General features: G+C 39.3%; 195 protein-coding genes, 21 tRNA genes, 1 other RNA gene and 5 pseudogenes (1 of these 222 cut by a window edge). 135 read left to right on the top strand and 87 right to left on the bottom strand.

Going from position 1 to position 230686, the window contains the following annotated elements:
- The 4 genes from ACFI34_RS10075 to ACFI34_RS10060 all read right to left on the bottom strand — a co-directional run.
- Window positions 1-603, bottom strand: partial view of a response regulator gene (locus ACFI34_RS10075; protein WP_462673381.1) — the 5' portion only. The gene continues 102 nt to the left of window position 1, outside the view; only the first 603 of its 705 coding nucleotides appear in the window; its start codon is at window positions 601-603; the stop codon falls past the left edge of the window.
- A 21-nt stretch (window positions 604-624) separates the two neighbouring features.
- Window positions 625-1008, bottom strand: a complete 384-nt coding sequence (locus ACFI34_RS10070) for a DUF3019 domain-containing protein (RefSeq protein ID WP_462673380.1) — start codon at window positions 1006-1008, stop codon at window positions 625-627.
- Complete coding sequence (locus ACFI34_RS10065; protein ID WP_462673379.1) at window positions 998-1855, bottom strand: MipA/OmpV family protein; 858 nt, start codon at window positions 1853-1855, stop codon at window positions 998-1000. Before ACFI34_RS10065 ends, ACFI34_RS10070 begins: the two co-directional genes overlap by 11 nt.
- 91 nt (window positions 1856-1946) lie before the next feature.
- Window positions 1947-2750 carry a hypothetical protein gene (locus ACFI34_RS10060; protein ID WP_462673378.1) on the bottom strand — a complete coding sequence of 268 codons (804 nt, stop codon included), beginning with the start codon at window positions 2748-2750 and terminating at the stop codon, window positions 1947-1949.
- A gap of 112 nt (window positions 2751-2862) precedes the next feature.
- Here ACFI34_RS10060 and ACFI34_RS10055 point away from each other — a divergent pair, with 112 nt between their 5' ends.
- A complete protein-coding gene (locus tag ACFI34_RS10055) occupies window positions 2863-4017 on the top strand; it encodes a serine hydrolase domain-containing protein (RefSeq protein WP_462673377.1) in 1155 nt (384 codons plus the stop codon).
- Window positions 4014-4523, top strand: a complete 510-nt coding sequence (locus ACFI34_RS10050; RefSeq protein ID WP_462673376.1) for a SixA phosphatase family protein — start codon at window positions 4014-4016, stop codon at window positions 4521-4523. The genes ACFI34_RS10055 and ACFI34_RS10050 overlap by 4 nt, the downstream gene beginning before the upstream one ends.
- Before the next feature lie 80 nt (window positions 4524-4603).
- Here ACFI34_RS10050 and yhbY read toward each other — a convergent pair whose 3' ends face one another.
- On the bottom strand, window positions 4604-4900 hold the full coding sequence (gene yhbY, locus ACFI34_RS10045; protein WP_006793908.1) for a ribosome assembly RNA-binding protein YhbY: 297 nt from the start codon (window positions 4898-4900) through the stop codon (window positions 4604-4606).
- A gap of 87 nt (window positions 4901-4987) precedes the next feature.
- Between yhbY and rlmE the strand changes: the two genes are divergently transcribed.
- The 8 genes from rlmE to ACFI34_RS10005 all read left to right on the top strand — a co-directional run bounded on the left by rlmE (window position 4988) and on the right by ACFI34_RS10005 (window position 13180).
- The gene (rlmE, locus tag ACFI34_RS10040; RefSeq protein WP_006793907.1) at window positions 4988-5617 is read left to right on the top strand and encodes a 23S rRNA (uridine(2552)-2'-O)-methyltransferase RlmE; all 630 of its coding nucleotides are present in this window, start codon (window positions 4988-4990) and stop codon (window positions 5615-5617) included.
- 66 nt (window positions 5618-5683) lie between these two features.
- Entirely contained in the window at window positions 5684-7627 is a 1944-nt protein-coding gene (gene ftsH, locus ACFI34_RS10035; protein WP_462673375.1) for an ATP-dependent zinc metalloprotease FtsH, read from the top strand.
- A 114-nt stretch (window positions 7628-7741) separates the two neighbouring features.
- Window positions 7742-8590, top strand: a complete 849-nt coding sequence (gene folP / locus ACFI34_RS10030) for a dihydropteroate synthase (RefSeq protein ID WP_462673374.1) — start codon at window positions 7742-7744, stop codon at window positions 8588-8590.
- Window positions 8587-9936, top strand: coding sequence for a phosphoglucosamine mutase (glmM, locus tag ACFI34_RS10025; RefSeq protein WP_462673373.1), 1350 nt, complete (start codon window positions 8587-8589; stop codon window positions 9934-9936). The genes folP and glmM overlap by 4 nt, the downstream gene beginning before the upstream one ends.
- A gap of 71 nt (window positions 9937-10007) precedes the next feature.
- Window positions 10008-10757, top strand: coding sequence for a triose-phosphate isomerase (gene tpiA / locus ACFI34_RS10020; RefSeq protein ID WP_462673372.1), 750 nt, complete (start codon window positions 10008-10010; stop codon window positions 10755-10757).
- Between the two features lies 1 nt (window position 10758).
- Window positions 10759-11112, top strand: coding sequence for a preprotein translocase subunit SecG (gene secG, locus ACFI34_RS10015; protein WP_462673371.1), 354 nt, complete (start codon window positions 10759-10761; stop codon window positions 11110-11112).
- Between the two features lie 66 nt (window positions 11113-11178).
- Window positions 11179-11263, top strand: a tRNA-Leu gene (locus ACFI34_RS10010).
- Window positions 11264-11554: 291 nt separating this feature from the next.
- Window positions 11555-13180 carry a methyl-accepting chemotaxis protein gene (locus tag ACFI34_RS10005; RefSeq protein ID WP_350654705.1) on the top strand — a complete coding sequence of 542 codons (1626 nt, stop codon included), beginning with the start codon at window positions 11555-11557 and terminating at the stop codon, window positions 13178-13180.
- A gap of 213 nt (window positions 13181-13393) precedes the next feature.
- Here ACFI34_RS10005 and ACFI34_RS10000 read toward each other — a convergent pair whose 3' ends face one another.
- Together ACFI34_RS10000 and ACFI34_RS09995 are read right to left on the bottom strand one after the other, a co-directional pair.
- Complete coding sequence (locus tag ACFI34_RS10000; RefSeq protein ID WP_350654703.1) at window positions 13394-13801, bottom strand: phosphate ABC transporter substrate-binding protein; 408 nt, start codon at window positions 13799-13801, stop codon at window positions 13394-13396.
- Window positions 13802-13813: 12 nt separating this feature from the next.
- A complete protein-coding gene (locus tag ACFI34_RS09995; protein ID WP_350654701.1) occupies window positions 13814-14959 on the bottom strand; it encodes a porin in 1146 nt (381 codons plus the stop codon).
- Window positions 14960-15421: 462 nt separating this feature from the next.
- Between ACFI34_RS09995 and ACFI34_RS09990 the strand changes: the two genes are divergently transcribed.
- The 10 genes from ACFI34_RS09990 (at window position 15422) to purF (ending at window position 31965) form a co-directional block, all read left to right on the top strand.
- Window positions 15422-17644, top strand: a complete 2223-nt coding sequence (locus ACFI34_RS09990; RefSeq protein WP_462673370.1) for a TonB-dependent receptor — start codon at window positions 15422-15424, stop codon at window positions 17642-17644.
- Window positions 17645-17796: 152 nt separating this feature from the next.
- Window positions 17797-18918 carry a 4-phosphoerythronate dehydrogenase gene (locus ACFI34_RS09985; protein ID WP_462673369.1) on the top strand — a complete coding sequence of 374 codons (1122 nt, stop codon included), beginning with the start codon at window positions 17797-17799 and terminating at the stop codon, window positions 18916-18918.
- A 45-nt stretch (window positions 18919-18963) separates the two neighbouring features.
- Complete coding sequence (locus ACFI34_RS09980; protein WP_006793896.1) at window positions 18964-19980, top strand: aspartate-semialdehyde dehydrogenase; 1017 nt, start codon at window positions 18964-18966, stop codon at window positions 19978-19980.
- Window positions 19981-20328: 348 nt separating this feature from the next.
- Window positions 20329-25773, top strand: coding sequence for a FimV/HubP family polar landmark protein (locus ACFI34_RS09975; RefSeq protein ID WP_462673368.1), 5445 nt, complete (start codon window positions 20329-20331; stop codon window positions 25771-25773).
- Between the two features lie 155 nt (window positions 25774-25928).
- Entirely contained in the window at window positions 25929-26723 is a 795-nt protein-coding gene (truA, locus tag ACFI34_RS09970) for a tRNA pseudouridine(38-40) synthase TruA (RefSeq protein ID WP_462673367.1), read from the top strand.
- Between the two features lie 150 nt (window positions 26724-26873).
- Window positions 26874-27749 carry an acetyl-CoA carboxylase, carboxyltransferase subunit beta gene (accD, locus tag ACFI34_RS09965; protein ID WP_462673366.1) on the top strand — a complete coding sequence of 292 codons (876 nt, stop codon included), beginning with the start codon at window positions 26874-26876 and terminating at the stop codon, window positions 27747-27749.
- A gap of 25 nt (window positions 27750-27774) precedes the next feature.
- A complete protein-coding gene (gene folC, locus ACFI34_RS09960) occupies window positions 27775-29040 on the top strand; it encodes a bifunctional tetrahydrofolate synthase/dihydrofolate synthase (protein ID WP_462673365.1) in 1266 nt (421 codons plus the stop codon).
- Between the two features lie 11 nt (window positions 29041-29051).
- Window positions 29052-29741, top strand: a complete 690-nt coding sequence (locus ACFI34_RS09955) for an SPOR domain-containing protein (protein WP_462673364.1) — start codon at window positions 29052-29054, stop codon at window positions 29739-29741.
- A 184-nt stretch (window positions 29742-29925) separates the two neighbouring features.
- On the top strand, window positions 29926-30420 hold the full coding sequence (locus tag ACFI34_RS09950) for a CvpA family protein (protein WP_462673363.1): 495 nt from the start codon (window positions 29926-29928) through the stop codon (window positions 30418-30420).
- Between the two features lie 18 nt (window positions 30421-30438).
- Window positions 30439-31965 (top strand): amidophosphoribosyltransferase, encoded by a 1527-nt coding sequence (gene purF, locus ACFI34_RS09945; RefSeq protein WP_010557197.1) that lies wholly within the window; start codon window positions 30439-30441, stop codon window positions 31963-31965.
- An 89-nt stretch (window positions 31966-32054) separates the two neighbouring features.
- Here the strand turns inward: purF and ACFI34_RS09940 are convergent, their stop codons facing one another.
- Window positions 32055-32654, bottom strand: a complete 600-nt coding sequence (locus ACFI34_RS09940) for a Yip1 family protein (RefSeq protein WP_462673362.1) — start codon at window positions 32652-32654, stop codon at window positions 32055-32057.
- A gap of 205 nt (window positions 32655-32859) precedes the next feature.
- Between ACFI34_RS09940 and miaE the strand changes: the two genes are divergently transcribed.
- From miaE to ACFI34_RS09925, 3 genes are all read left to right on the top strand, one after another.
- Window positions 32860-33618 carry a tRNA isopentenyl-2-thiomethyl-A-37 hydroxylase MiaE gene (gene miaE / locus ACFI34_RS09935; RefSeq protein ID WP_462673361.1) on the top strand — a complete coding sequence of 253 codons (759 nt, stop codon included), beginning with the start codon at window positions 32860-32862 and terminating at the stop codon, window positions 33616-33618.
- A gap of 162 nt (window positions 33619-33780) precedes the next feature.
- Complete coding sequence (locus tag ACFI34_RS09930) at window positions 33781-36006, top strand: EAL domain-containing protein (protein ID WP_462673360.1); 2226 nt, start codon at window positions 33781-33783, stop codon at window positions 36004-36006.
- Window positions 35993-37906, top strand: coding sequence for a sensor histidine kinase (locus ACFI34_RS09925; protein WP_462673359.1), 1914 nt, complete (start codon window positions 35993-35995; stop codon window positions 37904-37906). The genes ACFI34_RS09930 and ACFI34_RS09925 overlap by 14 nt, the downstream gene beginning before the upstream one ends.
- Window positions 37907-38009: 103 nt before the next feature.
- Here the strand turns inward: ACFI34_RS09925 and ACFI34_RS09920 are convergent, their stop codons facing one another.
- Window positions 38010-38747, bottom strand: a complete 738-nt coding sequence (locus tag ACFI34_RS09920; RefSeq protein ID WP_462673358.1) for a UDP-2,3-diacylglucosamine diphosphatase — start codon at window positions 38745-38747, stop codon at window positions 38010-38012.
- Between the two features lie 89 nt (window positions 38748-38836).
- Window positions 38837-39328, bottom strand: a complete 492-nt coding sequence (locus ACFI34_RS09915) for a peptidylprolyl isomerase (protein WP_462673357.1) — start codon at window positions 39326-39328, stop codon at window positions 38837-38839.
- A 132-nt stretch (window positions 39329-39460) separates the two neighbouring features.
- Here ACFI34_RS09915 and cysS point away from each other — a divergent pair, with 132 nt between their 5' ends.
- Window positions 39461-40840, top strand: a complete 1380-nt coding sequence (gene cysS / locus ACFI34_RS09910; protein WP_462673356.1) for a cysteine--tRNA ligase — start codon at window positions 39461-39463, stop codon at window positions 40838-40840.
- 62 nt (window positions 40841-40902) lie between these two features.
- Here cysS and folD read toward each other — a convergent pair whose 3' ends face one another.
- Window positions 40903-41757 (bottom strand): bifunctional methylenetetrahydrofolate dehydrogenase/methenyltetrahydrofolate cyclohydrolase FolD, encoded by an 855-nt coding sequence (gene folD / locus ACFI34_RS09905; protein WP_008127813.1) that lies wholly within the window; start codon window positions 41755-41757, stop codon window positions 40903-40905.
- 347 nt (window positions 41758-42104) lie between these two features.
- Between folD and ACFI34_RS09900 the strand changes: the two genes are divergently transcribed.
- The 11 genes from ACFI34_RS09900 to ACFI34_RS09850 all read left to right on the top strand — a co-directional run bounded on the left by ACFI34_RS09900 (window position 42105) and on the right by ACFI34_RS09850 (window position 51581).
- Window positions 42105-42181, top strand: a tRNA-Pro gene (locus ACFI34_RS09900).
- 58 nt (window positions 42182-42239) lie between these two features.
- Window positions 42240-42316: transfer RNA gene (locus ACFI34_RS09895), tRNA-Arg, on the top strand.
- 23 nt (window positions 42317-42339) lie between these two features.
- Window positions 42340-42415, top strand: a tRNA-His gene (locus ACFI34_RS09890).
- Window positions 42416-42428: 13 nt separating this feature from the next.
- Window positions 42429-42505 (top strand) — tRNA-Pro (locus tag ACFI34_RS09885).
- A 71-nt stretch (window positions 42506-42576) separates the two neighbouring features.
- A tRNA-Pro gene (locus ACFI34_RS09880) sits at window positions 42577-42653 on the top strand.
- A gap of 357 nt (window positions 42654-43010) precedes the next feature.
- Window positions 43011-44315, top strand: coding sequence for a trigger factor (tig, locus tag ACFI34_RS09875; RefSeq protein ID WP_462673355.1), 1305 nt, complete (start codon window positions 43011-43013; stop codon window positions 44313-44315).
- Between the two features lie 165 nt (window positions 44316-44480).
- Window positions 44481-45098, top strand: a complete 618-nt coding sequence (gene clpP, locus ACFI34_RS09870) for an ATP-dependent Clp endopeptidase proteolytic subunit ClpP (RefSeq protein WP_008126622.1) — start codon at window positions 44481-44483, stop codon at window positions 45096-45098.
- A 133-nt stretch (window positions 45099-45231) separates the two neighbouring features.
- A complete protein-coding gene (clpX, locus tag ACFI34_RS09865; RefSeq protein WP_058405730.1) occupies window positions 45232-46515 on the top strand; it encodes an ATP-dependent protease ATP-binding subunit ClpX in 1284 nt (427 codons plus the stop codon).
- A 149-nt stretch (window positions 46516-46664) separates the two neighbouring features.
- Window positions 46665-49025, top strand: coding sequence for an endopeptidase La (gene lon, locus ACFI34_RS09860; RefSeq protein WP_462673354.1), 2361 nt, complete (start codon window positions 46665-46667; stop codon window positions 49023-49025).
- Window positions 49026-49217: 192 nt separating this feature from the next.
- Window positions 49218-49508, top strand: a complete 291-nt coding sequence (locus ACFI34_RS09855; RefSeq protein WP_157849304.1) for an HU family DNA-binding protein — start codon at window positions 49218-49220, stop codon at window positions 49506-49508.
- A 171-nt stretch (window positions 49509-49679) separates the two neighbouring features.
- A complete protein-coding gene (locus tag ACFI34_RS09850; RefSeq protein ID WP_462673353.1) occupies window positions 49680-51581 on the top strand; it encodes a SurA N-terminal domain-containing protein in 1902 nt (633 codons plus the stop codon).
- Between the two features lie 104 nt (window positions 51582-51685).
- Here ACFI34_RS09850 and ACFI34_RS09845 read toward each other — a convergent pair whose 3' ends face one another.
- The 7 genes from ACFI34_RS09845 to pspF form a co-directional block, all read right to left on the bottom strand.
- On the bottom strand, window positions 51686-52168 hold the full coding sequence (locus tag ACFI34_RS09845; RefSeq protein WP_462673352.1) for a VOC family protein: 483 nt from the start codon (window positions 52166-52168) through the stop codon (window positions 51686-51688).
- A 73-nt stretch (window positions 52169-52241) separates the two neighbouring features.
- Complete coding sequence (locus tag ACFI34_RS09840) at window positions 52242-53003, bottom strand: ATP-binding cassette domain-containing protein (RefSeq protein WP_276754617.1); 762 nt, start codon at window positions 53001-53003, stop codon at window positions 52242-52244.
- A complete protein-coding gene (locus ACFI34_RS09835; RefSeq protein ID WP_462673351.1) occupies window positions 53003-53995 on the bottom strand; it encodes a peptide ABC transporter ATP-binding protein in 993 nt (330 codons plus the stop codon). The genes ACFI34_RS09840 and ACFI34_RS09835 overlap by 1 nt, the downstream gene beginning before the upstream one ends.
- Window positions 53996-54889, bottom strand: a complete 894-nt coding sequence (locus tag ACFI34_RS09830; RefSeq protein WP_006793652.1) for an ABC transporter permease subunit — start codon at window positions 54887-54889, stop codon at window positions 53996-53998.
- Complete coding sequence (locus ACFI34_RS09825) at window positions 54876-55910, bottom strand: ABC transporter permease (protein ID WP_006793651.1); 1035 nt, start codon at window positions 55908-55910, stop codon at window positions 54876-54878. The genes ACFI34_RS09830 and ACFI34_RS09825 overlap by 14 nt, the downstream gene beginning before the upstream one ends.
- A complete protein-coding gene (locus ACFI34_RS09820; RefSeq protein WP_462673350.1) occupies window positions 55910-57517 on the bottom strand; it encodes an ABC transporter substrate-binding protein in 1608 nt (535 codons plus the stop codon). Before ACFI34_RS09820 ends, ACFI34_RS09825 begins: the two co-directional genes overlap by 1 nt.
- A gap of 15 nt (window positions 57518-57532) precedes the next feature.
- Entirely contained in the window at window positions 57533-58597 is a 1065-nt protein-coding gene (gene pspF, locus ACFI34_RS09815; protein ID WP_462673349.1) for a phage shock protein operon transcriptional activator, read from the bottom strand.
- A gap of 187 nt (window positions 58598-58784) precedes the next feature.
- Between pspF and pspA the strand changes: the two genes are divergently transcribed.
- The 9 genes from pspA (at window position 58785) to ACFI34_RS09770 (ending at window position 66624) form a co-directional block, all read left to right on the top strand.
- Complete coding sequence (gene pspA, locus ACFI34_RS09810; protein ID WP_462673348.1) at window positions 58785-59444, top strand: phage shock protein PspA; 660 nt, start codon at window positions 58785-58787, stop codon at window positions 59442-59444.
- Between the two features lie 66 nt (window positions 59445-59510).
- Window positions 59511-59744, top strand: coding sequence for an envelope stress response membrane protein PspB (pspB, locus tag ACFI34_RS09805; RefSeq protein ID WP_006793647.1), 234 nt, complete (start codon window positions 59511-59513; stop codon window positions 59742-59744).
- Window positions 59741-60142, top strand: a complete 402-nt coding sequence (gene pspC / locus ACFI34_RS09800) for an envelope stress response membrane protein PspC (protein ID WP_006793646.1) — start codon at window positions 59741-59743, stop codon at window positions 60140-60142. Before pspB ends, pspC begins: the two co-directional genes overlap by 4 nt.
- Window positions 60143-60197: 55 nt before the next feature.
- The gene (locus ACFI34_RS09795; protein WP_462673347.1) at window positions 60198-61622 is read left to right on the top strand and encodes a YcjX family GTP-binding protein; all 1425 of its coding nucleotides are present in this window, start codon (window positions 60198-60200) and stop codon (window positions 61620-61622) included.
- Window positions 61619-62647 (top strand): TIGR01620 family protein, encoded by a 1029-nt coding sequence (locus ACFI34_RS09790; protein WP_462673346.1) that lies wholly within the window; start codon window positions 61619-61621, stop codon window positions 62645-62647. The genes ACFI34_RS09795 and ACFI34_RS09790 overlap by 4 nt, the downstream gene beginning before the upstream one ends.
- Before the next feature lie 140 nt (window positions 62648-62787).
- Window positions 62788-63969, top strand: coding sequence for a methionine gamma-lyase (gene megL / locus ACFI34_RS09785; RefSeq protein ID WP_462673345.1), 1182 nt, complete (start codon window positions 62788-62790; stop codon window positions 63967-63969).
- Between the two features lie 237 nt (window positions 63970-64206).
- Complete coding sequence (gene phhA, locus ACFI34_RS09780) at window positions 64207-65004, top strand: phenylalanine 4-monooxygenase (protein WP_462673344.1); 798 nt, start codon at window positions 64207-64209, stop codon at window positions 65002-65004.
- Between the two features lie 37 nt (window positions 65005-65041).
- Entirely contained in the window at window positions 65042-65386 is a 345-nt protein-coding gene (locus ACFI34_RS09775) for a 4a-hydroxytetrahydrobiopterin dehydratase (RefSeq protein ID WP_006793641.1), read from the top strand.
- A 206-nt stretch (window positions 65387-65592) separates the two neighbouring features.
- Complete coding sequence (locus ACFI34_RS09770) at window positions 65593-66624, top strand: DUF2804 domain-containing protein (RefSeq protein ID WP_462673343.1); 1032 nt, start codon at window positions 65593-65595, stop codon at window positions 66622-66624.
- Between the two features lie 124 nt (window positions 66625-66748).
- Here ACFI34_RS09770 and dapD read toward each other — a convergent pair whose 3' ends face one another.
- The 3 genes from dapD to map form a co-directional block, all read right to left on the bottom strand.
- On the bottom strand, window positions 66749-67576 hold the full coding sequence (gene dapD / locus ACFI34_RS09765) for a 2,3,4,5-tetrahydropyridine-2,6-dicarboxylate N-succinyltransferase (protein WP_010557180.1): 828 nt from the start codon (window positions 67574-67576) through the stop codon (window positions 66749-66751).
- 10 nt (window positions 67577-67586) lie between these two features.
- Window positions 67587-70205 carry a [protein-PII] uridylyltransferase gene (glnD, locus tag ACFI34_RS09760; protein WP_462673342.1) on the bottom strand — a complete coding sequence of 873 codons (2619 nt, stop codon included), beginning with the start codon at window positions 70203-70205 and terminating at the stop codon, window positions 67587-67589.
- A 62-nt stretch (window positions 70206-70267) separates the two neighbouring features.
- A complete protein-coding gene (gene map / locus ACFI34_RS09755) occupies window positions 70268-71053 on the bottom strand; it encodes a type I methionyl aminopeptidase (protein ID WP_462673341.1) in 786 nt (261 codons plus the stop codon).
- Window positions 71054-71325: 272 nt separating this feature from the next.
- On the opposite strand from map, the gene rpsB reads away from it, so the two are divergent.
- The 14 genes and pseudogenes from rpsB to ACFI34_RS09685 all read left to right on the top strand — a co-directional run bounded on the left by rpsB (window position 71326) and on the right by ACFI34_RS09685 (window position 84712).
- Window positions 71326-72054, top strand: coding sequence for a 30S ribosomal protein S2 (gene rpsB / locus ACFI34_RS09750; protein WP_006793636.1), 729 nt, complete (start codon window positions 71326-71328; stop codon window positions 72052-72054).
- A 104-nt stretch (window positions 72055-72158) separates the two neighbouring features.
- Window positions 72159-73010, top strand: coding sequence for a translation elongation factor Ts (gene tsf / locus ACFI34_RS09745; RefSeq protein ID WP_006793635.1), 852 nt, complete (start codon window positions 72159-72161; stop codon window positions 73008-73010).
- 158 nt (window positions 73011-73168) lie between these two features.
- On the top strand, window positions 73169-73918 hold the full coding sequence (pyrH, locus tag ACFI34_RS09740; RefSeq protein WP_462673340.1) for a UMP kinase: 750 nt from the start codon (window positions 73169-73171) through the stop codon (window positions 73916-73918).
- A 49-nt stretch (window positions 73919-73967) separates the two neighbouring features.
- Window positions 73968-74489 carry a ribosome recycling factor gene (frr, locus tag ACFI34_RS09735; RefSeq protein ID WP_282447153.1) on the top strand — a complete coding sequence of 174 codons (522 nt, stop codon included), beginning with the start codon at window positions 73968-73970 and terminating at the stop codon, window positions 74487-74489.
- A gap of 81 nt (window positions 74490-74570) precedes the next feature.
- On the top strand, window positions 74571-75350 hold the full coding sequence (locus ACFI34_RS09730) for an isoprenyl transferase (protein ID WP_008126663.1): 780 nt from the start codon (window positions 74571-74573) through the stop codon (window positions 75348-75350).
- A gap of 20 nt (window positions 75351-75370) precedes the next feature.
- The gene (locus ACFI34_RS09725) at window positions 75371-76237 is read left to right on the top strand and encodes a phosphatidate cytidylyltransferase (protein WP_462673339.1); all 867 of its coding nucleotides are present in this window, start codon (window positions 75371-75373) and stop codon (window positions 76235-76237) included.
- Window positions 76234-77439 carry a 1-deoxy-D-xylulose-5-phosphate reductoisomerase gene (ispC, locus tag ACFI34_RS09720; RefSeq protein ID WP_462673399.1) on the top strand — a complete coding sequence of 402 codons (1206 nt, stop codon included), beginning with the start codon at window positions 76234-76236 and terminating at the stop codon, window positions 77437-77439. The genes ACFI34_RS09725 and ispC overlap by 4 nt, the downstream gene beginning before the upstream one ends.
- Before the next feature lies 1 nt (window position 77440).
- Window positions 77441-78793, top strand: coding sequence for a sigma E protease regulator RseP (gene rseP / locus ACFI34_RS09715; protein WP_039038118.1), 1353 nt, complete (start codon window positions 77441-77443; stop codon window positions 78791-78793).
- A gap of 96 nt (window positions 78794-78889) precedes the next feature.
- Complete coding sequence (gene bamA / locus ACFI34_RS09710) at window positions 78890-81361, top strand: outer membrane protein assembly factor BamA (protein ID WP_462673338.1); 2472 nt, start codon at window positions 78890-78892, stop codon at window positions 81359-81361.
- Between the two features lie 11 nt (window positions 81362-81372).
- Window positions 81373-81891 (top strand): OmpH/Skp family outer membrane protein, encoded by a 519-nt coding sequence (locus ACFI34_RS09705; RefSeq protein ID WP_006793627.1) that lies wholly within the window; start codon window positions 81373-81375, stop codon window positions 81889-81891.
- Between the two features lie 7 nt (window positions 81892-81898).
- Window positions 81899-82921, top strand: a complete 1023-nt coding sequence (gene lpxD, locus ACFI34_RS09700; protein ID WP_462673337.1) for a UDP-3-O-(3-hydroxymyristoyl)glucosamine N-acyltransferase — start codon at window positions 81899-81901, stop codon at window positions 82919-82921.
- Window positions 82922-82948: 27 nt separating this feature from the next.
- A complete protein-coding gene (gene fabZ / locus ACFI34_RS09695; protein WP_006793625.1) occupies window positions 82949-83401 on the top strand; it encodes a 3-hydroxyacyl-ACP dehydratase FabZ in 453 nt (150 codons plus the stop codon).
- A 2-nt stretch (window positions 83402-83403) separates the two neighbouring features.
- Window positions 83404-84174, top strand: a complete 771-nt coding sequence (gene lpxA, locus ACFI34_RS09690; protein ID WP_058405705.1) for an acyl-ACP--UDP-N-acetylglucosamine O-acyltransferase — start codon at window positions 83404-83406, stop codon at window positions 84172-84174.
- A 146-nt stretch (window positions 84175-84320) separates the two neighbouring features.
- Window positions 84321-84712 (top strand): annotated as a pseudogene (locus ACFI34_RS09685) (septal ring lytic transglycosylase RlpA family protein).
- Here ACFI34_RS09685 and cydC read toward each other — a convergent pair.
- Genes cydC through ACFI34_RS09660 form a run of 5 tightly spaced genes read right to left on the bottom strand, consistent with a single transcriptional unit; the run spans window position 84695 to window position 91100 of the window.
- The gene (gene cydC, locus ACFI34_RS09680; protein ID WP_462673336.1) at window positions 84695-86437 is read right to left on the bottom strand and encodes a thiol reductant ABC exporter subunit CydC; all 1743 of its coding nucleotides are present in this window, start codon (window positions 86435-86437) and stop codon (window positions 84695-84697) included. The pseudogene ACFI34_RS09685 and the gene cydC sit on opposite strands and share 18 nt — an antisense overlap.
- Window positions 86430-88217 (bottom strand): thiol reductant ABC exporter subunit CydD, encoded by a 1788-nt coding sequence (gene cydD, locus ACFI34_RS09675; RefSeq protein ID WP_462673335.1) that lies wholly within the window; start codon window positions 88215-88217, stop codon window positions 86430-86432. Before cydD ends, cydC begins: the two co-directional genes overlap by 8 nt.
- Complete coding sequence (cydX, locus tag ACFI34_RS09670) at window positions 88207-88371, bottom strand: cytochrome bd-I oxidase subunit CydX (protein WP_006793620.1); 165 nt, start codon at window positions 88369-88371, stop codon at window positions 88207-88209. Before cydX ends, cydD begins: the two co-directional genes overlap by 11 nt.
- Window positions 88372-88383: 12 nt before the next feature.
- Complete coding sequence (gene cydB / locus ACFI34_RS09665) at window positions 88384-89523, bottom strand: cytochrome d ubiquinol oxidase subunit II (protein ID WP_462673334.1); 1140 nt, start codon at window positions 89521-89523, stop codon at window positions 88384-88386.
- A gap of 2 nt (window positions 89524-89525) precedes the next feature.
- Entirely contained in the window at window positions 89526-91100 is a 1575-nt protein-coding gene (locus tag ACFI34_RS09660) for a cytochrome ubiquinol oxidase subunit I (protein WP_462673333.1), read from the bottom strand.
- Window positions 91101-91399: 299 nt separating this feature from the next.
- On the opposite strand from ACFI34_RS09660, the gene lpxB reads away from it, so the two are divergent.
- The 6 genes from lpxB (at window position 91400) to ACFI34_RS09630 (ending at window position 99364) form a co-directional block, all read left to right on the top strand.
- Entirely contained in the window at window positions 91400-92557 is a 1158-nt protein-coding gene (gene lpxB, locus ACFI34_RS09655) for a lipid-A-disaccharide synthase (protein ID WP_462673332.1), read from the top strand.
- Complete coding sequence (gene rnhB, locus ACFI34_RS09650; RefSeq protein ID WP_462673331.1) at window positions 92547-93152, top strand: ribonuclease HII; 606 nt, start codon at window positions 92547-92549, stop codon at window positions 93150-93152. The genes lpxB and rnhB overlap by 11 nt, the downstream gene beginning before the upstream one ends.
- Window positions 93152-96643 (top strand): DNA polymerase III subunit alpha, encoded by a 3492-nt coding sequence (gene dnaE / locus ACFI34_RS09645; protein WP_462673330.1) that lies wholly within the window; start codon window positions 93152-93154, stop codon window positions 96641-96643. Before rnhB ends, dnaE begins: the two co-directional genes overlap by 1 nt.
- A gap of 16 nt (window positions 96644-96659) precedes the next feature.
- Window positions 96660-97616: an acetyl-CoA carboxylase carboxyl transferase subunit alpha gene (accA, locus tag ACFI34_RS09640; RefSeq protein WP_006793614.1), complete on the top strand. Its 957-nt coding sequence runs from the start codon at window positions 96660-96662 to the stop codon at window positions 97614-97616.
- A gap of 92 nt (window positions 97617-97708) precedes the next feature.
- The gene (gene tilS, locus ACFI34_RS09635; RefSeq protein ID WP_462673329.1) at window positions 97709-99013 is read left to right on the top strand and encodes a tRNA lysidine(34) synthetase TilS; all 1305 of its coding nucleotides are present in this window, start codon (window positions 97709-97711) and stop codon (window positions 99011-99013) included.
- Window positions 99014-99364, top strand: coding sequence for a hypothetical protein (locus ACFI34_RS09630; protein WP_462673328.1), 351 nt, complete (start codon window positions 99014-99016; stop codon window positions 99362-99364).
- Window positions 99365-99427: 63 nt separating this feature from the next.
- On the opposite strand, the gene ACFI34_RS09625 is transcribed toward ACFI34_RS09630, so the two are convergent.
- The gene (locus ACFI34_RS09625; protein WP_462673327.1) at window positions 99428-100324 is read right to left on the bottom strand and encodes a GGDEF domain-containing protein; all 897 of its coding nucleotides are present in this window, start codon (window positions 100322-100324) and stop codon (window positions 99428-99430) included.
- 133 nt (window positions 100325-100457) lie between these two features.
- Here ACFI34_RS09625 and ACFI34_RS09620 point away from each other — a divergent pair, with 133 nt between their 5' ends.
- Window positions 100458-102431 carry a monovalent cation:proton antiporter-2 (CPA2) family protein gene (locus ACFI34_RS09620; protein ID WP_462673326.1) on the top strand — a complete coding sequence of 658 codons (1974 nt, stop codon included), beginning with the start codon at window positions 100458-100460 and terminating at the stop codon, window positions 102429-102431.
- 4 nt (window positions 102432-102435) lie between these two features.
- On the opposite strand, the gene ACFI34_RS09615 is transcribed toward ACFI34_RS09620, so the two are convergent.
- Window positions 102436-103581, bottom strand: coding sequence for a patatin-like phospholipase family protein (locus tag ACFI34_RS09615; RefSeq protein WP_058429482.1), 1146 nt, complete (start codon window positions 103579-103581; stop codon window positions 102436-102438).
- A 231-nt stretch (window positions 103582-103812) separates the two neighbouring features.
- Here ACFI34_RS09615 and ACFI34_RS09610 point away from each other — a divergent pair, with 231 nt between their 5' ends.
- From ACFI34_RS09610 to ACFI34_RS09600, 3 genes are all read left to right on the top strand, one after another.
- Window positions 103813-104685, top strand: a complete 873-nt coding sequence (locus ACFI34_RS09610) for a DUF3014 domain-containing protein (protein WP_462673325.1) — start codon at window positions 103813-103815, stop codon at window positions 104683-104685.
- A 138-nt stretch (window positions 104686-104823) separates the two neighbouring features.
- An RNA gene (gene ffs, locus ACFI34_RS09605) (signal recognition particle sRNA small type) lies at window positions 104824-104920 on the top strand.
- 194 nt (window positions 104921-105114) lie between these two features.
- Window positions 105115-107871 carry a hybrid sensor histidine kinase/response regulator gene (locus tag ACFI34_RS09600; protein WP_462673324.1) on the top strand — a complete coding sequence of 919 codons (2757 nt, stop codon included), beginning with the start codon at window positions 105115-105117 and terminating at the stop codon, window positions 107869-107871.
- A 59-nt stretch (window positions 107872-107930) separates the two neighbouring features.
- On the opposite strand, the gene ACFI34_RS09595 is transcribed toward ACFI34_RS09600, so the two are convergent.
- The 9 genes and pseudogenes from ACFI34_RS09595 to ACFI34_RS09555 form a co-directional block, all read right to left on the bottom strand.
- A complete protein-coding gene (locus tag ACFI34_RS09595) occupies window positions 107931-108626 on the bottom strand; it encodes a DUF1826 domain-containing protein (protein ID WP_462673323.1) in 696 nt (231 codons plus the stop codon).
- Window positions 108626-109825: pseudogene (gene zigA / locus ACFI34_RS09590) on the bottom strand (zinc metallochaperone GTPase ZigA). Before zigA ends, ACFI34_RS09595 begins: the two are co-directional and overlap by 1 nt.
- Window positions 109826-110060: 235 nt before the next feature.
- Window positions 110061-111140, bottom strand: coding sequence for a mechanosensitive ion channel family protein (locus ACFI34_RS09585; protein WP_462673322.1), 1080 nt, complete (start codon window positions 111138-111140; stop codon window positions 110061-110063).
- Window positions 111141-111243: 103 nt separating this feature from the next.
- Entirely contained in the window at window positions 111244-111645 is a 402-nt protein-coding gene (locus ACFI34_RS09580; RefSeq protein ID WP_462673321.1) for a DUF6691 family protein, read from the bottom strand.
- 3 nt (window positions 111646-111648) lie between these two features.
- Window positions 111649-112062, bottom strand: a complete 414-nt coding sequence (locus ACFI34_RS09575; protein WP_462673320.1) for a YeeE/YedE family protein — start codon at window positions 112060-112062, stop codon at window positions 111649-111651.
- A 1-nt stretch (window position 112063) separates the two neighbouring features.
- Complete coding sequence (locus tag ACFI34_RS09570; protein ID WP_462673319.1) at window positions 112064-113323, bottom strand: OmpP1/FadL family transporter; 1260 nt, start codon at window positions 113321-113323, stop codon at window positions 112064-112066.
- Between the two features lie 224 nt (window positions 113324-113547).
- The gene (locus ACFI34_RS09565) at window positions 113548-114978 is read right to left on the bottom strand and encodes a sugar porter family MFS transporter (RefSeq protein ID WP_462673318.1); all 1431 of its coding nucleotides are present in this window, start codon (window positions 114976-114978) and stop codon (window positions 113548-113550) included.
- A 36-nt stretch (window positions 114979-115014) separates the two neighbouring features.
- Window positions 115015-116109: a FecR family protein gene (locus ACFI34_RS09560; protein WP_462673317.1), complete on the bottom strand. Its 1095-nt coding sequence runs from the start codon at window positions 116107-116109 to the stop codon at window positions 115015-115017.
- Window positions 116102-116674 (bottom strand): RNA polymerase sigma factor, encoded by a 573-nt coding sequence (locus ACFI34_RS09555; RefSeq protein WP_462673316.1) that lies wholly within the window; start codon window positions 116672-116674, stop codon window positions 116102-116104. Before ACFI34_RS09555 ends, ACFI34_RS09560 begins: the two co-directional genes overlap by 8 nt.
- 356 nt (window positions 116675-117030) lie before the next feature.
- Between ACFI34_RS09555 and ACFI34_RS09550 the strand changes: the two genes are divergently transcribed.
- The 4 genes from ACFI34_RS09550 to ACFI34_RS09535 all read left to right on the top strand — a co-directional run bounded on the left by ACFI34_RS09550 (window position 117031) and on the right by ACFI34_RS09535 (window position 123443).
- On the top strand, window positions 117031-120324 hold the full coding sequence (locus ACFI34_RS09550; RefSeq protein ID WP_462673315.1) for a TonB-dependent receptor: 3294 nt from the start codon (window positions 117031-117033) through the stop codon (window positions 120322-120324).
- Window positions 120325-120395: 71 nt separating this feature from the next.
- A complete protein-coding gene (locus tag ACFI34_RS09545) occupies window positions 120396-121952 on the top strand; it encodes a tryptophan halogenase family protein (RefSeq protein ID WP_462673314.1) in 1557 nt (518 codons plus the stop codon).
- Window positions 121953-121990: 38 nt separating this feature from the next.
- A complete protein-coding gene (locus tag ACFI34_RS09540) occupies window positions 121991-122731 on the top strand; it encodes a SapC family protein (RefSeq protein ID WP_462673313.1) in 741 nt (246 codons plus the stop codon).
- Window positions 122724-123443, top strand: a complete 720-nt coding sequence (locus ACFI34_RS09535; protein ID WP_462673312.1) for a DUF6445 family protein — start codon at window positions 122724-122726, stop codon at window positions 123441-123443. Before ACFI34_RS09540 ends, ACFI34_RS09535 begins: the two co-directional genes overlap by 8 nt.
- Before the next feature lie 7 nt (window positions 123444-123450).
- On the opposite strand, the gene ACFI34_RS09530 is transcribed toward ACFI34_RS09535, so the two are convergent.
- The gene (locus ACFI34_RS09530; RefSeq protein ID WP_462673311.1) at window positions 123451-123945 is read right to left on the bottom strand and encodes a phosphatase domain-containing protein; all 495 of its coding nucleotides are present in this window, start codon (window positions 123943-123945) and stop codon (window positions 123451-123453) included.
- 89 nt (window positions 123946-124034) lie between these two features.
- On the opposite strand from ACFI34_RS09530, the gene ACFI34_RS09525 reads away from it, so the two are divergent.
- The 3 genes from ACFI34_RS09525 (at window position 124035) to ACFI34_RS09515 (ending at window position 128305) form a co-directional block, all read left to right on the top strand.
- A complete protein-coding gene (locus tag ACFI34_RS09525) occupies window positions 124035-126272 on the top strand; it encodes an exonuclease domain-containing protein (protein WP_462673310.1) in 2238 nt (745 codons plus the stop codon).
- Window positions 126273-126407: 135 nt separating this feature from the next.
- Complete coding sequence (locus ACFI34_RS09520; protein WP_462673309.1) at window positions 126408-127289, top strand: RodZ family helix-turn-helix domain-containing protein; 882 nt, start codon at window positions 126408-126410, stop codon at window positions 127287-127289.
- Between the two features lie 62 nt (window positions 127290-127351).
- Window positions 127352-128305, top strand: a complete 954-nt coding sequence (locus ACFI34_RS09515) for a hypothetical protein (RefSeq protein WP_462673308.1) — start codon at window positions 127352-127354, stop codon at window positions 128303-128305.
- Here ACFI34_RS09515 and ACFI34_RS09510 read toward each other — a convergent pair.
- On the bottom strand, window positions 128289-129635 hold the full coding sequence (locus ACFI34_RS09510) for a S8 family serine peptidase (protein WP_462673307.1): 1347 nt from the start codon (window positions 129633-129635) through the stop codon (window positions 128289-128291). The two genes, ACFI34_RS09515 and ACFI34_RS09510, sit on opposite strands and share 17 nt — an antisense overlap.
- A gap of 140 nt (window positions 129636-129775) precedes the next feature.
- On the opposite strand from ACFI34_RS09510, the gene ACFI34_RS09505 reads away from it, so the two are divergent.
- From ACFI34_RS09505 to ACFI34_RS09495, 3 genes are read left to right on the top strand one after another with little or no spacing between them, the layout of a single operon-like run.
- Window positions 129776-130267 (top strand): RNA polymerase sigma factor, encoded by a 492-nt coding sequence (locus tag ACFI34_RS09505; RefSeq protein WP_054982238.1) that lies wholly within the window; start codon window positions 129776-129778, stop codon window positions 130265-130267.
- Window positions 130264-131004 carry an anti-sigma factor family protein gene (locus ACFI34_RS09500; RefSeq protein ID WP_462673306.1) on the top strand — a complete coding sequence of 247 codons (741 nt, stop codon included), beginning with the start codon at window positions 130264-130266 and terminating at the stop codon, window positions 131002-131004. The genes ACFI34_RS09505 and ACFI34_RS09500 overlap by 4 nt, the downstream gene beginning before the upstream one ends.
- 25 nt (window positions 131005-131029) lie before the next feature.
- Window positions 131030-131542 carry a CC0125/CC1285 family lipoprotein gene (locus tag ACFI34_RS09495; RefSeq protein ID WP_462673398.1) on the top strand — a complete coding sequence of 171 codons (513 nt, stop codon included), beginning with the start codon at window positions 131030-131032 and terminating at the stop codon, window positions 131540-131542.
- A 17-nt stretch (window positions 131543-131559) separates the two neighbouring features.
- Here the strand turns inward: ACFI34_RS09495 and ACFI34_RS09490 are convergent, their stop codons facing one another.
- Window positions 131560-132444: a DMT family transporter gene (locus ACFI34_RS09490; protein WP_462673305.1), complete on the bottom strand. Its 885-nt coding sequence runs from the start codon at window positions 132442-132444 to the stop codon at window positions 131560-131562.
- Window positions 132445-132813: 369 nt separating this feature from the next.
- Here ACFI34_RS09490 and ACFI34_RS09485 point away from each other — a divergent pair, with 369 nt between their 5' ends.
- Window positions 132814-133338 (top strand): SEL1-like repeat protein, encoded by a 525-nt coding sequence (locus ACFI34_RS09485; RefSeq protein ID WP_058552845.1) that lies wholly within the window; start codon window positions 132814-132816, stop codon window positions 133336-133338.
- Window positions 133339-133340: 2 nt separating this feature from the next.
- Here the strand turns inward: ACFI34_RS09485 and ACFI34_RS09480 are convergent, their stop codons facing one another.
- The 6 genes from ACFI34_RS09480 to dinG are packed head-to-tail and all read right to left on the bottom strand — an operon-like array spanning window position 133341 to window position 138181.
- Entirely contained in the window at window positions 133341-133493 is a 153-nt protein-coding gene (locus tag ACFI34_RS09480) for a YbaM family protein (RefSeq protein ID WP_008129305.1), read from the bottom strand.
- Window positions 133477-133758: a late competence development ComFB family protein gene (locus ACFI34_RS09475; RefSeq protein ID WP_006793580.1), complete on the bottom strand. Its 282-nt coding sequence runs from the start codon at window positions 133756-133758 to the stop codon at window positions 133477-133479. The genes ACFI34_RS09480 and ACFI34_RS09475 overlap by 17 nt, the downstream gene beginning before the upstream one ends.
- Window positions 133759-133809: 51 nt before the next feature.
- On the bottom strand, window positions 133810-134709 hold the full coding sequence (locus ACFI34_RS09470) for a histone deacetylase family protein (protein ID WP_462673304.1): 900 nt from the start codon (window positions 134707-134709) through the stop codon (window positions 133810-133812).
- Window positions 134710-134719: 10 nt separating this feature from the next.
- Window positions 134720-135328, bottom strand: a complete 609-nt coding sequence (locus ACFI34_RS09465) for a primosomal replication protein (protein ID WP_462673303.1) — start codon at window positions 135326-135328, stop codon at window positions 134720-134722.
- Between the two features lies 1 nt (window position 135329).
- The gene (locus ACFI34_RS09460; RefSeq protein WP_039038085.1) at window positions 135330-136106 is read right to left on the bottom strand and encodes a TSUP family transporter; all 777 of its coding nucleotides are present in this window, start codon (window positions 136104-136106) and stop codon (window positions 135330-135332) included.
- Window positions 136106-138181, bottom strand: a complete 2076-nt coding sequence (gene dinG, locus ACFI34_RS09455) for an ATP-dependent DNA helicase DinG (protein WP_462673302.1) — start codon at window positions 138179-138181, stop codon at window positions 136106-136108. Before dinG ends, ACFI34_RS09460 begins: the two co-directional genes overlap by 1 nt.
- A gap of 60 nt (window positions 138182-138241) precedes the next feature.
- On the opposite strand from dinG, the gene ACFI34_RS09450 reads away from it, so the two are divergent.
- The 4 genes from ACFI34_RS09450 to ACFI34_RS09435 all read left to right on the top strand — a co-directional run bounded on the left by ACFI34_RS09450 (window position 138242) and on the right by ACFI34_RS09435 (window position 146261).
- Complete coding sequence (locus ACFI34_RS09450; protein WP_462673301.1) at window positions 138242-140605, top strand: DNA polymerase II; 2364 nt, start codon at window positions 138242-138244, stop codon at window positions 140603-140605.
- A gap of 330 nt (window positions 140606-140935) precedes the next feature.
- A complete protein-coding gene (locus ACFI34_RS09445; RefSeq protein ID WP_462673300.1) occupies window positions 140936-143860 on the top strand; it encodes a TonB-dependent receptor domain-containing protein in 2925 nt (974 codons plus the stop codon).
- A gap of 229 nt (window positions 143861-144089) precedes the next feature.
- Entirely contained in the window at window positions 144090-144392 is a 303-nt protein-coding gene (locus tag ACFI34_RS09440) for an H-NS family nucleoid-associated regulatory protein (protein WP_462673299.1), read from the top strand.
- Window positions 144393-144509: 117 nt separating this feature from the next.
- Entirely contained in the window at window positions 144510-146261 is a 1752-nt protein-coding gene (locus tag ACFI34_RS09435) for a DEAD/DEAH box helicase (protein ID WP_462673298.1), read from the top strand.
- A gap of 20 nt (window positions 146262-146281) precedes the next feature.
- Here ACFI34_RS09435 and ACFI34_RS09430 read toward each other — a convergent pair whose 3' ends face one another.
- Window positions 146282-146617, bottom strand: coding sequence for a ribonuclease E inhibitor RraB (locus ACFI34_RS09430; protein ID WP_008129315.1), 336 nt, complete (start codon window positions 146615-146617; stop codon window positions 146282-146284).
- A 202-nt stretch (window positions 146618-146819) separates the two neighbouring features.
- On the opposite strand from ACFI34_RS09430, the gene ACFI34_RS09425 reads away from it, so the two are divergent.
- The 3 genes from ACFI34_RS09425 to ACFI34_RS09415 all read left to right on the top strand — a co-directional run bounded on the left by ACFI34_RS09425 (window position 146820) and on the right by ACFI34_RS09415 (window position 153312).
- Complete coding sequence (locus ACFI34_RS09425; protein ID WP_462673297.1) at window positions 146820-148544, top strand: autotransporter assembly complex protein TamA; 1725 nt, start codon at window positions 146820-146822, stop codon at window positions 148542-148544.
- Window positions 148544-152233, top strand: coding sequence for an autotransporter assembly complex protein TamB (gene tamB / locus ACFI34_RS09420; RefSeq protein ID WP_462673296.1), 3690 nt, complete (start codon window positions 148544-148546; stop codon window positions 152231-152233). Before ACFI34_RS09425 ends, tamB begins: the two co-directional genes overlap by 1 nt.
- A gap of 194 nt (window positions 152234-152427) precedes the next feature.
- Complete coding sequence (locus tag ACFI34_RS09415; RefSeq protein ID WP_462673295.1) at window positions 152428-153312, top strand: peptidylprolyl isomerase; 885 nt, start codon at window positions 152428-152430, stop codon at window positions 153310-153312.
- Window positions 153313-153371: 59 nt separating this feature from the next.
- Here the strand turns inward: ACFI34_RS09415 and queF are convergent, their stop codons facing one another.
- Window positions 153372-154217, bottom strand: coding sequence for an NADPH-dependent 7-cyano-7-deazaguanine reductase QueF (gene queF, locus ACFI34_RS09410; protein WP_462673294.1), 846 nt, complete (start codon window positions 154215-154217; stop codon window positions 153372-153374).
- A gap of 59 nt (window positions 154218-154276) precedes the next feature.
- Between queF and syd the strand changes: the two genes are divergently transcribed.
- A complete protein-coding gene (gene syd, locus ACFI34_RS09405) occupies window positions 154277-154816 on the top strand; it encodes a SecY-interacting protein (RefSeq protein WP_462673293.1) in 540 nt (179 codons plus the stop codon).
- Between the two features lie 63 nt (window positions 154817-154879).
- Here syd and ACFI34_RS09400 read toward each other — a convergent pair.
- From ACFI34_RS09400 to ACFI34_RS09385, 4 genes and pseudogenes are all read right to left on the bottom strand, one after another.
- Window positions 154880-155179 (bottom strand): annotated as a pseudogene (locus ACFI34_RS09400) (DUF2310 family Zn-ribbon-containing protein); the annotation flags it as partial.
- Window positions 155180-155391: 212 nt separating this feature from the next.
- Window positions 155392-156264 carry a hypothetical protein gene (locus ACFI34_RS09395; protein WP_462673292.1) on the bottom strand — a complete coding sequence of 291 codons (873 nt, stop codon included), beginning with the start codon at window positions 156262-156264 and terminating at the stop codon, window positions 155392-155394.
- A gap of 633 nt (window positions 156265-156897) precedes the next feature.
- Complete coding sequence (locus ACFI34_RS09390; protein ID WP_462673291.1) at window positions 156898-158322, bottom strand: DEAD/DEAH box helicase; 1425 nt, start codon at window positions 158320-158322, stop codon at window positions 156898-156900.
- A 10-nt stretch (window positions 158323-158332) separates the two neighbouring features.
- A complete protein-coding gene (locus tag ACFI34_RS09385; RefSeq protein ID WP_462673290.1) occupies window positions 158333-158845 on the bottom strand; it encodes a hypothetical protein in 513 nt (170 codons plus the stop codon).
- 91 nt (window positions 158846-158936) lie between these two features.
- On the opposite strand from ACFI34_RS09385, the gene ACFI34_RS09380 reads away from it, so the two are divergent.
- The 4 genes from ACFI34_RS09380 (at window position 158937) to ACFI34_RS09365 (ending at window position 162079) form a co-directional block, all read left to right on the top strand.
- The gene (locus ACFI34_RS09380) at window positions 158937-159215 is read left to right on the top strand and encodes a helix-turn-helix domain-containing protein (RefSeq protein ID WP_462673397.1); all 279 of its coding nucleotides are present in this window, start codon (window positions 158937-158939) and stop codon (window positions 159213-159215) included.
- Window positions 159216-159556: 341 nt separating this feature from the next.
- Window positions 159557-160330 (top strand): Zn-ribbon-containing protein, encoded by a 774-nt coding sequence (locus ACFI34_RS09375; protein WP_462673289.1) that lies wholly within the window; start codon window positions 159557-159559, stop codon window positions 160328-160330.
- A gap of 123 nt (window positions 160331-160453) precedes the next feature.
- Complete coding sequence (locus ACFI34_RS09370) at window positions 160454-160588, top strand: hypothetical protein (protein WP_462673288.1); 135 nt, start codon at window positions 160454-160456, stop codon at window positions 160586-160588.
- A gap of 339 nt (window positions 160589-160927) precedes the next feature.
- Window positions 160928-162079 (top strand): hypothetical protein, encoded by a 1152-nt coding sequence (locus ACFI34_RS09365; protein WP_462673287.1) that lies wholly within the window; start codon window positions 160928-160930, stop codon window positions 162077-162079.
- A 209-nt stretch (window positions 162080-162288) separates the two neighbouring features.
- Here ACFI34_RS09365 and ACFI34_RS09360 read toward each other — a convergent pair whose 3' ends face one another.
- The 7 genes from ACFI34_RS09360 to ACFI34_RS09330 form a co-directional block, all read right to left on the bottom strand.
- Window positions 162289-163554: a YcaO-like family protein gene (locus ACFI34_RS09360; protein ID WP_462673286.1), complete on the bottom strand. Its 1266-nt coding sequence runs from the start codon at window positions 163552-163554 to the stop codon at window positions 162289-162291.
- A 7-nt stretch (window positions 163555-163561) separates the two neighbouring features.
- Window positions 163562-163774 (bottom strand): hypothetical protein, encoded by a 213-nt coding sequence (locus tag ACFI34_RS09355; protein WP_462673285.1) that lies wholly within the window; start codon window positions 163772-163774, stop codon window positions 163562-163564.
- 538 nt (window positions 163775-164312) lie between these two features.
- Window positions 164313-164831 carry a hypothetical protein gene (locus ACFI34_RS09350; protein ID WP_462673284.1) on the bottom strand — a complete coding sequence of 173 codons (519 nt, stop codon included), beginning with the start codon at window positions 164829-164831 and terminating at the stop codon, window positions 164313-164315.
- On the bottom strand, window positions 164831-167056 hold the full coding sequence (locus tag ACFI34_RS09345) for a hypothetical protein (protein WP_462673283.1): 2226 nt from the start codon (window positions 167054-167056) through the stop codon (window positions 164831-164833). The genes ACFI34_RS09350 and ACFI34_RS09345 overlap by 1 nt, the downstream gene beginning before the upstream one ends.
- A complete protein-coding gene (locus ACFI34_RS09340; protein WP_462673282.1) occupies window positions 167046-169541 on the bottom strand; it encodes a hypothetical protein in 2496 nt (831 codons plus the stop codon). Before ACFI34_RS09340 ends, ACFI34_RS09345 begins: the two co-directional genes overlap by 11 nt.
- A 3-nt stretch (window positions 169542-169544) precedes the next feature.
- On the bottom strand, window positions 169545-170960 hold the full coding sequence (locus ACFI34_RS09335) for a site-specific integrase (RefSeq protein WP_462673281.1): 1416 nt from the start codon (window positions 170958-170960) through the stop codon (window positions 169545-169547).
- A gap of 37 nt (window positions 170961-170997) precedes the next feature.
- The gene (locus ACFI34_RS09330; RefSeq protein ID WP_462673280.1) at window positions 170998-171435 is read right to left on the bottom strand and encodes a hypothetical protein; all 438 of its coding nucleotides are present in this window, start codon (window positions 171433-171435) and stop codon (window positions 170998-171000) included.
- A 1010-nt stretch (window positions 171436-172445) separates the two neighbouring features.
- Here ACFI34_RS09330 and ACFI34_RS09325 point away from each other — a divergent pair.
- Complete coding sequence (locus ACFI34_RS09325) at window positions 172446-172607, top strand: hypothetical protein (RefSeq protein ID WP_462673279.1); 162 nt, start codon at window positions 172446-172448, stop codon at window positions 172605-172607.
- A 282-nt stretch (window positions 172608-172889) separates the two neighbouring features.
- Here ACFI34_RS09325 and ACFI34_RS09320 read toward each other — a convergent pair whose 3' ends face one another.
- From ACFI34_RS09320 to ACFI34_RS09290, 7 genes and pseudogenes are all read right to left on the bottom strand, one after another.
- Window positions 172890-174140 carry a glycosyltransferase family 2 protein gene (locus ACFI34_RS09320; protein ID WP_462673278.1) on the bottom strand — a complete coding sequence of 417 codons (1251 nt, stop codon included), beginning with the start codon at window positions 174138-174140 and terminating at the stop codon, window positions 172890-172892.
- Window positions 174109-174696 carry a TauD/TfdA family dioxygenase gene (locus tag ACFI34_RS09315; RefSeq protein ID WP_462673277.1) on the bottom strand — a complete coding sequence of 196 codons (588 nt, stop codon included), beginning with the start codon at window positions 174694-174696 and terminating at the stop codon, window positions 174109-174111. Before ACFI34_RS09315 ends, ACFI34_RS09320 begins: the two co-directional genes overlap by 32 nt.
- Window positions 174680-176020: a TauD/TfdA family dioxygenase gene (locus tag ACFI34_RS09310; protein ID WP_462673276.1), complete on the bottom strand. Its 1341-nt coding sequence runs from the start codon at window positions 176018-176020 to the stop codon at window positions 174680-174682. Before ACFI34_RS09310 ends, ACFI34_RS09315 begins: the two co-directional genes overlap by 17 nt.
- A gap of 58 nt (window positions 176021-176078) precedes the next feature.
- Entirely contained in the window at window positions 176079-176219 is a 141-nt protein-coding gene (locus ACFI34_RS09305; protein ID WP_462673275.1) for a hypothetical protein, read from the bottom strand.
- Window positions 176220-176702: 483 nt separating this feature from the next.
- A pseudogene (locus tag ACFI34_RS09300) lies at window positions 176703-177176 on the bottom strand (DUF2310 family Zn-ribbon-containing protein); the annotation flags it as partial.
- Window positions 177177-177189: 13 nt separating this feature from the next.
- Window positions 177190-177456 carry a hypothetical protein gene (locus tag ACFI34_RS09295; RefSeq protein ID WP_006794062.1) on the bottom strand — a complete coding sequence of 89 codons (267 nt, stop codon included), beginning with the start codon at window positions 177454-177456 and terminating at the stop codon, window positions 177190-177192.
- Window positions 177457-177720: 264 nt separating this feature from the next.
- Window positions 177721-177957 carry a DUF2789 domain-containing protein gene (locus tag ACFI34_RS09290; protein ID WP_006794061.1) on the bottom strand — a complete coding sequence of 79 codons (237 nt, stop codon included), beginning with the start codon at window positions 177955-177957 and terminating at the stop codon, window positions 177721-177723.
- Between the two features lie 327 nt (window positions 177958-178284).
- Here ACFI34_RS09290 and ACFI34_RS09285 point away from each other — a divergent pair, with 327 nt between their 5' ends.
- Complete coding sequence (locus ACFI34_RS09285; RefSeq protein WP_462673274.1) at window positions 178285-178929, top strand: GNAT family N-acetyltransferase; 645 nt, start codon at window positions 178285-178287, stop codon at window positions 178927-178929.
- A 743-nt stretch (window positions 178930-179672) separates the two neighbouring features.
- Here the strand turns inward: ACFI34_RS09285 and ACFI34_RS09280 are convergent.
- Both ACFI34_RS09280 and ACFI34_RS09275 read right to left on the bottom strand, forming a co-directional pair.
- Entirely contained in the window at window positions 179673-179972 is a 300-nt protein-coding gene (locus ACFI34_RS09280; RefSeq protein ID WP_010557125.1) for a DUF3301 domain-containing protein, read from the bottom strand.
- Entirely contained in the window at window positions 179973-181001 is a 1029-nt protein-coding gene (locus tag ACFI34_RS09275) for a DUF3549 family protein (RefSeq protein WP_462673273.1), read from the bottom strand. It abuts the gene before it with no gap.
- Window positions 181002-181106: 105 nt separating this feature from the next.
- Between ACFI34_RS09275 and ACFI34_RS09270 the strand changes: the two genes are divergently transcribed.
- Genes ACFI34_RS09270 through ACFI34_RS09260 form a run of 3 tightly spaced genes read left to right on the top strand, consistent with a single transcriptional unit; the run spans window position 181107 to window position 182633 of the window.
- Window positions 181107-181427, top strand: coding sequence for a YqcC family protein (locus tag ACFI34_RS09270; RefSeq protein ID WP_033025393.1), 321 nt, complete (start codon window positions 181107-181109; stop codon window positions 181425-181427).
- Window positions 181420-182184 (top strand): tRNA pseudouridine(65) synthase TruC, encoded by a 765-nt coding sequence (gene truC / locus ACFI34_RS09265; RefSeq protein WP_248519332.1) that lies wholly within the window; start codon window positions 181420-181422, stop codon window positions 182182-182184. Before ACFI34_RS09270 ends, truC begins: the two co-directional genes overlap by 8 nt.
- Window positions 182184-182633 (top strand): flavodoxin, encoded by a 450-nt coding sequence (locus tag ACFI34_RS09260; RefSeq protein WP_006794055.1) that lies wholly within the window; start codon window positions 182184-182186, stop codon window positions 182631-182633. The genes truC and ACFI34_RS09260 overlap by 1 nt, the downstream gene beginning before the upstream one ends.
- Before the next feature lie 54 nt (window positions 182634-182687).
- On the opposite strand, the gene ACFI34_RS09255 is transcribed toward ACFI34_RS09260, so the two are convergent.
- Both ACFI34_RS09255 and gloB read right to left on the bottom strand, forming a co-directional pair.
- Window positions 182688-184271: a LysM peptidoglycan-binding domain-containing protein gene (locus tag ACFI34_RS09255; protein ID WP_462673272.1), complete on the bottom strand. Its 1584-nt coding sequence runs from the start codon at window positions 184269-184271 to the stop codon at window positions 182688-182690.
- A 141-nt stretch (window positions 184272-184412) separates the two neighbouring features.
- Complete coding sequence (gloB, locus tag ACFI34_RS09250) at window positions 184413-185186, bottom strand: hydroxyacylglutathione hydrolase (protein WP_462673271.1); 774 nt, start codon at window positions 185184-185186, stop codon at window positions 184413-184415.
- 53 nt (window positions 185187-185239) lie between these two features.
- On the opposite strand from gloB, the gene ACFI34_RS09245 reads away from it, so the two are divergent.
- Entirely contained in the window at window positions 185240-186016 is a 777-nt protein-coding gene (locus tag ACFI34_RS09245) for a methyltransferase domain-containing protein (protein WP_462673270.1), read from the top strand.
- A gap of 11 nt (window positions 186017-186027) precedes the next feature.
- Here the strand turns inward: ACFI34_RS09245 and rnhA are convergent, their stop codons facing one another.
- Complete coding sequence (gene rnhA, locus ACFI34_RS09240) at window positions 186028-186492, bottom strand: ribonuclease HI (RefSeq protein WP_462673269.1); 465 nt, start codon at window positions 186490-186492, stop codon at window positions 186028-186030.
- 68 nt (window positions 186493-186560) lie between these two features.
- On the opposite strand from rnhA, the gene dnaQ reads away from it, so the two are divergent.
- From dnaQ to ACFI34_RS09185, 11 genes are all read left to right on the top strand, one after another.
- Window positions 186561-187274: a DNA polymerase III subunit epsilon gene (gene dnaQ, locus ACFI34_RS09235; protein ID WP_462673268.1), complete on the top strand. Its 714-nt coding sequence runs from the start codon at window positions 186561-186563 to the stop codon at window positions 187272-187274.
- Between the two features lie 10 nt (window positions 187275-187284).
- Window positions 187285-188655, top strand: coding sequence for a TIGR03503 family protein (locus ACFI34_RS09230; RefSeq protein ID WP_462673267.1), 1371 nt, complete (start codon window positions 187285-187287; stop codon window positions 188653-188655).
- Between the two features lie 97 nt (window positions 188656-188752).
- A tRNA-Asp gene (locus ACFI34_RS09225) sits at window positions 188753-188829 on the top strand.
- Between the two features lie 27 nt (window positions 188830-188856).
- Window positions 188857-188933: transfer RNA gene (locus tag ACFI34_RS09220), tRNA-Asp, on the top strand.
- Between the two features lie 41 nt (window positions 188934-188974).
- Window positions 188975-189051, top strand: a tRNA-Asp gene (locus ACFI34_RS09215).
- A 31-nt stretch (window positions 189052-189082) separates the two neighbouring features.
- A tRNA-Asp gene (locus tag ACFI34_RS09210) sits at window positions 189083-189159 on the top strand.
- 39 nt (window positions 189160-189198) lie between these two features.
- Window positions 189199-189275 (top strand) — tRNA-Asp (locus ACFI34_RS09205).
- 37 nt (window positions 189276-189312) lie between these two features.
- Window positions 189313-189389, top strand: a tRNA-Asp gene (locus ACFI34_RS09200).
- 53 nt (window positions 189390-189442) lie between these two features.
- A tRNA-Asp gene (locus ACFI34_RS09195) sits at window positions 189443-189519 on the top strand.
- 561 nt (window positions 189520-190080) lie between these two features.
- On the top strand, window positions 190081-190671 hold the full coding sequence (locus ACFI34_RS09190) for an ATP-binding cassette domain-containing protein (RefSeq protein ID WP_462673266.1): 591 nt from the start codon (window positions 190081-190083) through the stop codon (window positions 190669-190671).
- Window positions 190668-191783 (top strand): DUF6136 family protein, encoded by a 1116-nt coding sequence (locus tag ACFI34_RS09185; RefSeq protein ID WP_462673265.1) that lies wholly within the window; start codon window positions 190668-190670, stop codon window positions 191781-191783. Before ACFI34_RS09190 ends, ACFI34_RS09185 begins: the two co-directional genes overlap by 4 nt.
- Here the strand turns inward: ACFI34_RS09185 and fadE are convergent, their stop codons facing one another.
- Window positions 191784-194240: an acyl-CoA dehydrogenase FadE gene (fadE, locus tag ACFI34_RS09180; RefSeq protein ID WP_006794046.1), complete on the bottom strand. Its 2457-nt coding sequence runs from the start codon at window positions 194238-194240 to the stop codon at window positions 191784-191786.
- A gap of 303 nt (window positions 194241-194543) precedes the next feature.
- Between fadE and ACFI34_RS09175 the strand changes: the two genes are divergently transcribed.
- Window positions 194544-195308, top strand: a complete 765-nt coding sequence (locus tag ACFI34_RS09175) for a class II glutamine amidotransferase (protein ID WP_462673264.1) — start codon at window positions 194544-194546, stop codon at window positions 195306-195308.
- A 28-nt stretch (window positions 195309-195336) separates the two neighbouring features.
- Here the strand turns inward: ACFI34_RS09175 and ACFI34_RS09170 are convergent, their stop codons facing one another.
- From ACFI34_RS09170 to cmoA, 5 genes are all read right to left on the bottom strand, one after another.
- The gene (locus ACFI34_RS09170; RefSeq protein ID WP_462673263.1) at window positions 195337-196065 is read right to left on the bottom strand and encodes a DUF3108 domain-containing protein; all 729 of its coding nucleotides are present in this window, start codon (window positions 196063-196065) and stop codon (window positions 195337-195339) included.
- A 16-nt stretch (window positions 196066-196081) separates the two neighbouring features.
- Window positions 196082-196729, bottom strand: coding sequence for a phosphoribosylglycinamide formyltransferase (gene purN / locus ACFI34_RS09165; protein WP_462673262.1), 648 nt, complete (start codon window positions 196727-196729; stop codon window positions 196082-196084).
- Window positions 196729-197781, bottom strand: a complete 1053-nt coding sequence (gene purM / locus ACFI34_RS09160; protein WP_462673261.1) for a phosphoribosylformylglycinamidine cyclo-ligase — start codon at window positions 197779-197781, stop codon at window positions 196729-196731. Before purM ends, purN begins: the two co-directional genes overlap by 1 nt.
- Window positions 197782-197972: 191 nt before the next feature.
- On the bottom strand, window positions 197973-198941 hold the full coding sequence (cmoB, locus tag ACFI34_RS09155) for a tRNA 5-methoxyuridine(34)/uridine 5-oxyacetic acid(34) synthase CmoB (RefSeq protein ID WP_462673260.1): 969 nt from the start codon (window positions 198939-198941) through the stop codon (window positions 197973-197975).
- A gap of 13 nt (window positions 198942-198954) precedes the next feature.
- Window positions 198955-199680, bottom strand: a complete 726-nt coding sequence (gene cmoA, locus ACFI34_RS09150) for a carboxy-S-adenosyl-L-methionine synthase CmoA (RefSeq protein ID WP_462673259.1) — start codon at window positions 199678-199680, stop codon at window positions 198955-198957.
- Between the two features lie 116 nt (window positions 199681-199796).
- Here cmoA and ACFI34_RS09145 point away from each other — a divergent pair, with 116 nt between their 5' ends.
- Window positions 199797-200483 (top strand): DUF3334 family protein, encoded by a 687-nt coding sequence (locus ACFI34_RS09145; RefSeq protein WP_006794039.1) that lies wholly within the window; start codon window positions 199797-199799, stop codon window positions 200481-200483.
- A 124-nt stretch (window positions 200484-200607) separates the two neighbouring features.
- Here the strand turns inward: ACFI34_RS09145 and ACFI34_RS09140 are convergent, their stop codons facing one another.
- Together ACFI34_RS09140 and ACFI34_RS09135 are read right to left on the bottom strand one after the other, a co-directional pair.
- On the bottom strand, window positions 200608-201105 hold the full coding sequence (locus tag ACFI34_RS09140; protein ID WP_462673258.1) for a M48 metallopeptidase family protein: 498 nt from the start codon (window positions 201103-201105) through the stop codon (window positions 200608-200610).
- 31 nt (window positions 201106-201136) lie between these two features.
- Window positions 201137-201985, bottom strand: a complete 849-nt coding sequence (locus ACFI34_RS09135; RefSeq protein WP_462673257.1) for a DUF72 domain-containing protein — start codon at window positions 201983-201985, stop codon at window positions 201137-201139.
- Window positions 201986-202233: 248 nt separating this feature from the next.
- Here ACFI34_RS09135 and aspS point away from each other — a divergent pair, with 248 nt between their 5' ends.
- Window positions 202234-204012 (top strand): aspartate--tRNA ligase, encoded by a 1779-nt coding sequence (gene aspS, locus ACFI34_RS09130; protein WP_462673256.1) that lies wholly within the window; start codon window positions 202234-202236, stop codon window positions 204010-204012.
- A gap of 114 nt (window positions 204013-204126) precedes the next feature.
- Window positions 204127-204357: a hypothetical protein gene (locus ACFI34_RS09125; RefSeq protein ID WP_010557107.1), complete on the top strand. Its 231-nt coding sequence runs from the start codon at window positions 204127-204129 to the stop codon at window positions 204355-204357.
- Window positions 204358-204453: 96 nt separating this feature from the next.
- On the opposite strand, the gene ACFI34_RS09120 is transcribed toward ACFI34_RS09125, so the two are convergent.
- Window positions 204454-204777 carry a hypothetical protein gene (locus ACFI34_RS09120; protein WP_006794033.1) on the bottom strand — a complete coding sequence of 108 codons (324 nt, stop codon included), beginning with the start codon at window positions 204775-204777 and terminating at the stop codon, window positions 204454-204456.
- A 222-nt stretch (window positions 204778-204999) separates the two neighbouring features.
- Here ACFI34_RS09120 and ACFI34_RS09115 point away from each other — a divergent pair, with 222 nt between their 5' ends.
- Window positions 205000-205719: an alpha/beta fold hydrolase gene (locus ACFI34_RS09115; RefSeq protein ID WP_462673255.1), complete on the top strand. Its 720-nt coding sequence runs from the start codon at window positions 205000-205002 to the stop codon at window positions 205717-205719.
- Between the two features lie 50 nt (window positions 205720-205769).
- Here the strand turns inward: ACFI34_RS09115 and ACFI34_RS09110 are convergent.
- Window positions 205770-206519: pseudogene (locus tag ACFI34_RS09110) on the bottom strand (alpha/beta hydrolase family protein); the annotation flags it as partial.
- A 260-nt stretch (window positions 206520-206779) separates the two neighbouring features.
- On the opposite strand from ACFI34_RS09110, the gene ACFI34_RS09105 reads away from it, so the two are divergent.
- Window positions 206780-207619, top strand: a complete 840-nt coding sequence (locus ACFI34_RS09105; RefSeq protein WP_462673254.1) for an isopenicillin N synthase family dioxygenase — start codon at window positions 206780-206782, stop codon at window positions 207617-207619.
- Between the two features lie 195 nt (window positions 207620-207814).
- A complete protein-coding gene (locus ACFI34_RS09100) occupies window positions 207815-209212 on the top strand; it encodes a DEAD/DEAH box helicase (protein WP_462673253.1) in 1398 nt (465 codons plus the stop codon).
- A 56-nt stretch (window positions 209213-209268) separates the two neighbouring features.
- Here ACFI34_RS09100 and ACFI34_RS09095 read toward each other — a convergent pair whose 3' ends face one another.
- A complete protein-coding gene (locus tag ACFI34_RS09095) occupies window positions 209269-210012 on the bottom strand; it encodes a DUF3307 domain-containing protein (protein ID WP_462673252.1) in 744 nt (247 codons plus the stop codon).
- Window positions 210012-210635, bottom strand: coding sequence for a hypothetical protein (locus ACFI34_RS09090; RefSeq protein ID WP_462673251.1), 624 nt, complete (start codon window positions 210633-210635; stop codon window positions 210012-210014). The genes ACFI34_RS09095 and ACFI34_RS09090 overlap by 1 nt, the downstream gene beginning before the upstream one ends.
- A 147-nt stretch (window positions 210636-210782) precedes the next feature.
- On the opposite strand from ACFI34_RS09090, the gene ACFI34_RS09085 reads away from it, so the two are divergent.
- From ACFI34_RS09085 to ACFI34_RS09050, 8 genes are all read left to right on the top strand, one after another.
- Complete coding sequence (locus ACFI34_RS09085; protein WP_462673250.1) at window positions 210783-211286, top strand: LabA-like NYN domain-containing protein; 504 nt, start codon at window positions 210783-210785, stop codon at window positions 211284-211286.
- A 163-nt stretch (window positions 211287-211449) separates the two neighbouring features.
- Window positions 211450-212370 carry an NAD(+) diphosphatase gene (gene nudC, locus ACFI34_RS09080; RefSeq protein ID WP_462673249.1) on the top strand — a complete coding sequence of 307 codons (921 nt, stop codon included), beginning with the start codon at window positions 211450-211452 and terminating at the stop codon, window positions 212368-212370.
- A 9-nt stretch (window positions 212371-212379) separates the two neighbouring features.
- Complete coding sequence (locus ACFI34_RS09075; RefSeq protein ID WP_462673248.1) at window positions 212380-213561, top strand: cystathionine beta-lyase; 1182 nt, start codon at window positions 212380-212382, stop codon at window positions 213559-213561.
- A 144-nt stretch (window positions 213562-213705) separates the two neighbouring features.
- Entirely contained in the window at window positions 213706-214533 is an 828-nt protein-coding gene (locus ACFI34_RS09070; RefSeq protein WP_462673247.1) for an ABC transporter permease subunit, read from the top strand.
- A complete protein-coding gene (locus tag ACFI34_RS09065) occupies window positions 214530-215438 on the top strand; it encodes an ABC transporter ATP-binding protein (RefSeq protein WP_462673246.1) in 909 nt (302 codons plus the stop codon). Before ACFI34_RS09070 ends, ACFI34_RS09065 begins: the two co-directional genes overlap by 4 nt.
- The gene (locus tag ACFI34_RS09060) at window positions 215438-215812 is read left to right on the top strand and encodes a PH domain-containing protein (RefSeq protein ID WP_006794021.1); all 375 of its coding nucleotides are present in this window, start codon (window positions 215438-215440) and stop codon (window positions 215810-215812) included. Before ACFI34_RS09065 ends, ACFI34_RS09060 begins: the two co-directional genes overlap by 1 nt.
- Window positions 215813-216009: 197 nt before the next feature.
- Window positions 216010-216798: a putative porin gene (locus ACFI34_RS09055; RefSeq protein WP_008132234.1), complete on the top strand. Its 789-nt coding sequence runs from the start codon at window positions 216010-216012 to the stop codon at window positions 216796-216798.
- A gap of 252 nt (window positions 216799-217050) precedes the next feature.
- Window positions 217051-219327, top strand: coding sequence for an acyl-CoA dehydrogenase (locus tag ACFI34_RS09050; RefSeq protein WP_462673245.1), 2277 nt, complete (start codon window positions 217051-217053; stop codon window positions 219325-219327).
- A gap of 61 nt (window positions 219328-219388) precedes the next feature.
- Here the strand turns inward: ACFI34_RS09050 and ACFI34_RS09045 are convergent, their stop codons facing one another.
- The gene (locus ACFI34_RS09045) at window positions 219389-219823 is read right to left on the bottom strand and encodes a hypothetical protein (protein ID WP_462673244.1); all 435 of its coding nucleotides are present in this window, start codon (window positions 219821-219823) and stop codon (window positions 219389-219391) included.
- A 142-nt stretch (window positions 219824-219965) separates the two neighbouring features.
- Window positions 219966-220934, bottom strand: coding sequence for a cysteine synthase A (cysK, locus tag ACFI34_RS09040; RefSeq protein ID WP_006794017.1), 969 nt, complete (start codon window positions 220932-220934; stop codon window positions 219966-219968).
- A gap of 458 nt (window positions 220935-221392) precedes the next feature.
- Between cysK and ACFI34_RS09035 the strand changes: the two genes are divergently transcribed.
- The 12 genes from ACFI34_RS09035 to ACFI34_RS08980 all read left to right on the top strand — a co-directional run bounded on the left by ACFI34_RS09035 (window position 221393) and on the right by ACFI34_RS08980 (window position 226820).
- Complete coding sequence (locus ACFI34_RS09035) at window positions 221393-222544, top strand: dicarboxylate/amino acid:cation symporter (protein WP_462673243.1); 1152 nt, start codon at window positions 221393-221395, stop codon at window positions 222542-222544.
- 150 nt (window positions 222545-222694) lie between these two features.
- On the top strand, window positions 222695-223345 hold the full coding sequence (gene uvrY, locus ACFI34_RS09030) for a UvrY/SirA/GacA family response regulator transcription factor (RefSeq protein WP_006794015.1): 651 nt from the start codon (window positions 222695-222697) through the stop codon (window positions 223343-223345).
- Window positions 223346-223354: 9 nt separating this feature from the next.
- The gene (gene uvrC / locus ACFI34_RS09025) at window positions 223355-225178 is read left to right on the top strand and encodes an excinuclease ABC subunit UvrC (protein WP_462673242.1); all 1824 of its coding nucleotides are present in this window, start codon (window positions 223355-223357) and stop codon (window positions 225176-225178) included.
- Window positions 225179-225220: 42 nt separating this feature from the next.
- Entirely contained in the window at window positions 225221-225766 is a 546-nt protein-coding gene (gene pgsA / locus ACFI34_RS09020; protein ID WP_006794013.1) for a CDP-diacylglycerol--glycerol-3-phosphate 3-phosphatidyltransferase, read from the top strand.
- A gap of 140 nt (window positions 225767-225906) precedes the next feature.
- Window positions 225907-225982: transfer RNA gene (locus ACFI34_RS09015), tRNA-Gly, on the top strand.
- Between the two features lie 30 nt (window positions 225983-226012).
- Window positions 226013-226086: transfer RNA gene (locus tag ACFI34_RS09010), tRNA-Cys, on the top strand.
- Between the two features lie 36 nt (window positions 226087-226122).
- A tRNA-Leu gene (locus ACFI34_RS09005) sits at window positions 226123-226208 on the top strand.
- Window positions 226209-226273: 65 nt separating this feature from the next.
- A tRNA-Gly gene (locus tag ACFI34_RS09000) sits at window positions 226274-226349 on the top strand.
- 39 nt (window positions 226350-226388) lie between these two features.
- Window positions 226389-226475, top strand: a tRNA-Leu gene (locus ACFI34_RS08995).
- A gap of 51 nt (window positions 226476-226526) precedes the next feature.
- Window positions 226527-226602, top strand: a tRNA-Gly gene (locus ACFI34_RS08990).
- Window positions 226603-226621: 19 nt separating this feature from the next.
- Window positions 226622-226695, top strand: a tRNA-Cys gene (locus ACFI34_RS08985).
- A gap of 38 nt (window positions 226696-226733) precedes the next feature.
- Window positions 226734-226820: transfer RNA gene (locus ACFI34_RS08980), tRNA-Leu, on the top strand.
- A 454-nt stretch (window positions 226821-227274) separates the two neighbouring features.
- Here the strand turns inward: ACFI34_RS08980 and ACFI34_RS08975 are convergent.
- Together ACFI34_RS08975 and ACFI34_RS08970 are read right to left on the bottom strand one after the other, a co-directional pair.
- Entirely contained in the window at window positions 227275-228873 is a 1599-nt protein-coding gene (locus ACFI34_RS08975) for a BCCT family transporter (RefSeq protein ID WP_462673241.1), read from the bottom strand.
- Between the two features lie 140 nt (window positions 228874-229013).
- On the bottom strand, window positions 229014-230429 hold the full coding sequence (locus tag ACFI34_RS08970) for an alanine/glycine:cation symporter family protein (RefSeq protein ID WP_462673240.1): 1416 nt from the start codon (window positions 230427-230429) through the stop codon (window positions 229014-229016).
- Window positions 230430-230686: the final 257 nt, after the last annotated feature.

Genomic DNA, 230686 nt, shown 5'->3' with positions numbered 1-230686 from the left:
AAGTACATCGACACTTCTATCAAGTCCGTCGTATTCTCGTCCTTTAGTGGCTTTAAAAACCGCGTCACGTGATACAACTTGACCTGCATTACTTGCCAAATAATGCAGGAGTAAATATTCAGCACTGGAAATATTAATGTTTTGGCCGTTAAATTTCACGTTTCTCGATTCGGTATTGATATTAAGCGATCCGACCGAAATTGTGCTTTCTACTTTTTCCAATTTATTGGGCTCATTGCTTTGACGAAGTGCTGCTTTTATTCGAGCCAGCAAAGCACGCGGGCGTACCGGTTTCATTATATAATCGCTCGCACCTACCTCTAAACCTATAACTTCATCCATTTCTTCATCACGTGCGGTAAGCATAATAATAGGCGCATTATAAAAGCTACGAAGTTCTCTACATACACTAATGCCATCTTGACCAGGTAACATAATATCAAGTAGGACAATGTTTGGGTTCAAGGTTTTTACGTGACTGACAACTTCATCGCCTCGGTGGCAGACATGGGTAGTGTAGCCTTGTTCAGTTAGGTATTCGGCTACCCACTGAGCCAATGATGTATCATCTTCTACTAATAAAATAGTGCCGTAATTATCCATAAATTATCCTTAATGCAGTGGTTAAAATAATCGCCAGCGACGCTTTTTTTGTCTGTTTTGATATACCCACTGAAGTTTTACTTCTGCAGTGCCAATTATTTTTGATGTATTACTATCAAATAGTTCAAATGCGATACTTTGCTTAGAATCAAACGCGTAATTTAATGTACCTTGTTGCTGTTTGAGCCAACATTGCATAATGTATTTTGATGTTGCATCGCGTAGGCAATAATTACCAATAACGGGTTGGTGCCACGTTATGACAACGTCGGCATAACAATCGCGCCCTTCACGAAGAGCTACACACGTATCAGGGACCGCGGTTAAAGTATTTTGTGCATCGCTAGATTGCGCAAGCGCTGATACAGGAAAAATTATTAGCAAACAAAACCATCTAAAAAACATAACGTAGGCCTACCTTGGCTTTATGCTGATACCCTTGAGAAATAATTGGGCTGTCGTCGATTTCTGCTGAAAACCACGTGGAAAGAAAGCCAGCTAGAAAAACCCAATCTTGGCTTATTGGGTATTCAGCATGAAATTCAAATATTAGGCTGGTACTTGCATGTGCATCGTAAAAGGGTCGGTTTTCGGCTACTTCTTCTTGGTCAATGCCAAAATAATAATTTGTAAAATCAGCTGAATAAGCACTTACGCCAACACCGGATCTAAATTCCCAGTTTCGCCACGGTAAAATTTGGCTAAAGAAGGTGTTAACAACCCAGCTGTTATGGGCGCCAGAAACATCATAAAGGTATTCAAATGAAATTTGAGAGTTTTCGAATCGGCGTGTAAGCCTTAGACCAACACCAAAATCATAGCGACGAGACTTTATGCCATCAAGCTCTGCAATTACACCACTGTTATAAAAGCCAAGGCCTTTCTCGTCAAAGCCTGCTTGGGTGTTCGTGCCCAGTATATCCAAGCCCCAATCATACTTATCAATGATACTATAGCCGATAATAAGACCACCACTGAGTTGGTTATGGTCAAAGTCGAGATAAAATCGGTCGTATGATACAGCAAGGCTTAAATCGAGCTCTAAATCGGTGTCGTAGGCGTTAGTGCCAATTAGGTAAGTATCTTCTACAAAGTAGCTTGCACCTGCGCTCCAGTCCCATGCAAAGCCTTGAGTTGGCTCAAGGGTGTTGTCTGCATAATAACGATTACTTGCTTGGGCTGAGGTCGCTATAAGGCCCAAACTGAACAAGACAATACTAAAAAGAGTACGGTTAAGTAAGGTATATTTCATCCACGTTGAGCCTGATTATTTGTTGTTATAGTGCGTAGTATATTGTTAAGGTGTACCCTTAATCTGTAAAAAAATGTAGCAAATGTTACTTTTACTGAACTTTAATTTTATCTATTAAGATACTGCTTAAGTAAAATTGCATCATAGGTGTTAGAGCACTGACTTCTGTGCGGTTACACGGACCACTTAACTTACTTAGGCTAGATAATTTAGACAGCATTTGATACTCAGGGATTTTCACCTCTTTACCCACTCTAGCTAAACGTGCTTCTGCTGTGTTTTGCTGGTGGATAAATGCAACAACCTCTAGTTCGTTTGTAATTCTTTGTTCTTCACTTAAGCTGTAAATTAGCGGCTCTCGGTGAAAGCTGGCGCTGTCTATAGACGACGTGGCAAACCACACTACATCACCAGAAGCTTTGTGCGTTAAACGCATATTAACTTCTGCAAAAATAGATGCACATTGCTGCGTTGGGTATTGCTTTGCAATATTTTCAAACAAGACAAATGGCTTTTCAGGTGTGGCAATTGAATACTGTGTGTTTTCTTTAAATGTTAAGTCTAGCTTTTGAATAGTCAGCGTGTAATCACTGTTATTTTTACTCGTAACTTTAAGCTGTTTATCGTTAAGTGCTTGGCTTATTTGCGATAGTAGAGTGTCGGTTACACTTGCTTTATCGGTAATTATTTTTACCGTTTGATTTTGTAAAACTTTGTGTGCAGGCAATTGCACCGACTTCACTTTTGGTGAAGCATGCTCAGTTTGGTATTTAAGCTGATACGTTTGCGTTGTTAGTGCTGGCTTTAGCGGCATAGCCAAAGGCTCTGCTGGTTGTTTGGTAATGGCACAACCTGATGATAATAAAACAAAAAGTAATACAACTAAAAAACGCATAAATACTTAACACCCACAAAAAGTACAATAATTTTTGTATTGTACGTTAGTCCAAAGAAAAGTTCATGATATTATGCATACAGAGGCAGTTAAAAAGATAAAGTATTAAAAAATGAAGCGCTTACCACTTTTAAAGTTTTGCTTAACTGCAGTGTGCTTTGTGTATGCAACCGTTAGTTTTGCAGCGCAGCAAGACCCAAATTGGGATAGTTTTGTAAAAAAGTATGGCCGTTACGCAGAAAAAAAACTCACGAGTAAAGGCATTCCAGGAGCTGCACTTTCGATAGTTAATTTAGGCAATAGTGATTACATCCATGGGGTTGGGCGCACTAAAGCCCGAAATGGTCAAAAGGTTAATGTTCACACTCGTTTTAGATTGGCGTCGGTGTCCAAAACATTTGCAGGTTCGCTAGCTGCAAAACTATCTAGTGATGGGCTCATAAAATTAGATAACTACGTCAGTGATTACCTACCTGACTTTAAAGGCACAGAATACGAAGACAACTTAAAAGTTTATCACTTATTGAGTCACTCTAGCGGCTTGGTGCCAAACGCATATGACAACTTAATTGAATCGCGGATGGACTATCCCGATATAGTTCAAAAGTTAGTGACGGTTAAACCTATTTGCGAGCCTGGGATATGCTACGGTTATCAAAACGTAATGTTTAGTTTAATTGATGATGTTATTTTAAAAAGTACAAATAAAGATTATTCACAATGGCTAAATGAAGGCATTTTTCAGCCACTTGATATGGTTGATGCTAGCTTGGGTTATGAAGCCATGATGGTTGATAGTAATTACGCTTTACCGCACGTACGTGGGAAAAAACGGTGGTACACTGCAAAGCTTAAAAAAAATTACTACAAAGTTGGACCAGCAGCTGGTGTTAATGCCAGTGCAAGCGATATGGCTATCTGGTTAAAGGCGCAATTAGGTCACTACCCCAAAGTGTTATCACTTGATGCATTGTCTAAACAAACTCGGCCATACACACGCACGAAAAAAGAAATGTACCGCAGGGTATGGAAAAAACAACTTAACGAAGCTTATTACGGTTTAGGTTGGCGAGTATACAATTACGACAATGAAACCTTGTATTACCACAGTGGTTGGGTACAAGGATACAGAAGCGACTTAGTGGTATTCCCCCATTTAAATATTGGCTTTAGCTTGGTGTTAAACGCCGAAACTGGGTTAATTAATGAATTAACAACCGAGTTTATTAATCGGTTATTAAAGTACAAACGTGAGCAGAAGGTATGAAAATAAAACAGGGTGTTTTTATTTTATTATGTGCAGTTTTATTTAAAAGCCAATATGTATTTTCGGCTCCAGAAAAAATATACCTTTTTCGCCATAGTGAAAAATTAGCGGGAATAAACCCGGAGCTCACACAACAAGGCAATAAGCGGGCTCAGCATTTAGTTTCATTATTTAAACAATACGATAGGGTTCATGTATTTAGTAGTAACGATAAACGTACTTTACAAACAGCAGGCCCACTTGCTGCGCATTTTGATTCTGAAATAAAGATTTACAATGCTAGAGATTTGGCTGATTTAAAAAAACAGATAGTGTCTTTGGATGGCATAGTTGCAGTGATTGGTCATAGCAATACAACTCCAGAACTTGCAACGTTGCTTTCAAATGAAGAAATAGAACCAATGAGTGAAATGCAGTTTTCACGCTATTTTTTGTTAAGCAAAAAAAAGCATCATGCAGAAATCAAATATTTACTCAAAGACTTAGAAATGAATTTTACTTTTTAGAATTCAGGGCTAAATAAATGATAAAAAACCAGCTGATAGCTGGTTTTTTATTAAGCGCAATAAATTACTCAGAAAGTAAATTAGTTACGCGGCAGTTGAATTTTTTTCTCAGGGCTTTGGCGATAAAGCACAATAGTGTGGCCAATTGTTTGAAGCTTTGTCGCACCTGTTTCACGAACGATTGCTTCAAAAATAAGCGCTTTGGTTTCACGATCGTCAGTTGGTACTTTAACTTTGATTAATTCGTGAATTTCTAGTGCACTTTGAATTTCCATCACTACGCCTTCGGTTAAACCGTTAGAACCTAGTAAAACTACAGGCTTAAGGCTATGTGCCTCGCCTTTTAAAAACTGCTTTTGTTTATTTGATAATGTCATGTTTATACAAATTTTGCTGAATATGGCTTGAATTAAGGGTATTCTAACGCCATCTAGAGAATATTACTAATTAGTTGCGTGTAATTTATGACAAATAAAAAACAGTCAGCCAGTTCACAGCGATGGTTGAAAGAACATTTTGATGATAAATATGTTCAGGAAGCGCAAAAAAAAGGCTGGCGTTCAAGAGCGGTTTTTAAATTAGATGAAGTACAAAATAGAGATAAGTTACTTCGCCCTGGTATGACTGTGGTGGATTTAGGGGCAGCCCCAGGTAGTTGGTCACAGTATTTAGCCGAAAAAGTAGGTGACAAAGGGCAGGTTGTTGCTTGTGATATTTTACCTATGGACTCTTTAGCCGGTGTAGATTTTTTACAAGGTGATTTTCGCGAAGAAGCCGTGTTAGATGCTTTACTAAAACGCATTGATGGGAAAAATGTTGATGTGGTACTCTCTGATATGGCACCGAATATGAGTGGTAATAACTCAGTAGACCAAGCTGGAAGCATGTACTTAGTTGAGCTTGCGCTAGATATGTGTAATCAAGTTCTAAAGAAAAATGGTGCATTTATTGTTAAGGTTTTCCAAGGAGAAGGCTTTGATCAATACTTGCAGGAAGTACGTAATAGTTTTAAAGCAGTGAAAATACGCAAACCTGATGCCTCACGTGCCCGTTCTCGGGAAGTATATATAGTAGCGACTGGATACAAACTGTAGTACAGTTGCTTGGCGTTTAGTTGAATTTAAATTAATTGGATACAAGAGGTTAACCCCTTGAGCGATATGGCGAAAAATTTAATACTATGGCTGGTCATTGCAGTTGTGCTTATGTCAGTCTTTCAGAGCTTTAATGGTGGCGAGCAAATCGACCGTCAAACAAGTTACAGTCAGTTTGTAAAAGATGTCCGCAGTGGCTCTTTGCAAGAAGTTGTTATTGACCGTGGTACAGGAAATATTACTGGTACTAAGAGCAGTGGTGAGCGTTTTCAAACAACGATGCCAATGCGCGATGAAGACTTAATAAATGATTTACTTAAAAATGATGTAAATGTGAAGGGTGTACAACCTGAAGAACAATCATTTTTAGCAAGCATATTTATTTCTTGGTTCCCGATGATACTGCTTATTGGTGTATGGATTTTCTTCATGCGTCAAATGCAAGGCGGTGGCGGTAAAGGCGCTATGTCGTTCGGTAAGAGCAAAGCGCGCTTAATGAGCGAAGATCAAATTAAAACTACGTTCGCTGATGTTGCTGGTTGTGATGAAGCAAAAGAAGACGTTACCGAATTGGTCGACTTCTTGCGTGACCCGTCTAAATTCCAAAAATTAGGCGGTAGTATACCTAAAGGTGTACTAATGGTTGGCCCACCAGGTACTGGTAAAACATTGCTTGCTAAAGCTGTTGCGGGTGAAGCAAAAGTACCATTTTTCACAATTTCGGGTTCTGACTTTGTAGAAATGTTTGTAGGTGTAGGTGCATCGCGCGTACGTGACATGTTTGAACAAGCTAAAAAAGCAGCGCCTTGTATTATTTTCATCGATGAAATTGATGCAGTAGGTCGTAAACGTGGCGCAGGTATGGGCGGCGGTAACGATGAACGCGAGCAAACATTAAACCAAATGCTGGTAGAAATGGATGGCTTTGGTGGCAACGAAGGCATCATTGTTATTGCTGCGACTAACCGCCCAGACGTGCTAGACCCGGCATTACTTCGTCCTGGTCGTTTTGACCGTCAAGTAGAAGTTGGTTTACCTGATATACGCGGTCGTGAACAAATCATTAAAGTGCACATGCGTAAAGTACCATTAGGTGACAACGTTGATGCAGCTGTTATTGCTCGCGGTACACCCGGTTTTTCGGGTGCTGATTTAGCTAACTTAGTCAACGAAGCCGCACTTTACGCGGCACGTGGTAACAAACGTGTTGTAAACATGGCTGAGTTTGATGCTGCTAAAGACAAAATCATGATGGGCGCAGAGCGCAAGACCATGGTGATGAGCGAGCAAGAGAAAGAAATGACGGCATACCACGAAGCCGGCCATGCAATTGTTGGACGCATGGTGCCAGAGCATGACCCTGTTTATAAAGTATCTATCATTCCACGTGGCCGTGCGCTAGGTGTGACTATGTATTTACCAGAGCAAGATCGTGTTAGCCATTCTAAAGAGCTATTAGAATCAATGATTTCTAGCCTTTATGGTGGTCGAATCGCTGAAGCACTTATTTACGGTACAGACAAAGTGACTACCGGTGCGAGTAACGATATTGAACGTGCAACAGACATAGCACGCAAAATGGTTACACATTGGGGTCTAAGCGAAAAATTAGGACCACTACTTTACGCTGAAGATCAAAACGAAATGTACATGGGTGGTGGCGGTAGTCGTGCATCTAACATGTCGGATGATACAGCTAAAGTAATTGACGCTGAGGTTCGTTTATTTTCAGATAGAAACTACGAGCGTGCCGAAAAAATATTGAAAGAGAATATTGATATTCTTCACTCAATGAAAGACGCGTTAATGAAATATGAAACGATTGATGCTAAGCAAATTGACGATTTAATGGCGCGTCAGCCAGTGCGTGAGCCACGCGATGCTCATGACCGTCATGAGCCAAAAGCTGCAAAAACAGATTCTGTAAAAGAACCTGTTAATGATGAAAGCCAATCAACAACAGAATCATCTAAAAAAGATGAAACAAATGTTGATGATAAAGCTGAATAATCGTTAAAATACTAAAAAAGCCCCGAACTTCGGGGCTTTTTTGTATCGGTTTTAATTTCGCTCTAATTTATAGTTAGAGTGTGTTTGGATGCTGAAATGCAAACAAGGCTCACGATGAATAATGTTATTAATTTACCAAATGGTCGAGAACTAAATTTAATTGAGCCTGTGATTATGGGTATATTAAATGTAACCCCAGATTCATTTTCAGATGGTGGGAAGTTTATAGACCCTAATCTCGCTGTGCAGCGTGCAATAAAACTATTAAGTGATGGCGCAAAAATAATAGATATTGGTGGTGAGTCTACTCGCCCTGGTGCACAGACAGTTAGCCTTGATGATGAGCTTGAACGAGTGGTGCCAATAATAAAAGCAATACGCGCTCAGAGTGATTGTGTTATTTCTGTCGATACGAGTAAAGCTGAGGTGATGAGGCAAGCTATTTTAGCTGGTGCAGATATGGTAAATGATGTTCGCGCATTACAAGAGCCTGACGCACTGAATGTTGTTGCGCAATTTGAAAACATCGCAATTTGCTTAATGCACATGCAGGGTCAGCCCCGAAGTATGCAAACGTCTCCTCAGTATAATGATTTAATGGGCGATATTAATGAGTTTTTTAAAAGTCGTATTAATGCCTGTGAGACAATGGGGATAAAAGCTCAACAGCTTATTCTTGACCCTGGCTTTGGATTTGGAAAAACATTAAGCCATAACTACGAAATTTTAACCAAGTTTAATGATTTTAATAAATTAGGTTTGCCATTATTAGCGGGGTTATCTCGTAAGTCGATGATTGGCAATCTGTTAAACAGAGACACGAGTGAACGAATGGCCGGTAGTTTAGCCGGCGCTCTTATTGCCGCACAAAATGGCGCAAAAATAATTCGTGTTCACGACGTAAAAGAAACTGCAGATGTACTCGGTGTTTACCAAGCGTGCATAAAAGGAATAATAGAATGAAACAAAGAAAGTATTTTGGCACAGATGGCGTGCGTGGTTTAGTGGGGACAGCACCTATAAACCCTGAGTTTGCAATGAAGCTAGGTTGGGCCGCAGGACGTGTATTATCAAAAGGTGGAACCAAAAAAGTTATTATTGGTAAAGACACGCGTATTTCAGGTTACATGCTTGAGACGGCACTTGAAGCGGGTTTAATAGCTGCCGGTATTGATGTTGTTCTGCTTGGCCCAATGCCTACGCCAGCCGTTGCTTATTTAGCACAAACATTTAGGGCTGAGGCCGGTATTGTAATAAGCGCTTCACATAATCCCTATTACGACAACGGCATTAAATTTTTTAATGGTCAAGGCTTAAAATTGGATGACGCTGTAGAGCTTGAAATAGAGGCCATGCTTGATGAGCAAATGACCTGTGTGGCCTCAGATAAGTTAGGTAAAGCAACACGCTTAGCAAGCGCAGATGGACGTTATATTGAGTTTTGTAAGAGTCAATTTCCACAAGGGTTGTCTTTAGAGGGATTAAAAGTGGTTGTAGATTGCGCTAACGGCGCAACATATCATATAGCCCCATCAGTCATGAGAGAGCTCGGCGCCGACGTAATTACGCATGCATGTGAGCCAAATGGTGTAAATATAAACCATGAATGTGGTGCAACTCATGTAGACACGTTAAAACGCAAAGTACTTGAACATAAAGCCGATGTAGGCATAGCTTATGATGGTGACGGCGACCGTGTAATGATGGTTGACCATAATGGCCGTGTATTTGATGGTGACGACTTAGTTTATATAATTGCTTGTCAGGCAGCGAACGATCATATTTTAGGTGGCGGTGTTGTTGGTACTGTTATGTCAAATATGGGCCTTGAAAATGCACTTAAAGCAAAAGGCATTGAGTTTTCTAGAAGCAAAGTTGGCGATCGCTATGTAATGGAATTACTTCAGCAAAAAGGGTGGAAAATTGGCGGAGAGAGCTCAGGGCATGTACTTAATCTAGACTTAATTTCAACGGGTGATGGTATTATATCAAGCTTGCAAGTGCTGGCTGCTATGGTTGCACAAAATAGAACGCTTCAAGATTTAGGCGCCGGGTTTACAAAATACCCAATGAAAATGATTAACGTGCGTTATACACCGGGTACCGATCCTACAACGGCGCCAAAAGTCCTTGCGGCAGTCGAAGAAGTGGAACAAAACTTGGGTAATAAAGGCCGTGTTTTACTCCGTAAATCAGGCACTGAACCTGTCGTTCGTGTTATGGTTGAAGCAGAACAAGAAAAAATAGTATTAGACAGTGCACGTAAGATTGCAGAGATTGTCGAATCTATGAGCAAACAACCTGATTGATAACAATAACCTCTTGTAACTTTGGGTGAGAAAAGTTAATATCTCGCCCGCTTTCTAATGTGGAGTGGAAAATGGCAATACGTAAGGCAATGGTCGCTGGCAATTGGAAAATGAATGGTTCAATAGAGCTAGTCAAAGATATGTCGGATGCTATTAATAGTATTAAATCACCAGAAATAGATGTTATTTTATTTCCTCCATTCCCACTTGTTTCAGCAATGATTGCAAGCGGTGTTAAGACTGGTGCTCAAACTGTATCTGAAAACACGCCAGGCGCTTTTACTGGTGAAGTTGATGCACAACTACTGAAAGACCTTGGCGTAAATTATGCGCTAGTTGGCCATTCAGAGCGTCGTAGTATTTACAACGAAAGCAGCGATGTTATTGCTGATAAATTTGCTAGAGCTCAATCAGCTGGTTTAATACCCGTTCTTTGCGTTGGCGAGAGTGAAACAGAGCAAGAAAGTGGACAAACAGAACATGTAGTTGCTGCTCAAATAGATGCGGTAATTAAAAAATTAGGTGTAGCAGCGCTGAAAGATTCTGTGATAGCATACGAGCCCGTTTGGGCCATAGGCACAGGTAAGACTGCATCGCCAGAACAGGCACAAGCTGTTCACAAATTTATCCGTGACAAAATTGCGTCTTTAGACAGTGATTTAGCACAAGGGCTTACCATCTTATATGGTGGAAGCGTTAACGAAAAAAATAGCGAATTATTATTTGCACAACCAGATATTGATGGTGGCCTAATTGGAGGTGCCAGTCTAAAAGCAGCATCTTTTGCTGCTATCTGTAACAGTGCAAAAGGGACCGTATAAGATGTACGAAATTTTATTAGTAGTTTATTTAGTTGTAGCTTTAGCTTTAATTGGTATGGTGTTAATCCAACAAGGTAAAGGTGCTGATATGGGGTCATCATTTGGTGCAGGCGCTTCTGGGACTGTGTTTGGTTCTTCAGGTGCTGGTAACTTTATGACAAAGACAACAACAAGCCTAGCGACAGTCTTTTTTGTGTTGAGTATTGTTTTAGGCAATTTAACAGCCGGTCAGATTAAACAGACTGATGAATGGGAAAACCTAGAGGCAGCGCCTGCTATTGAAACAGTAGTCCCGGTTGAAGAAGATGTTCCAGTTACTTCTAATAAAGAAAGTAACTCAGACGTACCAAACTAATACAGTTTACTGTTCAGCTATTTGTTAACCTCAAACAAATAAAATAAGAGAACAAAAATTTAAAATGCGGATGTGGTGGAATTGGTAGACACGCTACCTTGAGGGGGTAGTGCTTTAGGGCGTGGGGGTTCAAGTCCCCCCATCCGCACCAAATTTAAAACCAGTAGCAATTATGTTACTGGTTTTTTTATACCTAAAATTTGCTTTGATTGTTTTTTGCACTTGAAACGTTTGTGTTATAACAATAATTTAGATTCTTTGGTGAAATTTTTAACAGGAAACACATCGTGTACCCAATAAAGTCTATTTATTTGTGTTAATTTCATTTTTTAGCTTAATTAATGATTAAAATGAAAAAAAAACTAGAAATTTTACAAATTTAACTCACACTTATCAGTATTGAGCCGATAATAAATTTAGATAACTCAAAAAGGTAAATAGTATGGCTTCAGGCTTCTCTTTTCAAAACCTAAGCATAACTAAAAAAATACATGCAATAACATGTATTGCAGTTGTTGCTTTTATAATTATGGTATTAATTAATTTTCTTGCCATAGATGATAATAGAGCTTCTTTAGATGAAATGGGCAACTCTTCATATAAGGTTGTAAAGTTAACATCAGCGAACGTAGGGCTGTTAGAAAAACTAGATGAGCTTTACACCCAAGCAGTTACATTTGGCGAGCAAGACTTAATAACTAAAGCTGATGATACTTACAAAACAATTGAATCAAATATAAATTTAATTAAGCAAATGAGTAATGGCTACATTAGCAATGATGTAGTGAAAGAATTAGCCGACTACGAGAAGATATCAGCTACAATTGCTAATGGTATGGTAAATGGCACTGCCGATTTTAGTAAAATTCAGCAGCAAGCCCAGTTAAAAACAAGTCTTTATAGTTCTGTTTTAGAGAGCTTTAAAGCAGCGCAACAAAAAGCTGATAATCGTTTTTTTGAATTAGTTGAAAGCACTAACACACGTTCTGACAATGCACTTACTTTAATGCTTGCTGTGTCTATCGTGTCTTTATTGCTGCTTTTATTTATGGCAATTTGGATTGCTAAAAATATCGGCTCCTCAGCAAGCGATGCTGCAAATAACTTAAGCTTATTAGCGAATGGTAAAGGGTCTTTAAGTACTCAATTAACCGTGAATTCTAAAGATGAAATTGGCCAAGTTTCTATTAACTTTAATGCTTTTATTGCGCTGTTAAAAGAAACCGTACTTGAAGTAATTGCTGTATGTGAACCATTAATGGAAAACTCTACCCGTTTAGTACAGGGTATGGAGCAGGCGGAACGTGCAACAACAAAACAAACAACAGATGCTGAAATTGTTAAGCAATCAATGGAAGAGATGAAGCAAAGCGTTGGTGATATTTCTCAATCTGCAGCAAATGCATCACACGCGGCTGAAACGGCAGAAAAAGAAGTAGAGCAAAGCCGTACCCAGGTACAAATGTCTGTCAATGCATCTCGTACGCTAAGTGATGAAATTAACCAAGCAGCAACAACAATTAATAAACTTGCGGACGATACAAAAAACGTATCACAAATATTGAATGTAATTACTTCAATTGCCGATCAAACCAACTTACTTGCGCTTAATGCGGCTATTGAGGCTGCACGTGCCGGTGAACATGGCCGTGGGTTTGCGGTAGTAGCTGATGAAGTTCGAGAACTTGCTTCACGAACCGCTCATTCAACGAATGAAATACGCGAATTGCTAGGTGCTTTAACTACCGCTGCTAATGATTCGGTTACCGCTATGACTTCAGCTCGAGATATGGCAACAGATAATGCGACAGCGGCTGAAAAAACAGGAATATCAATTGAGAAAATTGCTGAGCAAATGCTAGAAATAAATGGCATGAACTCACAAATAGCAGCAGCAACTGAAGAGCAAACATCGGTTGCAGCCATGGTTGTAGAAAATGTATCTAATATGCATGTTTCTTTTGAAGATACCATGGACTCATTACTGGCTGTAAGAGATGTAGCTAAAAACCTACATTACTTGTCAGATAATCTATTAGACGCTACTGCAAAATTCAGAATTGAGTAATCAACCTGCACAGCTAAGGTTTCTATAAAGCCTCCTTTTGGAGGCTTTATTGTTTTGAAGTCTAGCTAGTTATGTATTACTAACCCTGCAACAATAGAACAACTTAGAACGCAAGATTGGACACGAGATTAACTTGTTAAGCCAACAGACATAACTTTTTACAGGTACAAAAAAACCACCATTTGGTGGTTTTTTTAATTTACGGGCTAATGGCTAAAAGGTCGCAACCACTTTTACATTGTCACTAACTTTTGCGCTATCTACGTAGCCGATAGCATCAGCATTCGCTGCTACAAAATCTATTACAGCTTGATCTGAACCTAATTTCTCTGGAGGTGTACCTTTGCCAGTAAACACAAGTTTAGACCAGTAAGCGTTAAGCTGGCTGCTAGATTTACCTACAACTTTATCGTTAAACTCATCTGCTGCAGCGGTGCCATCTTGGTTTACTGGATTTACCTTAGTACCATCACCAAATGACTTGGCTTTACCAAGGTATATCTTTTTAATTGTATCTGCGTCTAGAGCATTTGCGTTACCAGCATTAACTATTACCGCAACTTCTGCAAAAGCATTAATTGAGCACAATGAAAGTGCACTAGCTAAAATTAATTTTTTCATTATATGCTCCAATTAAAATACAAGATCAACGCCAACAGCAACAACATCAGTCTCTGTATCAGTTACATCGTCTTCAAAGCGGCTAAAATCAATTTTAAATGCTGCAGAAGGGTGAAAGTCATAACGCGCGCCGATAGTGTATACATTGCTTTGCGCTTGAACACCTGTCAGTGCACCGTTTATAGCAGCATTCAGACTTGGTACTGTTGCAATTGGATCGAAGCGAGATGCATCATGTTTGTCGTCATTATCTTCATACGTAAAATGAACTATAACGTCATCCAAGCGATAACCTACAGATGCATAGTATTGTGTTTGCTCAGTCAAAATGCTGTTTTCTACTTCAAATTGTGTATATTCAGCATCAAATAAGAAATTATCGTAATCAATTGAGAAGCCAAGCCCGAAGAAGCTGCTGTCATCTTCGTTTATTGCAATATCGTCAGCTAAAGTATTTAAGCTGTTTGCTCGAAGTGCGGCTTCTAATCCATTTAATGCAGCGCCGCTAGGGTCTGTTCCGTCAAGTGCAAATGATGTTTCTGCAACCAAATATGCAGCACGAACGCTGAACCAGTCATATGCAAGCGTCCAGTTAATGCCAGCAAAATCGTTAAGTTCAGCTTGAGTTTTTTCAGTGATTGCGTTTATTTCACCATCGAAACTACCGTACATGACTTGTACTGTTGAATCCCAATCGCCAAGCTGCGTATTGTGTAATAAGCTTAAACCTTCATAAGTAGAAAAAGGAATGCTATAAACAGACTGAGGCGGGCGAACCCATCGGTAAGCGTAACCTACATCAATAAAATCTGAGTAACGGTAAAATGGTACGCGCATTTTCCCCGCGCTAATTTGTAACTCGTCGCTTAGTTCATAAGTTACGTAGGCCCATTCAAACTCTGCGTCGAAATCATTATCACCACGAGCAACAATTTGAGCTGTTGCCGTTAGCTTCTCCATTAGGTCTGCTGATAGCTGTAATGCAAAAATACTTTCATTTTTAAATGAAATGTCATCATCATATCCATATAAGGTGCTGTCACTATCAAGGCTCTTTCCACCAACAATTGATGCAAAGCCATTAATTCGAACTTCGGCGCTAGCATAGTTTGTTGCTAAAGCCGCACATAATGCTACTGCTACAGATAGCTTTTTCATATGTATTTCCTATTAGTTAATTAGATGTTGATTCAGACGTATTATAGAAGTGAAATAGAGCTATATCTAATCAATTTAGCAAGTTAGTAGTAAAAATCGATTAATTTAATGCTTTTTTATTATTTTTTAAGGGGGGATGCCTGACATTATTAATGCAGGTTGCTGATTTTAAGTAAAATATCAAAATAAGTTGCAGCCAATTAAATTTGAGAGCGTATATTTATAGCGTGAGGTTTTATGCAGTAATTGCATAAGAAGTAAGTATCGCTGCAACGTGTTAACTTTTCCTCTGTTAGGACATTTTTACTTTTATCAAAAAATAAATACATAAATTCACAATTGTGTAATATAATGCCCTTCCAGAGGAAAGATGCTACCACGCATCTTTTTTTATGCCCAAAACTTACTGGTTGCACCAGTAAATGCATAATAAATAATTTACGGTATCCTTTGGAGAATATTTTGAAACTACGCAAACTCTCACAGTTAAGCCTAGCAATAGTTGCTGCCCTGACTACCTCAGTAAACGCTGAAGAAACCAAAACAACAGCAAAGCAAGATGCGTTTGAAAAAATCGAAGTTACTGCTCGTAAACGTACAGAGAGCTTGTTTGAATCTCCAACCGCTATCACATCAATTGGTGCTAATTTAATTGATAAAGCCAATATGAGTAACCTTGAAGATATTGGTAAATACGTTCCAAATTTAAACATCACACGTTACGGTGTAGGTAATGCAGCACATGCTTCGGTATTTATTCGTGGTATTGGCTTGCAAGATCATATTATTACAACCGATCCAGGTGTGGGTGTATACCTTGATGGTGTTTACTTAGGCCGTCAAATGGGGTCTAACCTATCATTACCAAATGTTGAGCGTGTAGAAGTACTGCGCGGTCCACAAGGTACTTTATACGGTCGAAACACTTTAGGTGGTGCGGTAAACGTTATTACCAAACAACCGGGTGATGAAGGTATTTTAACAACGTCTGCAAAATTAGGTAGTCGTGGACGTATTGCTGGTGATATTTACTTCAACAACTCATTAAATGACGAGTTAAGTATGTCTGCAAGCGCGTCATACAAAACTCGTGACGGTGTGGGTGAAGCGGTAAACCTAGCGAACCCAGAAAAAGAAATAGGTGAAGAAGAAGAGTTTAGCGGTCGTGTTGCTCTTAAATGGCAAGCAAATTCAGATCTTGCATTTACGTTTTCTTTAGACGGTGTTGATAACGAGTCTGGCCAATCTCCTTACACAATTGAACTGACAGAACCACTTGACTCAAACGATGTATTTAATGGTGACTTTCCATTACTTACACAAGACATGATCCCATCAGACCCAGATGATTTAGGTACTACTGTTGCTGGGATTGAGTCAACGTCATACTCTGGTTGGGGTACGTCTTTAACTGCTGATTGGGCGATTAACGATACATATACAGCTAAATTTATTTCAAGCTATCGTACATCTGAGTATGAGGGTGGCCTTGATGATGATGCATCGCCTCTAAACTTATCAGAATTTCCTGAAGAAGGTGGAGCCGATCAGTACTCATTTGAGCTTCAGTTAAATGCAACGTTCGACAACATGGATTTTGTTTCTGGTCTTTACTTCTTCAACGAAGATGGCTTCACTCGTTCAGGTCCATTTGTATTTAGTCCGTTCAATACACCAAATGGCTTTTTGAATGATGGCGTTACTCCTTCATTTGGTGGCTACGGCGACTTTGAAATTAATCAAGAAACTAACTCATATGCAGCTTATATTAATGCTAGCTACGATTTAACTGATGATTTAACTGTTGGCGGTGGATTGCGTTATTCTAAAGACGAAAAAGACGCAAACGCGCAGTTCCCAACATTCCCTGTACCTAAGTTTGTAAGTGCTGATTTTGACGCGGTGACATGGGACATTAATGCATCATACCAAATCAGCAATAACATGAATCTGTATGGTCAAATTCAAAAAGGTTATCAAACTGGTGGCTTCCCACCACGTCCATTTGGTGGACCTGATCAGTTTGTGTCGTTCGACGAAACTAAAGCCGTTAACTACGAAATGGGCTTGAAAGGCCAGGTACACGAAAACGTTTCTATGATGTTAGCGGTATTTGTTACTGATTACACTGATTTAGCACTTCCGTTTTCAGATCCAACAGCGGGTGGTGGTTTTGTAACTATTGTTGAAAATGCGGGTCAATCAAAAGCACAAGGTATAGAACTTGAAACCACCGTTGCTATCACTGACGACTTTACAATAAGAAGTGCGGTAGGTTACTTAGATTCAGAAATTACAGAGGTTGATGCCGGTGTTCAAGGTATTGGTAAAGGTGATTCACCGGCTTTAACACCTCGCTGGACTGTAATGGTTGCCCCATCATACTTTATGGATTTAGACAGTGGTGCAACGGTTGCACTAAATGCTAATTATTCATACCGTAGTGAAATGCAAGGTCAGTCAGTATATAGCCAAAGTGAAACAATTGATTCGCGTGAGTTAGTTGGCTTTAACATCTCTTACACTAACGCATATGGCGATATGGAAGTAACACTTTATGGCGAAAACGTTCTGAACGAAGTATACGATGTAGGTCGTTTACAACAATCAGGCTTTGTTGGTGTTATGAGAAGCAACGACCGTAGTGAATTTGGTTTAAAATTCAAAAAAGATTTTGAGTTATAAACTTAAATTTGCGTAAAAATACAATGTAATTTAAACATTATATTTTATTTTGCTAAAAAGGCCGGATCAGTTTTTGATTCGGCCTTTTTAGTTTGTGCAAAGGTCTGGTTGTTCGATACAATAGCGCCCTTAATTGCCAAATGGACTCTGTGATGAAAATTCTTGCCGATCAAAACATGCCTTTAGTTGAGCAGTACTTTTCAGGTTTTGGTGAGGTTGAGCGGTTTGATGGACGTAACTTAAAACCTGACCAGCTGATAGACGTAGAAGTATTACTCACACGATCAGTTACCAATGTTACTAGTGAGTTATTAGCAAAAGCGAATAATTTAAGTTTTGTTGGCACAGCCACTATTGGAATTGACCATATAGACACACAGCTGCTAAAAGAAAAAAATATCACATTTACTAGTGCGCCTGGTTGTAATGCCATTGCTGTTGCAGAGTATGTTATTAGCAGCTTATTTGCGTTAAGCCAAGAAAACGCCCGCCCATTAACAGGCCAAACTATTGGCATAGTAGGGGTCGGGAGTATTGGCAGTTGTTTGGCTAAAAAGTTAAAAGCATTAAATGTAAAGCTGCTTTTGTGCGATCCATTAAAACATGCACAAGGGTTATTAAATGAGCATTTAGAGTTAGATGAACTACTTGCACAATCAGATATTGTAACTTTCCATGTGCCACTTGTTAAAAAAGGGCCTCATAAAACACTTCACATGATGGATAAAGTAAGGCTTAACGCCTTAAAACCGGGTACTACGATAATTAATGCCAGCCGAGGGGATGTTATTGACAATAGTGCTTTACTAGATTTAATGGAAGCAGGGGCCGATTTAGATTTAGTGCTTGATGTGTGGGAAAATGAACCTAATATTTTAACAGATTTACTTGCACATGTACGCTATGCCAGTGTACACATTGCAGGCCATACCTTAGAGGGTAAGGCAAGAGGTACACAAATGCTGTATCAAAAGCTATGCGAACTCAAAGGCGTTGAAGCTATGAAATCGTTAGGCGATTTTTTACCGGTACCAGCTATTACGCAGGCCACTGTTAGTTCAAGTTTCACAGAGCTAGACATAGCACGTTTAGTGCATACAATTTACGATGTACGAAGAGATGATGGGATTTTACTTCGTCACATAGAGTCTCATGGCTTTGATAGTTTACGTAAAAACTATCCTGTAAGAAGAGAATTTAGCACCTTAACCGTTAAAGGTGATGGCCCGCAGTTAGCTGCCTTAGGCCAACTTGGTTTTACACTAACCAACTAATTATTAATATAACGGTGTTTTAATATCGTTTAAAAAGGAAAAAATATGTCGCAAAAATATAACGTTGCCGTACTTGGTGCTACTGGTTTAGTAGGGCGTCAAATTATCGAAACATTAGCAGATCGTAAATTTCCGGTTGATCAGCTATTTTTGCTTGCGAGCAGCCGCAGTGCAGGTGAAGATATTAAGTTTCGTGGTGAGACAATTGAAGTACAAGACGTTGAAGGCTTTGATTTTAGCCAAGCACATATTGGATTGTTTTCTGCCGGTGGCAGCGTCTCAGAAAAATATGCCCCAATTGCAGCAGACGCAGGGTGTATAGTCATCGATAATACTTCACATTTTAGAAATGATTTTGAAATTCCACTTGTCGTACCGGAAGTAAACGCCTCAAGTCTTGCCGACTTTAGAAATCGTAATATTATTGCAAACCCAAATTGTTCGACTATTCAAATGATGTTGGCACTAAAGCCAATTTACGACGCGTATGGTATTGATAGAATAAATGTATCAACTTACCAAGCGGTATCAGGGGCTGGGAAAGAAGCTGTTGATGAGTTAGCAAAGCAAACAGCTAACTTGATGAATGCACGTCCAATGGATAATGAGATATTTCCTAAGCAAATAGCCTTTAATGTTATTCCGCAAATAGATAGCTTTGAAGATAACGGTTATACCCGCGAAGAAATGAAAATGGTAAACGAAACGCACAAAATATTGGGCGACACAACAATTGCCATAAACCCAACATGTGTGCGTGTTCCAGTGTTTTTTGGCCATTCTGAATCTATCAATATTGAAACACGTATGCAATATGACTTTGAACACGTCAAACAGCTGCTAAATGATGCGCCAGGTGTTGAGCTAATTGACGATGAAGGTGATTATCCAACAGCGGTTTCCGATGCCAGCGGTAACGATACTGTGTATGTTGGCCGTTTGCGCGCTGATATTTCACACCCTCATGGCTTAAATATGTGGGTTGTTAGTGATAATACCCGCAAAGGTGCTGCAACCAATAGTGTTCAAATAGCTGAAGAGTTAATAGAAAATTATATGTAACATTTAAATGTTAAGCACTCTTTAAAAGCGGTAAGCACTATGTGTTTGCCGCTTTTTGTTTAAATAGAGTGCCACTTTTTTGCCGTTTTTTATAATATTTAATAAAGTTACTGATAATACTCAATAAATTAATATTAAAAATGTGTTGTTAAGGCATTTCTTTTCAATGTGTTGCAATGGATATTGTGCCCTAAGTGGTTTATAGTTTGTAATTGGAATAGAGCTTGCAACAAAAATAGATTGTAATAACAAATGTGAGTCAGTCATTTGGCTGATAAGGCAAGAGTAATCAATGTTTACGCACCTATTTGAGAGTGCTTTGTAACATTTAGACATTAAAGGATCAGCATGCGCGGTTTGGCTATACTTATAATATTAGCGTCTGCACTGGTAGTAACGCCTGTATATACACAAGATAGTACCCAATTAAAGGGGCCTAAAGGCGTTGACTATGGTGCTCAAGGGCGGTCTATTGGTCCGATTAAACCCACCGATACACTTTGGCGCATAGCCGTAAAAGTGCGTCCAGATAACTCTGTAAGTATTTATCAAGTTATGCAGGCCTTGTATAACAAAAACCCTGACTCATTTTTAGATCAAAACCTCAATCATATGCGAAGTGGGGCCTATTTAAAAATACCCACTTTATCTGAAATTAGACGTGTGAATACTCAACTAGCTAGGCAGCGTTCTGAGCAAGATGACGAGTTATGGGAAAAGAAAAAAAACGGAACACTTACACAAACTGAAATAACATCAGCTCAAACACAAGTTACACAAGCGCGTAAAGTTGATGTAGACGACGCCAAAAAAGAGTTACAAAAAGAAATAAAAGAAATAAAAACAGACCAAACTAATAAATTAGTTGAGTTACAGCAACAGTTTAAAAGTTCAGTAACAAATGTTGAAGAGATTTTAGTTGAAAATAATAACCTAAAAAAACAGCTGACTGGAATTTCTAAAGAGCTCGAAAATGTTCGTCAACAATTAGGGCAAGATAGTGAAATACAGCTGCAGCTAAAGGAATTAATACTTAAACAAAATGAAATAATTGCCCAACAAAAAGCTAAAGAGGCTGAACCTCAAAGCAGTTTTGACTTATTAGCCTTGTTGTCAAACCCTATCGTGCTTGGGCTGTTAATGTTCATTCCCGGATTATTGATTGTCTTTGCGATTGTTATGTTTCTTCGCAAAAGAAAAGGTAATCAAGAAGAGCCTCAAGCAGATGATGAATTTTTACCGCAAACTCCAACTTATTCTAGTGAGGATGACTTAGCAACTGATCCACTTGATGACCCAATCATTCCAGATCCATTGGATGACTTGAGCGTTCAATTAGATGATCACCTCGAAGGTGGCATGCTTCCAGATGATGATTTATTAGAAGATGATTCAGACGAACTTGATGATTCGGATAACTTACTTGATCAAGACGAGTTAGAAGGCCTCCTTAGCGACGATATTGTTTTTGATGATGAAAGTGACGAAGACGATGAAGTCGATATTTTCACGCAACAAGGATTTGACGACAGTGCTGATGATAGCTTGGACGATATTGATTTAGATTTAGACCAAGAACCGTCTGGCACTGATGATATTTTAAGTAATGATGACTTAGATAGCCTATTTGACGAAGATGACAGCTTACCTGAGTTTGATTCACCTGCAGAAAAAGAGCCACAAAATGATAGTTTAGAATCTAACGATGAAATGGCAGCATTGAGCGAAGAGCTTGCGACCGATGATTTTGATATCGATGATTTACTTGATCAAACGAGTGCCGAACCAGTAGACACATCCGATAAAACTTCTGAAGAAAGTGATGATTTTGACTTAGACGATATCGACAGCTTAATTGATGAAGCAAATGAAGGTTCAGCTGATGAAGCGCCAACAGAGTCGTTAGTCGAAGAAAGCGATGACTTCGATTTGGACGATATCGATAGCTTAATTGATGAAGCAAATGAAGGTTCAGCTAATGAAACGCCAACAGAGTCGTTAGTTGAAGAAAGCGATGACTTTGATTTAGACGATATCGACAGCTTAATTGATGAAGCAAATGATGATTCAGCTAATGAAACGCAAACTGATGAGTTAGTTGAAGAAAGCGATGACTTTGATTTAGACGATATCGACAGCTTAATTGATGAAGCAAATGATGATTCAGCTAATGAAGCGCAAACTGATGAGTTAGTTGAAGAAAGCGATGACTTTGATTTGGACGATATCGATAGCTTAATTGATGAAGCAAATGATGATTCAGCTAATGAAACGCAAACTGATGAGTTAGTCGAAGAAAGCGATGACTTCGATTTGGACGATATCGATAGCTTAATTGATGAAGCAAGTGATGATTCAGCTAATGAAACGCAAACTGATGAGTTAGTCAAAGAAAGCGATGACTTTGATTTAGATGATATCGACAGCTTAATTGATGAAGCGGATGACGATTCAGCAGATGAAATGCCAACAGAGTCGTTAGTCGAAGAAAGTGATGACTTTGATTTAGATGATATCGACAGCTTAATTGATGAAGCGGATGACGATTCAGCTAATGAAACACTAACAGACAATTTAGTAGAAGAAAGAGATGACATTGATACTGCTTTGGCCGGTTCTGTCGATGATTTAGCTGATGCGCAAGAAGAGTTAAATGTTGATGATGTTGAATCTTTAGCTTCAGCTTTAATTGATGAATCTGAATCGGAGAATGAGTCTGACGAAGAGCCAGAGTTTGCAGAAGAGCCAGAACTTGAAGAAGAGCCAGAACTTGAAGAAGAGCCAGAGCTTGAAGAAGAGCCAGAGCTTGAAGAAGAGCCAGAGCTTGCAGAAGAGCCAGAACTTGAAGAAGAGCCAGAGCTTGAAGAAGAGCCAGAGCTTGAAGAAGAGCCAGAGCTTGCAGAAGAGCCAGAGCTTGAAGAAAACCTAGAGCCTAAAGAAGTGCTTGAAGACTTTGGTGCCGATGATTTTACAGACACATCAGACACGCTTTTAGATCCAGAAGATTTACTAGATGAATATAACGATGATGCGTTGCAAAGTGTAGACGAACTCTTAAATGAGTTACAACAACCAGAAGACTCAGAATACATAGAAAGCCCTGATTGGACACTTGATGATCTGGACGATGAAATTGAAGAGGTTGAAGTTGATTTAGGTGATGATCCATTAGCAGAAGACACAGATTCTGATTTATCCCTTGAGGATGAATTACTAGAAACAGAATCAATAACGCCTAGTGAAGAGTTAGACGATTACCCTGAGTTAGAAATAGCTGAAGATCAAGGGGCTGAAACGCAAGAGTCTTCTAGCAATGAAGGTGAAAATGTTGTTAGTCAAACAGAAAAAGATTTAGCTGACTCTATTTCTAAGGGCGCAGACTTGAGTAACTTTGACGAGGAACTTGATGATGAGCCCCATGCCACTGCTGATTTTGATGAAGCCCCAATAATTGATGACAATGAGCTATTGGCGGTAGGCGATGCTGAAGAATTCGCGACAGAAGAAGAGCATAATGAATTAGATGATGACGGAGAGTTTGCAAAAGATGTTGCAGATTTTTCGGATAATGATATCGATGTGCTGGCTGATGAAGAACTTGATTCAGAACTATCACCAAGTCAAACAGAGCAAGAATTATCACAAGCGCTCTCATCAAGTATTGATTTAAATAGCCTAGAAGATGACTTTGACGATGAGCCGTTAATCGATAGTGAGTTTGAACAGTCAGATTCAGGACTTGATACTAATTCAGAAAGTGAAGAACCACTACCAGAAATTACAGATGAAGCATTGTTATCGCAAGAGAACTTTGATGATTCACAGGTTGATTTAGCAGGGTTAGGCGCCGACCTAGAACTTGATTCTGTCAATGCAGAAGACTTTGAGGAGCTTGTTTCAGAGACGCCAGATGGTGATACTGATAACGACGAAGAGCTAGATGGATTAAATTTAGATGAAGTTGTTAGTGATACCACAATTGATGAAACTTTAGATGCAAGCCTAGAGCCAGAACTACCACCAAGTCAAACAGAGCAAGAACTATCGCAAGCGCTCTCATCAAATATTGATTTAGATAGCTTAGAAGATGATTTTGATGATGAGCCATTAATTGATAGCGAGTTCGATGAATCAAATTTAGAGCCTGAAATTAATGAAGAAGCCAACGTTTTAGTCCCAGAGGATACTGGCGAAGATTCATTACTAGGCGCTGATTTAGAGTTTGATTCAGTGGGTGTCGAAGGCGTTGAAGAGCAAGTTTTAGAAACGCCCCAAAACGACATAGAGAGAACGGATACTAAAGAATTTGAACAAGATTTAGATGATGGCGGCAGTGCGATTGCTCAGGAAGTCGACATTGAGCATGAACCAGAATTATCACCAAGCCAAACAGAGCAAGAACTATCGCAAGCACTTTCATCAAATTTTGATTTAGATAGCCTAGAGGATGACTTTGATAATGAACCATTAATTGATAATGAGTTTGATGAATCAGAGTTAGTGCTAGAAGCTAATGACGAGACTGAAGTATCAGCGCCTGAAGCTACTGATGAAAGCCAAATTTTAGACGAAAACCTTGAATATTCACAAAACGATTTAGCAGAAACAGGCGCTGATTTACCTAATAGTGAAGAGATTGAATCATCTGATTTAGGCATCGAGCAAACTGTTGATGATGAACTAGATGAACTAGATGAACTAGATGAACTAGATGAACTAGATGAACTAGATGAACTAGATGAACTAGATGAACTAGATTCTGAGCTTGAAATCAATGACGAGGTTGAGGGATCAATTGCTCAAGTTAACGATGATGCTGTTTCATCAGAAGAAGTTGAAGAGCTACTTCCTAATAGACCGAGTAATGGTACTGATTTCTCAGGTTCAGGTGAAGATAATAGTGAAATAACCAGTCACGATGCGTTAACTCCAGAGCTTAATGACAACGAAGCTGATAATCAAAATTCAGCTGAAGATGATATAGACAGCGCGGTAACTAACTTTAATGACGACCTGTTAATTGATGAATTTAATGAACTGGATGGTGAGTTCGACAATCTTAACGACTTAAACGATGACACACTTGATGATTTACTCACAGAGTCGAATAACGCTGATGCGGACTCTTTAGCGCCTGATAGCAGCGTTGGGCTAGACAACCCAGCATTTATAAGTGAATCGGACGATGAAATAAATGAACAAACTAATGTTGATCGTGAAGCTGAACTAACTCAAGTTGACTCACAGGCTGATACTAACCTTGTATCAGATGAAGCACTTGATGATGAATTTATGGCTGATTTAAGTGAAACCGATTTCGATTCATTGCTCAATGAGTTAGCCGCTCCCGATGAACTTGCTATAGAAGATAGCAGCGAGTTTGATGTTGACTTTGATTCTTTATTGAAAGAAGACTTAGTTAATGAAGAAGTGTTTAATCATAAAGAGCCAGTCCCTGAAGCTAAAGACGCAAAACCTTTAGGTGAAGATGATTTTGTAGATATTGACTCATTACTTGAGCAAAGCGACGATGCTGAACTTGATCATGAGCCTTACAACGATGTAAATATAGATTTGGGTTTAAGTGAGTTTGATGCATTGCTTGCAGGTGATAACCCAACAGACGTTGATGCCGAGAGTGGAGGTTACTCCGCTAAGTTAGATTTAGCACGTGCCTATATTGAAATTGACGACTTCGATTCCGCGCTTAAAGTGATTGAAGACGTAATAGCAAAAGGGCCTGAAGAAGTTCAGGAAGAAGCGCTTAGTTTGCAAGCAAAATTACAACAATAGCTTTTGTGTTAATTTAAATACGATAAACCCATAATTGGTGATGCTGATTATGGGTTTTTTATTGTTTTTATATGATTACATCACGGTCGCTTTTATTGCGCCGCTATATAGCATAAAATGCGCCGTTAATTAGTACAGTAGGTAAAACGATAAATATGCGAGTAGCACTTGGGGTTGAATATAATGGTGCACGTTATAGTGGTTGGCAGCGTCAATCGCACGTAAATAGCGTACAACAAGAAGTAGAAAAGGCGCTGTCGAGTATCTGTAACCACCCAGTTGAAATTGTGTGTGCAGGGCGAACTGACGCAGGAGTGCATGGAACAGGCCAAGTTGTTCATTTTGAAACCAATGCATCTCGTGAAATGGTCGCGTTTACTATGGGTATGAACACTTTGCTACCTAAAGATATTGCTATTCGATTTGCTCAGCCTGTTGTAGAAGACTTTCATGCACGTTTTAGTGCAACTGCAAGAAGGTATCGTTACGTTATTTATAACTACCCATACCGTGGAGCTGTTATGAACGAAGGTGTTACTCATTTCCATCACAAGCTAGATGAAAAGGTGATGCAAGAGGCATGTCAGCATTTAATTGGTGAGCATGACTTTACATCATTCAGAGCATTACACTGCCAAGCTAATACCGCTAAACGTACAATTCATCACTTATCTGTTCAGCGCCAAGGTGATTACGTTGTAATTGATATTAAGGCAAATGCATTTTTGCATCATATGGTGCGCAATATAACCGGTTGCTTAATGGATATAGGTCTATACAAGCACCAACCTATATGGTTAAAAGAACTATTAGATGTTAAAGAGCGTGCAAAAGCGAGTGCAACAGCTAAAGCCGCTGGTTTGTATTTAGTCGATGTTGATTACCCAGAGCAGTTTAATATTCCTAAAACCCCACTAGGGCCATTATTTTTACCTGATGTTGATATTTAGTTAGAATTATTAATCGCTAAATTTAATTTCCTCTAACTACTAAGACCAGTTTTTTATACCGTGTTTGTGTAATTCATGTTTTAATTGAAAAAATCTGTCTGCTACTTATTAGCAGGCTCGCGACACAGAACAGCATTAAGAGAGTTGCAAATGAGTTGGTTAGAAAAAATCTTACCTAAAACGACTAAGTCGTCAGGTCGTAAAGAAATTCCAGAAGGCGTTTGGGCTAAATGTACAGCTTGCGATTCAATTTTATATAAAGCTGAACTAGAAAAATCATTAAACGTATGTCCTAAATGCGACCATCACATGCGTGTGAGCGGCCGTAAACGTTTAGAGCACTTTTTAGATGAAGGTGACCGCACGGAGCTTGGCACTGAGCATGAGCCTAAAGATGTATTAAAGTTTAAAGACTCTAAAAAATACTCAGACCGTATTAGCGCAGCCCAAAAATCAAGTGGTGAAAAAGACGCGCTAGTTGCAATGAAGGGCCGCTTAAAAGGTATTCCTGTGGCGGCAGTTGCTTTTGAGTTCTCATTTATGGGTGGTTCAATGGCTTCGGTGGTAGGCGCACGGTTTGTTGATGCCGTAGATCAATGTTTAGAGCACAATATGCCATTAGTGTGTTTTTCTGCCTCAGGTGGTGCACGTATGCAAGAGGCCCTTATGTCGCTTATGCAAATGGCCAAAACCAGTGCTGCACTTGCTAGAATGAGCGAAAAAGGATTGCCATTTATTTCGGTAATGACCGACCCAACAATGGGTGGTGTATCGGCTTCATTAGCAATGCTTGGTGATATTAACGTTGCTGAACCAAAAGCCTTAATTGGCTTTGCTGGCCCGCGAGTAATAGAACAAACAGTACGCGAAACTTTACCAGAAGGTTTTCAGCGTAGTGAGTTTTTACTAGAGCACGGTGCAATAGACATGATTGTTGACCGCCGTGAAATGCGTGATACGTTAGCTCGTGTGCTTGCTAAATTTATGAACTTGCCTTCTACCGAACAAGAGCATAGAGTAGCGTAAATTTCAGCTTTACTGATTACACGCTATGACAAATACAATTCCTAGCCAATCATCAAGCCTTGATGATTGGCTTTGTTATTTAGAGAGTGTTCACCCTGCAAATATTGAAATGGGGCTTGAACGCGTTGCCGCTGTTGCCAACAACATTGGCTTATTAAATACTTCCAGTAAAATTATTCTTATTGGCGGCACAAACGGCAAAGGCACGACTGCGCGCTGTTTAGAATCACTACTACTTGCGCAAGGTTACAGCGTAGGTACTTACGCCTCTCCTCATTTAATTCGCTATAACGAACGTGTTCGCATAAATGGTCAAGAGCTTGATGATCAATACCATGTTGATGCCTTCAATACGCTAGAGCAAGGCCGGGGTAGCACACCGCTTACGTATTTTGAGTACGGTACGTTGGGGGCACTTGCTCTTTTTAAGCGCTTTGAAGTAGATTATGTATTATTAGAAGTTGGTTTAGGCGGGCGTTTTGATGCAACAAATATAGTAACACCATACGCCAGTGTGATTACAACCATCGATTTAGACCACAAAGAATACCTCGGCGATACCCGAGAGTTGGTGGCGTACGATAAAGCGGGTATATTCCGCAAAGATACCCCCGCTATCATTGGGGACTTATGTATCCCGCATACAATGATTGATTACGGTAACGAGATCAGTGCCAACATGACATTATCAGGTACTGACTTTATATTTAAAGAGCATCACAAAACGTTTAGTTGGCAGTTTGAAAAACATAACCTTACACTCAATAAACCTGCAATACCCGCGCAAAATGCAGCGACTGCTCTAACAGTTTTAAGCGTTTTAAATTTATTACCAAATATTGATGTAATAAAGAATTGCTTAGCTAACTTGGTGGTGGAAGGGCGTTTTGAACAATTAAGCACAGAGCCATTGGTATTTACAGACGTCGCTCACAATCCAGAATCAGCTCGCTATTTAGCCAATAAGTTATTAAGTTACAAAGATAAAGGCTTTAAAGTTCACGCATTAGCCGCTATGCTTGCTGATAAAGATAAAGCAGCGGTGCTCAAAGAGCTAAGCCATCTTGTTGATGATTGGTTTCTTGCTAGCTTAGGCGGCCCTCGTGGTGATAGTGCTAATAACTTAAAAGAAGCTCTACAAAGCGTATCTACTCACGACAAGGTACAAAGCTTTGAAAGCGTTGAACGAGCACTGAGTGTTATTTTACCTAAGCAACAAGACAATGTTATTTTAATTGTATTTGGTTCATTTTTTACAGTAGCAGATGCTATTAATTATTTTAAAAAATAGAGAGGATATCGGTGAACTCAAGTTTTATAAATCGCTTAGTTGGAACAAGTATTGTGGTGATCGCAGCGATTGTGTTTATCCCAAACATACTTGATGGCGAAAAAGTGCATTACAAGGAAGGCTTTAAAGCGATCCCAGAGCGACCTGAGTTCAAAACGATTGACTTGCAAGACTCAATTAATGATCAAGTAGCTATAGCTGAGCCGTTAAAGCAAGATAACATTGAAGATATTTCTCCTGATGATGACGTTTTAGAGCAAGACGATACTATTTCACAAAGCAACTTTGCTAGCGAAGAGAAAATAGTTGAAGCGTCAGTCATACCGAAAGCTACAAACACTGATATTGCTGAACCGCAAGTTGCTAAAGCGAAAGAAGAGACTAAGGTTCCCGAAAAAGTAGTTAAAGAGGCACCTAAGCCTATTACGCCGCGTAAAAGTGATGAAAACCTAACTGATATGGCCTATGTGGTGCAGTTAGGTAGTTTTTCTCATGCTGCAAATGTTAAAGCATTACAGGCTAAATTAACTTCAAAAGGGTTTAATACGTTTACTAAACCTATAAAAACACCCAACGGAACGCTAACAAAAGTATTTGTTGGTCCGTCACTTGATAAAACTGAGTTGGAAAAGCAATTACCAGAACTTAAAAAGCTTACTAAGCTTAACGGTAAAATAACCCAATACGAAGTAACTAACTAATTAAAAAGGCCTTAAACAATAAGGCCTTTTTCTTTGATGTTACACAATTACTTAGGCCAATTTATTAACTGTCAAAATGTTAATTAAATGTTTCAGGTTGGCTGCGGTTATCTCCCGTTTAAACTTGCATACTGAGGATGTTTGGGTATAGAATGCGCCCCAAAATAGCGACTAATTGGTTATTATGATCTGGGTTGATTACGCCATTATTGGCATCATTGCACTGTCTACCATCATCGGTTTAATACGCGGCTTTGTAAAAGAAGCTATGTCATTAGCGGTATGGGCAGGCGCGTTTATCATCTCAAGTTTATTTTACCAATATTTAGCTTCCTTCCTAACAAGCATTTCTGAACCCCTTTTAAGAAATGCGGCGGCCATTGCCATACTCTTCTTTGCGACGCTCCTGTTAGGCGGTTTACTAAACTATATTTTAGGTCAGCTTGTACTTCGTACTGGCTTATCGGGTACTGACCGTGTCTTTGGCATAGTGTTTGGTGCTCTACGAGGCGTGTTGGTCGTGAGCGCGTTACTCTTCTTTCTTGATGCTTTTACTGGTGCACCTAATACGCACTGGTGGGGTAATTCTATTTTGATTCCAGAATTTGGCTTTGTTGTTGAATGGTTTTTTTCGTACCTTGAAAACAACTCCAGCTTTTTAAATTCAGTAAACCGTTAATCGGCGAGGATAAATTACATGTGTGGTATCGTTGGAATAGTCGGAACGTCTCCTGTGAATCAGGCGATATATGATGGCTTAACTGTTTTGCAGCATCGTGGGCAAGACGCCGCGGGAATAATTACCATTGAAAATAATACGTTTAGCTTACGTAAAGCAAACGGCCTAGTGAAAGATGTATTTCACACACGTCACATGAAACGACTACAAGGTACCATTGGTATTGGCCATGTACGTTATCCAACAGCAGGCTCTTCTAGTTCATCTGAGGCACAGCCTTTTTATGTAAACTCACCATTTGGTATCGCCCTTGCGCATAATGGAAACCTTACAAATGCTGAAGAACTAAAAGAACAGTTATTTTCAGAAGCACGTCGACATGTTAATACAACGTCTGATTCTGAGATATTGCTGAATATTATGGCACATGAGCTTAGTCGCTCAGACAAGTTGCACCTAGACCCTGAAGATGTGTTTACAGCCGTTGCTGAGGTAAACAAAAAAGTAACGGGTGGCTATGCAGCCATTGCCATGATTATTGGTCACGGCGTTGTAGCGTTTCGTGATCCTAACGGTATTCGCCCTCTTGTTTTTGGTAAACGCGAGACTGAAAAAGGCACAGAGTACATGTTTGCCTCAGAGAGTGTGGCACTAAAACCTGATGGCTTTGAGTTTATTCGCGATGTAGCCCCAGGTGAAGCTATTTTTGTGACGGAAGATGGACAGTTTCACTCATTAAATTGTGCAGATAAAGTGTCTTACTCGCCTTGTATTTTTGAATTTGTTTATTTTGCTCGTCCAGACTCAACAATAGACAGAATGTCGGTTTATGCAACACGCGTAAACATGGGTACCAAACTGGGTGAAAAAATAGCACGTGAGTGGGCAGATAAAGACATTGATGTTGTCATTCCTATTCCAGAAACTTCGTGTGATGTCGCGCTTGAAATTGCTCGCGTACTTGATTTACCGTACCGCCAAGGCTTTGTTAAAAACCGTTACATTGGTCGTACGTTTATTATGCCTGGTCAAGAAATGCGTAAAAAGTCAGTGCGTCAAAAGCTAAACGCAATTGATCGTGAATTTAAAGGTAAAAATGTGTTACTTGTTGACGACTCAATAGTGCGTGGTACCACATCAGCGCAAATTGTGGAAATGGCGCGAGAGTCTGGTGCTAAAAACGTATACTTTGCCTCAGCAGCTCCTGAAATACGCTTTCCAAATGTTTATGGTATAGATATGCCATCGGCAGCTGAACTTATTGCTCATGGCCGTGAGGTTGAAGATATAAACGCAAGTATTGGTTCTGACGGATTGATTTTTCAGTCATTAACAGATCTAATGGCCGCTGTAAGCCAAGAAAATCCAGAAATAACTCAATTTGAAACTTCTGTGTTTGACGGGCAATATATAACAGGCGATATAGATCAAAACTACTTAAACCGAATAGATAAACTGAGAAATGATACAGCTAAAAGTACACGCGAAACAGCGATGTCATCAGGGTTAGAGATACATAACCAAGAAGAAAACGAGACTGATTAATACTTTCGAATATTTTTATTTTAGAAAAGGAGCTAATTAGCTCCTTTTTTGTTGGTTGAAAATTACTTAATCGACCTACTTAAAATTTATTATGTGAACATGGGGCTTACAATGCCATTTGTCCAAAGAATCGCAGTGGCAGCTAATATGATGACTAATAAGATAAGCCCGCAGGTAACTACCGAGCTTGCATAAATAAAACCGCGTTCTTCAGGTATGTGCATGAGTATAGGTACGCCGGTGTAAAGTAAATAAACCGAGTAGGCAAGTGCAACAATACCAGCACATACAACAAACCAGAGCACAGGCCAAAAAGCGGCAAGCGCAGACATAAATACCGGTGTTGCTGTGTAAGCCGCTAATTCAAGCGTTTGAGTAAAGGTGGGCTTAGAGCCAAAAGTAACGGCCATCCAATGGGCTAAATAGGCAAGTGCAAATACACCAATAATTAAAGCTGCATACATGGCTATAGCTATTAATAACGCGCTCTCATGTGTTAAAAATACTAGACCACCAGTGCCAATGCTCCAACCCAAGTGAACAGACGAGTAATAACCCATTATTGATGGGAACAAAGCAATGAGTAAAATGTGTGACAAGCTATAAGTCAAGCTTTCGTGTCGGTTATCAATTGTTTGCCACTCTTCAAGTGGGTGAGCGTATAAGCCCCATAGGTGATTTAATATCATAGTGTGTACTCCGTTTAGGAAGGTATTGTTGTTTTTGTTATGGTGTGTTTTTTATACAGTTCATTTACAGTTATGAGCCACATAGTGTACAAAGTCAAGTTAACTAATTTTTAACAAATAAATGAAGTTGGCTTTGATTTAATCAAACCGTGAATTCGTGTTAAAATACAGGTTCTTTAATTTTAATTAGCAACGAGTATTAAACGTGTCACATAGCCAGCTGTTAGAGCCTATTCATGACTTTTTATTGTGTAAAACACCGACTCAGTGGGTAGATAAAGCAATCAAAAAAGAAAATCTGTCAGTTATTTTAATAGATCACTTAATTTGTGAGTTAAAAGCAGCTCAGTCAGCAATGTTTTTAATTCGTAAGTATGCAGTAGATAAAGAAAGCGGTGATGCACTTTTAGCTTGGCTTAAACCATTTGAAACACTTATTTATAAACGTGAAGGTAACTGGCGTGATTTAGCTGCAAAAAACAAGCTTACTAAATCAATCATTCCCAAGTCTAACTCTCCTTATGGACAAGACTTAATTGACAAAATGGTGTTGCTCATAAAAGAAGAGTTACATCACTTTTACCAGGTTTTAGAAATAATGGATGAGTATGGTGTAGAGTACCAAAGTATTACACCGTGTCGTTACGCTAAAGGGATGCTACGAAATGTAAAGACATTCGAGCCAAATGCACTTGTCGACAAATTAATTGTAGGTGCTTACATTGAGGCACGCTCATGTGAGCGTTTTGCAAAGTTGGCGCCCCATGTAGATAAACGTCTAGGTGATTTTTATATTTCGCTACTGCGCTCAGAGGCACGTCATTATCAAGATTACCTAGCCTTGGCACAAGAAATTGCCGATTTTGATATTACGCAAAGGGTTAAAGAATTTGGTAAAATTGAAGCTGAACTTATTGTATCAGCAGATGAAGACTTCAAATTTCATAGTGGCATTCCAGCATAACCCCCCAGTGCTTTATTTTTTGCGTAACTGATGAGGTAAAGCACTAAAAATTAGACCAAACTTAAATCGCCTTCTACTATATATAAAGTAAATAGTTACATACAAATTTATGAACTATATCTATTAAATTTAGTTGTATATTTTTTATATAGGCGGTGTAGGATGTCCGACAGCAACAGTTTGTTTGTATTTGATGAGGAGCTTGAAGAAGACAGCTCAAAAATAAAAAAAATAAAAGTGCTCACTGTTGAGGACGATATAAATTATCAGCATGCTTTAACCAATAGTTTAAAAGAAATGAGACTAGAGGATGATTATGAAATAGAAGTTCTCACAGCTAACTCGGTTTCACAAGCAGCTTTAGTGCTTAGTATGCATCCAGATATAGCGCTCACTTTTATAGATGTTGTTATGGAAGATGATGACTCAGGTCTCAGGCTAGTTAGCACAATAAGGGAAGTAATTGGTAATGCAGACATGCGTATTGTTTTACTTACAGGTCAACCAGGTTTTGCTCCCGAACAGCAAATAATGAAATCGCTTGACATAGACGAGTATTGGAATAAATCAGACGTCTCTGCTGAAAAATTACAATCTATTGTTACAAGCAACCTACGCACTTGGAAATACATTTCACAAATATCTTCAGCCAGAAAAGGTCTTCAGCTAGTTTTAGATGCCTCAAGAAGCATAAACAGTAAACATGATATGAGATCTTTCTCTAAAGCTGTTTTAGAAGAAATCAGTAATATTTTAAACGTCACTGAGGGAGGAGGGATTATGTGCTCCACCCAAAGTGATGGCGAAATTATCAGAGCACATATTTCTACTGCAAACGGATGTTTTGATGGGTCTGAAGGAGCACTTGTTGATAATAATATTTTAATTCAAGCAGTTTACGATGATTTTGAGCGAGCTTTAGATGAAAAAAGACATATTTTTTCTGAGCACCACACGATATTTTATTTTTGCAACAAAGAAATAGCAGGGGAAAGCTATATAACGGTTGTTCAATCGGACAATGAAATATCAGAGCAAAATGAATACTTATTAAAAGTATTTAGTGAAAATGTAAGCACAGGCTTTAGTAATATAGCACTGCTTAACAAGCTTACTGAACTTGCATATACCGATGTGTCGTTAAATATGCATAATCGAAACTGGCTCACTCGTGAAATAAAAAATATGAACCTGCACGAGCAGTACCAAACACGTTTATTAGTTTTTGAGGTTGAGCAATTTGAAGAAAAAGCATTTTCGTTTGGCCACGATTTTTGTCAAAAGCTATTAAAAGAAGTTTATAAAAATTTAATGACTATTTTTGATGGTTATTCAGCGCGTATTGCCATCATTAATAACAGCAGCTTTGGATTACTTATAAACGCTAGCTTTGATATAACCGATGAAATGATAGCTAGCCTCATTAGGCAAAAGTGTGTAATTACCTCTGTAAAACAATACGCAGATTTGAGAATTCTTGATTTAGCACTAAGTTCTGTTTTAAATATTATACCCGAAAAAATAATAAGCATTGCTGAATCTAGCTTAAGTGATAGCCACACCGCATCTTTAAAATATATCAAGCATACCCAAGAAAAAACAGAAGCATTAACTAACCGGTATAGTTTAATGGCCCGATTAAGAAGAGTAATTGGTGCTGGTACTTTACAAGTAGCCTTACAGCCGAAAATGGAGTTAGCAACGTTAACCCCTGTGGGCTTTGAAGCATTGGCTCGTTGGCAGTTAGAAGACGGTAGTTTTGTAAGTCCAGAAGTATTTATTGAACTTGCTGAAACAGCCGGTTTAATTAGTGAATTAGATAGCGTTGTTTTTGATAAAATACTGCAGATTATTGATAAGTTGGGTGATATAGGTGTTAATTTACCTATCGCTTTTAATGCATCTGCCTTTGATTTAGTTGATCCTAATTACTGTAAAAAAATTCTTCATAAGTTAAAAGATGCTAATATACCTCCAGAAATGCTTGAGCTAGAGATTACTGAAACTCAAGCGATCAGTAATTACGATTTAATTAGAGAGTCGTTAGATAAATTTATGGCGCTGGGTATTAAAGTAAGCATTGATGATTTTGGAACGGGTTATTCTTCTATATCTCACATAACAGAAATACCTGCAAATACTCTCAAAATAGACAAGTGTTTTTTAAATAATATTGATGGCAATGATAATAACCAATATATTTTTGAAATGATTGTAAACTTAGCCAAACGATTTGACTTTTCTATTATTGTTGAAGGTGTTGAAACGTCAGAGCAATGTGATTGGGTTAAAAAAATAGGCTGTGATGTTGCACAAGGGTATTACTTTTCAAAACCACTGTTTTTTGACGACTTAACAACATGGTTAAAGCAATATGGAAAAGTTTGATCATAAAACCTCACCAAGTTTAAATAACAAGCATATTTATATAAAAGCACTCTTTATTGTGTTTGCCGCTAGCGCAATTGCTGTTTTGGTTTATTGGCAAGTTTACCAAGCTAGGTTAGTAATGGTTCAAGATAACCACGATGATAAATTATCTTTAGTGCAAACGGAATTTGTAAAAGAATTAAGCAGTATAAAAAAGTTAACGCAAGTTTTAGCAGACAACAAAAACCTAAAAAGGGGTAATAAACCCAGGTATATGCTTAGAGACCGAGAATCCATACGAAGCATAAATGATTACTTCGTTAATTTTGGATTATTATCGCCTATTATTTCGCAAATTCGGTGGATTGATATTACCGGGAACGAACGTTTTAGAGTTGACTTTAAAAACGGTGAGGCAAAAATTGTTAAGCAAAAAGAACTGCAAAATAAAATGTCACGTTATTACTTTAGGCAAGGAATAGCCATTGAAGCACCTGATTCCTTTTTATCAAAAATTGATTTAAACATGGAGCATGGTTCAATTGTTGAGCCCTATGTGCCCACCATGCGAGTAACCTACCGCACTAGCTCAAGTGATTATATTGTAGATGGGCTAATCATAATTAACTTTGATTTATCCGCGCTTTTTCAGCGAATTAGAAGTTACTCCTCTGACAATAATCAGGTAAATATTGTAAACAAAGAGGGGTTTTGGCTTTTTAACAATGATAAGTCTAAAGAGTGGGGGTTTATGCTTGGATTGCCAGAGCTAACAATTGCTAGTTATAACCCATCACTCTGGGAGTCTATGCAAAACCAACAAGAAAATACAGTAAGATATTTTGATTCAAACATTTATTCGTTAGATAAGCTGCCCGCACTTTTTTCAAAAAAGCATAATGAAACTCTTATTGAAGTCATTTATATTTACATCAAAAGTAAAGATAAATTGATGAATAACATACACTTTACGGCGCTAGGTTATGCTGGTATTAGCGGTATTATTCTTTTGTTTATTGGTGGCTTTATTTTATACAGAGAATATTGCTATACAAAAATGCTAAAAGATTTATTTGACCAGTTACGCGCTGAAAAGTTGGAGCTGGATTCCGTCAATAATCAACTTTCAAATACTATTAGGCAACAGCAACTGTTGCAGGATAGCTTTGTTGAAGCGCAAAAATTATCTTCATTAGGCATGCTTGTTGCGGGTGTAGCTCATGAGATGAATACGCCTATTGGCGGTGCTATTATTTCTGTTACTAACGCTGAGTCGGTGATGAGCCGCCTCAATGAAGGTATAAAAACTGGCTTAACAAAGTCACTGCTAGAAAAGAGCGTATCAAGCTTAGATGATAATTTAGGCTTAGCCAGAGTAAACCTAGAAAAAGCTGCTGTGCTTGTAAAAAGCTTTAAAAAAATGGCTATTGATAGAAACAATGAAGAATTTATTGAATGTAATATTGAAACAATTATAAAAGAGTTGTTGGTTACGCTGAACTCTCGATTAAAAATATCAAGAGTTAAAGTTAAAACCCATTTTAATGATAGCTGCACGCTTAAAAGTCGCCCTGGGATTATTTCACAGGTTATTGAAAACCTAATAATGAATGCGCTTAATCACGCTTTTGAAGAAAATCAATTTGGTGAGATTGAAATTAAGGTTGAGGAAAGTGATAAGAAAGATATAAATATTATCGTATCAGATAGCGGATGCGGGATAAATCAGCAGCAGCAATCTGTTATTTTTGAGCCCTTTTATACATCAGCGCGCGGTAAAGGAAACATAGGGCTTGGGCTTTATATGGTTTCTCAATGGGTCACTAAAATTTTAAAAGGGCAATTGGTTTTAGAGTCTGATCCTCAATGGGAGGATAAATTTAAAACTCGATTTACAATTACGTTGCCTAAAAATTAAGTGAGTACCCACATTTAATTTTTAACGTATTATTTAAATGCTATATAAGGCCTTAAAGGAACTAGACTTACGGTTTGAAGCTCTTAAAATGGCTTTTGGTAGCTCATTTAAATGGTGTGTTTATTAGCCTTTGTTCTTGAGGTGTTACAATTAAGTAGGAGCCTTGTTCATACCAGTCCCCTAAAACAGTGCGTGTAAGCGTTTGCCCATTTAGTGAGTATGTATGAATATTTGGTCGATGCGTATGACCATGGATCATGTTAACAACTTTGTGCTTCGTAAATGTCGAAAGGACAGCATTATCAACAACGTCTAAAATTTCTATCGGTTTATCTGCTTGGCTAAGCTTACTTTTTTCACGGGCATTGCGAGCTATTTTTTTTCGGTACCATAATGGCATGGCAAGCATTAATTTTGGCCACCACCAACCGCGGCTTTTTTTACGAAATTTTTGATACTCAATATCTTGGGTACACATTTCGTCCCCATGTAAAATAACAGTTGGGGTGCCGTAAAGGTCTATAACAGTTTGCTCATCTAACAGTGTCATACCTGCTAAATTTGCATAGTGTTCACGCAGAATAAAGTCGCGGTTACCATGAATAAAGTAGACTGGAATGCCTGAATCGCTTACTGCTTTAAGCTTTTTAGCTACACTGAGCGCAAGTTCAGTGACGTAGTCATCACCTACCCATACTTCAAAAAAGTCACCTAAAATGTAAAGCGCATCAACGTCTTGATTCAAAATGTTAGATTCTAAAAAATTAAAAAAAGCAGCGCTAATATCAGGCCTGTTTTCAGTTAAATGTAAATCAGCAATAAAATACGTTTTTTGAGTCATAGGGATATCTTTTCGATCAAAATAAAGCGGGCGCATGCATGTTGCAATGACACCCGCTGATACTCCACGTTACGTGGGTAAACGAACTATTAGCTAACAGTAACGCTTTCGATAATTACGTCTTCAAGAGGTACGTCTTGGTGAAAGCCATTACTCCCTGTAGCTACACCTTTAATTTTTTCTACAATATCCATGCCTTCAACTACTTCAGCAAACACACAGTAACCCCAGCCTTGAGATGTTTCGCTGCTGTGGTTTAAAAAATCGTTGTTGTTAACGTTAATAAAAAACTGTGCTGTAGCAGAGTGTGGATCTGGTGTGCGTGCCATAGCTAAAGTACCTACTTTATTCGATAGGCCGTTGTTAGCTTCGTTTTGAATAGGGTCGTTAACGTCTTTTTGTTCCATACCTGAAACAAAGCCACCACCTTGAACCATAAAGCCATCAATTACACGGTGAAAAATTGTACCGTTGTAAAAACCTGCGTTTGCATACTCTAAAAAGTTTTTTACTGTGTTTGGAGCTTCTTGCTCAAACATTTTAATGGTGATGTCACCAAAGTTTGTGTGTAGAACAACCATGAGCTTTCCTATAACTGGTTTAAATAGTCGGACTATTTTATCTTAGTTAGCTAAGATTAACAAAGCGCTAGAGCCCATGCTTTTCAAGTGGTAACATACATTTTCTTGATAATAGTGAAGGACACCAACTAAATGGTACAAATATACAACACACTCACGCGACAAAAAGAACAATTTAAACCTATGGTCGATGGTAAAATCGACATGTATGTGTGTGGTATCACCATTTACGATTACTGTCATATTGGTCACGCGCGCACATTTGTTGGCTTTGACGTCATTGTTCGCTACCTTCGCCATATTGGTTACAATTTAAAATATGTGCGTAATATTACCGACGTAGACGATAAAATTATTAAACGTGCAAATGAAAATGGCGAGTCAATAAATGATTTAACACTTCGCATGACCAAAGCCATGCATGAAGATTTTGACAGCTTGAATATGCTGCGCCCTGATGTTGAGCCAACGGTAACAGGGCACATGGATGAAATTATTGAAATGGTTGAGCGTTTAATAGCTAAAGGACATGCTTATGTTGCAGCTGATGGTGACGTGTTATTTGATGTATCAACGTTTGAGCAATACGGTGCGCTTTCTCAACAAGATTTAACAATGTTGCAGTCAGGCTCGCGTGTGGAAGTTGCGCAAGATAAAGACGATCCTCTTGATTTTGTTTTATGGAAAAAAGCGAAAGTTGGTGAACCATCGTGGTCATCTCCATGGGGAGAAGGGCGCCCAGGTTGGCACATTGAATGTTCTGCTATGAGCTCAAAGCATTTAGGCGAACATTTTGATATTCATGGTGGGGGCTCTGATTTACAGTTTCCACATCATGAAAATGAAATTGCGCAGTCATGCTGTGCCAACAATGGTAAGTATGTAAATACGTGGATCCATACGGGCATGGTACAAGTAAATAAAGAAAAAATGTCTAAGTCGTTAGATAATTTTTTCACTGTTCGCGATGTGCTGAAAGAGTACGACCCTGAGTCGGTTCGTTACTTTTTAATATCAGGTCATTATCGTAGCCAACTTAATTACTCGCAAGAGAACTTAGACCAAGCGCGTTCATCGCTTGAACGCATTTATACCGCTTTGCGTGACGTTAAACCCATCGAGTGTGAGCTTGAGAATAACGAGTTCGTGATTAAATTTAGAAAAGCAATGGATGATGATTTTAATACTCCAGAGGCTTTACCTGTTTTATTTGAGCTGGCAAAAGAGCTAAACCGCGTAAAAGAAAGTGATGCAACACAGGCGGGTCAACTTGCGTTTATATTACGTACTATAGGCGAAGTACTAGGTGTTGCACAACAAGTTCCAGAAGCGTTTTTACAAGGTGGACAAGACGATAATGAGGTTGCCACAATCGAAGCGTTAATTGTAAAACGTAATGATGCTCGTGCTAGTAAAAATTGGGCTGCGGCTGATGAAGCCCGTGATGCACTTAATGCTTTAGGTGTAATACTTGAAGACTCGGCGGGTAAAACAACGTGGCGTAAGGCCTAAAATTACTCGCTTGCAATAAAAAAGGGTTGCCGAATGGCAACCCTTTTTTATTTGAATTATATTCAGCTATGATATTTTTCGCATGCTTCTAATGTATTTTCAATTAAGCTGGCCACGGTCATTGGACCAACCCCGCCAGGAACAGGAGTAATAAAGTGAGCTTTTTGCTCTGCAATGCTGTATTCAACGTCGCCTACTAGTTTACCTGTATCTAAACGGTTTATACCTACATCTATAACAATGGCACCTTCTTTTACCCAATCTCCAGGGATAAATTCAGGTTTGCCCACAGCTACAACCAACAGGTCTGCGCGTCGCACATGGGTTTCTAAATCTTGTGTAAACTTATGGCACACAGTAGTCGTACAACCGGCCAGTAATAGCTCTAACGACATAGGGCGGCCCACAATATTTGATGCGCCAACCACAACCGCATGCATGCCTTTATAACGAACACCGGTAGAATCGAGTAAAGTAATAATCCCTTTTGGCGTACAAGGACGAAGCGCAGGCATACGCTGTGCTAAACGACCTATATTGTATGGGTGAAAGCCATCAACGTCTTTGTGTGGTGTAATGCGTTCTAAAATTTTCTCTGCATCGAGTCCATCAGGTAAAGGTAACTGCACCAAAATGCCATCTACTTCAGCATCATTATTTAGCTCATCAATTAAACTTAATAGAGCATCTTCTTTTGTGTCTGCTGGTAAATCAAATGATTTTGAAATAAAACCAACTTCTTCACAGGCTTTACGCTTTGAACCAACATAAACTTGGCTTGCTGGATCAAGTCCTACAAGGACTACTGCAAGTCCGGGGGCGCGTAATCCTTTAGAAACGCGTTCGCTTACGCGTTGTGCAACTGTACTACGTACTTGTTTTGCAATTGCTTTACCATCAATGATGTTTGCCGTCATGGTTGACCTTTAATTGGGGTTAATTAACTAGATACCGATACTTTACAAATGAACGCATAATAAAAAGGGGCATATGCTTATAAAGAAAATAACAACTTTATTTTTCATTTAATATTACCTAAGCCATTTTCGCAGAAAAGCATTGCAGCGCCAAGTTGCTTTTCATCTATATAGTACTAGAGTAATTAAATAGTTTAAATTTCAGTCTTCTATTATAATATTTAGCCATTATGGGCTAAAAATGACCACTTGATTTGTTTTCTTAAAAAAACGTTTGACCTAACCCCGTCAAATCACTATTATGCACCCCGTTGTCAACGAGGTCACTCGTAGAGAATAGTAAGTAACGGCGATTAGCGCAGTTTGGTAGCGCACTTGGTTTGGGTCCAAGGGGTCGCAGGTTCAAATCCTGCATCGCCGACCATTTTTTTATAATTTATTTATAATCGAATAGCTTATTGGTAAACTATGAAGTTTTCGATGCGCCCATAGCTCAGCTGGATAGAGCAACGCCCTTCTAAGGCGTCGGTCGAAGGTTCGAATCCTTCTGGGTGCGCCATTTGAAAACATGTGAATATAGCGGTGATTGTAGCTCAGTTGGTAGAGCCCCGGATTGTGATTCCGGTTGTCGTGGGTTCGAGCCCCATCAGTCACCCCATTTACAAGAATATCGGCGATTAGCGCAGTTTGGTAGCGCACTTGGTTTGGGTCCAAGGGGTCGCAGGTTCAAATCCTGCATCGCCGACCACCTTCTCAAAGTGGTTTTAAACGCTCTGTTTAATTGTTCAGTATGAAAAAAAGAAGCTTAGCCTTCAATGTCGGCGATTAGCGCAGTTTGGTAGCGCACTTGGTTTGGGTCCAAGGGGTCGCAGGTTCAAATCCTGCATCGCCGACCATTTTCTTATTTATAACTCTTCAGTATTTTTTTAAAATCTATTTTACTATTACAACAAACAAAACTCACTTAAACCTCTTAAAACAACAGTTAGCCTGTTTTTTACTCGGTTAGGTGCTGTAGTACCCAATCTACCCCAAATAATTGCCCCCCATACTCGACTATCATAAATATTAGGTTATAATGCCGCGTCTATTGTTTAACATAGTGCCCTAAGGGCAAAGCAGCAATGGTATCTCATGGTAGCGACGGATGCTTTTAAGTGTGAAAAATCGCTTAAACTTTATCAAGACTCATGCAGATCACTTTGTTTGTAAGGAAGGCGAACAGTCGCCAAAATTGAATATTGAGGTAAATCATGCAAGTTTCTGTTGAGACGACCCAAGGCCTTGAGCGCCGTATAACTATCACCGTTCCTGCAGAGAACGTTGAGACCGAAGTAAAAAAACGCCTACAACAACTGTCAAAAACACAGCGTATAGATGGTTTCCGTGCTGGTAAGGTACCTGTATCTGTAATTAACAAGCGTTTTGGCGCTGCAGTTCGTCAAGAAGTTGCTGGCGAAGTAATGCAACGTAACTACATTGAAGCAATCGTTGCTGAAAAAATTAACCCTGCTGGTGCGCCTTCATTCGCTCCTAAATCACTTGAAGCAGGTAAAGATTTAGAATTCTCAGCTACATTTGAAGTTTACCCTGAAGTTGAAGTTCAAGGTTTAGACAAAATTGCTGTTGAAAAACCAGCGGTAACAGTAACTGACGAAGATTTAGCAAACATGCTAGAAACTCTTCGTAAGCAACACGCAGAATGGGCTGAAGTTGATACAGCTGCTGGCGAAAGTGACCGTGTAACAGTTGATTTCGTAGGTACTATCGACGGTGAAGTATTTGAAGGCGGTAAAGCTGATGACTTCCCATTAGAGCTTGGTCAAGGTCGTATGATCCCAGGTTTTGAAGATAACATCGTTGGTAAAAAAGCAGGCGAAGAAGTTGTTGCAGATGTAACATTCCCTGAAGATTACCATGCTGAAAACCTTAAAGGTAAAGCAGCTCAATTCACTATCACAGTGAAAAAAGTAGAAGCGCAAGAGCTTCCTGAATTAAGCGAAGAGTTTGCAACTAAATTCGGTGTTACCGAAGGCGGTGTAGACGCGCTTAAAGAAGAAGTTAAAAAGAACATGACGCGTGAACTTGACCAAGCGGTTAAAGCTAACGTTAAAGACCAAGCAATCAAAGGTCTTTTAGAAAACAACGAAATTGAAGTGCCAAAAGCACTTGTTGATCAAGAAATTGACGCACTACGTCAGCAAGCAGCTCAACGTTTTGGCGGCGACGCTAAAAACATGCCTGAGCTTCCAGCTGAATTGTTCCATGAGCAAGCTGTAACACGCGTTAAAACTGGTCTTTTATTAGGCGAAGTAATCAAAGCTAACGACATTAAAGTTGATGAAGCTAAAGTTGAAGCATTAATTGCAACAGTGGCTTCTGCATACGAAGATCCAACTGAAGTAGTAGAATACTACAAAGCAAATGATCAACTTATGCAACAAATGCGTAATGTTGCAATGGAAGAGCAAGCTGTTGAAGCTATTTTAGCTAAAGCAAATGTTTCAGACGTTGAAAAAGCATTTGATGACATCATGAATCCGCAGCAAGGTGCTTAATAAGTCATTGACTTAAGCTCTCGCTAACGATTAAATGGCTCGTGTTACACTGTTTAAACAGCGTGCCCGGGCCATTTTTAGTTTTTGGCTCTTAATTTGCGAAAAACGATAACTATGCTTCCTTATAATAAGGATAAGTATAAGCGCATAAGGAATTAAATAAGTATGAATACTGGTATTACAGATCCCCTAAATGCATTGGTCCCTATGGTTGTTGAGCAAACACCAAAAGGTGAGCGCTCGTATGATATTTATTCGCGACTTTTAAAAGAGCGTATTATTTTTTTAACAGGCCAAGTTGAAGACAACATGGCAAATCTAATTTTAGCGCAAATGCTATTTTTAGAATCAGAGAACCCTGATAAAGATATTTTCTTATACATAAATTCACCGGGTGGCTCAGTAACTGCTGGCATGGCAATTTACGACACAATGAACTTTATCAAACCTGATGTGAGTACTATTTGTGTAGGACAAGCAGCGAGCATGGGGGCATTTTTGCTTACCGCTGGTGCTAAAGGTAAGCGTTTTTGTTTACCTAACTCACGTGTAATGATCCACCAACCTTTAGGTGGTTTCCAAGGTCAAGCGTCTGATTTTGAAATACACGCCAAAGAAATACTATCTATTAAAGATAAGCTAAATCGCTTAATGGCAGAACACACGGGTCAGCCGTTAGATGTGATTTCGAAAGATACTGATCGTGACAACTTTATGAGTGCTTCAGAAGCTGTAGAGTACGGTTTAGTAGACTCAGTATTTGCAAATCGCGATAAAAAGTAAGCGCTTGGTGAGCAGGGGACCTGTTAATCACTTTTAGTTACTATGCGAAAAACAATAAATTTTGTTATAGTTAAGCGTATTGAAATAGCCACCATCAATTTTGGTGGCCAACGTAATAAGATGAGGTAGCTGAATGTCTGACACTCCTACAGACGGCGACAAAAGTAATAAATTGTTATACTGCTCTTTTTGTGGCAAGAGCCAGCACGAAGTACGCAAATTAATTGCAGGCCCTTCAGTATATGTTTGTGATGAATGTGTAGAGTTGTGTAACGATATTATCAGGGAAGAGATCAAAGATATTGCTCCTAAGCATGACTCGTCTGATAAACTACCTGTTCCAAAAGAAATTCGAAAACACCTAGACGACTACGTTATCGGCCAAGACCATGCGAAAAAAGTATTGTCTGTTGCTGTTTACAACCATTATAAACGTCTACGTAATCAATCAACCAAGCAAGACATTGAGCTTAGTAAAAGTAATATTTTGCTAATAGGCCCAACTGGTAGTGGTAAAACATTATTAGCCGAGACGCTAGCTCGTTTACTTGATGTACCATTCACAATGGCTGATGCAACGACACTTACTGAAGCAGGTTACGTGGGTGAGGATGTAGAAAACATTATTCAAAAACTATTGCAAAAATGTGATTACGATGTGGAAAAAGCACAGCGTGGCATTGTGTACATTGATGAAATAGATAAAATTTCTCGCAAATCAGATAACCCATCAATCACGCGTGATGTATCGGGTGAAGGTGTGCAGCAAGCATTACTCAAACTGATTGAAGGTACAATTGCTTCTGTACCTCCCCAAGGGGGGCGTAAACATCCACAACAAGAATTTTTGCAAGTAGATACTTCTAAAATCTTGTTTATTTGTGGTGGTGCGTTCTCAGGGCTTGATAAAGTAATTGAGCAACGTAGCCATAAAAATACTGGTATTGGCTTTGGCGTTAGTGTTAAAGAGTCTGCTGAGGCACGTTCTTTAAGCGAGACGTTTAAAGACGTAGAACCTGAAGATTTAGTAAAATACGGTTTAATACCTGAATTTATTGGCCGTTTACCAGTTGTTGCTACACTCACAGAGTTAGATGAAGCCGCTTTGGTACAAATTCTAAGTGAGCCTAAAAATGCTATCACTAAGCAGTTCTCAGTATTGTTTGGTATGGAAGATGTAGAGCTTGAGTTCCGTGATGATGCTTTATCTGCTATCGCTCACAAAGCAATGGTTCGTAAAACCGGTGCACGTGGTCTTCGCTCTATCGTAGAAGGTATTTTACTAGATACCATGTACGAACTTCCATCTATGGACGATGTGAGTAAAGTGGTTATTGACGAAACGGTAATTAAAGGTGAGTCAGACCCAATCTTGATATATGAAAATAATAATCAAGATAAAGCTGCATCTGAATAGTTTTTAAGCTATTTGCATTGAAAAGGAGCCTAAGGCTCCTTTTTTTATAATTAATTTAAACGAGTCGGGGAAAATTGTTGAACTTTAATGTGGTTATCCCCATATACTTGAGTAATCTTTTAAATAAATGAAGTGCGAAGAGAAATATAATGACGCTTGAGAGAACCGACCAAGTCGAAATCCCAGTGCTAGCACTGCGCGATGTTGTGGTGTACCCACACATGGTGATCCCGCTTTTTGTAGGCCGTGAAAAATCAATAAAATGCCTTGAAGCGGCAATGGATAAAGACAAACAAATTTTCTTGGTTGCACAAAAAGATGCAACTGTAGACGAACCAGAGCAAGATGATATTTATCGCATTGGTACTATTGCAACTGTACTTCAATTATTAAAACTCCCTGACGGGACAGTAAAAGTATTGGTAGAAGGCACACAGCGCGCTGAAATCAAAGACTTCGCTGATAATGACGAGTTTTTTGTTGCCGATGCTCAATTTATTGAATCAGATTTAATTGATGAACAAGAGCAAGATGTATTTATTCGAAGTGCAATTAGCCAATTTGAAGGCTATGTAAAGCTCAATAAAAAAATTCCACCAGAAGTGCTCACTTCGGTATCAGGTATTGATGAACCGGCGCGACTTGCAGACACAATGGCTGCGCATATGCCGTTAAAAGTGCCTGAAAAACAAAAAGTGCTAGAAATTTCAAGCGTGACAGAGCGTTTAGAATACCTAATGGCCCTGATGGAAGGTGAAATCGACTTATTGCAGGTTGAGAAGAAAATCCGTACCCGCGTTAAAAAGCAGATGGAAAAATCTCAGCGCGAGTATTACCTCAACGAGCAGATGAAAGCCATTCAAAAAGAGCTTGGTGAACTTGATGATGTTCCTGATGAATTTGAAGCGCTCAAAAAGCGCATTGAAGAGTCGGGCATGTCATCAGAAGCGCAAGAAAAAGCGACGACAGAACTTAATAAACTTAAGATGATGTCGCCAATGTCAGCTGAGGCAACGGTTGTACGTTCTTACATCGACACATTAATTAACGTGCCATGGAAAAAACGTTCAAAAGTTAAAAAAGATTTGGCTGGTGCACAAAAAATATTAGACAGCGAACACCATGGTCTTGATAAAGTAAAAGAACGTATTTTGGAGTACCTAGCGGTACAACAGCGTACTAACAAGCTTAAAGGGCCAATTTTGTGCCTTGTAGGACCTCCAGGTGTAGGTAAAACATCACTTGGTCAGTCTATTGCCCGTTCTACTGGCCGTAAGTATATTCGTATGGCGTTAGGCGGTGTTCGTGATGAAGCCGAAATCCGAGGCCATCGTAGAACGTATATTGGTTCTATGCCTGGTAAGCTAATTCAAAACATGACAAAAGTAGGGGTCAAAAACCCACTATTTTTATTAGATGAAATCGACAAAATGTCTTCAGATATGCGCGGCGACCCAGCTTCAGCATTGTTAGAAGTACTGGATCCTGAGCAAAACAGCCATTTTGCTGATCATTATCTTGAAGTCGATTTTGATTTATCGGATGTTATGTTTGTCGCTACTTCGAATAGCTTTAACATCCCTGGTCCTCTTTTAGACCGTATGGAAGTTATTCGTTTGTCAGGTTACACAGAAGACGAAAAGCTTAATATCGCAAAAGAGCACCTGATCACTAAGCAAGTAAAGCGTAATGGCTTAAAAGACAACGAGATTGAAATAGACGATAGTGCAATTATCGGCATTATTCGCTATTACACACGTGAAGCGGGTGTACGTAATCTAGAGCGAGAAATTTCTAAGTTGTGCCGTAAAGCTGTCAAAAATATTCTGATTGAAAAAGACATTAAAACGGTGACTATTAATCAAGATAATTTAGAAGAGTACCTAGGCGTTCAACGTTTTGACTATGGTAAAGCAGAAGACGGTGATCGAATTGGTCAAGTTACAGGTCTTGCATGGACTGAGGTTGGTGGTGATTTACTGACAATCGAATGTGCAGCCGTGCCAGGAAAAGGTAAATTGACTTACACCGGTTCACTTGGCGATGTAATGCAAGAGTCGATTCAAGCAGCAATGACTGTGGTGCGTAATCGTGCTGATACTTTTCGCATTAACAGTGATTTTTATGAAAAGCGTGACATTCATGTTCACGTTCCTGAAGGTGCAACACCAAAAGATGGCCCAAGTGCTGGTGCAGCCATGGTGACTGGACTGGTGTCGAGTTTAACAGGTAACCCAGTTAAAGCTGATGTTGCTATGACTGGCGAAATAACGCTTCGTGGCGAAGTTCTGCCTATTGGTGGCTTAAAAGAGAAGTTACTAGCTGCGCACCGTGGTGGAATAAAAACCGTTATTATTCCAAAAATTAACGAACGTGACTTAAAAGAGATCCCAGATAACGTACTGGCAGGTCTTGATATTCACCCAGTGACATGGATCGATGAGGTGTTAAAACTTGCTTTGGTACATCCTGTTGAGAGTTTTTCAGTCGAAACAGAGAAAAAGCAGTAAAAAACGTAAAAAAAGTGCTTTTTAGGGCTTTTCAAATCTAAACGGTATGATAAGTTAAGCACTGGTTTTCAAGCCTAGGCCTTATGTGGCCTAGGCTTAAGAAAAATATAATCATGTGAGCATTACAAGTTTGCTCTAAAATTTTCAAAAAAGTGATGTTAGTTTAAAAAACCATCGCTCTTGATAATAACAATGAAAGAGGATGATATTGTGAATAAATCTCAATTAATCGATCAAATCGCAGCTGATGCTGACATTTCTAAAGCGGCTGCAGGTCGTGCACTTGATTCATTCATCGAATCTGTATCTGGCGCGCTTAAAGATGGCGACTCAGTTGCACTTGTTGGTTTTGGTACTTTCTCAGTACGTGAACGTGCTGCACGAGCTGGCCGTAACCCACAAACTGGTGAAACTATTCAAATTGCTGCTGCAAACATTCCAGCTTTCAAAGCCGGTAAAGCGCTTAAAGACGCAGTAAACTAATCAATAGTTTAAACAGATTAGTTATGGCGAAAGTAAAGTTACTTAATCAGCCTAACAGTTGAGTTGAATAACTTTACCGCTAGTTACTTCAAGTGAAAAAGCGTATCTGGTAAGATACGCTTTTTTTACATGTGACAAGGTATTGAGCCTTGATCAAAAAGAGATAAACAAATGCTTGAGAAAATCAGAGAAGGTTCGCAAGGACCTGTAGCCAAAATAATTTTAGGCGCGGTGATTTTATCTTTTGCTTTAGCAGGGATCGGTAGTTACCTAGGTCAAACCACGGAACAACCTGTTGCTGAAGTAAACGGAGTTAAAATTAGCCAAACGGAATTTAACCGCGCGTACCAAAACGAACGTAATCGTTTAGAGCAACAATTTGGTGAGTACTTTACACAAATTGCTGCAGATCCAAATTATATGGCACAAATTCGCCAAGGTGTAATTGACCGCTTAGTACAACAAGAATTGCAATCACAGCTAGCGGCAGAATTAGGCCTTCGCGTAAGCGATGATACAGTTCGTAAAACAATTTTAGAATTACCTTATTTTCAGCTTGGCGATAAATTTAATAACGATCGTTATTTACAAGTAATTCGTCAAATGAACTTCCAACCAGATACTTTTCGTGAATACCTTCGCGAAGACATGACACGCAGTCAGTTAGTATCAGCAGTTGCAGGCACAGACTTTGCGCTTGAAAGCGAGCTTAAAAGTGCTATTGCTCTTCAACAACAAACTCGCAGCATTGACTACTTAATAATTAATAAAGAGTCGCTTGCAGATAATGTTGAAGTATCAGAGCAAGAAGTTTCAGATTACTATGACCTAAATGCATCGCAGTTTTTATCACCAGAACTTATCTCGGTGAACTATGTCGAGTTGAAAGCTGAAAATATTGTTGTTGGTTCAGTGACTGAAGAAGATGTGAAAGCGTCTTATGAGCAAAATAAGGCGCAATATGTTGAGCCTGAAAAACGCCGTGTGTCACACATATTAATAGATAACAGTGAAGACGATGATGCAGCTAAAGCCAAAGTCGATGTGCTTTATGCTGAGCTTCAACAAGGTGCAGACTTTGCTGAACTCGCAGAGTCTTCATCTGATGATATCGTTAGCGCAGAGATGGGCGGTGACCTTGATTGGATTGAACGTGATGTAATGGATCCTGCATTTGAAGATGCAGCATTTTCACTTGAAGCGAAAGGTGATTTTTCAGAAGTGGTTGCGTCAGAGTTCGGTTATCACATCATTAAACTGACTGATATTCAGCCACAACAAGTTAAACCATTTGATGATGTAAAAGCGGACTTACGTGCTGAATTAGAGCGTGCTGCAAAAATTGATGCATTTTACGATAAGCAAACCGAAATGGGTGCAATTGCGTTTGAAATTTCAGATCGTTTAGATGATGCTGCAGAAGTTGCTGAACTAGAAGTTCAGTCAACACCTCTTTTAGCGTTGAACGCTTTACCTGAGCCGTTAAATACACCGGCTGTCATTACTGCACTCACATCTGTTGACTTACTTGAAGACAAAGTTAACTCTGAGGTTATTGAGTTGGGCGATGAGCACATTGTTATTGTGCGTATTAACGAGCATCAGCCAGCGTCAACTAAACCATTAAGTGATGTAAGTGAACAGATTAAAACACGCTTGGTAAATGACAAGACATCTGAGCTTGCCAAAGATAAAGCACGTAGTTTGTTTGCTGAAATTCAAGCAGGTAAAAGTTTGAATGATATTGCAACTGAGCAAGGCTTAACGCTTCGTCAAGAGTCACAACTAAATCGTCAAAGTTTTGCTGTCTCGCCAGCGATTGTTACTCAGGCATTTAAAATGGCTCACCCAGCAGATACTGCAGTGGTAGATGTTGTTGACTTAAATAACGGTGATGCAGCGATTGTTGCACTTAACTCAGTGACAGATGCTACAGTAACGGCTGATATTGACCCACAAGCTAAACAAAGCATTACAATGGCTCAAGCGAACAAAAACTATATGGTTTTCATAGAGTCGCTTAAAGCTAAAGCTGAACTTAATTTACCAGTAGTTGAACAAGCTGCTGAATAAGTTAATTTTGGTTATTAAAAAAGGCGCTTATGAGCGCCTTTTTTATTGTTTTAAATTCGAGTGTGTTTATACCACTGCGTAATAATACCAATCATTTTAGGGCGCTAGATAGGCCTCGCAATAAATTCAATACGGTTACCGCTAGGCTCTCTTATCATCATGTGCTGCGCAGGGCCTTTACCTAAATTCTCTGGTGCAAATTCTATAGTAATATTATTTTGCATTTTTAAGTGCTTATGCAGCTTGCTTAACTTTTCAATACTCTCAACACTGAGTGCTAAATGGTGTAGACCCACATTTTCTGCTCGGTTAAACTCTACACGTTTTTCATTATTCTTAATTCGCCACAATGTAATGGTTGTTTTTTTATTAGATAAAAAGTACGCAGGATAAGTCGGATCATTTCCCAGCACTTTAAAACCAAGCACATCAGTAAAAAAAACTTTAGATGAATTTAAATCTGAAACAGTTAAACCTAAATGATCGATTCCGCCAACCCAGTTTTTAACTTTGTTAGGGGGCTCGGCAATAGCAGACGCTGATAAAATCAGTAGGGGAGTAATACTAAGTAGTGTGTGTTTGATCATGGAGTGGCCTTGTTAAAAAGTAAAAGTTAATAACAAGACCTTCTAAAATGCACTTACATAACAAAAAATTGCATTAACAGCTTAATAGACGCTGCGTTATTTTTGACTGAGGGTTATTAAATACATTTTCTGTTAAACCATACTCAACCACCTCGCCTTTATCTAGCACAATGACTTGATCACTAATATGGCGTACTAAACTAAGGTGATGGGTGATCATGACATAAGTTAGACCCGTTTCACGTTGTAACTTGAGTAATAAATTTACTATTTGGGCACGTATAGAAGGGTCTAAAGACGATACGGCTTCATCGAGTACCATCACCTTAGGATCTAAAATAAGCGCCCTGGCAAAAGCCACACGTTGTAATTGGCCAACACTGAACATATGTGGATAGTAATGTTGGTGATCGACTAGCAATCCAACTTTAGAGAGTGTTGTATTTATTTTTTCTGAGCGTTCTTCTTCATCAAAGTCCGTATTGTATTGCAAGCAATCATCAAGCATGTCGCCAATAGTTAAACCTGGGTTTAACGACGCCCCTGAGTCTTGAAAAATCATTCTAATGTGACGACATTGGTTATCACGAATACCGTTATCTTCTATTACATTGCCTTCAAGTAATATTTGCCCAGCGTTTGCACTATCGGCACCGGCAAGTAACTTAGCTAATGTACTTTTCCCCGAGCCTGTTTCACCAATTACGGCAATGGTTTCACCTTTACCAATACAAAATGAAATGTTTTTTAGCACTTCAAACTTTTTGCGTTTAAACAAACCCGCTCGCACATCAAATGTTTTCGATAGCGCTTGTACTTTGAGAGTAGGCTGCATTACTTCACCTCCTTTATAAGCGGAAAGTGACAAGCATAGCTGTGCCCACTGTTTTTAGTGAGAGCTGGTGTAACTACACATTCTTTTTGTGCTTGTGGGCAACGTGGCCCAAGTCGGCAACCAATTGGTAAATGTTGTAATGTAGGAATAGTACCTTTAAGGGCATAAAACGGTTCTTTATGAGCTAAGCCTTGCTCGTAATCTGGCAAGCTTTTCAAAAGTGCTTGGGTGTATGGATGGCGAGGTTGCTTAAATATTTTATGTGTTGGACCTGCTTCAACCATTTGCCCGCAATATAAAACATGAATCCCATGAGACCAATCAGCAATCTCTTCAAGCTCGTGTGAAATCATTAAAATAGACATATTCTTGAGTTGATTAAGGCTTTTTAATAACCTAAACACTTGCGCACGGGTAGTACTCTCAAGTGCTGTAGTCGGCTCATCAGCAATTAATAGCTTAGGTGTTCGGGCGATTGCCATTGCAATCATTACCTTTTGGCACACACCTTCTGAGAGCTCATGAGGGTAGCTATCCAGTACCGCTTCATGGTTTTTAATACCAACTTTATGGATAAGTGCTTTAACGCGGTCTTTTCGCTCGCGATTTCGTTTTAAAAAGAACCCCTTGCGAGCGACTTCAGGTAAGGTTTCAGCAATTTGATTAAAAATCTTCGCTGTAGGGTCAAGGCAACGGCTAGGATCTTGATAGATCATTGCAATATCTTTGCTAACCGTTTGTCTGCGTTGCTCCGGAGTTAGGCGCATTAGGTCAACACCACGCCAGTGAATTCTATCAGCGGTTATATTCCAGCGTTCGTTCAATACACCTACAATTGCTTTTGCTATTAGGCTTTTACCTGAGCCTGACTCACCTACAAGCGCATGCACTTCACCTTCTTTTAAGCTAAAGCTGACCCTATCAACTGCCCTTATAACTGTTTCTGAAGTGCGCAGTTCAATGGTTAAATTTCTAACATCTAATAATTGCATTTAATCGGCCTTGCGCTCTTTTAGCACTTGTCTAAGTCCATCGCCTACTAAATTGGTCGATAATACCGCTAAAAATAATAATACGCCTGGTAAGGCAACCGTCCAAGGTGCTAAATAAATTAGGCCAAGGTTTTCTGCCAATATGGCACCCCATTCAGTGGTTGGGGGTTGTGCGCCTAACTTTAAAAAACCCAACGCAGAAATATCTAGTATGGCCGTAGACAGTGCCATAGTAAAAATAACCACTATGTGTTCATAAATATTAGGAAAAATACCGCGCGATATAATATGCCAATTTGAAGCGCCGTCGAGTTTAAACGCCGTAATGTAATCTTTGCTTAACTCTTCTACTATTAAGTTTCTAATAGAGTGAATAAACTGCGGTAGTAAGGCTAAAATAATTGCCCATACTGTATTCATCAAGCCCGGGCCTAATACTGCAATAATGATAATAGCCAATAATAAAGACGGTATTGAAAGGGTGATATCAAGTAAATGGTTTAAAAAGCTTGAACGCATACCTCTACTAATACCAGCAAATGTGCCGACTAATACACCAATTATGGTAGTCAATAATGCAGCGACGACCGATAAACCAAATGTATAGGTTGCGCCGTTCATTAAACGCGACAACACATCACGTCCTAAATCATCAGTGCCTAAAATAAAACGCACATCGCCCATTTCTCGCCACGAGGGTGGAATAAGTAGCGCATCACTGTGCTGCTGGTTTACCCCATAAGGCGCTAAAAATGGTGCGCTGGCAGCGAGTAAGGCAAATGCCAAAAACACCCATAAACCAACAAGAGCAGGGTGATTGTTTTTAAATTTTCGCCAAAATCGCGCCAGTGGCGATTTATTCGACTCTTCAGAAAATACCTTAAACTTTGCCATGGGCTTGGTTCCGTGAGAGTGGGTCGAATAAACTATAAAGAAGTTCGGTTGTTATAGTGGCTAAAATAACAAATAAAGATACAGCCATTAGGCCTCCCTGAATTGCAGGAAAGTCGCGCTGGTAAATACTGTCTATCAACCAGCGGCCAATACCAGGCCACGAAAAAATAACTTCGGTGATCATAGCAAGCGTTATCAGTGTACTGAATTGCAAACCAATTTTTTTAATTACCGGTAAAAGCGCATTGCGCAGTGCATGATGCATGATTAATTGACGTCGGTTTAACCCCTTCGCGCGTGCTGTTTTAATAAAATTTTGATCCATTATTTTCAACATTGATTCGCGGGTAAATCTTACAAGCACTGTGGTTGGGTATGTGGCAAGCACAATTGTGGGCAAAGTTAAGTGGTGTAATGCATCTACAAATGCCATTCCTTTATACGGAAAGCCGGCTAGCATGATATCAATGAGCATAAACCCGCTGGCCGCTGGAATTTCATAAAGAAGCCCCATTCTACCCGACATAGGAAACCATCCCAATTTGAGCGAAAAAATCATAATTAGTAATAAAGCTAACCAGAATACAGGCATAGAATAGCCCACAATGGTGGTTGAATTAATAAGCTTATCTGGCCAGCGATTGTAATAGGCTGAGCCTAAAATACCTGCAGGCACGCCAACAAATATAGAGACAATAAGTGCATACACACTAAGCTCTAATGTCGCTGGTAATAAATCAAGAATATGTGAAAAAACATTGTCGCCAGAGGCAAACGATAATCCCCAATCCCCCTGAAAAACTCGGCCTAAGAAGGCGAGGTATTGCATAAAATAATTACTGTTGTAAAAGTATTTATCTTCTAGTTGCGTATTTTGAGAAAAATTATTACTCGGAACACCACTTAAGTTACTTAATGGATCACCAGGGAATAAGTACGCCAACGAAAACGTAAAAATACTGAGCATGAGCAGCATAAAAAGTAATAAACCAAGGCGGCGTAAAATATAATCGAGAATCATTATTTTTTCCTCGCATTGGCTAACGAAATAGCCCCAAATGGGCCAAGTTCTATGCCGTCTACATCGGCACTGCTTGCTTGAAAGCGTAACCCATGAGCAATGGGCAACAAGGGCAATTCAGCCATGATAAGCGACTGCACATCTGCGTAGTATTTTTTTCGCATATTTAAGTCTGTCGTATCGAGTGCTTGCGCCAGTAATAGATCAAATTTAGGGTTGCACCAATTGGCCGGGTTTTTGCCACTAAATGTTGCTGAGCAGCTCAATAACGGGCTAAAGAAGTTATCGGGGTCTGGCGTATCTGCTGCCCAGCCGAGGAGTACGCTATCGTGTCTATGTTCACCAATTCGCTGAATAAACGTATTCCACTCGTATTCTACAATACTTACGTTAACACCCACTTTGCGTAAGTCACTTTGCATTAATTCAGCCATTTTACGTGCATTGGGGTTATAAATACGACTCACTGGCATGGCCCAAATATTCATATCAAACCCATTAGGAAAGCCGGCTTCAGCGAGTAGTTTTTTAGCAAGGTCAGGGTCAAATGATGGCATACTTGTTTGAGCGTTAAAAGCCCAGGAGGTTGGTGGTAACATCGACTCTGCACGTGTTCCGTTACCGTAATATACCGCTTGCATTATTTTATCTGTATCAATGGCATGTGCAAGCGCCTTGCGTACGCGAATATCATCAAAGGGGGGGCGCTCTGTATTAAAGGCCCAGTAGCCAACATTGAGGTTGGTTTCTTTTTCAATATTTATATCGTCGCGCTGGGCTAAAATACTTAATTGTGCGCTACTTGGGTGCGCAGCTAAATCGCACTCCTTAGTTAACAGCTTTGCAATGCGTGCTGTGCCATTAGGGGTAATATCGTAAACAAGTTGTTCAAGGGCAACGTCGTGTTTCCAATAATCGGGGTTACGGTAAAAGCGGACTAAATTATCTCGTCGATATTCACGATAAATATAAGGACCAGTGCCCACAGGGTATTGATCAAATAATTCTTCTTGCTCTGCCGCTTTGCGTTTCATTGCATACTCGGCCGATAAAACAACCGCAAAGTCAGTGGCCATGTTAGCTAAAAAACTACTTTCAGCATTAAACAACTCAAATCTAACTTGGTGGTCAGATACGCGAACAATCTTACGAATGAGCTGATCAACGCCTACACTTTGAAAATAAGGGTAACTGGCATCACCCACAAAATGATAAGGGTTGTACACATCAAATAAGCGACTAAAGGTAAAAATCACGTCATCGGCATTAAAAGTGCGGCTAGGTGTAAAGTATGCGGTGGTATGAAATGGCACGTCTTTTCGAAGAGTAAAGGTGACCGATTTACCATCTTTACTTACTTTCCAATCTGTTGCGAGTTCGCTTTGAAACTCAGCAGTAACCGGATCAATACTTATTAAGCGGTCATAGAGCTGATTGGCAATAATATCAATAGTTGAGCCTGTGGTTGTCACTTGTGGGTTAAACGACACAGGGTTTGCCTCGGCGCAATAGACCAAGCCTTGGTTTTTTTCTTCAATAACGCGTTCTTCACTATCTAAGCAGCCAACTAAAGTGCCTGCTAGTAAAGCAAGTAAAAATTTATGCACACGCATAACCTCTAACTATTGTTGATCCAACAAATTGTATTTTTTTAGATACCCACGTAATTGATGATACGTTAAACCAAGGACTTCTGCAGTTTTCTTTTGATTAAATTGGCTATGCTCAAGCGCTTTGTTAATCATATTTATTTCAAATTCATTTGAGCGTTCTTTTAAGCTACAAGGAAATTGAATATCAGTCTCTACTTTTTGCTCAGAAACATTTGTAGGCGCTGCAACAGGAACAGGCTCAGCACTAATATGTTGAGGGGCTATTGGGGCTTTAATACGCGCTTTAGGTCTAAATGGACTTTCGAATGGGTCCAAAATAATCTGGTGAACGGGAATATGTTCACTTCCGTGGCGATATAAGCTACGTTCAACCACATTTTTAAGCTCACGAATATTACCAGGCCAGTTATACGATAAAAGCGTTTCTGTAGCGCTTCGAGTGAACCCGCTAAATAGCTCCCACTCTAAATCGCGTGCCATGTTCATCGCAAATTGCTCTGCGAGCAGCATAATATCGTCTTGACGTTCACGCAGTGGGGGAAGCGTTATTACATCAAATGCTAATCTATCAAGTAAATCACTTCTAAACTCACCTTGTTCAGCAAGGTATGGTAAGTCTTCATTGGTGGCGCATACTAGGCGAGTATCGACTTTTACAGTTTGCTTACCGCCTACTCTTTCAAACTCACCATATTCTATAACGCGTAGGAGTTTTTCTTGTACCATGGCTGATGTATTTGCTAATTCATCCAAAAATAGTGTACCGCTGTTAGCACGTTCAAAACGGCCTTCGTGACGTTTACTGGCCCCTGTAAATGCGCCGCTTTCATGACCAAACAATTCACTTTCGAGCAGGTTTTCGTTCAAGGCAGCACAATTTAGTTTTACGTAGTTTTGATCCCAACGTTTAGACAAAAAATGCAGGCGGGCAGCTATAAGCTCTTTACCTGTGCCTCGTTCGCCAATAATAAGCACCGGCTTATCTAGATTAGCTAGCTGCGATACTTGATCCAATACAGATAAAAAGCTGTCAGATTGGCCCAGTAAATTGTCTTGTTGGCGATATTGGCTCATATTCCCTAAGTCTTAGTCATTTTTACTAACTGTTAGTGTATTTCATTATTATGAATAACTAAAGTAATTTGTATATTTAGTTTAACTTAATGAAAATACAGTATTTTTTAGTTTTTTAAAAAGTTGGCAAGCATATTGATACTAATTAAAGCAGACTAACTACGTTTTAATTACAGAGGTAAATGTTATGGGAATTTTTTCACGTTTTGCAGATATTGTTAATTCTAATATCAATGCCATTTTAGATAAAGCAGAAGACCCAGAAAAAATGGTGCGTCTGATTATCCAAGAAATGGAAGATACACTGGTAGAGGTTCGCTCTACGTCAGCTAAAACTTTGGCAGAGAAAAAAGAAATTGTTCGTCGCCTAGATACACTTAAAGTTCAAGTAAATGACTGGCAAGAAAAAGCTGAGTTAGCACTTAGTAAAGACCGCGAAGATTTAGCACGTTCAGCACTACTCGAAAAGCAAAAGTCGGCAGATGCAGTGACAGCTGTAGAAGGTGAACTTGAGCATGTAGAGTCTCATATTGAGAAGCTTCAGCAAGAAGTGACCACGTTACAAGAAAAGTTAGCTGATGCTAAATCACGACAAAAAGCAATAATTCTTCGTCAGCGTTCAGCTGAGTCGCGCCTAGAAGTGAAAAAAGCACTTGATAGCTCGAAGGTAGAAGATGCACTTAATCGCTTTGAACGTTACGAAACTAAAATTGATGGACTAGAATCTCAAATAGAGTCTTACGATTTAGGTAAGCAAACGTTAGCAGACGAAATTGCTGATTTACAAAAAAATGAAAAAATTGATGATGAGCTAGCTGAACTTAAAAAGAAGCTTGCTGATAAGTAATTTACGCAGGGGCATGTAATGTGCCCCACTGCTTAACAAATTTGAACGGATTGTCAGGAGAGGGTTATGTTTGATCCAGAGATACTAGTTGCACCATTTATCTTGTTTATGATTTTTGTTGCGCCACTGTGGTTAATTTTACACTACCGTAGCAAAAAACAAGTAAGCCAAGGGTTAAGTGAGCATGAACATCGCCAGTTATTAGAACTAGCACACAAAGCTGAACGTATGGCTGATAGAGTCGAAACACTTGAAGCATTGCTAGACCAAGAGTCACCACAATGGAGACGCAAAGTATGAATGCCAAACGCGAATTATTAAGAGACCCACAACGCGGTAAAATAGCCGGAGTATGTGCGGGATTAAGTGACTACTTTAATATGGAGTTATGGTTAGTTCGCATTATATTTGTTAGTGCGGTACTGCTAGCAGGTGGCCCATTGTTTGTGGTAGCGTATATTGCAGCGTGGTTTATATTAGACAAAAAAGAGCCAACGACTGCACATGCGAGCAGCTCAACAAAAGCTGACGATCCGTTAGAGGTAAAATTTAAAGTATGGCAAAAGGGCGAGCCACCGCGTCGTGCTCTACAAGATTTAAAAGAGCGTTTAGCGCGAGTAGATACACGCCTTCAGGATATGGAACGCCATGTTACCTCAAGCGAGTTTACGGTAAGCCGTGAAATCAACAAACTTTAAAGGATTTAATAGCACTTTGTTCGGTGATTAAGCATCAATGAAGTGCTAGCCCATTATGAGTCGTACTTCATTTGCTAAAAAAGCCTTTAAAAGTATTAAAGGCAATGCCCAAAAAGCCCTTCACCGTAGTTTAGATCAGCATGTAAAATTGGCTGTAACTGGGTTAAGCGGTAGCGGTAAAACCGCCTTTATTACAGCTCTAGTCAAGCAGTTAACTACACAGGCTAACGATAAAAACCTCCCTTTTTTTGATGTAATGCGAGAGCAGCGCCACATAGCCACTAAAGTTGTACCGCAAGAGGCGTTAAAGGTCCCAACGTTCGACTATCCGCAAGCACTCAATGCTTTACTTCCAAGTGATGGGATGCCTACATGGCCTGCATCAACTGAGCGTATTAACACCTTGCGTTTGGCAATAAAATACCAAAGTGCATCTGGGTTACGTGGGCACTTTTCACCACAATCCACTCTGTATTTAGATATTATTGACTACCCAGGTGAATGGCTACTTGATTTACCTATGCTTGAGCAAAGCTATAGCCAGTGGTGCGATCAGCAGTACCCGCTGTTATCACAGCACCCGCGTGTGAACACCTCTAGTGAATTTTTAAATGCGCTTGATCAGCTTGATTTAAACGCACCTGTAGATGAGAGCGTACTTGCGCAAATTGCTGAACTTTATCAACATATGCTGGTGGGTCTCAAAAAAGACACTAAACTAGCTATGCTACAACCTGGGCGAATGCTTATGCCTGGCGATTTAAAAGGCGCGCCGCTATTATTGTTTTTCCCCATTAATTTTAAGCAGGTTAATAGCGATAATATTATTGCGGGGTCTAATTTAGAGCATCTCATTAAGCGTTTTAATGCCTATGTAAAAGAAGTGGTTAAGCCTTTTTATAACGAGCACTTTAAACATTTTGACCGCCAAATTGTGTTAGTTGATGTATTAAGTGCTTTAAATGAAGGCCACGAAACACTCCAAGAGCAAAGTAGCGTAATCAACCAATTACTCGCTCACTTTAGTTACGGCGAATCGGGTTTTTTTAAGCGTTTATTTAAACCCAACATAGATAAAATACTCTTCGCGGCTAATAAGTCAGACCACATAAGTGCCAAGCACCACAAAGACTTAGCACTTCTACTTGATTCGCTAGTGCATGAGCAAACTAACTATTTAAAATTTGATGGCGTACAAATAGAAACCATGGCTATGTCGTCAATTACTGCAACGCAGCCGCGCCAAGTTACCGATAAAGGCCAAACGCTAGAATGTATTTACGGCAAACCACTTAACGAGCAAGATTGGCTGACCTACTTACCCCCACAACCACCCAACCGCATGCTTAATAAAAATGAGTGGCCAGCGCAGGGGTTTGAGTTTTTGTCGTTTGCGCCTATGCCAACCCCCGACAAGCAACTTAAACATATTCGCCTTGATCATGTGATGCAGTATCTATTAGGAGACAAATTATCATGAGCGACACACAGCAAACTTTTCAAGCAGGTAGGCGAATTGATACCCAAGCTGATGAACAAATTGAAGCTACGCTTGCACCCGCAAAAATAGTTGCTCAAGGTCAAAGTGAATACATTGAAGAGCCTGATGATGAGCTTCTTGAAGATGAAATAGACTTAGGGCCGGTATATAAAAAGTCAAAATGGCAAACGCTTAAAGGTGTGTTTGCCACAAGCTTTTTAGTACTGGTGTTACTTGAATTTGCTTACTCATTAGTCTTTGCATTTCAACAGTCGGTTGTTTTAGGTGGTGTGTATTTAACCGCTGTGGTAAGTGGTGTTCTTCTTATTGGGCGCATATTATGGCGCGAATATAGAATGTTGCGCAGCCTTAAGCGTAATCAGTTACACCGCAACGAAGCCGACAGACTTTTAAATAGCGAGCAAGTAGGCGGCGCATTACCGTGGCTTGAAAAACTAAACAAGCACCAAAAGCTCAATAATTTTGACACTTTCAAAAAGCAAGTTGCACAGCATCACAGTGATAAAGAAATAATGACCCTTTACGCAAATAGCTTGCTTATAACGCAAGATACACAAGCAAAAAAACTTATAAACCGTTTTGCAACAGAATCAGCTTTATTAGTTGCACTGAGCCCCATTGCGCTGGTGGATATGATGGCTGTGCTTTGGCGTGGTACTAAGTTAATTGAGCAAATAGGTAAAATTTATGGCATTGGTTTTGGTTACGCAAGCCGCATTAAGCTTTACCGTATGCTCATAAAACAAGTTATGTTTGTAGGCAGTGCAGAGCTTGTCTCTGATTTAGCAGCCACTGCGCTCAGTGCAGAATTGCTTGGTAAGCTATCTGGACGAGCCGCACAAGGTGTGAGTGCAGGGATTTTTACAGCGCGAATTGGCTATAAAGCGATGGAGTTAAGTCGCCCATTACCTAAGCTAGAACACAAGCGCAGCCTGTTGAAAGGAACCGTTCAGAGCATTGCAGGTAAAATTTTAAAACGAGGCAAACCAGAGCCCGCACAATAAGATGGAAATATTTGTGTACAGGTAAACGGGTAAACTTTGCACAAATAGCCATCTGAGCATCCGGCATGCTTGTGATTTAAACTGTGGTACGTTTTTATCTATGTCATTAACAACACATAATAAAAATGAGCACAAAGATAATGACCAAGCATCATCTTCATACACAATGTATCCATGGCCCGCAAAAAGCAAACGACCCGCATGGCGCACTTACGTCGCCTTTATATCAAACCTCCACCTTTCATTTTGAAAATGCAGCACAAGGTGCCGCTCGTTTTGCAGGTGAAGAACCCGGTTATATATACACCCGTTTAGGTAACCCAACGACCACCGAACTTGAACAAAAGATAGCACAGCTCGAGGGCTGCGAAGCCGCTGCGGCAACGGCTACAGGCATGGGCGCTGTATCGGCATCGGTATTGAGCTTTTTATCACAGGGCGACCATCTTGTAGCATCAAGTGCATTATATGGTTGTACGTTCGCGTTTTTTGCACACATGTTACCGCGTTGGGGAATTGAAGTTACGTTTGTTGATATGACCAACGAGGACGAGCTACGGGCTGCCATTAAACCTAATTCCAAAATGATATTTGTAGAAACACCGATAAACCCAACAATGGCTGTGATTGATTTAGCACTTATTGGCGCTATTGCTAAACAGCACAACTTAATTAGCGTGGTAGACAACACCTTTTTAACGCCATTGCTGCAATCACCAAAACAATATGGCATTGATATCATTATGCACAGTGCAACCAAGTACTTAAACGGCCATGGCGATGTGGTGGCAGGACTTGTGTGTGGATCGCTTGAACATATTACCTTAATAAAAATGACCGTACTAAAAGACATTGGTGCAACCATAAGCCCACACGACGCATGGCTTATAAATCGCGGATTAAAAACTTTAGCCATACGCATGGAGCGTCACTGTCAAAGTGCACAAACAGTGGCTGAATACCTAGAGGCGCATCATCAAGTTAATATTGTTTATTACCCCGGCCTTAAATCACATCCAGGAAATAAATTTATTGGTAATCAAATGAAAGCGGCAGGTGGCGTGATTGCGTTTGAAATAAAAGGCACTTTACAACAAGGTGCGCAATTTATTGATAGCATGAAGCTTTGTACACTTGCTGTAAGCCTAGGCGATGCCGAAACACTGATTCAGCATCCTGCGTCTATGACCCATTCTCCTTATTCACCAGAAGAGAGAGCCGCCGCTGGTATCAGTGACGGGTTGATCAGGCTCTCTGTTGGGCTTGAAGATGTTAACGACATTATTAGTGATTTAGACCAGGCGTTTACTCAAATCCTTTAGCTGTATTCATTTGTTTACACATAAAGCTTCGTGTAAAGCCTTTATATGTATGGCTGTAATTTTAATGTGTCACGTGTGTAATTTTAACTTTACGAATGAAGTGATCGCGCCAAGTACAGATGTTAGCTTGTCTATTAAACTTTTCTTCACTTTTACATAGTATGGGGTCACTCGATATTCAATAGGTTTGAGTATCACACTGACACCGATTTAGGGCTCACAACCCAGAAGGTACTTATGGCTAAAGCAAGTAAATACACATCCAAAACACCAGACGAAAATGGTGTTATACATTGGAGTGATGAAGAAAATAAAATTTGGTCTGAGCTTGTAGCACGCCAACTTGCGTGCATAGAGGGCAAGGCCTGCGATGAGTATATGGAAGGACTTAAAAAAATAAATCTTCCACACGACCGTATACCGCAACTAAGCGAGCTTAACGAGGTACTTCTTACCACCACCGGTTGGCAAGTAGCGCCTGTGCCTGCACTTATCGATTTTGATGAGTTTTTTAGGTTGTTGGCAAACAAACAATTTCCGGTAGCCACGTTTATTCGTAGCCGCGAAGAGTTTGACTATCTTCAAGAGCCAGATATTTTTCATGAAATATTTGGCCACTGCGCCATGCTAACAAACCCTGATTTTGCCGAATTCACACACAAATATGGCCAATTAGGGTACGCAGCGCAGAAAAAAGATCGTGTTTACCTTGCACGCATGTATTGGTTTACCGTTGAGTTTGGTTTAATGCAAACCGAAAACGGCCTGCGTATATACGGTGGCGGAATTTTATCAAGCCCGGGTGAAACGCAGTATGTGTATTCAGATACACCAGAAATAACGCCTATGAGCGTAATCGATGTACTGCGTACGCCTTATCGCATTGATATTATGCAACCGCAGTACTACACCATTAATTCGATTCATGATCTGTTTGATATATCGCAAATGGATATTATGACTTTGGTTGAGCAAGCTAAAGAGCTTGGCTTGCATGACCCAAAATTTCCACCAAAAGAAAAATTAGCCAGTTAACTTTAATTTAAAAGAAACGCTAAAGTAAGGATTTAAAATGTCTTCATTAAGTGAACAAAAATGCGAAGCTTGCCACGTAGATGCACCAAAAGTGTCTGACGAAGAGCTTGCACAACTTATTACAAAAATACCAGACTGGGTACCAGAAGTACGCGACGGCATTATGCAGTTAGAGCGTGTTTATAAATTTAAAAACTTTAAACAAGCCATCGCGTTTACTAACAAAGTAGGCGACATGGCAGAAGACGAAGGCCACCATCCTGGTTTATTAACCGAGTGGGGCAAAGTAACTGTAACGTGGTGGAGCCATTCAATTAAAGGCTTGCACAAAAACGATTTTATTTGTGCAGCTAAAACAGACGATGTATTTAACGCGCTGTAATTAAAAATTAATTGAGCAAACCTAAAAGCACTTATTTTTATAAGTGCTTTTTTATTTGTGTTGGTAAACTACCGCCTTTTATTATCAAAATTGTTACGAGAAAAGCATATGGATAACAAAACGAATATTTACCATGTAATTATCTTCTTAGGTTGATTATTTTATGCCCGAGAATAATATAGGCTGTAAATGAAAGGATAAGTTACATGCCAAAAAAACTGCAGCTGATTAACCCTGATGGTCAGGCTAACTTTGGTTTATTCCCACAGGGGATTGAGCATATTAATTACTTAGATTTTGATTTAAGAAACGCAATGGATAAGCCATGCGGTAAACTTGCAAAAATATTTAAGTTTAACCAGTTTCAGTTTATAAGCATTACTTGCGATGAATTAGTTATTGGGCTTGCAATCGTTGATTTAAAAATTGCCAGCAACTGTTTTGTTTATGTTTACAATTTAAAAACAGAACAGTTAGACGAGCACAGCTTTGTAAATTTATTTTCTAAAAACACATTAATTGAGCCGCTGCCAAATTCTGGCAATAGTTATTTTAAAAAGGGTGATAACAGCGTTTACGTTAATACCACAGATAGACCCGGTGAACGAAAGGTAACAGTTAAAATAAGTACCACGCTGATCCTTGATGCAATAATTAACGAGTCAGATAATTACCTTCCTTTGAGTGTATGTGCTCGAGCTGGTTATACTGGTTTCCATTTCACCCAAAAATCGGCCGCGCTAAATTGCTCTGGCACGCTTCTATTAAAAAATACCCGCTACGATTTTAGCCATATGAACGCATTGGCCTGTGTAGATTGGAGTGCAGGCTATATGCGTCGTGAAACATTTTGGAATTCGGCAAGCCTTGCCTGCAAATTACCTGATGGGCGCTACTTGGGAGTAAACCTTTCAGCAGGTGTAATTGAAACAGGATTTACTGAAAATGCTATTTGGCTTGACGGAAAGCTATACAAAATTGATATGGTTGATTTTAAGTTTAATCGTTATGGTAACGAAATTGATTGTGACAAGTGGGAACTCCACTCAAACGACGGCCTGATTAATCTTACTTTTGAACCTGTAAGCCAACGTTTTGATAAAACTAATTTACTCATTGTGGCCACGAATTTCACACAAAAAATCGGTCGTTATTTCGGTCAAATAACGCTTCCTAATGAAGTGATAACACTCAACGGGCAGTGGGGCTTAGCAGAAGATCACTATTCAAAATGGTAGATGTAGCTTTTGGGAATTAACGTATATAAACGAACGCTTTAAAAGAATGTAAGGCTCTAAATCTAAAAAGGTTCAGAGCCTTATTTTTTCATCAATAATTTATACTAATGCCATTGTTTTCTATTTAATCATCAATCGAGCGAAGTAGGGCGTTGATGCCTACTTTTTCGCGTGTTTGTTGATCTACTTTTTTCACAATGATTGCAGCGTAAAGGCTGTGTGTGCCATCTTTTGATGGTAGTGCACCTGGTACAACTACTGCGCCTGCAGGTACGCGGCCGTAGTGAATTTCGCCGGTTTCACGGTCGTAAATACGAGTGCTTTGGCTGATATAAACGCCCATTGAAATAACAGCGCCTTCTTCTACTACTACACCTTCAACAATTTCAGAACGTGCGCCAATAAAACAATTGTCCTCAATGATGGTTGGGTTAGCTTGTAGTGGCTCTAAAACGCCGCCTATGCCAACGCCGCCCGATAAGTGTACGTTCTTACCAATTTGTGCACATGAGCCAACAGTGGCCCATGTATCAACCATGGTGCCTTCGTCAACGTATGCGCCAATGTTTACGTACGAGGGCATAAGTACGACGTTCTTACCTACAAAGCTGCCTTTACGTGCTACTGCGTTAGGCACTACGCGCATGCCGCCTTGTTGAAATTGCTCTGGCGTGTAGTCGCTAAATTTAAGCGGTACTTTGTCGTAAAACTGATTAACGCCGTCGTTCATTGGTTGGTTGTCGCGAATACGAAAAGATAGTAACACTGCTTTTTTAAGCCATTGGTGTACAACCCATTCGCCTGATATTTTTTCAGCAACACGGGCGGCACCGCTATCAAGTAGTTCTAGCGCGTCAATAATAGCTTGTTTTACATCGCTAGATACAGTGCTAGGGCTAATGCTGTCGCGGTTATCCCATGCGTTTTCGATCATTGTTTTTAAATCTGACATGTATGTCCTCTTATTCTGTTTCGGCGTTGAATTTTTTACGTAATGCCTGATGAATTTTTGCTTGTTCTTCATCAGTCAGGGCTTGGTATTCGTTATTTGATACGACAAAGAAATCTTCTGCACGTTCACCTACCGTTGTTATGCGGGCTGCATGAATATGGAGTAAATGTGCTTGGAAAACTTCGGCTATTTTGGTTAGTAGGCCCGGTATATCAACAGCTTGTATTTCAATTAAGCTGCGATCTTTTCTGGCATGTGGGCGCAGCACAATTTTAGGTTTGATATTAAAGTCTTTAAAACGTTGTGAGCGACTCTTTTTAAAGCGAATTTTTTTACGCGGGTCATTAAGTGCTTGCTCAAGGCCGCGTTTAATCGATTGCGAACGGCTGCTTGCGATAGGGGCGCCGCTGACTTCAAGAATAACAAAGCTAAACAGTACATAACCATCTTTAGTGGTGAGTACTTGTGCATGTTGGATTTGTGCTTTTTTAGTACCAATAATATTTACTAAACGAGCGAATAGGGCACCTGAGTAGGGACTATAAACAAACACTTGTGTGCCACCGTGCATAGGCGTATTCGACACAATCACACTCGGTTGACTTAAATCGGTGTTATTTAATAAATGCTCGGTTTGCCACGATATTTGTTGCTCGCTAAATGCGGTGAAGTAGTTTGCTTTAAAGCGGCTCCAAATTAGGTCAATTTTTTCTTCAAGGTACCCTAAGTTAAGTAAGCGCTGTTTTGCTTGGTGCTTTTTATCACGAATTTGGTCGCGTTGGTCCATTGGGTTTTCAAGGCCTAGACGCAATGCACGTTGTGTGTGCAAATAAAGTTCGCGTAGTAGGGTATTTTTCCAATCGTTCCATAGGTTGTCGTTGGTGGCACGAATATCTGCCACGGTTAAACAATAAAGGTAGTCGAGTTGACGCTCTGTTTTTACACGTGTTGCAAAGTCTTTAATTACACCCGGGTCGTTTATATCTTTACGCTGTGCAGTTACAGACATAAGTAAGTGATTACCAACAAGCCATGCTATAAGCTTGCCATCGGATGATGGGAAGCCATGTAATTTAGCAAATGCAATGGCATCAACAGAGCCAAGCTCTGAATGATCGCCTCCACGGCCTTTTGCAATATCATGAAAAATACCGGCTAAATATAAAAGCTCAGGTTTATCCATACGGGTAACTATTTCACTGCAAATTGGAAACTCACTCACGCCCGTTTTATCAAAATATTGGTAAATATTATTAATTAATTTGTGGGTGTGCTCATCTACCGTGTAGGCATGAAATAAGTCAAACTGCATTTGTCCAAATATATTACGCCATTGCGGTAAGTAAGCTGCAAGCATGCCGTGTTTGTGCATGAGGGTAAATGCACGGCCCATACCGTTAGGGTGTTTTACCAGACGTAAAAAGGCTTCACGACAGGCTGCGTAATCTTGCAGGTCACCCAATAAACGACGGCGCACTTGGCGAATAGTTCGAATGGTGCTTGGGTAAATATGGGTAATTTCTGGATTTTCAGCAATGTGCTCAAACAGAACAAAAAGTTGATCGCGCCTAAAAAATACAGATGGGTCTTTAACACGAATTTGATGGCCAACACGCTCAAAATTTCTGTCGAGTACTTCAACAACGGCTTCGCTGCTTAGTGGCGAAATACTTTGCTCAAAATACGAAAGCAGCATTTGATTGAGTTCGCGTACACGGCTCATTATACGAAATAAGCGCTTCATCATACGTTCAACCGACGCTTTACCATCGCTACCAAAGCCTAGTATTTCTGCAGCAAGGGGTTGGTGATCAAATAGTAAACGGTTTTCTGATCGTCCTGCGGCTAAGTGCAGAGCAAAACGAATGTTCCATAGGTTTTCTAAACATTCTGAAAGCTCTTGAAACTCTTCATGGGTTAAGTAGCCATGGTTTATGAGCTCTTGGAGGGTTTCGGCTCTAAAATGCTTTTTGGCTACCCAAATAATAGTTTGTAAATCGCGAAGGCCACCCGGGTTTTCTTTTATGTTTGGCTCTAAGTTGTACGCTGTTCCGTGACATTTACGGTGACGTAGATTTTGCTCTTGTACCTTGGCTTCAAAAAAGTCGTTAGAGCCCCATACTGGCGTTTCGAGTATAAAGTTTTTAAGCTTTTCAAACTCAATATGGTTACCAAAAATTAGGCGGCTTTCGAGCAAACTGGTGGCAAAGGTGACGTCTTCGCGTTTTTGCTCTATTGCTTGATCAATTGTACGAACACTGTGGCCAATTTCTAAATTAAGGTCCCACAGCATAGTGACAAATTGACCTATTTTTTCACATACCGCTTCACTTGGTTGCTCTGTTACAAGCAGTAAGAAGTCGATATCTGAATAAGGGTGAAGTTCACCACGTCCGTAACCGCCTACGGCAATCAGCGCTAAATCAGGCTCATGAGATAGATCATAAACATGAAATAATTTGATCAATAGGCGGTCGATAAACTCAGCCCGGGCATTAATTAAATTACCAACTGGTTGTTTTGAAAATTCGTTATGCAACCATTTGTAAAAATAGCTGGAACAATCGCGATAGTCACTTAGTTGCTCAGCATCGCTAAGCAACTTTTTTACTTTGTTGGGTAATGCCACCTGGGCTGGCTCCTCATTGAACCTTCCACATTGATAAACGTACTATCAACTGCGTAGGTTTATTAGTGTTCGATAATCCTGTCGATAGTATCATCTGATCGTAGCGTTAAAATTTCAACACCATTTTCAGTCACTAATAACGTGTGTTCCCACTGTGCAGACAAACTGCGGTCGCGTGTTACAACTGTCCACTCATCTTTAAGCAGTTTACATTGGCGCTTACCCGCATTAACCATTGGCTCAATAGTTAAACACATACCCGCTTTTAATGTTTCACCCGTACCGGCTTTACCGTAATGCATGACCTGTGGTTCTTCGTGAAATTCGCTACCAATACCATGGCCGCAATATTCACGTACTATTGAGTAGTTGAAGCTCTCTGCGTATTTTTGAATTGCTTCGCCAATATCACCCAAACGTACACCCGGCTTTACCATTTTAATGGCAAGATATAAGCTTTCTTGTGTTACTTCAGCTAAACGCTTACCTTGAATGTTTGGTTTTCCTACGTGAAACATTTTAGATGTATCGCCGTGGTAGCCATCTTTGATAACAGTGATGTCGATATTTACGCTGTCACCTTCTTTTAACGGTTTGTCGTTAGGAATGCCATGACAAATTACATGGTTAACAGAGGTGCAAATTGATTTTGGAAAACCATGATAGTTTAATGGAGCAGGGATTGCTTTTTGCTCGTTAACAATATAATCATGACAAAGTGTATTTAGCTCATCAGTGGTGATCCCCGGCACGACATGTGGGCCGATCATTTCAAGTACGTCTGCTGCTAAACGCCCAGCTACACGCATTTTCTCTATTTCTTCAGGGGTCTTGATAATAGCGCTCATTGAGGCTCCAAAGTTGCGTTTCTAACATTTTATCGCTGCATAATTTTTGCACGCGATGTTGAGTATTTAATTTTAATATGGTATAAAGCGCGCCGTCTTTTTACAAATAAATTCTTAAATGATTTTTTGTATTTAAGGCAAACACAATTTGATTTTAACACACACACGTATCGTCACATACACTTGGGTGCATTAGAAGTTTAAATACTTCGGTGTTGGTGCTATGGGATATGTGGAGGCCTAACCCTAAACAACTATAGAGGATCTATAAAATGGCAAACGTTTCAATGCGCGACATGCTTCAAGCTGGTGTTCACTTTGGTCACCAAGCACGTTACTGGAACCCTAAGATGAAGCCTTTCATCTTCGGCACTCGTAACCGTGTACATATCATCAACCTTGAGCAAACTGTACCAATGTTCAACAACGCACTTAAGTTTTTAAGTGGCGCTGCTGCAAACAAAGGTAAAGTTCTTTTCGTTGGTACTAAGCGCGCAGCAAGCGACGCAGTTAAAGAAGCTGCTATCGCAAGCGATCAGTTTTACGTTAACCACCGCTGGTTAGGTGGCATGTTGACTAACTGGAAAACAGTTCGTCAATCAATCAAGCGTCTTAAAGACCTTGAAATCCAAAGCCAAGACGGTACTTTCGAGAAATTAACTAAGAAAGAAACGTTAATGCTTAACCGCGAAATGGAAAAGCTTGAAAAGAGCCTTGGTGGTATCAAAAACATGGGCGGTCTTCCAGACGCGATCTTTGTTATCGATGCTGACCACGAGCACATTGCTATCCGTGAAGCTAACAACCTAGGTATTCCAGTTGTTGCAATCGTAGATACTAACTCTAATCCAGACGGCGTTGATTTCATCGTTCCTGGTAACGATGATGCTATCCGTGCTGTAACCCTTTACACTAGCGCTGTTGCAGCTGCTATCACTGAAGGTCGCGAGAATAACATCGTTGCTCAAGCTGAGAATGACGATTTCGTTGAAGCTGAGTAATTAGCTGTCATCAAGTCTTCATCTTAATAGGATGAAGACTTGCTATTCTTGTAGAGCGGGTAACCCGCTTATCTAAACCAGATTTCAGATTTGAGGATTTACTAATGGCTGTAACTACTGCCCTAGTTAAAGAATTACGCGAGCGTACAGGCGCTGGCATGATGGATTGTAAAAAAGCGTTAACTGAGACTGATGGTGACATCGAGTTAGCGATTGAAAACATGCGTAAGAGCGGTGCTGCAAAGGCTGCTAAAAAAGCAGGTAACATTGCTGCTGAAGGTACTATCATCATCAAGCAAAATGCGGGTGTTGCGGTACTTGTTGAAGTTAACTGTCAAACAGACTTCGTTGCAAAAGATGTAAGCTTCTTAGCATTTGCTAACAAAGTTGCTGACGCTGCAATCGCTGAAACAATTTCTATCGAAGACTTACAAGCTAAGTTTGAAGAAGACCGTGTTGAGCTAGTAACTAAAATTGGTGAAAACATCAACGTACGTCGTCTACAGTACATCGCTGGTGAAAACCTAGTTGAGTACCGTCACGGTGAGCGTATTGGTGTTGTTGTTGCTGGTGTTGCTGACGAAGAAACACTTAAGCACGTTGCAATGCACGTTGCTGCTTCAAGCCCTGAGTACTTAACACCTGCTGATGTTCCTGCAGATGTTGTAGAAAAAGAGAAGCAAGTTCAAATCGATATCGCGATGAACGAAGGCAAGCCTGCTGAAATCGCTGAAAAAATGGTTGTTGGTCGCATGAAGAAGTTTACTGGTGAGGTTTCTCTTACTGGTCAAGCATTCATCATGGAACCTAAAAAATCTGTTGGCGATGTTCTTAAAGAGAAAAACGCAACAGTTACTGGCTTCGTACGTGTAGAAGTTGGTGAAGGTATCGAGAAAAAAGAAGAAGATTTTGCTGCTGAAGTTGCTGCTCAAATTGCTGCTGCTAAAGGTGAGTAAGATTGACTAACTGTGAAGGACAAGGAAATTAGATGCAATTAAAGTACTATTTGCTTTTGCTTCACGCTTAGAAATTCTTTAAAATAACCGCGCTTTTATGTTTAACATAAGCGCGGTTATTTTTTATCCATAATTCAATAAAAGTTGGCCCCAAAACTATGACTATCAATCGCAAACCTATTTTTAGACGTGTTCTTCTCAAATTAAGTGGTGAAGCTTTAATGGGAGACGAAGGCTTCGGCATCGACCCTAAAGTTTTAGACCGTATGGCACAAGAAATTAAAGAGTTAGTAGAGCTCGACGTAGAAGTGGGTTTAGTTATTGGCGGCGGTAATTTTTTACGCGGTGGGTCATTAGCTGAAGCAGGTATGAACCGTGTAGTAGGCGATCACATGGGTATGCTTGCAACGGTAATGAATGGCCTTGCAATGCGCGATGCGCTGCATCGTGCTTTTGTAAACTGTCGATTAATGTCTGCTATTCCACTTAATGGCGTATGTGATGCATACAACTGGGCTGAGGCAATAAGCTTATTAAAAACTGGCCGCGTTGTTATTTTTTCAGCGGGTACGGGTAACCCGTTTTTCACTACAGACTCTGCTGCGTGTCTACGTGGTATTGAGATTGAAGCTGATACAGTAATTAAAGCAACAAAGGTTGATGGTGTATTTAGTGACGATCCTGTGAAAAACCCAGAAGCGACACTTTACCGTCACTTAAGCTACAATGAAATTATTGATAAAGAATTAAAAGTTATGGATTTAGCGGCATTTACCTTAGCCCGCGATCATAATATGCCATTAAGCGTATTTAACATGAATAAATCAGGCGCGTTAAAACGCGTAATTATGGGTGAAGAAGAAGGAACACTTATCTCTTCACAAGCCTCAGATGAAGTAATCAAATAATTAGGATTAAACCGTGATTAACGATATTCAAAAAGATGCGCAAGCGCGCATGCAAAAGAGTGTAACAGCACTAGGTAGCCAACTTTCTAAAATTCGTACTGGCCGTGCTCACCCTGCAATTTTAGATGGTATTATGGTGTCTTACTACGGTGCTCCTACACCGTTAAACCAAGTTGCAAATGTAACAATTGAAGATTCACGTACGCTTGCCATTGGTGTTTTTGACAAGTCATTAGCACAAGCAGTTGAAAAAGCGATTATGGCGTCTGACTTAGGTTTAAACCCTATGTCGGCAGGTACAGTTATTCGTGTGCCACTTCCTCCACTTACAGAAGAGCGCCGTAAAGATTTAATTAAAATTGTACGTGGCGAAGTTGAAGGCGGCCGTGTTGCTGTTCGTAATATTCGCCGTGATGCTAATGGTGACATTAAAGCACTTTTAAAAGATAAAGATATCTCTGAAGACGAAGCGCGCCAAGGCGAAGATGCAATCCAAAAGTTAACAGATAAATTTATCAAAGAAATGGACACTCAATTAACAGCGAAAGAAGCTGAGTTGATGGAAATCTAAACAGCTAAATGAGCTGAACTAGTTTATACAAATATATTAGTTTTGAAACGCCGTCTGGGTTATACTAGGCGGCGTTTTTTTATGGAATACTCGATATTTATGGCTTTAAACGCTGATACAATTTCACAACAATGTTTACCTAAGCATGTTGCTATCATCATGGACGGGAACGGACGTTGGGCGCAAGCTAGAAATAGGCCTCGTGTGTACGGGCATAAAAAAGGCGTGGACGCTGTTCGTCAATCTGTTCAGTTTTGTACTAAATTAGGCGTACAATCGTTAACTTTATTTGCATTTAGCAGTGAAAACTGGCGCCGCCCTGAAGACGAAGTAAATACGCTAATGGAGCTTTTTTTGTTTGTATTAACAAAAGAGGTTAAAAAGCTTCACAAAAACAATGTAAAACTAACCATCATTGGAGACTTATCTCGGTTCTCTGAAGGGTTGCAAAACAAAGTACATAGTGCGCAGCAACTGACAGAAAATAACACAGGGTTGTGTTTAAATGTGGCTGCCAATTATGGTGGCCGTTGGGATATGGCAAACGCGGCTAAACAACTTGCAATGCAAGTTGCAAGTGGTGACATTGACGCACAAGATATTACTGAAGAGCGTATTGCGCAGCATATGAGCATGGCCGATCAACCTGAACCCGATTTACTTATTCGAACGGGGGGCGATGTTCGCATTAGTAACTTTTTACTATGGCAAGCAGCTTACGCAGAACTTTACTTTACCGAAACACTTTGGCCTGATTTTAATGAAGCAGCATTTGCTGAGGCCATTGCGTGTTACGTTGCCAGAGAGCGACGATTTGGTTGTACGGGCGAACAAATAAAACAATTACTCGCTCAAACCTAAATAGATTAAGGGTCACAATTTTGTTAAAACAACGCATTTTAACCTCGCTAGTGTTAGCACCCGCAGCGCTCGTCTTGGTTTTTTATACACCATTGACGTTATTTAGTTACTTTGCTGCCGCCATCGTTTTAATGGGCGCTTGGGAGTGGTCAGCTTTTATGGGGCTATGTGAAAAAATAAAAAGAGGCGCCTTTGTTGTACTTGTTGCAGCTTTACTCGCTGTGCTTAATTTACACTGGCCGATAGCGTCGCTTTGGCAAAACGGTCAGCTAGTGGGCGATGCTAATTATTTATTTACTTTAGCGTTTGCATGGTGGATCGTTGCTAGTTATTTAGTATGGCGTTATCCAGCTATGGCGAAAGCGTGGAATGAAGGACTAGTAATGCGTGGCATTGCAGGGCTTCTGACATTAGTGCCGTTATGGCTTGCGCTCAATACGCTTCGTAGTGCGCAATACCTTGAATCTACTCACTTTGGTTCTATGCTGATTTTGATTGTATTAGGTATTGTGTGGAGCGCAGATATCGGTGCGTATTTCACAGGTAAAAGCTTTGGCAAACACAAGCTTATGCCAAAAGTAAGTCCAAATAAAACGATTGAAGGCCTTGCTGGTGGTATAGTCGCATCAGTTTTATTTGTTATGGCGTTTTGCCATTTTACCGATGTTGATTTAGCCGTGTGGCCAATTTATGCCATTATGACTGCATTTATAGCGTTATTTTCGGCAGTTGGCGATTTATTAGAAAGTATGTTTAAACGTGAAGCTGGCCTTAAAGACAGTGGTAAATGTTTACCTGGGCATGGCGGTATTTTAGACCGTATTGATAGCTTAACAGCAGCAGCGCCAATGTTTGTAATGTGTTATGCATGGACCTTAAGTTTATGAGTCATAAGCAGCAGCTAGTTATTTTAGGTGCTACGGGGTCAATTGGTTTAAGTACACTTGATGTTGTAGCAAAAAACAGTGATTTGTTTGATGTATTTGCTTTAACAGCGGGTCAAAATGCAAAAAAAATGGCTGAGCTTTGCATTAAGCATTCACCCCTTTATGCTGTCATGGCAACACAAGGTGCAGCAGAAGAACTGTCATTGCATTTAAAGGGTACAGCGTGCCAAACTCTGATTATGCATTCACAGCAGGCAATGAGTGATTTATGTGCGCATCCTGAAGTAGATATTGTTATGTCTGCCATTGTTGGAGCCGCAGGCTTGTTGCCTACACTCAGTGCGGTTGAAGCAGGTAAAAAAGTGTTGCTTGCGAATAAAGAATCGCTGGTTATGTCGGGCCAATTGTTCATTGATAAAGTTAAAAAGTACAAAGCAACTTTACTGCCAATTGACAGCGAACATAACGCTATTTTTCAGTGTCTACCTCACTCACTACAGAGTGCGCAAAGCGATAAGAACCTGCAAGATAATGGTGTCAGTAAAATCTTACTTACCGGTTCAGGCGGTCCATTTTTAACGCGTGATATACATACCTTAAAAGATGTGACCGTCAGTGAAGCGGTAGCTCATCCTAATTGGTCTATGGGGCAAAAAATCTCAGTAGATTCTGCAACTATGATGAACAAAGGCCTTGAGTTTATTGAAGCCAAGTGGCTATTTAACTGTAACAGCGATGATATTGACGTTGTTATTCATCCTCAAAGTATTATTCACTCAATGGTTCAGTACCATGATGGCTCAATTTTAGCGCAAATGGGTAATCCTGATATGCGTACGCCTATTGCCCATGCATTGGCGTTCCCAAAACGAATTGACGCAGGCGTTAAATCGCTTAATTTTTCAGATATTTGTGATTTTTCGTTCACTAAACCTGATTTTACCCGTTACCCTAACTTGCAGCTTGCTATTGATGCTTGCTCGGCGGGACAGGGCGCTACGACGACCGTTAATGCTGCAAATGAGATAGCTGTTGCTGCATTTTTAAAAGGTAAAATTGGTTTTACAGATATTTATAAGATTAATGCACAAACCTTAGAGTCGGCTCAATACACCAACGTACAGAGTTTAGATGAAATATTGCAATGCGATGAGCTTGCACGTCTCAGCGCTGCTCAGTTTATAAATAAAGTGGCTCATTAGTATGTTTGATTTTATTTGGAATCTTGGCTCATTTATTTTGGCATTAGGTATTTTAGTTACTGTGCATGAGTATGGCCATTTTTGGGTAGCACGAAAGGCGGGTGTTAAGGTGTTACGCTTTTCTATTGGTTTTGGTAAGCCCTTAATTAAATGGCACGATAAGTACAATACAGAATATGTTATAGCAGCTATTCCACTAGGTGGATATGTCAAAATGCTTGATGAGCGTGTGGACGATGTTCCACCAAATCAGCGACATTTATCGTTTAACTCAAAGTCAGTACAAGCACGTATTGCCATTGTTGCAGCTGGGCCTATGGCAAATTTTTTGTTTGCCATTTTTGCGTTAGCGGTGATGTACATGGTGGGTGTGCAATCGGTAAAACCAGTCGTAGGCAGCATTACTGAAGGGAGCCGAGCAGAGCAAGCCGGGCTTATGCCAAGCCAACACATTATTAAAATTGGTGATGATAATATAACCACGTGGCAAGACGCGACGTTTGCTTTTATGTCGCGATTAGGTGAAGAGCGCGTAGAGATTACAGTTCGCGATGAAAACTTACAAACACGAGTCAAAACGCTCAATATTGATGGTTGGAAGCTCGACCAACAAGATGTTCCTCCACTTACCTCTTTGGGTATTGTACCCTTTAGGCCACAAGCAACATTAACGGTTGCAGCGGTGACTAAAAATTCAGCAGCCGAACAAGCAAATTTGCAAGTTAACGATACTATTTTGGCTGTAAACGGTGAAACTATAAGCAATTGGCCGCAATTAGTTAATGTAATTACGCAATCGGCTAACAAATCTTTACAATTTAGTGTAAAAAGACAAGATAGTATAAAAAGCATAACAGTGACCCCACAAGGGCGTGTCGGCAACAATGGTATAGAACAAGGTTTTTTAGGTGTAGCACCTGTCGTTCAGCAATGGCCAGAGGGGTATGTACAATCCCGAAGTTTTGGACCACTTGATAGTATTGTTCGTGGTACAAAAGAAACCTGGCGGTTGATTACACTGAGTTTTGACATGATTGGCAATTTAATTACGGGTCAGGTTTCGGTTAAAAACTTAAGTGGTCCTGTTGGTATTGCAGTGGGAGCAGGGACTAGCGTAAGCTATGGTTTAGTTGCTTTTTTAAGCTTTTTAGCCCTGATAAGCGTTAACTTGGGCGTATTTAATTTATTGCCTCTGCCAGTGCTTGATGGTGGACACTTAATGTATTACATAATTGAACTTTTTCGTAAAAAGCCGGTCTCTGAAAAGACACAAGAATTTGGTTTTAAAGTGGGAGCGTTGCTACTCATTTTTCTAACATGTTTTGCTTTGTTCAATGATGTATCGCGTTTGTAATTACAGCGCAACATTTACTAATTAGAACACGATTGTAACGCACCCGTATTTTAGGTGTTAAGCGGTAATACAGTTGTAAAGGATAAAGATAATAAAATGGCTATAAAAAAACATTTGGCAGTTTCAAGTTTATTGGGTGCAAGCTTTGCTGCCCTAGGCCAAACTTCCTTTATTGTTGAAGACTTGAAAGTTGAAGGCTTACAACGCGTAGCACTCGGTGCTGCATTGACTCATATTCCTATTAACGTAGGCGATAATGTAGATGACTACACAATTTCAAAAACAATAAAGTCACTTTATCGTTCTGGTCACTTCGACAACATCAAAGCATTGCGTGATGGCAACAACGTTATTTTTAAAGTAACAGAGCGCCCAACAATTAGCTTTATTGAGTTTGAAGGCAATAAAGATATCAAAGATGAGCAGCTTAACGAGTCGCTTGATCAACAAGATATTCGCCAAGGTGAACCACTAGACAAAACCGTAATAGACAACATTGAAAAAGGCTTAGTAGAGTTTTTTCATAGTATTGGTAAATACAATGCAACGGTTGATATTAGTGTTACTAAATTGCCACGTAACCGCGTTAAACTTAAATTGGAGTTTGACGAAGGTGATGCCGCGTCTATCCGCCAAATTAACTTAGTGGGTAATGAACTTTTTTCTAACGAAGAATTATTAAAACTTGCCGAGTCTCAGCAAGATTTACCTTGGTGGCAATTTATGGGTAGCGACCGCTACCAAAAACAAACTATTGAAGGCGATTTAGAAAAAATCCGCAGCTTTTATTTAGACCGTGGTTATTTACGTTTTAATATTGATTCGACGCAGGTATCGGTAAGTCCAGAGCGTGAGTCTGTATATGTAACGGCTAACCTCACCGAAGGCGTTAAATACAAGGTTAAAGGCTTTGATTTTATTGGTGACTTACTCGGTCGAGAAGATTTAATCAAAAGCGTTATTCCACTGAGAGCTGGTGAGCTTTACAATGGCTCTGTTGTTACATCGTCAGAAGAGTTCATTAAAAGTTATTTAGCCCGTTTTGGTTATGCAAATGCTGAAGTGCGTACAATTCCTGAAATTGATGACGAAAAGCAAGAAGTTCAGTTAACTTTATCTGTTAACCCAGGTAAGCGTGTTTACGTTCGGCGTATAATTGTTGGTGGTAACCAAAACACCGCAGATGAAGTATTGCGCCGTGAAATGACGCAACTAGAAGGTGCATGGTTATCAAACCAGAACCTTGAGCGTTCAAAGCTACAAATTCAACGTTTACCTTATATGGAAACTGTGGATTTTAACGTAGTCCCCGTGCCAGGTGTAGACGACCAAGTTGACGTAGATTTCACAGTAAAAGAACAATCAGCCGGTAGTTTTAATGCGGGCCTTGCTTATGGTTCATACCTAGGTCTGCAATTTAATATTGGTGTGACTGAATCTAACTTCTTAGGTACAGGTAACCAAATTGGTTTAAATTTAAATACGTCTACTGGCTCTGAAAGTGTCAGTTTATCGTATACCGACCCTTATTTTACACCAGATGGTGTTTCACAAGGCAGCAGTATTTTTTACCGAAACTACGACGCAAGTAAGTTTAGTCTTGTAGATTACAAATCTAAAAGTTATGGTTTAGGTACAAATATTGGTTTCCCAATTGATGCAATAAACCGAGTTAATTTTGGTGTTCGTTGGATAAAAGAAGAGCTGTCAGATATTGCTGAGTACGAGCAAACGCGCGTACTACGTGAAACGTTTTTTGACCCTGAAAACCCAGATGCAGGCTTTGATTTTACTAAATATGAGTTAAGTGTTGGTTGGTCACGTATTACGGTTAACCGGGGTTTATTCCCTACAGCAGGTTCGCGCCAAACGTTAAACTTAACGGGGACTACACCAAACTCAGACTTGACCTATTTCAAGCTTAATTACGACTCACGTTTTTACTGGCCAATATCTAACGACCATCGCTGGGTGTTCTCGGCACGTGCGGCGCTCGGTTATGGTAACGGCTATGGGTCAACGAATGGATACGATCAAACGCTTCCGTTCCAAGAGTTCTTCCGTATAACCGAAATGGAACTTCGTGGTTTTGACCGTAATACTATATTGCCACAAGCTGTAGCACGTCGTGCAACGACTATTCCTGGTACACTAAATCCAGACGGTTCTACCTCAGGTCCTATCAATAGTGCGTCGGAGTTTGACCAGTTAATACCACAAGGCCGAATTGGTGGTAACGCCAAAGCGGTGGCAGGTATGGAGTTAATCGTTCCTACACCGTTTTTGGATGAAGAAAACACAAGTTCAGTGCGTACCAGTTTCTTTGTTGATGCTGCAAACGTATGGGACACCGAGTTTAGCGTAGACCGTTATCAAAACTTACTCGTAGATCAACGCAATAAGTTGGATGATTATTCAGATCCTATGCGTTTTAGAGTATCGACCGGTTTATCATTACAGTGGATCTCTCCAATGGGTCCAATGCTGATTAGTTTTGCGTATCCATTGCAAAAAGAAGAAGATGACGATACGAAGACCATCAGTTTTAATATTAGTAACACTTTCTAAAGGAGTTTTTTATGACTAAATTATTTAAATCAACGGCAGTGGCTGTTTTAGCAACGTTAATGATGGGTACTTCTGCTAGCGCTCTTGCGCATAAAGTAGGTGTTGTAGATATGCAAGAAATCTACAAACAAATTCCTCAAATGGCTAAAATTGAGCAGTCACTACAAAGCGAGTTTGCTGAGCGTCGCCAAGAGCTTGAAAAGTTACAAGGTGATATTCGCTTTGAAGCTGAGAAGTTTAAGCGTGAGAGCACAACGATGAGCCAAGCTCAAAAAGATGCACTTCGTGATAAAATTCAAGGTATGCAAAAAAACCTTGCTGAAGTAGGTCGTCCTTTAGAGCAAGAAATCAAAGCTCGTCAAAACCAAGAGCTTGCAAAAGTTCAGGGCTTAATTATTAAAACAATTGAAGAGATTGCTAAAGACGGTGACTTTGATGAAGTTAAAGTAAAAGACACTACAATTTACTTCAACCCTAAAGAAGTAACAGACCTTTCATCTAAAGTTGTAACAGCTGTTAGCAAGAAATAATCACTCTATGCAAAATTATACGCTTTCGCAAATTGCGGAACTTCTAGGCGCCGAACTTCAGGGTGATGGCGCTTTAGAAATAACAAAAATAGCGACACTTGCAAATGCCCGTACTGGGCATATTGCATTTTTAGCGAACTCAAAATATCGTGTTCAACTTGAAGCTACACAAGCCAGTGCTGTAATTATTAACCAAGCAGATGCAGCGCATTTTAATGGCAATAAAGTGATTGTTTCAAATCCGTATGTCAGTTATGCAAAGCTTGCGCAATTTATGGATACAACACCGCGTTCAGCCTCTTCGGGTATTCACCCAAGTGCAACAATTCACCCTAGTGCAAATATAAGTAAAAGTGCTGCTATAGGCGCTAATGCTGTTATAGAGGCTGGTGCAGTTGTTGGTCATAACGCGGAAATTGGTCCGAACAGTTTTATCGGAGAACGTGTTAAAATAGGTGCTGGGACAAAGCTTTGGCCTAATGTGACGATTTACCATGACGTTGAAATTGGAGCGGATTGTTTGTTCCAAGCAAATAGTGTTGTTGGTAGCGATGGGTTCGGTTATGCAAATGAGCGTGGTCAGTGGCTTAAAATTCCTCAGCTAGGCTCTGTGATCATAGGCGATAAAGTAGAAATAGGCGCCAGTACTACAATTGACCGTGGTGCACTTGATAATACGATTATTCATAGCAATGTGATTATTGATAATCAATGTCAAATAGCACACAACGTTGAAGTTAATTCAGGTACAGCCATTGCTGGCTGCTCTGTTCTTGCAGGTAGTGTCACCATAGGTAAAAACTGCCAAATTGGTGGTATGACTGCAATTAATGGTCACATGTCAGTATGTGATGGTGTTATAATTACGGGTATGAGTATGGTGACAAAATCAATCACCGAACCCGGTATTTATTCATCAGGTATGCCCCATACAACTAACAAAGAATGGCGTAAATCAATTGCTCACTTGCGTAATCTATCAGACATGAAGTCTCGTTTGAAAGCGCTTGAAGCACTTGCTAAGTCATAAAAGTTGAACACATAAAAGGATGCTATTTTGGCAAACGAATTAAATAGCCTTGATATTCAAGAAATCTTAGCTTTATTACCACACCGTTACCCGATGCTTTTAATTGATCGTGTTATTGATTTTACTCCGGGTAAGACATTGCATGCTATTAAAAATGTATCTATAAACGAACCTATTTTTACTGGCCATTTTCCAAACCAGCCTATTTTCCCTGGTGTGCTAATATTAGAAGCTATGGCACAAGCTACAGGTCTTCTTGGTTTTAAAACAGTTGAAAATCGCAGTGAAGACGAACTTTACTTATTTGCAGCAGTAGACAACGCTCGTTTCAAGCAACCGGTTGTGCCTGGTGATACATTGCATTTGCATGTAGAGTTTTTAAAAGAGCGCCGCAATATATGGAAGTTTGCTGCTGAAGCTAAAGTTGACGGCAAAGTAGTATGTAGTGCCGAAATTATGTGTGCGAGAAGAGAGTTTTAATAGTGATCCATTCTACAGCAATAATCGAACCTGGCGCTAAACTAGGCAACAATGTCTCAGTTGGTCCATATAGTTATATAGGCAATGATGTTGTTATCGGTGATAACTGTATTATTGAATCTCACGTTGTTGTTAAAGGACCGTCGACCATTGGTTCTGGAAATCATATTTTTCAATTTGCGTCTGTCGGTGAAGCTTGCCAAGACAAAAAATACAACAACGAACCCACTACATTAATCATTGGTGACAATAATGTTATCCGTGAGTGTGCAACCATTCACCGTGGTACCATTCAAGACCAAGGTGTAACAAAAATTGGTAGTAATAACTTATTTATGGCTTACACACACGTAGCACATGACGCAGTGATAGGCGATAACGTAATTTTTGCTAATAATGCCAGTGTTGCAGGCCACGTTCATGTTGCTGATTGGGTTATATTAGGCGGTAATTCAGGTGTTCATCAATTTTGTAAAATTGGCGCGCATGCGTTTATTGGCATGTACTCTGGCGTAAATAAAGATGTACCGCCATTCGTGACCACGATTGGTATGCCAGCAGGTCCTGCTGCAATCAATAAAGAAGGTATGAAACGCCGTGGCTTTGAAAGTGATGAAATAATGGCAGTACGCCGTGCTTATAAAGCGTTTTATCGAAAGAGTTTAGGTGTTGATGAAGCAATTGCTTCACTAAGTGAAGATGCTGCTAAGTACCCTGCAGTGCAAACCATGATAGACTTTGTAAAAAGTTCTGAGCGCGGTATCGTAAGATAAGCGCTTCTGATTTTTAAAAAACCACCTAAGAGTAATCTCAGGTGGTTTTTTATTGCCTACAAAATGGCTCTCTTATATCAATTCAGTACACACTCAGCGAGGCAAGGTTAACCTTTGCGCAAATTTACTATATTTAAAGCACAGCTATGTCTCTTGCGAAGTTAATTTTACCCCTCAGTTTTTTGTCTATCTTGGTTGCATGTAGTAGCCAACCTGTCCTTACCACAGCTAATGGTGAGCGTACTCATTTAGGGAAAGCCTCTTATTACGCTAATAAATACCATGGCCGCAAAACGGCAAATGGCGAAACCTTTAACCAAAACGCAGCCACTGCTGCACATTTAGAGTTTGATTTTGGTACTAAGGTTAAGGTAACTAACCTAGCTAACAATAAATCGGTAATCGTAAGGATAAATGATAGGGGCCCGTACGTTAGAGGGCGGGTTATTGATTTATCGTTAGGTATGTTTAAAAAATAGCCGATCCTAAAGTCGGCGTTATTGATGTCTCAATCAGCGTATTAAAAACGGGTGGTTAGCGACACATATTCCTGATGTTTTTCGCTAAGCTCTTTGTGGCTACCTTGCGCTACAAGTTTGCCATTTTCTAGCCAAATAATGTTATCCATTTTCGCTAGAAGAGCAGGGTCGTGGGTAATTGTAAGTACGCTTGCGTCACTCATTACGTGCATAATGGCGTTCATTACGGTTTGCTTAGATTGGTTATCTAGCCCTTCAGTGGGTTCATCAAGTACTAAAATAGCGGGGTTTTGTAATAAAGCCTGCGCAATCGCTATACGCCTTGATTGCCCTTGGGATACGCTTCTGCCGCCTGTCCCTAAACGTGTTTTTAAACCCTCTTGTAGCTCTTTAAACCAAGGCTCTAGCTGTGCAAGGTTAATGGCTTCAAGCATTTCTTCTTTTGTAGCGCTTGGCTTTGCATAGCTTAAGTTTTCACTTAATGTGCCATCAAAAATATGATGTTGCTGCGCTAATATATTTATAACGTTTGCTCGGCTGTCACTGCTAAGTGAGTGAAGGTCTTGCGCGTTATTATGGTCACCCAATGTAATACTACCTTGCTGAAGTGGCCATAAACCGGTTAGCAAATTAACTAAGGTGGTTTTACCGCTCCCGCTTCGACCTACAATGGCTACTTTTTGCCGCGATTTAAGCATAAAACTGACATTATTTAATGCGTTATGCTCATCGTATTTATAGCTAATGTTATTAAGCGTTAGCGCAATATTATTTTTATCAAACTGAGTATCAATTAAAGCGTTACAATTATTGCTCTGATCAGATGCTTTATCTTGGAGGGTAAATAACCGCTCTGCGGCTTTTAGTACATTAGGCAGCTCTATAAATGCATTGGGCAGTAGTAATACGCTTTCAAAGCTTGCTAATACAAAAAGCGTTAACATGGCAAGTTCTACGTTAACCATGGAATTAGTATAAACCAATGGGGCTATCGTCACTATGCTAGCTAACATAGCCATTTGTACTATTAGTAGAGTCAGTCCATCTGCATTTGCTAACGCCTTATGACGAACAAATAATTGTTGGTTGTACTGCTCGTTTAATCTATCGCATTTATTTAACTGCTCAGTACGGGCTTGATAAATACTAAGCTCTCTGAGGCCTGTTAAGGTATCTGATAATTCGGCCCGTAACTGTGCACTAAGGTGTGTTTCTTTGTGACTATTTTTTGTAAGTGAAGCACTTAAAAACGCAGGTATGACAACGCCAATTAATAAAATTCCCATAAAGCAAATGAGTGCTACATTTGCATTATAAGCAGACATGAAAAGCAAAATGATTGGCACGCTTAACAAAGCAACCATCATAGGCATTAACACGTTCAAATAAAATTTATCGAGTGCGTCAACATCGTTCTGTAGTCGATTCAGTAAATCAGCGCTGCGGCTCATGGCTAAATCAACATTGTTGAGCTTACTGAGTGTTGCAAACATATTTACGCGAATTTCACTCAACAATAAAAAAGTCGCATTATGAGTAACTAAGCGCTCAGCATAACGAGAAGCCGTTCTTACAATGGCTAAAAAACGTATTGTGCCAGCGGGTGTAAAATAGTTCATTTGCACGCCAGCAATGCCTGCAGCTGCCATAGATGCTAAAAACCAGCCTGAAATAGCCAGTAAGCCAACGTTCGCAAGCACCGTAATTGTTGCTAACAGCGTACCCAGTAGCATGGCTTTATAATGAGGGCGGCAGAGCTTTATCAATCTAATAAAGTTATTCATCGGAGCCTCCTTGCTTAGCGGCATTTAGCAAATTATAAAACACGCCATCTTGAGTGCTTAGTTTTTCAAAGCTACCTTGCTCAGTGACCTTACCCTGGTCCATTACAATAATATTGTCGGCGTGTTTTACAGTGTTTAATCTGTGTGCGATTACCAGTACTAAATTGTTTTTAGCGTACATATTAATGGCGTGTTGAATGTGTTGCTCTGTTTGGCTATCAAGGTGCGCTGTTGGCTCATCAAGCATTAATATAGGGGCGTTTTTTAAAAATGCCCGAGCAAGTGCAATACGTTGCTTTTGCCCTCCAGAGAGTCCTTCACCTTGCTCTCCTATTAACGTATCAAACCCAGAGGGTAGGGTATTTATGAACTCAAGGGCGCCTGCTTGTTGCGCTGCTTGCTCTAGCTCTTGCTGTGATGCGTCTGGTTTGGCTAATTTTATATTAGCGCCAATGCTATCGAAAAATAGTGTTGGATTTTGTGGTATCCACGCAACTTGATTCTGTAGTTGGGTAATATCGTTTGCTGCTAATGGCAATCCGTTAATATAAATGCAAGGTATTACTTGGGGGTGAAAACCCAGCAGGCAATCAAATAAAGTACTTTTCCCTGAGCCACTGTTACCCACAACTGCCACCAAGCCTTTTTTTGGTAGGCTTAAGGTGACATCGTGAATGCCTTCGTTACTGTCAGGGTAAATGTAGGTTAAATTTTTAATGTTTATTGAATCAATAGTATCAGACGTGGTGTATTCGGTTGTATTGTTAACTAGTTCAGTATCTTGATAGGGTAAGGGGGCATTTAAAATAGTCACCATGTCAGCAGCGGCGCTAATACCTTGCAAGCGAGCATGATAATGGCTTCCTAATTGACGAAGCGGTAAATAAAACTCGGGAGCTAAAAGCAGCACAACAAAGCCAGTAGAAAAATCAAGTGTGCCAAAAAAAAGCCTAAAACCAATAATTACAGCCACTAAAGCCACACTGATTGTGGCTAAAAACTCTAAGGCAAAAGACGATAAAAACGCGATTTTTAACACGCCTAGCGTGGTATGCCTAAAGTCATCAGAAATTTTAGCTATTTGTTTTAATTCGGTTTGCGTTGCATTAAATAGTTTTAGCTGGGTTAATCCCTGTACTCTGTCAAAAAAGTAATTACCTAGAACAGCAAGTTGTTGCCAACGCTTTTGATTTAACGCTTCTGCTTTTGATCCAACTAAAATCATAAAAAAAGGGATAAGCGGAGCTGTTAATAAAAATATTAATCCCGCTTTATAATCGGTCGGAAAAATAACAACCAAGATTGCTAGTGGAATAAGGGCACTGTAAGCAACACCAGGCAGGTATTTTGCGTAATAGTCGTGAAGTTCTTCCACGCCATTGTGCAATGTATTTAAAGTTGCACCTTGGCCGTGTTGCTCAACATAACTAGGGCCTAGCAAGCTTAATTTAGTTAACAGTGTTTGGCGCATAGCCGACTTTATTTTAAGGGCAGCAAAAGCACTTAGCCTTTCACTTAGCGCTAAAAAAATAGCGCGAAGCAAAACAATACCTGCTAATGGCCATAGCAAGTGAGTGACTTCACTTAAGCCACTACCTTCAAACATTACGTTATGAATAGCCTGAGCGAGTAAATATGCCCCAGCAATCATTAAAATAGCGTTAAAAGTACCCAGTGCAATACTGAGTTTTAACCATAATGAGGCGGGTTTACTTTGTGTTTTTAAAAAAGCGCGCAGTGTTTGTTGCTGCGCGCGATTTGGTCGGGGGTTAGTCGTCATTGTTGGTCGAGTTAGCCTCGTTCAATAAGTCATGCATCGGTTGTTCATCATCAGCAATGCTGTTTTTATTTTGATGAAATTCGTACCACATTACATTTATTACCCCTAAGGTACAGGCTAAAAGTACACCTAAAATCCAAGCAAAATACCACATAGTTCAGTCTCCTTAGTAGCTGCCGTGAGTGTTAGTTTCAATTTCTTCTACGGTTACTCTGCGCCACATTTTTACATAACACCACGTGGTGTAGGCTAAAATTAATGGTACAAAAATGGCCACGGCTACAAGCATAATGTTAAGTGTTTTATGGCTCGAAACGGCATCCCAAATTGTTAAGCTAATATTTGGGTTGTTAATTGATGGCATAATAAATGGGAATAATGAAACGCCCGCCGTCATAATGACACCTACTAACATAAGTGCAGTCGAAATAAGCCCTAACGCTGGTTTATTGAGCTTTGAAAATACTAATGCACTCAATGCCATAGCAAACGCTAGAACAGGGAAGGTTACTGTCCATGCGCGCTCAGTGTAATTATTTAGCCAAGCGCCTTTTGCTGTTGTAACTACTTTAGCGAGCGGATCAGCATGGCCTTGGGTATCATCCATAGACACAATTTGGTAGCCATTCAAATTAGCCACCCAAACTCCAGCCGCGGCAAATAAAACAATAAATGCAATCAATGCATAACGTCCGTATTGGCCAGATCGTTCTGCAACCGCATCTGCTGTGCGAAGTTGTAACCACATACCTGCATGTGCAATAAGCATAGCTATACTAATTAAACCAGCGAGGAGTGCAAACGGGTTTAACAAGCCAAAAAACGAACCTTGGTAACTTACACGTAATAAATTATCAATATTGAATGGTACACCTAAAAACAAGTTACCAAATGCTACACCAAATACCAAAGCCGGAATTGCACTACCTGCAAATAATCCCCAATCCCAGTTATTACGCCAGCGCTTAGAATCAATTTTAGAGCGGTAATCAAAACCAAGAGGTCTAAAAAAGAGTGCAAATAGCACCAGCATCATGGCAAAGTAAAACCCCGAAAAAGCGGCTGCATACACCATTGGCCAAGCCGCAAATAATGCTCCGCCTGCGGTGATAAACCAAACTTGGTTACCATCCCAATGTGCGCCAATTGTATTAATTACAGTGCGTCGTTCTAAATCTGTTTTACCAACTAGGCGAAGGAGCATAGCAACCCCCATATCCATACCATCGGTAATTGCAAAGCCGATTAAAAGCACACCAATAATCAACCACCACAACATTTTTAATGTTTCATAATCAAAAATCATGATTATTCTCCTTTTGCTTGTGTGTTGTTTGGCAGCTCAAAATGGTATTTACCAGTGTGTAATGAGCTAGGGCCTTTTTTAATAAAGTGAATCATTAACCAGCCTTCAACAATGGCAAGGCCAGTGTAAAAAACGATGAAGCCCGTTAAGCTAATTAAAAGGTCATTGACCGTTAGTGATGACGTTGCTAAAAAAGTGGGTAGTATTTCAGAAATAGCCCAAGGTTGGCGACCATATTCTGCAACGATCCAACCAAATTCAATCGCAATCCATGGCAATGGAATACTTAATACAGTGGCCCAAAGCAGCCAGCGTTTTTGTTCAATTATACGATGTGCGTTGTAATAAAATGCTAATACAAACACTGCAAGCATAGCCACGCCACAGGCAACCATGATCCTAAACGACCAAAACATAGGGCCTACTTTTGGAAACGAGTCTTTCACTGCTTTTTGAATCTGTTCATCAGTCGCATCAACAACATCTGCTGTATATCGCTTAAGCAATAAGCCATAGCCTAAATCGTCTTTTACTGCGTCAAATTTAGCAATATTTTCAGGCGTATCTTCGCCATTTCTAAGTTTAGTGAGATAGCCATAGGCAATCATGCCGTTACGAATACGTACTTCATGTTTTTTCTCTAGATCAGAGATACCCATTACTTTTTCGTCAAGTGAACGCGTAGCAATAATGCCCAATGCATAGGGTATTTTTACAGCTGCATGGGTTACTTGCTCTTCAGAGTCGGGAAAACCAAACGCAGTGAATGCAGCGGGCGCTTCTTCTGTGTGCCACTCGGCTTCAATAGTTGCTAATTTTACTTTTTGAATTTCACCGACTTCATAGCCTGATTCATCACCGAGTAAAATAACACATAAAATTGAGGCTAAGCCAAACCCCGATGCCACCGAAAATGACCGTTTAGCAAACGCTAAATCGCGGCCTTTGAGTATGTACCAGCTGCTTATGCCCAAAACAAACATAGATGCGGCAACATAGCCCGCCGACACGGTATGAATAAACTTAACCTGCGCTACGGGGTTAAATACCAGTTCTGCAAAACTGGTCATTTCCATACGCATTGTCTGGTAGTTAAACTCAGCCCCTACTGGATTTTGCATCCATCCATTAGCAATTAATATCCATAAAGCCGATAAGTTTGTGCCCAGCGCCATTAAAAAGGTAGCACCTAAATGTTGACGTTTAGACAGCCTATCCCACCCTAAGAAGAACATTCCCACAAAGGTTGATTCTAAAAAGAATGCCATTAACCCTTCAATAGCCAGAGGGGCACCAAATACATCGCCCACATAATGGGAGTAATACGACCAGTTAGTGCCAAATTCAAACTCCATCGTGAGGCCTGTGGCAACACCAATGGCAAAGTTAATGCCAAATAACTTACCCCAAAACTTAGTCATATCACGATAAATTTCGCGACCAGTCATAACGTAAACTGATTCCATAATAACTAAGATCCAAGTCATACCTATTGTTAACGGTACAAATATGAAGTGAAAGAGTGCAGTAATGGCAAACTGCAGTCGCGATAGATCCACAAAGGTTTCATCTATCATTTTATGCTCCTTGAATGTGACGGATTAACTGGACAATGAGGTATTGGCAGAGTTAATTATTAAATGAACTTTCAGTAATTACTGAAAGTTTGTAATATTATTCACACTTGTTCAATACTTGTCAACATATATTAGAAAAACTTAATATATTATTTGTATGCTACATCAGTATTAAAAATAAACAACAATAGAGATTATATTTATAGATAAAAAACGAGTTGTTTAAAGCGTTTAATCACATACCAAAACGCGGTAAACTAAACTTATGACGCCCGATTTAAATATGAACCAAAAAGCAAATGACTAAAGAAAAGAAACAACTACGAATAGGTATAGTGGCAGGTGAGCTGTCGGGCGATATTTTAGGCGAAGGCCTGATAAAAGCATTAAAAATACATTTTCCAGACGCTACCTTTGAAGGGATTGCAGGGCCAAGAATGCAGGCGCAAGGCTGTAAAACGCTTTACGATATGGATGAGCTGTCTGTAATGGGCTTGGTTGAAGTACTCGGGCGTTTACCGCGTTTACTGAAAATCCGTAAACAATTGGTTCAACATTTTATAGATAACCCACCCGATGTATTTATTGGAATAGACGCCCCTGATTTTAATCTACGCGTTGAAAAACCATTAAAAGATGCAGGCATTAAAACAGTTCAATACGTAAGTCCGTCTGTTTGGGCATGGCGCGAAAAACGCATACATACAATAAACGCTGCTACTAACTTAGTGCTTGCATTATTACCGTTTGAAAAAGAATTTTACGATAAGCACCAAGTACCGTGTACGTTTGTAGGGCACACATTAGCAGACGATATTGCGCTTGAGCACGACGATAGCCAAGCACGTACAGAATTAGGGTTAAGTCTAGATGACAAAGTACTTGCGTTACTGCCAGGTAGCAGAGGCTCTGAAGTAGGCTTACTAAGCGAAACCTACATAAAAACAGCGCAGCAACTTCAAGCGCAAAACCCCAACCTTAAAATTGTAGTGCCGCTGGTAAACGAAAAGCGCAAAGCGCAGTTTACTGATATTTTAAATGCCACAGCACCTAGCCTTAATATTAGTTTGCTAGATGGACAATCAAAATTAGCGATGCAGGCGGCAGATGCCATTTTACTTGCGTCTGGCACAGCCACACTCGAAGGCATGCTGTATAAAAAGCCAATGGTTGTGGGATATAAAATAAAGCCAATGAGTTATTGGATTTTTAAAACTTTATTTACCTTTAATATTAAGTATTTTTCACTGCCTAACTTATTGGCCGATGAAGAGCTAGTGCCTGAATTTTTACAAAGCGACTGTAACGTAGCCAATTTAACAGGCGCACTTACACCTATGCTAGAGACAGATAACAAACAATTAAAAGCACGGTTTTTAGCAATTCATGAAAAAATTAGATTAAACGCCAGCAAACAAGCAGCGCAAGCTGTAGCGGAGTTAATACATGCAAATTGAACGACCCAATGTAACCTTAATTGCCGGTGTAGATGAAGTAGGGCGAGGCCCGCTTGTAGGTGATGTTGTTACCGCTGCGGTAATACTCGACCCCACTAAACCCATTTCAGGTTTAGCCGATTCTAAAAAGTTAACAGATAAAAAGCGCCAAGCACTGGCTGTAGAAATAAAAGAAAACGCATTATGTTATGCCTATGGCCGTTGTAGCCCAGCTGAAATTGATGACTTAAACATTTTACACGCCACCATGCTTGCTATGAGCCGCGCAGTGGAAGGATTAAGCACACAGCCTGAGTTTGTATTTATAGATGGTAATCGTTTACCAAAACTCACTATGCCTGCTCAAGCGGTTGTTAAAGGCGATAGCCTAGTAGCTGAAATATCAGCAGCGTCTATTTTAGCTAAAGTTGCGCGTGATGATGAAATGCTTGAACTCGATGCACGCTACCCGCAATACGGGTTTGCAGGGCATAAAGGTTACCCCACTAAAGCGCACTTTGCGGCGCTTGAGCAGTACGGCGCAATAGATGAACATCGTAAAAGTTTTAAACCCGTTCAGCGTGTACTTATGCAAGCGAAAGGCGAGGCAAAATAATGGCAGCACCTGATTTTGTACATTTAAGGGTCCACTCAGACTTTTCGATGGTTGATGGCTTAGCTAAAACCAAGCCAATAGTCGCTAAAGCGCAAGAGCTAGAAATGCCCGCGATTGCTATTACCGATCAAATGAACTTTTGTGGATTAGTACGCTTTTATGGCGCTACCCATAATGCGGGTATAAAGCCGATTGTTGGCGCTGATTTTTGGCTGCGCAGCCCTGAATTTCCCGATGAGCCATGTCGCATTACAATTTTAGCTAAAGACAATGTGGGTTATAAAAATATAACGCTATTAATTTCTGAGGCGTATCAGCGTGGTCATGTATTTCATCGTCCAGTAATTGACAGAGAATGGTTAGCTAATCATAAAGAAGGATTAATTATTCTCTCAGGCGCAAAAGACGGTGATTTAGGTAAAGCATTATTAAAAAATAATCCGGGCGTTATAGAAAGCGTAATTAGCTTTTACAAGCAGCACTTTAGCGATCATTACTATTTAGAGCTTGTACGAACTAACCGCCCGCTTGAAGAAGACTACCTGCACATGGCGGTAGAGCTTGCAGCTAAAGAGCAGCTGCCCGTTGTTGCAACCAACGAAGTGGTATTTTTAAAACCTGAAAATTTTGAAGCGCACGAAATCCGTGTAGCTATATTTGATGGCTACACACTTGATGACAAACGCCGTCCTAAACGTTTCTCAGAAGAACAGTACCTAAAAACGCCTGAGCAAATGGCTGAGCTATTTAGCGATATACCTGAAGCACTGCAAAATACGGTAGAAATAGCTAAGCGCTGTAATGTGACTGTAAAGTTAGGCGAATACTTTTTACCAGATTATCCAACAGGCTCTCTTAATATTGATGAGTTTTTGGTTAAAGTGTCAGAAGATGGCCTTGAAGAACGACTCCAGTTTTTGTTCCCTGACGAAGAAGATAGAAAAGTAAAACGTGTTGAATACGATGAACGTTTAGCCGTAGAGCTTGGAGTAATCAACCAAATGGGTTTTCCGGGTTACTTCTTAATCGTAATGGAGTTTATTCAGTGGAGTAAAGATAACAATATACCGGTAGGTCCAGGGCGAGGATCGGGTGCGGGTTCATTAGTGGCGTACGCACTTAAAATTACTGACCTCGATCCGCTTGAATTTGACTTACTCTTTGAGCGATTCCTAAACCCTGAACGTGTATCAATGCCCGATTTCGACGTCGATTTTTGTATGGACAGACGCGACGAAGTAATTGATCACGTATCGGCATTGTATGGGCGTGATGCGGTATCACAAATTATTACTTTTGGTACTATGGCCGCAAAAGCGGTAATACGCGATGTAGGTCGTGTACTTGGCCACCCATATGGGTTTGTTGATCGTATTTCGAAACTGATCCCAGGCGATCCCGGGATGACCCTTGCCAAAGCTTTCGATGTAGAGCCGCGCTTACAAGAAGCCTACGACGGCGACTCTGAAGTAAAAGATTTAATCGATATGTGTCGCATCCTTGAAGGGTGTACGCGTAACGCCGGTAAACACGCCGGTGGTGTTGTAATATCGCCGACCACAATTACCGACTTTGCTGCACTTTATTGCGATGACGAAGGTAAGTTTCCGGTAACACAGTTTGATAAAAACGACGTTGAAACCGCGGGCCTTGTTAAGTTCGATTTCTTGGGCTTACGTACCTTGACCATTTTGCAGTGGGCAGTGGATATGACCAACGTGCGTATGCAGCGCGAAGGCAAAGACCCTGTTGATATAAACACTATTCCACTGGATGATAAAAAAAGCATAGAGCTATTACTACGCGCCGAAACAACCGCAGTGTTTCAGCTAGAATCGCGCGGCATGAAAGATTTAGTACGCCGTCTTAAGCCCGATTGCTTTGAGGATATGATTGCATTAGTAGCCTTGTTCCGCCCAGGTCCATTGCAATCAGGCATGGTAGATAACTTTATCGACCGAAAACTAGGTAGAGAGGAAATTTCATACCCTGATGCCCAATACCAACACGAAAGCTTAAAGCCCATACTTGAGCCTACTTACGGCATTATTTTGTACCAAGAACAAGTAATGCAAATTGCCCAGGTACTCGCAGGCTATACGCTGGGTGGCGCCGACATGCTACGCCGTGCTATGGGTAAGAAAAAACCCGAAGAAATGGCTAAACAGCGTTCAACCTTTGAAGAAGGTGCACGCAATAATGGTATAGACGGCGAACTGGCGATTAAAATTTTCGACCTGGTAGAAAAATTCGCAGGTTATGGTTTTAATAAATCTCACTCGGCGGCATATGCACTGGTTTCGTACCAAACGCTGTGGATGAAAACGCACCATCCGGCAGAATTTATGGCTGCGGTAATGTCGGCAGATATGGATAACACCGACAAAATAGTGATTTTGGTGGATGAATGTGAAAACATGAAGCTCACCTTATTACCGCCCGATGTTAACGCCGGTGAGTTTAAGTTTACGGTTAACCTGCAAGGCGAAATTGTTTATGGTATTGGCGCAATTAAAGGTGTAGGTGAAGCGCCAGTAGACGCTATTTTAGAAGCGCGCGCAAAGGGCGGCCCGTTTAAGGATTTATTTGATTTTTGTGCTCGCGTTGACTTAAAACGCTTAAATAAACGTGTCACCGAAAAATTAATTTATGCCGGCGCACTTGATCAACTCGGTCCAGAAAAAACCCAAGCAGGGCGTGCAACATTACTGGCAAGTTTAAAAGATGCCATGCGTGCAGCCGATCAGCACAACAAGGCTGAACAACTTGGGCAAAGCGATTTATTTGGTTTACTGGCCACCGAGCCAGATGAAGTTGAGCAAGCGTTTATCAAGGCGACTGGACTGACTGACAATGAATGGTTAGAGGGTGAAAAAGACACGTTAGGCCTTTATTTAACAGGGCATCCGATAAATCAGTACCGAAAAGAACTTAGGTATTACACCAGCGGAAAGCTGGTGGATTTACAACCAACTAATCGTGATGTACTCTCAACCGCTGCTGGTTTGGTTATTTCTGCTCGCACTTTAATTAATAAAAAAGGTAACCGCTGGGGCTTAATAACTTTAGATGACAAGAGCGCCCGTATTGATGTACGCTTGTTCCCAGAACAGTTTGAAATGTACCAAGAAATGCTGCAAGTTAATAATATCTTGGTAATATCTGGACAGGTCAGCTTTGATAACTTCTCTGGTGGCATTACAATGACCGCCAGAGAAATAAACACCATTGCTCAAGCGCGTGAAAAACGCATTAAAGCGATTAAAATGACGCTGAACATGGTGCAAATCGAGGCAGGTTTCTTCGATAAATTACAAAAAGTACTCGAACCTTATAAAATGGGAACGTGTCCGATCAAGGTTTATTACCAACGCCCCGATGCGTTGGCGCAATTAACCCTAGGGATCGAATGGTGTGTCACGCCGAGCGACGACTTAATTCATAAGTTATCACTCATGGCGGCACAAAATGTAGAACTAGAATTTAACTGATTAGGTAGTTTAGAGCATGAGCCTCAATTATCTTGATTTTGAGCTTCCGATTGCAGAATTAGAAGCAAAAATTGAAGAATTACAAAGCATAAGCCGCGCTGGCGAATTAGACCTTGAGCTAGAAGAGGAAGTCAGCAAATTAAAAGAAAAAAGTGCTAAGCAAAAAGAGGAAATTTTCTCAAATTTAGGCGCTTGGCAAGTATCGCAGTTAGCGCGTCATCCGTTGCGTCCTTATACTCGAGATTATATCGAGCGCATTTTCACGGAGTTTGACGAGTTTGCAGGCGATCGTACTTTTGCTAACGACCCGGCTATTTTAGGCGGTGTTGCACGTTTAGATGGCGAACCAGTGATGGTTATTGGCCAACAAAAAGGGCGTGACACAGCTGAAAAAATCAAGCGCAACTTTGGTATGCCAAAACCAGAAGGCTACCGTAAAGCACTTCGCTTAATGGAAATGGCTGAGCGCTTCAAAATGCCAATTATGACCTTTATCGACACGCCAGGTGCATACCCTGGTGTTGGCGCTGAAGAGCGTGGTCAGTCTGAAGCAATTGCACGTAACCTTAAAGTAATGGCGGCGCTTAAAGTGCCAACTATTTGTACGGTTATTGGCGAAGGCGGCTCGGGTGGTGCATTAGCCATTGGTGTTGGCGACAGAGTTAATATGTTGCAATACAGCACGTACTCGGTAATTTCGCCAGAAGGTTGTGCATCAATTTTATGGAAAAGCGCAGACAAAGCACCACTTGCTGCAGAGGCTATGGGCGTAACCGCTGAGCGCGTTAAAGAGCTAGATTTAATCAACAATTTAGTTGATGAGCCTTTAGGTGGCGCGCACCGCAATTACGATGCAATGGCGCGTAACTTAAAAACGCGTTTAAAGCGTGATTTAGCAGACTTACAAGCGCTTTCGCTTGAAGACATGCTTGATCAACGTTACAAGCGTTTAATGTCGTTTGGTTACTGCTAATAAAGTAGCGATTACATTAAATGTCAAAAAAAGCCGCTTATGCGGCTTTTTTGTTTTAAAATACTTCTAACACAAATTTTATAGCGTATTAAATGCAATCATCAGCGATTTATCAGCACGTTAAACACGCCCTTGAGTACTTTTTTAAGCAACAACAGTTTAATTTTACTGTTGCGCTTTCGGGTGGGGTCGACTCAGTTGTATTGTTACATATAATGCACGTGCTAAAGCAAGAAATGCCAAAGCTAAAGGTAAGTGCAATATACGTTAATCATGGCTTAAGCGAATACGCTAATGACTGGCAGGCTTTTTGCCAAAACCTATGCGTTGAGCTAGATATACCGTTTAATACCGCACTGGTAACAATAAGCCGGCAAACACGAACAAGTCTTGAAGCGCAGGCACGTGAGGCACGTTATAAAGCACTTGATGAACTAAGCGCACCGCAAAGTGTTATTTTATTAGGCCAGCATTTAAACGACCAAATAGAAACGTTTTTACTGCGTTTAAAGCGTGGCTCGGGCTTAAAAGGGTTAGGCGCAATGCAAGCAATGCGTGAACTACAAAGCGGGCGAATATGCTACAGGCCGCTTTTAAACATTACGCGCAGTGATATAGAGCACTTTGCCACAGCGTTTAATATTGCGCACATTACTGATGACTCAAATACCGATGAGCGTTTTGATCGTAACTTTTTGCGTGCACGTGTAGTGCCTGAACTGGCTAAGCGGTTTAAAGGTTTTGAACAGTGTGCTGGGCGCAGCATTGAGTTATTGCAGCAACAACAAGCGCTACTTGATGAGTACACTCAAATTGATTTAAGCCAAAGTTTAAATGACCAGCAAGCATTGTGTATTAGCCAAATAATTCATTATAGCGACGTGCGCATAACAAATGTGGTTCGTGCGTGGCTTAGCTTATTTACCCAAGTAATGCCATCTCAAAAGCAGTTGTCACAAATTATTAATCAGGCAATAAACGCTCAGGCCGATGCTAAAATTCAAATTGACTTAGTTGATGGACAGGTTAGGCGCCACCAAGGGTATTTATACTTTGTAACTCAAAAAAACATTGTGAATGATGATGAGTTAATCACTCATGAACTCACTCTCAACGATGGCCGCGTATTAACAAAGCAAAGTGGTGCAGGAATAAGAGCACCGCATGCCAATGAGCAGGTTTCAGTAAGATTTAATTACAACAGCGCTCGTATAAAGCCTCTTAAAAAGCCCGGAAGTAACAGCGTAAAGCACTGGTTTAAGGACGCAAAAGTAGCGCCTTGGCTTCGAAGTCAAGTGCCGCTTATTTTTTATAATGACGAACTAGTACAAGTGGTTGGCTATTTTATAAGTGACAAACATTATGATGAAAATGGTATTTATTGGGAGTGTAAATAAATGAGTGAACAGCCACATGTTGGATTATCGCTAGTCAATAAAGCGCCACTAGGCATACTATTTACAGCCCTAATAGCGATAGTTGCTAATGTATTACTAGATTTGAACATTTTAACTTTAGCGTATGCTATTTCGGGCGGTGCTATATCAGCGATTATATTAATGGCTTATTGGTTAGGTAAAGGAGGCATATTTTTTATATTAGGGGTGAGTTTACCGCTCATATTAGTGTTATTTACGCCTCTTGATAACGCCACAGCCTTAATAAATTTAGTGAGTGGTTACTTTTTAGGTTTTTGTGTGGCGCTGACAATTTATAAATTTTTACCTGCAAAGTCTTTCAAGCAATAGGGTAACGGTTTTCATAAAAAAGGCTTAGCGGGGGAAGCTAAGCCTTTTAAAAAAGCCTTATAATCAATATGCTTTAGCGCAGTTTCTGCCAGACGCTTTTGCTTTGTACAAACCTTTATCTGCACGAGAAAAGATTTCTATATCGCAATCATTACTCATTGCTAAGGTATAGCCAATACTGACCGTAACTTCATGCTTTGACATTAGGCTAGATTGCTTTACAAATTGCATTATACGTTCAGATACAACCTGATTAGTTTTGAATTCAGGGTCTTCTATTAGTATTGCAAATTCATCGCCACCAAACCTAAATACGGTATCTGTAGCGCGTATGCTTGAATTTAATACAGTTGCAAATTCTTTAAGTGTATCGTCGCCAATTTTGTGGCCAAACTTGTCATTTACCTGCTTAAAATTATCTAGGTCAAGTAGCATCAAGCTAAAAGGGCGCTGATAGCGGCGACAGTTTTCGAGCTTCTGAGATAAAATGTCATTAAATTGACTACGGTTGTTTAAACCCGTTAATGAGTCTTTTGTAGCCAACTTAAGTACGCGGCTATACATCATCGCATTACGTAGCGGATAAACTAGCGCAGAGTGAAGCGAGCGTAATTTGCTTTCAATTGCTTTGCCTAAAGGGTATTTACTAAAGTATATAAGTTGCCCTAAGTGCTCTTTTCCAATCGTTAAGTCAAAAATATAGGGCGTGCTATTAGTATCGCTTTCAGAAGTTTGTGCAGTGCCAAGCGTTGATTGAAACTGCAATCCTGTAAAGTTTAAAAGCTTTTTTGTAAATTTTGCGTATATGGCTAATACATCTTCAATAACTAAACTAGTCTGTAGTTCTGCGACTAACTCATGTGTTGCCGTTGTTTCATTATTTGGTGTGTGCTCAGCCGAAAACGGCAAAAAGTCGCCGCGACCAGAGACACGTTGCGTCAAAATATGGACATTTTCCATTAAATTCTCCCCCGAGAGTGTTGCTTTGCAAATATTAAGCGATTTTTGTGCCACATTTTGAAATTAGCTTAAAAACAATTACTTGCTATAGTTAAACTACATCCCTTAGTTTAATTGATGCCGGAGGCCAAATTTGCAAAGTACTAATGCTCAATTTTTTGGCTTACTTGTCGTTGCCGTTATTTTTGTGTGGTTTTTTAAGCGCATCGGTTTGCCGCCAATTTTGGCGTACCTAGCAACAGGTGTTTTAGCTGGCAGTCATGGCGTTGGATGGCTTGAACATACTCACGAAATAGACTTTGTTGCAGAGCTTGGTATTGTATTTTTGCTTTTTAGTTTGGGGCTTGAGTTTTCAATATCTCGCTTAATGGCCATGCGTAATATTGTATTTGGCTTAGGTTCACTGCAGGTGATTGTAACAAGCTTATTACTTATTATAATTTTGTACTTTTTAAACTTTAGCTTGCTTACCAGCTTTACTGTTGGCTCGATTATGGCGCTGTCTTCAACGGCGGTAGTTGTTAAATTGCTCAAAGAAAGTGGGGAACTTAATCAGCGCAGAGGGCAATTAGCAATCGGTGTATTGTTGTTTCAAGACATTGCCGTAGTGCCTTTACTTATTATTCTTCCTTTATTTGCCACAAGCGATTCACAAACAATTGGGTGGGCGTTAGCATTTTCTCTGACTAAAGGGGCTTTTGTTTGCGTGCTGTTATGGGCTATTGGTAAATGGTTACTGCCTAAAGTATTCAGCGAAATAGCCTTAGTGCGCACTGATGAGCTATTTGTACTTACTACGCTACTAGTTGCTTTGTTTGCGGGTTTACTAACCTATATGTTTGGCTTATCAATGGCACTAGGTGCATTTTTGGCCGGAATGATGCTTGGTGAAAGTCATTATAGGCACCAGCTTGAAGCCGACATACGGCCATTTCGCGATATCTTAATGGGGCTGTTTTTTGTTACCGTAGGCATGCAGCTAGATTTACTTTATGTGTTTAGCAATGGCGTTATTATCGTTGGTGCATTATTTGGATTATTAGTTTTAAAAATAGCTGTGCTCGCCATCAGTGCACAACTTATGGGTGAGCGAAAACAGGACTCATTAGCGTGTGGCATTATGCTGTGGCAAATGGGTGAATTTGGTTTTGTATTAATTGCCTTAGGTAGGCAGCATCAATTATTAACCAGCGAACACATTTCATTTTTAATTGCCCTTGGTGTGTTATCGATGGCGTTAACACCATTTTTAATTGAAAAAACCCCCTATATTTTAAGGCGTTTAGGGTTATTAAATAGCCCAAGCATTGCATGGGAAGGAGAGCCACAAGTAAGTACACTTTACACAAACCATGTAGTCATTTGTGGTTTTTCGAGGGTAGGGCAAACTATAGCGCGCTTTTTAAAGCCAGAAGCTATTGAATATGTTGCTGTTGAAAGTAACCCCATACTTGTGCAAGAAGGAAAGGCCGCAGGTGAGCCTGTAATATTTGGCCACGTTAAACAAAAAGATATTTTAAAGTGTGCGGGCGTAGAGCGAGCGCGGTTGGTGATTATTACATTTACCGAGTTTGAACAAACACAAATAGTGATAGACGCAATAAAGCAAATAGCTCCAGAGGTAAAAATACTTATCCGAACCCGAGACGATAGCCAGCTTGAAAAACTACGAGAGCTGGGTGTCACTGAAGTTGTACCAGAAACGCTTGAAGCAAGTTTAATGATCGTTTCGCATGTTTTGTCTATGTCGGGTGTACCCATGAGCCGAATTATTAGGCGGGTGAGCGATGAGCGAAGAAATCGTTATCAATTTTTGCAAAGTTTTTTTACAGGTGAGCATATAAACAACGATGAAAGTAATTCAGATAAGTTAGAGTATTTGCATGTGGTTGCTCTGCCCGATAAAGCACATGCGGTTAATAAAAGTATAAATGAGCTTAATTTAGTAAAGCGCAAGGTATCTATTAAGGCATTACGACGCCAAGATCGAGAAATAGACGCCCCTTCAGATCAAATTATCTTGCTTGCCAACGATATACTCGTTTTGCAAGGTAAACCAAGGCGTGTGGAACGCGTAGAACATTTTTTATTAGATGGTATTGAATAATAAGTTAATCGAGCCCTAAAAAAGCTCTTATTTCAGGTAGCTTAGCCATGCCGTCTTGATACCCTATTTCCATTAAGTGCTGGGTATAGCGTTTTTCAAATAATAAATAACTAGTTAAACTTGATTGAGAGTGCTTTTTAACACCAATAGTACGCAATAATACTTTTATCGCCCATGGCATATCGTTGTAATACTGTGCTGCAATGACATTAAAGTTTTGTGAGGGGTTAATAATAAAGCTATCTATTTGCTTTAGTTCTTGGTGTTTATCTCGTGCAGGTAAAAGCCCCAAAGTGCGGTTTATTCTACCCAAGCGTTCTAAATCTGACTGCATGGTGTCGGTAAATACACTATCAAGCAAGTGCCCTGCAACAGCAGAAAGCCCAGGGTAATGTGCAGAATATCCCGGTGGGTGCGGCTCTTTAGGTTCATCGACACCTATAATAAAAATTTTTTCGGCGCCTAAATGTATTGATGGGCTAAGCGGTGACAGTTGATGTATAGAGCCGTCACCAAAGTAATGGTTATGAATATTAACGCTTGGAAACACCATTGGAATAGCACTTGATGCCATTAAATGCTCAACATTAATGCGTGTTGGGCGGCCTTCTCGTTTAGCTCTTTGCCAAGCTGTTTGTGTATTTGACTGAAAAAAAGCGACTGAATCACCTGTGGTATAGCTTGAGGCTGTAATCGAAAGCGCCTCTAAATAGTTTCGGTGTAAATTACGCTCTATGCGATGCAAGTCTAAAATTTCGTTAAGTAAACCACGTAAAGGGCGGTTGTTAAGCAAGCTTGCTGGTGGGTGGTTAATATGCTCTGATTGAAAGCTAGTTAAAATATTACGCGCAATGTGGCCAAATACACTTAAAAAATCACTTTTGTAGACCATAGAGGTCGAAAAATTTTTCCAAACAGATTCTAATTTTCGCACTGCTAAGTGCGCACAAGAGGCATAACACGCTAAGGCCGCAGAGTTTATAGCTCCGGCAGATGTACCATTAATTATTCTAAAAGGAAGAGGTGCGGTACGTGGCATGCTATGAGCTAATGCTTTTAAAACACCTACTTGATATGCAGCTCTAGCACCACCACCGGTAAGTAATAAGGCTGTTTTAGGTTTTTTGGGATCTATTTGCTTAATTTTCATATTGGTGGTTAAACTGTTCAACGTCTTTACTTTATTTATCAACTGTAAGTCTTTAAGCTAGAAGAATCAAAGGTTAACTGTTCATAGAGTTATAACTGTATAATTTAATGCTGAATTCAGCATGTCTAACTTAAGATAACTATTGATTTAATAAAAAACTCGAACAGAATGAATTTAATCCACTTAGCCCACTCTAAGTGATATCGCATTTTTATTTTTTATGGAGTTCGTATGTCAGACTCACCAGATGTTCAAAAACGCTCAACAAACAGTAACTTACTTCTTGCCATTATTACGCTAATTGTTGCTGCTTGTGTGGTTGCATTTGTATTACTCAAACCAAGTGACGAACCGGTTTCGCGCATAGAAGCAACAGAGCCCGTTAAAGAGCGGCCAATAATGGAACTTAAGCCATTAAATGAACCAGATATAATTGAGCCAGAAGAGCCAACAGCAGTTGAACAGCCCGCAGAGCTCGAAGTGCCAGCGCAGCGCATAGTTGAACCCGAACCAGAAGTAGCTACGCTACCTGCCTTAAACGATAGTGATACTATGGTTGTTGCCAAAATTGACGAGTACCTAAGTGACTCTGTGATGAGCCTATTAGTCACTGATGATGTTATTCGTCGAGGTGTTGTTTTTATTGACAACTTAGCTCAAGGCAAAGTAGCTAAAAAACACAATCCTGTTATTAAACCCCAAGAAAGCTTCAGTGTTACCGAAGGGGATATTTTAACAATTGATCCAAATAGTTATGAGCGTTACACACCGTATGTAAAAATTTTTACTAGCATGAGTGCAGCTCAAGTGGTCCGTATGTTTGAAGAGTACCAGCCACTTATTAACGATGCATACACTGAAATTGGTTATGGCGATGACGAGTTTAAACAAACATTGAACGACGCTATCGATTTACTACTTGATACTCCGGAGCCTGAAGGCGCCTTACCACTTTTACGTGACTCAGTAACTTATCAGTATGCGTTTTCTGAGTGGGAGCAACTTCCTGCTGCTCAAAAACAGCTTTTACGCATGGGTCCAGACAACATGAAAAAAGTAAAAGCAGCACTTCGTAATATAAAAGCGCAATTAGAGAGCAAATAACAGTCACAAATTAAATTTAAAAGCCGCGATTGTATATGAAGTATGCAATCGCACCTTCTTTTTTGATTATCCCTTGAATAACACAGTAAAAGTAGAGATAATCTCTTCCGCGCCAACCAAGGCCCTCAATGGTAGTCTTATTGGTCCTCTCGCAACACTAGCAGGCGAACCTGGTCAGGCCCGGAAGGGAGCAGCCACAGTTTGTGACGTGTGTGCCGAGATGTGGCTGGTAAGACTGCCACCCAAATTCCTCATTTGGGTGACTACATCTAAGCAACTTAAAAATTTCAATCAAATACACAGAAATATATTTTCTGATATTCCCTATATTTCTACCATATAGACAAGACTTATATATTGCGCAATAATGAAATAATACGTTAACGTTAACGCTACACATGTTAAATCAGATGCCCAAGGGTTGTTGTAATGTCTCAAAGAAGTAAGTGGGCACTAGCTATTTTATTAGGGCTAATTGGCGGGGTGGTTAATCTTTTACCCCTGTTTTTTTTCGATAGTTCTGAATTTTTATTTGGACAATTTTTTGTTTTATGCAGCTTAGTATTCACTGGACTGCGCTATTCCTGCCTTACGCTCGCAATTGTTTCAAGTTTTTTACTCTATCGATGGGGGCATTGTTGGCCTAGCATAGTTTATTTGTTGGAGCTTTTATGGCTTTATATTTTTTGTTTAAGGCGCTCTAAACCCATTTTACCATTGGGTGCCGTATTTTGGTTTTTAGTTGGACTGCCTATCATTTGGAGTATAGGCCAGTTTGTAATGGATTTAGCATCGCTAACGCTTATTGTTGCAGTGTTTAAATACTTGGTTAACGCATTAATATGCTTAGCACTCGTTGATTTGATGAGCATATTTGTTCCCTTTGCTAGTCGTGCTTATCAAGGGCGCCCACTAGCCCGTATTCTTAGCTATGTTGTGAGCGTCATTATTGTTTTGGTTGTCCTTATTACAAGTGTTTTTTTGGTTAACGATCATCATTCACGCATAGAGTATGAGGTAAATGCGCAGCTTGAAGAAAAAGCGAAATCTATTAGCGCACAGTTGAATGACTATTTACAGTTTCATAAAAACGCGGTGGTAATGAGTAGTGATGCCATAGGTGGTGGAATTACTATACAACAACAGTTAACGCAGTTAATGGATTTATACCCAGGTTTTACTACAAGCTTATATGCAATGCCAAATGGCTATGTTGCTAAAAGTATTCCCAGCACATTATTAGCAGGACTTAGTGAAGAAAAGCGGTTTGTAAACGACCGCCCATATTTCTCTGAAGCTAAACGGTATCCTCAAGGATACAGCAGTGGTGTGTTTCAGGGGCGTGGCCTTGGAAATGAACCTATAGTTGCACTTTCTGCGCCTATTTACAGAAATGATGAATTTTATGGTGTTGTGGAAGGGTCGTTAAAGCTTGAACGTTTAGAGCAATATATACCGAACTTGTTTAACCAAACTGGTGAGCTAATTATACTGGATGCTGAGCAAAGGATTGTTTTTAGCTCATTAGCACAATTTGACATTCTGGCTGACTTTAAAACTTTAGATTTTACAATAAGTAACTTGGGCGATAATCAACTGTTCCGTTCTGTTAATAATGAAGTATTTCATACCAATCAGTATGTTGATGCTAGTAACCAATGGCAAGTTATCACGCTTTACAACCGCAAGCACTTAACTAAGGTAGTAGCAAGTGCTTGGTCACCAACAATATTATTTAGTGCAGTGTTGATATTTTTAGTCGTGCTGTTCATACATCATTTGTCTAACATATTAGTTCAGCCAATTATTGGTTTAACTAATTTAATGCATGGTTTTGATAAATCAGAAAAACAACATTTTAATACGGAGTCTAGTTGGTACGAAGTACTGCAACTACAAGAGCAGTTTAAGATGCTGGGAAGTGCGTTAAGGGATTCAATAGAAAGCTTACAAGCGTCTAATATTAAAAATCAGGATCTAAATAAGCAGCTAAGCCAATTTAACCAGCAATTGGAAGTTAAAGTGGCTGAGCAAACAGATGAGCTAACAAAAGCAGTTAAATCTGCTAATGAGGCTAATAAAGCTAAATCACAGTTTTTGGCCAATATGAGTCATGAACTGCGCACGCCTATGAACGGCATCTTAGGTATGGGTGAGGTATTACTTCGTGATACCACCCTTACCGATGAGCAAAGGGAGTTGCTTGAAACACAACAAAAAAGCTCAAAAAATTTACTACAAATATTAAATGATATTTTAGATTTTTCTAAAATTGAAGCTAATGCTATGCAAATAAGCCCCCGTGCTACTTTGCTTGCTCCGTTTATAGAAAATATCCACTCGTTATTCTCACCTATTATTCATTCTAACAATGTTGAGTTTATTATTCAGTGCAGCCCAGACTTACCCGATTGCTTAAATGTAGATGACTTACGTTTAAATCAAATAATTATTAACTTATTGTCAAATGCACAAAAATTTACTCAGGCTGGGTTTGTGCGTTTATCGTTTGATTACAGAGATGAGCAACTGACGGTAAGTGTGTCTGATAGCGGAATTGGGATTAAAAAAGAGCAGCAACTATTACTTTTTAGTGAGTTTACCCAAGCAGACGCTAGCGTAGCTCGTAAGTATGGTGGTACAGGGCTTGGGCTGGCTATTTGCCAAGGTTTGATTAAAAAAATGGAGGGTGAAATAACCCTCAATAGCGTGCCAGGTTTGGGCAGTACGATTAAGTTTTCGATACATGCACCTAAAGCGCAAATTGTCGAATTAGCAAAGCGTGTACAAGCGCAATCTTTGCCAGATTTGATCAATAAGCATATTTTGCTAGTAGAAGATAATCCTATAAACCGTCAAGTAATTGCAAAAATGTTAGAGCCAACAGCTGTTACTATTACAATGGCAAACGACGGCTTAGAAGCGCTTAAAGTATTAAAAAATAATGTGTTTGATTTAATTTTAATGGACTGTCAAATGCCAAATATGGACGGTTATGAATGTACTATACGCATTCGCGAAAATGAAATTGGTGCAGATACACGGGTTCCAATTATCGCCATTACAGCCAATGCATACGAAGAAGATAAGCAGCGTTGTTTAGACGTTGGTATGGATGACTTTATTTCAAAACCCGTTAACTCTCAGGGATTATATAGTGTTATTGCTAATACCTTACAAAGATAAATTAAGTATAATTTATAAAGGCCAGACAAAATATGGCCTTTATAAATAGCGCTTTAATTTTATATAAAATCGAGAGTAAGCAGTAACCTAGGGGCGCTATTAGTTCCAGCCACAGGTGGCGAGCGATGTACAAGCCCTGCACCTTCGTTTTCATCCCAGTACTCGCCTTTAAGCAGGGCAACATCACCTTGCTGGAGTTGATTAATATTATTTAGGCTTTTAAATAAGCCAGACTCGTCATCGGATTTACCTAAATTACCAGTACCTAGCTTTGAGCGGTTTACATCGCTGTGATTTAACCACTGCGTAGCAACACCTTGATAGGTAGTCACCAGCCGGCACGGAATTTTGTCTACATGAAAACGCGGGCACATGGGTTTATCTAATATTTTTAGCCTTAAACCGGCGCGTTTTAAATCAAACAGGCAGCAAAACATTTCAACCAACAGTGTGATGTCTTCACACAGAACGTTAAATTCATCGCGGTTATTATTTTCTGGCTTAAGCGCCTTTATTAATTGATCAAAGGTATTATCGGGCGATACCGCAAGCTCAATTGGTTTTAAAGCATTAGCGCTAATGAGTGTATTAACTGCACTTGTTAATGTTTGCTCAAGGTCTCTTTGCCAAATAACAATGTTAGTATCTTGGTTATAAATTTGTGGTAATACATTGGTATCATTCTCTATAACTGCTCTTCGGTACAGTGGTTCCGCCGGTTTTACTTGCGCTGTTAAAGGGGCTAGGGCATTCATTACTCTTCCTTCCAAATAGGAAATGGGTCGTTAAAGGTTTTCCAAAAATCTTTACCTTTAAGTACAGCATCTTCTGGGAGAAGGCAGTCATCAAGCGCTTTAATCATGGCTTTTTTATCTAACGACTGACCAATAAACACAAGCTCTTGGCGCATGTCACCAAAGGGTTCTATCCATTTACTGTTTATATCAGCAAGTAGTTCGGGCTCTATGGGCCAGTCTTTTTTAGGAATTGCTTTATAAAACATACCTGCAAATACGTAATGCGCTATACCGCCAGCTTGGCTTCACCGCGCGCAAAATAAAGGGCGCGTTGCGAGCCAAAAATACCCTTTAGAGCGAATGAGCTTGCCAAATTTCTCGGTGTTGTGCAAAAAGTTATAAAACTTTTCAGGGTCAAATGGGCGGCGCGCAGTGTAATTAAAGCTGCTAATACCATATTCTTCGGTTTCGGGAATATGTTCACCACGCATTTCTTTAAGCCAACCCGGTGCTTGTTGGGCACGTTCAAAATTAAATAAACCGGTGTTTAGCACTTCGTTAATATTAATATGACCGTTTGATATAGGAATAATGTTAGCTTGAGTGTTAAGTGTGTTTAAAATGGCAGTGAGTTTATTTAATTCATCGTTTGTAATTAAATCAGTTTTACTAATTAAAATAACATTGGCAAATTCAACTTGGTCAACAAGTAGGTTGGCTACGCTTCGCTCGTCGTTTTCTCCTAATGATTCGCCGGTATCTTGTAAATCATTTGCTTGTTCGTAGTCGTTTAAAAAGTTAACTGCGTCAACCACTGTTACCATGGTATCGAGGGTGGCAACATCACCAAGTGAAACCCCTTTTTCGTCGGCAAAGGTAAATGTTTCGGCAACTGGGAGGGGCTCGGATATACCTGTAGATTCGATGACGAGGTAATCAAAACACCCCTCTTTGGCAAGTTTTCCCACTTCAACAAGTAAATCTTCTCGTAGGGTGCAGCAAATACAACCGTTGCTCATTTCGAGTAGTTTTTCGTTACTGTAATTGAGCGATACATTACTTTTAATAGTGGACGCATCGATATTTATATCGCTCATATCGTTAACTATTACGGCGACTTTTTTACCTTGCCTGTTATTAAGAATATGGCTAAGTACAGTGGTTTTACCAGCCCCCAAAAAACCTGATAACACTGTGACGGGCAGTTTATTTATCATTTAATAATCTTACTAAATTGCATTGTGGATATGTTATACTATATCAAAAATACATTAAGGTAATGCCTTTTAATTTATTTAGCAATGAATACGCAGTAAGTGGCTCTAGTGACCTATAAATTTTACTACACGTAAGTAAATGGCTGCTTATGCTTTATAACACAGTATAAAAACGCGTAACTTTACGTGTAGTAAAATAATTAAACCGAGGTAGGAACACGCTTACCTCGGTTTTTTAATGCTCAGCGTTATTAAAATTAGCGGCTTCTTGCGCTGTGTTAATAGCTGTAATAGGGAAGGGGATCACAATACCTTCTTGGTTATAGCGTTTATGTAACGCCTTAATAAAAGCAGATTTAACCCAAAACCGATTAAAGTATTCTTTTGCACGCAGCATTACGGTAAAGTTAATGCTTGAGTTATCAAAGGTGTGATACACCACAAAGGTATTGTAATCATCAACGCCCCACTCATGGTCAATCAGTACTTGACGCGCAACCTCAAGCGTTACTTGCTCTACAAATTCTAGATCTGAGCTGTAATGTACGCTTACATCAACAGGTACACTTAGCTCTTTTTCGGGGTAAAAGTAATTAATAATACGCGATTTAGAAAGCTGGCTATTAGGAATAATAATCATATTATTTGGCAGCATTTTAACCCACGTTGAGCGCCAACCAATTTTTTCTACAAAGCCCTGCTCCTTTGACTCAAGCTCAATAAAGTCCCCCACACGTATGGGTTTATCTATAACAAGCTGGACGCCCGAAAAAAAGTTTTCAAGGGTGGGTTGCAGGGCAAGTGCAACGGCAAGCGAAGTAATACCAAGAGATGCAATAATAGGCGTAATAGAAATACCCAAAGTGCCCAATAAAACCAATAATCCCACCGAAAAAAGAGTAACGCGAATAACCCCCTTTATAATACTTTGAGAATTAAAAATAACCGCAGATTGTTTAGCGTAGTGATTAACTGCGCCAATAACAAAGTGATTTAAAAAGAATATAAGGGCAAGTAAAGCTAATACAATATTAATACTGTTGAATGGAATTCGCTTTGCTAACTCGGGGTCAATAACGAATGTATCGTGCTCTAAAATGGTGATTAGCACAATAATTGTGCACAGTGTTAATGGCTTAGATATTGAGTCTAGAAGTAGTGTGTCGAATGTAAATGTTGTTTTTGATGTCCATTTTTTTAGCCAGTATATTATAAAAAAACGAATAAAAAACAACATTATAGTTACAAATAAAAGGTAAGCTACCGTACTCAACCAAGGGGTGTTATTAATAACGTCTAGCGTATTTTTGAGCATAACTTAAACCTATTAAATATAATTATATTTAGTACAGCAAGTTATGTACCTATGTTTGAAGTAAAGAGAAGTGTATTGCCGAGACAAGCCCGGCAATCGTTATTTATATTTTTTTAGCTACCCACATTCCACCCAATACAGAGGCAAAAAACAGCCAAAACTCCATTTTGAGTGACACTAATTGAACCAAGCCAGGGCCTGGGCAAATTCCGCTCAATCCCCACCCCAAACCAAACAAAACAGAGCCCGTAATTAACCTACTATCTACATTTTTTAGGTTACTTAGACTAAATGCTTCACCAAATAAAGGGCTGTCTTCTTTAGAGACCCACAACCAGGCCAGCATCATTATTCCCATGGCTACCGCCATTACAATAATTAAGCTGCCGTCCCACCCCTTACTAAAGGTCAAAAAATTAAGCACTTTATCAGGGTTGGTCATCCCGCTAATAATAAGGCCTAAGCCAAAAATAAAGCCTAAAAATACCGATGTAATTGCTTTCATGTTTTATCCAACTAAGTTAGCAGTTATTACAGCAACAAGCATAAACACACATGTTGAAACCCAAGAACGTGTAGAGAAGCGCGACATACCACACACGCCGTGGCCGCTTGTGCAGCCATTGGCAAGTGACGTGCCAACACCCACTAAGAGCCCCGCTATAATAATTAACCACGGTGGTAGGCTTAACTCGCCCTCTAATAACTCAGGCGCAATAAGTGAAGTGGCAACGCCCGCAATTAACAAGCCTGTAATAAAGCACACTTTCCACACATTATCGGGTTTTAGTGGAGTAAACAAAGATTTAACTAACCCTGAAATACCGGCCACTTTACCAAATAAAACAAGTAATAATGCACATGAAATACCAATTAAAGCACCGCCTAAAGCGGCGGATAAAGGTGTGAATTCTGTTACCATTTTATATTCCCCAAACAATTGATACACCAACACCTGATTGGTCCATTTCAATTGATAATTGTTGGTTAGGCGCTAAAAAGTTTGCACCCGATACTTTTTTAGCTGGCGAGTAAAAAGCCATAGCGTTTAATTGTACTTTTTCGCTAACTTCATGACTAAAACCCGTTGTAAAATGCCACTCTTGTACACCCGGCGCTAAAATATTAAATAACACCTCAGACGATGGAATAGGCTGTTGCGTGTATGAAACGCCAAAGCGAATTTTTTGTTTTGCAGTGCGCTGCCACTGATAGCCTAATTTATATATATCCATATCTTCCCAGCCAAACCCTGCACCTGCGCTTGCACCTAAAGGTGCAGACATTAAGTTACTCATTGGATTGGCAATGCTTTTAACTTCACTGTAGTTTATTTTTTGCCAATCGAATACAAGTTGGTTATTTGGTGTAATTTTATAAGCGGCACCAATTTGAATTGAGCTAGGTAAGTCAAAGCCACCGTCTTCTGCAAATAAACCTTTATAGCTATCAAATTCTTCCATAGCCACCGATGAGCGGTAACTGGCACCCCAACTAAATGATGTGCCTACGGTTTGAGTTATGCCCACTTGTACACCTAAACCTGTGCTGGTGTCGGTGCCATTATTTGTAAGCGATTGGGGCGATTGCGAAAAAGGCGCAAAGTTTCCAAGGCCTGTCGCTTTAAATTGTTGCACAACATAAATAGGTGAAATTCCCACCTTTGTTTGCTCATTTAACTGGTAGTTAATAGTTGGGCTAATAAACATCTGCTTTAAATCAACGCCAGTCGTGCCAGCATAAAATGTGCCTTCAGGCTCAGAATTGGCCCCATATTCAGTGTTCATACCGCCATTGCCGTAAACCAATAGGCCAATATTTATTTTGTCATTTAACTTATGGCCAATAGCAAACTCAGGGATAGCAAATAACGTGTTATCACTTTTTTGGGTTTTTGCTTCAAGATAAAGCGCATTCGGATAAAACGTATCTACAGATGATGCTGTGTATTTTCTATCAGGTGAAAATAACTCTAACCCAACTGAAACTTCAGTATCATTTACATTAAAGCTTGCAGGATTATTTGCACCCGACATCAACTCTTCAGATAGCGCAACCCCCGCACCTGCCATGCCTTTGTGGGTCATGCCATAACCATGAGTAAAATACCCATTGGTAGCAAATGCGCTAAATGTTCCTAATGTGCATGTTAATGCAAGGCCTGATACTAACTTATTTTTCATTTTGATAGACATATGTAGTGGTAAAACGCGGACAATAGCTAATTTTCTATATTCAAAAAAGGAATTTAAATCGATTACTTATAGTAAAAAAGAATATTGAGCGTGTGTGTTTAACCCAAAGTTAAGCGAGGTAATTATTTACGTCTTTTATACAACTGTTAAATCAATCATTTAGCTAAAAAATACAAAGCGGTGAGAGGGTTCACCGCTTTTTATAGGGCTAATTACATAGACTCAAGTGTCTTACCACGGGTTTCTGTAATGTATTTAGCCACAAAAAATATACTAATAAGTGCCGATAAAGCGTAAAAGCCGTACGCACCTGCAAGGCCAATATTAGCCAGCATAATAGGGAAGGTCATGGTAATGGCAAAATTAGCAATCCACTGCGCGCTTGCTGCAACCGCAAGCGCTGCGCCGCGAATACGGTTATTAAACATTTCGCCTAATAATACCCACACAACCGGGCCCCAACTTAAGCCAAAAAATACCACAAATAAGTTAGCCATTATAAGCGCAAACGTCCCCATGTTATCGCTTAGTGCAAGCTTGCCTGCTTCATCTAGGCCTGCGCTGCCAAATATATAAGTAAGGGCACTTAAGCTAATAAACATACCCACACTGCCAACAAGTAAGAGCGGTTTACGGCCAATTTTATCAACTAGGGCAATAGCGATAAATGTCGATACAACATTCGTGGTACCCGCTAATACATTTATAAATAACGATTGCGACTCGTCAAAACCAGCGGCTTGCCAAAGCTCTGAGCCGTAATAAAACACCACGTTAATCCCCACAAATTGCTGAAACACACTCAGCGCAACACCCGCCCAAACAATTGGGTGTACTTTTTTACTGCCATCGATAAATAGATCGCGAATACTCGGCTTTTTATCGCTATGCAAAGAGCCTTTAACATCGCTTATTTGCGCATCAACGTTGTCGTTCGAAATTTTACTAAATACCGTTTTTGCATCGGCTACTTTACCTTGCGCCACTAAATAACGAGGCGACTCAGGAATAAACAACACGCCCACTAAAAACAGTATTGCAGGCACAAGCTCAGCCCAAAACATCCAGCGCCAAGCGGCTATATCAAGCATTAAAATATTTTGCGCGCTACCAGCTGCATCAGCAATTAAATAGTTACTTAAAAACGCAGCAAATAAACCCAACACAATAGCGAGTTGCTGTAGTGTAGCTAAACGACCACGAAGGGCGGGTGGCGCAACCTCTGCAATATAAGCTGGCGCTAATACCGATGCTGCACCAATACCTAACCCACCAAATAAGCGGTAAAAAATAAACTCGCCCGAGCTTTCGCTAATGCCTGAGCCAAACGCACTAATAGCAAAAATAATCGCGGTGATGATCATAATGGCACGGCGGCCAAACTTATCAGCCAGAGGCCCCGCAGCAAGTGCCCCCACGGCGCAGCCTAATAATACCGAGGCTACATTGAAGCCCGTAGCCACACTGCTTGAATTAAAAGCATTGCCGAGCGCCGACACCGTGCCGTTAATAACGCCCGAGTCAAAACCAAATAAAAAGCCACCAATAGCAGCCACGGCAGAGATAAAAATTACATAAAAAAGAGAGCATGTGCCCAATGTGTGCGCCGAGCTATTAATGCTCGGCGAGATAGGTGATGTCATAATTGTGTGTCCTAGTTTTTATTATTGTGTACTTTACTATATTGAAACGTGTGGTGCTGCGTATTTTAAACGAATTTTATCTGGGCTAACTCTTTCATAATCAATATTAAAATTATTGTTTAATACTTCTAGGAGTCCTTTAATATCGCCCGTTTTGAACATGCCAGCTACTTGTACTTTTTTGAGACGGTCATCTTCTGAAAGCTCAAAATCTATATTTGTATAGCGGCCGATTTCAGCCATGGCTTCAGCAAGTGATTCACCTCTAAATATTAAGCTACCTTTGCGCCACGATAATCTTGCGGCTACATCCATAGGATCAACTTTTTCGACCGCTTTAGCAATTTTACCTTTAAAGCTTAAATCAAGTTTTTCTCCCTTTGACACCGAAGTTGAACTATTTGATAAATACTGTCCTTGTTTATTAGTCCCCAGGGAAAGGTTGGGTAACGATTTGGTTTTTTGTTCTGCAACAAGGACTTTGCCATCTGTCACAATCAGTTCAATTTGCTTTTGGCCTACTTCTACATTAAATGCAGTACCTACAGCCTGAATAACTTTATCACCCGCGATCACACTTAAAGGTCGCGTTTTATCGTGAGCTACGTCTATATGAATTTCGCCACGTAGTAAATTTATTACGCGAGTGTGTTGGGTATACCTCACTTGAACAAAGCTATTTGTGTTTAAGGTGATTTTACTTTTATCAGAAAGCAGTATGTCCTTACTTTCACCTACGTCGGTTTGAAAATTAAGCTGTTTAGCAACCACTGCTGATTGATTAACCGGGTAAAAAAATGAAAAGTTAAACGCTTCTTGAAAAAAGCTAAGTGCAACAGCTAATAAAATAGATGCAGCTGTTGCACCTAACCACACAGGGAGGCGTTGTTGTTTTACTGGTGTTTGTGGAAATAGATCTGACAAGCGGCTGAGGTCGTCCATTTTGTCCCACAGCTGTGCTACTTCAAGTAACACCTCTACATTTTTATAAGATTGTGACAACCATTGTTTTAACTCTTGCTCTTCGGATTTAGTCAATCCACGATCTAGTTTAGCTAGCCATTCACTTGCTTTATCAAGGCGCGCATCGTCGCTAGTGTTTCGCTCGTTTATATGATGAATATTAGTCATTTCCACCTCCTGCATTTAGCTGCGAAGAAGTATTTGGTTGCCCATAAACACTTTTTGTAGATTGACGCATAAATTGCGTACAACGTTTCATGCCTGTTGCTATATGTTTTTCCACGGTACTTTCACTAAGGTTTAATTGAGCAGCAATTTCTCGCTGCGAATAACCATACACTTTTTTTAATACAAACACTTTACGGCACTGCACGGGTAAAAGCCGTATGGCTTCACAAAAATTAGAAAATTCACTATCGGTGAGTGCTTTTTCGTACATTTCGTCTTGCTGATGCTCCGCTAAGAGTTGCTCTAACGCTTCCATGTTGTCGATCCCATCGACTAGGCGTATATTGGCTTGCTTTTGGTAATCGAGCGCTAAATTTCGCGCCGTTTTATAAATAAAAGATTTTGGTGAGCTTATGTTTTCAGTGTTTTTAATCTGACAAATTCGCACATAAGTTTCTTGCACTATATCTTCAATTTCATGTGGCGGCACTATGCGTGCAACTACATTTGAGAGACTTTTGCGCGAGGCCAAATAGACCTTATAAAAAAGTGTGTCTTTCGTCATTTAGTGTGTGTCTCGTGTGTGTGTGTTTACGGCAATTATTGTTATTTTATTTGCCAATACTAACTAAGACGAATGGTAAGAAAAAATCCGCCATTAAATTAAAAAATAAATCAGTATTTTATTTTTTTAATTTAATGTTCACTAACCGCACGGGGCATAAAGCTTGTAATGTAAAGGCGAATTGTACTACAGTTTTTTTCATGACAAATACCTCACTAGGTACTGATTATTCATTTTAAAAGCTTTAACTTTTTAATTAATAAGTAAAAATTGGCAATGTGGACTGTATTTTTAATGGTTTAAAAATACAAGTAAAAACGCTAACAATAAAAAAATCAAGGCAAAAACAAATTAGCATGGCTAGTCAAAAAAATAATTTATTTAAAAAAAATAAAAAATATTTATGGAGGAAAATAAATATTCACTCGTCTTTGTTCAGTGTATGGCCAAAAACTATACACAAGGAATATGTGCATTTGCCGCTTTGTTTACCAATTTATGTGCTGGTTTTTAGCTTACTCACCACCGAGGTAAAAGCGAGCCCTGTAAACGATAAAGCAGTGTTTAATATTCCCAGACAAAGGGCCGATTTATCGCTAATAGATTTTGCCGAGCAAGCCGATATTACTTTGCTGTTTCCGCTGGATAAAATTCAGCAGTTACAAACAAATACTATTGCTGGCGAGTATTCAATAATAAACGCATTACAGATTTTACTCGATGGCACAGGGTTGCAACCGCATATTAGCGAAGATGGGCAAATATCTATCTTAATAGATCCAAGCTTCGAGAGAAATGACAACATGGCTAACTATAAAAAAAATGGCGTGTCGAGTGCTGTACTAGCTGTACTAAGCACAATGGCAACGCTCCCTGCAGTAGCAGAAACAGCAGCACAAGAACCAGAAATAATTGAAGTACGCGGAATTAGAGGCTCGCTTGGCCGAGCTATGGATGCTAAAAGAGAAGCGGGCGGCGTGGTCGACTCCATTTCAGCAGAAGATATTGGTAAATTCCCTGACACAAATTTAGCTGAGTCTTTACAGCGAATTACGGGGGTTTCAATAGACCGTTCAGGCGGTGAAGGGCAGCTTATTACGGTACGTGGTTTTGGCCCGCAGTTTAATACTGTGCTTGTAAATGGTCGCCAAATGGCCTCTGAAAATCAAAGCCGTGCGTTTAGTTTTGATACCATTGCATCAGAGCTGGTTAAAAGCTTAGACGTATTTAAAACCTCAACAGCCACAAAGCAGTCAGGTGGTATTGGTTCAACAGTCAATGTAAATACAGCGCGCCCATTTGCTATTAATGGCTTTAAAGTTGCGGGCAGTGTTAAGGGGATTTACGATGAAAATAGTGAAGAAACTACACCTGAGATATCTGGGTTAATCAGCAATACATTTAATGATGACACACTGGGTGTGTTATTTGCTGTTTCTCGCCAGGAGCGCGAAACACGCTTAAATCAGGCTCAAGTAGACGGTTGGTTAGAAAATGTGGGCGTCCCAAACCCGCAAACTCAAAGTGGGCAAGCATATACCGGAAATATTTTTTCGCCGCGTAACTACGATCATAAAGTAACAACAGAAACACGTACACGCACTAATGCAAATTTAGTTATACAGTATGCACCTTCAGATGATTTAGTTATAACAGCTGATGGGCTTTATTCTGATTTTGATGTTGAAGCTGACACCACGTCTTATGGGCATTGGTTTACAGCGCCAAACCTAGAAGGCTTTGGCGGGGCTGCAGGGCCAACTGTAGACGAAAATGGCACAGTGGTTGATTTATATCAAGAGGTAGGCCTTGCTACCGATATGCACGCTAAAAAGTTTGATCGCTTAACAAGCTCTAGCGCACTAGGCTTAAACTTTGATTGGCATGTAAACGATAACTTAAATATGAAGTTTGATTTGAGCCACTCAAAAGCTGAGCGTGAGGCTAATAACGGCGGTGGCGATCAGCTATCCTTGATTGGCTATGCTAACCGAGTTCGATTTGAAGTGGATGGCGGTATTTTACCCTACGCGAGTGAGTTTGCCTCTGCTAACCCTAATATTTACAGCGGCCAGCAAGAGCTGGACGGTGTTGCTTATAACCCTGCAGTTACGCCCGATGGCGTATCAAATCATTTAGATACCGCCAATAGCCGAGCACATGTAATGCTACGTCGTGGTTGGGCTGTAGAAGATACCGTGGATCAGTTTCGTTGGGATAGCATTTGGCATAACGATGGTAGCTCAGGCCTAGTTTCGGTCAAGTTTGGTGCTATGTATTCAACTGAAACTAAAAATCTTGATCGTTGGGATAACGAAGGTGTTGGTATTCACTGTACTTTTTGTGGTTACCCGGATAACCCAAACATGGATGGCTTAGCGCAATTTGTATTTGACGCAGGAGATGACTTTTTATCTGATGTAAGCGGCAGCGGTCGTATGCCAACGTCATGGCTTGCACACGATGGTGAGGCAAACTTTGCGTACCTTGAGCAAATAGCTGCGGCGAATGGTCAGCCTGTTAGTTTTGATGCAGTTAAACGTAATAAGTCGTTTGAGATAACTGAAGATACTTTATCGTTTTATACGGAGTTTGATTTTGAAGCTGAACTTGCAGGCATGCCTTTATACGCAACAGCCGGCTTTAGATACGAAAGCACCGATGTAGAAGTAAAAGGCACAGACGAGCCAGTTAGTGCATTAACGATTTTAGATAAAACGGAAATGCTCGCTAATTTTGGCGCCGTAGAAAGTATTTCAGCAAGTTCAGATTACGAAGCGATTTTACCTAACTTTAGTGTAAAGCTTGAAATAAGCGATGAGCTAATAGCACGTGCTGCTGTATCTCAAACAATTACACGACCAACACTCGACAGTATGTCGCCTGTAACAGTCATTGGAACAACTCGACAGGGGGGCAATTTAACATCAAGTTCTGGAAACCCTGCGCTTGAGCCATTTACCTCTGATAACTTAGATTTATCATTAGAGTGGTATTACGCTGATGCTAGTTATTTATCTGCGGGTTACTTTAGAAAAAATGTTGCTAACTTCATTATCAATACGACCGATGATTTAACCTTTGAATTGTCTGATGGCGGATTGTTAACTGACCCCTCTACAGGTAATGATGTAGATAACCCTGACGCTGCCGACTCAACGGCTGTATTTACTAATACATTACCAAATAATAGCGAATCGGCGATTGTTGATGGCTGGGAAGTCGCCTTACAACATAGTTTCGATAGTGGCTTTGGTTTTATGGTTAATGCAACATTTGTAGACAGCGATGCAGAGCTAGACCCTGCAGATATAACTCAAGTATTTGCATTAACAGGCTTAAGCGACTCTTATAATGTGGTTGGCTTTTATGAGAATGGCCCATTTCAAGCGCGTTTAGCCTATAACTGGCGCGATAGATTTGTACAGTCACTAACACAGCTAAATGGTGATGGTGTGACCATTGTAGAAGATTACGCACAACTTGATGCTAGCGGCAGCTATGACATTACCGAAAATGTATCGGTATTTTTTGAAGGTATTAACTTAACCGAAGAATACGTGCACAAGCGTGGTCGTTTTTCTAATCAATTATTGTTGGTTGAAGATAGCGGACGACGTTTTGCGTTAGGTATTCGCGGTAGTTTTTAACTTTAATTAATAAAGTGGCTTTTACAATTAGTAATAGCCACTTTTTAACTATGCCTTTATAGGTAACAAGTATGAACCAGCAAAATAAAAAAATAAAAACAGTGGTTGTCGTTGGTGGTGGTATAGCGGGCTGGCTAACCGCCGGCCGATTAGCGGCGCACCATAACAGTAATACGCCCGATGGCCTTAATGTTGTGCTAGTTGAATCTCCAAATGTACCAATTATAGGTGTTGGTGAAGGCACTTGGCCTACCATGCGCAGTACATTAATAGCACTTGGTATTAGCGAAACTGATTTTATACGCGAGTGTGAAGCAAGCTTTAAGCAAGGTGCAAAATTTGCCAAGTGGGTGGATGGCTCCGAGGATGATTTTTATTATCACCCATTAGTTTTGCCACAGGGCTTTTCAAAAACAGATATGGCTGGCCACTGGTTAAATAACACCGCTGAGTCAACGTCTTTTTCAAACGCAGTGTGTTACCAAGAAGCTATTTGTGAGCAAGGGCTTGCCCCTAAAACTATTCGCACACCAGAATACGCGGCTATAGCCAACTACGCCTACCACTTAGACTCTGCAAAATTTGCCGTTTTTTTACAAAAGCATTGTACGCAACAGCTTGGCGTTAAACATTATTTAGCTGATGTGACGCAAGTTAATAGTGCTAAAAATGGCGATATTGCAAGTGTTACCACAAAGCAACAAGGTGAAATTAGCGGTGATTTATTTGTTGATTGCACCGGCTTTTCTTCATTGTTATTAGGCGAGCATTATAAGGTTCCTTTTAAGCCGTGCGATGATGTGCTATTTATTGATACCGCCTTAGCAGTGCAAGTCCCTTATGATAACGAAGATGACAGCATTGCGTCTCACACAATTTCAACAGCGCAAGAAGCAGGTTGGATATGGGATATAGGGTTACAACACCGCCGTGGGGTTGGTTATGTGTATTCGAGTAAATACAGTAGCGAAGCTCAAGCTCGAGAAAAGCTTAAAGCTTATGTAGGTGATAAAATAGAGTCGTTAACAGTTAGAAAAATCCCTATTAAAAGTGGCCATCGCTCACACTTTTGGCAAAATAACTGTGTTGCAGTTGGGCTTTCGGCTGGTTTTTTAGAGCCACTTGAAGCTTCTGCATTGGTATTAGTAGAAATGTCAGCACAGATGATAAGCGAACAGCTCCCCCATACCCGAGATATTATGGATATTACCGCCAAACGATTTAATGAGACGTTTACCTATAGGTGGGAAAAAATAATCGACTTTTTAAAACTGCATTATATTTTATCAACCCGTGACGATAACGCATTTTGGCGTGATAACAGAGACCCAAAAACGATTCCTCAAAGCCTACAAGATCTAATGAAATTATGGCAATACCGTGCCCCTGCTGACCACGACTTCACAAGTAATAATGAGGTGTTTCCAGCCGCGAGTTATCAATATGTTTTATACGGTATGGGCTTTAAAAGTGATTACAGCACAACTGCCTATATGCTTAAAGACACTGTTTTTGCTAAAAGTCAGTTTGATAAAAATAAGAGCATGATAAACCAAGCAGTCACTAACTTACCTAGTAACCGAGAGCTACTTAATAAAATTAAGCACCACGGTTTTAGTGCTATTTAGCTTAAAAATTTACACATAAAAACAATAAAGAGACACGCATGGAAAATTTAGTCGCATTAGAGCAAAGTGCTCATCAGCATATAAAAATAGATACACAAAAAGCACAATCACACGCTGAAAACCTAAACATGATCCCTGTTGTTATGGCAGAACTTAATCAAATTGCCGTCCAGCAGCCTATAGTTTTTGCAAAAAACTCAGAAACAGGGGAGTTTACACTCAATGCTTTATTAGGCTTTGAGCAACATGAAAACTTGTTTTATCAGCACTCGCAGTGGCAGGGAGTATATTTACCGCTTCAGTTACAGCGTCAGCCATTTTTTGTTGGTGATACGCATGCAAAGCAAACGCAATACCCTGTGTGTATTAATTTAAATAGCCCAGCAGTCATTAATAACCAAGCGCAAAGCCAGAATGATTTAGAACCAATTTATACCCAAAACGCAGAAGAAAGTGGTTATTTTAAAAAAATAAAGCAGTGTTTAGGGCATTTACTACAAGGCGAAATAGACAATAAACAGTTAATAGATACCTTGTTACAGCATGAGCTACTGCAGCCATTATCGCTTGAGGTAACGTTTCAGAACAGTCAAAAAACAAAGTTAAACGGCTTATACACTATTAATCAAGAAAGACTCGCACAACTTAATAGTGATCAAATTACGCTTTTACATCAACGCGCTTTATTACCTGCCATTTATACAGTAATAACCTCACTTGGCCAAATATACCCATTAATAGAGCGTAAAAATGCGGTGCTTAATTTAGCCGATGATTGATTTTACACTTAACAAAAATATGGTGTTACACATACACACTGTAGGGGAGGAAAAAACCCCAATTATTGTTATTGATGATTTTGTAAATAATGTAGATGCACTTATTAATTTTGCTGTGTTTTCTCAAAATGCGAGGGAAACATTTTGCACACAAGAAAGTGACTTTTACCCAGGAGTAAGAAAAGCAGCACCGCTAAGTTATATAGAGCAGTTAAAAGACCTTGCGCCAATTATTGATTCACACTTTGATATGGCAGATAAAAGCGAGTTTGATGTAATACTTTCTGCCTTTTCAATTGCATGTACAGAGCCTGATAAACTCAGGCCAATACAAATGCTTCCCCATTTTGACACACCTAATATGAACCAACTTGCTATGGTGCATTTTTTATGTGATGAAACACATGGGGGTACTTCATTTTATAAACATAAAGCGCTGGGGTATGAACGCATAAAAAAAGAGCGACTTATGCCTTATAGGCAAGCTATAAAGCAACAAGCCATGGCGCAAAAGCTTCATAAAAACCCACATTATATAAATGGCAGCACAGCTTTGTTTGAGCAAATTTTCAGTGTAGAGGCAAAGTTAAATCGGGTTGTTATATATCCAAGCAACTTATTGCATTCCGGGAATATAAATGCAGCTAACGGTTATGCCTGCGATCCAATTAATGGGCGTTTAACTATTAGTAGCTTTGCTGTTTTACGTTAGTTTTTCATTACCCGCTAAAATTCTCAAAGTACTCTTTTTGCAATTCTATAGTCAGTGCTTTAGGGCGAATGCCTTGAACTAAGTTATATACTTCTTCTTTTGTGTAACCTGCCGAATTTAAAATAAGTGCAGCGACCAACCCTGTGCGGCCTGTGCCGCCTTTGCAATGTATGGCAATGGTTTGTTTTTGCTGTATGGCTTGTAGTATGTCTGTTTTGTGGGTGTTCCAGCTTGATGTAAAAGGCTGTTTGGGTGCTTCGTCGTCATTTATTGGTAAATGAAACCAAGTTATATCGTGCTTTTGGCACTCACTATTAATTGTTTGTACGTTGTTTTTTTCAAGCTCCTTTTGCGGCATAAGCGAAAGTAGCATGTGAGTGCCAGCGGCTTTTAATGTAGCTATTGAATTCGCTAGGTTTTGCGTTTTTGTACCAGGGCAAGGCGTAAAAATAATATTTGCGCCGTTATTGAGTGATAAAACATCGTATGGGTGCGCGCTCATGGTAAGTCCTTTATTTTTAATAAATTTACTTTTATACGCTCACTATAGCGTGTTTTAGTTACAAGTTTAAGATTGAATAATAAACACAAATGCTAGATACTGTTTTTATATACAGTTGTGGCGATGTTATGAAAAAAGAATTACCAGCAAAATACTATTTAGCGCATTTTAGAGAGCTTATTGAGTTTGTAACAAGTAAATGTATGCATTTACTGGAGCCTAAACATAGTGAATTTATTAGTAAAATTAACCAGCTTGATGAGCAAAGCCAATGCATGTTGGCGCGTGTGTATTCGCGCAAGCCTTATTTAGTGCAGGCGCAATCGCTCAATTATGAAGAAATAACTTCGCCGCATCAGGCTATTTATACGCTAAAAACAGTGGGTATTTTATATGAGCCAAACGCACAGCATTACAAGCAGCTTTTAGCGCATTTAACTAAGCCCATGCTGGTGGAGTTACTCAGTAATTACAGTGAACAAGTAAGCTTTAAAAAAAGCGCAGCTAAAGGGGAGTTGGTCACTATTGCGTGCCAATTTTTTAGTGAGCGCGCAGATGATTTAGCCCTTTTATATAGCCAATATGTGATAAATAATCGTGAAGATTATTACGAGTATTTTGAGTTTTTATTTGCAGGGCGCTTAAGTAGTGGCGATGTAAACCATCAAAACCGCTTTGTTATGCGCGATTTAGGGTTAACCGCTACCCGCGAAGGGCACAGCGAGAGCTTGTCGCGTTTTAATTCACTCGCTGAGGCGCAATCTAATTATGTTTTAAATCGTTACCGTTTAGCGTTTAAAAATATTGGCAAAACGGGTGATAATGCAAAAGCTGAAACCTTGGATGACAAAACCCCTTACACCGAGCTTGCGCATTTAGTATTAGCGCAACCGGCGCACGGAGCACATGCGCACGATATTAAAAACAAACTGCTGGTTAGGCTGTATAAACAACTTAAAAATACCGATAGCGAACTTGCCTTTAGCCTACTTGAAGGCTGCACCGATTACGCCGAAGCCCAAGAAATTCAAATAAGAGAGCAATACCGCTTAGGTAATAAAGAGTGGGTTAAAGCGCAGCTAGAGCAAATTATAGAAAACCCGCTCACCGACGATTTACTGTATTTTGCTGATGACTTTTTAATGCGTAAGTTTAATAAACAAACGCGTTCGCGCTTAAGTACCATGCTGGCCGACACCCAGTGTGTGCTTGAAATTGACGAAATTTACCGAGGCGATGTAGAGCAAGGCGTAAATGAGCATTACAGTGCAAAAGGGTTAACGGTTTTTAATACCGAAAACACCTTATGGCAAAGCTTGTTTGGCTTAGTATTTTGGCACGAGTTATTTATAGAGTCGCCTTACCCGCCGTGTAATGAATTTGATATTTACCCGCAAGTTTTACAGCTTGGTAATTTTTATGAAGCACAAAGCACGCAAATTGACGCACGTTTAAAAAGCTGTAGCACTAATCATGCGCTGCTTAATTTGGTATGTAAGCATGCCGCGCAGTATTTTGAGCAGCCCAATGGTTTATTTAGATGGCGCAGCAATTTATTAGAGCCACTAGAGGCACTTATTTTAAACAGCCCGCTTGAAGCGTTAATTAGGCACTTAACGGCTATGAGCAAACACTATTTACAGTTAAAAGATGGTTACCCCGACTTAATGGTTATTAATAATGGCCAAGTACATTTTGAAGAGGTAAAAGCCCCAGGCGATAAGCTTAGGCGCAACCAACTTACCACTATTGATAATTTAAAAAATGTAGGTTTTACAGTACATATTGCTGCTGTTAAGTGGTTTGTAGACCCTAACCGTATTTACAGCATCGTTGATATAGAAACTACCGGCGGCTTAAAAGGCGGTAACCGTATTACCGAAATAGGCGTAGTTAAAGTGCAGCACGGTAAAGTGATTGATACCTGGACGACTCTTATTAATCCGCAGCGCCATATCCCAAGCTTTATTACTAAATTGACCGGCATAAGCGATGGCATGGTTTACAACGCGCCTGTATTTGCCGATATAGCACAGCCACTACTAGATAAACTTGCAGGCAGTATTTTTGTAGCCCATAACGTAAACTTTGATTACGGTTTTATAAAAAAAGAATGCGAGGTTGCAGGGCACTTTTTTAAAATGCCAAAAATGTGCACCGTGGTTGAATCGCGCAGAGCGTTTAAAGGTTTAAAGTCGTATTCGCTTGGTAACCTTAGCGCGCATTTTAATTTAAATTTAACCAGTCATCACCGCGCATTGGCCGATGCAACTGCCACTGCTGAGCTATTATTATTGATACAAAATAGTGAAACGCACACGCAGTAAACGAGTATTTTATATTTAAGAGTATGAAACTTAAGTAATTAAGTAACTTTATTATAAATTTTAATTATTTTTGGAATAAAGTGTTTTTGTAAATCGTCTTCTTTATGTCAATCCGACAAACTAGAGGACAAAACAATGACTAAATTAAATAAAATTGTAAGCGTAATGGTGTTAAGCGGTGTGTGTACTTTTACAGGTGCAGTGCACGCCGCTGATATTGAACTATCTCAGTCAACGTCGGCGCAGCAACAAACATCTACATCTATTACGCTTTCTCAAAATGGTTTAACAGCCAATGGTAGCAACGAGTCAAACGTATCTAATGATACACAAGTAACGGCTGATGACTCGCAAGCTACAGATCCAACGGCGAATAACACGCAAACTCCAGCGCAAGAAAGCAGTGAGGCCACAGAGCCTGCAAATACATTAGTTGCATCTGCAAGCGGATCTTTAAATAACTCATTAAATGCATCGGCCTCGTCTTTAAATACCATAGGCAATACCACAGTCAATACAGCGCTTGATACAACCGCGCAGTTAACCTCATCGGCGGGTAATTTAACAACCGCTGTGAGCCAGTCGTCATTACTTTCTGTTGCCTCTGAACAAGGCGCTCAGCCAGATACTACAGACACACCAGCCGATGCCCCTTTACTTTCAAATGTTAGTAGCGCTAACGATTCAGTAACACAAGCTGATGCAACAAATGCGCTTAATGCGGGTGAGCTTACAAACCAATTAGCAATGACTAATACGGCTGCAAACTCAGTGAGTTCTGCACTGCAAATGGGTGATGCAATTAATACCAGTAATGAAGTAGTAAGCAGTGTTCAGCAATCTTTAATTGCCAGTGTGCAAGACAGTACGGTTAGTAGTTTACAAAGCACGGTACAGCAAAGTGTTAGCGGGCAGGTGAGTGCAGCGGTTACTGATCAAATTAGTAACGATGTAGCACTTAGCACCGCAAGTGAAGTAGTAACCAACATTACTAACGATTTAGACCTAGGCCTTTAATACGCCAAGTACTTGCACAAATGCCGAATGGGGAAACCTATTCGGCCTGTTGGAGAATAAATATGAAAGCAGTTATTACCGCCACATTGTGTGTTTTTAGTGCCCAAGCGGTGCTTGCACAAACCAGCCACGTTAAAACAGCAGGGCAAAATAAACCCTTTAAAAGTAGCTTTGAGCTAAATGCAGATGCTGAAGTTGGGGTATTAAGTAACTCGGCGCTCTCTTTTCAGGAGCTTGACGATATTTCGTCGCAAAGCGACAGCGGCATAAAAACCGCAGCCGGTGTTAATGCAAAATGGCAAGTAACCAAAAACGCTAAATTAACCTCAAGCTATAAGTTTGAACAACAAGACTACGATGAGTTTGATCAATACGATTTAGACCTTCATCAATACGGTTTGGATGGCAGTTATAGCTTTAATAGCCATGAAGTAGGGGTTCGTTACGATGGTGCAAAAGCAAATGTAGATGGCGAACCATTTTTACATTTTAATCAAGCCAGCGCCTACTATGGCCATTTTTTAAACCCGCATACGTATTTGCGTATGAGTGTAAAAACCAAAGCTAAACGTTTTGCTACTGCAAAAGCACGTAATGCCGACGGCGTAGGCGGCGATGTAGCGCTTTATCATTTTATAAATAATGGCCAAACCATACTAATGGCAGCGCTAAGTGCAGATAAAGAAAACGCCGACGACAACCAATACGACTTTAACGGCTACGGTTTTACTACTAAAGTTACGCACAAATTTACGGCCTTTAATATGGCTAACAAAGTGGGGGCTGGCTGGCGTTATCAAAATAAAGATTACGATGAGCAAACAACGGATGATTTTTTTGAGCAAATACCGTCGCGAGATGAGCACAGAAATGTCGTTAATGCGTTTTATAACCTAGCTTTATTTGAGCACGTAACACTAATAGCCGAGGCTGAATATGGCGATTATCAATCAAAGCTGAGTAGCAATACCTATACGCAATCGGTTTTATCGGCGTCAGTTAAAGTGCACTTTTAGGTGGGTAAATAGCACCATAACCAAAGGTGGTGTCTTTGCCTTGCTCGCCTAAATCGATAGCCAGCGATGTAAGCTCGTTAAGAGCTTTGGTTTTATTATTACCATGCTTTAACAATAAACAACTTAATGCCGCGCTTACATGCGGCGCCGCCATTGACGTACCCGACTCCCTTCCAAATTTTCCATTGCCTTGGCTTGTAACAACATTTACACCAAAGGCTGTAAAGTCTATGTAATCACCTTTATTTGACCATCTATAAATTTGGTTATTCGCATTAATAGCACTTACCGCTATCACGCTTTTATACGCAGCTGGGTATAACGGCTGCGACGCCGGCCCTTGGTTACCTGCAGCAGCCACAATTAACACGTTTTGTTTTATTGCTGCAGTAATACTTGCTTCTAAAACTGCGTTATTTGGCCCCGTTAGGCTCATATTTATTACGGGTATTTTATTACTAACTAGCCAGTTAAGTGCCTCCACTATAGCAAATAATGTAGCCCCTTGTGCATATTCAGATTGCCTATAAAACACCTCGGCACTGTAAAGCTTAGCATTGCTTAAAAGCGGGTTAAGTTTTGCGCCTTTACCTGTAATTAGCCCTGCAATGGCGGTGCCGTGTAAATTTGGCGAGCTTAACCCTTGTGGTAAAAAGCTTTGCGTAGTGATATTTGCGCCTTTAAATGCACTGTGCTTGGTATTAATGGCGCTGTCGATCATGCCAATTTTTACGCTTTGTGTGCAGTAAGGCGCAATAGGCTTATTTTGCGTTACTTTTGCGGTAGGCTCGCCTGTTTGCGCTTGGTATATGTGGTTTCGGTCAAGTATTGCAGACTCATCTAAGTTAAGCGCTTTTAATAACTCACTTTTAGAACTAACACCTTGGGGCACGTTAAAGCGCACTAAGCTCATTCTAAGTGCGTTGTAATTTTTTACCGACACAATAGTTATATTTTGCTGCTTTAGGGTATTAAGTTGTTGGCTATTTGCCATTAATAACCATTGGCGCTCTATTGCTCTAAAGCCGTTTTCTAGTTCTACTTCAACAAATGCGGTGTTTTGGCTATTTATATTAATGTTAAGCACATTGGGTAAGCTGCTAATTGGCTCACTAATTTGCGCTTTTAGTTCATCAATCGATATTTGTGGTACAGGCACCGGAAGCGGCAGGCGTTGTGCACGCTCTATAGTTTGCTCAATACGCTGCTCTATTGGGTTTAGTTGCCCAAGTACCTGATCGACTTTGACTATATTGGCTGAGCTCGTTGCGCTAAATATGCAAAGTGAGGCGGCTATTATGTGTTTAACGCGGATTTTTTTCATGTTCATAGTGGGTTACTTCTATTAAATTTATCATGCTGGTTAGTTAACGTTTAACACATAGAAATATTTCATTGTTCAAATTATTTTGATTATTTGGGAATAAATGTTTTTTTGAATCGTCTTCTTTATAAAAGGGGTAAAAATCAATGAACGAAACATTAAAAACCTTATTGCCCATGCTTAGGCGTTTTGCCTATTCGCTAACGGGTAGTAAAGCAGATGCAGACGATGTAGTGCAAATAACAATTGAAAAACTATTAGTAAAAGGTATTCCAGATGACGTTGAGCCAGCTAAATGGGCGTTTAAAATTTGCCGCAATGTGTGGATAGACGAATACCGCTCACGCAAGGTAAGGCAAAATACGGCCCAGGCCGATGTTTTACCAGAGCCAATTACAAGTAATGAACACCAAACACTCGAAAACAAACAAATGCTTAAAAATGTAAATACAGCTCTTGGGCAATTACCCGAAGAGCAACGCGCCATCGTATCGCTGGTGGCAGTGCAGGGCATGGCCTATAAAGAAGTCGCACATACGCTCGATATACCTATAGGCAGTGTAATGAGTAAGTTATCGCGCGCACGCAGTACACTTTATAACTTAATAAAACCCGACTTTAAAAAGGAGCAAGTATGAACATTAACGACGAAACACTTAGCGCCTTTTTAGACTCAGAGCTAAGCGAGCACGAAATGGAGCAAGTGCGTAAAGCCCTTGAAACCAATGATGAACTAGTAATGCGACTTGCAGAGCTAAGCGAAGTAGACATGCGAGTAAAAGAGCACGCAACAAGTATTGATGACGCCCCCCTTAGTGACTCATTAGCTAAAACGGTTGCAAAGCTTGATACGCCAACGACTAAACACACTTCAAATAGCAATGTAGTAACGTTAACACCTTGGCAAAAGATTAAGCAATCGGCTAATAAAAGCTTAGCAATAGCTGCAAGCATTGCCGTGGTATTTGGTATAGCAATGACTAGCTATTTACAGCCACATACTGCACAAAACTTAGTGGCCAGTAATATAGCCTCAGCGCTTAACACACAGCTAAGTAGTGGTGTGTTTGAGCAAAGTGATGGCTCAGTATTTAGCGCGCAGCTTAGTTTTAAAAATCAGCAAGGTGAGCTTTGTAGGCAGTATGCAATAAGCTCAAACAATACCACGCAAACAAGCATTGCTTGTAAAGCGCAAAACGGTTGGCAAATTAAAGCGCAAACAGCCGTGCAACAAAGTAATAATGGCGCGCAATATCAAACGGCGTCTAATAACAGTAAGTTAGATGCTGTTATAGATAGCATGATCAGCGGCGCACCACTAGATAGAGCGCAAGAGCAGCAAGCAATTAGCGCAAAGTGGCAGTTAAACAAATAATAATGTGTATAAAACGAGGTGAATGATGAAAACATCTATTTTAATTATCAGTATCTTACTTATGGCGGGTTGTGCATCTAAATCTGATTACCGCGCCGCGAATAATGGCTCACAAGGTTACAGCGAGCAAAAAATTAGTGACGATCAATACCGCGTAGAGTTTAAAAGTGTGTCAAACAACGTAGCAGATGCCGGTGACTATGCATTGTTACGCGCGGCTGAGCTTACCCAAGCGCAAGGCTACGACTGGTTTGTTGTAACAAATAAAGAAACCTTTGTTGAGTCTAAATCGCAAGCGCCCGCGTCAACTATTAGTGCATCACACAGCCAGCAATATGAGCGAAGCTGCGGTTTATTAACTTGCGAAACACGCGCACGCCCAACAAGCAGTGTAGGCGTGCAGGTGAGCAACAATGATAAACGCAAAGAAGTGCACACCCTGATTGATATTAAAATGGGCAAAGGTATAAAACCAAGCGACAACAGCTTTAGCGCTCAAGACTTAATTGAAAACTTAAGCAAAAAAGCACAAAAGTAAGCGCTTTGTAAAAGCACTTAGCGTGTTTCAGCTAGGTGCTTTTTTCGTGGTAAAAAACCAGTAACCAGCATAGTGCCCACAATAACAAATAAAGCGCCTAGTAACGTGTTTGGCCCAATTTGCTCATCTAAAATTAAATGTCCCCAAAAAATGCCAAATAGTGGAATTAAAAACGTGACCGTTAAAGCTGAGGTTGGGCCTATATCGTCAATAAGTTTAAAAAATAAAATATAAGCAAGTGCGGTACACACCACACCAAGTGCTAATACGCCGAGCATAACGTTGGTGGTTGGCACTTCACGCATTGGCATAAATAAAATAAGAGGCAGTACCATAAAACTCGCTGCCCACATTGAGCCGTGTGCGTTATCGAACGGTGCAAGCTTTGGCGCATTTTTTGTGTAATGGGATGCAATGGCATAACAAAATGAAGCGCTTAGCGCTGCTACAATAGCAATAAGTGACTGAGTATTTAGTATAAGATGGTTTTGCCCAACTAAAATTGCCACACCTACTAAACCCAAAAGCAAGCCTAAAACCATACTCTTAGTTGGCTTGGTTTTACTCCAGATAATACCCACAACAGCGCCCCAGATAGGCGTTGTAGAATTTAAAATAGATAACGTAGATGCGCTAATCGTTTGCGCGGCATAAGCAAAAAGTAAAAAAGGCAGGGCGGAGTTAAGAGCGCCAATTATAAAAAAATGCTTGGTGTGCTTAGTAAACGCCAATCTGCGTTTTAAATACAGTGCAACTATAAATAGTGTGAGTGCCGCAAAGCCGACTCTAAACTCTATTAACACCGCTGGGCCTAAACTAGTGGCGGCCATGCGCATAAATAAAAATGACGCGCCCCAAATTGCAGCCAGAAAAAATAATCGAAGTAAACTTGCTAAGCTCATGATAATATTTTAATTATACGAATAGAGTTATAGAATAACAGGCTTTACGAAGAGTGTAAGCCAGATTCGGTACTCGCATATTAAAAATAATAAAGGACTAGGGCGTGTTGATCTTTGCGGATTGAAATTTGTTCAATCTAGGGGCGATTAAATCGCGGCGCGAGGTTTGTAACCTAGTGGGCTAAGTAAAAACAGAGTAACAAAGAGTTTATCGCCCCTAGGCAGAACCCGAAGGACAGCGCATGTTTGGCATTTATGCTGCGTTATCGCCTATTTATGGGGAATAACCACACTTCATAGGCTCCGCCTTGCCTAAAAACCAAACATACTGCTGCAAATTCAACCACCAAAGATCAACACGCCCTTGTTATGGTTAGGTATTTACTGGCTACAGCAATTTTGGCTGTGAGTTTATTAAGTGGGTGTGGGTCGACCCCAGTTAATTTATACAGCGATAATACAATGAAGAAAAAAGAATACAACGGTATTAAAGCCTATAAAAATGGGCTGTACGAGCAAGCTTTTAATGATTTAAAAGAGCCTGCAGCACTTGGGTATAAAAGCGCACAATACACCCTGGCGTTTATGTTTTTAAAAGGTCAATATTTGGATCAATCAACCAAACTTGGCATGGGGTGGTTAGGTGTAGCTGCAGAAGCTGGCGTTGAAAATTGGTCACATCAATATGATACTTTCTATGCTGCTGCAACATTAGAAGAGAAGCAGCAAATAGATGCAATTGTTGCGCTCTACATTAAGCAGTTTGGTGTTAAAGCTCAAAACATGACTTGCCGAAGGTCAACATCAGCTAGAAGAACATTTGGCGAAATTAAAATTGATTGCACTAAACGTGACGGAGCGGTCACTGTGTATGAAGTAGACACAGTTGAATAAAGCTAGTTGTTAACTAGCTTCTTTTCAAAGTCACTTTTCACTATATCGAGCGCTTTTAATACTTCTTCAGGCTCTACGTTGTGTTGCTCCAGTATCATAATTAAATCAACAGCGAGTTTAATATGCGTTGGCGCTTCCTCAAGAGGGTTGGTCATTTAAATTTTTCTTTTTAGATATTTGACTAATAGCCACATCAATAGCGGTTTGAACACGTTCTTCCATGTGTATGCGTTCAGCTTGTGGTAAATAAAACGCCATATCTACGTCGTAACGAATGTAACGAGGTGGCAGTTGGTTTAACACGGTACAGCAAAAGTCGGCCATAACGTCGTCGTCATATTTTTCGTCTAGTTTTCGTTTTATGATTTCTTCAACAACAATTTTTTCGTAATAGTTATGTATATCGTCGTGTAATCGCATGTTCCTACCGCTTTGTTATGTTCCATTTAAGTAAGTCTATACTAAGGATTGTTATAAATCGATAGCCGCTTTAAATAGTTGTTTATGCACATTGATTAAGCTGTCTAAATTACGTTGGTAACCGCCGCCTAAACCACACATAAGGGGAATGTTATGTTGCTTACAAAAATCAAGAACAAAAAGATCTCGTTCATAAACACCTGTAATAGATACATTTAATAAACCTAGCTCATCTTTTGTGTAAATGTCTGCGCCCGCGTTGTACAGAATAATATCTGGCTGATGGATACTTACACACAGCGCAAGTGCGTGTTGTAATGTGTCGATATACTCATCGTCGCCAGATTTAGCAGGTAAAGAAAAGTCATAATCAGATTGCTGTTTTAAACGCGGAAAGTTTTGCTCGCAATGAATTGAGCAAGTAATGATATTTTTATGGCTTTGCTGATTAATAATCTGCGCTGTGCCGTCGCCTTGGTGCACGTCGCAATCAAAAATCAGCACAGTTTTGGCTTTATGAGTATTTAATAAGTGTGTGGCCGCTATGGCTAAATCGTTAAATATACAAAAACCACTGCCGTAATCGCTATGGGCATGGTGATAACCACCACTTAAATTGCAGGTTAGCCCGCTTTTTAAAGCCTCCTCTGCTGCTTGAATACTCCCACCGACAGACAGCAATGTTCGTTCAACTAATTGAGCAGAATAAGGAAAGCCCATCTTTTTTATCGCTTTATCAGATAATTTCCCAGTTAAAAAATTATTAATATATTGCGTGCTGTGGCATAAGGCCAATTGCGAGGGGCGTGCCTTGGCGGGCTGCATGAATGCGGTTGGTAAAAAGCCTAAATGTTCTATTTCGGTTTTAAGCCGCTGATATTTTTGAATTGGAAAGCGGTGCTTTTCGGGCAAAGGCAAATTTGAATAAAGAGGGTGGTAGTATAGCTGCATGAAAAAAGCCCTAACGGAGTTGCTGTTTTTCTACTTGTTGTATTTTATCTTCAGTGGCTGAAATGGCTTTTCTGCATCGACCTAAACGTGCGTGAGTACTTAATATTTCAAGGTTAAGCTTTTGGGCTTTCGCTGGGGATGCATTTTCCATTTGCATTTTTCGCTCTTCTATCATCAGCATTAAGCGGCGTTCAAACTCATGGTTTTGTTTTAACTCGTCGTAAAGTTCATGAGAAGATTGCATCACTTTTTTTACAGCTTGCTTATAAACAGCTTGTTTTGGGCGAGGTTTAAACCGACTTTTATTTTCTTTTTCCCAAATTGGTGTTGATTTAATAACATTAAATACGGCCTGGACTTGCGATGCAATTCGCTCTAACGCATAGGTATAAGCATGGCGGTGATCGCTTGGTGGTAAGCTTGCTACTTTTTCTTCTATTTCGTTGACGTAATCAACTAAGCTCATACTTTTAGTTTGAAATACAGCACGATCAAATAGGCTAGGCTGTGCTTGCATATAACGGTTTTTAGCAAATAACTTTGCTTTATCAAATTGCTCAGCTTGCTGCTTAAGCGAAGTTACTTGCTGTCGTAGCTTGTCTAATGCATTCACTTGCATGTTAAAAGTAGGCCTCATAAATGAGTTTTAATGCTAAAAGTATAACCATGGTATTAAAAACAGGGCGTATGAATTTACTGCCAAATCTAATCGCCGAGTGGGCACCAAACCATGCACCTAACATAATAAAAAAACCCATTGTAATACCCAATAAAAAGTTTACATGCCCTAAAGCAACAAAGGTAATGAGCGAAATAAAGTTAGATACAAAATTCATAGAACGGGCTAAACCACAGTTTAGAAGCAAGTTCATTTTATATAGCATGCCGTTAGACGCGGTCCAAAATGTGCCGGTACCTGGGCCTGCTAATCCATCAAAAAAACCGAGTGCTAGGCCTTGGACCCACTGCTTTACTTTCATTGCATTGTTGAGTTTTGGTAATTCATCACCTTGTGTGGTGCTCAAATTTCCAAATAAGCTATAGCAGGCAACAACAATAATTATAATTGGTAGCAACTTATTTAAAAAATCGATGCTTAAATAATCAACAATAACTGTACCAAGTAGCGCGCCTATTGCGGTTGCAATAATTGATGCCAACCAAAATTTTGGGCTAAAAAGGTTTTTTTTGTAATAGGTAAAACTTGCTGTTAACGAACCAAAGCTCGCTGCGAGTTTATTAGTACCTAATGTTAGGTGCGGTGGTAAACCGGCTGTAAGTAATGCGGGGACGGTTAACATGCCACCGCCACCGGCTATTGCATCTATAAAGCCTGCTGCCAATGCAACAGCACATAAAATTGCCCAAGTTGTCGGGTCGAGTGCGAGTTCAAACATTAATAGTCTATTTGTCTTTTAAATGGTGGTAGGGTGTCGAGCATGGCTTTACCGTAGCGTTTGGTTACTAAACGCCTATCAAGAATAGTAATACAGCCTTCGTCACTCTCTTTTCGCAGCAGTCTACCACAGCTTTGTACCAATTTCTTAGCAGCATCCGGGACTGTGATTGTTAAAAACGGATTACCGCCTTTGCTTTGCACAAATTCTGCTTGCGCTTCTTCTATTGGAGAGGTAGGTACAGCAAAAGGGATTTTTGTGATAATGAGGTTCTCTAAATATTTACCCGGTAAATCAAGACCTTCTGAAAGGCTTTGCGTACCAAATAAAATACTACCTTTACCGCTATCAATATTTTGGCTGTGTTTTTTAAGCAGTGCCTCTCTCGACATCTCACCTTGTACTAATAAGTTAAAACCTTTTGTTCTAAGAAACTTTGCTACATGGTCCATTTGCCAGTACGAGGCAAACAAGACTAAGTTTGCCTTTTTAGTACTTATGTACTGTGGCAAAGTGGTTGCTAAGTAATCGCTAAAGTCTTTATCGGTAGGTTCAATTTTAGACACAGGAACGCGTAATGTTGCCTGTTTTGGGTAATCAAAGGGCGAGGGAACCTTTATAAATTTAACGCCTTCCTCTTTTGCTAAACCACTTTCATAAGCAAAATGGTCAAACGAACCAAGTGCACTTAATGTGGCAGAACATAAAACAGCGCCGGCGCACTCGTTCCAAAGTTTGTCTTTTAGGTAGTAGCCTACTTCAATGGGGCAGTCGCTTAAAAGGTGGTCGTGATGGCTTTTATACTCAAGGCGTTTTATCCAACGTGCGTGGGGTATGCCTTCTCCTTTGTTAGCATAACTAAACCATAATTTATTTAGTTGTTCTAAACGATTAATGTAGTGACCGCTTTCAGCAAGAATAGGATCGGCAACATAAGGTTTTATGTCGCCGTCGCTCACATCTTGTGTAAGGGTGTCGTGCATTTTGTTTAAGCAACGTAGTGCATCTTGTGTGGCTTCGCTTATATCTTTTGCTTTGCTGTGTAGCGACTTGGGGATTTCACCATGTTCAAAACGGTATGTGTCGTCTTTTGAATATTCAAAGTCAGCATTATCAAGAATATCTCTCACTACTTTTAGGTCTTTATTTGCATCGTTTATACTATCGCAAAGCTTAAAGTTTTGACCTATGGCTCTTTGTCCTACTGGCACTTTTGCCATTTTTCCGCTGAATTTAGTGAGCTTATCGAGCCATTCTATTGTGCCTTTAATGGTGGCTGCGGCTGATGAAAAATCGCGTGTTATATGGGCTAAATGGTGTGCTTCGTCAATTACATAAATAGTGTTGTCTGGCTCGGGTAAAATTTTACCACCGCCTAAGTCTAAATCAGCTAAAAGCAAAGAGTGATTAATAACCAGCACATCCATTTGCATGAGTTGTTGGCGAGCTAATTGAAATGGACAAGTCAAATGCGCTTTCATTTGACGTTGGCAAGCATGCTTGTCGCACGCAATTAAATTCCAAACTCTGTCGGGAATTGTATCTGCCCAGCTATCTCTATCGCCTTGCCATTTTTTATTTACGTAAGCGTCGTATAGCCCTTGTAGGCATTTGCTTTCCATATCACTTAATGGAGAGGTAAGCGTTGGCATAAAGTCCATTTGAGTTTGGCTATCACCATTAACAGCATTATGGAGTTTATGGGCGCAAATATAGCGGTGGCGTCCTTTAACTAAATCAAACTTAAAGTCGAGCCCAGAATGTGCTTTAAAAAAAGGCAGTTCTTTTGCAATTAATTGCTCTTGCAATGCCACGGTAGCCGTAGAAATTACTAGCTTCTTTTTTTGTGCCAATGCTAAAGGCAAGGCCCCCAAGCAATAAGCAAGTGACTTACCGGTACCTGTGCCAGCTTCTATGACGCAAATTCGTTGTTTTTTGTGATACTCACCAGCCAATGTTTTTGCAATTTCTGCAACAAGGTAATTTTGACTGCTGCGCGGCCTATAATCATTCAGGTTTTTAGCCACATGCTGATGCACTTGCCTAATAGTTTTTTTTAGAGAGTCAGAAAGCATGGAATGATTTGCCTAAAGTATGTATATAATTACAGTGTGTATATTAAGTGGGATCGTGCATTGACACAAGCAATCTATCAGGGCTTTATTTTATCAAGGCAACAATATTCGTCTAAACATAGTGAGGGGATCACACTATGCTATTGGCTTGCATCCGATCACGGCCCAATTAAAGTTGTTATTGAAAATCAGCAAGCTGTGTTTTTTATTCCACAAGAACAGCAGCAATATGCCCAGCAGCTATTAGACAACGCAAACATTATCGTTGATTTTAAATCAATTGAAATGCGTCACTTTAGTGGTGCTGCTTGTGTTGCTTGTTATTTTAATAATACAAGCAGTATTTATAAGGCACGAACATTATTTGAAAACACCATAACTGTTTACGAGGGTGATATTCGCCACAGCGATCGCTTTTTAATGGAGCGCTTTATTAGAGGTGGTGTTTGGGTTACTGGAGATGTTAGTCAAAAAAACGGCTTTTTACTTATACAAAACGCAAAGTTGAAAGCAAATACAGATTACACGCCCAAGCTTAAGTCGCTGTCATTAGACATTGAATGCGATGGGGAAGGGGTGTTGTTTTCAATTGGTCTTGTTGGTAATGGACTTGACTGCGTTTTAATGATTGGTGAACCACACAATCATAGTGAACAAATCAACATTGACTGGTGTTTAGATGAGCTTGAGTTACTCACAAAATTACATACTTATTTAAATGGTAATGATCCCGACATTATTATTGGGTGGAATGTAATAGAGTTTGATTTTACAGTACTTAATGCCCGTGCTGAAGCGCTTGGAATTTCCCTTAAATTGGGCAGAGATAACCAATCAATTAATATCAATACGGGGCACTATACTCGCCTTACGTTGCCGGGAAGATGTGTTGTTGATGGAATTGACACTTTAAAAAATGCGACTTATCACTTTGATAATTACTCTTTAGGGAACATTGCCGAAAAAGTATTAGGTGAAGCTAAATTAATACAATCTGACAATAGGTTAGGTGAAATTATCCGTCAATTTAATGAGGATAAACTTACTCTAGCGGCTTACAACCGCCAAGACTGTATTTTAGTTAATCGTATTTTCACAAAATTAAATTTATATGAGTTTGCTATTGTTCGCACACAGCTAACAGGTCTAGAGCTTGAGCGAATGGGCGGCTCTGTGGCTGCTTTTACTAATTTGTATTTACCCTTGCTGCACCGCAGTGGTTATGTAGCCCCTAATTTAGGTGACCATGGTTTGTCTTTTGACAGCCCTGGTGGTTACGTGATGGACTCATTGCCTGGGCTTTATAAAAATATTCTGGTTTTAGATTTTAAAAGTTTATACCCCTCTATTATGCGCACTTTTTGTATTGACCCTCTAGGATTAATAAAAGGGTTGGATGCCCCTAGTGATGCAATACAAGGCTTTAATAATGCAGTGTTTTCTCGTAGTGAGCATCATTTACCAAAGCTTATTGAATATCTAACTAAAACCCGCCAAAACGCCAAAGACACCAACCAGCCAATGTTATCGCAAGCAATTAAAATTATTATGAACAGCTTGTATGGCGTACTTGGATCTAAGGGATGTCGATTTTATGATCCTCGCCTATCAAGTTCTATCACACTGCGCGGCCATGAAATTATGCAAACGACGCGTAAATGGATGGAAGAGCTTGGCTACAGCGTTATTTATGGTGATACAGATTCTATTTTTGTAAAAGTAGATGAGAGCTTAACTGCCCAATGCTGCAATAAAATTGGTAATGAATTGATGACTCATATTAATCATCAGTGGGAGCGGCATATAGCGAAGCATTTTAATTTAAAAAGCTATTTAGAAATTGAATTTGAAACCCATTACAGTCCCTTTTTTATGCCTACAATTCGCGATAAAAAAACAGGCTCTAAAAAACGTTACGTTGGTAAAATAGTAAAAGGTGATGAATCTAAAATCGTCTTTAAAGGTATGGAAACCGTGAGAAGTGATTGGACTGAATTTGCCCAAGAGTTTCAAAAAGAGCTATTTGAGGCCTTGTTTGATTCACACTTTGAAATTGCTCAACTTGACGAAATAGTAAAAGATTATACCAAGCGACTTTTTGCCGGTGAGTTTGATCAAAAGCTTGTTTACAAAAAACGCCTTGGTAGAAATTTAAACGATTACGAAAAAAATATTCCACCACATGTACAAGCGGTAAAAAAACACAAGGCAGAACATCATGATTTTGAAGTAAGGCGCGGGCAAATTATAGAGTATGTTTATGCAATGTCAGGGGCAGAGATTTTTAATGGAAAAAATGCACTTAATTATCAGCTATATTTGCAGCGCCAATTAACGCCAATTTCTAATTCAATTATTGACTCTATAACATCAAGATCTGAAGAAAAACCTATCAATGGACAGCTTTCACTCATTAACTTTTAGGTCAATAAGTCGCCACTCGTCACGTAAAAGTTAAATTTAATAAACATTTAAATCGAAATTTTTGCATTTCATATTGAATAATTAATAAAAATGAAATATTTAACTTTTATTTTTTTTAATAAAAACAAGTTGTTAGTGGTGTGTTTATCCCTTTAATAGCAATTTCTTTTCATATGTAATAATTAAATATTAATGCAACGTTAATTCCTTGTTGACCTTGTTGTTTCACTAGTATTATCATTGGCAACACAATCATGGCGTCTTGTAACAAGTTACGTGCCGCTAGATTGAATAAATTATAATTAATAAATGTATTCCTGGGAGAATCAAATGTTAAATAGCAAAATCTCAAAAGCAGTTCGCTTAGCGATCGCTTTTGGTGCAGCATCTACAGCTGCGTTTTCAGCAAGTTCTTCTGCTGCAGAAGAAGAATCTGCAGCAAAAGTTGAGCGTATCCAAGTAACTGGTTCACGTATTAAACGTACAGATTTAGAAACAGCGTCACCGGTAACAGTGATTGATTCTGTTCAACTTGAGAATCAAGGTATACAAGACGTTGGGCAATTCCTACAATCTAGCGCTGTGATGTCTGGTTCACCGGCAATGACAACTACAAACAACGGTGGTAACGGTGGGACTTTCGTAGAACTTCGCGGATTAGGTTCGTCTCGAACTTTGGTACTTGTAAACGGTCGACGCCCAGTTTCTTCTGATTTCCAAGGTATCCCAGCTTCAATGATCGACAGAATTGAAGTTCTTAAAGATGGTGCGTCTGCTACTTACGGTGCCGATGCAGTAGCTGGTGTTGTTAACATAATCACTCGTGATGATTTTGAAGGCGTTGAGTTTAAAGCTCAAACTTCTGGTTCTTTTGATGTATCAGAAAATAAACAAGTTGGTTTTAGTTTAGTTGCTGGTAAGAATTTTGATGCTGGTAATATTGTTGTTGGTATAGATTATGTTGATCAATCTGAAGTATACCAAGGCGATGTAGATAAAGTTGATTTCTTCAATTTCCCATGGCAGGTATGGGGCGATGATGCTGAAAAATCTTTCCGTGAGAACGGATTAATTGGTTTACCAAATGAAAATGCTAACGTAATTGAAGTTGGTTCTGGCTCTATCCCTTGTGGTAACTTTTATTTAGCTAATACAGCTGGTAGTTTTACTAATGATAAGTGTGATGGTGGTATCGCTTCTGCAGCTGATATGCGTCCTTTTGTGGGTGGCGGAGCAAATAACGACACTTATAACTATGCACCAGTAAACTATCTTCAAACGCCATATAAAAAATTGAATTTCTTTATTGAAGGCGGTTTTGAGATTAATGACGATACTCGTATGTACACTGAAACGCGAATAAACAAGCGTACATCACGCCAAGAGTTAGCTGCAGTTCCATACGATACTCGCTTTGATCCAGCTTACAGTGGTACATATGAGCAATTAGACGCAGATGGTAATACTGTATTAGATGCAGATGGCAATCCTGTAATGGTCGCTTTTAATGGTGTTTCGAAAGACAACTATTATAACCCATTTGACAATGACGTAATTCGTTCACGCCGACGCATGCTTGAAGGTGGACGTAGTTTTGAGCAAGATATCGTTAGATTCCAACAAGTTTTAGGGCTTGAAGGAGACTTTGGTGATGGTTGGTATTATGACGTAAATTACAACTACGGTTATAGTCAAACAATCAGTACTGATTTTGGTCAACTTTATGGGCCAAACTTAGCTAAAGCAATGGGCCCATCTTTCCAAGATGATGCTGGTAATATCGTTTGTGGAACTGAAGCTTCTCCAATTGCTGACTGTGTTTCTATGAACGTATTTGGCGGCCCAGGTTCTGTAACTCAAGAAATGCTTGACTACGTTACTTCACCGTTAGTTGATTCATCAAATTACACTATACAAACTCTAACTGGCTTTTTGGGCGGCGACTTCTTTGAATTACCAGCAGGTGTAGTTTCAGGTGGTTTTGGTTATGAATACCGTAAAGAAGAGTTAGAGAGTCAAGTAGATTCTGGTAAGTTTATGGGTGAAGTAACAGGTAATAAGAGTAAAGGTACAATTGGTGACTTCTATGTACATAGTTTATTCGCTGAATTCCGTATCCCATTACTAGAAGACTTACCTTTCGCTGAGCGTGTAGAAATGCCAATTGGCGTGCGTTACGATGACTTTAGTGCTTTTGATTCATCAACAACTTACCAGCTAGGTCTTGAGTGGAAAGCTAATGATGATCTTTTACTTCGTGCAACGTACGGGACAGTATTTAGAGCGCCAGGCATTTCTTCTCTATATGGACCACAAAATGATTCATTCCCATCAGCTACAGATCCATGTAGCACATCTAACTGGGCATCATTAACACCTACGCAGCAAGGTTACTGTACTGCAGATGGTGTTCCTGCCGGCGGTAGTAACAACCTTGACTCTCAGCAGTTAGCGAAAGTGGGCGGTAATGAAGAATTACAGCCTGAAGAGGGTGATACTTTTACATTAGGTTTAGCATGGTCTCCTGAGTTCATTGAAGGCCTTGGTATCACTGTAGATTACTGGTCAATTGAGCTTGAAGAAGTTATTGATTCAGTAGGTGCATCTGATTCTTTAAGAGGTTGTTACTTAGGTGGAATCGAGTCTTTATGTTCTAATGTTGAACGTACAAACGGCGAGATATCTCTTCTTAGCGCTCAGGCGACTAACTTAAGCCGTATGACAGCTAAAGGTATTGACTTCGAAGCTAGCTATTCATTTGAAGCTTTAAACGGTTCTTGGAGTTCGGTCTTAAGCTGGACACACTTCTTAGAGCGTGAAAACCAAGTTTATGACTCAGCTGATTTCGCTTTCAAAATGAGAGACTTAAATGGTCGCTTTGAAAATGATACAACGTACGCTACAGATAAAGTTAATTTAAATGTTTCTTACACTTTGGATAACTTAAATTTAGCTTACAGCATGAACTACATTGGCGGGACCGAGTATGAAGACCTTCTTTACTGGGGTACTACGGCTGTTAACCCGGATGACGAAAATAGTCCACTAGTTCAGTATGGTGTAGATTCTTACATGTACCATGACCTAACAGCCACATATAACTTTGAGTCTAAAACTACAATTTCAGTTGGTATCACCAACCTTACTGATGAGTTACCTCCATACATTGAGCCTGCTTTCAATGGTAACACTGATGAAAGTAACTACAGACTGTTTGGCCGTAGCTGGTTCATGAGATTTTCTCAAAGCTTCTAAGCCAAAACTTAGTTAAGTTTATACTATTTAAAACCCTGCGAATTTAAGCAGGGTTTTTTCATTTAAATGCGGTTTGTAGTTTCAGACTCCAAGGGTTCAAATTCTAAAGTTTACTTTATCAAGAGTGTGAACCATCATTGTTTAAATGATTTTTACATAGAGAGAATACAATTTATGCCTTATTATGTAATCGTTACAACTCAGATAATTTTAAATTAAAGAGACATAAATGAAAGAAGTTCGAGCTTTTATAAAGACTGCATCCTTAACTGAACTTGAAAAAGCACAACAATTAGTTACTGATGCAATTTCAAAATATACCCAACAGCAAAAAGCAAAACAGGAAGTTTTGGATCTTTTAAAAGAAAAAGGACTTACGTTAGAAGATTTACAAGACACATCCGCAGATAAGCGCACTAAAGTTAAAGCTAAATATCGCATTGAAGTTGATGGTGAAATCATTGAGTGGACTGGCCGTGGCCGACGGCCAAAAGCGTTTGAAGGTGTTGATTTACAAAAACACCTAGCTTAACAATATAAAAGAGAGGCGCAGCTTCTCTTTTTGTTTCCTACCAATAATTTTAATAAAGCTAAAAAACGTCATCCGTTATTAGATAAAGTATTCTTATTCAAATCCAATTGTTTTCCTATGAGCTATAAATTAAGACCTTATCAGCAAGAAGCAGTAGAGCGTACTGTTTTACACTTTAGAATAACAAACGATCCCGCAGTTATTGTTTTACCTACGGGGGCGGGTAAAAGTTTAGTCATCGCTGAGCTTGCTCGTATAGCTAAACAAAAAATATTGGTACTTGCTCATGTTAAAGAACTCGTAGAGCAAAATTCACAAAAATATAAAAGCTTTGGTTTAGAGGCGAGTATATTTTCAGCAGGTTTAAAAGAAAAATCTTTAACGCATCAAGTCACTTTTGCCAGTGTGCAATCACTTTCACGTAATTTAGATAAACTCAATGAGCATTATTCTTTACTTATCATTGATGAATGCCACAGGGTAAATGGTGATAAAAAAAGCCAATACGGCAAAGTTACAAGTGCATTACAAGCGTACAACCCGCATTTAAAAGTATTGGGCTTAACGGCTACGCCTTATCGTTTAGGCATGGGGTGGATATACCATCACCATTATCATGGTTTTGTTAAAGGGACGACAGAAAGCCCATTTAAACGTTGTATATTTGAATTGCCGCTTAGGTACATGATTAAAAATAACTACTTAACCCCACCAAATGAAGTTGATGCTGCCATTAACCACTACGATTTTTCGTCTTTAGAGACGAATGCGTTTGGTCAATACACTGCCGATGATATGAACGCGCTTTTAAAAAGTAACGAGCGAGCAACTCAGGCTATTCTTAAACAAGTGATTGCATATAGCGAGCAGCGCAAAGGTGTAATGGTTTTTGCGGCAACAGTTATGCATGCCCAAGAAATATTAAGCTACTTACCAACAGCCCAAAGCGCGCTAATTACAGGCGATACGCCTAATATCGAACGCGATAAAATCATTTCTGCGTTTAAAAGTAAAACGTTAAAGTATTTGGTTAATGTTTCTGTATTAACAACCGGCTTTGATGCGCCACATGTCGATTTTATTGCCATCTTGCGTCCTACAGAGTCTGTAAGCTTATACCAACAAATTGTAGGTCGGGGCTTACGATTATCAGAATCTAAAACCGATTGCTTAGTGATTGATTATGCCGGAAATGGTTATAATTTATTTCACCCTGAAGTAGGGGATAAAAAAGGCGACAGCGATAATGAACCTGTACAAGTGCTTTGCCCTGGTTGTGGGTTTGCTAATATATTTTGGGGTAAAACGGACTCTGCTGGCAAAGTTGTTGAGCATTTTGGTAGACGTTGCCAAGGCCTATTAGAAGATGATGAAGGTAGCAAAGAGCAGTGCGATTATCGTTTTAGATTTAAAGAGTGTGAGGAATGTGGTGCGCAAAACGATATTGCTGCTCGAAAATGCCACGATTGTGGCGCCATAATGGCTGATCCAGACGACAAGCTTCGTAATGCGTTAAATTTAAAAGATGCGCTAGTACTTCGCTGCAGCGGTGTAACAGTAACTCAGCTTAAAGATGAACTAATTAAAATTACGTATTTTGACGAAGACGGTGCAAGTTGTGACGAAGTTTATAATCTGGGTAATAAAGGCGGTCAGTTTATATTTAACAGGCAATTTGGTAAACGGCTAGGACATGGTCAAAAACCAACAGATTTTAAAACAGCAGAGCAGGTAGTTAAAGCGCAGTTTGACTTGGTGCCCCCTGACTTTGTGATTGCGCGCAAAAGTAAAAAGTATGGTTGGAAAGTAGCGGATAAGCTATTTGATTATAAAGGAAGTTTTAGAAAGGCAAATCAGTTAAGTCGTTAAACTTAACTGATTTTAAAACATTAGGCGGCGTCTTCGTCCATTAATCCCCAACCGTCACCGTAACCGTTATATCCATTGGCTATACTTTCTAGATACTGTTCAGCTTGGCCTAGTAATGTGTGCTCTGGTACCATTTGTACATGAGTAATTACTTCCCAAACGCCAGTGTCTTTACACTTTTCAACGTCGGCGGTTTGTACTAATGCATCAGAAACAATATCTTTAGCAAACTTATCAGCATCGGCTTGTTGCTCAAATAAAATGAAAAAGTCGATTTGCTGCATTTTACTTAAATCGACGCCTGCAGCGGCTATTTCGGCTAACAGCTGGCCGTTTTCGTCATCTGGAAATTGCATTAAAAACTCATCTAAAAATAATTTTGTGTTCGTTGGCACTATTGTAACTAAAATATTGTCTTAACGCGTACTAATTTTATCTTCTTCACATTTCATATTTAAATTGAGTTTGTCATTAAGTTAATGTGTTGCTCATTATGGCTATGTTAATATGCGCCACATTAGCTCGTTTTAAGTAGTATATAAGAGTAAGGATATTTGCTTGTTTATTAAGTTTTTACGTTGCATGTGCATTGCCATTGTTTTTATGGCTGCAAACTCCTATGCGGCAGAAAGAGTCATCGAAGACTACAAAATTAAAGGCATAAATGGTGATTTAGAAAAAAACGTAGCGCTATACCTAAAGCAGCTTAAAGGTGAAAAACCAACAAGAACCCTTCAACGTTATGCTAAAAGTCAGGTACAAAACAGCATAAAAGCACTGGGTTACTACAGCCCAACAGTTGAGGTTGAATTTGATAAAGACGATAGTGAACTCGTTGTAAAAATTGAGCGTGGTCCTGCAACACGGATAGACGCCATTAACATTACATTAAATGGTGAAGGGAAGAACGATAAACAATTACAAACCCTTATTAAAAATACCAAATTAAAACAGGGTGATGTGCTAAACCATGGTGACTATGAATCAGCGTATAAAAAAATAGAATCTATGCTTTTGGAGCTTGGCTATTTTGATGCTAAATGGCCTGCCCGCAAATTGGAAGTTTCAATTAAAAAAAATAGTGCCGTTGTCACGTTTGTGATTAACACCGGTGTGCGTTATCAATATGGCAGTATTGAAATTACCAGTGATACGCCAGCTGAAAAATATATTCGTTCTTTGTCACCATTTACTCAGGGACAACCTTATAAATCAACTTACATAGCCGACTATAACCTTGAGCTTTCGAGCACACCTTATTTTGCTAGTGTGCGTGTTTATGCCGATATTACAGCGCGCAAAAACGCCCAAGTTCCTATCAAAGTTGAGGTTGTACCTAAACCTGCAAATAGCTTTGAAATTGGGGGCGGTGTGTCTGAAAGTGAGCCTAGGTTTCGTTTTAAGTGGAGTAAACCTTGGATCACAGAGGATGGCCATTACCTCGATACAAATATGAATATAGCCGAAAAGCAACAAGATCTTTCAATGGCATACACAGTTCCTGTAGACGACCCTAATGATGATTTATGGCGTTTTTCTGTAGGTTATAAATTAGAAGACGAACTTGCAGATGATGTCTACAGTGAGATATTAACCGCACAATTACAACGGCAGTGGCTTACAGAAGAAAAATGGGTAAGAACAGCGTTTTTACGCAGAGATCAAGAGACGTATCGTCTTGGCGATGATCCAGAAGAGTCGACTGAAATGTTAATGCCCGGGATTAGTTATGCTCGCAAAAGTTTAAAAGGCGGAACGACTCCTTACTGGGGCGAGCAATGGCTTATATCAGCAGAGTTTGGCCTAGATGATGTGCTTTCCAGCACGAATTTATTGAGGGTTCAATTAAAGCATGCATGGCTTCGTACATACCTTAATAAGCATTTAGTTTTTCTTAAGGCAAACATTGGCGCAATGCTAGTTGATGACATAAATAATGTACCGTATTCACTGCGGTTTTATGCCGGCGGTGATCAAAGCGTTCGTGGTTTTGCTTATCAGTCAATTTCGCCAGAAAATGATGATGGTGAACTAATAGGGGGTAAATATTTGCTTGCTGGCACTATGGAGTACAACTATCAGTTTGCTCAAAATTGGCGTGCAGCATTATTTGTTGATGGTGGTACTGCTACGAATGATTTTTCAGATGAATTTGAAGTGGGTGCTGGTTTTGGTTTTCGATATTTAACGCCTGTGGGCCCTGTACGAATAGATCACGCTTGGGGCTTAACTAAAGATAGCAAAAGTACGCGTTTGAGTATTACCATAGGGCCAGAAATTTAATGACTATAATAAAAAAAATAACAGCCATTGTAAGTGCAATTTTAGTCTCGCTAATTGTTAGCGTATTTTGTTTATTATTTACGGCACCCGGTAATCAATTTATTGCCTACACGGCAAATAAAGTTGTTGATGGATTACACATAGAAATTAAAGGTGGCCGCTTTATTTATAACGATGCGTTTAATGTTCGTTTTAAAAATAATGGTTTAGATTTTAATGCTCAGCAATTAAAAATAGATTTATTTTGGTGGCAGTGTGATGGTATCTGTATTGATAATTTTAGCGCTAAATCTATAAAATTAACCTTGCCAGAAACAGTTGAGGCAGAAGATGAAACACCCTCTGAGTCACTTGAAAAAATTGCCTTACCCTTTAATGTTTCAATAAAAAATATAGCGGTTAATGAGTTTACATTAAATCACCCTAATGCAGATGTGAGCGTTAATAACTTTAAACTATCAGCTAAGGCTGAAGGTTCAAAACTCACAGTAAAAAGCTTAAATATTCCGAGTATACTTGTTGCTTTAAAAGAGCAAGAACAACCTGCCAAGGCGCAAACTGCTCAAAGCAACAAAGCTGCACTTACGCAATTACCAGCACTTCCTGATATTGAATTTACATCACCCATTGATTTGGCCATCGAAGCCTTTGATATCGCAAAGGTAACAATTGAACAGGGCGATGCGCAGCATAATATTGAAAACATTTCGCTGCTATTAAGTGTAGAAGATGCCGTTATTAATTTGCAGTCGCTCTCAGCTAGCTATGAGCAGTGGCAGCTTAATACCCAATTAGATGCAGAGCTTTTAGGTAACTTGCCTGTAAAAGGCTTAGTGACTTTAAAAAGTGACGAGCACCAAGCAAACTTAGAGTTAAATGGTGATTTAGCTGACTTAACTATAGATTTACAAACGAGTGGCCAATATCCTCTCACTTTAAAAGCGAATGCTAATTTAAAGCAAAAAAATTACCCATTTGAGCTAAGCGGTAACGTTAACCAATGGCTTATTGATGCGCAGAGTAACGAACTAAAAGTTAAAAATGTAAGCCTTAAAGCAACTGGTAATGCCGATGACTACCAACTCAATTTGCAGGCAAACAGCCAATTAGGTGCTTATCCGGCTGTTAATCTTAATACTCAGCTAACAGGCGGTTTAACTCAAGCTGCGCTTAAAACATTAAGTATTAAGGCTCACGAAAGTAGCGCGATTATAAAAGCTAATGTTGATTGGCAACAGGGCATTAAAGCGAGTTTTAACGGCTCGCTTTCAAACCTAAAATCGCAGTATTTTACGGATGCTGTAACCAGCGATATTTCAGGGCAATTTAAAGGTTCATTTAATGCTGCAGAAGGCTCGTGGCAACTACAAATGGATGATACTAAGCTAAGCGGATTATTAAACGAGGTACCCCTTGAGTTTGCGTCAAACTTTCAGCTTGATGATGCATTAAAAGCCAATATTGATAGCCTTTATTTAAGTAGCGGCACTAATAAATTAGTACTTAACGGCCAAGTTGACAATACATGGAAAGTCGACGGTAAAATAACACTTAAAAGTAATAAAGAGGCAAATATGCCTTTTATTGCTGATGGCAATGTTGATTTAAAAGTAAGAGGGCAGAGGTTAACGCCTTCTGTCAATTTAGCGTTAATGCTTGATAGCTTCATTTTTAATGAAATCAATATAAATAAACTGACGGTAAAAGGGCACTTAGATACAGCCGCTGATTGGCAAACTGACGTATCGTTAAGTGTTGGCTCGGCGCTTGTGGCTGATGAGCAAATTAATAGTGTAAAAGTTGATATTAGCGGCGATAAAACAGATCACCAACTTACAGCATCTGTAGATGCCGAGCAGGGCAGTGCAGAGCTTGAAGTAAATGGCAGAATTAATAACGCTACCTGGAATGGTGAGTTCAGTAATGTAACGCTAAACGACAAAAAGTTAAGCTTTAGCAACACTAAAAATATTGCTGTTATGTTTAACTCGCAAAACGGTAATTTTAATGTAAGTGCGCACTGCTGGGCTTCTCAGCAAAGCGAGCTTTGTATAGACACGCTAGCTCAAACTAAAGCGCTAGGTCAGTTAAATGCTAAGTTAAACAATTTAGCGCTTGAAGAGCTTAAACACTTTTTACCCGATAACATTCGCACCCGTGGTGATATAAAAGGTAATGTGGCGCTCAATTGGAATGCAGGCGCTCTTAAAACATTACGGGCAAGTTTAAATGCAAGTGACTTAACCACTGTTTTAACCTCAGAAGAAGATCGCTTTAAATTACCTATAGACACACTCAGTATTAGTGCTTTTTCAGACTCTCAAAAAGGGCAGCTTGAAGCAAATATAGAGTCAAGCGTGCTAGGTAAAATTAATACACACATTAATATTAATGACATACAAAATACGCAGGCGCTTAATGGCTCTATTAATATTGATAAAATATTACTTTCAGACTTACAGCCATTTCTTGAAACTATCGAGCAATTAAAAGGTGATATTAGCGGTAAGGTCGCACTTGCGGGTACGTTAAAAGACCCACTATTAAATGGTGAGCTTAACGTAAACGATATAAACCTTGAGGGTGAACAGCTTCCTATTGCGTTACAAAAATCAAATATAAACATATTATTTGATAAAACGACCGCCACAATAGAGGGCAATATAAACGACAATCAAGGTGGCAATGTAAAGCTAAACGGTGATGTTGATTGGCAAGGTGAACAACCTGAAGTAAATGTAAATGTGCAAGGCGAGCAGTTTTTTGTACGCGCACAACAAGGCGTTACTTTTAAAGTATCGCCAAATTTAAAAATAGGGTTAGCCAATAATGCACTTAAATTAGCGGGTGAAGTAGTTGTACCTTATGGTCGTATTACGATTGAAGAGCTTCCAGAAGGCGCTGTGCAGGTTAGTGATGATGAAATTATTGTTGATCAAAAAACTGAAACCAGCGAAAAGGTACCATTTGACTACGACATAGACTTAAATGTGATCGTTAAAAATGACGTTAAAGTAGAGTCGTTCGGATTAGAGTCTAAAGTGGCTGGTGATTTAGCGATTAAAATGAGTCAAGGTGTTCCAATTATTGCAACGGGTGAGCTCAATTTAATAAATGGCACTTATTTAGCATTTGGGCAAAATTTAATTATAAGAACAGGCCAGGTGGGCTTTAGTGGCTCCATCGAACACCCTTACTTGAATATTAAAGCAATCAGAAACCCAGCTAATACAGCAAATGGTGTTATAGCTGGTGTTACGCTTACGGGGAATGTTAAACAACCCACTCTTAAACTGTTCTCTGAGCCTGCAATGGATCAGGCCCATACCTTAGCATATTTACTCAATGGGCAACCGTTAGGAGAGGGGGAGGGAGCATCAAGCAACGCTATGCTTGCCCAGTTATTACTTTCTGAAGGGGTTAGTAGAAGTGAAGGGGTTGTGTCAAAGGTAGGTGAAACGTTTGGTCTTTCTGATGTTAGCTTAAGTTCGTCAGGAAGTGGTGATAGCACTAAGGTAGAAATTTCAGGCTATGTTGCGCCTAGCTTGCAAGTTAAATACAGCGTTGGGGTATTTGAGTCACTTAGTGAAGTGGCCATTCGTTACCAGTTGTTGTCGCAACTCTATATAGAGGTAACCAGTGGTTTATACCAAAATGTTGATGTGCTCTATAAATTTGATTGGGACTGAACTATAAGCTCTACAGCCTGATGAACTGTCAGGTTAAATTTGCAGCAGCCTGTTTGGTATTTGGGCAAGGAAGAGCCTATGTATTATGGTTATCACCTATAAATTGGCGATAACCTCGCATTAATGTCAAACAGACCCTAGGCAAGTTAGATTGCTTAAAGCTACTTTTAAATAATAAAAATAAAAGGTTGAATATGAAAACACGTTTTTCAATTTATGTAATGGCTCTTTTGCTGAGCGGCTGCGCTACAACGGCTAACATTAAATCCGTTATAAATATACAAACACCACCTAGTGCCAATGATGTAATAAAAAATGCAACTGCAGATGAGTGGCAAGTAGTTGACCCTCAAAATATTTTAAAAATAACCTTACCTACTGGTTCGGCTTACATAGCATTAAATCCACAACTAGCCCCAAAACACACGCAACATATTAAAACGTTGGCGCAAGAAGGCTTTTATAAAAACACCCGTGTCTATCGTTTTGTAGAAGGGTTTGTAGCACAAGGTGGCGACAGCTCGGGCAAAAAAGAAATAAAAACTGCAAATAAAACCGTACAGGCTGAATTTTATTTACCAACATCGCAACCACTAAAAATTACCGAGTTAAAAGGCGATGGATACGCGCCTGTTACGGGGTTTTTAAATGGTTTTGCTGTTGCGCAAAACCAAACACAGACTCAAACATGGCAGGTGCATTGCAATGGTGTATTTGCAATGGCACGTGGTAACGATATAAACAGCGCGAGTACTGAGTTTTTTGTCACTATTGGGCAAGGTCCTCGTTACCTTGATAAAAACATTACCGTGTTTGGAAGAGTGCTCGAGGGTATGGAGCACTTTAATCGTTTGCAGCGTTTACCCACTGAGGGACTGGCGTTTAATCCAATAACGAATATTGAAGTGTTGGCTGATGTTAAAAGCGATGCAACAGTATTCAAGGTAATGAAGACAAACTCAGCATCGTTCAAGCAACTGATAGATGCACGTAAAAGCCGAACGGAACCCTGGTTTGTCCAATCGTATAATTACGTTGATGTATGTGGTATGCCTATCCCAACAAAGCGTGTTATCTAAACATTAAAAAAGGAGCTGAGGCTCCTTTTTTAATGTTTATGTTTGAGTGTTTAACGTATTTACTGACGATTAATCTTAACGGCAAACGGTGTTTCGTTATAATGTGTAGAACGGTATGGGTTTATGTCTAATCCGCCCCGGCGTGTATAACGTGCATACACTTCAAGCTCTTTAATGTTGAGTTGCGTCGTTAAGTCACTATAAATGCGCTCTACACATTGCTCATGAAACTCGTTATGTGTTCTAAACGATATTAAATAACGTAGTAACGATTCACGACATATCTTCTCGCCTGTGTATCTTATAATAATGCTCGCCCAATCTGGCTGAGACGTTATTAAACAATTTGATTTTAGCAAATGGCTATTGAGCGTTTCGGTCACTATCTCATCGCTATGTGCTTTAAGTGAATAGGCATCAATATCATAGTTATCTATTTCAATATCTAAATCATCAATACATTCCCCAGGAAGCGCGGTACAGGGTAAACAGTTAAAATCGTCCGCTTTGTATAGGGTTACTTGTACCGGACTATTAACTGCGTCTGATAAATCATCGATTAAATGTTGCTTAACTGTGTTTATGCTCTCAAAACGAGTTTGATTAAAGCTGTTTAAATAAAGTTTAAACGATTTAGACTCAATAATGTGGCTGCTTTGGCATGCAAAAGTAAATAAGGCGACAGCCACTTGCGGTTTACCTTTGGCGTTTAACCACGAAAGTTCGTAACCTGTCCAAATATCTTGGCCTTTAAATGGCAGTTCGGCTTCATCAATATTTAAAGCATCACGATTTAGCTTGCGCGCAATTGGGAAAAGCAAGCTTGGCGTATAGTCGTCTACATATTCAGTAGATTGTCCTAATACACTGCCTTTAAGGTCTGGAGAGTTGCTGTAATCTGTCATGTTTGCTCTTAAATAGTTACAATGTGCGCATTATATCTAATTTAATTGAGTTTCACAGTATGTCTGTAGCATTGCTTTTAGAACAACTTCACCATCAATTTAGCGAAAATACCCTCAAAAACACTGCTAAGTACCCACTTATAGCACACGATGAACAATGGCCGAGTCCGTGTGAGCTAGGCGAGGTTGACGAGAAAGGAAATATTCAATGGCAAGGCGTACGTCAGCAGCCAGCAGGCTCATTAAACAATTTAGCTAAGGCATTAGAGCTTGAGTTTCCAACAGCGTTAAGCGAACTTTATGGGCACATGTACGGTGGTAGCGTATTGGCAATTATTGACGGACATCAAATTGAACTGTTGCAAGCATGGAATAGCGACGACTTTGATATGCTTCAACAAAATATTACTGGTCATGTTTTAATGAAACGAAAGCTAAAACAACCCGAAACTGTGTTTATTGGTTTAACAGATAAAGAAGATTTACTGGTTAGTGTGTTAATTCATACTGGAGAAGTTTGTCTTGAGCACGTTGGTAAAAAAACGCACCACGTACTTGCACCAAATATAGAGTCATTTTTAAAAGCGCTTGAAGTATAAAACGTCATTAATAAATCAGCTTAGCAATATCGCTGAGCTGATTTTAAAAAGTCGTTAGAGAGGCTATTGAAAATCCCACGACACATTAGAGACTAAACCACACGGTTCACACCTAAAATCAAACAGCCCAAACCAAGGCTCATCTAGTTTCCAATCGCCATTACAGCTTGGACATTTACGCTCAAGCTCAGAGGCTTTATCCACACCACCAACTCGATATAAGTAATAGTAAACCGGCTTTTTAGTTAAAAAACTAATGCGTTTGGTGATGTCTTTTCCGCGGCGATATAAATCACTTTTAGTGCTGGATATTTCCTCAAGGGCAGGAAACTCACAGCGTGTTGCACCATTAATTTGTATTTGAATCTCTTAATGTTGGATACTAGTTTCTCAATATAGCTTCAATATTAATTGCAAGCCTATAATTTTTTTAAAATAAAAAAGGCTAATTTTTTAGCTTTTGTTTGTATTTCGGTGTCAGTCTAAAAAAACTGAAGCTTAAGTTGCCTTTTAATTTCAGTCTAAAAAAAAGCAAACTACTATACCAAACAAGGATTAATATGCGGAGTGTTCGTTTAATAGTATTTCTCTATTTCGCTCTTCACTTCATCATATATATTGACTTCATTATTGATTATATAAAACACTTTACCGTGTGAGTTTCCATAATCAGTTTTCATCGAGTTAAAGTTATTCTTCCAAATACCCTCAGTTTCACCATAAACATTTGAGCAGTATGTTATTAATTGATCAAAATACACAGTGTTATCTGTTGATTTTAACTCTAAAAAACCTTTTATTAGTTGATAGTTCTTTTGCCAAGGCTTTTGAGACCATATCTTTATTCTGTTCAGTTTGTTAAAGCTTTTAGAGCGAGTTACAGTATGATTCTCGATGTCCGAACTCTCATTTCTTGGAGTGATACAAGCCTCACTATTATCTTTTTCAGAATGATCTATACAAAAAAGTATATTGAATAATTCTCTTACGGAATTAATAGATTGGAATAGTCCTTTATTGATTATTTTAATATTTGGTCGTTCATTCTTAATACCATCCTTATTGCCCTTTGTATGACGTGCAGTCTTTAAATTTTCAATACCAGGTAAAGGTTCACCTGCAACGTCACCATAAAATAAAAAATTCTTAAATTCTAAAGTGTTTTCGTCAAAAATAATCCAAATAACACAACCTGAAGGTTTATCGGCTAGTTTCATGTGTATGTTTTGCTTTGAAGTAGAAGATGTGATGAAGGAGGCTTTTAACTGAATATGTCTAATCACACCATAACACTCACCAATAACATCATACCCTGAGTTATCTACTTCTGGTTTTGCGATCTCAAGGCTACACTCGTGTTCAAGCCAAGACAGCTTAAGCAATTCGCTTATAAACAAATGTTCAATTAGCTTTTCTCTGTAAGATGAATGTTCGTTATGTTGGTTCATTTACTTATTCTTTAATGTTGTTGCTTACATTTAGTTATATCAATAGAGAAAATATGAGCTATGGATTTAGCTGTCCTATTTTTTGGTGTAGGGCAAACCGTTTTTGAGCTAGAGCCTTATAAAACTCATATTTATTAAATAGATTTACAATTTCCTCTATGAGAGTTCACGCTTTTAATAATTCAGTTTGAATGTATTAATTAAGAAATAGGGGACTAGAGCTATATCCCGAACTGTATCTTTATAATGTGTTCTTAGTATAGCTAAATCAGCCATGAAATCATTGAAAGAAAATAACTCTCCTTTTGGCGACCTTCGAACTGAACTTCCCAAGTTTTACTAGACCAGTTTTTAACTCAGAATAATATGCTTTTAAGTTTTTCATCTGGTGATTGAACGGATTTAGATTTATCTGTTAACTGGCTCCGTCAGTGATATAACGTTTAGGTACAAATACCTAATCGTTCTGCGACTTCTTCAATTAAACATCCACGCTCAGTAATTTGATAAAAAAGTACCCAAATTAAGTTTGAGAGTATGACGCTTGCCTTTATTCATAAAACACCTCTTAGTAGAAGTTATAATGTAACTTATTTGGCGTAGTAAACTTTGGGATGTCCACTACTCAAAATACTAGAAGTCTCTGATTTCTAGTATTTCTTGCTTAAACCGCCCATATATACCTAATTCTCTTTCGTAATTGTCGCTTAGATCACACTGTATTAAATGTTTGTCTGATACTTGTGTTATTTCTGAAGGCTGTAAAAAGGCTTTTGAACAATCAAGATCGCTATCAGATGTGAGCAAACTATCCTTAATATCATTTTCTGCTTCAGATATAGGATTATCATCACCTTCTAAGTCAACAGAATTGGTCGTGGTTTCTACTTTTACAATTGGAACTGTACTAGGGATATCTTGAGCTAAATTCTTTGCAAATTCCATCAACATAGCTTCCGCAGGCATAAACATGATTGCCTCTTGGTTTGCTTTATCCGTAATTCTCAATATACGACCTAAGATTTGTCGAAAGTATAATTCTGTAGTCACATTTGTCAGCAGGCAACATACTTGCAAGCGGGGAATATTGGTGCCTTCAGAAATCATTCCTACACTGATCACCCACTTATCATTACCTTTTCTGAATTGTCTGATAGTTTCGCTTGGTTTGTCTTCATCACTTGTGACTACTATCGCATCTTCATCTAATACTTTTCGTAAAATATCATGGATTTTCCAAGCATGGCTAATGCTTGAAGCAACAATTAAACCTGCTGACTCACCATTAACTATTCTTAATCGGTCTAGTTGAAAGTTAGCTTTTGTAAGCATCTGCTCGACAACAATCTCATTTTGAACAACTTTAGAATAAGGAAGACCAGACTCCATTAATAGACTTGCAAACGACTTAAAATGCTGTGTTTCATCTTTTTCAGTAAGCGTAATATTATCGTTATCAATAGCGATGAGTTGTGGTACGCGGCAAACTTTGTCATGTATAGCTTCTTTTAAACCGTAAACATAATCACATTTAATCTTTCGGGTTGCATCACAATATTGAGAAAGTGCAACAGGAGAAGCATCAGAGCGCCAAGGTGTGCCAGTAAGGGCAATGGTATATTCAGCGCCATACTTTATTTTTTCAATTATTGGTCTTCCCCATGAGTTAGCGTTATCGATATTTGTTCCGGCACAATGGTGTATCTCATCAAAGATAACAAAAACCCTATGCGATTTAAAAAGATCCCAAAATGACTCATCTAAATATTGCATTCCTTGATATGTTTTTGAGTTACCTTTTGCTCCGATAAGGCCATCGAAGCGAGCTTTAATAGTATGTTCCAAACTTTGACTAAAATCGTATGCGACAATTCTCGAAGGAGCAAAACAAAAGACTAAATCAATCATGTCTAGCTCAAATAGTTGTTTAGCCAGCTCTGATCCCATTATGGTTTTACCTGCACCAGGTGTTGCAAGTGCTAAAAAATGTTTTATTCCTTCAGAGTAATGTTTAAGTGCTTTTTCAACACATTCACTCTGCCACTTTCTTAATTTCATTAAGGTTTACTCATTGGTTTAATAGGTTTTCAATTGCTTTGATTTTGCCAAGTAAAGCTGAATTTTGTTCACGGGCTTGATTGTACTTACCTTGAAGTTGTTCATTTAATTCAGGGTGAGCTTTTGAGAGTTGTTCATACTCTTCTAGTTCTCCAAAATTAATTAACAGTTCTTTTTTGTAACGGTTTAACCTGCGTAACAAGGGAGCTTCCACTTTTTCAGAACAATGAAGAAGATCCGACTTTTCAGTCATTGAATTTTTCGGCTCAGATAGAATTTTGCCTGCATTAAATAACGCTGTTTTCTTGTAGCATACAGCACCAGTTTTATTGGATTTAATTTTCTTTAACCAATTTCTTCTTACTAGTTTTATCAATTCAGCATAACAGAACCTTCTGGCTTCAATAGGGCATATACTCTTATCTTCTTGCAATACGAGAAATGCGGCTCTTAGCTCTAATGCTGAAAAGTGATCAAAATTCTTAGCAGAGACAATTTGAGCGATAAGAAAGTTTAACTTCATATGAACCTTCTAAGGATAGTTTCACGGTGTGTTTATAGTCCGTGTGATTAAAATCCGTGGGATTATAGTCCGTGATAATATAATCCGCAATATGGGAAGATCGGTCTTTTCGTTTGGAGTAAACCGGATGAATGATCGAAACCAAATTTTCAGTAAAAAATTACGAACAATAAGAACAAGTAAGAAGGTTTCTCAAGATAAGTTAGCCGTCGTAACAAAAATTGATAGAAGTTATGTTGGCCGCATCGATAGGGGGGAGGTAAATATCACATTAGACATCCTCTATAAGCTTTGTATTGCACTAGAATGCGAGCCATCTGACTTCCTACCGACATTGAATCAATTAAAAGATACAGAGGAGGAGTGTTGAACGAGAGGGTATACTAGTTGTTTGTGATGCGTGTTTGTTACTGATTCGAATTAGAGTGGATGAACTTCTTAACAAGCGAAATAGCGGTACATTTGATTTCAGGGACGATACTCCAGATAATGGACTTACTACTGCAATCGACAATTGGAGAAAGCAGAACATTCAGTAGTGGTACTGTTATTCTTGTTTTAAGAATGATAACTGAATGAAAATTATTATGTTTAACTTGAACTTGCGATAGGATACACATCACACTCCCATCGTAAGTGTTAAGCATCATTTTTTAATTCTGGTACACTTAGTCGTCTTAAATCTTTTTTTAAACTGTGGGTTATTAATTTATGTTCGTTGTTGATTTGATTTTTGACTGCTACCAAGATACTTCTTTAGCAGATGCAGAACATGCGATTATTCAACTAGTGAATGCATTCCGATTTAATGGTCAGATTATCGGAGATGAGTTTCCAACAGTTTTGAATGAAGGGTATTTTGTTACTCGTGTTATGTGCCCAGAAAAAGATTCTCTTCACCCTTTAAATTATAGTCCATTTGTTAAGCACAGTCTTGATAAGCTTACAGAGGTTGGCCTCCTTTATCCAAAAGTAAAAGTAATTGGGCAAGATATACACTCTAATGGTTCAGATGAATGTAAAGAGCCAAGTAGCTATATCATTTATACGACTTATGTACACACATGTAGTCCTATCTATTGCGGTGATGACTTTCTTCCAGTCCCGTTATACAAGTTACCTGCAATCTCAAATGGTGACTATAAGGCTTTGATAAAATGGAAAGAAGATTGGCAATCTTGCGATCAGATCCAGATCAACGCAGCTACTAGGTGTGAGTTTGCTGCTATTAAAGAGCTTGCCGATGTTGATAGTGATTTGTATAGAAGAGGGCAATCTTTAAGGAAGCGGATAGCCTACTTAACTAATAAGCCTGTGTATTATTATTTATATCGTGTAGGAGGACAGGGTAAAGAGTCTGAACTTGAGCGTAAATGTCCAAGTTGTGATGGTGACTGGCTACTAGACGAAGCGTGGTTTGGGTTATTTGACTTTAAATGTGACAATTGTGGAATAGTTTCAAATATTTCGTGGGATCATCAGTAAACTGAGGCTTTTAGGAAAGTTTAATTTAGCGATCAAGAGATATTTAGCTAATGTGATAATTGGAAACATATCTCTTAATAGAAAAAAGCACAATTTGCGCACGTTTAAATTGTTAGAGATGCTTTGAACAACTTTCCAAACATGGATGAAGGTGAAATGACCTTATTAGAGTTAGTTGGAAAATTAATTGAGCAAGATCATAAAGTTATTAAAGAAATAAGAGCAATTGATGCACAAAGTTTTTTTCACAATAATTGAATGAAGGGAATATAAAAAGGCCAAATTGTGCATTTAAATACTGTATAGCAGTCAATTTTAATGAATATGGTGAGTCAAAATACTCGAACTAATTAGCCGAGCTTTAAGATTTGAAAAAATTAGCAAAAAACGGAATCAGTAACAACTCCAGTAAAAGATGAAAAATCAGAAGCCGCGTTGACACATGGATTGAATCTAGTTTCCGGTGTATTCTTTGGGTTATTAAGCATTTTCAATTATGTAATGAGCAGATCTCACATAGTCAAATGCCAATTAGAAAACTATATTGGTAAGTAAGCGCATCAGGCACAGTAAATAGTATTAATAAAGGGATATAGGTTGGACTTATTTACACCAAGATTTAAAGAGAAAGCACTCCACCCATATTTTATTAGATTGCTCAAAGAATCAGAATATGCCCCTGTACGAGAAGTAATAACAAAGTGGGCTAAGGGAATGGAAGGCCGAAAAGTTGAAATGAACAAATTCATGGATGAGTTTCAACTCAGCTTCAACTCCTCATTATGGGAATTATATTTAAATAAAGCATTCAAAGAGCTTGGCTTTAAAATTGATTACTCTAAAGAGTCACCCGACTATTGCTTAACTTCCAAAAGTGGTCAAGTAATCAATGTAGAAGCTGTCACTACTAATAACGCCCAAAATAGAGATAAAAAGTATTACGAAAGGGATGTGATTAACGCATCGAGTCAACAAGAAATGGGTGAGTTTTTAGATGAAGAAACTATAAAGTTACTTGGTGTAATTCGAGATAAAAAGAAATTATTCACAGGTGAAGACTTTAAGGAAAACCCATACTCATCTCATGAACATGTTAAAAATAAGCCTTTTGTTATTGCTGTAGCTCCATTCGATAATCACCTGTCATTCACACAAAACAATTTGGCGATAAATCGAGTGTTGTTTGGCATCAACCCACCACAACAAAATAACTTTGGAGAGTTAGTCCAAGATAAAGTTAAATATGTTGAGAAAAAGAATGGTACTAAGCTGGATTTAGGCATATTTACTAATGACTCTTATAAAGAAATAAGTGCAATCATTTTCTCAACTACAGGTATGTTCGGAAAGGCTATTGTAGAGAGTAAAATTGACGCTATGATCCGTGCTACAAAGTATAGACAGTTTAGTCCCAAGCAGTTTCGTACTAAGAAAAGGAAGAAGATATTAGGGATGTCTAAAAAGCGGATGAGTGATACCCATGAAATAATATCTTCTCGTTTACTTATAGGGGATATAGTTTGTGGCTCTGATGTCCATCTTTGCCACATATCTGAGTGGCGGGAAAGTCATTTAGATGGCCTCCATATATACTACAACCCTTTTGCAGAAGTACCGCTTGATAAAAAGTTGCTCAATACCATGCAAATAACTCAGAACAGTTACGATAAAAATACTAACCAATCAATTCACATCCATCGTGACGGGTGTTTGGTTTCAAGGCAAGTTTACACTATCGTCGGAAAATAACTCAACTTGTTTAATTCATCTAGTATGAGTTGTAGTAGCTCATATCTAATCTTACAGTTTAGACTTTATCTGACAGGCAGTTAGGACCGAATTACGGACGTCTGCTCCTTTATTTTTATAAAATATTGCGAAAATATATTACTGTTAATTCTCATCAACACCTTCTAAATGATTAATCAATGATAATAAAGTTTAATCTATGCAATACTCTAAGAATTGCAATTAGAGTGCTTTAAAAATGACCTTCCTCTTTCAGATGGCAGGATGAAGTGCCCTCCAGTAACAAGATAGAATCGTTCTAAGGATGGTGTTAAGGTCTGGACAACCCACGGTTTTTTTAAATTTGAAGAAGAGTGTATCACTCTAGAATAAACATCAATGTCATGTATATTCTGTAGATACTCACATATCTTTTTAACTTGTTCGGAAACGGGGCCTTCTGGATTGAATAAAGATTCAAACTCCATGTTTAACTTATGGTAATTCTCGTAAACTTCCCCACCCATATAACAAAAATAGCCCTTATCCATAAAGCACTTTGTGTATTTAGGTAACATTTTAACGGGTATTGATTTACTGATCAGTGGGTAATGGTATTGGAGCTTTTTTTGTCCATGTACACACTGAAGCGCTTCTAGCATCGATCTTTCGATGGCATATCGAAGGCTTAAAGATGACCCCGAACCAAAAAAAGTAGCACCGTCTTTATCTGAAGTTAAAGAGGCTAGGATGCTTGGTATTTTTATATTAGAGGTTATGTTGTAAATCGTTAATTTTGCTTTGAGTGAACTTTCAATTTTGTATTTTAATTGTTTTAATTCTTTAGGTAGCGATTCATCACTAATTATCCTTACTGGCAAGGGGGCGTCTGAAATGACTACTTCTATAAGAGTAATACCTATTGCATCACGTTCTATAGACTCTAAAACACCATGTAAAAATGCTTCTTCAAAAGTTAACCCTGATGCTACTCCAGAATTACAACTGTAGCGATGAAGGCAGTTATTTTTAGTTATTAATACTTCTTCTTGCGTTTCGGGTTGATAACTAGGGTTTCCAAGGAAGCATGGATATAAGACAGTATCGCTATTAGACCAATGGTTATATTCATAATGGTCAAAAGTGACAGTTTTATCCTTAAGAATTTCATAAAAATCAGGTGAGCCTTTAAAGTACCAATCTGGTGCATTTTGCGAAGAGAAAGTTTTTGTTAATACTGGCGTGGAATCATACTCATAGTGATAATGCTCTATCGCCTCAGCAATAGCAGAAACAAGACATTGATGACTAATGCCTTTTCCCATACCTGATGCAGTTCTACCTTCTTTGTCTTTAAAAGAACAAAACCAAGTAGGCACATCGCCGCCCATGCTAGTCAGAACAACGTCTTCAAAAGAACTAAAAACATAATTTTCAAGAATATGCTTAGCCTCTAAAACAGAAAAGCACCTTTCTGGCGTGAATTTATAACTCAAACTTGGACTAATTTAGCTTCAAGATCTTAATAACTTCTTCAACATTTTCTAAATCAATTTCTAAAGTTTCCTCACTATCACCTTTAACTGTGATTTCGACAATAGTCTTTTTTCCTTTCGTGCCAGCATTTCTATCCAGCAAGTCCATTATCTCTGGTAGTGCTTCGGCTAATTTTGCTCTAGAGTTTGCCTTTTGGTCCCTTTTCATTGTATTGCCCATATTATTATTCCTTTTCTGTAGTTGATGTGTTGTTTATAAATTAACCACTTCAATATAGCAAAACTAAAACTAATAACAATATTCTTTTTGTATAGGTTGCCGACCTTACCGTAAGTTCAAACATTGAACTAGAGGTACAATCAATGACAAAACTACCAAGCAATTTATCAAGTAACTTAAAACATCCTATACTTCAATTAATTGCCTTACGCTTAGTTTTCGCTATTCTATATAAATATAAGTCTTTGTTTTAATTTGTTTTAAAATGTAAAAAAGCTAACAGGCTGCTTCTGGCAAAAGGTAGCCATTTACTGTCAGATTTGATTCAATTCCAAAAATCAAATCTGCCAGATCAAGTTAAGATTTATTCATATGAGTTGTGTATTAACTAACTCAAACTCGATAAGAGAAGAGGCAGTGACGCTTTAAAGCCCTTTTCCTAGATGTATTCAATACGATTTTCATTCCATGTTTTTGCTAGTAAAATTAATAGCGATCTTTCTAATTTGGCATTTTAAATTAAGGCTTAATCGAAAATTTAATCATCTTTTTTGTTTTTTGAAATATGAACAATTTCGGCTAATTGGTGTGCGGCTCTCATTCGAGATTGCCTTTCACTTGTCGGAATAGCTTCCCAAAGCGCAGCTAGCATGTTGTTAACTTTAGTAAGTTCTTTTTCAATTACAGTGTCTTTATTGCTAAGTTCAGCTAAAAGAGATTTATTTCGCTTTGTCAGAGTTTTATTTTTTCCTTTGAGATACTGATTTTTTTCGACTAAATCTTTGTAATCAGGATGTGAACTTATGTCACCAAAGGGCTGAGATGTCGCTGTAACAATTGCATTGATCTCATTTTCAATATCCACGTGATATTTTGAAATTACCCCATTTCCTTTTCCGGCTTCAATTTCTACATTTTGTTTATTAAGCTTAACTGTTTTGCCAGCTTTTGTTTTTTCAATAAGCTCTGGGCTAGTAAGTTTACCATCACGAATATTTTGGATAGCAACACGTAACTCATGTTTAGTTTGTTTATAGCTGTTATCTCTAGAGTTCATTAGTCTATGCTCCTTGTTACTATTACCATATCTAGAATTTTCTTACTGAATTGATAAGGTTCATAATCAAAATCTAGTTCAGACATAATTTTTTCTGAAGCTTTAATTTGTGTAAAAAGCCTTGCAGCGGTTTGTGGGCTGAGATCATCCAACTCCTCCAATAAAGAAAGGTGTCGCATGGCCTCAAATCTGGTAGATTCAGCAAAAACAACGTCTTCTATATAGTCATATTCACAATCAACACATTCAGTGAGATCAATATTGACTCTCATAGAGCACTGTTTATTGGTGCAATACATGCCAGGGGCGATAGCATGTATATGTTCTTTCTCAGCACTTAACTGTTTGTACCAAAAGTCAGGGTTTAATAGTGACTTATTACCACCTTCTTCAAAATAGTTTTTTCCTAACTTTGCAATTTCAAGAGTTTTTTGCTTCCCTTTACCGCCAGCGATACGCTCACGGTTAGCTATTTTATTGAATATACTAGCAAAAATTTTAGCTTTTGATTGTAAGCGTTGATCTTGAATTTCTGAGTAAAACTTTAGAAATGAACTCGCATTCCTTGCATACCACCGAGTCATGTGAAGCGATACATGGCTAAATTGTTGTTTTAAAGCTGGGAATGAACACAACTCAAAGCCGACCAAGTAGTAAGCAAGGCTTCTTCGACACATGTGTGTGGTAATTTGAAATCTATCTTTAATTTTAAACTGATGTTTTTTTTCTGATTTGTCTAGGTACTCGACGTCAGTTTTATCTAGTTTTAGATTTATTCCTCCAGTGGCATTTAGTGCATTAAAGTTATTGTTTAATAGATAGTCTAATGTTTTTAAATTAAGTGTTTCAGGTACTAATCTGTCTAATGAATAAAATAGTTTTTTACTAGACTTTGCTCTCTTTCTTTGTGGACACATTAATGCACTTAATACTTTGAAAGATTTGTAACCGACTTCAGTTGTGACATAAACATCATCTTTGGTCTGACTGTTACCAGTTATTTTACTCTGTCTTGTTGTTAGCAAATAAATTTCTTCTTGCTGAAAGGAGTTATAAGCTTTGTATCTTAGTTTTTTTGAAGATTTAGTTAGTGGTTCGTCCTTTGGAGCTTTAGTTTTTTGTGCGCCATGCATATGGTGCATTGAGTGTAGTTCGTTAACTCTCATCCCAGACAAAAATAGACACAGCCAACTAGATGATATAATTATTTTTTTTCTAAATTCTTTGAATTGAGTAAAGTTAACTGTTCCACCGTTAAGGGTTTGAAATAAAGTTTTCTTCACTCTTTTTGTCGGCATAGTTAATGACACTTGGTTCTTTTTAAATAACTCAATCCACAGTTTATTCTTTTCAAAATCTACTAGCTCGATACTATTTTCTTTCAAATCATGTAAAAAATCCTTTGCTGATTTAGTGGCTTTTTCATTTTTTGACAGCTTTACAAGCCCATGCCGCAACTTATAGATCCTGTCGGCTTGCTGTTCATCTATAAATTTCTGAAATTTTTCTGCTTGAGTCTTTAAAGTGTGTAATTCAGAGTAGGCTTGTTTAATTAGAGTCGAGTATTGATTTAATATCTCGGTATAAATACGTAGGGGGATAACTGGATATTGTTTTGCTTCTTCAATTGCAACCTTTAAGTCTTTTTGTGTAATAGTGTTATAAAAAGACATATCAAAGTGTAGATGTTGAGCGCTTTTGATCAGGGCATTCAATCCTGACAAGCTATCCTTCTTACTAAATTTGTATCCTAAACTGTTGACTTCAAAAAGAGAGTCTTCTGTAAGTTGCGAAAAACTACTCATATTGTTACTCATAAGAAATGGAATCAGTTTTCTTAGAGAACGAATATGACTCCCGATATTATTGAACGTTACTTTGTCTTTACAGAAGTAGACTTGGGCTAAAGCAAAGCACTTTATCTCATTAATGAAGTTTTCATGTACTTCGGAGTGTATGTGTGTGACATTTCCCGTGTCATTACTAAAAACTAAATTGCTAACTGACTTTGCTTGGAGTTTAGAATCAAGAAACTTCCATGTGTTTTCTTTGAAAAAAATTGTTATGTTTTGATCTTGATAAACAATTAGCTCCTTTAATTTTTTCCAGTTTCCTTCAGCCAGTGCTGGTAAAATTGTCTTGTAAATATATGTAGTATCAAAAGTAGTAATATGCTCATAATTTCTGACATTTTTGAGGCTATTAGAAGTGATATTATCGATCATAATTTGAAGCTCCTATCGCAAAGTTCAGAATCAAGTGCTCGTCAGAAAATAATGGGTAAATTCCATTTTTTAGTCTCTTGTCTAAAGCTTTGTTAAATGTGTTTGACGGTATTTGCTCTAAGAGAAGCTCAAAGCGTTCTATTTTCATTAAAACGCGACTGTTAACGGTTGGTAGAAGCGATAAGCTGCTTCTTAAAGCTTCGATAAAGCTTATTAGCTTATAAATAGAGTGTGGGTCATCAACAAGCTTTGCTGAATTACAGAAGATGCACAAGTCTAGCTGGTAGCAAGTGATGTCTTCATTCTCATGTATAATTGAGTTATTTAACGCAAATTTTCTCGCAGCGTAATGATAGTTTTTTTCCCCTTCAATTTCTGGTTTGCCATTACAATGAATCCCATTCGGGTTTGTTGGTGTTTTTAATTCTTTATATTCATCGTAAGCTAACACTTCAATTTTATTTGTGACTTTTACTCTTTGTTTAGACTCTTCTAATGAGTTACCTTTTGCAATATTTTCAATTGTTTGTATGCCTTGGGAGACCATTTTCTTATTCTGTATGGGGTGCCCGTTGATATAGCTTTTTTCAAGCGTTGCTTTTTCATTTTGAAGTATTGATCGAGCTGAACTACCTCGATCTGCCTCACTATACTCTTGATCGCTTGTTGTTAACCTGAGCTTTGATGATGATAAAACTAAGAAAAAGTTACCTGAGCTGACCCCAAGTCTAGTGACAAGGTTTGGACTGATTATTGACTCGATACTTTGCCATTGATAAGTTTTATCACGCTTGCCGAGAGGAAGTAAAAAAGCAGGCTTATTTTTTCTTTTTGGGTTAGTGTGCTGATACTGAGACGGCAGCCTATTATAGGTTTGCGCATATCTTTCTAAGCTTAATAAAAACTTCTTAAACTTTCTTTCAGTTATGAAAGAGCCTGCTTTACCATCTAAATAACTGAAAGAAACATTAATTTTATTAGGGTTATCTTCATTTGCCTTGGTTGTCAGAGGCATAATAATGTTGCGAAGCGGTAAATTAGTCATACAAGACAAAGCTGCAAAAGCAAGTTCGATGCTTCTACGTTTAATGCTATTAGCGTGAAGTTCTCTTTGTATTTTGCTGATAATCAGTGAGTTTTTCCCACTTGTTTCAGTAAAGATTTCAGTGCATACAGAGTGGTTCTGCACTTGTTTAAACCTGCGAATAAAGTGTTCCGCAAGATAACTTCTTTGATCAGAAAGCAAGCATAAGTTTTGAGAAATTACATTGCTAGCGTATGAGATATGAAGGGGGACCTCTTCTCCATTAGAGTTAATACTAAAAAACACTTTTCCGTATTCGGAACTTGAATAGAGCCTAGAAACTTCTTCTAATTTATTTATAAAATCCATCCCACTCTCAATAGCGAATTTGTCACTTTTATGCATCGGTGTTTTAATGAATCCAGCTTCATTATCTGGCTCTTCGCCTAAAGTGCCTTTTAACTCAGGGTGAGTTGTAGCAGATGGATCTTCTCTAAAGAGCGCTTCTATAGATTTATGCGACCTTCCTTTATATGCTTTGATCCAGCAGTTACGTGAAGTCTTATCTCTGTAGTTTTCAACGAAAACGGGGTGGTGCAATTCTAATACTGGCGTTTTGTTAAACGCTGTGAAATAGCAAAAGAGTAGATATCCCGCTGTCATGCATTGATGCAATGGGGAACATGGCCCAAATCTCCCTTTGTTTTGTCCAACAGTCACATAAACCTTTTGATTATTTTGTTTATCGACAACAACTTTTAATTGTTCAGGTGGAAGTTTATTACCTGACTTGTGGTAGTGAATTAATTGGGTCGCTAGCGAACCGAAGTAATAGCTTAAACGGCGTATCATCACTGATAATTCATTATGAGTATATGCTGTTGTGCCAGACTGATTTTTTAATTTAAACACTGTTAATGAGCTTTGAAGCGGTAATATATTAAAATTCAAAGCAACTAAGATTTGATCAATTACGCGCTTGTAGCTCGCAGCAGTACGTTCTTTTAAGCCGATTTCCTCATCGTTTTTATACTCAAAGTAATCCTTTTTTCTTGACTCGTATAGTGCTACAAGTCTCCATAACTCTCCTCCACTGCCAAGGTATGACAGGTAACCAACTTCAGAAAACGGTGAAATATTTAAATTATCGCAATAACAAATGTACGGACGAAAAACTACATAAAACTGGTAAATTGAATCATCAGAGTATTTATCTTTTCTTTTTCTTTGTAAAAATTTATAAAATAATTTTACTTCAGCTTGCCTATTCTTAGTGGGATATCCAAGCTTTTGATTACATTTATAGTAATTTAACTCACCTATATTTAATTTTTTTTCACTTTGGCTTTTTAACGTTAAAGAAAATGGTAAATCTCTTTTTGATTTCAAGCTCTCTATTTTATTTTTTGTATCGTCGTCAACTATATCAAGCTCAATATCAAAAATTGGACTTTTAGCCATAGCTCACCTCTGCACATTTCTAATGAAGTAATTTTTTCTTGCAGCAAAGGACTTCCAATTATCCTTATCTTCCATAAAGTCCACATATCTTTGAGTGTCAGACGTGCTTTTATGTCCCAGGATTTCAGCTAGCCCATCAATTAATATTTCGAATAAAGTTCCTGTTTTGATGTGTTGCTCGAATAGCCAGTTTGTTGCAAAGGTTGCTCGCATATCATGAGCTGTGTAGTACCAGTCTATGTTTTCTATACGTATATTATTTCTGACTGTTTCAAAATGCTTTTGAAGTGTGTTAGTAGAGTAGGGGAGGCCATCTAGTGGTTTTACAAATAAACAATTGTGTCTGAACTGTGCTTTTTTAATAGCACTAGCACGCTCTACTGAAAACAGATACGCACGCAATTTAGACATTAAATCTTCACTAATTATGATGGTGCGTTCTTTATTAAATTTGGTCAGACAGCCATTCAAGTTTTCACTAATTGTTACTTTATATTCGTTGGTTTTTTTGTGATTTTTAACCACTTCAGAAGCAGGAAAAGTCACAAACTCTTCTAGTCTCAAGCCTGTCTCTGTTGCAAGTTCAAGCATTAAGTTTTTAATATTTTCTTCATCAAAATAGCAGCTCCTGATTGTTTGAATATATTCGTAAAAAATCTGTTTATTTTCTTCAATCATGGGTTTGAGTGTGTGAGAAGATGACGGAGATTGAACTTTACCGAACGGTGCTGTTAGCCCTGTTGTTTCAATAACAATGGTTTTTTTCTTTGAATTATGGGTAGCGAGTATATCTGCTCGACTGCTTTGTTCAGTTTTTATAAATTTTATTTCAAACTCGAAAGGCTTAAATGATTCAGAAATTTCTAAAACTTTTAGATGATTCAACTTAACATAAAACTTAACTATCTTAAGCAGGTAGGTAGTGCATGTACTAGCATTAAAGCTACCTTGTATTTCATTGCACTTCAGTTCAGGGTTATAGATCTCTTTTTTAACATTTTTTAGTAGAAAATCTCTGAATTGATAAACAACTCCTTTATCTATTTCTGCATTGCAATCGTAAATTGTTTTTCGACATTTGTATAACCATCTGTAAAACATTAATAAAGCTTGAACATGTGTCATCAGAGAGCTTTCATCTTTGTGCAGAGCGACTAATGAACGCATATACAAAAGAGCAGGGAATACTAAATTACCTTTTGGGCAGCATAGGTAAGGGGCGCGGATCAAAGAGGGTTTTTGTCGTTGCTTAATTTTACACTCAAATATTTCCCCTGTTGCTTGATCTATTGTTTGAAAGTCAATGTGCTGGCTACCCTGAATAAATTCGATTTTCGGATTTATCTCGGTAGTGAGCCACACGTAAGAATAGTCACCGTTTGCATAGCTTGGTGATATAAGTCGTTTATTTCTAGACATGTCTCAATCCTTCATTATGAATTTTGCCCATCAAGCTTCACTTTTTGATATATAACCTTGTGTGTGATGCATTAGAGTGTCCCTTGCAGTGACCCAGGTGTGTTCGCAAATATTCATGTTTAGGCTCGAAATATTGTCTTTTAGTATTGTTGCGTGAGCGATATTTATCATCTTTGCAATGTTTGACGTCTAGCATGTCAAAATGCGTTTGAAACAACTTAATGGCGTGATAGAGCTTGCGGGAAATAGGAATGTAAAGCTGATTGTTATCAGAACTAAATTTAGACTTACAAGCTAGCACTTGAATAGTTTTATTATCATATCTCATGCGTTTGATTTGCACGCACCCTAGGTTCTTAGTTAATTGCCCAGTCTCGTAAACAATCGCAATTGTGAGACGCGCTGACGCTTCTTTGAGAGACATCTCTTTTGAGATAATATGTCGATGAAAGATTTCATTAATTAGTTTATCCATTTTTTTAACCTTATATTTTTGCGGCTATAAAAATAGATAGAGGTTAATGAGCTGGCTGTCAATAAGTTCTTTTTTATCAGTTGCTTAGGTGTTGTTCTTTGATGTGGGGTGTAATTGTCTTAGTTTAATTTATAGCTGCTTTTTGCTATTTATCAAATTTGAATGTGTAGAACACACTTTTAAAATGTTTTAGGCATTTTAAAAAGCTTTTAATGAAGTCTTTTAACACACTGAAAGTTATAACATTAAAATAGTTGAGCAGATTTAGTTTTATATTTTAAAAACTCATTACATTCACTACTCTGAAGAGGCTGACTCCTTTATAAATAGGTAAAATCTCAGCGGAAACTAACAATGAAAAAACTTAAAAAGAAAACCATATTACAATTCACTCATTATGTTATGTTCTCGAATGTTGAAGAGTAAGTGCCTAATTTTATTTGTTTTCTTAGTGACTATCATATGTGTTGTGAGTGCTAACTGGTCAAAACTCCTCTAGATTCATTGCTTACATAATTTGAAGAAAAATATTTTTACCAAATTAGCTTTTGGGTTGGAAAGGCTATTTATTTAGACCCTTAGCTTCTTTTAACTCGCCCACGAATTCAACTTTCAATTGCAACAAACGCGTTATTTCAAGAGCACTTTAATTAGTCTATTATTTAGCAGTATACGTAATTCAGTATCTAAGCATCAAAATAACATTACGTGTTAATCATAGTTTGAAACTGCTTTAAGAGTTGTTTAATACTTTTCATGCAACTAAACGCATAATTGATGATAATCATATGAAAATTGAATAAGTTAATGCACAATCAATGTATACAAAAGTCAGTCGGCAGGGAGCAGGGCGTCTTTTATCTTAAACCATGCTCTATTTGCTAAAAAAATTTTAATTTATCGCTTTATAACGGCATGTAAATTATCATTTTTTTAGCCATTATCTTTCTATCCTGCCAACACACGCATTAATACTTTGTGCTCACCAGCACTGGTAAATAGGGTTTGTTATGAAAAATGAAGCACAAAACTTCTTAAACGAATTAGAGAAAAAGCTTTGGACGGCAGCTGATTTTACGGTTGCGATTTTTAATACCAATGATTTGAGCATCTACGAACAACATTTACCTAAGCATGATGCAGTGACGTTATGGAAAGCAAATGTCATATAACGAACTAACATGTTTTCAGTCATTTCTAAATGAGCTGATTAGTATGCATTAAAGATGAGCTACAAAAGAGGGAAGAGCAGCTTAGTAAACCTTAACTTTACTACTAGAATCCTGACTAAAAGTAAATTTTTAACTTTCTGATATAAAATGTTTTTAATTTGTGTTGGTTTAATTTTTTATTTTGGGAAAGAGTAAATTGATCAGTACAACTTATTTATAGGAGTTATGCCTTTGTCATTTTTTTCTTAGTTGGTAATAAAAGCTGGATCATGTTCAGTAAAACTAATATGAGACCACCATTTTCTCGATGACCCCTTCACTGTTTGTTTTATTGACGAATAAGAATTGCATATTACGATTCTCATCGAGCTTAATGGAAGTAGGTAATGAAGATTTTATTTCTTTATAAAACTCCTCTCCATTATCTTGGCAGATAATTATAAGAAATAACTTTAAATTCATAGGTGATGATTTAAATTCAATTTTTAATTCTGAAATATTATTTTTGAAGTTAAAAATGGGACTAAACTTTTTTACTTTGATTTTGCCATTTTCGATTGGTGCTTTCAAAATTAAACGTGTAGGTAAAGAGAATTCTTCGGAGTTAACCTCTCTCGATTTGTGGACTTTCTTGCTCAAACCGATATGACTACTTCTGAGTTGAAATGTTTGGAGTTTTATAGATTCATTTTGTAAAAGCTTTTGAGCTTCAGTGGGATTTATTTTAAAGTCAATATTATAACAATCCTCAAATACGACCTGTTTTTCAAACCCTCTCGAAATAAAAATGTCTTTTGTAAAATGCTCTCCTAATTCACCAATATAACGAGCATTTACTGTTGAGGTGCTCAATCGCAACCTTTTAAGGTAGTTTGTTATTAGTGTTTTTACTCTATCTTGAGACGTTGGATGTTTTCCAAAACCCAGCTTACTATAAAAATGCCAAATTTTTTGGGTATCTCTATATTTATAACGATTATTCTTAATGATGTTTATATATTCATCTAAATATGGCTTTCTTTCTTCCCAATGCCGCTTCGTCAAGGCAAAACCCCAGCTGAAGCCTGCATTTTGTAATTTATCTCGTCTCTTCAGCTGTTCTTCATAAGATACTTTATGATTGTAACCCGCAGCTGTGACAGTACCAATCTTGTTATTTCCTAAGGCTAACTTTGACAAGTTAGTTAATAAATGAAAATAGTTTCTATTTAGTATCATGTCATCTTCAAAGAAAAAAGCTATCTGTGACTTTAATTCATTAAAAACAAAGTTTTCAGCTCGGTTGTAATTTAAAGCTATTCCTTGATGTTTTGGCGCTTTAAAAACCTCACCATTATTGAGTACAGTTTTAAATATATTAATGCACTCGTCTACAGAACTGTCCTCATGTTGTAACTCAAAAGGTGGTACATCTTGAAATAGAAAAAAACTGAAAGTTGTATCAAGAGTTTTACCTTGATCTCTCATTGAAAGTAAAACTTTTTCTAAATACAAGGGGCGATTATAGGAAAGAATTATTACGGGTATTTTCATAACCTAACACCTTGATGAGTTTGCGTGAACCTTCAAAATTTAAACGCCCATGAAAGGACGTTTGGTTATCAATTATCAGACCTTGTTTGGGAAGTAGCTTTATAACTGTTGTATTATTTTTAAGCTCATTTAAATATGAAACAAAAAGGTTTTTCATCTCTTTTGATTTAATCTGATGAGCAAGCTCTCTATGAGTCTGATGTAGCCTAAATATGCCATTATTTATTATCTTGAATGAATATTTGCTGTTACCTTTAGTCATTGTAAATTTAAAGCTTTCCAGAAATGCTCGTAGTTCATGAGAGCATTTCACTTCATGAAAATTGCCGATAAGAGACTCACCGCCTTCACCTGCTTTTTCGCAATATAAGTAAAGCTTATGTGGAGGGAGTTCTTTCCAGCATTCATCGGTGTGAATATGAGCCAAACTATTAGATTGCTCAATCAAATTCCTACAATTGACGTTTTGAACAACTCTAGGTTTAGAATAGCTTGAAGAAGGGTTTAGCTGTAGCAGCTCAGTGTAACTATTCAAACCGTCAAATAACTTCCACATCGCTTCTCCTTACATGTATACGGTAGAGGTATCTGTCAGAGTCAGCAGGTATCAATTGCCTACCATGAAGCATTCTATTATTGTCAATAATTAGTGATTCGCATGGTTTTAATTTTATCTTTATTGGGGGGGTATTTTCTAATTTTTCTTCGAAAGAAAAGATAGCTTCTTTTTGTTTGTCTGTGTAATTTTCATTTTTCAACCAGGATGTGTAATACAGTTGTTTAAATCCTGTTTCATCTAAAGTTAGTATAGGGTAATTCCTCACAGCGTGTTTTTTATATATAGGAAACTTTATATCTGTATTGGAAAGAGTATCCCTAATTTCATTAGGTAATGAATTTAGTAATTGAAAACCATCAATGATTTCACTTTCACCAGCGATTTTGTCCTGATTGATACAATACCAGGATACATAATTAGCTAGTGGTGTATCAGTGTGTAGGTCTAGTGCCTCATGATGGTTAAATTTTCTATTTGATAGATTATTTATTTTAATATCTGATGTGTTTATCACCTGCCCAAGATTTTCCATAAAGTCACAAAAATCTCTTTGTAACATTTTAGGAAGTACAGCATATCCGTCACGATTTATCTGTGAAATTACTCTTTGTTTAAGATCTTTTAACTTTGAGTCTGAAAAACTATTTTCTTTACTGGTTAGGTTAGGTTCACTAGCTGATAATTGATTAATAATTTCGATTATCTCATTCAGTTCTTTATTTTCATGTATAAATAATCTTAGTGGTAAAGAGTACAACAATATATTTTCATCTAGTTCATATTGTTTCGTGTAGTTTCTAAAAAAGGCAGAGTAATCTGCTAGGATATCTTTGGGTGATGTTTCACTTCTTTCATAAGTTGGGGTTGGGATATGATGAATAAAGCGATCAAAGTTATCAAAGCACCAACTCTTATATTCATAAGAAAAAGTCATGAATTGGTGCCAGAATTCATCCAAAATTGATGACATCATGGAGGAGTGATTAGTAGTAAGCCAACGATAAAATTCTGTAAATAGAAGTCTAGGATTATTTTCTAATATTTCTAATATTCTAGGGTCTAGGGTTTGCCTTAGGATATCTAGGGTTCTGTCACAAACTTCGTTTATTCGGTATGATTTGACATATCTTCCACATGGTAATTTATCAAGAAAGAAATACCCAGCATCAATATGCTGATCAATTGATGAACTTAAGTCCGAAAACGAGACTTGAGAATAATCATCTAGTTGAATCAATTCTTTAAGAGCTTTTGGCGAATTGCCTTTGGCGGTGTAAATGTTGTAGCTAATTTCTCTATAAACTTTAAAAATTTCTTGCATATCAAAAACCAAAAAAAAGATAACTGTTGGAGTTATCTTTTCATTTTAAGTGAAACAATTATCTATCGTAACCACAATCATTACAGTTACTATGGCACTGATTACACTCAGACTTATCACTGTTAATCATTGCTTCTGCAACATTTAACATATCAACATTATATTGCTCATTAATATCTTCTATTTTTTCATCCGTCATAGATTTTAGTCCATATTATAAAAAGTAGAATTTTCAATATAAAATATAATTATTTCCTTGTAAACATAATTGATGTTTGGCTCTAGAGCCCAATAAAGCGCATTGATGTGTAATACTGTATTAACGTGAGCTGTTGGGCTAAGGTAAGTTGTTTTAAATTTAAGTGTGTGACTAGCGAAAAGAGTGGTTTATAAATCACGTAAAAGCCAAAGGCACTAATAGAGAGATTCACAATAACGCTTTTTTTCACTATTAATGACAAATTACCTACACAATAGTGAAAAAAAGCACTATTAAAACGGCCTAAACTTAGCATTTTTTGCTTCTAGTTGATTGGTATTCTCTCAAAATACTGATTCATCTAAGGGAAAAATTGAAGTCTACGGAGATAGATCTAGGGTAGCTTCTTGCGAGTGACCTTGGGTGGTCTAAAATTCTAAAAATAGTTTTCTACATTCAATGTCTAAGTAATGATCCAGCATTATCGCATGCTTGCCAATCTTCTTGCCACTTAATAAGCGTTTTATAATCGCCATTGGCAATAGCTGGAATGCGAAATAATGGCACAGGTAAAAAGTCGTCGCCACAATACAGAGGGCTACATGTATGCACATAAGTAGTATATAAAATGTAACTTGACGGCTCAGTGCAGCTATCGGCTCCATTAGAGTGAATATCTTGGCCAATCACTTTTACTTTGGGTGCTAACAACCCCGCATTATGCAGTTTTTCAATGCTGTGTTTAACAAAAGGACTATTATTTAGCGGGTGCATAGCGTCTTCAGTTGGGCACATAACACGGGTTATGAAAAAGCCGTCTTTTAAAACGGTAGGGAACTCTTCCCCCATTATTTGGCCATTAAAGCGAAGCGCATTTACTAAGCGGTTTATAGCTTGTTCGGCTTGTTCTAGGGTGGTGTCTTGGTAGCAATCAAATGTTAAATCAACAACAAACATTTATAGTCTCAAATTATTTTTGTTCTAGCAGTGCAAGTAACTGATCAAGTTTTTGCTCAATTCTATCTAGTTGGCTTGCTTTTAGCTCAGCGTTTTCTGGCTGCTGGGAAGTTTTAATAAAGTTATTTATAGAATCCGGATTATTTTTGTATTGGCTCACGGCTGCAATAATCATTGGCATTGGAACCGGTTGGGCTAAGCGACTTTTAGTTAATGCGACTGTGGGTGTTTTGCCTTCATCTAAAAGGACTTGAATTGCATCAAATACAACTGAATTCATTATATTTATAACTCATTAATTAAATAAAGCGCAGCATACACATGCTGCGCGGGTTCTATGGTAGCAATAAAACGGGTATGCTACATTAAATAACCTAATACTTAGGTTAAAAACTTATTTATAGTAACTTACCTCAACGCTAACTTGCGTAAATAAGCCTGAGACAAGTCAAAAATGGACCAGTGAATTGGCCTTGCTCCCATTAAAAATCGTCATGGATTAGTAATTTTGAAGGCTTTAACATAGCTATCTAGCTAAATAATGCTATTTGCCTTGGCGAAGACGAACATCTAACTCATCAATCACTTCACTCCAGGCGCCATCTTCAGCAAGCGACTCCGCTAAAAAGTGTTGCTGTGCTTCATCCCAAAATGCTGCATCTTGAAGCAGTGTTGTGTCTTTTAACTCATGTGAAGCAATAAATTGATCTATTTGAGATTCTGAATTTGGTAAACCAAGTTGTGCAAATAATGTATGAATATCGTGTTTAGTAGTATCCATGTTACGACTCCTTTAAATAAACAATAAATTACCTTAAGGCCCAACAATACATTGTGCTAGCTAAACTCAAGCTGAATTGTCGGTTAATTACTTTAGGTATATAGTAAAGTTAAGTTCTGAATAATAAATTGCCTAAACCGCTGTTAAGCGTTTTATAAAGGATAGTAAAAATAAATAACACTTTGATATTATTTCTCTCTTTAAGCGGGCAATACGACGTAATATCCAGTTCTTAGATTAAATATACTCGTAAATGAAGTTATTCGCGTATAGCTTTAGTATTTGAGCTCTGATTATATTTACGGCTAAAACAATAAAGGACATACAATGAGTATAACCGCACAAGAAGAAACGTTCAGCGTACAATACATTGAAGCAGAAGATATAAGCACTGCCGCAAGTTTAATTTATCAGGCATACCATGATGACCCTGTACTAAAAACAATGCTAGGTTATGATGAAAAAAATAAAGCCGTTTACGAAAAAAAGTTACGTGCATTAATACGTGAAGAACTCAGTAGTTTTTGGCAAGAAAAGCAACCACTAATAGGACTTTATCGCAGTGGCAAATTAAAAGCAGTGGCCTGTATGTTTGATTCTTTAAGTCAACTTCAAGCTCAGCGTTATTGGCATTGGCGCTTAAAATTAATGCTGAGTGCGGGATATTTACAAACTAACCAGTTAATAGAAAAAGAACAAACTATTAGAGATACACTAAAAGAAAAAGGCCATTATTACTTTTTAGCTTTTATTGCAGTGGATCCGCATTTTCATGGTCAAGGGTTTGGTCGGTATTTACTTAGAGGGCTTGATGAGCTGGTAAAGGCAAATAGTGAGTCTTCTGGATTGGCAGTATTTGTAACGCGTAGTGAGCATACAGAACTTTTTAAATCTGAAGGATTTTTGACTTTTAAACAGCTTACGTTTAACCAAGTTGCTGGTGAGTTACTATTTAAAAGTGCATTGGGTTAAAAGCGTAACCCGTAGTGTGTAAGTTAATGCGCCCAAACGGACATGTGTCCGTGCGATATATCTTACATTAACGTGAGAGTAATCAGTTAAAGGTGGCCAATTGGTCGCCTTTTTTTATTTAACTGTATGTTTAATATTGATTTATTGATTTTTTAATTTTTATGACAAAGAATTATTTTGTCTCACATACTACTTCCTCCTCTCGTTTACTCTAAACTTTACCTTGTCAAGAAGACATAGCTTAATGAATAAGCTACTGCCATGGATAAGGAATAGGCAAAATAGCAGATGCTAGCAGGATGCAATAAGGACAAGTTAACAAGGACAGCAAGGATGAATAGGAAGTGCAAGACGCACTAAGTGGCAGGAGCTACTTTAAGGATATAAAGGATAAAAGCTGCAGGACGCAGCCACGTACTAGGTTGCACGTGAATGCTTGGAAAGCAAAGGGACAATGCAGGAAGCACAAAGTGGCAGGGCGCTACTTCAAAGGATTAACATGGATGATGCTATAGATTTAGCCAAGCGTTAGTTTACGCGGGTTTGCCAAGGTGGCGATGGATATTGCATGAGGCAATGTGAGGGTAAACAAGGTTGTTTACTCGTTCAGGGGATGAGAAAACGGATTATAGATAGTGGATATCTAGCAGGAAGCAGTCCAATTGGGGCGTAACTTTAGTTACGCCTTAGTTTTTTGTACTACACAATTTCAATAATTTTATACACTAAAAGCATAAGAACACTTAGATTTTGTGTGGTGGAACGACAACACTTTTTAAAAACTCATTTTCCATAATAAGCATTCCCTGATACGCATTTTCACCGTCACTTGAAAACTCAAATGAAAACTCACTTTTTATTCCTGGTTTACCACTTTTTAGAAAACCAAAACGGCGCTTAGTGCACGCAACACTCATAAGTTGCACATTTAATTGCTCACATTGACGTTTAGCATGAACATTAGCCGCTTCGGCGACTTTTCTATTTAGCCAAAACAAATAAATAACACTACCAATTAATATAAACGTCCATAAACTTGCCATTTAAGAGAATAACCTTCCAATTGCACGAGCGAGGGCTTCGCTTCGATCTTCTTTTCGTAATAAACCTAATAGGTGAGGTCGAATGGTCGGTATTGCAACTAAGTCAGCAAAAATACTTGGAAAAAGCGCCTCTATTTTTTGATGTTGAGCACAATTATCCATAAATATATGTAATCGTTCGGGGTCTTCTAACTGAACAAAACAACGCCCAGTAATTGTTAAAAGTACGTCAGAGTCGCTTTTAAGAGCTGAATTCAATGTTGCATCAACAAGCTGCCCGCATAAACCTTGTGCATGACCTTTAGACATTGAGCGTAGTGCAGCGGTTAAAGCTATAGTATCACTATTATTAATAGCTGTTTGACCCTGCGCGAGTAAAAGCTCACTCAATGTTGTTGGTATTGCAACATGTTCGAGCATTGCACTTAGTGGCTGTAATACTTCAAGGGGTAAATGTGCCCAGGCTTTTTGTAAGTTACTTAAGTTTTGATCGTTATCTAGGCGCAGCGCAAAATCAGCAATGCCTTGTAGTGCCACACTTTGCCAATTATCAAAGCCTAACTTTGCACTAAAATATAGCTGAGCGTATTCGTAATATTGTGAAGCAGGTTGCTTTAGTAACACTTTAACTTGCGCGTTAAATGCAGCCAGTTTATTTGCATTAGGCGTAAACACATAAGGATTGTTATCAAGCTTGCCATCTGCTTTTTCACCTGTAATTTCAGTGCCAAGAGCTTGAATAACCATATCGGCAAAGTGATCACGACTTGCACTAACTAATTTACTTTGCTCATCTAGCGGAAATTTTAAAAACCACACATAGGGTTCTTTGCTCGCTTTGGCATCCCAGAACTGAATTGCTAGCCACGCATGACCAGCAAGCGGATAAGGGTAAGGTAATTGGGCTTGTTCAATAGCTAAAAACTGTTGTTTATCGAGTTTAGTAATGTGCCTGCCAATATCAAAAGCCCGCCATTGCGTGCCAGCACCATCTAAAAGTTGGCCTAAGGTTGCTATTTGATCACTCATTGTTTTCCCGGTCGTTTTTAACTGCAAAATTGCGCTAATTATACGCCATAGCGAGCTTTGTGGGAACAGGGTATAATTGCTGCATAACTTATAAAGAGGGTGGTTATGTTCCAACAGACCCAAGCTTATCTAGTGCAATTAAAAGCGCTATTACAAAAGCATCAACTTTGGCAATGTGAGCCAATTTCAGCAGAAGCACTAAATTCTAGTGTTCCCTTTTGTCACGATTCGATGGCGTTTGAGCAGTGGCTACAGTTTGTCTTTATTGAAAAAATGCAGCATTTGATCACTTATAATCAACCATTACCGCGAAACTTTGCAATTGCCCCCATGGCGCAAATGACCTTGATTAATAAATCAGGTGGAAATGAAATTATAGAGGTGCTGACACAGTTAGATGCACTATTAGGAGAACCGCATGAGTGAGCGCCTAGCGCCTACTGAATACGGCGAACTCGACATTTTGTATCAAGACGAAAACTTTGTAGCCATTAATAAACCATCAGGGCTATTGGTACATCGTTCCTTTTTAGATAAACATGAAACTCAATTTGCGATGCAAATGTTGCGCGATCAGTTAGGGCAGCACGTGTTTCCAGTACATAGGCTAGATAGACCTACGTCGGGTGTGCTGCTATTTGCTTTAAGCTCTGAAGCCGCGCGTGATATGAATCAGTTATTCATTGAAGGTACTATTGCTAAGCGATATTTAGCTCTAGTGCGCGGATTTGCCCCTGATTCGGTTTTTTTAGATAAGCCTTTAAAAGAAGAGCTTGATAAAATTGCCGATAAATTTGCAGATCAGAATAAAGCACCTCAAGAGGCGCAAACTCAGTTTAATTGTTTGTATCAAGCTGCATTACCCATTCCTATAGGCAAATACCCAACGGTTAGGTACTCATTAGTTGAGTGTTTTCCTAAAACAGGGCGCAAGCATCAGATTCGCCGGCATCTAAAACATTTATCATTACCAATAATTGGTGATGTTAATCATGGCGACAATCAACATAACCAATTTTTTAGGGATCATTTTGAATTACGACGCTTAATGCTGTTTGCAACTGAGCTGAGTTTTGTGCACCCTTATACCTACAAAGCAATAACGATAAAAGCGCCACTAGGTCATGATATGCTACAGATTTGTGAGCAACTTGGTTGGCCAAACGAAGAGAAGGATTATTAATGGCACATATTAGTATTTTTGTGGGCACTGTAAATGGTGGTGCTGAACGTTTAAGTGATGATATAGCTGCAACTATTGAGCAGGCGGGTCATAGTGCAGCGGTCATCACAGAGGCTTCGCTTGACGATATTAAAAACGCATCAAACATATTAATTGTTACCTCAACGACAGGACAGGGTGACGTGCCAAGTAACCTAGCTGGCTTATATTATGCGCTTAATAGTAGTTTTCCTATGCTTACAGATAAGCCATTTGGAGTGGTGGCTATGGGCGACAGAAGCTATGGTGATACTTTTTGCGGTGCAGGTCGAAGCTTTGATGAACTATTACGTGATTTACAAGCAAAACCTGTCGGTAACCGTTTAGAAATTGACGCGTGTGAAGATTTTGAGCCTTGGCCAGTGACAGAGCCTTGGTTAAAAACATGGCTTGAAAAGCTCCCAGATTAATTTTTATATACCAACAAAAAAGGAGCGCATGCGCTCCTTTTTTGTTTACTGTAGTTAACTACTTCTTACATCCACTTTAAGCTTTAATTTTTGCCCCGGTTGTAAGTACTTTTGACCTGCTAAATTATTCCATTTGATAATTTCGCTTACCGTTAAATTAAACTTAGACGCAATACGCGCAAGTGAATCGCCTCTTCGTACTTTGTACGTAATCGTGCGATTAGTGCTTTTTGGTGCGCTGGTCGTTTTATTTTGTGATTTATACACTGTGAGTTTTTGATTTAAGCGTAGCACAGCGCTTTTTTTAAGTTTATTCCACTTTGCCAATTCATCCATAGTCACATCGTATTCGCGGCTGATATCCCATAAGGTATCGCCACTTTTTACGGTATGCGAAAGCTTAGTGCGTGATGTTTTATTTGCAGCCATACGCATTTGCTTTGGTAAGTGCTCGCTATTTATTGCACCATCGGTTAACGGGACTAGTAGCGCTTGTCCAATGCGTATCGTATTTGAATCAAGCTTGTTCAAAGATCTAATTGCGCTGGTGCTAGTGGTAAACTTTTTAGCAATTACAGATAAACTGTCGCCGCTTTTTACCACGTATCGTTGCCAGCGAAGCCTATTTTTAATATCAGTATTGGCAAGCTTTTCAGAAAACTGCTGCGCTTTATCAATAGGTAAAAGCAAAGAGTGGGGGCCATTTGGATCTGTAGCCCAACGGTTAAACCCAGGGTTTAATCTGTAAAGCTCTGTTAATGTCATGTCGGCCATTTCGGCGGCAAGTGCTAGGTCTATTTGTGAGCCTACATCAACTACTTCTACTACTTGGGCGTTGATAATGGGTTTCCACGTTACATTAAATTCATCCGAACGTTTTAATAAGTCAGCTAGTGCCAGTAGCTTTGGTACGTAAGCCGTGGTTTCTCTTGGTAAATCTAATGACCAAAAATCGGTAGGCAAATGCTTTTTACGATTTTTTTTAATTGCGCGCATCAGGCGCCCTTCACCGGAGTTATAGGCGGCTATGGCATTGAGCCAATCACCTTCAAGTGTTTTGTGAAGATAAGATAAGTAATCTAGCGCTGCACGGGTAGATTGCACAATATCTCGGCGGCCGTCGTACCACCAGTTTTGTTTTAAATCAAAGCGCTCACCCGTTTGTGGCATAAATTGCCAAATACCCGAGGCGGTTCTGTGAGAGTAGCCAAAGGGATCAAAAGCGCTTTCTACAATAGGAAGAAGCGCAATTTCGATTGGCATCTCGCGTTTTTCCACTTCTTCAACAATAAAGTGAAGGTACGGCTCTGCACGCTTTGAAATACGGTCTAAATAACGTTGATGCTTCGCATAATAATTTCGCTCGGTCACAACCGGGCGGTTTTGAGGAACATTAATCGACAATTGGTAACGAATACGCTCCCATACATCGTCAAATACCGGCGCATCTTGTTCATCGCTATCTAGTTGTTGATATTGCGCGTTTACCATTAATGCATTGTTAATATCATTTGGGCTTGCACCTTCAAGCTTATTATTAGCTTGATTTGCGACCTGAGGGTCTGATTTTAAGGTAGTCAATGTTTGACAACCACTTAGCGCAAGCGCCAAGGTTAGTATAAGAGGAGATTTATTCATAAATACCAATACATCGGGTAAAAAACTCGGCAAATGTTACCTTTAATAAACTAACATTACCACTTTATGACAATTACAGCAGTTAGTAGAAAGTGTTCAGATATTTCAAGTTAATGATTTAAAATAATAAACTTATATGCGCTAAAAATTATCTTTGAACTTTCTCAGAGCAGCAAAGTTATGCCAAGGTTCATTGTTTTTTGTAACCGAGATAAATTCTTTAGGTACTTCCTCTATGATGGTTGGAATGTCGCTGCGCATAAACGGGTTTATTTTAAGCTCTTGGCTTATAGTGGTTGGCAGTGAAATTTTATCTTCTTTCCTTAACTCATCTACCAGCTCACTGTGTGCAAGTAACGATGGATTACGAGGCTCAACAGCTTTAGCAAAAGTTAAATTAGCTTGTGTATATTCGTGGGTGCAAAACACTTTACACCCTGCTGGTAGCGTTTTTAATTTGTTTAGAGAATGCCACATTTGTTCACTCGTACCCTCAAATAAACGTCCACAGCCACCACTGAATAATGTATCACCAGTAAATGCCATGTTTTCATTTACAAAACAAATGTGATCAAGCGTATGCCCCGGAGTTGTGAGCACTTTAAAGTTGAGGCCTAAAATATCAATACTATCGCTATCAACCAGTGGATGCGTCACTCCTTTAAAGGGGCTATTTTTAGGCCCATAAACCCTTATTGTTGGGTCATCTTTTACTAGCTGCGCAACGCCATCGGTATGATCGTAATGATGATGGGTAATTAAAATACCACCCAGTGTTAAGTTTTCTGCTGCGAGATGAGCAAGCACAGGCTCAGCCTGCCCAGGGTCAACGACCCATGCTTTAGAGTCGCCTTCAGTGGTTAAACACCAAATGTAATTATCTGAAAAGGCTTTAATTGCTTTGACTTGCACCATGTTAAATTGCTCTATAAAGTGACACTTAACGCATAGTATAACGAGCTCATAAAATGAAACCAGCCCTTAGTTTTCAAGAAGGACCCAAACCACTGTCGTGGCAGCAGTTCCCTCACGGGGATTATTTGCAAGCTGATATTGAACGTAAAATGCAATATTGGCTGCCCCGCATGTTTGGTTATCATATGCTTAAGTTAGGTAATTTAAGCGGTGAGTTAAATACAAGTTTAAGTACTATTAAGCACCAGGTGTGTGTCGCTGAGCCCGGACCGTATACAGGGGTCGTGGCAGATATAGATGAATTACCTTTTTACGAGCAGAGTGTTGACGCTTGTATTTTAAGCCATTGTTTAGAATACCACTCTGACCCACATCACATTTTACGCGAAGCTCATCGAACACTCATACCTGGCGGTTACGTTCTAATTACCGGGTTTAATCCGCTGAGCTTGTGTGGGCTAGCGCAAATGTTGCCGTTTAGCGGGCAAAAATTACCGTGGACAGGACGATTTTTTACCCCTGCAAGGGTGAAGGATTGGCTGAATTTATTGGGTTTTGAAATTGTAAGTGACGAGCGGTTTATTTACTCATCACTTGCTAGGGGAAACAGGTTATCACGGTTTGAATTTTGGCGAGCATTTGCCAAGCAATATTTAAAACCAATGGGCAGTGTTTATATGCTGGTTGCTCGAAAACGCGTCGCCCCCCTGACACCTATAAAGCCTAAGTGGCATGCTAGGCCACAGTTTGTGCCTGTAAAAGGAGCGGGGCTTAGGCAAACCTCTAAACAGCATTACAAAACGTGCGACCAAAAAAGTGACAACCATTAGCATTAAGTAAATTAAGGCTGGTAGCCCACATCTTCGAGTAAATCTTTGTTACCAGCTGCATCTCGAGCTAAATCGTCAACTATTTCGTTGTACTTATGGCCACTATGACCTTTAACCCATTTCCAATTTACTGTGTGCTTGCTGCAAGCTGCATCTAGGCGCTTCCACAAGTCTACATTTTTAACTGGCTTTTTAGCTGACGTTATCCAGCCGCGTTTTTTCCAGTTTGAAATCCATGACTCGATACCTTGTTTTACGTATTGACTATCGGTAGTAAGGTTTACAACACAAGCACGGTTAAGTGATTCGAGTGCCACTATAGCCGCAAGCATTTCCATGCGATTGTTTGTAGTGAGCTTATAGCCTTGGCTTAATTTTTTTTCATGGGCGTCATAAATCATAAAAATACCATAACCACCGGGGCCTGGATTACCTAAACATGAGCCATCGGTGTAAATCTCTACGGTTTTTTGCACTGTTTTACCTTGATCTTATGTACAATAAAGTGATTATAGAAAGATACCAGAGTCAGGCTTAATTCGATATGGCACGCAGACAAATAGTTTTAGATACAGAAACCACCGGCATAGACCCTAAACAAGGGCACAGAATTATAGAGATTGGTTGTGTAGAGTTAGTAAATCGTCGTTTAACGGGTAATAACTTTCATGTTTATATTAATCCGCAACGAAGCATAGAAGAAGAAGCGATTGACGTCCACGGTATTACCAATGAGTTTTTACGCGACAAACCGCTTTATCGCGATATTGCACAAGAGTTTTTTGATTATATAAAAGGTGCTGAACTTGTAATTCATAATGCCCCGTTCGATGTGGGCCACATGGATAATGAATTTGCATTGCTTAATCAAGGCTTTCCAAATACCCATGATTACTGTCAAGTTCTCGACACGCTTAAAATGGCGCGTGATTTGCATCCTGGTCAAAAGAATAACCTAGATGCGTTATGCCGACGTTACGACATAGACAACGCCAAACGGACCTTACACGGCGCGTTACTGGATTCTGAGATTTTAGCTGATGTTTATCTTGCCATGACAGGCGGACAAACAAAGTTAAACTTAAATCAAAATAAAGATGATGGTAGCGAGCAACAGCAAGGTGGTATAAGACGTTTAACCAGCGAAAGAGCGCCATTGGTTGTATTACGCGCCACAGATGAAGAGCAAAGCGCACACGAAGCCAGATTGGATCTTGTAAACAAAGAAGGCGGCCAATGCCTATGGCGCGCTGAATAAGGCCTTTATAATGAGAATAATGTATTTTGTAATCGTGTTATGTGCACTAAGCTTGTTACCAAGTAATGCTTACAGCGCAGAGCAAGTTGAAGTATTAAAACGGGATGGCCTGCAAAATGAAATCCCCTTACTCGACAATCGCTTTCGAATTGACAGCCAAATAGACGAAATCACATTACTCTTTTTCAGAAAACCAGGAACACCTGCCGTTATTTTAGTTAGGCCTGATGGCAGTAAGTATTTTGCCACCAACGCAGTTAGAGATACGAATATTGAATGGTTTGACGAGCTTAGCTATGACCTTGTCACTATAAAAAAACCAATGCCAGGTCCTTGGCAAGTTATAGGTAGTATTTTACCAGATAGCAGAATTGTTGTACTGGGTGAAATATCACTACAGGCAGAGCCATTACCTCCCATGCTTTTTAGAGGCGAAACGATAAAAGTAACTGGCCAAATATTAAATGATGGTGAACCCATTAACGCTAATCTATTTAGAGATGTGGTTAGTCTTAATGTTGACTTTGTAAGTACGAATAACGATAGCTTTGCAAACTTTGGCGCAGGTACACAAGAAGTCGCCGAATTTAAAGACGACGGGCGTGGATTTGATGAACGCCCAAAAGACGGTGTATTTACCGGTGAGTTCAAACTTGTGTTTCCTGAAGGTGAGTGGATACCTGAACTTTACATTACAACTCCCTTACTGCAACGCAGAATCGTGCAAGACACCATCATTGTTCACGAACCTCCATTTAGTTTTAATATCGCGCTTGCAGATGAAAATATTGATGAACATAAATTAACGATCGCAATAGACAATAAAATAGTTAAACCTGAGACCGTTATTTTTCAGGGTAAGATTTACTACCCAAATAACGAAGAGCAAATGTTTACAATTAACGCTACGCAAAGTGAAACTAGAGAGTTAATAATTAAAAACTATGATTGGGGTCGATACAGTGTAGAGCTGTCTGTTTTTGGTACTAACAATAACGACCGTGAATTTATGGCCACTTTACCAACCTATAAATTTGAAATAGCCCGACCAATAGAAGCAGTGCCAGAAGTTGATCCTGCAACAGTTGTTGCAGCCGAACAAGCCACCCCCATTGAGCCTGAAGAAGAAAAAATGGCCACTTCCACTATTGTGAGCTTAATAATTGGCGGTAATATTTTAATTATATTACTTGGCTGGTTAGCTATTCGAATATTTGTACAAAAAAAACCGATTAAAATTAAACTATCGTTACCTTTTTTAAATAAAAAGAAACACGCGAATCAAGATGCAGACGGCACAGAAAAAAATCAAGTTGACAAAAACGGTTCAAAAAATGACAAATCAGGTGAAATTTTAAACCTTTCGATGTCAGATGACTAAAAAACCTATAAAAAAACAAAAAAGCCCTTGACGAAGTAGGGGCTGGTTCGTATTATTCACGCCGCTGTCAGGGAGACCTAAACAGCAACGAAAATGCGGAGTGGTAGTTCAGTTGGTTAGAATACCGGCCTGTCACGCCGGGGGTCGCGGGTTCGAGTCCCGTCCACTCCGCCAATTTTCGACAATTTGTAAGTAAAAGCTGGAGTGGTAGTTCAGTTGGTTAGAATACCGGCCTGTCACGCCGGGGGTCGCGGGTTCGAGTCCCGTCCACTCCGCCAACACTTACACAACATATGGTTGTAAAACATATTCTTATTATGGAGTGGTAGTTCAGTTGGTTAGAATACCGGCCTGTCACGCCGGGGGTCGCGGGTTCGAGTCCCGTCCACTCCGCCAATAAGAAAAAATAACAGTTTAAATACGCGCTGGAGTGGTAGTTCAGTTGGTTAGAATACCGGCCTGTCACGCCGGGGGTCGCGGGTTCGAGTCCCGTCCACTCCGCCAACTATTTAAACACTGTTATATTACAAAGATTTGTATGCTGGAGTGGTAGTTCAGTTGGTTAGAATACCGGCCTGTCACGCCGGGGGTCGCGGGTTCGAGTCCCGTCCACTCCGCCAACGAATTTAGTAATGACAAGTAATATGATATCTCTGCGGAGTGGTAGTTCAGTTGGTTAGAATACCGGCCTGTCACGCCGGGGGTCGCGGGTTCGAGTCCCGTCCACTCCGCCATTTGATATCGTAACAAAATTAGTAAGTGCATTACCCCATGCACATACCACTGCGGAGTGGTAGTTCAGTTGGTTAGAATACCGGCCTGTCACGCCGGGGGTCGCGGGTTCGAGTCCCGTCCACTCCGCCACTTGTTATTTCCTCAATAACAAGGTTTTAAAGATTAATTTTCTTATCATCAAATCATTTATAAATTTTATAATCACCGATACTTATCAAACTATTAAATAAAAATTAATAAATAATCACTTTTATTTATTTTTTGTATCTTAAATAATACTTTTAAATATAAACATGTATTTGCCTTAAATAGGCTTATAACGCCACTGTTGATGCTATTTTTCGTTATCAGATAAAATCCTCTATTTAATTTTTTTACCGCCAAAAATTGCCTCAGAGCTAATTAAGTTGTTTTATACCAATCCGCAATAATACTTAATCATTTCGCGGGGCTAAACGTGTCGGTACCTGCGTTAAAAAATTCTCATTTAGAACAATTAAATAGTGAATTTTTTACCTAGCTATTAACACGTTTTCCCAGCCTCAAAATAGCTCATTTAATTAAGCGAGTTGGTATTAGTTTATTTATAAAAATGAGTAAGTACTTTTAGCTAACGCAGTAATCAAATCAATAAGTTTGCCTCTTTACTTTGTAGGCTTATAATAAAACCTTAGTTTATAAGGATATTTTATGATTGAAGTTATTGGTTTAAATAAGCAATTTTCCAACAATGTAGTTTTTAAAAATTATAACCAGGTTTTTTCAGATCAAAAACTCTGCATAGAAGCGCCTAATGGCCACGGTAAAACTACATTACTTATGATGCTAGCAGGGCTTGATAAACCACAAAGTGGCTCATTTTTATTTGCCGGCAGTACTTTAAGTGAGCCTACAAAAACAGTAGCGATTGCCAGTGACCGAATTACGTTACCTGATTTTTTAACAGCTAAGCAAATCATTGATTTGTCTGTTCGCACAGTCGATTGCCAGTGGCCATATGAATTAGTTAAAGGGTTTAGCTTTACTGAATTTTTAAATACTCGATTTAGTGCCTTGTCTTCGGGCAATCAAAAAAAGTGTCAACTTATTTTAGCGCTAATGCGAAAGTCATCTTACTTATTTCTTGATGAGCCAAGTGCTGCACTTGATCAAATGAGTATTCAGTACCTTTTAAACTTACTCGATGTTTATTTGATTGATAAGCCGAATGGGCAAATTATTATTACTTGTCATGAGCCTGCAGTGTTTACCACACATGGTTTCAGATGTGTGCCGTTATGAGTTTTGTGAGCGTAAAAAGCAGGCTTGAGCAGTACCATGCGTTTATAAGCTATCGGTACTTAGCGTACACGCTTGAGCTTAAGCAGCTGCTAGTGCAGTTAAAGAGCTTTGGTTTGATATTTTTAGTGGTGTTGGGTTCATCTATTTTAGGCTTGGTGCTGTTGCTCTTTTTAGGTTTAGGGAAAATTATAGACAGTACAGATGCTCCTTTAAGTGGTGCTCAAATGGCGCTGTTTTATTTGTTATTGCAAAGCGTGATGTTAAGCGCCATGAAACCGGCAATTAAGGATAGCAATCAACGGTTATTTCAGCGCACAATCGCTCGTCCAAGCTGGTTAAATTTAGCAGATATAAAATTGTTACTTATTAGCAATGGCTGGCTTATAGCGAGTCTGCTGGTAGCACTTGATTTAACCTTAGTACAGTGGATAAAAGTACCGCACTTTATCGTTTTTATATGCCTTCAGTTAGGTTTAGGCATTACCTGTTTATACAAACCTAGTGCACTCGTTTATGGATTTGTTCTTAGCACTTTATTTTTATTAACTTCTGTTGAGTTATCACCGCTTATTTATCATCTGGGTTTTGCAATTATCTTTTTCTTTAGCATTTTTATACCGGTAATTAATATAAATAGGATGGTGAGTGTGCGGTCTTTGTTTGGTTTTTGGTTTTGTTACTTCATAAACCATAGCTGGACGTTGGTATGGCGTATATCGTTACTTTCATGTGTATTTATGGCATCGGCTACATTATCAGAAAAGCGGCCAGATCTTGTGAATATAATAGCCGGTGTGGCAGTTGCTTTTATTGTACTTTTTAGCAGCTCATTACAATTTGATTGCACTAAGGTTTATGAACAATATCGGTTGTTTTTTAAAATGAATCAAAAGGCGCGAGCGTTTAAAATCAGCCAGTTTATACCCAGTATACTGTTGCTTTTAGGAGCCTTTATAACCTATAGCATTACATTTGAGAGATTAAACAGTATGTTATTAAGCTTGGGTTTTATATGGTGTTTATTGCAGGTTTATTTTGCACAAAAAAAACCAGCGCATTATGCGCTGGTTTGGATTATTTCTACCGTTGGGCTGCTTGCTTTACTAAATTAGTTAAGCAGCATCCACTTTTGTAATAACACTATCTCGAGCTGCTTTGCCTGCAAGCAAATCAGCAGGGTCAAAGTCATCTACGTTAATTACGTCTAAACGAGCCTGTTCTACAGCGGCTAATTTATCCGCTTCGGCTTGGCTTAAAATACCCGCTTCAAGACCCATTTGCGCTACTTTATCAAGTTGGAAGAACGGCAGTTTGACACCTTTCTCTTTACATACTCTTTCAAATAAAGGCTCAACTTCTAGCACGTCTTTCAGCGTTTGCTCCTGACGGCCTACAAGGTTAAGTGGCTCATTTGTTAAGTAAACATAACTTGCTAAGCGGTTACGCGTTTCGCTAGGCACTTGTAAGATTTGAGCTAGTTTATGCTCTAACTTATCAGTAGGTTTGCGCACCGGGCGACCAAACGGGAATAATAACACTTTTAATACGCCACGAAGTGGTGCAGAAGGCATGTTGTTAATCAAGTCAGCAAGCGCACGTTGACAGTGGTAAAGGTGATCCTGACAGCTCCATTGAACTAGCGCAAAATCTTCTTTCTTACGGCCTTCGTCGTTGTAACGTTTAAGCGTTGCAGATACTAAGTATAGGTAGCTTAATAAATCACCTAAGCGTGCAGAAATACGCTCTTTACGTTTAAGAGAGCCACCAAATACAGCCATGCTTATGTCAGACATAAGCGCAAGTGAAGCACTAAAGCGCGACGCTATGCGGTAAAACTCAGCTGTTTCGTCATGGTAAGGCACACTTGTAAAACGAGCACCTGTAAGGGCAAGCCACTTAGTACGAACTAGGTTCGACATAGTAAAGCCTATGTGACCCATTAGCGCTTTATCAAATACGTTAAGCGCTTCTTCGCGGTCTTCAATTTCACATGCACCAAGCTCTGTAAGTACAAACGGATGACAACGAATTGCACCCTGGCCATAAATAATCATATTACGGGTCAGGATGTTTGCACCTTCAACTGTGATGGCAATAGGTGCACCTTGATAGCCACGACCTAAATAGTTATTTGGACCAAGCATGATCCCTTTACCGCCAAGAACATCCATTGCATGAATTGTTGCATCGCGCATTTGTTCGGTTAAGTGATATTTAATAATCGCTGATACAACAGATGGTTTTTCACCTAGGTCAACTGCACCAGTCGACATACTCACTGCAGCATCTGAGCTGTATGCGTAACCGGCAAGTTTAGCCATTGATTCTTCAACACCTTCCATTTTACCAATCGGTAAACGGAATTGACGACGAATACGGCTGTATGCACCCGTAGCGGTTGCAATCATTTTAATGCCGCCAGCAGAGTTAGACGGTAATGTAATTGCACGGCCTACCGATAAACACTCAACTAGCATGCGCCAGCCTTGGCCAGCCATATCTGGCCCACCAATGATGTAATCAAGAGGTACAAAAATGTCTTTACCGCGAGTAGGGCCATTTTGGAATGGTACGTTAAGCGGGAAGTGACGACGACCAATCTCTACTCCAGGAGTATCTGTAGGGATCAATGCACAGGTAATACCTGGCTCTTTTACATCACTTAATAAGCCATCTGGATCTTGTAATTTAAATGCAAGACCAAGTACCGTTGCCACGGGCGCAAGCGTGATATAGCGCTTGTTCCACGTTAGGCTTATACCTACAACTTCTTCACCATTCCACTGTCCTTTACACACAACACCGTAATCAGGGATTGAACTTGCATCAGAGCCTGCTTCTGGTGATGTTAATGCAAAACATGGAATTTCTTGGCCGCTAGCTAAACGCGGTAAGTAATGGTCTTTTTGCTCTTTTGTACCATAGTGTTGTAATAATTCACCTGGACCTAATGAGTTTGGAACACCAACAATTGACGAAAGTAATGTTGATTTACTTGTTAGTTTTTGAAGTACACAAGACTGAGCAAACGCAGAAAACTCTAAACCGCCGTATTCTTTTTTAATGATCATGGCAAAGAATTTATTGTCTTTGAGGTATTGCCATACATCTTGCGGTAAATCAGTTAGCTCGTGAGTTGCTTCCCAATCATCTAGCATGCTACATACTACTTCAACAGGGCCATCTATAAAGGCTTGCTCTTCAATAGTAAGTTTAGGCACAGGGTATTGGTGTAGCTTTTTCCAATCAGGGTTACCGCAAAATAAATCAGCTTCCCACCAAGTTGTACCCGCATCGATAGCTGACTTTTCAGTGTCAGACATGCTCGGTGTTACTTTTTTGAATACCGTAAAGATAGGTTTGATGATGTATTGCTGGCGAATACCAGTAACTGAAAGAGGCACTGCGATGATCAAAAAGATCAACCAGCTAATTAAACCAAAAGCACCTGCGAAGGTACCGATTAATAATGTTGCAGCAGAAACACCAAGTGCTGTGTTCCAGCTCGCTCTGTGGTAAATCGCAGTGCACAGCAGCACGATTAAACCGAGTGTAAATATGAGTGTCATTTTAATTCCTTAATAGAGGTCAGACCACCTCATTTAGAGTAGCGCTAGTCAGCTTAAGTTTCAAGTAAATTAGCGTGTAAAATTATAGTAAAAAGTCAGAAGTTTTGCTTTACAAAATACCTTTTAAGGGGACGGATAGTGCTTTTTGCCATACACATTATGTTTTTTATTAATTCAGAGCGTTAAAAATTTATAATTCAGGTAGCCATAATGATTTTTTTAAGTAAATATGCAACTAATTTAGAAAATTTTTTTGTAAGATGTACTGCTATTTATCCGTACTTTTTAAGGGCTTTTTTATAAATGTGTGAATTACTTGGTATGTCTGCCAATGTGCCTACTGATATATGTTTCAGTTTTGCAGGGCTATTAGAGCGTGGTGGTAATACGGGGCCACACAAAGATGGATGGGGCATTACGTTTTATGAGGGAAAAGGGTGTCGAACTTTTAAAGATCCTGAGCCCAGCTATCAATCTGAAATTGCTAAGCTTGTTAAAGCTTACCCTATAAAAAGCGTTTCGGTTATCAGCCATATACGTCAAGGTAATCGCGGGCGAGTATGCCTTGAAAATACCCATCCGTTTACGCGTGAGCTGTGGGGGCGCGAAATAACCTATGCACACAATGGGCAGCTTTCAAACTATCACGATTTAAAGCCTGAATATTATCGCGCAGTGGGTAACACCGACAGTGAACTCGCTTTTTGTTGGTTGCTTGATAAAATTCGTGAAAAATACCCTAAACGACCTTCTAATATGGCGTCTGTTTTTAGATACGCTGCCAAGCTTTCTCACACGCTGCGTGAAAAGGGCGTATTTAATATGTTGTTGACCGATGGCGTATTTGTTTTAGCGTACTGCACAAATAACTTACATTACATAACGCGCCGTGCGCCTTTTGGTAAAGCTACATTAATTGATGCCGATATGGTTGTTGATTTTCAAAAAGAGACAACCCCAAACGATGTGGTAACTGTCATTGCAACAAGGCCGCTTACTAACGATGAGCGTTGGCAAAAAATGGAGCCAGGAGAGTTTTCGTTATTTAAAATGGGTGAGCTTATATAGCTCACCTATTTTACCAATAAACTTTCAGCTAATTAGCTTGAAGGTTTTTAGTGTGCTCAGCTGTTGCGGTTGGTGCAGTCACAGTAAATGAATTCATTTGAACTTCAAACTGTTCAGTGCCTTTTTTACCTTTCCACATGCGCACAAGCATGTAATCCATCTCAGGGGCAAACCAAGCGAGGGCTTGTCGTTTGTCGGTATCGTATAAGCGTTTAACTTTAATTGCCTCAATGTTACCTATAGGCAAAGAAATCATTTCTGTACCAACAACCTCGAAATTATATTCCCGACACTTACCTTTTTTATCAATAAGCGGAAAAGAGAAGTTAGTTTGACCTTTTTTTAACCCCTCACGAACCTGAACTTGGTACGAAATTGCGTCTTGATAATTATCATGCCATTGACAGTTTAGAGGGTATTCGCTTTGATTACTCATTACTTTTTGTGCTTTGAAGTCAAAATCTAGCTTATAATCTTCATCAGGCAAAGTCCCTTCACTTTTTTGATAATAATGTGATGGTATTATCTTTTGTTCTTTGTAAGTAAAAGTTGAAGACTCTTCTCGCACATCAGTAAAAATCATCCAGTCAATATCACTGGAATATTTTATTCTGTATGTGTTTTCATCGATTTTTTTAAGAGTACGAATAGCTTTACCGTAATTGCTGCCTTTACGCAAAATATCATACTTGGCTTCGTATTGAGTCAATTCGCCTGCAATAAGGCTTGTTGGAAGTAAAGCGCCCGCACATAGCATTAGGGCGCTTATTTTTTTATTGTGGGTAGTGCGCGCCGTGTGCAGGAAGTTGTTTTTTGTCAAGAACCGCATAATCTGCTTCCATAGTAAGTCTTTGTTCACTGAACCATTTGACCACCAAAGGATAAATTATATGCTCTTGTTCGTGCACGCGTTTTGCTAATGTGTCTGCTGTATCATCCTTGAGTACAGGTATTTGTGCTTGAAGAATAACCGGACCACCGTCTAATTCTTCAGTTACAAAGTGAACACTTACGCCATGAACATCGTCTTTTGCATCAATTGCTCTTTGGTGGGTATTCAGCCCCTGGTACTTAGGCAACAAAGATGGATGAATGTTCAACATTTTTCCAATATATTTTTGCACTAAGCTAGGTGTAAGAATACGCATAAACCCAGCTAATACAACTAGATTTGGTTCAAAAGAGTCGATAACGTTCATTAACTGCGCATCGTAGGCCTCGCGCGAGCCAAAATCTTTATGACTAAGGACTTGCGTTGCAATGCCTGCATTTTTAGCACGCTCTAGGCCATACGCGTCTGCTTTATTACTAATAACAGCCGCAATATGTCCGTTTATCTCGCCACGTTCACAGGCATCTATAATGGCTTGTAAATTAGAGCCACTGCCTGAAATTAAAACTACTAGACGAGTGGGTGCCATTACTTAGCACCACCTACAATATCTACTTGCTCTTCGCCTGGAGCCGCATCTTGGATTTCGCCAAGGTGCCAAGCGTTTTCACCTAAATCTTTAAGCAAAGTTAAGCTTTGCTCAAGTTTATCGGCAGGAACAACCAAAACCATGCCTACGCCACAGTTAAATGTGCGGTACATTTCATGCGTAGTAATATTACCGTTTTCTTGTAGCCAGTTAAAAACACTTGGCCACTGCCAGCTATCGCCTTTAACCACAGCCTTAGCAGATGCAGGTAGTACGCGTGGAATGTTTTCCCAAAAGCCACCACCCGTAATGTGCGAAAGGGCATGTACGTCAACGTGCTTAAATAACTCAAGTAACGGTTTAACGTAAATACGTGTAGGCTCTAATAAATGCTCGCCTAGTGTTTTACCGTCTATAACTTGATTAGTGTCGGCGTTTGATACTTCAAGTACTTTACGGATTAAAGAAAAACCGTTTGAGTGAGGGCCGCTAGATGCAAGCGCAATAAGCTGATCGCCTGCGGCTACTTTAGTGCCATCAATAATTTTAGATTTTTCAACTACACCGGTACAAAAACCTGCCATGTCGTAGTCTTCACCATCATACATACCTGGCATTTCTGCTGTTTCGCCACCAATTAGGGCACAACCTGAAATTTCACACCCTTTACCAATACCGGTTACTACGTCGGCTGCTGTGTCTATGTCTAGTTTACCTGTAGCATAGTAATCTAGAAAAAACAGGGGTTCAGCACCTTGAACAATTAAATCGTTTACACACATAGCAACTAAGTCAATACCTACGGTATCGTGCTTTTTAAGGTCAATTGCCATACGCAATTTAGTACCTACACCATCAGTACCCGCTACTAATACTGGTTGTTTATAACCTTCAGGAATTTCGCACAGTGCGCCAAAACCACCAATTCCGCCCATCACTTCAGGACGACGGGTTTTTTTAACTACGCCTTTAATACGCTCAACAAGTGCATTACCAGCGTCGATATCTACGCCCGCGTCTTTATAGCTAAGAGACTGTTTTTGTTCGCTCACAGGTTTTCCTCAAAATAGTTGTTTTGGGTTGCTTAGAAACGCGCGTATTTTACAACAATTGCATCTGCGCGGCTAGCGTAAATATAGGTTTGAAATAATTAACAAGGACACTTGTCCGCTGTTTGTTGTTTAAATAAACAAAAAAAACGCCCGTTGGCGTTTTTTTAGTATTAAAAGCGTTAAATTAACCGCTATGCTTTGGCGGTTAGTATCGCTCTAAGTGGGGCAGGGTAACCTTCAATGGTTTTACTTGTATCGGTTGGGTCTAAAAAATCAACTAACGATTCGTTTTCCATCCAATCGGTTTTGCGTTGTTCATCAAGCGTGGTCATTGCGCAATCTTTTATTTGCACATCTTTAAAGCCAACGCGCTCCATCCACAGTTTTAATGCAGCAGTACTTGGAATAAACCACACATTGCGCATTTTTGCGTAGCGGTCGGTAGGCACGAGTACTGTATTTTCGTCGCCTTCAATAACTAAGGTTTCAAGCACTAACTCGCCGCCCGGGCGAAGCTGCGCTTTTAACTGCGCTAAAAAATCAATTGGTGAACGACGATGATAAAGCACCCCCATTGAAAATACCGTATCAAAGGCTTTAAGCTCTGGCAGGGCTTCTACACCTAATGGTAATAAATGCACGTTTTCGTCGGGGTTGAAGTGTTTAATTGCCTGAAACTGGCACAAAAATAAGTCAGATGGATCAATACCGACTACAAACTCAGCGCCTTCTCCGCGCATGCGCCACAAGTGATATCCCGAGCCACAACCAATATCTAACACGGTACGGCCTTTTAACGGCTCAATATGTGGAAGGAGCCTGTCCCACTTCCAATCACTGCGCCATTCGGTGTTTATTTCAATACCGTGCACACTAAATGGGCCTTTACGCCAAGGCATCATGCGTTTTAATAAATGTGTTGCTTGTTTTTGCTCGCCTTCGCTCATCTCCCCTGGTGCGCCAATTTCTACTTTAGTGGCTATATCAACGTGAGTTGTTTTTACCTCGGGCAAATTTTTAAGTACTTTTTGCCATTTTGGTAAATCACCATGGCTTGCCTCTAACTGCCAATGTTTTAATTGGGCAGGTAGCGTTTCTAGCCAGTGGCTAAGTGGGCTTTGTGCAATTGCAGCGTAAAATTGATTAAACCATTGAGACATAAATTACTCTTTATTATTTAATTGCTACCATTGAGCAAAAATTAAAACATTGGTACCACACTTGTTTTTGGCTAAAGCCAATATCACTTAACCTGTTAAGGTGCGTGCTGAGTGTATCGGGGCGCATTACGTTTTCTATTGCGGTACGTTTTTGACTTATTTCAAGCTCAGAGTAGCCATTATGACGTTTAAAGTCGTGATGCAAATCAATCAATAAATTATCGCATTGCTCGTTTTCAGCTTTAATTTTTTCGCTTAGTAGTAACACACCGCCAGGCTTTAAATTAGCGTATATTTTTTCAATAACAGCTTGGCGCTGCGCATGAGGAATAAACTGCAGTGTAAAGTTCATTGCTACAACCGATGCGTTTTGAATTTCAAGCTCGTTAATATCGCCTAAAGTAACGGTTACAGGTACCTCAGATTTGAAACCCTGTAAATGCAGTTTACAACGCTCAACCATGGCTTGTGAGTTATCTACTGCAATAATGTGGCAATTATCGGTGCGAATATTACGGCGCATACTCAGTGTAACTGCACCAAGCGAGCAGCCTAAGTCATACAAGTTCGAATTACTTTGTGCATATTGCCCCGCTAATTTGCCCATAGTGCTAACAATAGTGGCATAGCCAGGCACAGAGCGCTGAATCATATCGGGGAATACTTCAACCACATTTTGGTCAAAGCTAAAATCTTTTACTTGTTGCTCAGAGGCGTAAATACTGTCTTTTATGGTCACGAAGGCAGTCTCTTTAAAAATAATAAGGTTATTTTAACATTTTATGCTGGATAGTCAGTGATAAATTCAGTAGGTTGGCTAGAATTATGAATAATAAGTACAAAAGAGAACGTTAAATGAGCAAAAGTAAAGTTATTAGCACCGACGATATACTAGCAACGCTTTGTCACTCTGTGACAGGGGTACTTTCATCAGCAAGTGGTAACGAAATAAGTTACTCGGCCATGGTTCAAAAAATAACACGCACCTGCATGCGACCAGACATTGGTTGCTTTGTATTGTTTGATGGCGGCTTTACAGGGCTTGTTGTAACCAACTTTACATCGCAGGCTGCAATGGAAATCTACGGCGACTACATGCGCAACATGGGTATGCCAGAAGAAGAAATTGCACATAGTCACTTGTCAGACGATGTTTCAAACGTAATGGGCGAGTTAATGAACCAAATAGTAGGTGACTTTACTTCTAAGGTTCGTGAGCAATTACATACCTCTATTACGCAAAATCAGCCAAAAATGATGGCGATCAATAAACAAGTGCAAATTTCGGTCGATACCACAATGGATCGCCCACAAGCACGACGTGTTACTTTTACTACACGTAATCAAAATATTTTTTACCTAGAACTGGCAATGGATAAAACAGAGTTTATTAAACTACACGATTTTGACATTATTGAAGCCATTGACCCAGACGACATTATCGAAAACGAAGCTAAGCAAAAAGCTGAAAAAGCGCAGGCTAAAAAAGAGCCCGTGCAAGATGATGCCGATGATGACTTTATGGCTGAGTTAGGGCTTTAACACCCAAAGCTGTCAGTTTATAGCTGTCAGAATTGAAAAACTGTAAACAATAAAAACGCGATTTAGATCGCGTTTTTCATTTATGAGGGTTTTAATTACTAATGAAATTTGCTGTGCCAAAAAGCTATTTATACGGATTCTCTCCCATCGCAACCACTACACAAAAAATCCGTAAATCTAACTCTAGCTGGTGGTATTGTGGCTCCATGTAGCAACACAGCTTATAAAAGCTTTTGTTGTGGTCTTTTTCTTTAAAATGGGCGAGTTCGTGCACAACCAGCGCTTTTAATAATGGCTCGGGGGCGCGCAGTAAGTCGCTGTTTATGGCTAAATCGTGTTTACGGGTTTTGCCTTGCATGCGGTAGGTGTGGGTACCGAGTGCATTGGTGACCATATCGCCTTGTTTTTTAAACGCCGCACGGCCAAATGGTGGAGCGTTTTTTAAATACTGCTTTTTAAGCTCTGTTGCGTAGCTGTAAAGTAACTTATCGCTGGTAATAGTATGTGCATGCGGGTATTTTTTAAGTAAGTAGTCACATACCTTATTGTTATTTATAAGGCTTAATACTTGCTCAACAATGTTTGCAGGGTAGCCTGTAAAGTAACGGGCATATTCACTCATTTTTATGTCTCTATATTTTTGTTTTAATTTTTTAAAACAGGGCGTGTTGCTGCGCTTCTTTTTCGCCGCTGAACGGGTTGAGTACTGGATGATTATACCCAAGATCTTTACAAAATTGACGTGCAAGTAGTGGCGACTCACGATTATCGGCAGTATGAAAAAACACATAAGGAGATTTACCCTCATCAAGCCATTGTTTTACTTTACCAAGCCACGGTTTATAAAAGGTTTGATAGTCGTTTTGTAAATCAGCGATTACAAACCGGGCCATAGGCTGCGAGCCAGTAGCAATAGCGTGTACAGGTAAGTGAGGCTTTTTTTGTTGGGCGTCTATTAGCGCTTCGGTGGTTGGCTTTACTGCAAAAAGCGCTCGTGTATCCATTGAAATACGATTTATGTTATTTGCCATTAATAACTGATTAAGCGCTATTTCGGCTTCACCTTTTTTAAAAAACTCAGCATGGCGTACTTCTACACCATAGGTAAGCTCTTTAGGCAGTAAGCTAATAAATTGCGCCAGTTTGGGTAAATCGTTTGGGCCAAATGCTTTGGGTAATTGCAGCATTACTTGCCCTATTCTTTCAAGTAAAGGGGCAAATAATGTAAGCCAGTCGGTAAGCTCTGTTTGCACGTTGCTAAGCGCTAGCTCGTGGCTAAAACGACGATGAAATTTAAAGGTAAATCTAAAATCGTCAGGTACGCTTTGTGCCCAGCGCAAAACAGTACTAGGTGATGGGTCGGCGTAAAAACTGGTGTTACCTTCTACCGAATTAAAATGCTGTGCGTATTGGCTTAGCATGTCGGCGTTTTTACATTGGCTTGAAAATAAATTGCCTTTCCATGCACTGCTAGACCACTGAGGGCATCCAATATATAACATAAGAAATAGCTGATAAATTACATCGTGGCGCCAGTGTAGCAAATACCAACAGCGCCTGCTTTAAATTAACACCAACACACCAAACACGCCTAGCATCTTCAACCTACTTGGGTATAATGCAGGGCTTAATTTGAATATTCTTAGATTGCTTACGGCTTTATTTGAAGTGTGGTAGCTCTTTTTTAAATTATGCGCCTATAAAAACAAATAATTTTTACCGTTGAAGCCTTTTATCTGACAGGAAAACTATGCGCTCTATATATTGCGGACAGCTAAATAAAACTCACGTAGATCAAGAAGTTGAACTATGTGGCTGGATCAACAAACGACGTGACCTTGGTGGACTTATCTTTGTCGATTTACGCGATAGAGAAGGTTTAGTACAAGTTGTATTCGATCCAGAAGTTGAAGGACTTATGGATACAGCGAACAAGCTTCGCCAAGAATTTTGTGTTCAGTTAAAAGGGGTTGTACGTGCTCGCCCAGAAAGCCAAGTAAATAAAGATATGGCAACAGGCGAAGTGGAAATTTTAGGCACCGAGCTTACAATTATCAACCGCTCAGAACCATTGCCGCTTGATTTTAACCAAACAAACTCTGAAGAGCGCCGCTTAAAGTACCGCTACTTAGACCTTCGTCGCTTAGAAATGAGCGACCGCATTAAATTACGTGCTAAAGCAAGCAGCTTTGTTCGTCGCTTTTTAGATGAAAACGGCTTTTTAGATATCGAAACACCGGTGCTTACAAAAGCAACGCCAGAAGGTGCACGCGATTACTTAGTACCAAGCCGTGTGCATAAAGGCAGCTTTTACGCATTACCGCAGTCGCCACAATTATTTAAACAATTGTTGATGATGTCAGGTTTTGATCGTTACTACCAAATTGTTAAATGTTTCCGTGATGAAGATTTACGTGCCGATCGTCAACCTGAATTTACTCAAATAGATTTAGAAACCTCGTTCATGAGCTCGGATCAAGTACGTGGTATGACTGAAAAAATGATCCGTGAAATGTGGCAATCGTTACTCAACGTTGACTTAGGCGAGTTCCCAGTTATGCCTTACAGCGAAGCGATGAGTTTATACGGTTCTGATAAGCCAGACTTACGTAACCCAATGAAATTAGTAGACGTTGCTGATTTAGTGAAAGATGTTGAGTTTAAAGTGTTCTCAGGCCCTGCAAACGACGAAAAAGGCCGTGTTGCTGTATTAACAGTACCGGGTGGCGCTAAGCTTTCGCGTAAGCAACTTGATGATTACACTAAGTTTATTGGTATTTACGGTGCTAAAGGCTTAGCATGGATGAAAGTAAACGACCGTGATGCAGGCGCTGAAGGCGTGCAATCGCCAATCGCTAAATTCTTAAACGAAGATGTGATCACACAGTTACTTGAGCGTACTAATGCACAAACTGGCGATATCATTTTATTCGGTGCAGATAAGCGCAACACAGTAAATGAAGCCATGGGTGCACTACGCCTTAAAATTGGTGTAGATTTAGAAATCACTAATCTTAACAGTTGGGCACCACTTTGGGTTGTAGACTTCCCAATGTTTGAAGAAGACGACGAAGGCACATTACACGCTGTGCACCATCCGTTCACCGCACCAAAAGATATTAGCGCAAGTGAGCTTGAAGCAAACCCTGCAGCGGCTATCTCAGATGCATACGATATGGTATTAAACGGCTACGAAGTGGGCGGTGGCTCGGTACGTATACATAATGCAGATATGCAAGAAGCAGCATTTAGAATTTTAGGAATTGATGCACAAGAGCAACAAGACAAATTTGGCTTTTTACTTGATGCCCTTAAATACGGTACACCGCCACATGCAGGTTTAGCATTTGGTCTAGACCGTTTAGTTATGCTTTTATGCGGAACAGATAACATTCGTGACGTTATTGCTTTCCCTAAAACTACACAAGCGTCTTGCTTATTAACCGACGCGCCAAGCAAAGCGAATAATGATTCGTTAACTGAGCTTGCAATAAGTGTTGTAGAAAAACCAGCCGCAAGCGAAGAGTAATTTGAGCTGAGTTTACAGCATTGTATTTAAAACCCTTAAGTTGTTTGCTTAAGGGTTTTTTTGTGGTTAAATTTAGCGCAGATTATAATTTAACCACTATGAAAAGGAATTCCCATGTCAATTAATCTCACTTTATTTGGCGAGTTTTTAACATTTTTCATCTTATTTTGTATTCCTATTTTTGCGCTTATTAGCTACAAAATTGGCAAGCGAAAAAGCACCAGCCCAGGTGTTTTAGCTTTTGTAGGCGGGTGCTTAGCATTATTTCCATTGTTTGGGCTTATTTATATTGCAGTGCTTGCGCTAAGAAAAGATTTACCAGAGAGAGGCGACTACAGCCATTGATAACAGTGAAGAGGAAAGCGTTAAGTAAAAAGTTTAACTAAAACATTAGAAGCAAAGACGATGCCTAAGCTTCTAAACGTTACCTGCGTTGTTTAATTATCGGCTAGGGCCATTTTTATTGCGTGCACTGGCTAGTTGCCTAGCAATTGCTAGTAACGCCGGTGAAATATCGTCAGCGCCATTTTTAATTAAAGCAGTAACATCACCAGATGAAAACAGTCCATCACGCGGTGATTTAATTCCTAATTCACGAACAAAGTCCTTTGTTTTACCTGTACTGCCGGTTTCAATAAACTTAAATATAATGCGTTCATTGTTGTTTTTAGCGGGTGTTTTTAATGTGCTAATTTCATCATTAATTAAGGCTAACTTTTCTTCTAGAATTTCAATGCGCTGTTCAATGGTGCTGTATGATTTCATGTATCGGATCTTTTACTGAGTATATTGGAACAATTGCATCTATTATCGCACAATTTTGTGTTTGCGGCTGTTAGTCTTTTACAACATTCATTGATCTGCAATTTAAATGTAAATAAATTTGGTATATCCACACAGACTACTATTACTTTTAAGGCTGTCATTAATAGTATAAAACGCCTAAACTAACTCGCATTAATTATAATAAACACTACGTTAAGTAATATGCATAAAACACTCTTTTACCTCACGCTTCTTTTCACAAGTGTAAGCTCCTATGCAAGCGAAGCGTTTATTACAGACATTAGCCGTGATCGTGAGATCCCAATTAGCATTTCGTTGCCAACAAATAACGTTAAATGCAGCAAACAAAATAAATGTCCGGTTGCCTTTATTAATGCAGGGTATGGTATGGGTCACAATCGCTATACTTTCGCCAGTGATGAATTTAACAAACAAGGCTATTTAGCCATTGCAGTGGGCCATGAATTAAAAACCGACCCTACGTTAAATGTACATCCACCTTACATGACTACCCGCATGGAAAACTGGCACCGCGGTGTGGTAACCCTTAAGTTTTTAGTCAATGAATTAGCATCCAAATACACAGAGTATGATTTTTCAAAGCTTACTTTATTTGGTCATTCTAATGGTGGAGATATTTCAGCCTTGTATGCCGCAATGTACCCTGATGAAGTAAGCGCTGTAATTACGCTTGATCATCGCCGCATGTTACTGCCTCGTAATAAAGATATTCGTGTACTTACCCTTAGAGGTAGTGATTACCCGGCAGATGCCGGCGTGCTTTTAAGCGAAAAAGAGTTGAGTGAGTTTCCGGTTACTCAATTACGTATAGAAAAATCGCGCCATAACGATATGTATGGTGGTGGTCCTGACTGGCTGGTTGATAGAATGAGTAAAGAAGTTGCTAAATTTATAAATTAGTAGGTTAACGCGCCGTTTTAGCAGCGCGTAATGGTAAGTTTTCCTTATGCGTAATGTACGTAGCGGTTTGCCCAATGTGCAATAATTGTTGCTGCGTAATCGGCATCGTTTTTATTTGTCAGTAAATGATCAGCGTTATCTAGACTTATAAAGCTTTTTGGGTGCTTAGCGGATGCGTAAATTTTTTCAGCTTCAGTAATGTTTACGGTTGTATCAACCGGTGAGTGCATTACTAATAAAGCGCGTTTAAGTTTACTTATGTGGCTTTTATCGTATTTAGCTATATCGTCGATAAATTGCTTTTTAATGGTAAATTCGCGCCCAGCTAAACTCACTTTTGCTTCGCCATCTGCGTTTATTTCATCTAAATGGGCTTCAAAATTATGTGCTACATGTTGCGCATCTGACGGTGCGCCAATGGTTGTGATAGCTGTAACTTCAGGAATATATTGTGCAGCAGCAAGCACTGCGGCACCCCCTAAACTGTGACCAATGAGTAATTGCGGTGCTTTAAAGTGCGCTCGCAAATGATCAGCAGCAGATACTAAGTCTTGAATATTTGATGAAAAGTTACTGTTTGCAAAGTCGCCATCGCTGTTGCCTAGGCCGGTAAAATCGAAACGAAGTACAGCGATTCCTTGCTGTGTTAAAGCACGACTAATACGTGTTGCTGCTGCAATGTCTTTACCGCAGGTAAAACAATGGGCAAAGAGGGCATAAAATTTTACTTCACCATCGGGGAGTTCAAGTTGTCCGGCAAGTTCTAAATTACCACTTTTAAAAGATACTTTTTGTCGCATGGGTCGCCTTTTTGAACAAATAAAATACGTTGTAATACTAGACCATACATATGCATCAATGTGTGCAAATTCAATCGCTTTTATTTATTGATCTTGATCAACGCACCCTTTGATGGTGGCACTTTACGGACATATGTCCTTATGTTTTTGGGGCTGTTTGTCTATCCTCGCATGGCGCTATAATGAAGTCCTTGCTACTTTATATACATAAAAGTACCTGAAGTACCTAACTTCAAATAACCTATTCACTGGAACGTACAATGCAATTACCTACTGTTGATTATAAAGCTCCCGATGCGGCTGCACAATTTGTTGAATCGTTAAGAAATACTGGATTTGGTGTTTTAAAAAATCACCCAATTCCACAGTCTTTAGTTGAGTCTATTTACAACAACTGGCAAGACTTTTTTAACTCAGAGCAAAAGCACGACTTTTTATACTCTAAAGAAACACAAGACGGTTACTTTCCGCCTTCAGTGTCTGAAGTAGCTAAAGGCTTTACCATTAAAGACATTAAAGAGTACTTTCATGTTTACCCAAATGGGCGTGTACCTGCTGAGCTTGAAGCCGACGTACTTGAGTACTATCGCTTAGCAAATGAGTTTGCTGCAACACTTTTAAGCTGGGTTCAAGCTGAGGCGCCTGCTGATGTACGTGCTAAGTTTTCGATTGATCTTAAAGATATGATTGCAGACTCTGATCAAACATTGCTACGTATTCTACATTACCCACCTATGACGGGTGATGAAGAGCCAGGCGCAATTCGCGCAGCTGCACATGGCGACATCAACTTACTAACTGTATTACCAGCGTCAAACGAGCCGGGCTTACAAGTTCAAAAAACAGACGGCGGTTGGTTAGATGTACCATGTGATTTTGGTAGCTTAATTATTAACATTGGCGATATGCTGCAAGAAGCATCTGGCGGTTATTTCCCGTCTACTATTCACCGCGTTATTAATCCAACGGGCAAAGCGTCTACTAAGTCGCGTATTTCATTACCGTTGTTTTTACACCCGCGCCCAGATGTTGTACTTTCAGAGCGTTACACCGCAGATAGCTACTTGCAAGAACGTTTACGCGAGCTAGGTGTTAAGTAATACCTGAGCTTAATTAAGCCTTAATTTAGGTTTTTAAGCATTAACAAAAAACGGCTTTTAGCCGTTTTTTGCGTTTTAGGCTTAGCAATATATGGCTTCAATTGAGCGCAAAGTAAATAATGTCATGCATTCTAGCCCACGACAGGTATAATGCGCGCAACTGGCCGTTTTGGCCTTATTTAAAAGAGAGTTTATATGAGTTTTGACGGTCTAGGTTTATCACAGTCTTTAGTTAATGCGGTTTTAGAAAAGGGCTATGAAACGCCAACGCCAATTCAGGCTCAAGCAATTCCTGCAATTATTGAACGTCGCGATGTAATGGCGGCGGCACAAACTGGTACAGGTAAAACAGCGGGTTTTACTCTGCCACTTATCGAACGATTATCAACAGGCCCAAAAGCAAAAAGTAACCATGTTCGAGCGCTTATTTTAGCACCTACGCGTGAGCTTGCACTTCAGGTAAGTGAAAACGTTGAAGAGTACGCTAAGCATTCAAATGTGAGTTCGTTTGTTGTATATGGTGGCGTTAAAATTAATCCGCAAATGCAGCGCCTTCGTAAAGGTGTCGATATTTTAGTGGCAACGCCTGGGCGTTTAATTGATTTACATAATCAAAATGCCGTTAAGTTTGATAGCGTAGAAGTGCTCGTTTTAGATGAAGCCGACCGCATGCTCGACATGGGGTTTATTCACGACATTAAACGCCTTATTGCTAAGATGCCAGCTAAGCGTCAAAACCTCATGTTTTCGGCCACGTTTTCAGATGATATTCGAGCGTTAGCTAAAGGATTAATAAACGATCCGGTTGAAATTTCAGTTGCTGCAAAAAACACCACCGCTAAAAGTGTAACGCAAAGCGTTTACGCGGTAGATAAAGGCCGTAAAACAGCTTTACTAAGTCATTTAATTCGTAGTAACGATTGGCAGCAAGTTTTAGTATTTAGCCGCACTAAACACGGTGCAAACCGTTTGGTTAAACAACTTGAGCGCGATGATATTGTAGGCGCAGCTATTCATGGTAATAAATCACAAGGCGCACGTGTTAAAGCATTAGATGGTTTTAAAAGTGGCGAAGTACGTGTACTTGTAGCCACTGATATTGTGGCACGTGGCCTTGATATTGTTGAGCTTCCGCATGTTGTTAACTACGACTTACCTAATGTATATGAAGATTATGTACACCGTATTGGCCGTACAGGACGTGCGGGTGCATCGGGCCATGCAATTTCGTTTGTTACAGTTGATGATGCAGTCGATTTATATGGTATTGAACGCTTTATTGGTGAGCTTATTCCGCGTGCTGAAGAAGAGGGGTTTGAACCAGTAAACCCAGTAGCAGAACGCGCATTAGATGCACGCCCATTACCTGCTAAAAAGCCAAAGAAAAAACAGCCTTTTAATAAACCTAAATCGGACAGTAGTAAGCCTAATAGTAAAAAGCCAAATAATGGCGGCAACGGTACGGGTCCTCGTCGTGGCGGTTCTAAAAAACCTGCTGTTAAAACAGATGATAATACACAAAACCCTTGGGCAAAGCGCCAGTCGGTAGGTGGAAGCGGTCAGCGCCGTCGCCGTCCAACTAATAATGACTAATTAGGTTTAGTTAGTTTTAATAAAAACGCGCTTACTTTAAACGGTAGCGCGTTTTTTTAATGTATTAAATACCTTACCATCAAACCTACAAACAAAGTCACACTTACGCTTAGTAGTGTGCCAAGCATGACGTATTCAGTAAGCTTTTTATCTTTACTAGCGCTTAAGTCGCCAAATCTAAAGACCGACTTAGCTGCTAATAAAAAGCCAACACCCGCAAATTGATTAAGCAAAATAAAGCTCAGCATTAACACGCGCTCCAACATGCCAATACTTTGCCCTGCAAGTACTAAGCTGCCTTTACTGCTAAAGTTACCCGTTAAACGCTCTAGCATCATTCTAATAAATACTGCACTTGGGCTTAAAATAATTAAATAACCGCACACAACCCACAACACATTTGGGTTAGTGACAAGTGAATATAGGGTGTCTAAAAAGTGTGTATTATCGCTCAGCCATACGCTTAAGTAGATTATTACGGCTATGTGGGCAAGTTGATCCAATAAAAAGGGCACGACACCTTTGCTTGAGTAAGATTTGGCTATATCAATTGCGTAATGACTAAGCATAATAACGGCGGTTGCAATCACAACGCTGCTAATTTGTTGCCAGCCATAAGTGTATTCCCACACGCTGATAATTATTGCGCTAGTAATGCCATGAACTAACACATGAAAATACAGTTTAATTGCCTTGAAGTGGCGGGAGTTTCTGTCGTTAACCCAGCTCATAGGTTGCCAGTAAAAATCAGCCAATAAATGGCCAATAATTAGGGCTACGAGTAAAAGCGAAAAAGCCATTAGCATCTCCTTTGACTTATATTTTTTATAATGTTGCTCGCATGCTCTAAAAACCGTTCGATAAGTTGGTAATGGGCTAAATTAAGTAGCTTAGTTACGTTTTCTCTGCTGGTTTTAAGATCTTTTGCTAAAGCTGCATGGCTATTATCGGTACTGGTTAAATAGGCGTACAAAGCATTGGCTTGTTTTTGTGTTATTTTAGTAAGGAGTACATCAGCAAAGGCTAAATTAAGGTTTAAACTTTCATGGATGTTTTGAGGAGGCGTATTAAATAAAAACCGTTGATTGGCCATTTGGTCAAGGCCATGACCCGAAAGAGTAAATGCTGAACCTGTAGCTGTTTTTATATCATTGCGCGGGTTATCTATTTCCCCAATAGCCATACTTTGTCTGACTTCGTACCCTGATGCCTTCAAATATAAATAAATTAAAACGGCATGCTTAAACAAATACTCAGGGTCATTAATTTGTAATTGAAAAGAGTCGCCTCGATAAATATTCCAAAGTGTACTCTCGCCCGATACACAACGTAAACTTTGCTCTAGCTCATAAAGCATGGCATCGTATTGCTGTTTAGGAATAGTTTGCGATTTAATAATATCGCCGCTGATCACACCAATCATAACAATCCAAATTAGTTACTTTTAAAAATGTAACCTAAAATGGTTACATAACGATATGTAACTAATTTAGGTTACTTAAAAGCAAATAGCAAGGTACACTGAGTTTAAATTATTTCGCTATGGCTATTATTCTAACTAGGGCATTACATGACTTCATTAAACTCGCAGCAAAACATTAAACCGCGTGTAGGTATATTTGTTGACGTACAAAATATTTATTACACGTGTAGAGAAAGCTATAGCAAAAACTTTGACTACAATGCTTTTTGGCGAGTTATCCAGGAGCAGTACGAAATAGATTGTGCTTATGCCTACGCTATTTATCGTGGAGATGAAAAGCAAAATCAGTTTCAAAATATTTTGAGAGCGATTGGGTTTGAGGTAAAACTAAAGCCGTTTATTCAGCGCCGAGATGGCAGTGCAAAAGGCGACTGGGATGTAGGCATAACGATAGATATGTTAGAGCATGGAAAAAATCTCGATAAAGTAATTTTGCTCTCGGGCGATGGCGATTTTGCACTGTTACTTGCTCATTTAAAAAATCAATATAATGTGCCGTGTGATGTTTATGGAGCAGATAAGTTAACCGCTGAAGTACTCAAACAAAGTGCAGAACAGTTTCATTTGATTGATGATAATTTATTACTTTAAAGCTTAAAAAACAGAGGCTAAGTGCCTGCAACATGAGAGTTTTTAATACAGAGCCTATATTGTTCATTTAAACCTAATATAGGCTTTTTTTATTGTTGTAATCAATTGGGTTTACTAGGTGGTTATGTTAATTTTAAGCGATAACGAGTAATTAAGGATTTACATGCTCAACTACAGTGATATGCCGCTTGATAGATGCTCCAATGTGCGTAAAGACCTAACGTGGCTTAAAGCACATATGTCGCCGCAAAGCGTGTGGCTTTTGGTAAAAAACAACGAGACATTATTTGTTAAAAATACGCCTCAAATAATGTTTTTACCGTACGAGAAAATTGCACAGCTAAACTTAAACAATGCCCTATTTTTAGGCTTAAACACCAAAAAAAATGGGGTGTTTGCCCTCGATGTATCTGATATTGACGACACAATTCTTGCCCCGATATTAAGTGGCGCAGAGTTTATGGATATTCGTAAGCAGGGGCCGCTTATTGATATAAAAGAGGGCTCGATTGCTGCACTTGCCCGCGGGCTTTGTTATTGGCATGCAACTCATCGTTTTTGTGGGCGCTGTGGCAGTAAAAACCACTTAGTTGAAGCGGGACATTCTCGTTTATGTGAAAACGAGCGCTGTAAACACCCCACCTTTCCTCGTACCGATCCTGCGGTAATTATGGTTGTAACTAAAACGTTTTCCGATGGTATTGAGCGATGTTTGCTTGGCCGCCAAGCAGTGTGGCCCACAGGAATGTATTCGTCATTAGCCGGCTTTGTGGACCCAGGTGAAACTTTAGAGCAAGCTGTTGCCCGTGAGGTAAAAGAAGAGGCAGGGATTGACGTTGATGATGTAACCTATGTGGCGTCTCAGCCATGGCCATTTCCTTCATCTATTATGCTTGGCTTTTTTGCAAAGGCAACCTCTGAGCAAATTAACGTAGATAAAGATGAGCTTGATGATGCTAAGTGGTTTAGCCGTGAAGATTTGGCAAATTTTGGTAATTGGCATGACGAAGGCGAGCATTTAAAACTACCTCGTACTGATTCTATTTCTCGCTATTTAATTGAACATTGGCGTACTAATCCATAAGGAATAACCATGTCGAGTAACAGTAATAAAAATACTCAGCTTGTGTCGTCTGGGCGCAAAAAAGCGTACACCCATGGTGTAGTAAACCCCGTTGTGCAGCGCGCATCAACGGTGGTATTTGATTCGGTTGCAGAACTTAAAGAAGCTGCGAAGAAGCGTGGCGATAAAACCCTCTTTTATGGGCGTCGTGGCACAACCACACATTTTGCATTGCAAGAAGCCATTACCGAGTTAGAAGGCGGTGAAGGGTGCGCACTTTATCCGTGTGGGGCTGCTGCAATTAGCCAAGCGCTATTGTCGTTTTTAAAAAGTGGTGACCATATTTTAATGGTTGATAACGCGTATGAGCCTACTCGCGATTTTTGCGATAAAATTTTAGCAGGGCTAGGAATTACCACTACTTATTACCCGCCAACAGTTGGTGCAGGCATAAAAGATTATATTAAGCCAAACACCAAGGTGTTATTTTTAGAATCTCCTGGTTCTATAACTATGGAAATTCAAGATGTACCAGCCATGGTAAACGTAGCCAAAGAACATAACGTTATGACCATACTGGATAATACTTATGGAAACGGCCTTCATTATCGACCGCTTGAGCATGGCGTCGATATTAGTATTCAAGCGGCAACAAAGTACATTGTTGGTCATTCAGATGTAATGATGGGAGTTGCAGTGGCAAATAAAAAATATTGGCCAACGCTTCGCGAACATTCTTACTTACTAGGGCAGTGTACAAGTGCTGATGATGCATATTTGGCACTGCGCGGTTTACGCACGATGAGCGTGCGTTTAAATCAGCATGAAAAGGCGGCGATAGAGGTGGCAAAATGGCTTGAGCAGCATGAGTTAGTTGATCATATTCGCCATCCAGCCTTTGAAACTTGCCCAGGCCATGCGTTTTTTAAGCGTGACTTTGACGGCAGTAATGGCTTGTTTTCAATTGTTATGAAAACAGGAAATCAAAAAGCCATAGATGCATTTTTAGATAGCCTTCAGCATTTTAAGATGGGTTTTTCGTGGGGAGGCTTTGAAAGCTTGGTCACCGCTAATTTAACCATGAAAGGGTTGCGCTCAACCACTGGCTGGGATTTAGGACCGGTTATTAGATTGCATATTGGCCTTGAAGATATCGATGACTTAATAGCTGATTTAACCCAAGCGCTTGAGGTATACAAGCTGCATTTATAACTATGCGCTAGTTACATTTAAATGGTTTGTTACAAAGCTCACTCTTCGTGGGCTTTTTTTTGCTGGTAATTCAAGGTGTTTACACTTAGGGTAGTTATATTAGGCTTTGAACTAAAGCATAAGCAACGTCATTAAGGATAGTCAATGGCAACACCATTACCAATAAACGTAGGGCGATTAACGCAAATTGCGGGATTTGAGCTTGTACGTATGTTTTTAACTAAACGTGGGCTTATAGCCCTTGCGGCATTTGCACTTGTTTGGTTAATTATTTTGCGCTACCCGATAGGGCAAGCTGTGAGCATTATTAGCTCCCCAAACTTTGAGCAAATAGCCCGCGATATTTCAGGCTCAATTGGCTTGAGTAAACTTCTTGATTGGCCTGAAGCCGAGTTTGCTATGTATTGGTTAATTGCTTTGTACAGTTTTCCTGTGTTTAGTTTATTTATTTGTAGTGACCAAACAGTGGGTGACAGAGAGCGCGGCACGCTTAGATTTTTATCGTTGCGCTCAACCCGATTTGAAATTTTGTTTGGCCGGTTTATAGGGCAATTAGCGGTATTAACGTGTTTGGTCGCAATTACTCTTGTGGCCACATTAGCGGTATTAGGGTACCGCGATCCGAGTTTGTTGGTAGGGGGCGTTGGCCGTGCACTGTCGATATTTTTAATTCTTATAGTTACATTTGCACCGTTTGTGGCGTTAATGACTTTAATTAATACTTTTGCACGTTCATCGCGGTTATCAATTGTACTCGCTATTTTATACTTTACAGCAGGCGGTATTGTAGTCGGTTTATTACAGTGGCAAATACCGGCATTAAGCGTGCTTGATTATTTATTCCCGGGTGTACAAATAGAGCAACTCGCCGGTCAAAACCTGCCATTATTAAGTGCTTTGGCAATCCCACTTGTACAAACTGCTGTGTTACTGGCAGTAGCCCAACGTATTTTTGCAAGGAGCTCACTATGAATCCACTAATTACAGGGCGTAATTTAAGTAAGTCGTATGGGTCTAAACTTGCGCTTAATAATGTGAACTTTGAAATTGAGCAAGGTGCTCCTGTTGCTCTTGTTGGCCCAAATGGTGCGGGTAAAACGACATTATTTAGTTTGTTATGCGGCTATATAGCGCCCAGCAATGGTGAGCTTGAAATACTCGGTCATAAACCCGGCAGTGCCGCATTATTTAATAAGGTCAGTGCTTTACCACAAGATGCGCAGCTCGATCCGCGTTTTAATATAGACAAGCAACTTGCTTTTTATGCCAAATTACAAGGTATGAGCACCAAGCAAAGTCAAACAGAAGCATTGCGCGTGCTTGATTTAGTTGGGCTGCGTGAAATTGCTAAAAACCGTGCAGGTGATTTATCGCATGGTATGCGCAAACGTGTGACTATAGCTCAGGCTCTTATTGGTTCGCCGCAAATTGTTATGTTAGATGAGGCAACCGCAGGACTTGATCCTATTCATGCAAGAGAGGTACGTGAGTTGGTGTCAACGTTGAGCTCTGAAGCAACCTTTATTTTAAGCTCGCACGATTTAACTGAGCTTGAGCGATTATGCTCTCAAGTGCTGCATTTAGACAAAGGCGTATTGAGTGAGCACCAAACAAAAGTAAATCAAACCGACAAACACTTTTACACATTAATGCTAAACGAGATGTATGAAAACGTTGAGCAACAGTTACAGTTACTCAATGGTGTAAGCTCTGTTTATATGAGCCAGCACAAAGAGTATGTTATTGAATACACACAATCTGAGCATGCACTTGATATTGCACTATTACAGTTTTGCCACCAACATAATTGGCAATACAGGCAATTGGTTAATGGCCATACATTAGAAAATCAAATTTTTAAACAGGAGAAAGTATAATGGGTTTATTAAGCGGATTAATGGGTAACGCAAGCGAAGTTGATGATTCTGATTTAGAAAAAGTACTCGCTAATACATTAATTGAGGGTGAGCACGTCGAAAAAGCCTATAAAGTTATTCGCGATATGTTCATTTTTACTAATAAGCGCTTAATTTTAATTGATAAGCAAGGAGTAACTGGTTCTAAAATGGAAATGGTGAGTATTGCTTACTCTAAAATTACCAAGTTTAGCAAAGAGAGTGCAGGGCACTTTGATTTGGATGCTGAACTTAAAATTTGGATTGGCTCTGACCCAACGCCACTTACAAAAGAGTTTAAAGCAGGCGATAACATTAATGAAGTTTATAGAGTAATTAGCCAACACGCTTTATAATTGTACACATACTTTAAGTAGTTGTTGACTAAATGTAGCAACTACTTTAATTTTACAGTTTCTTACACCTCCTTACAATTAACTTAACAAATACAAAGGTTTAATTAAGTTTCCATTCAGTTTCCCGGCGTTAGCATGTGCCCACTTTAGTAATTTAGCTAAAGCATAAAACGCAATGTACATAGGGAAGTCTTACAATGAAAAAATTAGCAGTTATTATTTCAAGCATTTTATTATCTAGCACTGCGGCTGCTGCAGACAGCTATAACTCAATCAGTAATTTAAGTTACAAAGACAGCGACAATAACGATACCGTTGCTGTAGATTCTATTTATTATCTATCACCTAAAAAAACATTAGGCCCGTACGACCAATTTGAATACATTAATAAACAAAGCAACATTTACGGCGCATACGCTGATGACGACTTTAGCGATACAACGTTAGTTGGTGGTGAGTATTTTATTAATGAATTTGTTATTGGTGCGTCATACACAAACCTTGATGTTGGCAATCATAACGAAGCATATACAATTTCAGGGGGTTACTTTTTTAACCCAGATTTGCTTGCAAAAGTGACGCTAGTTGAAAATAAAGATGGCGAAGACTTCGCTTTATTCGATTTAGCGTATAACCATATGCTTAACAGTACCGATTACGTTGGTGTAACTGTTACTGCGGATGATGATTTTGATTACCGCGCCGTTGCAGCTAAATACTTTATTGATTTACAGCAAGGTAACTACTTAACGTTTGAAGGTAAATACGAAAGTATTGATGACGCTGAAAACCAATGGGTGGCAGAAACGAACTACTATTTCTCAAAAGCGACCTCGGTATTTGCAAGCTACGATAAACAAGATACCTACAGCTTTGGTGCTCAGCACTTCATTAACAAAAATATTGGCCTTAAAGTAGGTTACGAGAACAATGCCGATGACTCTGATAATGATGCTTACTTTGCAAACATGCGTTTTCAGTTTTAATTAATAACGCAATTTAAGTTTTCAGCTTAATTAAAATATAAGCCCGCTCATGCAGCGGGCTTTTGTATTAATAAGGCTTATACGTTTGATTTTTTAGTTGCTTTACCCATATCAAAATTAATAATTAAAGACTAGTTTATTCTTTATCCCCTAATTTACAGGCTTAGCAGAAAGCGTATTTGCAATGATTGTATTTAAACTAAGATGGGTCATACTTAGGTTATTAATTTCTAATGTGAAAGGAATGTAGGCATGTCGGTATTTATCATTTTACTGGTTGTTATAGTGGTTATTTTTGCGGTTAAAGATATCCGCTTAAACCTTATCAGTAGACCCACGTTTAAAATGTTTAAAAAAGTACTTCCACCGCTTTCGCAAACAGAGCGAGAGGCTATGGAAGCAGGCGATGTTTGGTGGGATGGAGAACTCTTTAGTGGTAACCCTGATTGGAAAAAATTACACAATTTTCCAAAGCCAGAATTGAGCGAAAAAGAAAACGCATTTATGGCTAATCAGGTTGAGACCCTAATGGCGATGCTAGATGATTACCAAATAGTGCAAAAAGACAAAGACTTGCCAAAAGAAGTGTGGGATTACTTAAAAAAAGAAGGTTTTTTTGCATTAATTATTCCTGAAAAGTTTGGTGGGCGAGAGTTTTCGGCGATTGCTAATTCAACCATTGTGTCAAAAATTTCGACTAAGAGTTTAACTGCGGCGGTTACCGTAATGGTGCCAAATAGTTTAGGGCCAGGTGAGCTATTGCTGCATTACGGTACTAAAGAGCAACAAGACCGCTGGTTACCAACGCTTGCCAATGGTGAAGATGTTCCATGCTTTGCACTTACAGGCCCAGAAGCAGGCTCTGATGCCGGTAGCATTCCAGACTCTGGTGTTGTATGTAAAGGAGAGCACAACGGTGAAGAAGTAATTGGCCTACGTTTAAACTGGTCAAAACGTTACATTACCCTTGCACCCGTTGCCACAGTATTAGGCCTTGCTTTTAAAATGTATGACCCCGATGGTTTATTAGGAGACGAAAAAGAGCTTGGTATTACGTGCGCACTTATTCCAACCGATCACCCAGGAGTTAAAACAGGTGAGCGCCATTACCCACTTAATATGGCATTTATGAACGGTACAACTTATGGTGAAGATGTGTTTATTCCGCTTGACTGGATTATTGGTGGGCAAGAGTGTGCGGGGCGTGGCTGGCGCATGCTGGTGGAGTGTTTAAGTGCAGGGCGTGGTATTTCGCTGCCGGCTTTAAGTGCTGCAACCGGTCACCTAGCGGCTAAAATGACTTCAGCATATGCCGTAGTTCGCCAGCAATTTGGTGTATCTATTGGGCAATTTGAAGGTGTGCAAGAAGCGCTTGCTCGCATTGGTGGCTTAACTTACACGCTAGAGTCATGTCGGTTAATGACGGCTGGCGCAATCGATTTAAAGCTTAGCCCTTCGGTTGTCACTGCTATTGCCAAATACCATATGACGGAAATGGGTCGTACAGTCATGAATGATGCGATGGATATTCATTCAGGCAAAGGCATTCAGGTGGGGCCAAATAACTATTTGGCACATGGTTATATGGGAATACCGGTGTCTATTACGGTAGAAGGCGCAAATATTTTAACTCGAAATTTAATGATATTTGGCCAAGGAGCGACCCGCTGTCATCCTTTTGTTTTAAAAGAAATGGAGGCCGCTGCACTTGAAGACGACGATGCTGCTCTGAATCAATTTGATGGTTTATTAATGAACCATATATTATTTGCGGTAAGTAATGCCAGCATGGCATTTATACATGGTTTAACACGTAGTTACTTTGCAAAAGCGCCAGTTGGCGGCGAAACTGCCGTTTATTACAAGCATTTAAGCAGAATGAGCAGAAGCTTGGCTATTTGTACGGACGTGGCAATGTTAATGTTAGGCGGTGAGCTAAAACGCAAAGAGATGATATTAGCCCGATTAGGTGATGTATTGAGTCACTTGTATTTAGCTTCTACGGTTCTAAAGCGCTACGAAGACGAGGGCCGTCAACAAGCCGACTTACCTTTTGTTAAATATGCGATAGAAACATCGTTATTTGAAATAGGCCAAGCGTTTGATGGTTTTTTCAAAAATTTCTCAAACCCGATTATTAATTTTGTGCTTAAGCGTATTGTATTTCCAATTAGTAATCATTACGAAAAACCAAGCGATGAAATTGCACAACGTATTTGCGAGCATATGACACAACCAGGTGTGTTTAGAAATCGCTTAACTCATTTGTGTTATGTAGATGAAAACGCAGGTACAGGGGTAATGGAAAATGCATTTTTAGCTATGCACGATATGCAAGCTCAATTCAAAGATTTAAAACAATGGCAGCGCAAGGGTAATATTCCTGCAACGCTCGATATTGAAGGTGCGATTAACTTTGCATTAGACAATGATTTAGTAACGCAAACCGATGCTGATGCTATGCACCATGCTAATAAGCTACGTAAGCAAGCAATAGCGGTTGATAACTTTCAGCAAGGCGAGTTGTAGCTAATTATGTGAACCGTAAATAAAAAGGCCTTACATGTGTAAGGCCTTTTTATTAAATACTTTAACGTGCGTATGGGTCCGCAACTATTTTATCGATATACCATTTACCTTTTTTACGTAGCATTTTTACGCTACGCATATCATCTATTTTGTTACCATTTAAATAACCGGTGAAAATAAGATTTATTTTAGTATTGTCACCATACTGTTCGCGTACACTCATATTGGTCATATCAACTTCAATAACAACCTCATCGTACTGCATGTTAACTAAGTTACGCGTAAATTGTTTAGCTGTACCGTACGACTTCATGATTCGCGTAAGGTTGGGTGTAGCCATAGTTGTTGCTTTTTGAAGATCTTGCTGATTGTACAAGGCGTCAAAGTAAGCTGTTGCGGTGTCGCCGGGTGAATCACCAAGTTTTTTTACATCATCGCCACAGGCAACTAAAAACAAACACAGAATAAGGCTGACTAAATAGGTTATTTTTTTCATGTTAATTTTTGTTAGTTAGTTTTATTTAAGTGTGTGGTGAATTAGCTAATATGTAAAGACATGGAAGGTAAATAAAAAGATATTGCAGAGTAAATAATAAAAAAGGATGCCTAGGCATCCTTTCAAAAATGGTTAGCTATGATTATTGAACAAGCTCTTGATCACTAAATTCCTCATCAAATAGCGGGCTTGATAAGTAACGCTCAGTGGCACTTGGTAAAATAACAACAATATTTTTGTCGGCATTTTCTGGTTTTTCAGCAATACGTTTTGCTGCCACTACAGCAGCGCCAGATGAAATACCCACTAATATACCTTCTTTTTTCATTAGCTCATGTGCCATTGCAATTGCATCTTCGTTAGATACTTGCTCTGCAGCATCTATTAGGCTCATGTCTAGGTTGCCAGGGATAAATCCTGCGCCAATACCTTGAATTTTATGTGGCCCTGGTTTAACTTCTTCACCGGCAAGTGTTTGGCTGATTACTGGCGAATTAGTTGGCTCAACAGCAATAGACTTAACATTTAGACCTTTTTCTGTTTTAAGGTAGCGACTGACACCTGTTATAGTCCCGCCAGTACCTACGCCTGCTACAAAGTAATCCACTTTTCCGTCAAGAGCGTCAAAAATTTCTGGACCTGTAGTTTCAAAGTGTATTTTTGGGTTTGCTGGATTCTCAAACTGCTGTAGCAAGATATACTTTTCAGGATCGGTGGCTTGAATCTCTTTTGCTTTTTGGATTGCACCATTCATACCTTTAGCGCCGTCTGTAAGCACAAGGTTGGCACCCAGTGCCTTTAGAAGTTTACGACGCTCTAAGCTCATAGTGTTAGGCATGGTAAGCGTTAGTTTGTAACCACGTGCTGCGGCAACGAAGGCCAATGCAATACCTGTATTACCAGATGTAGGCTCGATAAGTTCTTTACCCTCAGTTAGCTGACCTGCTTTTTCAGCCTCCCAAATCATCGATGCACCAATGCGGCATTTTATACTAAAGCTTGGGTTACGCGCTTCCACTTTAGCGAATACATTCCCACCTGTAACACGTTTAAGTTTTACCAGTGGTGTATTACCGATACTAAGTGAGTTATCTTCAAAAATAGTAGACATAATGTTCCTTTGGATACAATCTGATCAACGTGCTAATAGCCTTTGCTACTAACTATATGTTGACACTTTACTGAGAGTTTAAAAAAATAAAAGTAAAGTTTGGCTATAAGATATATCTATTGAGCTTATAACTAAGTGAAATAAAAATCTATATTAGCTGTGCCTTTTGTTATTAGGTGCGCACATTAAATTTAATGATAAGACGCTTTTGTTTGTTATGTCGGCTTTTTACTCATAAATAAACTAAAGAGACGCTTAAATATTTAAATAGGTGTAGAAACCCATGCGGCCCAATGACTAATAAATTGACTGATTTTTGAATATGATACTTTATCGAGACCAAATGTACTTTTTATTGATGATTATTTATGCAAACAAACTTTAGTTCAGCGGTTTTATGACACAAGCCAATCAAAACATGATAAAAACGTTTATCTAACAATAATTGAGTAATAAAAATGAAGTTAATCTTAAAGTTAATTGCCGGCATTATGGCTGGTATATTGGTAGGCTTTTATGTGCCTTTGACAGGTGTTGAACTCTTATTTACGGTTAAAGAGTTAATTGGTCAAATTATTTCCTTCACTATTCCTCTTATTATTTTATTTTTTATTGCTTCTGGCATTGCCGGGCTTCCTAAAGGTTCTGGCCATTTACTTGGTAAAACGGTTGGGTTTGCTTATAGCTCTACCGTTATTGCCGGCACGCTTGCCTTTTTGTTAGTCAGTGCTGTTATTCCGTTTTTAAGTGGCGGTATTACTTTTGAAGCCGAAGTAGCCACCGAGATAGGCAGTTTTATTGATATAGAAATCCCACCATTAATGGGGGTGATGACTGCGCTTGCTACGGCTTTCATATTTGGCATTGGTATGAGCCAGCTTGAGTTAGACACACTTAAAAAGGTATCAGATCAGGGACGAGATGTAATAGATGCCTTATTGTCAAAAGTGATCATTCCTGCGTTACCATTTTATATTGCAGGTGTGTTTGCTGAAATGACCGTAGCGAGTACAGTGGTTGATACGCTGCAAACATTTGGAGTGGTATTAATTGCGGCTCTTGTTATGCACTGGTTATGGTTAAGCGTCTTATATATTGCTACGGGAATTTTGTTAAAGCGTAATCCACTTGAGTTAGTTAAAAATATGCTACCGGCTTATTTTACTGCATTAGGTACTATGTCGAGTGCAGCAACTATTCCTGTGTCGTTGCAATCAAGTAAAGCTAATAAAGTTAAAGAAGACGTAGCAAACTTTACAGTACCTTTATGTGCCACCATTCATTTGTCGGGTTCAACAATTACTATTGTTACGTGTGCCATGGCCGTTATGTTTTTATCGCCAGGTATGGAAGTGCCATCGTTAATGGGCATGTTGCCATTTATATTTATGCTCGGTGTTGTGATGATAGCTGCTCCAGGCGCACCGGGTGGCGCGGTAATGTCGGCGCTTGGGCTTTTAACCAGCATGCTTGGATTTAATGAAGGAGCTGTGGCATTAATGATTGCACTGTACTTAGCTCAAGACAGCTTTGGTACGGCATGTAATGTTACCGGTGATGGTATTATTGCATTATGGGTTGACCGTTTTAGTGAAAAGTCAGCCTCTTAAATCGCTGGGTACATTGATTTCAGTAGTTTTAACTTTAGTTAACGTGCCTGAGTGAGAGCGATAATATTAGTTATTGTTTCGCTTTAACTGTGTTACTGTGACAAATTAAATTATTTAGACGTGTGTAGTTGAGTTAATGAGGGTATTGCATTGATTAATGTACTTTTAGTTGATGATCATGAACTAGTACGAACTGGGATCAGACGCATATTAGATGATGTGCGTGGGTTTAAAGTTGTAGGTGAAGCAAAAGACGGTGAAGCCGCTGTCCAGTTTTGTCGACAGCACACACCTAATATTGTACTTATGGATATGAATATGCCTGGCATGGGTGGATTAGAGGCAACTAAAAAGATTTGTCGCTATTGCCCAGACGTAAAAATTATCGTTCTTACTGTTAATTGCGAAGACCCATTTCCGTCTAAAGTAATGCAAATTGGTGCTCACGGCTTTCTTACCAAAGGAGCTGGCTCTGATGAAATGGTTCGTGCCATTCGTTCAGTTCATGCTGGTCAACGCTACATTGCGCCAGAAATTGCACAACAAATAGCACTGGCACAGGTTACTGGTCGTACAGACGAAAATCCGTTCCAGAGTTTATCAGAGCGCGAACTTCAAATAATGCTTATGATCACCAAAGGTGAAAAAGCACAAGATATTGCAGAGCGCTTAAACCTCAGTTCGAAAACAGTTAATAGCTATCGTTACCGAATGTTTGAAAAGTTAAATGTAGGTGGCGATGTTGAACTTACACATTTAGCTATTCGCCATAAGATGATTGACATAGACGTGTCGTACTAACCCTTTTATATGTCTAAATTTGATCACGTACATTTTTTAAAAACGCTATCAAGCGAGCCCGGTGTTTACCGTATGCTTGATAGTGACAACCAAGTTATTTATGTTGGTAAAGCTAAACAATTAAAAAAACGCGTAAGCAGTTACTTTAGATCCAACATTACCGACAGCAAAACCCGTGTTTTAGTCAGTAACATTAATGATATTGAAGTCACACTGACCAACACCGAAACTGAAGCGCTACTGCTCGAAAATAACCTCATAAAAAAATATCAGCCTCGTTATAATATTCTACTGCGAGATGATAAGTCTTACCCCTATATTTTATTAACGAACCATAAGCATCCGCGGTTAGCGTTTCATAGAGGTAGCCGCAAAATAAAAGGTGAGTATTTTGGTCCATTTCCGAGTGCAGGCGCTGTCTCGGAAAGTTTGCGTTTAATGCAAAAAATATTTCCCGTTCGTCAATGCGAAGATGCTTATTATCGTGCCCGAAGTCGCCCTTGTTTGCAGTATCAGCTCAAGCGTTGCTCTGCGCCATGCGTTAACAAAGTTACCGAGCAAGACTACAGTGAACAAGTTGACTATGTTCGCAAATTTTTGACGGGTAAATCGGATGAAGTCATTGCCGAACTAATAAAAAAAATGGAAGCAGCCAGTGCGGAGCTCAACTTTGAGCTTGCCGCAAAAGTACGTGATCAAATAATGCTACTGCGTAAAATGCAGGAGCAACAATCTATTTCGGGTAACTTTGCAGAAATGGATGTGGTGGGTTTTGCGCATTTAAATGGATTAAACGGCATACATTTATTAATGATTCGCGATCATAAAGTACTAGGTAGTAAAACGTATTTTCCAAAAGTACCTAAAGATTCGAGCGAGCAAGAAATTTTAACTTCATTCTTAGGTCAATATTATTTAGCACCAGGTGCAACTGGACGCATTGCTAAAGAAATTATACTCCCGTTTGAAGTAGAAGAGAGCAGTGCGTTAAGCGAAGCACTGACGCAAATAAGCGATCGTAAAGTGGCGCTTAAAGTGGTTACACGTGGAGAGCGTGCGCAATACCTTCAACTAGCAAATAAAAATGCGTTAAACAGTATTGCTGTCAAACAAAGTACACAAGACTCAATTAATAAACGCTATGCCCAATTAAAAGCAACATTACGCCTAGATGATATAGCGCGAATGGAGTGTTTTGATATAAGCCATACTATGGGGGAAAACACGGTAGCAAGTTGCGTTGTTTTTGATTCGCAAGGCCCAAATACAAAAGAATACAGGCGCTATAATGTAACCGGTATAACCGGTGGTGATGATTATGCAGCCATGGAGTTTGCTTTAAATAAGCGTTACAACAAATTAGTGGATGAAGACAAAATTCCCGATGTAATATTTATAGATGGCGGTAAAGGACAGTTAAGTCGTGCTGAGCAATATTTTGCTAATTGGTCTCATTCTAAAATGCCTCTGCTAGTCGGGGTTGCAAAAGGAACGAGCCGTAAACCTGGCCTAGAAACATTGCTCATAGATGGGGGGCGTAAAACAATTCCGATGGATTCTGATGCGCCTGCACTTCACCTAATACAACATATACGAGATGAATCTCACCGTTTTGCAATAGCTGGGCATCGTAATAAGCGCCAAAAACAGCGAACACAATCATTGTTGGAAGAAATTAATGGAGTAGGTTCTAAACGTCGCCAAACATTATTAAAATATTTAGGGGGCATGCAGGGGGTAAAAGCTGCTAATATAGAACAATTAAAGAAAGTTCCCGGGATCAGCCCTGATATGGCTGAGAAGATATTTAACCATTTACATGACAAGGGCTAGCCCTTCATGCGAATATAAAAGAAAAGACATATCCAAGTAGTTATGTGGAATATTCCAAACACACTCACAACATTTAGACTTTTTCTTATCCCCATTTTTTTGGTGATATTTTATTTGCCTTATAGCTGGGCTTTTTTTGCTGCCGCTTTTATTTTTTGGCTTGCATCAATTACCGATATACTTGATGGCTACCTTGCAAGAAAATTAGAACAATCAACGCCATTTGGAGCCTTTTTAGATCCTGTTGCAGACAAGGTGATGGTGTGTGCGGCACTTGTTGCTCTCTCTGATCAATATCAGTCAATGTATATGACTATTCCTGCGCTTATTATCATTAGTCGAGAAATAGTTATATCAGCATTAAGGGAATGGATGGCTGAGCAGGGCAAGCGTGGCAATGTAGCTGTATCTAACATGGGTAAAATCAAAACTGCTGCGCAAATGTTAGCCATCATTGGTTTGATTTGGCAATATGACACCTGGATGAATTATTTAAGTTTTGGGCTACTCTATATAGCAACCTTTTTGACCCTGAGTTCTATGCTGCAATATTTGAACGCTGCATGGAGTGAATTGACCAAAAATTAACTGTAAATGTATAATAACGCACCGTTTTAGATAAAAAACAAGCAAACAGTTCAAAACTAGCATTTTTTGTATTGACGCGTTTAATAATCTCTGTAGAATGCGTCCGTGTTGAGAGGGCATAGCCCCCAAGATAACGAAATGCGGCACTAGCTCAGTTGGTAGAGCGCGACCTTGCCAAGGTCGAGGTCACGAGTTCGAGCCTCGTGTGCCGCTCCAAGTTATCTAAGGTTATAACCCCAGTGCTGGGGCGGAATGGCAGAGTGGCCATGCACCGGATTGCAAATCCGTTTACCCCGGTTCGACTCCGGGTTCCGCCTCCAATCAACGCTCCACATGCTTTAAATAGCAAACTCGATGCCCGAGTGGTGGAATTGGTAGACACAAGGGATTTAAAATCCCTCGCTCTTAGAGTGTGCCGGTTCAAGTCCGGCCTCGGGCACCACTTTGTGGTTTAGTTATATGCACCAACATATAACTTTTAAAATGTAATAGTAGAATTAATATGATGCGGCACTAGCTCAGTTGGTAGAGCGCGACCTTGCCAAGGTCGAGGTCACGAGTTCGAGCCTCGTGTGCCGCTCCATATCAGTTTTATCCACTTGCTTTAAATAGTAAACTCGATGCCCGAGTGGTGGAATTGGTAGACACAAGGGATTTAAAATCCCTCGACTAACAAGTCGTGCCGGTTCAAGTCCGGCCTCGGGCACCACTTTTAATTACTGACCAATTTAATTAAAAGTTTGATAAAAATTTATTATATGCGGCACTAGCTCAGTTGGTAGAGCGCGACCTTGCCAAGGTCGAGGTCACGAGTTCGAGCCTCGTGTGCCGCTCCAAATTATATGGAAGCGTTAAGGCGGAATGGCAGAGTGGCCATGCACCGGATTGCAAATCCGTTTACCCCGGTTCGACTCCGGGTTCCGCCTCCACATAATTTACTCCACACGCTTTAATTAGCAAACTCGATGCCCGAGTGGTGGAATTGGTAGACACAAGGGATTTAAAATCCCTCGACTAACAAGTCGTGCCGGTTCAAGTCCGGCCTCGGGCACCATATCTATATAAATCCCAAATCACAAAAACTCACACCACAAATTTTTTAATATATATTCAAATCTCAATTATCTAATCTATTTTTAATATCTCCTTAACTTTACTATTTAAAGATTTTATTACGTAGCCTTTGCAAGGCCCAATTTTATCGTCATTACTTTATTTCACTCAGCTCAGTTAATACCAATCCGAAATAGTACTTAATTATTTGAATCTGTATGATTAACGCACTTGTACATAACAAAATTAACAAATCAGAACATTAGTGATTCAATTACGCCTTTATCTATGTTTTAGTCATTCAGGTATTTTCAACACGATGAGAGTAAAGTTTGTTCTTTTAAAATAAAAAAGTAGTAACTAGAGCTAGATTGAGGAAAATGTGACGTGGCTATAATAAGTTTTAAATGAGTTGTATAAGCGACTCTTAAGAGCCACTTATACCGGATGAATTGTTAGTGCAGTTTGCTTTGAACCTTATAAGTAGGGTATTCGCTTAGCAAGCCTTGTATAAGCGCAACACACATTAAAATAAGTATGATTGAAAATGGGAGTGCAGTAGTTACTACACCCGATTGAAGTGCTTGTAAGGCTTGCGAGCCGCCAACCCAAAGTAACACTGCTGCTATCATACCTTCGACAGTAGCCCAAAATATACGCTGTGGCACTGGTGCATCAATTTTACCGCCAGCAGTTATGCCGTCTATCACCAGTGATCCTGAATCAGATGAAGTGATAAAAAAGACTAAAACTAAAGCAATAGAAATAATAGAAATAAAGCTAGAAAACGGTAGCTGTTCATATACCTGAAATAAAGTAACTGAAATATCAGTCAAACCATTTTGTCCAAGTGGCCCGACTTTATCTATAACTTGTGTTATTGCCATATTGCCAAATACACCCATCCACACAAGGCTAAGCAGAGTTGGTAGGCCTATAACAATAAGTAAGAACTCTCGTACAGTGCGCCCTTTTGAAACACGCGCTATAAACATACCAACAAACGGTGACCAAGATATCCACCACGCCCAATAAAATACAGTCCAAGAATGCATCCAATCTTCATCGGGCCTATTAAAAGGATTACTCAATGGTACAAAATGTTCTACGTATGCTCCCAGGGTAAACCAAACAGCAGGGATTGAATCAGAGAATGTAAGTACGATAACAACTAACAGTAAAAAAAACGCACAAATTAAATTAACGTTGCTTAGTACTTTTACACCGCCCTCAATACCTCTAATAACAGAGAAAATAGCAATACACGTTACTAAGCCGATAACAGATATTTGAAAAGCAGTGCCATAATCGGTACCTAAAAGGTAATTTATACCACTGGTTGCTTGTTGCGCGCCAAGCCCCAGTGATGTTGCTAAACCAAATAAAGTCGACAGTACCGCGAGTATATCTATGATATGCCCCATCCACCCCCATGCGCGATCACCAAATAAGGGATAGAATACAGAACGTATAGACAAAGGCAGGCCTTTATTAAATGCAAAAAAAGCCAAGCTTAAGCCAACTACTGCGTAAATTGCCCATCCGTGCAAACCCCAATGGTACATAGTTGCACCTAAAGCTAATGAATGTGCTTGTGGTGAATTGGGTTCAACCCCCATAGGCATATGATACCAACCTGTATAATAAGCTGTTGGCTCTGCAACACCCCAAAATAGTAATCCAATGCCCATTCCTGCAGCAAACAACATGGCAAGCCACGATATGTAACCATGCTCTGGACGGGCTTTTACACCGCCTAAACGAATTTTACCTAAGGGAGAGAATGCCAAGATAATACAAAAGATTACAAAGGCGTTAGCAAGTAACATAAAGTAACTATCGAATTGATCTATGATAGCATCTTTAGTGGAGGTTAGTGCATCGCGGGTAACGGTAGGGTCAAAAACCAAGCTAAGCAATACAAATAAAACAACTAAAAAAGCGCTTATTCCAAATACAGGATTATGTATATCAAACCCCCATTTTTGAATATTATCTTGTCCAACTTGATAATCAGTAGTATCGATACTGTATTTTTTTGTCATGTCACCCATCTGCTTTCCTTTTTTAGATATCTCTTTGTGTTCCTATACGTAGTAAATATAAAGTAGTCGTAAAAATTAATCTAAGTTTTAATGTTGGGTAAATAAACTTTAGAACTAAAAAAGCGAGCCGGAACTCGCTATTTTATTTTTTATTTCCAAGCTAGAGGGTCTACCTCTTTATCTAGTTTTGGATGTTTACTTTTATCAAACGAGGGGATAAGGCCTTTTTTACGTTGTTCGTTATAGTCTTTTGAAAGCCATACAACGACACCAGAAAGCATAAATAACGCGATTACATTAACAATAGCCATTAAGCCCATAGATATATCGGCTAATGTCCAAATTAATCCGAGCTCACCTACAGCCCCAAACATAACCATTCCTAAAACAATCAAGCGGAATATAAACATTCCTTTTTGGGAGTTATGTTCTAAAAACATAAGATTAGTTTCTGCATACGAGTAATTAGCAACAATAGAGGTAAAGGCAAAGAATAAAATTGCAATAGCGATAAAATAAGTGCCCCAACTACCAACATGTTCTGATAATGCTGCTTGAGTCAATTCTATACCCAATACTCCTGATTCAGGAATTAATTGCTGGGATAGAAGGATAAGTGATGCAGTCGCAGTACAAATTACAATTGTGTCAATAAAAACCCCAAGCATTTGCACATAACCCTGTGAAGCAGGGTGAGGAGGGTATGGTGTTGCAGTTGCTGCAGCATTAGCAGCGCTACCCATACCCGCTTCGTTAGAGAACAAACCACGTTTAATTCCTTGGATCATCGCCTGTATTACACCATAACCTATAGCGCCAGCACCGGCTTGCTCTATTCCAAAAGCACTGTTAATTACTAACATGAATACATCAGGAAGTGCAGAAAAGTTAATAGCACAAACATAAAGCGCAACACATAAATAGGCCAGAGCCATAAAAGGCACAACCATTTCAGCAAATCGAGATATTGTTTTAAGGCCTCCAAATATGATCATCCCAGAACCAATAACTAAAAAAATACCTACAATATATTTAGGGATATCAAATGCTACTTCAAAAGCGGCAGCAATAGAGTTTGACTGCACAGCATTAAATACCAGACCAAAAGCTAAAATTAAACACAGTGAGAATAAAACCCCCATCCAACGTTTACCTAAGCCAGTTTGCATATAGTAAGCTGGACCACCTCTAAAATTGCCTTCAGCATCTTTTGTTTTATAAGCTTGTGCAAGTGTACTTTCGGCAAAGCTTGTCGCCATACCAATTAATGCAATTAACCACATCCAAAAAATAGCTCCCGGGCCACCCAGATACAATGCAACAGCGACACCTGCCATATTCCCAGTACCGACTCGAGCTGCTAATGAAGTACAAAAAGCTTGAAAAGAAGAGATTTCGTTATTCGCACATTTTCGAGATCCAAACATAACCTTGAACATATGTGGAAATTGTACAAATTGAATAAAACCTAATTTAAAGGTAAAAAATAAACCCGCTGCTATTAATAAGTATACGAGAACGTGCCCCCACAAGAGACCACTTATACTATTTATTAAATCTGCCATAAATACTACCTAAAGACATGCGTTAAAAAAGTGACCGCAACTTACCATAGGAATGGCCAAGTGTTTAGAATAAACGACCATAAAAACAAAGTTATCAACAGGTGTTTGTGGGTAACTTGTGTTTAGAGTGTGCACTTGCGTTGGGTCCAATTTAAATCACTTTTTTAGTTAAAAAAGGCTTGCGTTAAATCCGCGGCTCCCTATAATGCGACCCCACTGAGACGGCAGAGCAGGCAACGCTTAGCGAGCCAAGCAAA

The organism is Pseudoalteromonas sp. PSi26 (assembly GCF_054960575.1).
Note: the sequence above shows the minus strand (reverse complement) of the source record. Positions and strands in the feature narration are given on the sequence as shown.

What these genes read in the sequence shown, in the direction of transcription:
- ACFI34_RS10070 (WP_462673380.1), bottom strand. Translation starts at nt 1,008, where the DNA reads ATGTTTTTTAGATGGTTTTGTTTGCTAATAATTTTTCCTGTATCAGCG.
- ACFI34_RS10065 (WP_462673379.1), bottom strand. Translation starts at nt 1,855, where the DNA reads ATGAAATATACCTTACTTAACCGTACTCTTTTTAGTATTGTCTTGTTC.
- ACFI34_RS10060 (WP_462673378.1), bottom strand. Translation starts at nt 2,750, where the DNA reads ATGCGTTTTTTAGTTGTATTACTTTTTGTTTTATTATCATCAGGTTGT.
- ACFI34_RS10055 (WP_462673377.1), top strand. Translation starts at nt 2,863, where the DNA reads ATGAAGCGCTTACCACTTTTAAAGTTTTGCTTAACTGCAGTGTGCTTT.
- ACFI34_RS10050 (WP_462673376.1), top strand. Translation starts at nt 4,014, where the DNA reads ATGAAAATAAAACAGGGTGTTTTTATTTTATTATGTGCAGTTTTATTT.
- yhbY (WP_006793908.1), bottom strand. Translation starts at nt 4,900, where the DNA reads ATGACATTATCAAATAAACAAAAGCAGTTTTTAAAAGGCGAGGCACAT.
- rlmE (WP_006793907.1), top strand. Translation starts at nt 4,988, where the DNA reads ATGACAAATAAAAAACAGTCAGCCAGTTCACAGCGATGGTTGAAAGAA.
- ftsH (WP_462673375.1), top strand. Translation starts at nt 5,684, where the DNA reads ATGGCGAAAAATTTAATACTATGGCTGGTCATTGCAGTTGTGCTTATG.
- folP (WP_462673374.1), top strand. Translation starts at nt 7,742, where the DNA reads ATGAATAATGTTATTAATTTACCAAATGGTCGAGAACTAAATTTAATT.
- glmM (WP_462673373.1), top strand. Translation starts at nt 8,587, where the DNA reads ATGAAACAAAGAAAGTATTTTGGCACAGATGGCGTGCGTGGTTTAGTG.
- tpiA (WP_462673372.1), top strand. Translation starts at nt 10,008, where the DNA reads ATGGCAATACGTAAGGCAATGGTCGCTGGCAATTGGAAAATGAATGGT.
- secG (WP_462673371.1), top strand. Translation starts at nt 10,759, where the DNA reads ATGTACGAAATTTTATTAGTAGTTTATTTAGTTGTAGCTTTAGCTTTA.
- ACFI34_RS10005 (WP_350654705.1), top strand. Translation starts at nt 11,555, where the DNA reads ATGGCTTCAGGCTTCTCTTTTCAAAACCTAAGCATAACTAAAAAAATA.
- ACFI34_RS10000 (WP_350654703.1), bottom strand. Translation starts at nt 13,801, where the DNA reads ATGAAAAAATTAATTTTAGCTAGTGCACTTTCATTGTGCTCAATTAAT.
- ACFI34_RS09995 (WP_350654701.1), bottom strand. Translation starts at nt 14,959, where the DNA reads ATGAAAAAGCTATCTGTAGCAGTAGCATTATGTGCGGCTTTAGCAACA.
- ACFI34_RS09985 (WP_462673369.1), top strand. Translation starts at nt 17,797, where the DNA reads ATGAAAATTCTTGCCGATCAAAACATGCCTTTAGTTGAGCAGTACTTT.
- ACFI34_RS09980 (WP_006793896.1), top strand. Translation starts at nt 18,964, where the DNA reads ATGTCGCAAAAATATAACGTTGCCGTACTTGGTGCTACTGGTTTAGTA.
- ACFI34_RS09975 (WP_462673368.1), top strand. Translation starts at nt 20,329, where the DNA reads ATGCGCGGTTTGGCTATACTTATAATATTAGCGTCTGCACTGGTAGTA.
- truA (WP_462673367.1), top strand. Translation starts at nt 25,929, where the DNA reads ATGCGAGTAGCACTTGGGGTTGAATATAATGGTGCACGTTATAGTGGT.
- accD (WP_462673366.1), top strand. Translation starts at nt 26,874, where the DNA reads ATGAGTTGGTTAGAAAAAATCTTACCTAAAACGACTAAGTCGTCAGGT.
- folC (WP_462673365.1), top strand. Translation starts at nt 27,775, where the DNA reads ATGACAAATACAATTCCTAGCCAATCATCAAGCCTTGATGATTGGCTT.
- ACFI34_RS09950 (WP_462673363.1), top strand. Translation starts at nt 29,926, where the DNA reads ATGATCTGGGTTGATTACGCCATTATTGGCATCATTGCACTGTCTACC.
- purF (WP_010557197.1), top strand. Translation starts at nt 30,439, where the DNA reads ATGTGTGGTATCGTTGGAATAGTCGGAACGTCTCCTGTGAATCAGGCG.
- ACFI34_RS09940 (WP_462673362.1), bottom strand. Translation starts at nt 32,654, where the DNA reads ATGATATTAAATCACCTATGGGGCTTATACGCTCACCCACTTGAAGAG.
- ACFI34_RS09930 (WP_462673360.1), top strand. Translation starts at nt 33,781, where the DNA reads ATGTCCGACAGCAACAGTTTGTTTGTATTTGATGAGGAGCTTGAAGAA.
- ACFI34_RS09925 (WP_462673359.1), top strand. Translation starts at nt 35,993, where the DNA reads ATGGAAAAGTTTGATCATAAAACCTCACCAAGTTTAAATAACAAGCAT.
- ACFI34_RS09920 (WP_462673358.1), bottom strand. Translation starts at nt 38,747, where the DNA reads ATGACTCAAAAAACGTATTTTATTGCTGATTTACATTTAACTGAAAAC.
- ACFI34_RS09915 (WP_462673357.1), bottom strand. Translation starts at nt 39,328, where the DNA reads ATGGTTGTTCTACACACAAACTTTGGTGACATCACCATTAAAATGTTT.
- cysS (WP_462673356.1), top strand. Translation starts at nt 39,461, where the DNA reads ATGGTACAAATATACAACACACTCACGCGACAAAAAGAACAATTTAAA.
- folD (WP_008127813.1), bottom strand. Translation starts at nt 41,757, where the DNA reads ATGACGGCAAACATCATTGATGGTAAAGCAATTGCAAAACAAGTACGT.
- tig (WP_462673355.1), top strand. Translation starts at nt 43,011, where the DNA reads ATGCAAGTTTCTGTTGAGACGACCCAAGGCCTTGAGCGCCGTATAACT.
- clpP (WP_008126622.1), top strand. Translation starts at nt 44,481, where the DNA reads ATGAATACTGGTATTACAGATCCCCTAAATGCATTGGTCCCTATGGTT.
- clpX (WP_058405730.1), top strand. Translation starts at nt 45,232, where the DNA reads ATGTCTGACACTCCTACAGACGGCGACAAAAGTAATAAATTGTTATAC.
- lon (WP_462673354.1), top strand. Translation starts at nt 46,665, where the DNA reads ATGACGCTTGAGAGAACCGACCAAGTCGAAATCCCAGTGCTAGCACTG.
- ACFI34_RS09855 (WP_157849304.1), top strand. Translation starts at nt 49,218, where the DNA reads ATGAAAGAGGATGATATTGTGAATAAATCTCAATTAATCGATCAAATC.
- ACFI34_RS09850 (WP_462673353.1), top strand. Translation starts at nt 49,680, where the DNA reads ATGCTTGAGAAAATCAGAGAAGGTTCGCAAGGACCTGTAGCCAAAATA.
- ACFI34_RS09845 (WP_462673352.1), bottom strand. Translation starts at nt 52,168, where the DNA reads ATGATCAAACACACACTACTTAGTATTACTCCCCTACTGATTTTATCA.
- ACFI34_RS09840 (WP_276754617.1), bottom strand. Translation starts at nt 53,003, where the DNA reads ATGCAGCCTACTCTCAAAGTACAAGCGCTATCGAAAACATTTGATGTG.
- ACFI34_RS09835 (WP_462673351.1), bottom strand. Translation starts at nt 53,995, where the DNA reads ATGCAATTATTAGATGTTAGAAATTTAACCATTGAACTGCGCACTTCA.
- ACFI34_RS09830 (WP_006793652.1), bottom strand. Translation starts at nt 54,889, where the DNA reads ATGGCAAAGTTTAAGGTATTTTCTGAAGAGTCGAATAAATCGCCACTG.
- ACFI34_RS09825 (WP_006793651.1), bottom strand. Translation starts at nt 55,910, where the DNA reads ATGATTCTCGATTATATTTTACGCCGCCTTGGTTTATTACTTTTTATG.
- pspF (WP_462673349.1), bottom strand. Translation starts at nt 58,597, where the DNA reads ATGAGCCAATATCGCCAACAAGACAATTTACTGGGCCAATCTGACAGC.
- pspA (WP_462673348.1), top strand. Translation starts at nt 58,785, where the DNA reads ATGGGAATTTTTTCACGTTTTGCAGATATTGTTAATTCTAATATCAAT.
- pspB (WP_006793647.1), top strand. Translation starts at nt 59,511, where the DNA reads ATGTTTGATCCAGAGATACTAGTTGCACCATTTATCTTGTTTATGATT.
- pspC (WP_006793646.1), top strand. Translation starts at nt 59,741, where the DNA reads ATGAATGCCAAACGCGAATTATTAAGAGACCCACAACGCGGTAAAATA.
- ACFI34_RS09795 (WP_462673347.1), top strand. Translation starts at nt 60,198, where the DNA reads ATGAGTCGTACTTCATTTGCTAAAAAAGCCTTTAAAAGTATTAAAGGC.
- ACFI34_RS09790 (WP_462673346.1), top strand. Translation starts at nt 61,619, where the DNA reads ATGAGCGACACACAGCAAACTTTTCAAGCAGGTAGGCGAATTGATACC.
- megL (WP_462673345.1), top strand. Translation starts at nt 62,788, where the DNA reads ATGACCAAGCATCATCTTCATACACAATGTATCCATGGCCCGCAAAAA.
- phhA (WP_462673344.1), top strand. Translation starts at nt 64,207, where the DNA reads ATGGCTAAAGCAAGTAAATACACATCCAAAACACCAGACGAAAATGGT.
- ACFI34_RS09775 (WP_006793641.1), top strand. Translation starts at nt 65,042, where the DNA reads ATGTCTTCATTAAGTGAACAAAAATGCGAAGCTTGCCACGTAGATGCA.
- ACFI34_RS09770 (WP_462673343.1), top strand. Translation starts at nt 65,593, where the DNA reads ATGCCAAAAAAACTGCAGCTGATTAACCCTGATGGTCAGGCTAACTTT.
- dapD (WP_010557180.1), bottom strand. Translation starts at nt 67,576, where the DNA reads ATGTCAGATTTAAAAACAATGATCGAAAACGCATGGGATAACCGCGAC.
- map (WP_462673341.1), bottom strand. Translation starts at nt 71,053, where the DNA reads ATGAGCGCTATTATCAAGACCCCTGAAGAAATAGAGAAAATGCGTGTA.
- rpsB (WP_006793636.1), top strand. Translation starts at nt 71,326, where the DNA reads ATGGCAAACGTTTCAATGCGCGACATGCTTCAAGCTGGTGTTCACTTT.
- tsf (WP_006793635.1), top strand. Translation starts at nt 72,159, where the DNA reads ATGGCTGTAACTACTGCCCTAGTTAAAGAATTACGCGAGCGTACAGGC.
- pyrH (WP_462673340.1), top strand. Translation starts at nt 73,169, where the DNA reads ATGACTATCAATCGCAAACCTATTTTTAGACGTGTTCTTCTCAAATTA.
- frr (WP_282447153.1), top strand. Translation starts at nt 73,968, where the DNA reads ATGCAAAAGAGTGTAACAGCACTAGGTAGCCAACTTTCTAAAATTCGT.
- ACFI34_RS09730 (WP_008126663.1), top strand. Translation starts at nt 74,571, where the DNA reads ATGGAATACTCGATATTTATGGCTTTAAACGCTGATACAATTTCACAA.
- ispC (WP_462673399.1), top strand. Translation starts at nt 76,234, where the DNA reads ATGAGTCATAAGCAGCAGCTAGTTATTTTAGGTGCTACGGGGTCAATT.
- rseP (WP_039038118.1), top strand. Translation starts at nt 77,441, where the DNA reads ATGTTTGATTTTATTTGGAATCTTGGCTCATTTATTTTGGCATTAGGT.
- bamA (WP_462673338.1), top strand. Translation starts at nt 78,890, where the DNA reads ATGGCTATAAAAAAACATTTGGCAGTTTCAAGTTTATTGGGTGCAAGC.
- ACFI34_RS09705 (WP_006793627.1), top strand. Translation starts at nt 81,373, where the DNA reads ATGACTAAATTATTTAAATCAACGGCAGTGGCTGTTTTAGCAACGTTA.
- lpxD (WP_462673337.1), top strand. Translation starts at nt 81,899, where the DNA reads ATGCAAAATTATACGCTTTCGCAAATTGCGGAACTTCTAGGCGCCGAA.
- cydC (WP_462673336.1), bottom strand. Translation starts at nt 86,437, where the DNA reads ATGAATAACTTTATTAGATTGATAAAGCTCTGCCGCCCTCATTATAAA.
- cydD (WP_462673335.1), bottom strand. Translation starts at nt 88,217, where the DNA reads ATGACGACTAACCCCCGACCAAATCGCGCGCAGCAACAAACACTGCGC.
- cydX (WP_006793620.1), bottom strand. Translation starts at nt 88,371, where the DNA reads ATGTGGTATTTTGCTTGGATTTTAGGTGTACTTTTAGCCTGTACCTTA.
- cydB (WP_462673334.1), bottom strand. Translation starts at nt 89,523, where the DNA reads ATGATTTTTGATTATGAAACATTAAAAATGTTGTGGTGGTTGATTATT.
- ACFI34_RS09660 (WP_462673333.1), bottom strand. Translation starts at nt 91,100, where the DNA reads ATGATAGATGAAACCTTTGTGGATCTATCGCGACTGCAGTTTGCCATT.
- lpxB (WP_462673332.1), top strand. Translation starts at nt 91,400, where the DNA reads ATGACTAAAGAAAAGAAACAACTACGAATAGGTATAGTGGCAGGTGAG.
- rnhB (WP_462673331.1), top strand. Translation starts at nt 92,547, where the DNA reads ATGCAAATTGAACGACCCAATGTAACCTTAATTGCCGGTGTAGATGAA.
- dnaE (WP_462673330.1), top strand. Translation starts at nt 93,152, where the DNA reads ATGGCAGCACCTGATTTTGTACATTTAAGGGTCCACTCAGACTTTTCG.
- accA (WP_006793614.1), top strand. Translation starts at nt 96,660, where the DNA reads ATGAGCCTCAATTATCTTGATTTTGAGCTTCCGATTGCAGAATTAGAA.
- tilS (WP_462673329.1), top strand. Translation starts at nt 97,709, where the DNA reads ATGCAATCATCAGCGATTTATCAGCACGTTAAACACGCCCTTGAGTAC.
- ACFI34_RS09630 (WP_462673328.1), top strand. Translation starts at nt 99,014, where the DNA reads ATGAGTGAACAGCCACATGTTGGATTATCGCTAGTCAATAAAGCGCCA.
- ACFI34_RS09625 (WP_462673327.1), bottom strand. Translation starts at nt 100,324, where the DNA reads ATGGAAAATGTCCATATTTTGACGCAACGTGTCTCTGGTCGCGGCGAC.
- ACFI34_RS09615 (WP_058429482.1), bottom strand. Translation starts at nt 103,581, where the DNA reads ATGAAAATTAAGCAAATAGATCCCAAAAAACCTAAAACAGCCTTATTA.
- ACFI34_RS09610 (WP_462673325.1), top strand. Translation starts at nt 103,813, where the DNA reads ATGTCAGACTCACCAGATGTTCAAAAACGCTCAACAAACAGTAACTTA.
- ACFI34_RS09600 (WP_462673324.1), top strand. Translation starts at nt 105,115, where the DNA reads ATGTCTCAAAGAAGTAAGTGGGCACTAGCTATTTTATTAGGGCTAATT.
- ACFI34_RS09595 (WP_462673323.1), bottom strand. Translation starts at nt 108,626, where the DNA reads ATGAATGCCCTAGCCCCTTTAACAGCGCAAGTAAAACCGGCGGAACCA.
- ACFI34_RS09585 (WP_462673322.1), bottom strand. Translation starts at nt 111,140, where the DNA reads ATGCTCAAAAATACGCTAGACGTTATTAATAACACCCCTTGGTTGAGT.
- ACFI34_RS09580 (WP_462673321.1), bottom strand. Translation starts at nt 111,645, where the DNA reads ATGAAAGCAATTACATCGGTATTTTTAGGCTTTATTTTTGGCTTAGGC.
- ACFI34_RS09575 (WP_462673320.1), bottom strand. Translation starts at nt 112,062, where the DNA reads ATGGTAACAGAATTCACACCTTTATCCGCCGCTTTAGGCGGTGCTTTA.
- ACFI34_RS09570 (WP_462673319.1), bottom strand. Translation starts at nt 113,323, where the DNA reads ATGAAAAATAAGTTAGTATCAGGCCTTGCATTAACATGCACATTAGGA.
- ACFI34_RS09565 (WP_462673318.1), bottom strand. Translation starts at nt 114,978, where the DNA reads ATGACATCACCTATCTCGCCGAGCATTAATAGCTCGGCGCACACATTG.
- ACFI34_RS09560 (WP_462673317.1), bottom strand. Translation starts at nt 116,109, where the DNA reads ATGACTAATATTCATCATATAAACGAGCGAAACACTAGCGACGATGCG.
- ACFI34_RS09555 (WP_462673316.1), bottom strand. Translation starts at nt 116,674, where the DNA reads ATGACGAAAGACACACTTTTTTATAAGGTCTATTTGGCCTCGCGCAAA.
- ACFI34_RS09550 (WP_462673315.1), top strand. Translation starts at nt 117,031, where the DNA reads ATGGCTAGTCAAAAAAATAATTTATTTAAAAAAAATAAAAAATATTTA.
- ACFI34_RS09545 (WP_462673314.1), top strand. Translation starts at nt 120,396, where the DNA reads ATGAACCAGCAAAATAAAAAAATAAAAACAGTGGTTGTCGTTGGTGGT.
- ACFI34_RS09540 (WP_462673313.1), top strand. Translation starts at nt 121,991, where the DNA reads ATGGAAAATTTAGTCGCATTAGAGCAAAGTGCTCATCAGCATATAAAA.
- ACFI34_RS09535 (WP_462673312.1), top strand. Translation starts at nt 122,724, where the DNA reads ATGATTGATTTTACACTTAACAAAAATATGGTGTTACACATACACACT.
- ACFI34_RS09530 (WP_462673311.1), bottom strand. Translation starts at nt 123,945, where the DNA reads ATGAGCGCGCACCCATACGATGTTTTATCACTCAATAACGGCGCAAAT.
- ACFI34_RS09525 (WP_462673310.1), top strand. Translation starts at nt 124,035, where the DNA reads ATGCTAGATACTGTTTTTATATACAGTTGTGGCGATGTTATGAAAAAA.
- ACFI34_RS09520 (WP_462673309.1), top strand. Translation starts at nt 126,408, where the DNA reads ATGACTAAATTAAATAAAATTGTAAGCGTAATGGTGTTAAGCGGTGTG.
- ACFI34_RS09515 (WP_462673308.1), top strand. Translation starts at nt 127,352, where the DNA reads ATGAAAGCAGTTATTACCGCCACATTGTGTGTTTTTAGTGCCCAAGCG.
- ACFI34_RS09510 (WP_462673307.1), bottom strand. Translation starts at nt 129,635, where the DNA reads ATGAACATGAAAAAAATCCGCGTTAAACACATAATAGCCGCCTCACTT.
- ACFI34_RS09505 (WP_054982238.1), top strand. Translation starts at nt 129,776, where the DNA reads ATGAACGAAACATTAAAAACCTTATTGCCCATGCTTAGGCGTTTTGCC.
- ACFI34_RS09500 (WP_462673306.1), top strand. Translation starts at nt 130,264, where the DNA reads ATGAACATTAACGACGAAACACTTAGCGCCTTTTTAGACTCAGAGCTA.
- ACFI34_RS09495 (WP_462673398.1), top strand. Translation starts at nt 131,030, where the DNA reads ATGAAAACATCTATTTTAATTATCAGTATCTTACTTATGGCGGGTTGT.
- ACFI34_RS09490 (WP_462673305.1), bottom strand. Translation starts at nt 132,444, where the DNA reads ATGAGCTTAGCAAGTTTACTTCGATTATTTTTTCTGGCTGCAATTTGG.
- ACFI34_RS09485 (WP_058552845.1), top strand. Translation starts at nt 132,814, where the DNA reads ATGGTTAGGTATTTACTGGCTACAGCAATTTTGGCTGTGAGTTTATTA.
- ACFI34_RS09480 (WP_008129305.1), bottom strand. Translation starts at nt 133,493, where the DNA reads ATGACCAACCCTCTTGAGGAAGCGCCAACGCATATTAAACTCGCTGTT.
- ACFI34_RS09475 (WP_006793580.1), bottom strand. Translation starts at nt 133,758, where the DNA reads ATGCGATTACACGACGATATACATAACTATTACGAAAAAATTGTTGTT.
- ACFI34_RS09470 (WP_462673304.1), bottom strand. Translation starts at nt 134,709, where the DNA reads ATGCAGCTATACTACCACCCTCTTTATTCAAATTTGCCTTTGCCCGAA.
- ACFI34_RS09465 (WP_462673303.1), bottom strand. Translation starts at nt 135,328, where the DNA reads ATGCAAGTGAATGCATTAGACAAGCTACGACAGCAAGTAACTTCGCTT.
- ACFI34_RS09460 (WP_039038085.1), bottom strand. Translation starts at nt 136,106, where the DNA reads ATGTTTGAACTCGCACTCGACCCGACAACTTGGGCAATTTTATGTGCT.
- dinG (WP_462673302.1), bottom strand. Translation starts at nt 138,181, where the DNA reads ATGCTTTCTGACTCTCTAAAAAAAACTATTAGGCAAGTGCATCAGCAT.
- ACFI34_RS09445 (WP_462673300.1), top strand. Translation starts at nt 140,936, where the DNA reads ATGTTAAATAGCAAAATCTCAAAAGCAGTTCGCTTAGCGATCGCTTTT.
- ACFI34_RS09440 (WP_462673299.1), top strand. Translation starts at nt 144,090, where the DNA reads ATGAAAGAAGTTCGAGCTTTTATAAAGACTGCATCCTTAACTGAACTT.
- ACFI34_RS09435 (WP_462673298.1), top strand. Translation starts at nt 144,510, where the DNA reads ATGAGCTATAAATTAAGACCTTATCAGCAAGAAGCAGTAGAGCGTACT.
- ACFI34_RS09430 (WP_008129315.1), bottom strand. Translation starts at nt 146,617, where the DNA reads ATGCAATTTCCAGATGACGAAAACGGCCAGCTGTTAGCCGAAATAGCC.
- tamB (WP_462673296.1), top strand. Translation starts at nt 148,544, where the DNA reads ATGACTATAATAAAAAAAATAACAGCCATTGTAAGTGCAATTTTAGTC.
- ACFI34_RS09415 (WP_462673295.1), top strand. Translation starts at nt 152,428, where the DNA reads ATGAAAACACGTTTTTCAATTTATGTAATGGCTCTTTTGCTGAGCGGC.
- queF (WP_462673294.1), bottom strand. Translation starts at nt 154,217, where the DNA reads ATGACAGATTACAGCAACTCTCCAGACCTTAAAGGCAGTGTATTAGGA.
- syd (WP_462673293.1), top strand. Translation starts at nt 154,277, where the DNA reads ATGTCTGTAGCATTGCTTTTAGAACAACTTCACCATCAATTTAGCGAA.
- ACFI34_RS09395 (WP_462673292.1), bottom strand. Translation starts at nt 156,264, where the DNA reads ATGAACCAACATAACGAACATTCATCTTACAGAGAAAAGCTAATTGAA.
- ACFI34_RS09390 (WP_462673291.1), bottom strand. Translation starts at nt 158,322, where the DNA reads ATGAAATTAAGAAAGTGGCAGAGTGAATGTGTTGAAAAAGCACTTAAA.
- ACFI34_RS09385 (WP_462673290.1), bottom strand. Translation starts at nt 158,845, where the DNA reads ATGAAGTTAAACTTTCTTATCGCTCAAATTGTCTCTGCTAAGAATTTT.
- ACFI34_RS09380 (WP_462673397.1), top strand. Translation starts at nt 158,937, where the DNA reads ATGGGAAGATCGGTCTTTTCGTTTGGAGTAAACCGGATGAATGATCGA.
- ACFI34_RS09375 (WP_462673289.1), top strand. Translation starts at nt 159,557, where the DNA reads ATGTTCGTTGTTGATTTGATTTTTGACTGCTACCAAGATACTTCTTTA.
- ACFI34_RS09355 (WP_462673285.1), bottom strand. Translation starts at nt 163,774, where the DNA reads ATGGGCAATACAATGAAAAGGGACCAAAAGGCAAACTCTAGAGCAAAA.
- ACFI34_RS09350 (WP_462673284.1), bottom strand. Translation starts at nt 164,831, where the DNA reads ATGAACTCTAGAGATAACAGCTATAAACAAACTAAACATGAGTTACGT.
- ACFI34_RS09345 (WP_462673283.1), bottom strand. Translation starts at nt 167,056, where the DNA reads ATGATCGATAATATCACTTCTAATAGCCTCAAAAATGTCAGAAATTAT.
- ACFI34_RS09340 (WP_462673282.1), bottom strand. Translation starts at nt 169,541, where the DNA reads ATGGCTAAAAGTCCAATTTTTGATATTGAGCTTGATATAGTTGACGAC.
- ACFI34_RS09335 (WP_462673281.1), bottom strand. Translation starts at nt 170,960, where the DNA reads ATGTCTAGAAATAAACGACTTATATCACCAAGCTATGCAAACGGTGAC.
- ACFI34_RS09330 (WP_462673280.1), bottom strand. Translation starts at nt 171,435, where the DNA reads ATGGATAAACTAATTAATGAAATCTTTCATCGACATATTATCTCAAAA.
- ACFI34_RS09325 (WP_462673279.1), top strand. Translation starts at nt 172,446, where the DNA reads ATGAAAAATGAAGCACAAAACTTCTTAAACGAATTAGAGAAAAAGCTT.
- ACFI34_RS09320 (WP_462673278.1), bottom strand. Translation starts at nt 174,140, where the DNA reads ATGAAAATACCCGTAATAATTCTTTCCTATAATCGCCCCTTGTATTTA.
- ACFI34_RS09315 (WP_462673277.1), bottom strand. Translation starts at nt 174,696, where the DNA reads ATGTGGAAGTTATTTGACGGTTTGAATAGTTACACTGAGCTGCTACAG.
- ACFI34_RS09310 (WP_462673276.1), bottom strand. Translation starts at nt 176,020, where the DNA reads ATGCAAGAAATTTTTAAAGTTTATAGAGAAATTAGCTACAACATTTAC.
- ACFI34_RS09305 (WP_462673275.1), bottom strand. Translation starts at nt 176,219, where the DNA reads ATGACGGATGAAAAAATAGAAGATATTAATGAGCAATATAATGTTGAT.
- ACFI34_RS09295 (WP_006794062.1), bottom strand. Translation starts at nt 177,456, where the DNA reads ATGAATTCAGTTGTATTTGATGCAATTCAAGTCCTTTTAGATGAAGGC.
- ACFI34_RS09290 (WP_006794061.1), bottom strand. Translation starts at nt 177,957, where the DNA reads ATGGATACTACTAAACACGATATTCATACATTATTTGCACAACTTGGT.
- ACFI34_RS09285 (WP_462673274.1), top strand. Translation starts at nt 178,285, where the DNA reads ATGAGTATAACCGCACAAGAAGAAACGTTCAGCGTACAATACATTGAA.
- ACFI34_RS09280 (WP_010557125.1), bottom strand. Translation starts at nt 179,972, where the DNA reads ATGGCAAGTTTATGGACGTTTATATTAATTGGTAGTGTTATTTATTTG.
- ACFI34_RS09275 (WP_462673273.1), bottom strand. Translation starts at nt 181,001, where the DNA reads ATGAGTGATCAAATAGCAACCTTAGGCCAACTTTTAGATGGTGCTGGC.
- ACFI34_RS09270 (WP_033025393.1), top strand. Translation starts at nt 181,107, where the DNA reads ATGTTCCAACAGACCCAAGCTTATCTAGTGCAATTAAAAGCGCTATTA.
- truC (WP_248519332.1), top strand. Translation starts at nt 181,420, where the DNA reads ATGAGTGAGCGCCTAGCGCCTACTGAATACGGCGAACTCGACATTTTG.
- ACFI34_RS09260 (WP_006794055.1), top strand. Translation starts at nt 182,184, where the DNA reads ATGGCACATATTAGTATTTTTGTGGGCACTGTAAATGGTGGTGCTGAA.
- ACFI34_RS09255 (WP_462673272.1), bottom strand. Translation starts at nt 184,271, where the DNA reads ATGAATAAATCTCCTCTTATACTAACCTTGGCGCTTGCGCTAAGTGGT.
- gloB (WP_462673271.1), bottom strand. Translation starts at nt 185,186, where the DNA reads ATGGTGCAAGTCAAAGCAATTAAAGCCTTTTCAGATAATTACATTTGG.
- ACFI34_RS09245 (WP_462673270.1), top strand. Translation starts at nt 185,240, where the DNA reads ATGAAACCAGCCCTTAGTTTTCAAGAAGGACCCAAACCACTGTCGTGG.
- dnaQ (WP_462673268.1), top strand. Translation starts at nt 186,561, where the DNA reads ATGGCACGCAGACAAATAGTTTTAGATACAGAAACCACCGGCATAGAC.
- ACFI34_RS09230 (WP_462673267.1), top strand. Translation starts at nt 187,285, where the DNA reads ATGAGAATAATGTATTTTGTAATCGTGTTATGTGCACTAAGCTTGTTA.
- ACFI34_RS09190 (WP_462673266.1), top strand. Translation starts at nt 190,081, where the DNA reads ATGATTGAAGTTATTGGTTTAAATAAGCAATTTTCCAACAATGTAGTT.
- ACFI34_RS09185 (WP_462673265.1), top strand. Translation starts at nt 190,668, where the DNA reads ATGAGTTTTGTGAGCGTAAAAAGCAGGCTTGAGCAGTACCATGCGTTT.
- fadE (WP_006794046.1), bottom strand. Translation starts at nt 194,240, where the DNA reads ATGACACTCATATTTACACTCGGTTTAATCGTGCTGCTGTGCACTGCG.
- ACFI34_RS09175 (WP_462673264.1), top strand. Translation starts at nt 194,544, where the DNA reads ATGTGTGAATTACTTGGTATGTCTGCCAATGTGCCTACTGATATATGT.
- ACFI34_RS09170 (WP_462673263.1), bottom strand. Translation starts at nt 196,065, where the DNA reads ATGCTATGTGCGGGCGCTTTACTTCCAACAAGCCTTATTGCAGGCGAA.
- purN (WP_462673262.1), bottom strand. Translation starts at nt 196,729, where the DNA reads ATGGCACCCACTCGTCTAGTAGTTTTAATTTCAGGCAGTGGCTCTAAT.
- cmoB (WP_462673260.1), bottom strand. Translation starts at nt 198,941, where the DNA reads ATGTCTCAATGGTTTAATCAATTTTACGCTGCAATTGCACAAAGCCCA.
- ACFI34_RS09145 (WP_006794039.1), top strand. Translation starts at nt 199,797, where the DNA reads ATGAGCAAAAGTAAAGTTATTAGCACCGACGATATACTAGCAACGCTT.
- ACFI34_RS09140 (WP_462673258.1), bottom strand. Translation starts at nt 201,105, where the DNA reads ATGAGTGAATATGCCCGTTACTTTACAGGCTACCCTGCAAACATTGTT.
- ACFI34_RS09135 (WP_462673257.1), bottom strand. Translation starts at nt 201,985, where the DNA reads ATGTTATATATTGGATGCCCTCAGTGGTCTAGCAGTGCATGGAAAGGC.
- aspS (WP_462673256.1), top strand. Translation starts at nt 202,234, where the DNA reads ATGCGCTCTATATATTGCGGACAGCTAAATAAAACTCACGTAGATCAA.
- ACFI34_RS09125 (WP_010557107.1), top strand. Translation starts at nt 204,127, where the DNA reads ATGTCAATTAATCTCACTTTATTTGGCGAGTTTTTAACATTTTTCATC.
- ACFI34_RS09120 (WP_006794033.1), bottom strand. Translation starts at nt 204,777, where the DNA reads ATGAAATCATACAGCACCATTGAACAGCGCATTGAAATTCTAGAAGAA.
- ACFI34_RS09115 (WP_462673255.1), top strand. Translation starts at nt 205,000, where the DNA reads ATGCATAAAACACTCTTTTACCTCACGCTTCTTTTCACAAGTGTAAGC.
- ACFI34_RS09105 (WP_462673254.1), top strand. Translation starts at nt 206,780, where the DNA reads ATGCAATTACCTACTGTTGATTATAAAGCTCCCGATGCGGCTGCACAA.
- ACFI34_RS09100 (WP_462673253.1), top strand. Translation starts at nt 207,815, where the DNA reads ATGAGTTTTGACGGTCTAGGTTTATCACAGTCTTTAGTTAATGCGGTT.
- ACFI34_RS09095 (WP_462673252.1), bottom strand. Translation starts at nt 210,012, where the DNA reads ATGGCTTTTTCGCTTTTACTCGTAGCCCTAATTATTGGCCATTTATTG.
- ACFI34_RS09090 (WP_462673251.1), bottom strand. Translation starts at nt 210,635, where the DNA reads ATGATTGGTGTGATCAGCGGCGATATTATTAAATCGCAAACTATTCCT.
- ACFI34_RS09085 (WP_462673250.1), top strand. Translation starts at nt 210,783, where the DNA reads ATGACTTCATTAAACTCGCAGCAAAACATTAAACCGCGTGTAGGTATA.
- nudC (WP_462673249.1), top strand. Translation starts at nt 211,450, where the DNA reads ATGCTCAACTACAGTGATATGCCGCTTGATAGATGCTCCAATGTGCGT.
- ACFI34_RS09075 (WP_462673248.1), top strand. Translation starts at nt 212,380, where the DNA reads ATGTCGAGTAACAGTAATAAAAATACTCAGCTTGTGTCGTCTGGGCGC.
- ACFI34_RS09070 (WP_462673247.1), top strand. Translation starts at nt 213,706, where the DNA reads ATGGCAACACCATTACCAATAAACGTAGGGCGATTAACGCAAATTGCG.
- ACFI34_RS09065 (WP_462673246.1), top strand. Translation starts at nt 214,530, where the DNA reads ATGAATCCACTAATTACAGGGCGTAATTTAAGTAAGTCGTATGGGTCT.
- ACFI34_RS09060 (WP_006794021.1), top strand. Translation starts at nt 215,438, where the DNA reads ATGGGTTTATTAAGCGGATTAATGGGTAACGCAAGCGAAGTTGATGAT.
- ACFI34_RS09055 (WP_008132234.1), top strand. Translation starts at nt 216,010, where the DNA reads ATGAAAAAATTAGCAGTTATTATTTCAAGCATTTTATTATCTAGCACT.
- ACFI34_RS09050 (WP_462673245.1), top strand. Translation starts at nt 217,051, where the DNA reads ATGTCGGTATTTATCATTTTACTGGTTGTTATAGTGGTTATTTTTGCG.
- ACFI34_RS09045 (WP_462673244.1), bottom strand. Translation starts at nt 219,823, where the DNA reads ATGAAAAAAATAACCTATTTAGTCAGCCTTATTCTGTGTTTGTTTTTA.
- cysK (WP_006794017.1), bottom strand. Translation starts at nt 220,934, where the DNA reads ATGTCTACTATTTTTGAAGATAACTCACTTAGTATCGGTAATACACCA.
- ACFI34_RS09035 (WP_462673243.1), top strand. Translation starts at nt 221,393, where the DNA reads ATGAAGTTAATCTTAAAGTTAATTGCCGGCATTATGGCTGGTATATTG.
- uvrC (WP_462673242.1), top strand. Translation starts at nt 223,355, where the DNA reads ATGTCTAAATTTGATCACGTACATTTTTTAAAAACGCTATCAAGCGAG.
- pgsA (WP_006794013.1), top strand. Translation starts at nt 225,221, where the DNA reads ATGTGGAATATTCCAAACACACTCACAACATTTAGACTTTTTCTTATC.
- ACFI34_RS08975 (WP_462673241.1), bottom strand. Translation starts at nt 228,873, where the DNA reads ATGGGTGACATGACAAAAAAATACAGTATCGATACTACTGATTATCAA.
- ACFI34_RS08970 (WP_462673240.1), bottom strand. Translation starts at nt 230,429, where the DNA reads ATGGCAGATTTAATAAATAGTATAAGTGGTCTCTTGTGGGGGCACGTT.